The sequence below is a fragment of the Variovorax sp. 01N429 genome (assembly GCF_056399425.1).
On the sequence record NZ_JBFTRG010000009.1, the window covers coordinates 1 to 226970 of the forward strand.

Consider the following 226970-nt stretch of genomic DNA (forward strand, 5'->3'; position numbering starts at 1 on the left):
GCGCGGCGCGGACCCCACGAAAAGCGAGCACCGCAGGTTGCCCGTAGCGCAGCGAAGGGACGCCCACAGCAGGGTCGCCTTTCTTTTGCTTCCTTTTCTTTGGCGAAGCAAAGAAAAGGAAGTCGCCCGCCGGGGCGAGTCCCGGCCCCCACCCTCAAACCCGCAAACACGGACAACAACAAACCACCCCAATACCAGAGGAGCCCAACGTGCTAACCGTAAAAAACATCCACCAGTATTACGGCGGCTCCCACATCCTCCGAGACGTCACCCTGCAAGCCCAACTCGGCAAGGTCACAGTCCTCCTAGGCCGCAACGGCGTAGGCAAAACCACCCTCCTCAAGTCCTTGATGGCCCTGGTCCCCATCAAAAGCGGCACCATCGAATTCAACGGCACCCCCATCCAAAAAAAGACCCCCTACGAAAGAGCCAGATCAGGCATGGGCTTCGTCCCCCAGGGCCGAGAAATCTTCGCCCGCCTCACCGTCGAGGAAAACCTCCGCATGGGCCTCGCCTACAAACCAGGCAGCACGCCCATCCCTCCGGAGCTCTTCGACCTCTTCCCCGTCCTCAAGCAGATGCTCAACCGCCGAGGCGGCGACCTCTCGGGCGGCCAGCAGCAACAACTCGCCATTGCCCGCGCTCTTGCACCGAAGCCCAAGCTCCTCATCCTCGACGAGCCCACTGAGGGCATCCAGCCCAGCATCATCAAGGACATCGGCCGCGTGATCCGCATGCTCGCGGACCGTGGCGACATGGCGATCCTGCTGTGCGAGCAGTACTACGACTTCGCACAAGAACTCGCCGACGATTACCTGGTGATGGAGCGCGGCGAGGTCATTGCCCGCGGCCTGGGCAAGGACATGGAAGCACAAGGCGTGCGCCAGATGGTCGCGATCTGACGCTGACCGCTGATCCTTATCAACGCACGGGCGGTTCCGCAGCGGCCATCCGCTCGCGCGCCAGCTTCGCAAACGCCTGCAACTCGGCTGCGTTCAGATCCGACACAGCCCACACTTGCATGCCGTCCTGCGTCCACTGCACAAGGTTGTAGCCTCGTCGCACAAGCATCCGGGGCGGCTTCGCCTTGTCGTTCGAGGCAGGCCAGATGAAGAGGTTGACGATGTGCTGGCCTGATCGATAGACCAGCGCAGCGACGGGCCTTCCTTCGATGTAGTCGAGGCGCCCGCCGATCAGCGGCTGGCCCTCGGCGGCGAGATCGACGACCGGCGGCGAGAAGTCGAGCTTGCCGGCAAACCAGGGTTTGACAGTGTGATGGTCCGACGACGCGACGTCGGTGAGATGCGCCGCCATAAGGGAACGCACGTGGCTGTCGGCGACAGCGTCGTCGAGCGACTCCGCAGTGGGCCCGAGCAACAGCGTGAACGCGAGGCCCCAGGCCGTGGCCGCACCGGCCCCGAAAAGCGCGATCGCCTGCAGCCATCGCCATGAACGGGCGGGCGGCTGCCGACGAACCACCGGCTGCACCTCCGAATTGCGCAGTTGCGCGCCGATTCGATCGGCAAGCGCTTGGGGCGGTGCATGCCGGGTGGCTTCGCGCCGGATCAGCAAGCCGAGTTCGTCGTCTTCAGGTGCTTGCATCGCGCTGGGCTCCAGGTTTCGGGGCGGGTGCTTCTTCACGCAGCGCGTCTCGCAGAAGGGCGCGGGCGCGCGAAAGGCGCGACATCACGGTCCCGGCCGGAATCCCGGCGATGCGCGCGATTTCTTCATACGACATCTCTTCCAGTTCGCGAAGCACGATCACCTCCCTGAGCGGCGGCGCGAGCGCCTCGATGGCGGCGTCGACGCGGCGCCCGAGCGCGCGGCGTTCCCATGAGATCGCCGGATCGCCGCCGTCGCGCGGACGCGATCCGATGCCGGCCGCGTCCACGCCGCTGTCACGCACTTCGTCGAATTCGACCTGATCGGCGAGATGACGGTGCTGGCGCATGGCGTCATAGCAGGCGTTGCGCACGATCCCCAAAAGCCACGGCCGCGCGCTTTCGCCGCGCAGGTCGTCATAGAAGCGAAACGCGCGCAAGCAGGCCTCCTGCACCGCGTCCTCGGCTTGCTGGTCGTCGCGCAGCAGCCAGCGGGCCAGGTTGTAGGCGGCGGGCAGGTGCGGCAGGGCCGCGGTCTCGAATCGGCGCGTGCGGTCGTTCAACGAAGTCCTTCCCCTGCATGACGGACGGGGTCGGCGATTTATTCCGGAGACTTTTCAGGGAATAGGCGAGGGCTTCGGGCCGTCATGCGTGATGGCGATTCTGTTCCTTCTCGCCCTACTTAGGAGTCCCTTCATGAAACCATCCTCGATCCTCGTCGCCGCGCTGACGGCACTGTGCGTGGCGGCCTCCGCCACTGCTGCGGGCCCCAAGGCCTATGTCGGCAACTTCAAGGACAACACCGTCAGCGTCATAGACACCGCGGCCGGCCGGGTCGTCGCGACGGTGCCGGTGGCGACAGGGCCGGACGGCATCGCCGTCGCGCGGGACGACACGCAGGTGTTTGTCAGCGGCTCGGGCGCCACCAGCCTCAGCGTGATCGACACCGCGAGCGACAAGGTCACAGGCACAGTGGAGGTCGGCAAGGGGCCGCAGGGCGTGGCGCTGACGCCGGACGGGCGCTGGCTGCTGGTCGCAGTCAACGGTGAGGACCGCGTCGCGGTGGTCGACACGAAGACGCACGACGTCGCGGCCACGGTGCCTGTGCCCAAGCCGCACACGATCGCGATTCGGCCGGACGGACGACAGGCCTATGTCTCTTCGCAGACGCCCGGCAACTTCGCGCTGGTGGTCATCGACCTGCCGTCGCGTGCAGTGACGACCAGCGTGCCTGTCGAAAAGACGCCGCGGGATCTCGAATTCAGCCCTGACGGCAAGGCGCTGTATGTCACGCTGGCGGGCTTGAGCGCGGTGCAGGTGTTCGACCCGGCATCGAACAAGGTGATGGGAGAGATTCCGACCGGCGTATCGCCGCACGTGGCGCACCACTTCGCTGACACGCGTTCGGGCGTGGTGGTGGTTCAGGGGCCGGGCGAGCTGATGCTCTTCGACCCGGCCACGCGGACGGCCACCGGCAGCGTCTCGGTGGGCAAGCAGCCGCATTGGGTGGATGTGCTGCCCGACCACTCGAAGGTGATGGTCACTAACGAGGGGTCGAACGACGTGAGCGTGGTCACGCTGGCTGGCGGGCCGGTGGCGACGATTCCGGTCGGTACGGCACCGCGCAAGGTGGCTGTGCAGCACGCGGCTGGCGGCGGCGCAACGGCCAAGGTGTCGATCGACAACTTCGCTTTCGGGCCGGCGCAGTTGGTGGTCGCGGCCGGGCAGCGCGTGACGTGGACAAACCACGACGGCGCGCCGCATGGCATTGCCTTTGGGGACGGCGCACCGGGTACCGATCTGATGCTGCCGGGGCAGGATTTCAGCCGCACCTTCTCGAAGGCGGGCGTCTACGACTACGTCTGCTCCGTGCATCCCTACATGACGGCGCGCGTCACGGTGAACTGAGCCTCGGTCCGCGGCGGGGCGATCGCGCACGCTGGCATCGCGGACGCGCTACGCTCTGGGCTGCTTTCACAGCCCGAGACCCGCCATGTCATTGCGCCCGTCCGTTCGCCCATCGCCACCCGGGAGCGCCGCGTGGATCAATTGACCGCTCTCATGGTCGAGCACGCGGTGGCGGTGGTGTTCATCGCCACTTTTGTCTCGCGGATCGGGCTGCCCTTGCCGGCAGCGCCCTTGCTCGTGGTGGCCGGCGCTCTGGCCGCTGCGGCGCAGCCGCTGGTGGTCGTGGCGCTGGTGGCGGCATCTTGGCTGGGCAACGTGCTGGGAAATGGGGTCTGGTTCTACGCGGGCCGGCTCTACGGTTATCGCTTCATGCGCCTTCTCTGCAAGATCTCGGTCTCGCCCGATTCCTGCGTCCGCAGCAGCGAAACGATGATCGGGCGCTGGGGCGGCCTCTCCCTGGTGGCGGCCAAGTTCGTGCCGGGCGTGTCGGTGGTGGCACCGCCGATGGCCGGTGCGCTGGGCATGAGCTCGCTGCGCTTTCTCGCTTTCGAGACCGCCGGGGCGCTGATGTGGACCGCGATTTTCCTGGCGCTCGGCTGGCTGTTCCGCGACCAGATCCAGTCCGTGCTGGACACGCTTTCAGAGGCAGGCGGAGTCGCTGTCGTTGCATTGGTGATTGCGCTGGTCGTGTTCGTGGCGTTTCGCTATTGGCGGCGTCGCGTCATGCTGCGTCTCACGGGGTTGCCGCGGGTGACCGTCGGTGAATTGCTCGGGTTGCTGGAGGGCGAGCCGCCGCCGATCGTCATCGACGTGCGGGGCGAAGGGGGCGTGCAGGTCGACCCGAGGCGCATTCCGGGTGCGCTGCCGATCTCGCTCAAGGAAATCCAGCAGCGGCGAGCCCGACTGCCTTTCGAAGGCGATGACCGCGAGATCATCCTGTATTGCAGTTGCCCCAATGAGATTTCGGCCGCGCTCGGTGCGCAGGCACTGCTGGCGCGAGGGATGAAGCGCGCCCGCCCGCTTGCAGGCGGTCTCGAAGCCTGGGTCGAGGCTGGGCACCCGACCCTGCAATACTGATCAGCGCTCGTCAGTGCCGCTCAGTGCCCCTCAGTGCCCCTCGGTGCCGAGTGGCGGCGCAATCTCCTCGAGCGGCTTGCGCTCCGCATCCACCGCCCAGCGCAGCGCCATCAGGCCAGCCACGATCACCAGCACGGCCCCGAATGCGTAGCCCGCGGCGACGGCGCCTCGGCTGCCGGTTTCGATCAGCGCACCGAACAGCACCGGCGCGACGAAGCCGCCCGCGCCGGTGCCCACCGCATAGAAGATCGATATCGCGACCGCGCGCATCTCCAGCGGAAAGACTTCGCTGACCGTGAGATACGCAGAGCTGGCCGCGGCCGACGCCAGGAAGAACACGGCCGACCAGCACAGCGCCTGGCTGCGCGCATCGAGCCAGCCCTGCATGAAAGCCCAGCCCGTGAGCGCCAGCCCCGCACCCGAGAGCACATAGGTCAGCGCAATCATCCGGCGACGGCCGACGCGGTCGAAGAGCGGCCCCAGCAGCAACGGCCCCAGCACGTTGCCAAGCGCGAACGGAAAAATATAGAGCCCGACTTTGCCTTCCGGCACGCCATGAAAGCGCGTCAGCACCAGCGCGTAAGTGAAGAAGATGGCGTTGTAGAAGAACGCCTGCGAAATCATCAACGCCATCGCCACCATGCTGCGCTGTGGATATCGACGCAGCAGGACACTCGCCACTTCGCGCCAGCCGGGGCGGGCGCCGTCACCGAGAGCCACATGGCCGGCAGCGGCAGGCAGTGCGCCATGTTGCGCCGCCACTTGCGCTTCGATCTGCTGCACGATGACTTCGGCCTCAGCCGCGCGGCCATGCGTCATCAGCCATCGCGGGCTTTCCGGCACGTCACGCCGCACGAGCAGGATCGCCACCGCCAGCACTGCCCCGAGCGCGAAGCCGGCGCGCCAGCCCAGCACCGGGCCCAGCACGCGCGGATCGAGCAGCCACAGGCTCAGGCCTGCGCCCAGCGCCGCACCGATCCAGAAGCTGCCATTGATCGTCAGATTGACGCGGCCACGCACGCGCGCCGGAATGAGTTCGTCGATCGCGGAGTTGATGGCTGCGTATTCGCCGCCGATCCCCAGCCCCGTCGCGAATCGGCACACGGCGAAGAAGATGAATCCCGGCGAGAAGGCCGTCGCCAGCGTGGCGACCGCGTAGATCACGAGTGTGAGCAGGAAGAGCCGCTTGCGCCCCAGCCGGTCGGCGAGCCTGCCGAACACCAGCGCGCCGATCACCGCGCCGCCGATGTAGAGCGACCCGGAAGCGCCGATCTGTGCTGCGGTGAGTGCCAGCGTGTCGGAGCGCTCCAGCACACTGCCGATGGAGCCGACCAGCGTGACTTCGAGCCCATCGAGCACCCAGGCCACGCCCAGCGCGATGACCACGCGCCAGTGCCAGCGCGACCAGGGCAGGCGGTCGAGGCGGGCCGGGATGTCGCTGCGTGCGGAGTCCATGTCGGCTTCGGTCCGGCCGCGTCCTTCTACATCGCCCAGATGCGCGGCGGCTGGCCGGGCAGCTTCCAGAGTTCGGCGCGCCAGGCCATCCAGATCTTGCGCAGCAGTTGCATCGCGGGTTCGACTACCGGCGCGAGCGCGCGAACGACGATGATTTCCGCATGCGGGCTGGTCGCGCCGGCGCTTTCCTGCAGCGCGTGCCCGTCGATCAGCGATCGTGCGGCGTCCAGCGCAGCCTCGCGCCGCTCGCGGGCAATTGGCGAACCGGCGACGAAGAAGATCGACGCAATGCAGCGATTGCCCGCAAAGCCCACAGGGCTCTGAAGCAGCCGATGGTCGGATGCATCGATGCGTCCGCGTTCGAGCCAGACCCCCGGTGCTTCGATGTGCTGCTGCAGCGTGCCTTGCTCGAAGGGCTTGCCGGCGTTGGGCAACCCGAGCGCGGTGACATCCCAGCCGATCAACTCGGCGCCGGGCGCAGCGCGCAGCATCAGCCGGTTTTCCGCGCGGCAGCCGCTGAAGCAGATGGCTTCGAGCGGCAACCATTCGAGGCGTGCGCCGGCGTCCAGCGTCAGCTCGGTGCGTTGCAGCGCGAGCTCGCCATCAGAGCGGTAGAAGCGGCTTGCGCCGGGTGTGGTGATCAGGCCATGGCTGCCGGGTGCGGCACGCACACGGATGTCCAGCGTGTCGCCGCCCACCAGCCCGCCGGGCGGATGGACCAGAACGTTGTGGCAAACGGCGTCGCCCTCCGGGTAGAGGCTCTGGAGAATGCGCAGGGGGCCGTCGTGGCTGAATCGCGCAACGCTGCGATGGTTTTCAAGCTGATAGTCGAGTTCGAGACGCGCGTGCCATGGCATGAACGCGAGTGTAGGGGCAGCGTGACGCTACTCGCCTCTGAGAAGGCGGCGAAGCTTGCCGCGAAGCGGGGTCTCTTCCCTGCGCGGGGGAACGCCCAGCTTCTGCGCCATGAACTCGCGCGTGCCGCCATTGCGCAAGTCGACCTCGCGCACGACCTGGCCCGCCTGATAGACGAATGCCACGTCGGCGAGTTCGAGCACATCGTCGATGTCGTGGGTGATCATCAGCACCGGAATACCCCACTCGCGGCGCATGATCGCGAGGTCCTGGCGAACACTGCTGCGCAGCATTGGATTGAGCGCGGCGAAGGGCTCGTCGAGCAGCAGAACCTGCGGCCGGCACGCCAGTGCGCGAGCCAGCGCCACCCTTTGCTGCTGGCCGCCAGAGAGCGTCCGGGGCCTGCTGTCGGCCATGGCGGTCAAATCGAAGCTTCGCAGCAGGGCTTCGACACGGTCGCTGTCTTTACGCGACATTCTTCGGTGGCGCCAGGAGGTGAGCCCGAATGCGATGTTGTCGCGCACCGAGAGATGCGGAAACAGGGCGTAGTTCTGGAAGAGATAGCCGATGCGGCGTTCGGGCGCTGGGATGTCGATGTGCCGCGTCGAATCGAACAGCGTGCGCCCATCCAGCCGCACATGGCCGCGAGCCGGGTGCAACAGCCCTGCGATCGCCTGAAATGTGAGCGACTTGCCTGCGCCCGAAGGGCCGTAGAGTGCCGCGAAAGGAACATCCGTCGCGAAGCGTGCGGCAAGATCGAAACGCCTGGCGTTGTCCGTGACAGTCAGTTGAAGATCGACATCGATCACGGTTTGCCGAAGCCGTATCGCGCCAGCGTCTGCTGCGCAGGGTCTGTCGAAAGGAAGGCGATGAAATCTCGCGCCAGGCTCTTTTCCTTGCTGTCGGCGATGACCGCGACCGGATAAGTCACCGGCGTGTGGCCGGTCGCAGTCAGCACGACCTTGACCTTGTCGCCCATGACTGCTGCATCAGTGCGATAGACGAATCCCGCTTCGGCCTCGCCCCGGCTCACGTAGTCGAGCACCTGGCGCACGCTGTCGGCCTGCACGAACCTGGGTTCCAGCGAGGTCCAGAGATTGGCTGCGTCGAGCACTTCCTTGGTGTAGCGGCCCACGGGCACCGTCGCCGTCTTGCCGATCGCGATCTTCTTGACGGCGGCGCCGCTCAGGTCCTGCAGCGACTTGATGCCCACGCCTTCCTTGGCCGGTTCGATGAGGACGAGGCTGTTGCTTGCGAAGTTCTTGCGCGTGGCGGCGTCGATCAGCTTCTGCTCGGTGGCGCGGTTCATGGTTTCCTTGTCCGCGCTGGCGAACACATCCACGGGCGCGCCCTGGCTGATTTGCTGCAGCAGCACGCCCGAAGCGGCGAAGTTGAACCGGACCGTCGCGCCCGGCTTGCTGGCCTCGAACTTCGGCCCGAGTTCCTTGAATGCATCCGTCAGGCTTGCGGCTGCCGACACGGTGATCTGCTGGGCGGCAGCGTCCAGCGGAAGGGCCAGTGCGAATATGACCGCGGTGAGGGAAGCGGCGAAACGCGACATATGCATGGGTGCGACTCTTCGAATTCAGCGGAGGGAGAAGAAGCGGTTCGAAAGAACCAGCACGGTGATCGACAGCAGCGACGTGATGATCACCAGCACCAGCGCGAGATCGTCGTTCCCGGCCTGGGCTGCGTCGTAGATCGCCATTGAAAGGGTCTGCGTCTGCTTGGGGATGGAGCCGGCCACCATCAGCGAAGCGCCGAACTCACCCATGGCTCGCGCAAACGCCAGCAGGGTGCCCGCCAGGATGCCCGGCCAGGCAAGCGGCAGAGTCACGCGCACAAAAACCGAAAGCGGTGACTGCCGCAGGGTGCTGGCGGCGGCTTCCAGCGAGCGATCGACGCCATTGAACGCCGCACTCGCGGACTTGAGCACCAGCGGCAACGCCACGACGGCCGAGGCTACGACGGCTCCGTGCCAGCTGAAGATGATGGTGTAGTCGAAGTGCTCGCGAAGCCAACTGCCGAGCGGACTGCGCCGCCCTGCGGCGACAAGGATGCCGTAGCCGATCACGGTCGGCGGCAGCACGAGCGGCAGCATGAACAGCGCTTCGAGCAGCGTGGAGCCCGGGAACTGCTTGCGCGCAAAGACCCATCCGAGCGCCACGCCGGCCAGCAGGGCCAGCAATGTCGCGAATGCAGCGACCTTCACCGACAGCACCAGCGGTGACCAGTCCATCGAGGCAAGCAGCGAGGGCGTCGTGTTCATATGGGAATGACGGCATTGTTGCACGGGGGTTCAGCAAGCGTCAAAGAACGATAGCCGGACGTCAATTCTCGGCCACCTCCATATCCTGAGCGATACAGCGAAACGATCTTTCGATCGCTCCCGATCGTGCAACTCATTGCGCCAGCAGGCGCGTCAATGCGGTGATGTCCGCCGCGGCCGCGACGCGCGCCGTGCTCTCGATCGCGCGGTAGTGCCGCACGAGCTGTTCGCCGACAGGCGTGAGCGCCGTTCCGCCGCCATGCGTGCCGCCAGCGGCTGTGCTGACCGCGGGCGAACTAAGCGCGCGGTTCATCTCGTCGATGAGCATCCAGGCGCGTCGGTACGACATGCCCAGCTGTCGTCCGGCGGCCGAGATCGAACCGGTCTCTGCGATGGCTTCGAGGAGGGCGATCTTTCCGGGGCCTATGGCGATGCTGTCGTCCCTGTAGATGCGCAGGCGGAACTGCACTTTGGATTTCATGCTGGGGAGGTTAATCGATCACGCGTTCAGGTCTTCCACGCCCCGACGTGCGCCGCGCTCGCCTCGTCGATCAGCGCCGGGCCGATACATTCGATCGGATGCGGTGACGAGCGAAACACATCCCGGCACGACAGTTCGGCGTCGCGCTGGTCGCCGTGCTCCCCGCGGAACACGCGCAGTCGCTCGGCGTCGATGCCGAACACAACGCGGCCGATGTTCGACCAGAAGATCGCGCCGGCGCACATCACGCAGGGCTCGCCCGACGAATAGATGGTTGCGCCGGCCAGTTCCTCGCGCGACAGCTTGCGTTCGCCGAGCATGCGGACTGCGTTGGTCTCGGCGTGGCCTGTCACGTCACCGGTTTCGGCTGTGTTGCAGAAGGCTTCGGCCAAGACCTCGCCGGCGGCGGAAACCACCACTGCGCCGAACGGGCGATTACCGCGTCGTCGCGCCGCATGCGACCAGACGATGGCTTTACGGAGATACCGTCCGTCGCGCTCGTCGAGTTGGGCTTCCGGAGGAAGGATGTCTGTATTTGGTGCACTCATGCGTGAATGCTACGTTCAGTGCGCGCAGGCAGCATCGAGCTGTTGAAAATGGCATCTGCAGAGGGTTTGCTTTTCAGGCCGAACACGTCGGCCACTTCGTCGACTTGCTGTTCGAGCGTGAGCTTGCGAATGGCGCCGAGCCCGTCGGCCCGCGCGTCCGCCGCGCCCACGTACTGAGCGGTGATGCCCCAGCGGTCGAGTTCAACCTTCGCATCGAGGATGGGCTCGCGCTGCCGCATCGCAGCAATGCTCGGCGCCGGGTTCGCGAAGGTCTCGACGATTGCGCGGTTGGTCGCGCGCAGAAAAGCGGCCACCGCCTTGGGGTTCTGCGCAATCAGATTGCTGCTGGCGAGGATGGCGTTTCCGTACAAATCGACGCCCGCATCCGAATACTTCAGCACCGAGAGTTCGTCCATCTTCATGCGCGCGAAAAGCGACACGGCCGAGTCATGGAAGTACGTGGCCGCATCGACGTCGCCGCGCACCATCACGTTGTCGCGCGCGCTGAAGTCGGTGGTCTGCCAGAGCAATGCGTCGCTCCTCATGCCTTGCTTGCGCGCGACCAGGGGCCACGCGCGGCGCGTCGACTCCACCGCTGCGGCGGCAACTTTCTTGCCTTGAAGGCTCTTGAAGTTGTCGCCGACGCCGTGGTCCTTGCGGCCGATGATCACGAACGGTGCGCGGTTGTAGTACTGATAGACCGCCTGCACCATGGGTGTGCCGGGGTTCTGCGCATTGAACTCGATCAGCGAGCTGATGTCGCCAAGGCCCAGTTGGTAAACGCCGCTTGCGATGCGCGTGATCGAGGCGACCGAGCCCGCACCCGTGTCGATCGTCACGTCCAAGCCTTCGTCCTTGTAGTAGCCCTTGGTCTCGGCGAGGAAGAAGGGCGACGTCTGGCCATTGATGCGGAAGTCGAGCGTGAACTTCAGCGGGGTGAGCTTCGAACCCTGCGCGAACACAGAGGGAGCGGCGAGGGCGGCGGCCCCGGCTGCGCAGGAAGTGAAGAAGGTACGGCGTTGCATGACGGGAGATCTCCGGAAAGTCGTGGGTCTTGATCGCCCGCCTCGCGGCGGGTCGCTTCAAGAGCAATTTCCGGGCGGCGCATGCGTGAGATGCGTGCGCAGCTGAACGCTTCTACTCTTGAACCGTCATTGCATGACGCGTGCCAGCCGAACACGGCGAAATGCAGGCCTGCAACTTGCGTGAGTAGCCGCGCAGAGTAGAAGCGTTCAGCCCGGCGTGCCTGGAATCACAGGCGGCTTGCGGTGGGAAATTGCTCTTTCATGGTCGTCCGTGCGCACACCCGAAGGAGTCTTTTCATGCTCGTCACGCAACAACCCGTCTTCCGCAAGTTCTGGCATGCCGTCATGCCACTGGCAGACCTGCAGCAGGGGCCGAAGCCCTTCACGCTGCTGGGCGAAAACATCGTGCTCTTCCTCGACGCCAAAGGCGAACCTGCCGCATTGCGCGATCGCTGCTGCCATCGCACCGCAAAGCTTTCGAAGGGCTGGTGCGTCGACGGCGAGGGCAAGTCTTGCGGGCAGGGGGCGCTCCAGTGCGGCTATCACGGATGGACGTACGACCGGAGCGGACAGGTGATCCGCATCCCGCAGTACGAGCCCGATCGGAAGATCTCGCCCGACTACAGGACCACCGCCTACCACTGCACGGCGCGCTACGGCTACGCGTGGGTGGCGCTCGAAGCGCCGATCGCGCCGATTCCGGACATCCCCGAGTTTGATGATCCAGCCTTTCGCACGATCTTCCAGTTCCATGAAGAGTGGAAGACCAGCCCCATGCGCGCGCTGGAGAACTCCTTCGACAACTCGCATTTCAGCTTCGTGCACCGTGCGACTTTCGGCGTGGCGGCCAGCCCGCAACCGAGCAAGTACGAGCTGATCGAGAACGACAACGGCTTTTATGCGGAGACCGTCATCCAGGCGGCGAACCCGGCGAAGTTCCATGCGATCAGCGGCGTCACGGATCCGATCACCACGCGGCACATGCGCAACGCCTACTTCCTGCCGTTCTCACGCCGGCTCGACATCGAATATCCCTCGGGCATTCGCCACATCATCATCAACTGCTTCACGCCCATCGACGATGGCCGCATGCAGCTGTGCCAATGGCTGTTTCGCAACGACACGGAAGCCGATTGCCCTGCTCGGATGCTCATCGACTTCGACGAGGAGATCACGCGCGAGGACAAGGACATTCTTGAATCCACCGATCCTGATGCGCTGGTCGACACGCGGCGCCGCGGTGTCGAATATTCAATGGAATCGGACCGGCCCGGGATGCTGATTCGCAAACACCTGATGCAGTTGCTCGCCAGGCACGGCGAGGCCGAAGTGCATGGCTGAAGTCCGCCGGGTCGCTACCATGCTGGCTGCACCATCAGGAGACCTCCATGAGCATCACTGTACGCCGCGACGGCATTACCGGCACCCGGCACATCGTCAAGATCCGTGCGCACGAGATTCCGATCGATGCCGCGCCATCGGCAGGCGGGCACGATGCGGGGCCTTCGCCGCATGACCTCTATGACGCATCGCTGGGGGCCTGCAAGGCGCTGACGGTGCTCGTCTACGCGCAGCGCAAGGGCATCCCGGTAGAGGACATCGAGGTGATCGTCGACCGCGACGACACCCAGGAGCGCCAAGGCACTTACCGGCTCGACACATCGTTGCGAGTGACGGGCAATCTCAGTGAAGAGCAGCGCGCCGAGTTGCTGCGCGTGGCGGCCAAGTGCCCGTTGCACCGGCTGATGACCGAAGTCAAGACCGAGATCGAGACGCGGCTCGTCTGACGGAACCGGGCACTCCGGATCCGGAAGTTCAGCCGACGACCACTTCGCTGATCTGCATCACCGGCTTCAGGTCGGTGTAGTGCGCGACGTCGGCCAGGATCTCCTTCGCGTGCGGGCCGAAGGCCGCCTGGAAAGCTTCGACCGAGTCGCAGAAGAGATGGCACATGCCCACATACACGGGTGGCGCGCCGGGTGCGCCGCCGGCGATGCCCTTGTCGATCGTGTAGGACTTGCAGGCATCGCCCATCAACCGCTTGAGCATCGGCATGTGCGAGTCACGGTAGTAGTCGTGGTCGAACCGGGCGCCGGGGGAATGCGGGTACATGACGCTGACTTTGATCATGAGGGTCTCCTGTGTGCAAGCAGGCAAGCATAGGAGATGCCGCTCACGGCGTCGAGTGTCATTCAGATTCAGTCACTCGCTCACTCATTCTGCGAACCGCGATGCGCCCACGCCGTGGTGTGCTTTTCAAGCGCGCTGAAGACCTCGTACATCCCCATCGCCATCGCACCCACCACCATCAGCCCCGCAAAGGCCAGTCCCATCTGCATCGATGATCCGGCGGAAATCAGCAGGTAGCCGATGCCTTCGTTCGCGGCCGTCATCTCCGAGACGGTGGTGCCGACGAAGGCCAGCGTGATCGCGACCTTGAGCGAACCGTAGAAATACGGCAGCGATCGCGGCAGGCCGATTTTCACCAGCACGTCCCAGCGCTTGGCGCCGAGCACGCGCAGCACGTCTTCAAGCTCGGGTTCAAGCGTCGCGAGGCCCGTCGCGATGTTGACCATGATCGGGAAGAAGCTGATGAGAAACGCCGTGAGGATCGCCGGCCCGATGCCGATGCCGAACCACACGACGAGGATCGGCACGAATGCCGCCTTGGGCAGTGCGTTGAAGGCCGTCATCAGCGGATAAACCGCCGCATACGCAATGCGCGAACTGCCGATCACGAAGCCCATCAACACGCCAACCGCGATGGCGATGCCGAAGCCCGCCATCGTGACCCAGAAGGTGCGCCACGCATGGGCCGCGATGATTTCCTTGAATTCCCAGAACTGCGTCCAGATGCGCCAGGGGCTCGGAAAGATGAATTCCGACACGCCAAAGCCTGAGCAGATGACCTGCCACAGCACGATGACGGCGACCAGCAGCAGCCAGGGCGACCAGCGTTCGATTTGCTTGTTGTTTTTCATGCTGTCTTGCCGGCTTTCACTGCGGGGCTGTGGCGGGCGCTTGAGCCGTCGCCGGGGTGGTGCTTCGGATCGCGCCGATGTGGCTGCGCAGTTCAAGCACGATGTCGGTGAACTCCTTGGTGTAGGTCAGTTCGAGTTCGCGCGGGCGGGGCAGGTCGATGTGGCGCTTCACGACGAATCTGCCGGGGCTCTTGCTCATCACGTACACGGTGTCGGCCAGAAACACCGATTCGCGCAGATCGTGCGTGACCAGAATCACGTTGAACTGCTGCTCCGTCCAGAGGTCGCGCAGGATGCACCAGAGCTCCTCCCGCGTGAAGGCGTCCAGCGCGCCGAAGGGCTCGTCAAGCAGCAGCATCTTGGGTTCGTGGATCAGCGCACGGCAGATGCTCGCGCGCTGCTGCATGCCGCCGGAGAGCTGCCACGGGAACTTGTCCTCATAGCCGCCAAGCCCGACCTTCTGAAGCAGCCGCCTTGCGCGCTCCGCGTATTCCTTGCGCCTGGCCTTGAAAGTCGAGCGGTAGGGTTCGACGATCTCGAGCGGCAGCAGCACGTTGTCCACGGTGGTCCGCCACGGCAGCAGCGATGGCGCCTGGAAGGCCATCCCCGAAATCTTGAGCGGGCCCGTGACAGGCGCGCCGTCGATGCGGATCTTGCCCATCGAGGGCATCTTGAGACCCGTCGTCAGCTTCATGAAGGTCGACTTGCCGCAGCCCGAGGGTCCGACGATGGCGATGAATTCACCGCGGTTGACCTTCAGGTCGATCGCCTCGACTGCGAAGTGATTGGCGCGCAGCAGCTCTTCGTTGTAGGCGAGCCAGACGTCCTGGAAATCGACGAAGGGCGTGACCAGGGGTGTGGTGTCCGCCCCCTTCATTGGCCCCTTCATTACTTGCGAAGAATGTTGAGATCGGTGGACGTGGGCAGCATCGAACCGTTCCACACCGCGTCGGGGTTCACGCGAGTCTTCGTGCCGAAAGCATCCGACACCTGCGAGGCCATCAACGCGAGACGGCCGGTATTGATTTGGCCAAAGCCCTCCGCACGTGCGTCCGGCGTGTTGACCACGGTGTCGATCGCGAGCTTGAGGCGGCGCGTTTCGAGTTCGCTGTTGACGATGCCGTCGCGGGCCTTGATGGATTCGATGGCCACGGCAGGATTGGCGATCACTTCCTTCGCGCCCTTCGTGAAGGCCACGAGGAAGGCTTTCACCGCGGCGGGGTTTTCCTTGATGAGCTTGGGCGACGCGATGATGGCGTTGCCGTAGAGCTTCACGCCGAAGTCGGGATAGGGGAGGATCACCACGTCCGCCGTCTTGGCGCCACGCGCTTCGAGGTTGAGCAGCGAGGTGAAGGTGAAGCCGGTGATGGCATCGATGTCGCCGCGCATCAACATGGTTTCGCGCAGCGTCGGGTCCATGGCGGTCCAGTTCACCGCGCCGATGTTGTTGGCCTTGGCGAAGATCGGGAAAGAGCGGCGGCCGGCATCGAACACCGGTGCGCCGAGCTTCTTGCCGGTGAGGTCGGCGGGCTTTGTGATGCCGCTCTTCTTGAGCGCCATGACCGAAGCCGGCGTGTTGTTGTAGACCATCATCACCGCGACGGGCTTGTTCGGGCTGTCAGGGTTGTTGGCATGAAACTCCATCAGCGCCGCCAAGTCGGCAAAGCCCATGTCATAGGCGCCCGAAGCCACGCGCGTGACCGCGCCGCCCGAGCCATTGCCGGCGTCGACAGTGACGTCGAGCCCGTTCGCCTTGAAGTAGCCCTTGGCCGCCGGATGCGTGAAGAAAGCGCCGGGTCCCTCGAAGCGCCAGTCGAGCTGGAACTTGATCGGTGTCGTCTCGGCATGGGCGACGCCCAGGCCGAAGCTGAGTGCCGAGGCGGCGAGGAAGGACTGAAGCAGTTGGCGCTTGTTCATGCAGAGATTCCGTGTTTTGGTGAATGCACGGAATTGAAGCAAAAACGATGCCTGCACGCACTTGGTGCGAACCCTTTCAGTGAGCCACGGCCAGCCAGACCGGTGGTTCCCTACGCTCCCGCCCGCCGGATAGCAGGCAGTACCAGTGCCTACCTGGACGAGTTCGCGTTCGCGACCGCGAGCGCCGTCATGTTGACCACGCGCCGCACGGTGGCCGAAGGTGTCAGGATGTGCGCCTGACCTTCGGCACCCATGAGGATCGGGCCGACCGTGACGCCGTTTCCGCCAGTCATCTTCAGGACGTTGAAGAGGATGTTGGCGGCGTCCAGGTTCGGGCAGATCAGCAGGTTGGCTTCGCCCGTCAGCGGGCTTTCGGGCAGGGCTTTGCGACGTACCTCTTCGGACAACGCGGCATCGCCGTGCATTTCGCCGTCGCATTCGATGTCGGGCGCCATCTTCGCGAACAGGTCGCGTGCCTGTCGCATCTTGCGGGCCGATCCGCGCTCGGAAGAGCCGAAGTTCGAGTGCGACAGGAATGCCACCTTGGGCGGCAGCCCGAAGCGGCGCACTTCCTCCGCGGCCATCAAGGCGATGTTTGCGAGCGTTTCGGCGCTTGGATCCTCATGCACGTTGGTGTCGGCGATGAACAGCGTGTACTTCTGCAGCGTGAGCGCATTCAGCGTCGCGAAGCCCGGTGCACCGCGCTTCAGACCGAGCACGTTGTGCAGGATTCGCAGGTGGCTGTCGAAGCGGCCGACGAGCCCGCACAGCATGGCGTCCGCATCGCCGAGGTGGACCATCAGCGATGCGATGGTCGTATTGGAGCGGCGCACCATGGCTTTCGATGCCTCCGGCGTGATGCCGCGGCGGCCCATGATCTTGTGATAAGCCTCCCAGTAGGTCCTGAAGCGCGGATCGTCTTCAGGATCCACGCAGTCGACGTCCGTACCCAGCTTGATGTGCAGGCCGGCCTTCTGGATGCGTGATTCGATGACCGCCGGGCGGCCCACGAGGATGGGCTTGGCAAGACCTTCGTCGACAGCCAACTGAGCGGCGCGCAGCACGCGGTCATCCTCACCTTCAGCAAAGGCGACGCGCTTGGCAACCGCGCACTTGGCCGCGGTGAACACGGGGCGCATGAACATGCCGGTCTGGTAGACGAAGCGTGTCAGGTGCTGGCGGTAGGTTTCCAGGTCTTCGATGGGGCGGGTAGCCACGCCGGAGGCTTGCGCGGCCTTGGCAACCGCCGGCGCAATGCGCAAAATCAGGCGCGAGTCGAAGGGCTTGGGGATGATGTAGTCGGCGCCGAAAGCGAGTTCTTGGCCGGCATAAGCCGTGGCGACTTCTTCGCTGATGTCCGCCTTGGTGAGTTCGGCAATCTCGCGCACGCAAGCCAGCTTCATTTCTTCCGTGATCTTGGTGGCGCCGCAGTCGAGTGCGCCACGGAAAATGTACGGAAAGCACAGCACGTTGTTGACCTGATTCGGATAGTCCGAGCGGCCGGTGGCGATGATGCAATCCGGCCGCACTTCCTTGGCAAGTTCGGGCCTGATTTCGGGCTCCGGATTGGCCAGCGCGAGGATGATCGGCTGGCTGCCCATGCTCTTGACCATGTCTTGCGAGACCACGCCGGGTGCCGAGCAGCCGAGGAACACGTCCGCACCCTTCATGACGTCCGCCAGCGTGCGGGCGCCGGTGTCTTTCTGCGCATAGCGCGTCTTCGAATCATCGAAGCCACCGGGCCGGCCGACGTAGATCAGGCCCTTGGAGTCGACAGCGTAGATGTTCTCGCGCTTGGCGCCGAGTCCCACCATGACGTCGAGGCACGCGATGGCGGCCGCGCCGGCGCCGGACACTGCAATCTTGACGTTCTCGATCTTCTTGCCGACAAGCTCGAGACCATTGATCAGCGCTGCGGCGGAGATGATGGCCGTGCCGTGCTGGTCGTCATGAAACACGGGGATGTTCATGCGCTCGCGCAGCTTTTTCTCGATGTAGAAGCACTCGGGCGCCTTGATGTCTTCAAGGTTGATGCCGCCCAGAGTGGGCTCGAGCGCGGCAATGATTTCGACGAGCTTGTCGGGGTCGTTTTCAGCAAGCTCGATGTCGAAGACGTCGATGCCCGCAAACTTCTTGAAGAGGCAGCCTTTGCCTTCCATGACGGGCTTGCTGGCGAGCGGGCCGATGTTGCCGAGTCCGAGCACGGCAGTGCCATTGGTGACGACGCCGACGAGATTGCCGCGAGAGGTGTATTCGGCCGCAAGCGACGGGTCGGCCTCGATGTCCAGACAGGGATAGGCGACACCAGGGGAGTAGGCCAGGGACAGGTCGCGTTGGTTCAGGAGAGGCTTGGTGGGCGATATCGAGATCTTGCCTCTGACGGGCGAGCGGTGATATTCGCGTGCTGCATCGCGCAGGGCCTCTTCGGCGGGGGAAAGTGCGTTGGCCATCGGGTGTCTCCTTGCTTCTTGGCTAAGAGAGAGGCTAACCCAAACTTTGGCTCGTGAGGGGGGAATGGGGGTGGTAGTTGCTCTGCTTTTTTTCTGGATTATTCATCTGTGGAACGAGGGGTGAGTTGGGGGGTGAGTGGGTTGTTGGTGAAGCGGGGTGGGCCTTTTTGGGGGGCGCCCGGTATGCGGTGTGAGCTGTGGCGACCCCGCTGTGCCGGTCCTTCGGACTTCCCTGCAGTGCTCGACTCAGGCGGGGTCCGCGTGAAACTCGCCTACGGCTCAAACACACGCGGCCCTGATCCGCCTGAGTCTGCGCGCTTCGGCGGCACAGAAGGGTCGCCACAGCCCACACCGCATACCGGGCTCAGTGGTTGTGCGGCTGATGCGCGCGTCTCGAACGTCCATGGCCTGCGCGCTGGTGACGGCGATGGCGGCGGACAAACTACCCCCAACCTACCAGCGGAGGCGGGTGGTGTGCCCTGGGCCGGCCGTTGAGGCACCGCCGAGCAGCGCAGCGGTACGCGGATCAGGGCTGCGCGTGTTTGAGCCGTAGGCGAGTTTCGCGCGGACCCCGCGTACCGTGAGCAGCGCAGGGAAGCCGCGCAGCGGCCGGTGACGTCGGCCGGCCCAGGGCACACCGCCCGCCTCCGCCACCCCCATCAAACTCTTCGAAGAGCCTCAAGAAGCCACGGCATGCTGCGCCATGGCCTCAAGCGCCCGCACCAGCGCTGAATGGTCTTCCTGCCCATGGCCGAGCGCCACACAAGCATTCATGAGCTGTGCCGCGCTGGCGGTCTGCGGAAGTGCCACGCCGATCGATCGCGCGCCTTGCAGGGCCAGGTTCAAGTCCTTCTGGTGCAGAGCGATCCGGAAACCAGGTGCGAAGGTTCGCTTGATCATTCGTTCGCCATGCACCTCCAGGATGCGTGAAGACGCGAAGCCGCCCATCAGCGCCTGCCGAACCTTGGCAGGATCGGCGCCGGCCTTCGACGCGAACACCAGTGCTTCGCCGACTGCCGCGATGTTGAGCGCCACGATGATTTGGTTGGCGACCTTGCACACCTGGCCATCGCCCACGCCGCCGACCAGCGTGATGTTCTTGCCCATCTTTTCGAGGAGGGGGCGGATGCGGCCAAAGCTTGCTTCGTCGCCGCCGCACATGATCGTGAGGCTCGCTGCCTTTGCGCCCACTTCGCCGCCGGAGACCGGTGCGTCGACATAGCCGCATCCAAGGTCGATGATCCGCCGGGCGAATCCCTTGGTTGCGATCGGATCGATGGAACTGCAATCGACCACGATCTTGCCTTTGGACAGGCCCGCCGCCACGCCGCCTTCGCCGAACAGCACCTTCTCCACGTCGGGAGTGTCCGGCACCATGATGAAGACGATATCGGCTTGCCGCGCGACTTCGGTCGCCGATGCGCAAACCATCGATCGCGAGGCGAAGGGCTCTGGCGTGGTGCCGCGCGTGTTCACACAAAGCTGATGACCCGCATCGAGCAGGTGAGCCGCCATGGGGGCTCCCATGATGCCGAGACCGATGAAGCCGATTTTCTGTGCGTTGCTGTTGGACATGTCTTGAAGATTCCTTGTGGCCTCATGGCCGTATTGCCTTGTGGGTCAGTGAGCGAGCGCCGAGCGCCATCCGAGGCCTTCGACGGTCGTGCCGCGCGGCTTGTATTCGCAACCGATCCAGCCGGAGTAGCCGAGCGAATCGATGTGATTGAAGAGCCACGGGTAGTTGATCTCGCCCGTTCCCGGCTCGCCTCGGCCGGGGTTGTCGGCCAGCTGGATGTGGCCGATGCGCGTGATGTTCTTGGTCAATGTGTTGCCGAGTTCGCCTTCCATCCGCTGCGCGTGATAGATGTCGTACTGCAGCAGCAGGTTGGGCGAGCCGACCTCTTCGATCAACGACAGGGCCTGGTCGGTTCGGGTCAGATAGAAGCCGGGAATGTCGAAGCTGTTGACGGGTTCGATCAGCAGCCGGATGCCCGCGCTCTGCAGTTCGTTCGCCGCGAAATCCAGGTTATCGACCACTATCTTGCGTGCGTCGGCGGACGTCAGGCCATCGGGCAACTTGCCGAGCAAGCAGTTGACCTGCGGGCATCCAAGCGCTGTCGCATAGTCGATGGCGCGTGCCACGCCTTCGCGAAACTCTCCGGTGCGATCGGGGTGGCAGCCGATGCCGCGTTCGCCGCCTTCCCAGTTGCCTGCTGGCAGGTTGTGCAACACCTGTTCGAGGCCGTTGGTGCGCAGTGCAGCGGCCAGTTCCTTTTTGTCGTAGGCGTATGGGAACAGGTATTCGACCGCCTTGAATCCCGCCTTGGCAGCGGCTTCGAAGCGCTGCATGAAAGGCAGCTCGTTGAACAGCATCGTCAGATTGGCTGCGAATTTGGGCATTGTCTTGTCTCCTCGGGAATCGGAAATGACCAGTCAGTCGAGCATCGAAGCGGCAATTGCCGTCGGTGCGTCTTCGCGGCTTTCGGCAAGTGCCTCGAACTCGTTGATGGCGTCGATCTCGGTGCCCATCGCGATGTTGGTCACCCGCTCGAGCATCACCTCGATCACCACCGGCACGCTGAACTCGGCCATCAGCTTCTCGGCTTGCTTGATTGCCGGCGTCATCTCTTCCTGCTTGTAGACGCGGATCGCCTTGCAGCCGAGGCCTTCGACCACCTTGAGATGGTCGACGCCGTAGCTGCGCTCGACGCCGCTGTCTTCTCCGGCATTGATGTTGTCGAAGCCCAGTTGCACGCAATAGTCCATCTCGAAGCCGCGCTGTGCCTGGCGGATCAATCCGAGGTAGGAGTTGTTGACCACGATGTGGATGTAAGGCAGCTTGAACTGCGCACCCACGGCGAGTTCTTCGATCATGAACTGGAAGTCGTAGTCGCCCGAGAGCGCAACGATCTTGCGGGCGGGGTCTGCCGCACGCACGCCCAGGGCGGCCGGAATGGTCCAGCCCAAGGGGCCGGCCTGGCCGCAGTTGATCCAGTGGCGCGGGTTGTAGACGTGCAGGAACTGCGCCGCCGCGATCTGCGAAAGGCCGATCGTGCTGACATAGCAGGTGTCGTGGCTGAAGTTGTTGTTCATGCACTGGTACACGCGCTGCGGCTTCATCGGCACATCCGCGAAGTTGGTCTTGCGCAGCATGGTCTTCTTGCGATCACGGCAGTCGCTGGCCCATTCGCCGCGGTCGGGCAGGCGGTCCTTGGCTTTCAATTCCTCGGCGACCTGCACGAAGAGTTCGAGCGCCGCCTTCGCGTCCGACACGATGCCGAAGTCGGGCGTGAACACGCGGCCGATCTGCGTGGGCTCGATGTCGACGTGAACGAAGGTGCGGCCCTTGGTGTAGACCTCGACCGAGCCCGTGTGACGATTGGCCCAGCGGTTGCCGATGCCGAGCACGAAATCGCTGGCGAGCATCGTCGCGTTGCCATAGCGGTGGCTCGTCTGAAGGCCGCACATGCCCGCCATGAGCGGATGGTCGTCCGGGAGCACGCCCCAGCCCATGAGCGTGGGGATCACCGGAACGCCGGTGGCTTCGGCGAAACGTACCAGCAGCTCGCTCGCATCGGCATTGATGATGCCGCCGCCCGCGACGATCAGCGGACGCTCTGCCGCATTCAGCATCCCGATCGCCTTCTCGATCTGGGCGCGCGTGGCAGCCGGCTTGTAAGGCTGCAATGGCGTGTAGGCTTCGATGTCGAATTCGATCTGCGCCATCTGCACGTCGAAAGGCAGATCGATGAGCACCGGGCCGGGTCGGCCCGAGCGCATCAGGTGAAAGGCCTGCTGGAAGACCTGCGGCACCTGGCCGGGCTCGCGCACCGTGACCGACCACTTGGTCACCGGCTTGGAGATCGATTCGATGTCCACCGCCTGGAAGTCTTCCTTGTAGAGCCTTGCGCGTGGCGCCTGCCCGGTGATGCAGAGGATCGGGATCGAATCCGCCCACGCGGAGTAGAGGCCGGTGATCATGTCCGTGCCCGCCGGGCCGGAGGTTCCGATGCATACGCCGATGTTGCCGGCCACGGCGCGCGTGTAGCCCTCCGCCATGTGCGAGGCACCCTCGACGTGGCGCGCCAGGATGTGCGCGATGCTGCCTTGCCTGCGCAGGGCCGAATACAGCGGGTTGATGGCGGCGCCGGGCACGCCGAAGGCTTGCGTCACGCCTTCTTTTTCCATCACGAGCACGGCGGCTTGGGCCGCGGTCATCTTTGTCATGTCTGTTCTCCTTGGGTGCTTGCACTTTAGGAATTCGAGGCATCCGGCAGAAGACGGCAGGGGGCCATAAAACCTATTCCAAGGCGGAATAACTGGCTACGATCCGCGAATGGACAGACTGCTTGCAATGGAGATGTTCGTGCGCGTGGTGGAGACCGGAAGCTTCTCCAAGGCGGCGCGCGAGTTCAATACGACCCAGCCGACCGTGACAAAGCAGATCGCGGCGACCGAGACCCGGCTGAAGGCGCGCTTGCTCAACCGCAATACGCGCGGCGTGAGCCTCACCGAGACCGGCGCGCTGTACTACGAGAAGTGCAAGGCGATCGTGCGCGACGCCGAGGAAGCGGAAAGCGTCGTCAAGTTGCGGCAGTCGCAGGCGCAAGGATTGCTGCGGATCGGCACTTCGACGGCCTTTGGTCGCCGCGTGATGGTGCCGCTTGCGCTCGAATTCATGGCGCGCCATCCGCAGGTGCAAGTCGATCTGAGCTTCGAGGACCGCTACGTCGACCTGGTTGCGCAGGGCATCGATGTGGCGATCCGCATGGGCAAGCTCGCCGATTCGTCCCTGGGTGCGCGGTTCCTCGGCATGAATCCATGGGTGATGGTCGCGGCGCCGGACTATCTGAAGGAGCACGGAATGCCGAAGAAGGCGCAGGACCTGAGCGCCCACGTGGCGTTGATCTACAGCAGTGTGGTGGGCGACGATGTCTGGCACCTGCACACGCCGAGGGGCGAGCCGGTCACGGTGCCAGTGTCAGGCCGGTTGCGCTCGAACAATGTGTCGGCAGTGCTGGCCGCCGCGCGTGCGGGGCTGGGCATCGCGCTGATGCCGCGTTATGTGGCGAGCGACTCACTTGCCACGGGGCACGTTGTCGAAGTGCTCGCCGACCACGCCTTGGCCGAGCAGGAAATCCACGCGGTGTTTCCCTCGCCCAAGCTCGTGCCGGGGAAGGTGTCGAGCTTTGTGGCTTTCCTGCAGGGGCGTTTTGGGGAGAGGTGGTGGACCAGCGGCTGACGCGATGCGTCAATGTGCCTGCGACGCGACCGGAAGATCCGGCAGCACATTCAGAATCCGCAAGGTCTGCTGCACCACCTGGCTGAACACCGGCGCGGCCACGAGCCCGCCGAAGTACTTGCCCGCGCTGGGTTCGTCGATCATCACCGCGACGATGACGCGTGGCTTGTCGATCGGCGACATGCCGGTGTACCAGGCGCGGTACTTGTTGCTGGCGTAGCCCTTGCCCACCTGTTTGTGGGCGGTGCCGGTCTTGCCGCCGACCGAATAGCCTTCGGTCTGCGCGAGTGGCGCGGTGCCTCCGGGCGCGGCGGCCATGTGCATCATCTTGCGCACCTGGCTTGCGACCAGTGATGAGAACACCGGCACGCCGACCGGCGGTTCGTCGGACTTGAGCATCGTGATCGGAATGACCTTGCCGCCATTGGCGAACGCCGTGTAGGCATGGGCGATCTGAAAGAGCGAGGCCGACAACCCGTAGCCATAGGACATGGTCGCCTGCTCGATGGGCCGCCACGACTTGTAAGGCCGCAGGCGCCCGGTCACTGCGCCGGGGAATACCGTTTGCGGCTTTTGCCCGAATCCGAGCGAGGTGAACGAATCCCACATTTCCTTGGGCGTCATGCGCTGCGAAATCTTGGTCGCACCGACGTTGCTCGATTTCTGGATCACGCCTTCGACTGTCAGGACGCCGAAGTTCTCGTCGTCGTGGATGGTCGCGCCAGACACGGTGATCCGGCCCGGATTGGTGTCGATGATCGTCTGCGGCGTGACGCGGCCGAGTTGCAGCGCCGTGGCGACGGTGATGGGCTTCATCGTCGAGCCGGGTTCGAACACGTCGGTCATCGCGCGATTGCGCAGCTGCTCGCCGTTGAGGCTGTGCCGGTCGTTGGGGTCGAAGCTCGGGTAGTTGGCCATCGCGAGCAGTTCGCCGGTGTTGGCGTCGACCACGACGGCGCTGCCTGCTCTGGCCTTGTTCGCGGTCACGGCGTCGCGCAGCTTTTCGTAGGCGACCGCCTGGATCCGGTCGTCCAGGCTGAGCTGAATGTCATGGCCTTCGATGGGCGGCACCTGTTCGCCGACGTCCTCGACCACTGCGCCCAGGCGGTTCTTGATCACGCGGCGCGAGCCGGACTTGCCGGCAAGTTGCTTGTCGAAGGCGAGCTCAACGCCTTCCTGGCCGACATCCTCGATATTGGTAAAGCCCGCCACATGCGCCGCAGCTTCGCCCTCGGGGTATTGGCGCTTGTACTCCCGCCGCTGGTAGATGCCTTTGATGTCGAGCCCTGCAATCTGCTTGGCGACGGTGTCGTCCACTTGGCGCTTGAGCCAGACGAAGCTCTTGTCGTCCGCGTTCAGCTTGCGCGTGAGTTCGGCCAGTGGAATTCCGAGCAGCTCGGCCAGTTTCTTCATCTTCGGCTGCGTGGCTGGATCGGCGGGGTCGACGTCTTCGGGAATCGCCCAGATGCTGGGCGCCGGAATGTCGGACGCCAGGATGACTCCGTTGCGGTCCAGAATGCGGCCGCGATTGGCGGGCAGTTCAAGCGTCCGGGCGAAGCGCACTTCACCCTGGTGCTGGAAGAACTCGTTGCCGATCACTTCCACGTAGAACGCGCGCGCGGCCAGTACGAGAAAGCCGAAAGCGATCGCGGCCACGATCAGTTTGCTGCGCCAGACGGGGGTTTTGCTCGCGAGGAGGGGACTGGTTGCGTATTGGACGCTGCGTCCGGTTCGATTCATTGACGGTGGATTCCGATGGGTGCCGATGGGTTCTGACGTTGCGCGCGAAATGCTCAGGGTTTCAGGGGAGGCCCGTTCTCATCGTCCTCTTCGCTCTTCGACGACGCGAAAAGATCCCACGCCGCCATGAACAGCGCCGCAATCACGGGTCCGATCACGAAGCCGTTGATGCCAAAGATCGAAAGGCCGCCGATGGTGGACATCAGCACGATGTAGTCGGGCATCTGAGTGTCCTTGCCCACGAGCACCGGTCGCAGGATGTTGTCGACCAGGCCGATCACGAAGACGCCGATGAAGATCAATCCCAATGCCTTGGCAATCGCTCCGACGGCGAGGAAGTAGATGGCGACCGGCGCCCAGATCAGCGCGGCGCCGACTGCCGGCAGCAAAGAAAGGAAGGCCATCAGCGCGCCCCAGAGCAAGGCGCCCTGCACGCCCAGGAACGAAAAAGCGACACCGCCGATGAGGCCCTGGGCTGCGGCGACGGCGACGTTGCCCTTGATCGTTGCGCGGATGACCGTCGTGAATTTGTTGAGCAGATAGTGCGTGTGGGGCTTTGCAAGCGGCAGCGAGCCGCGCACGGTCTTCGACAGGTCGCTGCCGTCGCGCAGCATGAAGAAGAGCAGATAGAGCATCAGGCCGAAGCTCACGACGAATTCGAAGGTGTTCTGTCCGACGGCGAGCGCGTTCGTCGCGATCGTCTGGCTCCCCTTCATGGCGGAATCGGAAATGCGGCTGAAGAGGCCTTCGACGTTGTTCAGCCCGAAGCGGTCGAGAAGGTCGAGCGCCCAGCGCGGCAATGCGCCCACCACCTGCTGGAAATAGCTGCTGAACTTGATGTCGCCGGAGCGGACCTTGACCGAGACGATCGACACCTCCTGCACAAGGGACGCCGTGACGGCCGCGAGCGGAATGATGACGATGACCATCGCCATCAACAGCGTGGTGAGCGCCGCGAGATTGCGCCGGCCGTGCATTTTCTTGACGAGCCGCTTGTAGACGGGCGTGAAGAGAATCGCCAGGGCGATGCTCCACATGACGGCACCGGCGAAGGGGAGGAGGATCCAGCCGAAGGCAATCGTGACGATCGCCAGCAGGAAGAGAAAGGTGCCGCGCTGGAGGTCTGGGGTGTTCATAGGCGGGGTTTAAGTCTACCCCCAGGCTGCGCGCACTTCGTGTCGCTTCGCCAACCCCCTGAAGGGGGCAACACCAGCGGCCTGGCAAAGCCAGTTCCGCGGTGTTCCTGTTGCTCGCCCCCAGACACCCCCTACCGGGGGCAACACCGGCGGCCCGGCGAAGCCGGTTCCGCGGTGTTCACCGAACTTCGGGTCGTTGGCGGGAGGGGCGGGGGAGGGCTATGGGGGCCAGGGTGGCGCGGAGGCGCTCGTCGGCGGAGGGGTCGGCGGGGGTTTCGACTTGCAGGGCTTCTTCTACGTTGCCGATGTGGTCGAGCATCAGTTGGCGGGCGCGGGGGGTGTCGCCGGCTTCGAGGGCGGCGACGATGGCTGCGTGTTCGGCGCACGATTGGGCGGCTTCGTGCTTTGACTGGAAGAGGGTCGCGGCCAGGGTGGTTCGGGCGGTGAGATCGCGGAGGACATCGCAGAGGAGGCGGTGGCCCATCTGGTCGGCCAGGCAGACGTGGAAGTCGGCGAGGAGGAAGGCGCGGGTGGCGGCGTCGGCACCGGCGATGGCGCGCTTTTCGTCGGCAATGTGCTCGCGCAGTTTGCGAATGACTTTCGACAGAGGGCGGCCCGCTTCGCCGAGGATGCCGGATTCGACGATACGGCGTGCGGCAAAGGCGTCTCGCGCCTCTTCGGCGGAGGGTTCGACGACAAACCACCCTCTGCGCGATTGGACCTCCACGAAACCCCGCGCCTGCAACTGCATCAACGCCTCGCGCACCATGGTGCGGCTGACGCCGAAGTTTTCCGCCAGCGCCTGCTCGCCGAGACGATCGCCGGGCGCGAGCTTTTGCGCGAGGATGGCTTCGACGACGCGCTCGGCGATCGTGGTGGGTGTGACGTCGGCCATTTTTGTTCAGTGTGCCGGCTGGACGATGCCGGGCGCTTCGGGAGATTGGGGCACGAGCGGTTCGGCCAGCGGCTCGTCCTCGAGCGAGTGCGTGCCGTTGAGCACCGCATGGGCGCGCTCGCGGTCGATGTCTCCTTCCCACGCGGCAATCGCCACGGTCGCGACGCAGTTGCCCACCAGATTGCCGAGCGCGCGTGCGATCCCCATGAACCAGTCGACCGACAGCACCAGCACCAGTCCGATGGCGGGAATCGCCGGAATCGCGTGCAACGTGGCCGCCAGTACGACGATCGCGGAACCCGGCACGCCGTGCGCGCCCTTGGACGTGACCAGCGCAATCGCGAGGATCGTCAGCAGGTCGGACATCGAAATCGGCGTGTTGGTTGCTTGCGCAATGAAGACTGCGGCCAGCGTGATGTAGATCGAGAAGGCGTCGAGATTGAACGAATAGCCGGTCGGGATCACCAGGCCGACGGTCGAGTCGCGAATGCCCATGTTGCGCAGCTTGGCCATGATCTGCGGCAGCACGCTGTCTGACGAGGTGGTCGCGAAGACGATGGTGAGTTCTTCACGCAGGTAGCGCAGCAGCTTGAGAAGGCTGAACCCCGACAGGCGCATCACGGTCCCGAGCACGACAAAGACGAAGATCAGCACCGAGACGTAGAACAGCGCGACCAGCATGCCGAGCTGCTTGAGCGAGCCGATGCCGTACTGTCCGACCGTGAAGGCTATAGCGCCCAGCACGCCCAGCGGCGCCAGCTTGATGATGATGCCCATGATCTTGAACAACACCAGCGAGAGGGCATCGACCACGGCAGAGACCGGCCTGCCGCGTTCGCCGAGCAGCGAAAGCGCGCAGCCGAAGAGCACCGCGAAGAGCAGCACCTGGAGCACGTCGCCCGTCGCGAAGGCGTTGACCACCGTTGTCGGGATCAGCTTCATGATGAACTCGACCGTGCCGCCGCTGGTGAGCTTGTCGGCTGTGGAGGTGTAGGCGCTCATGGCCGCGGCGTCGAGCTTGGACGGGTCGACATTCATGCCGACGCCCGGCTTGAATATGAAGGCCAGCAGCAGCCCCAGCCCGAGCGCGATGGTCGTCAGCACTTCAAAGTAGACGAGCGCCTTGACGCCGACGCGTCCCACGCGCTTCAGGTCGCCCGCACCGGAGATGCCGTGCACCACGACACAGAACACCAGCACGGGGATGATCATCTTGATCAGCTTGATGAAGCCGTCGCCCAAGGGCTTGAGCTTGACGGCGAAGTCAGGAAAGAAGAGTCCCGCCACGACGCCGAGTACCAGCGCAATGACGACCTGACCGAAGAGGGATTTGGCGAAGCGGGGCATGGAAGGTCTCCCAGGGTGGGTAGGTTTGCATGCAAGGCGTCCGCTGTCTTGCATACAAGCAATGTAGGCAAGATTTGAGATTTTGGTTTGCGGGTATTCCCGGGTCCTGCAGCTGCTTCAAACCGGTTGTTCTAGGTAAATAAATGCGCAAACAAGCCAATAGATGCGCAAACAGCCTCCTAGGGACGGAAGGGCATATTCGCCAGCTTCATGGCGTGCAGGGGAGGGGCGGCGGGGTGTCGCGTGCTGCAAACGGACCGCCTGAAGCCACCCTCTGGAGCGGAAACGAACAGCCGCTTCGGAGCAAGCTGTACAGCCGTTCAGGGCCCTGAAGCGGCTGTACAGATTTCTCCGAAGCGGTCCTCCAGATGGAGGCAACGACTTTGACCCATGCGTGCGAACTGTGGGCAATCTTGAGCAACGTAAATCAGCCCCCACTACTGGCAACCCGCGCGCTGAGGGTCAGCTCGCGGTGTCGAGCGACATCAGGAACTGACCCCCGCATTGACTCATCCGGTCTGCTACCAGATGAGCTCAGCTCCAAGCCTCACGTAATGTGCTACCTGCTGGATGGTCCAGCCGGAGCACCCCAACGTGACGAGGCGAGTGAGCATGTCAACACGCAAGGAGCTAATCGACGTTGTCGGTGCCCGGTATCGATCGAGTCCCAGGGCAGAGCGGGGCTCGATCCTCGATGAGTTTGCGGCGATCACCGGCTACCACCGCAAGCATGTGATCCGCCTGCTGTCGAAGCCAGCTGAGCCGCCGAAGCAGCGCAATCCCCATGCCCGGTATGGCGCAGACGTACGCGACGCTCTGGGTGCCCTCTGGGAGGTCTCCGACCGCATTTGTTCGAAGCGGCTGAAGGTGATGATCTCGGCATTGCTTCCGGCGATGGTTCGACACGGCAGGATCAGCGACTCTCCGACGCTGCGCGACTTGCCGGCCCTTCGACCGTTGCTGCGTGCGACCATTTCCGCGACGCTTGCGAACGAAATTCAACGACGAGGAATTCGTGCGCGCGAAGCACTGTACGGCATGTGGCGGATCCCTGTGGTTCAGCCCACAGTGCCTGGACGACGACTCGCGCCCTCAGCCCTCACGCTGTATGAAGTCCACAAAGGCCCTCAACGGCGCGGGCAGCAGCCGGCGGCCGGGGTAGTAGAGGAAGGGGCCAGAGAAACGCAGCCACCAAGGCTCCAGGATCGGCTCGAGGGCGCCGCTGTCGAGATGGGGCCGCAGCCAGTCCTCGAACAGGTAGATCACACCGGCACCGGCGATGGCCGCATCGACCGAGAGATCGGCGGCCGAGCCGATCCGAACGATCAATTGGCCGGTCACGTCGATGCGCAGGGCTTCGCCATCGCGCTCGAACTCCCAAGGGGGCATCGACCCGCTGGCGAAGCGCCCGCGCAGGCAGGCGTGGCCGAGCAGGTCGCGCGGATGCTCTGGCCTGCCGCGGCGGTCCAAGTACGAAGGCGCTGCGGCCACCGCGAAACGCTGCACGCGCGGGCCAATCGGCACCGCGACCATGTCTTGTTCGAGCCGCTCGTCGTAGCGAATACCGGCATCGCAACCAGCGGCCAGCACATCGACGAAACCGTCCTCCGCGATCACCTCCAGCGAGATCCCCGGATAAGCGGCCAGAAACGGCGGCACGATCGACGGAAGCACGAGTCGCGCGGCGCTGATCGGCACATTGAGCTTGAGCGTGCCCGCCGGCCGGTCGCGAAAGCCGTTCACCACATCGAGCGCCGCCTCGACCTCGGTGAGCGCAGGCCGCAGCCGCTCGAGCAGGCATTCGCCAGCTTCCGTCGGTCGCACGCTGCGCGTCGTGCGATGCAGCAGACGTACCCCGAGCTGCGTTTCCAGCCGGCGCACCGCCTCGCTCAAGCTCGAAGCGCTCCCACCGCTCAGGCGCGCCCCGTCCCGAAAGCCCTTGGCGCCCGCCACCGCCACGAAGGCGTTGAGATCTCCGAGATCGACTTTCATTGTTCTGAATCCTGCACAGCCCGTGCCGATTATCAGGGCTTATCAAGCACGAGCTCGCTGCCTAGACTGGCTTCACGACACCTTCTTCGTCGACACGACATCCAGGAAAGCCATCATGCCCAGCACGCAGACCCGCAGCACTTTCACCCTCGGCGATCGCACCGTCCATCGGCTCGGCTACGGCGCCATGCAGCTCGCCGGCCCCGGCGTGTTCGGCCCGCCCAAGGATCGCGAGGCGGCACTGGCCGTGCTGCGCGAAGCGGTTGCCAGCGGCGTCGATCACATCGATACCAGCGACTTCTACGGCCCGCACATCACCAACCAGCTCATCCGCGAGGCGCTCTCGCCCTACGCGAAGGACCTCGTCATCGTCACCAAGATCGGCGCGAAACGCTCCGAAACGGGCGACTGGCTGCCGGCGTTCTCTGCCGCCGAGCTCACGCAGGCGGTGCACGACAACCTGCGCAACCTCGGGGTGGACGTGCTGGAGGTGGTGAACCTGCGCATCATGTTCGATGTGCACGGCCCGGCCGAAGGATCGATCGAGGCGCCGCTGGCGGCGCTGGCCGATCTGCAGCACCAAGGGCTCGTGCGCCACATCGGCCTGAGCAACGTCACCTCCGCACAGGTCGCACAGGGACGCAGCATCTGCCGTATCGCCTGCGTGCAGAACCAGTACAACCTCGTGCATCGCAACGACGACGCGCTGATTGATGACCTAGCGCGCGACGGCATTCCGTACGTTCCCTTCTTCCCGCTGGGCGGCTTCACGCCGCTGCAGTCCTCCGGGCTTTTCGAGGTCGCGCAGCGCCTGGGCGCCACGCCGATGCAGGTGGCGCTGGCCTGGCTCCTGCGCCGCTCACCCAACATCCTGCTGATTCCCGGCACCGGGTCGGTCGCGCACCTGCGCGAGAACCTGGCAGCAGCGAAGCTGGAGTTGCCTGCCGACGTAATGGAAGCCTTGGACCGTGTGGCTGCGGCCAGGGCCGGATGACTCTGGGTGCCTCGAACTGTTGATTTCCATGGAATCCTGACCCCCCGGGGGTCAGTTTGTCGTGTCGCCTGACACGCGGCGGTCGTCTGCGGCCGGCGGGGTGGGAGAACCAGACGCTGACTCCGGGACTGCTGCCCAGGCCCGTAAGTGTGGGCGCAACACCCTCTTGACGGTCTGATCGATGGCGATCAGATGTCGAGCATTTGGCGTAGATGCGGAATGGCACGCGCCACGAATGGCCGTCGCCGGTGTCGAGCCACGCGCGCATCCCTGTCGCAACGGGCAGAAAGTTGATGCCAACAATATCGGAGCCCATCCATCGAAAGCAGTGAGGCCTATATGCCCACGGATGATGTGCGCCGTGCCACTCGCGGCTAGGAAGTTCTTGCGTGATGCTTGCTGTGAGGCAACGCGGGTGCTCTGCTCTAGGCCTTGATTTCGGTGGACAGGATAGGGGCGCCAAGAATCAAGAAGACGTCGCCTTCGGTGGTGCGCTCGAGGGCGAGGATCGGGAATACGCGCTTGAGGTCGGCATGCTTCGCCCAGGATCCCGGCCCGCGCTCTCCATTCGGTGCCGCCGAGATGGCCGCAAACCTCGAGCTCCAGCCTCGACCGCCGCGATTGCCCGACGGCGCCCGGCATACCCCACCGGCACGGTGTGTCCACTTTCCTCGAACTCCTTGACGTCGTAGCAGTTCGCTCGCAGGTACGCACTAGGAAGGGCATGGTCGCGTACCCTCTGTCCCGGTTCGGACCACAGTTGCATCATGACGTCGCCCGCCACGTTGAATGAGTCCCACGAGTTCATGATCGACGCATGGGGCTTGAAGCCGATCGAGTTGAGAAATTCAGTCAGAGTCATCGCGTTCGCTGGTTGCATGTCCGCTTTGGGCGCATCTGCGGCAGCGCCGAGGGTCCGGTTGTGGCCGCATTCTGCCGGACGCACCCCTCTCGGTTTTAGATGTGGGCGCTCTTGGAACGATGCTTTCGGTGCTCGCACACGCTGGACAGAATGCTGTCCTATGACCACAGCAGACCCTACCGCCAAATTCGACCATTCGCGAGCCGCAGAGTACGAGACACAAAGCCGCATTGCACTCGCCGGCTACGACGCCTGCCACGACCTTTCTGCATGCCTCTTGTCGGCGTCTCTCGGGTCCGAGCCAAAGCACATTTTGGTCGCCGGAGCCGGAGGGACTGGTCAGGAATTCCTCACGATGGGCAAACTGGAATCTCAGTGGACCTTCGTTGCGGTGGACCCGTCCGTCCCGATGCTTGAGCAAGCGATGGGACGCGTGGAGCGAGCGGGTCTTTCGAATCGGGTCGAGCGGTTCAGCGGCGCGATGGACGCTCTGCCCATGTCGCGCCAGTTCGATGCCGCAACACTCATCGGGGTCTTACACCATGTTCCGAGCGATGAAGGGAAGGATAGGCTTCTGCGCGACCTGGCCGCGCATCTCCATCCTGGCGCACCGCTTATCGTCGCGTGCAATCGTTGCGCCTATGAATCGCAGCCCTTGTTTCTGGAGGCATGGGCCCGGCGCTGGCGCATGGCCGGCGCAAGTGAGGAAGAGGTTGCTGCAAAGCTTGCCAAGATTCGCCTGGGTGCCGTCCCCCCGGCCTCCGAGGCCGAAGTGGAGGCGAAGCTTGCTACATCAGGATTTGACCGCCCGCTTCGGTTCTTCTCAAGCCTTTTCTGGAGCGCATGGATTGCCTTCAAGTGCACCTAATCGGTACACGAAGCTGCCTGAGGTAGGCGTGCCGGAACGTCGGGTTGTGGCCGCATTCTGCCTGTCGCTACGGCCGGCAAGCGGCGTAGATGAAGCAGTCACGGGGCTGAGCTGAGATGTTCGGATGGACCGTGTGGCGGGCGAGCCGCCCCTCCAATAGAAAGCCGCTTTTCTCCAACGCCCGGGCGGACGGGCGGTTGTCGACATCGCAGGTCGCTTCAACGCGAAACACCGCTGGCAGATGAAGCGCCAGGGCTGTAAGCGCCTGAATGGCTTCAACCATCAAGCCTTGGCCCCAGTGCTGGCGTGCGAGCACATACCCAATATTGACAATTTGGGCGCTTGGACGAGCTTCGAGCATGCCGATGAGTTCGCCGCTCGACTTCAGGGTGATGATGTACGGGTAAGCCGAGCCGGCGTTCCACTGAGCAACGCAGCCAGTGATGAAATCGCAGGTGGCCTCCAACGAGGCATGCGGTTGCCAAACCATGTACCGCGCGACGTCCGCATCTTGGGTGTACGAGGCGAACATTCCCTCAGCGTCTGAGAGTTTCGGAGCGCGCAGCGCGAGGCGCGGGGTCTCAATGAAGCCGGGAAATGCCGGGGAGGTCTGGTCCATGAGAGGTTACGTCGGAAGGTCTGGTTGTTGACGACTGCCGTCCATCATGGGAGTAACGCTTCATGCACCGTCGAGCGTCGGGGCATGACACGCGACGCACAGCTTGTTCCCGTCCGGGTCGCGAAAGTACGCGCCGTAGTAGTTGTCGTGGTACTGCGGGCGAAGGCCTGGCGGCCCCTCACAGGTTCCGCCATGGTCCAACGCGGTTTGGTAGGACGCTCGGACGGCCTCCCTGGAGGACCATTTGCCCGTTTCCAGGGTGGTGCAACTGTCCGTCGTAGGGCTTGCAGATAACGAAGAAGGGGCGCGCCCCGTCGGTGCTGTGCCAGCCGGCCTATGGCTTCTCGCGGACCCGCTAACGGCGTCAGCCGGCCAGGCGCGCTGCAAGCTGCCGGACGGTTCGCGCGCTGGCGCCCTTGCCGGTAATCGCCAGCGCCGGGGGGTTGGCCAGCATCCGCTCGAAGACCGCCCGCACTTCTTCCGCTCCGATGTCGTCGATCACCGCAATCGCTTCGCTCATCGGCGTCACGGTCCCGCTGGCAAAGAGCTCTTCGACGGCATGCTCCATCGTTGCGTAGGTCCGCTCCTCTGCGCGCACGCGGGACACGGTCAACTGATTCTTCGCCCGCTCCAGGTGCACCGGATCGACGGTGGTGGCCTGCGCACGCAGCAGGCCGCCCGTCGCCGTCATCAGCGCATCCAGCTTGTCCGGGGTACTGACCGCATGCACCACGAAGGTGGCCCAGACGTCCCCGCTGTCCATTGTGGAATGCGCCGTGTAGGCCAGGCCGAGCTGTTCACGGACTGTGTCAACCAGGGGCGCCGACATCCCGCCTCCAAACAGGTTGGCCGCAAGCGTTGCCGCAAGGCGCCAGCGCTGCTGCGACATCTCCTCCTGCAGCGCGGGCGCCAGCGGATAGGCAATGTTCAGGAACACCTGCGACACCTGCGTGAAGCGCCGGGCCATGGCATGACCGATGTACTTCGCGGGCACCGGCTGCCGCGACACGAGTAGGTCGGCCGACGGGGGCATCGCTGCAAAGAGTTCCCCTGCGACCGCGACCCAGGCGTCGACGTCGAAATTCCCGGCCGCAGCGACGACGGTCTTTTCCGCGACGTAGTGGGACTGCACGTGGCGGATCAGGTCGTGCCTTGTAAAGCTTTCAATGTTGCCGATGGTGCCGATCACAGGCATGCCCATTGGGTCATCGCCCCAGATCGCGCGGTCGAGCAACTCGTTGGAGTAATCCTGTGGATCCTCCTCGTACTCGATGGCCTCCTGGCGAATCACTTCCAGCTCGCGCTGCAGTTCACTCTCGGGAAATGTGCTGTTCAAAACGATGTCTGCCGTCATGCGCAGCAGCTGCTCCGCGTGCCGTCCCAGGCCGGTCATGAAGTAGCCGGTGGTGTCCTTGCCAGTGAACGCGTTGACATCTGCTCCGAGCCGCTCCGCATCCAGGTTGATGGCCTGAACGGAGCGGGTGGTGGTCCCCTTGAACGCCATGTGCTCCAGGACATGCCCGATGCCGTTGGTGACCTGCGTCTCGTCCCGGGAGCCGACACGCAGGAACACGCCCACACTCGCGCTCTGCACATGGGGAATGTGAATGGCGAGCAGCCTCACCCCGTTTGGAAGCGTGTGGAGGACCGTGGTGGTGCGCTCCGCGTTCAGCCGGACCATGGCTCAGCGGCCTTCCGGCTGCTGCAGCCTGATGCCGATGCCGTAGAGCGCGAGCAGGCCCAGCGCGTGCCCGATGGCCACGCCGGGCTCACCCGCTTCAATGCGGCCGATGGTTTGGACATGCACACCAAGGCGCGCGGCCGCGGCTGCCTGGCCCTCGCCGCACGCCGATCGGGCCAGCCTTGCCGCTGCCCCCAATTCCCGGATTGCATGCAAGGCGTCGTCGCCGATGCCTGCCGATATGCGCTTTCCTTTGGCCATCGGTGCATTGTCGCTGCGCCTTGTCGTGTTTCGTCATTCGAACCTGACCAGGTCCTTGAAGATCAGCCGACCCCAGGTGTTCCCGCGCGCCTGCACAAGCAATCCACCTTCAGATAGTCCGCCAAGGTTGATCGGCGCGAAACCGAGATTCGCCGCCAGCGCACCAACCTCCGTCGCTGCATCGTCATCGTCGCTTGCCAGGAACACGACGCGCCTGCCACCGTGTACCGCCGGTTCTTGGTCAAGGACAGTAGCAGCCAAGTGGTTGAAGCCTTTGACCAGTCTTCCACCGCTGAAGGCCTGCGCGACGGCCTTGGATGAAGGTTGTCCTTGCAGGTCCTCCGGAGACACGCCATAGGCATTGGTCACATCGATGATGATCTTCCCTTTCCATGTCGGCAGTGCCTTTGCGACATCTCGGTGCGAGTCGAAACGAACGGCCAAAAAGAGGATGTCCGCCTTGACTGCTTCGGCCAGCGTCTTGGGAATGACTTCGGGACCGATCACGGCCGCGTCGGCTGCAAAGCTCTTTGGATCGCGTGTCGTTGCAACAGATACTTCGAGCCCATTGCGGGCAAATGCCTTGGCCAGAGCCTGGCCAATACTGCCGAAACCAATGATTGCGTAGCTCATTCTTGCTTCCTTTGGTCAGAGTTGCGCCAAGCCACCGTCGACGGCGACCTCGCTGGCGGTCATGAAGCTGCTGTCCGACGAGGCGAGGAAGGCGGCCACCGCTCCGATTTCTGCCGGATCGGCCATGCGTTGAAGCGGAGTCATCGCAGCAAAGGCCTTCTGGCCCTCCTCACCCAGCGCTTCCTTCGCGAGGTCGGTCGCCGTCGCTCCGGGCGAGAGCACATTGACTCGGATGCCGCTGCCCTTCAAATCCTCTGCCCAGGTCCTCGCGAGGTTGCGCACTGCCGCCTTGCTCGCGCTGTAGGCACTCATCCCCGCAGCGCCCGTGGTGCCGGCGCTCGATCCGGTCAGGATGATCGACGCGCCCTGGCTCATCAGCGGCAACGCCTTCTGAACCGTGAAGATCGCACCTTTCACGTTGGTGTCGAAGGTCTCGTCGATGTGCTCGGAGGTGATCTTTCCGAGCGCGAGCTGGCTTCCCGCCCCGGCATTGGCGAAGACGATGTCGAGGGTTCCGCGCTCTGCCTTCACAGCCGCGTAGAGTCTGTCGAGGTCTGCCAAATCGGACACCGAGCCCTTTACCGAGCGGGCATTGGGGCCGAGATCGGCCACAGCGGCGTCGAGCGCTTCCTGCCGACGGCCGAAGATGAAAACGAAGGCGCCTTCATCGATAAAGCGCTTTGCCGCGGCGCGGCCGATGCCGGTCGCGCCACCGGTGATCACGGCGGTCTTTCCATTCAGTCTGGTCATGTGATGAATCCTTGCTTGTACATGGCCGAATCTTGAGACGGGTGCTCGGATCTGAGAAGCCGGTATATTGAGATGCAACCCATCTGGCTCAAAGATGGAAGGAGCATTCATGTTGGACGGCGTGTCTCTCGATCAACTTCGAACTTTCGTGGCCGCCGTGGATGAGGGGAGCTTCTCGGCTGCTGCGCGGCGACTCCATCGCGTGCAGTCCGCAGTCAGCAGTTGGGTCGGAAGTCTGGAGGCCCAGATCGGCGTCAAGCTCTTCGATCGGTCGGGCCGCTACCCGAAGCTCACACCCGAAGGCGTCATCCTGTTGGCGGACGCTCGCACGGTTGTTTCGGGAGTCGAAACGCTCAAGGCTCGCGCCAGGCTGTTGTCGGCTGGGCTCGAGGCCGAACTCTCGGTTGTGGTCGATGTGTTCTTCCCGACTGCCGTCTTCAGTGCTGCGGCGAAAGCGTTTGCAAGCCAGTTCCCGCTCACGCCGCTGCGCGTGTTCGTGGAAGGGCTCGGAGCCGGCTATGAACCGGTGATCGATGGTCGCTGCGGCTTGGGCATCCTGGCGCCGCTGTCCCTCGAATTTCCTTCGCTCGTCAGCGAAAGCATCGGTCCGCTGTCCCTGGTGACGGTCGCCGCGCCCGGCCACCCGCTGGCGCGTCTCAAACACCGCATTCCGAAAGCGGCGCTGGCCGATCAGGTGCAACTGGTGCTCACGGACCGCTCCGAACTGAGCGCGGGCCGCGACTATGGGGTGAAGTCGGCTTCGACGTGGCGCCTTGCAGACCTCTCGACAAAGCACGCGTTTCTGCGCGATGGTGTCGGGTGGGGCAACATGCCGCTGCACATGGTGAGCGGCGACCTTGCAGACGGCACGCTGGTGTCAATCGATGTCGAAGACATGCTGCCGAAGGGCTACTCGATGACGATCGCTGCGTTTCACCGGGCATCGCAGCCGCTCGGACCCGCAGCCCGGTGGCTGATCGATGACCTCAAAGCACGCTACGCCGAAGAAGGGCATTCGCAGCCAACCGGCCGGTAAGCCATATCAGTTCGACGAGTGAATAGAGATCCAACTCCTCGACCTCACCTCGACCTCAATGTGTCATGCACTCCAAAGCCCGTATCGAGAGGGCGGTGCGCCCGACTTTCAGGGCCACGACCGGCTTGCCCGCGGCACGCATCGCGGCCACGGCAGCGGCGAGGCGCTCCGGATGGCGAATAGCTTCCAGGAACAGGCATGCCATGCGCGTGTTCGGATCGGCAGCGAACCATATGCGTTCTCAATGCGAGAACGCTTCAGCCGGCGCGGGCTCGCAACACCTGCTTCGCGAAGTCGATGAAGGCGCGCAGCTTGGGCTGCTGCTGACTGCGCATCGGAAAGTACAGGTGCAAGCCCGGCCCGCTGATGCAATACGCCGACAGCACGGCGCGCAGGCGCTTGGATTCGATCTCGGGCGCCGCCACCAGGTCGGCCGTGTAGACGAGGCCGGCGCCGGCCTTGGCCAACGCAATCATCGTCAGGTGATCGTTGACGATGGTGCCGCCCGCCACGTCGACCGATAGCGGCCGTCCCTTGTTCTGGAGCTGCCAGCGGTAGACCATCTTGGCGGTCGGAAATCGATAGCCGATGCACTGGTGCTGAAACAGGTCTTCGGGTTTCCTGGGCACGCCGTGTTGCGCCAGGTAGGCCGGTGTGCCGAGCACGCGCCAGCGAAAGCCCGGCAGCACGGGCAGCGCCACCAGATCGAGTGCGATGCGCGGCACCGAAAGGCGCAACACGCCGCTGGGCCGCTGGCGCAGCGCATCGATATCGCCCAGCGCCTCGACGATCTCGCCGGTGGCCGAGCGCAGGCGCCGGTGCAGCTGTGCACCGGCCTCGGTGAGTGCCACGCTGCGTGTGGTGCGCAGGAACAGAGGCATGCCCACTCGTACTTCGAGCACTCTCACGGCTTGGCTTACGGCCGCGGGCGACACGCGCAGTTGCGCAGCCGCAGAGCGAAAGCTGCCCTGGTCGGCCACGGCCATGAACTCGGTCAGGCCAGAGAAGACATCGATGCGTGCCATGTGAGCGCGTCGTCATCCGATGGCGCTATTGCTGGGGTGACGACGACACCCAAACCATCCGCGGCATCAATCTGATGCGGGTCCGCGGCGGGCAAATCGTCGAAGCGATGGGCTACGTCAAAGGGTAGGGGATTGGCACAGCCCTGTACCGGTTGGTCGGGCTGGAGTCTCTTCTGGTAGATAAGGATGGCAGCATCATCACTGACAACCACTTCACAGAGGACTCTCGAGATGACCATCACCATCACCGCCTTTGAACGGTCGCCCGACGGAGGCAGGGGGCTGGCACGCGACACGCGCGTCCGCTGGGCACTGGAAGAAGCCGGCCTGCCCTACGAGGTGCGCCTGGTGTCCTTTCGCTCAATGAAGGAGCCCGCGCATCTGGCGCTGCATCCCTTCGGGCAGATACCCACTTACGAGGAGGGCGACCTCGCGCTGTTTGAGACCGGCTCCATCGTGCTGCATATCGCCGAGCACCATCCCGGCTTGTTTCCCGCCGATGCCAATGCACGGGCGCGTGCCATCACGTGGATGTTCGCGGCGCTCAATACCGTCGAGCCTCCCATCCTCGAACTCGTCACAGCCAGGGTGGTGGAAGGCAGCAGGCCTTGGTCAGCCGAGCGGCTGCCCCTCGTGGAGGACCGCGTGCGCGCCCGTTCGAACCAGTTGGCCGTGCGCCTGGGCAATGGTGACTGGTTGGACGGCGATTTCAGCGCGGGCGACCTGCTGATGGTGTCGGTGCTGCTTCGGCTGAGACCGTCTGGCCTTCTGAACGAGTTTCCCAGCCTCGCCGCCTATGTCTCTCGCGGCGAAGCGCGGCCTGCTTACCAGCGGGCATTCGCAGCGCAGCTGGCAATCAACGCTGGCCCTCTCTGATCTAGGCAATCAGGCCTTTGGCCCGTACCGCCACGGTTCGGTGTTGACCCACGACGCCGCGTGGCCACTTGCTCAGTCGGACCGCAATGCAAGACGCGCCTTCACGGCCTGCACCAGCGGATCGATCGACGAAGGCGGGAAGGGCGAGACGCTGCTGACGTTGACCTCGCAGAGCACGAAGCGTTCGGGATCACCGTCGGCCGGCTCGCCCAGCATGAAGTCGCAGTCCCACAGCATCGGCAACTGCGCGCGCGTCAAGCCGAGGCGTTGTTGCAGTTGCGCTATCCATTGCGTTTCGAGCAGACGCTTCAGCGTCTGGAATTGCGGCAGCTCGGCGCCGTGATAGTGACGTGGCCCCGGCGTGGGCGCCTCTTCGCCCGCACGTGCCGGGTGCAGCGCATTGATGGCCTGGTGGCCGAACCCGGTCACGCGGTCCTCGACCATATAGGCGCGCACGATGCCGTCGACCAGACGCGGTTGCCAAGCCTGGTCGATCATGTGACCGCCGTTGACAGGTTCGAAATACGGCGCCATGCGCTGGAGCAATATCGGCAGCTCCATGCGCTCTTCCTCGCTGCCGCGTTGCGCATGCCGCACGCGCAGCAGCGGCGAGTCTTCGATACCCTCGACCCGCCACACGCCGATGCCGCTATGCCCTCGATATTGCTTGAGCACGCGCGCTCCGTGGCGCAGGCGATCGGGCAGCCCGGCTGCAAGCTCGTCGAGGGTGTCGACGCGGACCGCATCGCTGCCGAAGGGCAGGTCACGTACGTCAACCAGCACATCTTTTGTGCCCAGGCGCAGGATGGTGTCGGGATGAGTACTGACGAAGACGCCTGCCTGCGCTGCTTCACGCAACACAGCGTCGAGCCGATCGCGGCGGCGACCGCCCTCGACTGGATTGCACCAGACGAGCACGGCGTCGACGCGCCGCAGCTGCGCGGCAACCTCATCGGCAAATTCGTCATGATAGACAGCCGGTTCCGCGGCCACGCCGGCCCTCGCGAAGGCTGCGAACAAGGCCGCGAAGCGGCTTTCGGCCGGATCGCTGCGCTCGCGGATCGGACGATCGCCCGGGTAGAGCAAGGCCACAGATGGCGGGCGAGTAGATGGCATGACGTTCATCCGCGCGGTTTCAGCCATCTGATAGGAGTGCTCGGCCGACCACGCCCACCGGCCGGCCTTTGTGAAGCTGCGAAGTTTGCTGAGACTCCGAGGCCGAGTCGTTCTGAGGTTATTCGATGCCCTTTCCCGTTGCTTCGTGCAGGTCGTAGTCGCGCAACATCACCGGCTCGACGGAACCGCCCGAGACGCGCCTGCGCACAGCCGCATCGATTTCCTGCGCGTGATGCTGGTAGGTCGCCAGCGGCTCGTCGTCACTGGCGGTCGGCCGATAGCAGTAATGCAGAGTCTCCTTGCCAATGCTCGCGCCCACCAGCGCGCCATCGATGGGAACCCAAAAGTGGACGGAGCCCGAGGCCTCATGAAAGAAAGGAGGGTACGACATGGGAGGTTCTGGGATTGCTTCTTCGGTCATCGATCCAGAGCGACGCTCTTGCTTCGATGGCATGGATGGCATCGCTGCCATGGGCGAATTGCCTGCACGAGATGATGTGGCACTGGCACGCGTCTTTGAAGTACAGCATCGCGCCTGCGGCCACCGTGCCGCCCAAGGAAACACTGCTGAGGTGGCTGCTTATCTCCCAGCCTTGATAAGAAAGGCGCGTCGAGTCGCGGTCGTATTCCATGGTGCCTTGCTTGAGCAGGGGCTGAGCCCGATGGTCCCTTCTACGCCACGCACGGCCGGTCGTCAGTTCGGTAGCGCACAGACACAATGCATCGGCCGGCGGCTTGGCCGCTCAAGTCGACGCCTATCCTCTGCTTTGATCTTCGAGTCGCGTCGCGGTTACTGTGCGGCACCGCACACAGGCAAGCAGCGACCCCTATACTGGCTTTGTCGGGTGCGCGAGGGGCGCCGCTCCGGCTGATCCTAGGTGTCTTCTTTGCTGCGGAGTTTGCGCGATGCCCAAGTCCCCCGACCCGTTGAAGAACCATCTGCTTGCCGCGCTGGCGGACCCCGAGCGGGAGCGCTGGTTCCCAGAACTTGAGGCTGTCGACATGCCGTTGGGGCAGGTACTCTATGAATCGGGCAGAACGCTGAGTCACGTGTACTTTCCGACCACGTCGATCGTGTCGTTGCTGTACGTGATGGAGAACGGCGCCTCGGCCGAGATCGCGGTGGTGGGCAATGAGGGCATCGTCGGCATTTCGCTCTTCATGGGTGGCGAATCGACGCCCAGCCGTGCGGTGGTGCAGAGCGCCGGCCGGGGGTTCCGATTGCAGGCCGATCTCATGAAAGAGGAGTTCAACCGGGCAGGTCCTGTGCTGCACCTGCTGCTGCGCTACACCCAGGCATTGATTACGCAGATGGCCCAGACGGCTGTGTGCAACCGGCACCATTCGCTGGACCAGCAACTGTGTCGCTGGCTCTTGCTGAGCCTCGACCGCCTGCAGGGTAGCGAGCTCGTGATGACGCAGGAGTTGATTGCCAACATGCTCGGTGTTCGGCGCGAAGGCGTGACCGAGGGTGCGCTCAAGCTGCAGCAGGCCGGCCTGATCCGCTATGCGCGCGGCCACATCTCGGTGCTGGATCGCGCGGGGCTGGAGAAGCGCACCTGCGAGTGCTATGCGGTCGTCAAGTCCGAGTACGACCGGCTGCTTCCGGCCGACATTGCGACCTGAGCGTTCGTGCGTGAGCGAGGCGCTGCCGATCACTTGCCGCTGTGTGCGTTGGCAGACAGTCAGGGTGCGCGGCGGCGGGCAGACTACGGCGCCTTACCCTTCGAAAGCGTCCGTTGGCCCCAGAAAACCATCTCATCCAATTGCTGCCCCGCGCAGATCGCAAGCGTTTGCTTGCTGTTTGCCAGCCGGTTCAATTGGTGCTGGGGGATGTGGTGTACGAGCACGCAGCGCACACCCGCTTTGCCTGGTTTCCAGTCGACGGCTTCATTTCACTAGTCGCCCGTATCGATAGCCATCCGGGCCTGGAGGTCGGCATGGTCGGCCGCGAAGGCATGCTCGGAGCGCATCTGGCACTTGGCGTTTCGACCACGCCGTTACGCGCGGTGGTGCAGGGCCCTGGCACCGCCTGGCGCCTCACCGCTGCCAACTTCCGGCGCGAGCTTGAGCATAGCTCCGCGCTGCGGCGCGCAATGGCCCGCTATACGCATGTCCTCATGATGCAGTTGGCCGCGTCCGCTGCATGCCTGCGCTTTCATCTGATCGGGCCGCGCCTGGCGCGCTGGTTGCTGATGAGCCAGGACCGCGCGCATGCCGACAGCTTCGCCATGACGCAGGAATTTCTGGCCTACATGCTAGGCGTGCGTCGTGTTGGCATCACGGCAGCCGCTGGTGCCCTTCAGCGGAAGGAGCTGATCGAGTACCGTCGCGGCACCCTGACAGTACTGGATCGCGAGGGGCTCGAAGCGGTGGCCTGCGCGTGCTACGGCGCAGACCGGAGGGCATATCATGAATTGCTGTGACGTCACGCAAGCCTTCGTCTACTGCCAAGAGTTAAATTCCACACGCGGGGAAATGGCCAAGAAAATCCAGCTCAACGATGCACAGTGGAATAGGTTGCAAAGCCTGGCAAATGAAAATGGGAGGAGCCGGCCCGCCGAAACGACTGGCGTATCACATCGCTTGAGGTCCAATGGCTTGGTGGCATCCGACCCAAGAGGCTGCGAATACCTGACTGATCAAGGGGCGCGTCGATTGAGTCAGGGCCGGTAGCAGTGTGGGCTGCAGACGCTCTGAAAGTCGCCGCCAGCGCCCCGGCTCGGTCCCGAATGGTTCGCGGGCTCGCTGTTGTCGCAGCTTTCTCGCTCTGCCTCCATCACTGAACGAAAGCGCTGCAGGTGGCATTGGTCGTTGTCAAAGGCATACCCGCGCGCAAGCATCACGCTGGGTCCACCTGAACCACCGCTCCTTCCGGCAACGCCGCCCATGCGATCCATTCGCCCACGGCGATGCGGTGCGTCGCTTCGTCCGATTCGACATGGCCGTATCGCAGCACGAACCCGCGTTCCGCCAATTTCAGCGTCAACTCGAAACCCGGCCAGTCCGCCGGCACCCTGGGCGTGACCGAAAGTCGGTCCCCTCGCACCGTCAGCCCCAGCAGGGTCTCGACGGCGGCCCGATGCAACCATCCCGCCGAGCCGGTGTACCAGCTCCAGCCTCCGCGACCGGCGTAGGGGGCCCCGCCGTAGACGTCTCCAGCCATCACGTAGGGCTCGAGCTCATACAGTGGTCCCCTTTGCGGATGTCGCGCGCGATGTGCGGGGCTCAGGCCCTCGAATGTGAGCCAGGCCGCTTCGACATCGCCCTCCAGTGCTTGCGCCATCAGTGCCCACACGGCCGCGTGCGAGTACTGCCCGCCGTTCTCTCGCACGCCGGGGGGATAGGCCTGGATGTATCCGGGGTTGTTCGTCGATTGCACCAGGGGCGGGTGCAGCAAGCGCATCAAGCCGTGGGGCACGTCATGCAGGAGTTCTTTCATCGATGACAGCGCTCTCGACGTGTGTTCCTTGTCCGAGGCACGCGAGATCGTCGCCCACGCTTGGGCGATCAGGTCAATGCGGCATTCCTCATCGCTCGATGAGCCCAGCGGCGCGCCGTTGTCGAAGAAGGCGCGCCGGAACCACGCGCCATCCCAGCCCGATGCATGCAAGGCCTCGACCCAGCCCCGCCGAGCCGTCTGCCATCGCTGCGCTCGAACTCGATCGCCGCGCGATTCCGCAAACGGCGCGAAGCGCTCAACCACATCGCAGAGGAACCATGCCAGCCAGACCGACTCCCCGCGGCCCTCATGGCCGACGCGGTTCATACCGTCGTTCCAGTCGCCCGTGCCCATCAGCGGCAATCCGTGTATGCCGGTCGCGAGACTGCGATCGATGGCGCGCGCGCCATGTTCGTACATGCTGGCCGCCCGGGTGCCGATCTGCGGCGCGTAGTACGCGTCCTCGGCCCCAAGTGCAACTTCCGGCCCTTCGATGAAGGGCGCTGTCTCATCGAGCACAGAGCGATCCGCCGTCACGTCGATGTAGTGCGAAACAGCATAGGGCAGCCACAAGAGATCGTCTGAGAAATGCGTGCGCACGCCTGCGCCGCCTGGCATGTGCCACCAGTGCTGTACGTCGCCTTCGGGAAACTGACGCGCCGCATTGATCAGTATCTGGTCGCGAAGACGCGCCGGATCAGTCAGTGCAAAGGCCATTGCATCCTGCAGCTGGTCGCGAAAGCCGAAGGCGCCGCCGGCCTGGTAGAAGCCGGCCTTGGACCAGAGCCTGCATGACAGCGTTTGGTACATCAGCCAACGGTTCACCATCGCATCGAAGAGCGGGTCTGGCGTGCGCACCTGCAGCCGACCCAGCAGTTCGTCCCAGAATGCGCGCGCCTGCGACAACGCTTCGGCACCGCTGCGTTGCTGCCAGCGGCGGGCCATCTGCATAGCGGCCTCCGGATCGTCCGCGTGTCCCAGCATGAAGGTGAAGCTGACGCTCTCGCTGGCCGGCAGGCTGAACTCGCCCGCGATGGCCGCGCAGCTATCGAGGCCGCTGCCGCCGCGCGCGTTCAGTGTCTGAGGCAGTTCGATCGCGCCTTGGCCGCCTGAGAAGAATTCGCCGCGGTCACAGGTCCACTGTGCCGCTGCGTTGAGCCCTGCAAGTTGCACGAAGGCGGTGCTGCCGCCGAAGCCTGCACTCGATTCGCGCTGCTGGCCGAACACCGCTGGCAGATCATTGGCCTTCCACGTATGCACGGTGCGGCGCTCCCCGCGCGCCGCCCCGAGTTGCCACTCCACCATGGCAAGCGCACGTAGCCGGCGCGCACTTGCACCGTCGTTGCGTACTTCGACGTGCACAAGCTTCATCCGCTCGTCACGGTCAACGAAGAATGTCGTTTCCATCATCACGCCGCGGTGCAGGCACTCGAAGACGGTGTAGCCCTGGCCATGGCGCACGCGGTGCGTTGTGGCGGTGGCGGTACTTGATCCCCCAGGCGTCAGCGGTAGCAATTCGCGAGTGTCAAGATCTTCCAGCAGGTAGTGTTCAAACGTCGGGTCGCAGACAGGATCGTTGGACCAGGGTGTGATCTGGTGGAGCCGGCTGTTCACGGCCCATGTGTAGCCGGCGCCCGATTCCGAGACCTGAAAGCCGAACGACGCATTGGCGATGACGTTGATCCAGGGCCGCATCGGGCGACGGTGCATGTCGATATCGAAGCGGAACTCGCCGCTCTCGGGGTCGAAGTCGCCTTGCAACGAGTTCGCTGCTGCATCGACTTGGCGCGCTTGCGGGGCCGCCTGGACCGGCGGAGCCGCCAAGCGCACTACCCTGGGAAGGTTGTTCGGGCTGACTGCGGCCTGGCGCAGCGCTGCCACCTGGGATTCGAGCGCTCTTCCGTCGGCGGTAAAGACCACGCGCGCCAGACTGGACAGCGCCGCTTTTTCCGGAGGCGCCACTTCGGCGTCGCGCAGCAGGTAGAACCCCGCGGCGTCGTTGCGCGGGAAGCTGTTCTGCGTCTGTTGGCCGACACGAGTGCGCAGCGCTTCGATCTCCCGTTGCAGCGGCATCAGGTATGACTGCGGCTCGCTATTGAGCACCACCAGGTCACAAGCCACGCCGCCAAATCCCCACCAAGGTTGCGCGCGCAGCAACGTGTCGACCAGGCCCATTCCAGCGATGGAGTGGATGGTGACCAGAACGATCGGCTTGTCGCCCGAAATTCCGAAGCGCCAGATCTGATGCAGGTCGATCAAGCCGCGATCGCGCATGACACGAGGCGTGGTGTATGTAAGGATCGTGGTGAGGTCCTGCAGCGCCACGTTCGTCGCCGGGTCGATGCTCAGGTCGCGCAATCTCACCTGCGCGAGAGTGGCTGCCATGCGCGTCGCGCGTTGGACGTGCATCGGCTGCGCATACCGATCGATGCGGGGCATCAGTTCCTCCGCGCTGTCGGCGGCAGCGGTCGCAAAGGTCACGCGCGCAGTGGCTCCTGGCGCAATCGAAAGACGCACGCGCAAGCAGGCAATAGGATCGAGGCCATTGATCGGCAAGCCGTCGGCCCCCCGCGGTTGCGGATCGAGCACCGGCGTCGCGAGCGTGCGATTGCGCCCGACGAAGGCGCGCCGGTCGGTCATGCAGTCGACAGCCAGCACCAGAGCATCGACCGCTGCGATGAAGTGCGCGGCCGCCATCATGGGTTCGCCTTGCAGCCGAGGCTTGCGGGACATCCGCAGCGCGCGCCAATCCGGGTCCCAGCGGCTCTCGAGGAAAAGATTGGCGAAAGCCGGGTGCGCCTCATCTGCCTTCGGGTCGGAGAGTACCGGCTCAAAATATGAAAAGAGTTCCATGGTGCGCGTCTCGGCGCCCGTGTTGTGCAGCGATACAGTGCGCAGTTCCGTGTCGTCCTCGGGACTGATAAGCACCGTGATGCGCGCCTGCAATCCCGGCCCGCTCGCGTCGAACTGAACCTGGTCGGCCAGAAAGCGCGCACGGTAGCGCCAGTCTTCGCCCGGGGCAGGCAAGGCTGTCAAGGAGGCCAGCGCGCTGCTGCCTGCATCGCGCACGTAGAAGAACGTGCCGTAGCCGTCGCGCAGCGGATCGTCGCGCCAACGGCTCACGTTGAACGCCCGCCAGCGGCTCACGCCCGCGCCATTGGCGCGCAGCGCCACTGTGTATTGACCATTGGACAGCAAGTGCGTGGGTTGAAAGCCGCGCTCCATCGGATCGACCACCCGTGGTTGATAGATGGGAGGCGCTTCGCCAATTGCCGGCACTGGCGGTGTGCGCGGATCCGCGCTGCCGATGATCTGCCGCGGCGTACGCTCGTGAAGCAACGACTGATGCGCCTGCACGAGGGGTGCGCTGCCGAACCAGCGGCGCGGCGCACCGTTGCGCGCGGCGTTGCAAAGCGCCACGAGCGTCATGCCGTGGTGATGGGCCATGACATTGCGCACGATGGTAAAGGGCTGGCCGGCGGGCTGACGCGAGACGGTGAAATCGACCGCGTCGAAGAAGCCGAACTCGCCGCGTGTGCCGAGCGACTCGAGCAGACGAAGGTTCTCGAAAGCATCGACCGGCCGCAGCAGCGCCGCCATTGCGGTGGCGTAAGGCGCGACTACGCGATCGGTCGGGGGCGTTCTACGCAGCGCAAGGCGGGGCACGCCAAAGGGGGAGTACTGGTAGGCGAGCGAATGGTCCCGCGCGAAGTAGGCCGACTCCGAAACGCCCCATGGCAGGTTCTGCGTCGAGCCGAAGTTCTGCTGCTCACTGATGGCGGCAAGGTTGGCGACTTGCAGCAAACCGCCGACCGGCTCCGCCATCACGAGCGCCGGCATCAAGTATTCGAACATCGAGCCAGACCAGGACTTGAGGCCGGCTCTCACGCCCACCGAGAGAAAGGGCCTGCCGAGTGCCATCCAGTGCCGCTGGGGGACGTCGCCCTTCGCAATGGCAAGGAAGCTCAGGAGGCGCGATTCGGAGGCGAGCAGGTCGTAGTAGCTCGCATCGAGGGCGTTCTCTTCGACCCGCAGGCCGATGTGAAAGAGGTGCCGCTTGACGTCATAGAGCCCTCGGAAATCCATTCCGGCGCACAAGATCTCGCAACGCCGAGCGATCGTCTCCAACTGGATGCTTCCGGAAGAAAAGCTGCGGCACGCCTGCGCAACGGCAATCAGATGGCCCGCCAGGTTGCCGCTGTCCACGCTCGATACATAGGCGGGCGGCAGCATCCGCAGCGTTTGCGTGTCGTACCAGTTGTAGAGATGGCCTTCATGCTTTTCGAGCCGATCGACAGTGTCAAGCGTCGCGGTCAGCCGAGCAGCAAGCGCTGGCGTGTCGATCCACCCGAACTCACGTGCACAGCAGCATGACAGAAGGTACATGCCGATGTTGGTGGGCGAAGTTCGATGGGCAATGATCGGTTCGGGATCGAGTTGCAGGTTGTCAGGCGGCAGATGGTTGTCCTCGGGGCCGACCACGCGCTCGAAGAAGTGCCAGGTGTCGTGTGCCAGGGCCTCGAGATAGCCGTGCTGTTCGCCAGTCAGCGCGCCTTCGATTGGCGTGCGGCTGCTCCACCAAGCGACGAGGGGGGCGAGCATCCACAGCACGAAAAGAACAGCACCCACTTGGGGGTGCGGGCTCCATAGCGACGCCACCGCGAGCGCGATGCACACCGCGCTCGTCAAACCCGCACCTCGCAGGAACGCAGGCAGGTCGTAGCGCGCCTGCATTTGCGCCTGGGCTGCGGTCGTCCATTCGAGCAAATGTCGCCGACTGACTGCGATCCGCCACGCAGCGCGTGCGGAGGCGTCCAGAAGCAGGAGCGTCTGCGCCGCGAGTTGCACGAACTGCCATGCACCGCTGGCCGTGGCGCGAAGCAACTCGACGGAACCGACATCAAAAAAGTGGGGCAGCTCGATCGAGCGCCGCGTCGGCACCAGCCCCGCGAGCGCTCCCAGCAACGGACCGAGAACGAGCGCCGCGCCCACAGCGGTGAGCGCCCAGCTCAAGGGGAATGAATCGGTGAAGACAACCCATGCGAGCAGCGCCGCGGACGCTGGCACTACCATGGCACGCCGCAGGTTATCAGTCATCTTCCACAAGCCGAGTGCGTCAATTCCGAAGCGTCGCGCGTGCAACATGAACGGCAACAGCTGCCAGTCGCCGCGCGTCCAGCGGTGAATGCGCGAGGCGGCGACACCGGGATGGTGGGGATGGTCTTCGAGCAGGACCAGGTCGCTCACCATCGCACAGCGGGCAACCGTGCCTTCGAGCAAATCGTGGCTCAGCACGAGGCCATCGGGCACGCGCCGATCCAGCGCGAAATGCACGGCCTGCACATTGAGCAGGCCCTTACCGGTGAAGGAGCCGGTGCCGAAGAAGTCTTGATAGATGTCGAAAGCGCCGTTGCTGTAAGGGTCGAGTCCGCATTGGCCCGCGAACATCCAGTGAAACAACGAGCGCTCGCGCCGCTCGGGAAAGGGTGCGACGACGCGCGGCTGAAAGATGCCAAAGCCAGCAGCGACGCGTCGGCCGACTTGGTCGATCTGCGGCGCATTGAGGGGATGAGCCGCCACCGCGACGAGTTCGCGTAGCGTGCCTGGAGGCAGGCCGGTGTCGCTATCGAGCGTCAATACATAGGGGATTCGTGCCGCAAGCCTAAATCCCGCGGCCATCGGAACAAATCCGCTCGTATCGCCGACCGCGAGCACCCGCAGCAGCATCTCGAGCTTGCCGCGCTTTCTCTCCCAGCCCATCCAGCGCTGTTCGGTGTCGGACCACGTTCGTGGACGATGCAGAAGCGCGAAGCGAGGAGGAGCGGACGCCGGAGCGGGATATACCTCGTTGAGGGCTGAGACGCGCCGGACTGCGTCATCCAGCAAGGCCGAGTCGTCCGGCATCTCGGCGTGCGGCGCATCTTCCCAGTCCGTCAACAGCGCAAATTGCGCATGGTCCTCGCGACTCGCAAGCCAATGGAGCTCGAGGCGATGGACAAGCTGCGCATTGGCTTCGAGCGAATCCAGCATGGACGGAATGACCACGAGTACGGAATGCGCTTGCGGAATGCCCTCCGCAAAATCCAGCCGCGGCAATGCGTTGACATGGGTCGACTCAGCCAAGATGCGGTGCAGCAGCGCAATCACTGCTTCAGAAAGCGGCCAGGCAAGCAGTACCAGCGCCACGATCGACTTCCAAGTTGCGACCTGCCATCCGACGCGATCGAGTTCGTGTACCGCTGCTGCGAGCAGCAGCGCGATGCCGCTGATGATCGTGATCACGTAAAGCGGCAGGCGCCAGTTGCCGGGCGCAGTCTTCGGCTGCGCGAGAGGGCGCGCGCCGCTGCCGCCCGCCGCCAGCGCAGCGATCAATGACGTACGACCTTCACCGAAGAGGTAATAGCCTGCCGTTTGTTGGGCCAGCAACCAAGGGTCCGTGTCGTCCTCTGGCTTGCGCGGCTCGGCCACGGCGTCAGATGCCTGGCGCAATACCTCCCGAGCGACTTCGCTTTCAGGGTGGCGACTTGTGCGCGCGACCTGCTCCATGGCGTGAGTGATCTGCCGTCTGGTGATTTCACTTTCGCGGCTGAAGCTCGGCAGTGTTCGCAGCACGCGCAAAGACCGGCTGACCGGTTCGATCAAGTCGGCCCACTCGAGCTGGCCGATCATGCGCAGCGTCGTGATGATGTTGCCGACGGTGAGATTGGCGGCCGCCTGCGCGGTTTGCGCCTCTGCAATCAGCGCGGGACCATTGGGGCAGTGTTGTTCCGTCCACTTCACGAGCACAGGTAAGTCGTCCCCGTGCTCGACCGGAAGACGCTGCCACAGTTGGGTGAGATAGATCCACTGCATGCCGCGGCTTTGAAGCGCGCGGTACAGCACATCCAGGTCCTGCACGCACAGCGCCCCCGCCGCATCCCACACTGCATGTGCGATCTCCCGTGCGGCCTTGTGCTCGGCGATGCTTTCGGCGACGCGCCGCAGATTTTCCAGCAGCACCACGCGTAGCGTCGTCGGTAAAGCCCACAGTTCACCGAGCGCGAGTTCGTCGACGTCTTGATAGGCGTTGAGGAAGGCGGTGAACAGCTCCTCGTTCAGCACGCTGTCGGTATGGGCCACATAGGCCCAAGCGATACCGTAGACGCGCGGCAGGCCGGTCAAAGGTTCTTCGGAGAGCTTGGGCAGGCGCGCGTAGTAGCTGCGGGGCACGCCCTCGCGAATCTGATGGAGTTGCGCCTCGACCAAATGAAAATTGTCGAGCAGCCATTCGGCCGCCGGCGTCACATAGCGGCCGCTGCGCGAAGTCAGTGCGATGTAGTCGAAGGACTCGCGCAGCGATTCGAGGTTTTTGTCCACCCTCGGGAAAAAAGGAGCGCTGCCGCCGCGAGAGGCGTCGTGCTGCACCACCTGCGCGCGGGCCAGGCTTTGGCCGTGCTGCTCGAAACGTTGCGCACCGAACAGCTCCGCCCGAATCGGGGGTTCTACCTGCGGATGGGGGCCAAAGAGGAGACGGCGTGCATATTCGCTGAGCATGGCGAGCCGGGCGACGACCGCAGCGGCACTCAAGCGACCGCGAACAGTCCGATGCCGAGCACCGCGGCCACGCAGGCCATGGTCACGAGGCGGCCAGCGGCGACTGAACGCACCCGCTGTAGATGGCTCCTGATCGAAAACCATCGCCCTCGTGCCAACGCGCAATGTCGCATGTGGGCAGACAGCGCGTCAAAGTCGCCGGTGATGAATTCGATTTGAGAACCGGCGAGCAATTGGGGGGGCGACATGGCGAAGATTCCTGTGGACGAACCTTGACCACCGCGCAATTGCGAGAGCTGTGAACGTGACTGTCAGGGTACTCTTAATTGCAGACTCTTGTGTCTTCTTTGTCTGGTTTCGACGTAGGAAGCTGCGCCTTGTTCAGCGAATTTGCTTGCGGGAGGTCCTGGATGCGCGCCTACGCGCCCGAACAAGCGGGCGTCTTCGCTTGTCTGCAGAAGACGCCCGCGGCCCCGTCACGCGTGGGGACCACGCGATGCCATGCTCGCTACCTCAAGTTGCGCTGCACTGATAGTTCGCGCCATCGTTGATGTCACCGCTACCCTTGTATTTTGGGTACGCCGGGTATTGGCAGAGCGGGCGCGAAAACAGCGTTGCTCCGGACGAATTCACCTTGGTCGCGGCTGGCGTGCCCGGGTCAGTACCCTTCTCCACCCAGGCCATGGTCGGCGTCAGCAAGTCGAAGGTGTCAGCGCCCGGTCCGCCTCCGCAGTGGTTCACACCAGCAGCAATGTAGAGCCGCGAATTGGCAGCAGCTGCGGCACCTGCCGACGAAGCCACGGGCTCCCATGTTCGGATCGTGTCCCTATGCGACAGCAATGCATCGTCGGAGCCGTGCCAAATCACTATCTTCTTGCCTGCCTTGAGGTAGTCGGAAAGGCCGCTTACCGATGCACTGAAGCCGTAGTAGCCATCAATCACGCCCGCGATGCTAGGGTAGTAGGTGTCTACGCTGAAGCCGGAAGGCGACCAATTCGCGTCGTTGAGGACAATGTTCCTCATATGGCCCACGCCGAGCGAAGCATAGGCCGGGCCCCATTGGGCCATGCTTCCGACGCCGAAGCCCGAGTAAATCGTTCTGCCGTCCACCAGCTTGAGGTCCGTCATGAGCGCCTTGACGGCGGAGGCTTCGTCGGCAGTCAGGCCTGCCGCAGCGGGGACGTCAGTCGTTGGATCGAATTGGCATGCTGACCAGTTCGAGACGATTCCGTCGGCCGCCCCGTCAAGTGCATCGCACTTGGCAACGGCGGCGGCATTGACCGCCGCGAGCTTGGTCGACGAGGGCATTGCAAGTGCCGATGCACGCGTCCACTGCTCGATCTGGCCAGGGAGATTTCGAGTTGGCGCGCCCGCGATAACAGCATCGAAATCCGAGCCGTACTTTGCCGCGGCGTTCAGCGCTCCTCGGCCCCCGTTCGAACAGCCTTGGTAGTACGAGTAGCTGGCTGTCTTCGCGTAGTACTTCTCCGCGACTGCCTTGCCGAATTTCGTAGCAACATTGATGGCGGTATGCGCATACAGCTGCACGACAGCAGAGTTATTCAGGAGTACGGCACCGCTCGGGTCGCGGTGGCCACCATTGTTCGCAGTGAGCACCGCGTGCTGCGACAAGGCGACGTTTGTTTTTCCCACGGGAGGAATGGAGCCATCGAACCCTCCTCCGCCCTGCTGAACAAACCGCCGCTGCCAGACATCGGGCAGACGGACCTCAATGTCGTGCTGCGTGCCAACCTGCGTTCCATTGACCTTGCAGTACGCTGGCAACGTTGCTGTGGCGGGAACGTTCACGGCGGCCGTAACTTGGACGTTCTCGATGGTTTGCCCCGCCAGCGTGTCGCACGAGATTGCTGGGGCGACGTCAGCGGTAGGTGATTCGCCACCTCCGGTGGGTCCGGGGGCGGTTCCACTCGAAGGTGCGCTACCGCTTGGTGTTCCAGCAATTGGCGGGAGAGCGTACCCGCCGCCGCCGCCGCATCCAGCAATGAGTGCGGCCGCTGCAACAAAGCAAGCCAAGGGCACTCGAAGCGAAGCAGGTTCCGAGGTTTGAACTGAAGGAATCATCACGTTTGTCTCCTGTGGGTTGTTGTGGGTGAAGCGATTCGGAGGCTTAGTCGAGCCTGATGGAATTTGCCTTGATGACCTTCCCCCAGCGCTCTCGCTCCGCTTCCACATAGGCGGTCATCTGTTGTGGTGTGCCAGGCATTCCTTCCAATGCGAGGGTTTGGAAGCGGGCCTTGACCGGTGTCGAGTTGAGCGCTTCCTGCAACGACTTGCTCAGCTTCGAAACCACCTCAGCGGAGGTGCCGGCTGGGACGACCAAACCTTGCCATGCATAGGCAGTGAAGTCCTTCACGCCTTGCTCGCTGAGAGTGGGAACGTGAGGCATCGTGGCCAACCGAGACGGGCTCGCGACGCCGAGTGCGCGCAGCTTCCCTGTGGCGATGTATTGCTGCACGCTCGCCGTATCGATGAAGCCGAATGGAATCTGCCCGCCCATCAAGTCCTGAACGGCAGGGGCGGCGCCTCGATATGGCGCGTGCTGCAAGCTCAAGCCGGTGCGCTCCCGAAAGAGCTCCGCTGCCAAGTGGTGGGGACTCCCGACTCCTGCCGATGCATACGCTACCGGTCCATTGGCCTTGGCCCATTCCAGAAACTCTGCAAGGTTCTTCGCCGGCACATTCGGACTGATCACCAGCAGCATGGGGAATCGTGCGAGCATGCCGACAGGTTGAAAGTCCTTCGCAGGGTCGTAGGGCAGCTTCGAAAACAACCACGGATTGACAGCCAAGGTCGCAAAATCCGCAGACAACAAGACGTGCCCGTAGTCCTTGGAATTCGCCACGTAGCCCGCGGCGATATTGGTTGCAGCGCCTGGCTTGTTGTTGATGACAATGGCCTGACCGAGCGACTTGCTCATGGCGTCGCCCACACTTCTTGCCACAACGTCCGAGCCGCCACCGGCAGCGTATCCAACAACCCACTCAATAGGCCGGCTATCCTGAGCGAACGCCGGAAGCGCAGGCATCGCGGCCGCGAGAAGCCCGGTTTGCAGCACGCTGCGACGTGAAAGTTTTATGCGGTTCATCTTGTCTCCGTTGGTAGTTTCAAATTAAGCGGGCTGGCCGCGAGCGGCGCGGAGCGCCTCGCAATGCACGGCGAGTGCACGCTGCAGGGCGGCGCTAAGCCAACCCGGGTCCGAAAGGCTGCCGCGTGCACAAACATGCTGGTCGGGACGCACGAGCAGGACTGAGCCTGGTTGCATCTCGTACCGCTTCGCCACCAGTCCTTGTGCGTCAATGAAATCTGCGTCGGCGACAGCAGAAGTTGCGGCTATTGCGAGCACCTTCAACTGACCCACTGCCCCTGCTGCGTCACGAAGTCTCGCCAGATTTGCGCTCTCGTCCCCGTCGGCGAAAGCGAGCGCGGTGAAGTCTGGCCCAAGGTGGCGCAGCAGCCAGGTCGACCTGCCATCAGGATGCCGAACTGGCGCATCACACGCCGGCGCACCAGGGACCATTCGTTCGCAAGCACCATCTGGCACCGGCGTATTCAAGGATGACTCGCGAAGTGTGGATGGGACCGAGAGACGCCCGCTGTTGACAAGCGAGCGCGCGAACGGGTGCTTCCGGGCGAGATCCAGCACCGCGTCACGGAAAAGCCGACTCACTTCGCTCTTGGGCGTGATGAAGTCGGTCGCTCTGGTCGAGTTGAGAATGTTCTCGTCGGCGGCGTACTCACGTTCCGCTGCATAACTATCCAACAGCGCATCCGGCGCCCGCCTCTGCAAGACAGCTGCAAGCTTCCAGGCCAGGTTCTCGGCATCCTGCACGCCGGAATTCGCGCCGCGCGCTCCGAAGGGCGACACACCATGCGCAGAGTCACCCGCGAAGAAGATGCGCCCATGCCTGAACTTTTCCATGCGCAGGCATGCGAAGGTATAGACGCTTGCCCACTCAAGCTCGAACTCGGCGTCCTTCAGCGAAGTGTGGGCGAGCATCTGCTTGACTCGAGGAACGACGTTCTCCGGCTTCTTCTCCACTTCGGGATCGGCGTCCCATCCCAGTTGGAAGTCAATGCGCCACACGCCGTCGGGCTGCATGTGAAGCAGCACGCTTTGATTGCGATGGAACGGAGGATCGAACCAGAACCATCGCTCGGCGGGCTGTTCCAGCTTCATCTTCACGTCGGCGATGAGAAACCGGTCGCGAAAAATTCGGCCCTTGCTCTCCTCGCCAATGAGTTGGCGAACCGAGGATCTGGATCCGTCGCACGCGACCAGATAGTCGGCTGCCAGTCGGTAAGGACCCTCTGGCGTATCGATGGTCAGCAGAACGTGGTCGGCTTGTTGCTCTACGTTTGACACCTTGTTGTGCCAACGAAGGTCGATGAGCGGCAGATGTGCGGCTCGTTCTGCCAAGTAGCCCTCGACGTAGTACTGCTGCAGGTTGATGAAGGCTGGTCTTTCGTGCCCGTCCTCTGGCAAGAGGTCGAACTCATAGATTTGCTCGGCCCCGAAGAAGACGCGGCCGAAGTTCCAAGACACGCCCTTGTCGACCATCCGGTCGCCACACCCGAGCCGATCGAAAATCTCAAGGGTGCGCTTGGCAAAGCAGATGGCACGTGAGCCCGTCGAAAGCCTGAAGTCGTTGTCGAGCAAGGCGACGGGCACGCCCCGCTGCGCCAGGTCAATCGCGAGGCTCAAGCCGACAGGCCCAGCGCCAACCACCACCACCGGCTTGCGTGCTGTTTTGGGAATGTCCTGGTCAGGAGACCGCTGAAAGTCGAATTCGAGGGCCTGAAAGTCCAATCCGCTTGTATCTGCATCAGGCAAGTCGGCGAACTTCATTCCTGGCCTCCGTTTGAGGCCGTCTTGCAGGTGGGCGCTTGTCTCATTGGGTCTGCCTTGGAGTAGCGGGCAGACGATACGGCTGGCCTGGAAATGAGACAACGCGATGACGCTCATGCCTAGAATGAGCGCGATTCATGCTGCATTGCGGCACGCTTGCCACCCATGGCCCCTACCGACTCAAGCCTCAAGCAACTTGACCTCAACCTTCTGGGGGTCCTCGACGCATTGCTGCGCGAACAGAGTGTCACCCGTGCGGCCGAATCACTTGGAACGACCCAGAGTGCTATCAGTCACTCGCTTGGCCGGCTTCGGTTCTTCTTCGACGACGCCCTTTTCGTGAAGTCGTCACGGGGGATGGTCGCCACGCGAAAGGCAGAGCTACTGCGACAGCCTGTCGTCGACATCATGGCCACCGTCCAGCAGCAAGTCTTGGCGGAAGCTGGCTTTCACCCAGCTCGCTCGCGCCGAGCATTCGTGTTTGCGATGACGGACGTCGGAGAGTTGGTGTTCCTTCCGCCCCTTCTTACCGAACTGCGGCAGGAGGCGCCTAACTGCACTGTGCGGACGGTGCAGGTGCCCATCGAACAAATTGAAGGTCTACTGGCCTCTGGCGAGGTGGACTTGGCCTTGGGCTCCATCAGGTCGGCCCCAGAAGGCCTCTACCGCCAGCGCCTCTTCCTCAATACGTTCGTCACCGTCGTAAGCTCCCGCAACACTTCGATCAGTGACAGCCTGACGATGGAGCAGTTCCAGCAGATGCCCCAGGTTGTGGTTTCCCTCGAAGGCAAGCTTGGCACTGCCTACGACAAGCTGGTTGAGGAGCAGGGCCTGGAGCGCAACGTCTTCCTGACGACGCCTCATTTTCTCGTTGTGCCACTACTGCTTGAACGGCATCCAGACCTCATCGCTACCGTTCCGATGGAACTTGCGAGCGCCTTCGCCAGGTACGGCACGCTGCGAATCGTAAAACCGCCGATTGAGCTTCCACAGTTCGCGTTGAGCCAGCACTGGCATCCCCGGTTTCACAACGACCCGGCGGTGTGTTGGTTGCGTGCCCTCGTGAAGCGAACGTTCGAGCACTACCGGGAACCCAACCTTGAACAACTTCCGAAGTAGCCATAAAAGCTTGGGAGGGCGAACTACTTGCGCCAGAATGCCCACCAAGGACCTGCACCTTTGTCTTTGGCGTGCAGGTCCGCCCCGAGCGTAGATTGGGCTCCGCTTCTTCGGCGCAGTTCGCGCTCGAGTTCATGAGCCCGACCATTCGCGTCTCGTTCTCCATGCAACGCGCGAGTCCGCCACTGTGTAGCCAGCGCGGCCAACTGGTCGTTGCTGAGATTCTCAAATTCGGACGGTGAATTCACGCGCTGCTCATCGCCACGCACGGCTGCTTCGGACCCATTGCCGGCGTTCATGTGCTTGTACTCTTCGAAACGTGATCCCTGCAACAGTTGCATGGGCCCGTCCGATGCTGACAGACTGGCCCAATGGTTGGCAACTGCCCTAAAGGGAAGTACCGATGCTGGCCTCGCACGGTGACAGTCGTTGCCTATTGCCGCTGGTTCCGGCACACCTCGAGCACGACGCCGCGCAGCCATCGATGCGCCGGATCCCGGTCGTGTCGGGGGTGCCACATCTGGGAGATCGTGATGTGCTCCGTGGGCATCGGCAGTTCGAAGGAGCGCAGCCCGGTGCTTGCCCTCAGGTGCTCGAAGTACGACGCGGGTATCAGCGCCACCATGTCGGTCGCGGCCGCAGTCGACAGCGCGGTGCCGAAGCTGGGCACGACGACCGCGACATTCCGCGTCAAGCCGGAAGCGGCCAGCGCGTCGTCCACGAAACCCGTGATCCGTCTTCCGCGCGATGTGACCACGTGGTCGCATGCGGCATATCGCTCAGGGGTGATTTCGCCTTGCGCCAGGAGCGGATGCGCCTGCCGCACCACGGCAACGAAGCGATCGCGGTAGAGCGCCTGAACGCGCACCTCGGGGCCGGACTCGCCGAGAACACCGACGTCGAGATCGATCAGTCCCTCCCGCAGCGGGCGCACGTCCTTGTCCGGCTTGGGCGCGAAGCGCAGGCGCACGCCTGGCGCTTCGCGGGCGGTGCGCGCGACGAGCAGATGCGCAAAGGCCTCGGTGAAGCCATCGTTGGCCCGCACCGTGAACATGCGCACGAGCGTGCCCAGGTTCAGCCCGGGGCCCTCCGGCCGCAGCACGGCACTGGCTTCTTCGACCAGTTCCTTGACGCGGTCGCGCAGGGCCAGCGCGCGGGGTGTGGGAACCATGGCCCGGCCGGCGCGCACCAGGAGTTCGTCGCCGGTCGCTTCACGCAACCGCGCCAGGGTGCGGCTCATGGCCGACTCGCTCAGGCCCAGGCGCTCGGCCGCTCGCGAGACGCTGGCCTCGGAGAGAAGGGCGTTCAACGCGATCAGAAGGTTGAGGTCGGTGTCGGCCGGCATGCGCCGAAGCTAGCACGGCTTGGGAGCGCAAGGGTGGCGCCGCATGCATCAACAAGATGCGCGCCACGCGCTGGTTGGGCCGACACCCTCGACCTATGCTGACTTGGCGCGATCGAGCGTGCCCAGATGGAATCTACGTATGTTGTCACCTGTCCTCGAACCAGACTCTCCCACCGTCGCCCGCCGCGCCGAATCCGCTGCGGCAAGCGAGCTGGACGGTCTGCCACTGCCCCAGCGCTGCGCGGCGGTCGCCGCGATCCTCGGTGCGGGCGTGCTCGTGGTGCTCGACGGCGCCATCGCCAACATCGCATTGCCGAGCATTGCCCAGCAAGTGGGGGCCGCGCCGGCCAACGCTGTCTGGATCGTCACCGCCTATCAGCTCGCGGTGGTGATGTTCCTGCTGCCCGCTTCGGCCATCGGCGAGAGCCTCGGCTATCGACGTGTGTTCGCTGGCGGTGTCGCGCTGTTCACCGCGGCTTCGGTGATGTGCGCGCTGGCGCCGTCATTGCCCTGGCTGCTGGCGGCAAGGTGCCTTCAGGGCCTGGGCGGTGCTGCCGTGATGCCGCTGGGCCTTGCGCTGTTGCGCTTCACCTATCCGCGCCGATTGCTGGGCCAGGCGATCGCATGGAACGCGCTGGCGGTGGCAGGCGCCTCGGCGGCGGGGCCGGCCGTCGGTGCCGCCATGCTGTCGGTCGCGAGCTGGCCGTGGCTCTTCGCCGTGAATCTGCCGATTGGCGCCCTGGTGCTGGTCGCCTGTGCCGGATTGCCGAACCCGCGAGGCACTGGCCGTCGCATCGACCTCGTGAGCATCGCCCTCAACGCGATCATGTTCGCCGCCGTGGTGCTGGGCAGCGATCGGCTGCCTTCGTCGCCGTGGTACGGCGCCGCGTTGCTCGCCGCGGCGGCCGGTTCGATGGTTCTGCTGGTTCGGCGCGAGAAGACCAAGACGGCGCCGCTCATCCCGCTCGATCTTCTGCGGGTGCGATCGTTTCGGCTTTCGATCGTTGCGTCTGTGTGCTGCTTTGCCGGGCAAATGATCGGCTACCTGGCGTTGCCCTTCTACTTCCAGCATGAGCTGGGCTTGAGCGCCATGGCGACCGGCGCCTTGATGACGCCGTGGCCTCTGGCAGTGATGGTGGCTGCGCCGTTGTCGGCGCGACTGGCCAAGCGAGTGCCGACGGCGTGGCTTTGCGCAGCCGGAGGTGCGTGCCTCGCGACCGGCCTCGCGTTGTGCGCCGTGTGGCCGCTTCACGGTGATCCTCGGCTGCCGTTGACCATCTTCACGAGCCTGGCAGGTCTCGGCTTTGGATTCTTCCAGACGCCCAACAACCAGAACATGCTGCTGGCTGCCCCGAAAGAGCGGAGCGGAGCGGCCGGAGGTGCCCAGGGAACCGCGCGGCTTACCGGATTGACGCTCGGCGGCCTATCGATGGGACTCTTGTTCGCGTTGCTGCCATCGGCCGGTGCTGTGCACTGGGGATTGACCCTCGCGGCATTGGCCGCGCTGGCTGGCGGAGTGGTCAGTTTGTTGAGAAGTTGTTCACTTCATAGCGCAGTTCCGCCATGCCAGCACCCATCTGTTGAACGGACACCAGGCGCAGGCTCGGGCTCAGCACTCTCCGCGGGAACAGGGGCTTGCCTTTGCCAAGAGTCGCCGAGCCAATCTGGATGATGAGTTCATCCAGCAGACCCGCGTCGTGGAATTGGCCGGCGAGGTCGCCACCTCCAACGATCCATATGTTCTTGCCGCCAGCGGCCGACTGCATTTCCGAGTGGATCGTTTGCACGTCGCCGCTGACGAACCGAATGTCTGCGCCGGCAATTGCCGGAAGATTGCGGCTGGAAAACACCCATGCCGGCTGGGTGTACGGCCACGGCGAGCCAGTCTCGGCAGCGACCGTTTCAGCATTGCGCACCATCCATTCATAAGTCGCAGAGCCCATTGCCAGGGCACCGACTTTCGAGATGAAGTCCGGATAGCTGGAGTTGTCCAGGCTCCCCAGCGGGAAAAGCCACTCGAGTGAGTCGTCCTCGGTCGCCAGGAATCCGTCAAGGCTTGTCGATGTGAAGTACTGGGTTTTCATGGGTATTCATGGGCTTTCTTTGAAATTCTGACGTTCGCAAGTGCGGTGACTCGCATTCCACCGCCCCCGGCATAATCGCGCCCTTTTTCCTCGGGGGCCAGGATGCAGTTCGAAATCGCGCAATCCACTCCAACAGCCGCCAGCATCGCGGTGCTGGTCCAGGAACACTACGCCCTGGGAAAGGTCGTCGAGAGCGAATTCCTGCGAAGAAGCTTCAATCAGGTCTACAGACTGGGCTTGGCCAGCGGACAACGTGTCGTGGCGCGACTCTGTGCCGAGCGTCCGCGAGGCGAGCCCAACGTCTTGTTCGAATCAGCCGCGTTGGACCATTGGGCACAGGTCGGATGCGCCGTAGCCCGTTGCTTGCCTACTGCCGATGGGCAAGTCGCCATGCAGGTGCCGTTGCCCGAGGGCCCTCGGGCGCTGATGCTCTTCGAGCATCTCGAGGGCGAGTTCACGGGCGAATCGGCCGAAGACATCCAAGCCTTCGCGCAGGGACTGGCCTCCTTGCACATCAGTGGGGAAAGCTATCAAGGGCCGCCGAGCGCCTATTGCCTTGACCTGGACTACCTGCTGTTGCGACCTCTCGAAGGCCTGCTGCGCGCGCCGACGATGACTGCCGAGCTGCGCCCACAGTTCGAGATGCTCGGGCATCGCCTGCACGATGAAATCTCGGCGCTGGGGGATCTCAGCCACGTGCTTTGCCATGGAGACGCGCACGGCAGCAACAACTTCATCGTGCTCGATGCAAAAGGCCAACGCAAGGCAGTGTTCTTTGACTTCGACGAGGCGGGGCCTGGTTTCCTGGCCTACGAGCTGGCGGTTTATCCGTGGAGCCTGTGTCCGCGCATCCCCGACGGCGTACTGAGCGAAAAGGCGAAGACGCAATGGCGGAACTTTATCTCTGCCTACCGCGATACAAACCCCGTCGCCGACGTTGACCTCTTCGCCATCGCTCGCTTCATGGCAGTGCGGCAGTTTTGGCTGCTCGGAGAGTACGCGGGCCGTATTCCCGTCTGGGGCTCTCAGGCAATTCCGACTGACTACCTGCGTCGACAGGTGACCATGTTGCGCAACTGGGAGTCTTTGGAGTTGCCGCTGTAGCTACGAATCCTCACAAAACTTTTTTTAACCGTCAAACCGTACTCGCCAGACCCTCCGCGCCATGTCAGGCCTGCGCCGCAGCGGATTGCGCTGAACTTGCGCTGCAATCTTCAATCCTCTGTGCACGGTCGAAAATCGATGCTCGATCCGCCACAATCGCCGTTCCTGCCCCCTGAAAACCCATGCAACCCAAGATCTTCTCCATTCTCCCGCTCGTCTTCGCAATCACCGCGGGCGCCCTGGTCCCCCATTCCGTGTCCTTCGCGGCCTCTCACGCCGCCAAGCCCGCAACCCACAAGAAGCCCGTCGCAGAAGCGCCTGCAGTGGCGCCAGCGGCGGGACAGACCGCCGTCGCCGGCGGGCCGCCGGCGCTCCCGGCCAAGGCGTGGCTGCTGATGGACTTCGACTCCGGCGAGGTGCTCGCCTCGTCCAACCCTGACGAGCCACTGCCGCCGGCATCGCTGACTAAGATGATGACGAGCTTCCTCGTCGAGCAGGCGATTCGCTCGGGCAAGCTCAAAAAGGACGATCTCGTGACCGTCAGCCAGAACGCCTGGTGCCGTGGCTCGAGCACAGAATCGTGCATGTACCTGCCGCTGAACAGCCAGGCGACGGTGGTCGACATCCTGCGCGGCATCATCATCCAGTCGGGCAACGATGCGTCCAAGGCCATTGCCGAGCATATGGCCGGCTCCGAAGAGGGCTTTGCCAAGCTCATGAACGCCGAAGCCCAGCGCCTCGGCATGACGCACACGCATTTCGTGAACGCCACCGGCCTTCCCGACCCGGATCACAAGGCCTCTGCGCGCGACCTCGCGATCCTGGCGCGCGCCATCATCCGCGACAGCGCCGATTTCTATCCGATGTACGCGGAGCGCGAGTTCAAGTTCAACGGTATCAAGCAGGGCAACCGCAATGCGTTGCTCTATACCGACCCGACCGTCGACGGACTGAAGACCGGCCACACGCAAGAGGCGGGCTACTGCCTCGTCACTTCGTCCAAGCGCAACGGGATGCGCCTGATCACGGTGATTCTCAACACCAACAGCGCGCAGGCACGTGCCGACGAGACGCGCGCGCTGCTCGGCTGGGGCTTCAGCAACTTCGAGAAGGCGACGCCCATTCAGCCGAACGCCGTCGTCGCGACGCCCAAGGTGAGCTTCGGCAAGGCCGACACCGTTGCCGCGGCTCTGGCCTCGCCCTGGACGGTGACTGTGCCGCGCGGCCAGCAGGTGCAAACCTCGGTGCAGATCAAGCCGGACCTGGAGGCTCCTGTGGCCAAGGGCGCAGTCATCGGCAAGGTGGTCGCGAACTCGAATGGCAAGCCGGTGGGCGAAGCGCCGCTGGTCGCGCAGGCCGATGTGGAACGCTCGGGCTTGATGCTGCGCTCGTGGCAGCACGTGACCAGGTTGTTCGGCAAATGAGCGATGCCGATGCGTGCTTCGCCCCAGTGGTCTGACGGCACTGTGGGCGAAGTCCGACACAGCTTGCGGGAAATCGAGGGGTAAACGTAGGTCATCCGCGGCCGATCAGCGGCCGCATTCGTTCAACGACAGCTCGTCTGAAGGAATCCGCGATGGCCCACCTACAACACCAGTCTTGTATCGACGCGTGCAACGCTTGCGCCGATGCGTGCGACCACTGCTCGACGGCCTGCCTGCAGGAGCCGGACGTCAAGGCCATGGCGCGTTGCATCGCGCTCGACATGGACTGCGCGGCCATTTGCAGGCTCTCGGCTGGCTATATGTCCCGCGGCAGTGATTTCGCCCGCCAACTGTGCCGCTTGTGCGCCGAGGTGTGCCAGGCGTGCGGCGATGAGTGCGCGAGGCATCCGCATGATCACTGCCAAGCCTGTGCAGCGGCCTGCCGGAAGTGCGCGGAAGAGTGCCGAAAGATGGCGGCCTGAACTGCGCCAAGGCGCTCCAAGACACTATCGTGTCAGCGAACGCCGCCACTGTGCAGCGCCCGGGTCCGATGGCCGGCTCAGCACTGTGTGCCGAAAGTGGGGTGTTCCAGACAGCAAAGGAGCAGCCATGAGCAAGGCCAGGAATCCCTCGGAGAGCACGGGCTCGCAGCACAACAAGACCGGTGCGCAGCCATCGACCCAGAAAAACGAAGGCCGGCGTACGACCGACAGCCGCAACGACCGCGAGACGCAAGCCGGAAGTTCCAACCAGTCCCAGCAGCGCAGGGGCAGGACGGGCGCTTGACGCCGGGCAGCCATGTCCACGAGCGCGGCACAGGCAGCGTCCGCAGTGCGTTCCGCAGCGGTGCCGATGGGCACTGAACACGACTGGAGCCCACTGCAGGCATGGATTGGCGATGCGCACTATGTTCTCCTGGGGGAAGCCTCGCACGGCACGTACGATTTCTATGCAGAGCGCGCACGAATCACGCGCCAGCTTCTGGCCTATGGCCAGTTCAACGCGGTGGCGATCGAAGGCGACTGGCCCGACGCCAACCGCGTGAATCGATTCGTGCGCGGTTTGGGCGGCGATGCGTCCGCCGTTGAAGCGCTGGGCGGATTCAAGCGCTTTCCGACATGGATGTGGCGCAACACGGTTGTGCAGGAATTCGTCGAATGGCTGCGCGACTTCAATAGCGCTCGTCCGGCCGATCTTCAGTGCGGCTTCTATGGCATGGACATGTACAGCCTCCATGCCTCCATGAACGCCGTCCTGCAATATCTCGACAACGCCCACCCAGAGCTCGCGCAAGCCACGCGTGAACGCTATGCCTGCTTCGATCGATTCGGCGAGGACAGCAACGTCTACGGAATGATGACCGGCCTGCGCGGACTGCCGGGATGCGAAGAGGAAGTCATCAAGACACTTGTCGAGCTGCGGCGGCAGGCGCGTGCCGCCGGCCCGTACGACGATGGCGAGGACGCGTTCGATGCCGAGCAAAACGCCCGTCTCGTGAAGAACGCCGAAGCCTACTACCGCTCGATGTACCTGAGCAATGTTTCGTCATGGAACCTGCGCGACCGGCACATGGTGGAGTCGCTCGACGCCATCGACACGCGCCTGAAGAAGGACGGCGTGCGCCCGCGCATCATCGTCTGGGCCCACAACTCGCACCTGGGTGATGCACGGGCTACCGAAATGGGCCGCCGGGGCGAACTCAATGTCGGCCAGCTCATGCGTGAACGACACGCCAGCGATGCAGTCCTCATCGGGTTCACGACGCACACGGGCACGGTCACGGCTGCGTCCGATTGGGGCGCGCCGACGGAGTTCAAGCGTGTGGTTCCGTCAAGGGAGGACAGCGTCGAACATGTGCTCCATTCGACGGGCCTGCCGCGCTTCTTCCTGCCATTGCGCGATGGCGGGCTCCACGCGGATGCCTTGCGCGAGCGACGGTTGGAACGCGCCATCGGCGTCATCTACCGCCCGGAAACCGAGCGCGCGAGCCATTACTTCCTGGCCGAGCCGGCGGACCAGTTCGACGCGATCGTGCACATCGACAGCACTCGGGCATTGCGTCCGCTCGATCACAGTGTCGAATGGCACTCCGCCGAAGTGCCGGAAACCTTCCCTTCCGGAAAGTAGCGACGCAAGCAGCACGGGAGAGGGCCGCTATGCTGGCGGCATGACCTCCAAGACGCTGCTCGTCGTCTATCACACCATGACTGGTGGCACCGAACAGATGGCGCAGGCCGCCGTCCAAGGTGCGCGCGATGAACCCGGCGTTCATGTGCGCTTGCTGCGCGCGCCCGACGCCGGCCCCGATGACGTGCTGGGCGCCGATGCCTATCTATTTGCGACACCGGAGAACCTGGCTTCCATGGCGGGGCTGATGAAGGACTTCTTCGATCGCTGCTACTACGCGGCGCTGGATCGCGTGAACGGCCGGCCTTATGCAGCGATGGTGTGCGCCGGCAGCGACGGCCAGAACGCTGTCCGGCAGATCGATCGCATCGCGACGGGCTGGCGGCTGCGCAGCGTCGCCCCGGCGTTGATCGTCTGCACTCACGCGCAGACACCCGAAGCCATTGCGCGGCCCAAGACGATCGGCGTCGAAGATCTCGCGCAATGCCGGGAGCTCGGGGCCGCTCTCGCGACCGGGCTGGCACTGGGCATTTACTGATCGTCGTCTACGGCAGGCTAGGCGCGACCGCGCTTGCCCGGTCTCTGTCGAGCCAGAGCCAGATTCGCGGTCGTCATCGCCGCGACCAGCGTGACCAGCCACGAGAAGTAGACCCACAGCAAGAACATCGGGAGAGCGGCGAAGGCTCCGTAGAGGGCCTTGTACGTAGGCACCTTGACGAGATACGCCGTGAAGCCCCGCTTGCCGAGCTCGAAGCCGATGCTGGCGATCAAGCCGCCCGCGAGCGCATCGCGCAGCCGGACCTCGGTGTTCGGGACGAGGTAGAACATGCTCGTCAGTGCAGCGACGCCGAGGACGAGCGGCCCCAGATCGAACACGAACGCGAGCGATCGTGGCAACACACCCAGCAGGCCCATGGAGGTGCCCAGCAGATATGAAGTCGCCCAAAGGCTCAGGCCCAGGACCGGCGGGCCGATCGCCAGCATCAGGAGGTACAGGCCGACTCGCTTGAAGAACGGCCGGTTCTTCTTGACCTTCCACATCTGGTTCAGCGCGTTCTCCACCGTCAACAGCATCGCGACCGCCGTGCCCAGCAGGAACAGCGAGCCGACCCACGTCAGGCTGCTGGCATTGCCGGCGAACTGGTTCAGGTATCTCAACACGGTGCGCGCGATGTCCGTGGGGAGCAGCCTGCTCAGCAACGACTCCTGGAGCGTATTCCTGAGGTGCTTGAAGATCGGGAAATGCGCGATGAGCGCGAAGCTGGCCGCGAGCAACGGCACGACCGAAAGCAAGGTGGTGAAGGTCAGGCTCCCGGCAACCTGAGGCAGGCGCTCGTTCCTTGCGCGCTGGATCGTCAAACGGGTCAGGGTGAACATGTATCGCTGAAGAGAAAGGTCGGGTGGCTTCGCGGGCAAGACTGCCGCGGCGGACGCCGATTGTCCGATGGTCCGATCTTGAGCGCCACGACCGTGCTGGCCGCGCGCTGGCCCTTACAGGTAGGTCGCGCCGGCTTCTTGCTCGAAGCGCCCCGGCGGTCCTTCCCAGACCACGCGCGCATGGTCGAGCACGTAGACGCGATCGGCATGCGGCAGGGCGAAGGTCACGTTCTGCTCTCCGAGCAACACACTGATCGACGTCGTGCTGCGCAGTCGTTCCAGGGCCTTCGACAACACTTCCAGGATCACCGGCGCGAGTCCCAGCGTCGGCTCATCGAGGATCAGCAACCGGGGCTTCATCATCAATGCCCGCGCAATGGCGAGCATCTGCTGCTCGCCGCCGCTCAAGGTGCGCGCCAACTGCGACTGTCGATCGCGCAGGATCGGGAACATCTCGAACATCCAGTCGAGACGCTCCGCGCGCTCGGCCTTGTCGAGCGTGTTGCCGCCGAGATCGAGGTTCTCGCGCACGCTCATGTCGCCGAAGAGTTCCCGCGTCTCCGGACAGTGGACGACGCCTCCGCGCGCGATCTCCGCGGCGGTGCGTCCTTGCAATGATTCGCCGGCCCACTTCACCGTGCCGGAATAGGGCACCAGCCCCGAGATCGCGTTGAAGAGCGTGGTTTTGCCGGCACCGTTCAAGCCCACCAACGAGACGAATTCGCCTTCGCGCACGTGCAGCGAAACGTCCTGCAGCGCGAGAGCCTTGCCGTACAGCACGCCGACGTTCTCCACCTGAAGGATCGGCGCGCGATCCGTGGAAACAGTCGACTCACGGCCCGTTCGCGTCAGCGCGCCGCCCAGGTAGACCCGGCGCACGGTCTCGTCTTTCATCACGTCGGCAGCGGCGCCTTCGGCGATTCGCTCGCCCAGGTACATCGCCAGCACGCGGTCCACCAGCGCCGACACGCCCTTGACGTTGTGATCCACCAGCAGGACCGCGCGGCCTTCATCGCGAAACTCGCGGATCAGCTCGGAAAAAGCAGCCACCTCGCGCGTCGTCAGTCCGGCAAAAGGCTCGTCGACCAGCACCAGCTTCGGATGCCGGGCGATCGCCTTGGCCAACTCCAGCCGCCGCAGGTCCGCGAAAGCGAGCGTGGGCGGCTTGCGATCGATGACCGCCGTGAGGCCGACGCGAGCGGCAATGGACCGCGCCTTGGCGTCGACCTCCGTGCCGGCGAACAACTGCGTCAGCCGATCGGGCAGCAGCGCGACCTTGATGTTTTCCAGCACCGTCTGGCGCTGCAGCGGGCGCGAATGCTGGAACACCAGTCCCACGCCCAGGCGCGCCACCTTGTGCGAGGCCAGTCCGCCGATCTCCACGCCATCGAGCTTGATCGAGCCAGCGGTCGGCTGTTCGACCCCCATGATGGTCTTCATCGCGGTCGACTTGCCCGAGCCATTGGGCCCGATGAGGCCGAGGATCTCGCCCGGCCGGATCGCAAAGGCGAGCTCCTTCACCGCGACGAGACCGCCGTACTGCTTGGTGAGGCCGGATACCTCCAGCATCGGCGCTGCTTCACGCTCACCCACGGCGCCTGCCTCCGTGCAGCATCCCGAGGAAGCCGTCGGGAAAGAACAGGATCACCAGCAACGCCATGACCGAGACGATCAGCGTCGCCAGCTCACCCAGCGGCCGCAGCAGTTCGCCCATGCCGATCAGGAAGATCGCGCCGATCGCCGCGCCGACCACCGTTCGCCGGCCACCGAGAACAGCCGCGATGATGATCTGCACGCCGACGGAGAGGTTGACGAAGGTGCCGACCGAAGCCGTGCCCATGTAGAAGACCATCAGCGCGCCTGCGAAGCCCGAGAAGAAAGCGCTGACGATGAAGGCCGCCAGCTTGTGCTTGGCCACGTTGAAGCCGAGCGCGCCGGCCTGCACTGCGTCTTGCCCACTCGCTTGGAGGATGAGCCCGGCCGGTGACCGTGAAAGGCCGAAGAGCACTGCGCCGCTGACCGCCATGAAGCCGAAGGCGATCCAGTAATTGGTCGTAGCGCTGATCGACATCACGTCAGGCACCGACAGCCCGATCTCACCGCCGGTCAATCCCGCGAAGACGACGACGAAGTTTTGCAGCATCAGCACGGCGACGAGCGTGGTGAGGCCGAAATACGGGCCCCGCAGGCGCAGTGCAGGCAGTGCGAGCACCACGCCGCCGAGGACAGCCATCGCGGCGCCGGCCAGCACGCACATCCAGATCGATATTTCCGGCGAGAGCCGCGCATCGAGGATGCCGGCCGTGTAGGCGCCCAGCCCAATAAGGAAGGTCGGCCCGAAGTTGACCTCGCCAGCGAAGCCGAACAGCAAATCCCAGGACATCGCGAACACTGCCGTATAGAACGCCACCGTGAGCAGGCCCAGCACATAGCCCGAGGCGAAGCCCGGAAGCACCGCGCCCACCGCGAGCACTGCGATCGCGATCCAGAAGAGCCGGGACGTGAAGACAGGGCGCATGGCTTTGGCTACCTCCGCCCGAACAGCCCCTGGGGCCGCACGTACATGACGATGATCAGCAGGATGAGCGACGGAATGGTTCGGTAGGCGGGCGAGATCATGTAGGCGGTCACGGTCTCCAGGTAGCCGACCACATAGGCGGCAATCAACGAGCCCGAGACGCTGCCGAGGCCTCCGAGCACCACGATCGAAAAGGCGCTCGCCGTCAGCGGACCGACGCTGTATGAACTCACGCCGAGGAACATGCCCAGCAGGATGCCGGCAATGCCAGCCAGCAGCCCATACACCAGCCACACCGTGAGATAGATGCTCGACAACTCGATGCCCAGCAGAGTGACCCCGCGCGCATTCATCGATGCGGCCAGCACTGCCTTGCCGCGCCGCGTCTTGTTGACCAGCAGCCAGAGCAGGCCGATGGCCAGCCAGCAGACGGCTGCCGTAAAGAACTCGTTGGTCGGCGTTCGCACACCCAGAAACGGCACCGTGCCTTCGACGATCGGCAGTACGGTCTTCGCGTTGTCTGTGAAGAGGTAGGCGACCGTTTCCTGCACGATGATTCCCCACAGCAGCGTCGCGGTGAGGATGAAGATTTCTTTCTCGGATTCAGCGATCTTGCGCGAGCGTTGAATGGGCCTCACCGTGACGAAGTAGGTCGCGAAAGCCAGCACGACGCCGACCGCGATGCCGATCAGTGCGGCCGCATAGTTGCCGACATGCAGCACGCTGGCCGCTGCCCAGGCGCCGACCGCGGCGGCAACCATGATGGCGCCGTGCGACAGGTTGAGTACGCCAGAGACGCCGAAGATCAGCGTGAAGCCCGTGGCACCCAGGGCGTAGAGCGCGCTGATGGCGAAGCCATCGACCAGGATCTGCCAGAAGATCATGCGCGTGCCACCGCCGGACCTTGCGGTGGGCGGCGCATGGCAGGCGCACGGCTGAGGACGAAGGCCAGGCCCACGCGATCAACTCGCCGGCAGCTTGACGAAGGCCGGGAACTTCATCTGGCCGTTGGCCAGGTTCTTCGGCCACATGTTGATCTGTTTGCCGTCCTGCCATTGCAGCATCAGGCCCGTGATGTAGCCGCTGCCGGTCTTCAGGCCATGCACGTGCGGATTGCCCTTGGGCAAGAAGGCGATGCGGCCGATGGTGCCGACGTAATCGGTGGCTTCCATCGCGGTCACGAGCTTGTCGCTGTCGGTCGACTTGGCGCGGCGTACCGCGTCGGCAATCATGTAGACCTCGTCATAGGCGGTGTAGCCGGAGTAGGCGGGCGAGTTGCCGTACTTCTTCTCGTAGGCGGCCACGAAGGGCAGCGTCTTCGGCGTCACGGGCACACCGGGACCGGACACCGCATTGAAGAGCACCCCGTCCGTCGCGCCGTTGGTGTCCGCCCAGAAGGTCGAATTGGTGGCTTGCGACGAGATCCCGAGCATCGGCAGCGGCACCTGCTGGCTCTTCCACTGCACCGTCGGCTGCGTGCCGACATGCGAGATGCCGGTGATGATGACGTCCGGCTTCTGCGCCTCGATCTTGTTGAAGATGGGCGTGAAGTCCGTCGTGTCGGGCGAGAAGCGGACATGGTCGAGAACCTTGAGTCCCACCTTGGGCAGGCAGGTTTCGTAGCCGGCGTCCAGCGGTGTCGTCCATGCGGCGTCTTCGCTCATGATGACCGCGGTCTTCATCTTGTGCGGCTCGACCAGCAGGTCCTTGGCGGCGTCGCAGACCAGGCCCGCGAGCGCGCTCGAAGTCAGATAGCCATGGAACGTGTACTTGTTGTGCTCGTAGTCCTTGGCGATGTTCTGCGTGATCACGTCGGACGCCGCGCCCGGCGTGATCATGAGCGTCTTGAGCCGCCCGGCCCAAGGCTCCAGCGCCAGCACGACTTCGGAAACATAGCTGGCGATGACGGCGTTGACCTTGTCTTCGCTGACTGCTCGCTGGAAGGCACGCACGGCCTCCGCCGATGAGGAGTGGTCGTCGTAGACGACGATCTCGACTTTGCGGCCGTCCACGCCGCCTTTGGCGTTGATCTCTTCGGCCGCGAGCTGGGCCGCCGGTGCAATCGAAGAGCCGGCAACAGCCTGCGCCTCCGCGATCACACCGATCTTGATCGGATCGGCGGCAAACGCCGCGCTGAACGTCGCCAGTGTGCCGCTCGCGATCATTGCAGCGGCGCCGACACGGCTGAGTCCACCAAGGAAGTACCTTTTCATGATGTCTCCTTATGTGTTTCGAGCCGACACAATCTTGCATATCGCTGGTTGATTGGCAAGCAGACGAGCTCGCGAAGGGACTCGATGATTACCCTCATGCCTCCGGCGCCGAAGCCACTTCAGCCCAGCGCAAGGGATCGACACCGCCTCTGTATGTAGGTTGGGTCCTACCGCACGCATCGGTTGTCGTACGTTACAGACGAAGTCGGCGTACGCAATAGTGGGCGGTTTCCCACAAAGACAGGCGCCGCCGGCGAAGCCCCGGGGGCGAGGGGATCCGTGTGCAGAGAGAGGACAAGAATGAATGCTCCAGAAACACTTTCGATCGCGGCTCCCCAGGAGGAATTCGAGCTGTTGCTCGACGCTCTCGCACGGCTGCGAATCGGAGACGCGAAGGTCCGCTTGCCCATGCACTGGACCGGCATCGCCGGCAAAGTCGCCGAGGTCTTCAACGACGTGGTCGAACAGAACGCGAATCTCGCCGCTGAACTCACCCGGCTGCGCAGAGTCGTCGGTCGCGAAGGCAAGCTCAAGCAGCGCGCGCTCCTGACGGAAAGCCGCGGCTTCTGGGGGCAGTCGGTCGAATGCGTCAATGCGCTGATCGACGATCTCGTCCACCCGACCACTGAGGTGGCGCGCGTCATCGGCGCCGTCGCGCAGGGCGATCTCTCCAAGAGCATGGCGCTCGAAGTCGAGGGCCGCGAACTGGAAGGCGAGTTCCTGCGCACCGCCAAGACCATCAACAAGATGGTCGAGCAGCTCGGCAACTTCTCGGCGGAAGTGACGCGGGTCGCGCGCGAGGTGGGCACCGAAGGCAAGCTCGGCGGGCAGGCCAAGGTGAAGGGCGTGGCGGGCACGTGGAAGGACCTCACCGACTCGGTCAACTCCATGGCCGGCAACCTGACCGATCAGGTGCGCAACATCGCCGACGTGACGACCGCGGTGGCAAAGGGCGACCTCTCGAAGAAGATCGATGTGGACGTGAAGGGCGAGTTCCTGACGCTGAAGAACACCATCAACACGATGGTCGATCAGCTTCGATCCTTCGCATCCGAAGTGACCCGCGTCGCGCGGGAGGTGGGCACCGAAGGCTCTCTGGGTGGGCAGGCGCGGGTCGAAGGTGTCTCGGGCACGTGGAAGGACCTGACCGACTCCGTCAACTCCATGGCGGGCAATCTGACCAGCCAGGTGCGCAACATCGCCGACGTGACGAAGGCCGTGGCTGCCGGCGACCTGTCGAAGAAGATCACCGTCGACGTCAAGGGCGAAATCTCGGAACTGAAGAACACCATCAACACGATGGTCGACCAGCTGCGTTCCTTCGCCGCCGAAGTGACCCGCGTGGCGCGCGAAGTGGGCACAGAAGGCAAGCTCGGCGGACAGGCCGACGTGCAGGGCGTCGCGGGCACGTGGAAGGATTTGACCGACTCGGTGAACTCGATGGCGGGCAATCTGACGAGCCAGGTGCGCAATATCGCCGACGTGACCAAGGCGGTCGCCGCGGGCGATCTGTCGAAGAAGATCACGGTCGACGTGAAGGGCGAAATCCTCGAACTGAAAGCGACCATCAACACGATGGTCGATCAGCTGCGCTCCTTCGCCGCCGAAGTGACGCGCGTGGCGCGCGAAGTGGGCACGGAAGGCAAGCTCGGTGGGCAAGCCGACGTGCAGGGTGTTGCGGGGACATGGAAGGACCTCACCGAGTCGGTCAACTTCATGGCCGGCAACCTGACCTCGCAAGTGCGCAACATCGCGGAAGTGACGACTGCGGTGGCCGCGGGCGACCTCTCGAAGAAGATCACCGTCGACGTGAAGGGCGAGATCTCGGAACTGAAGAACACCATCAATACGATGGTGGACCAGCTCTCGTCGTTCGCGGCGGAGGTGACGCGCGTCGCGCGCGAGGTCGGCACTGAAGGAAAGCTGGGTGGCCAGGCGGATGTGCAAGGCGTTGCCGGCACATGGAAGGACTTGACCGAATCGGTCAACTCGATGGCGGGCAATCTGACTTCGCAGGTGCGCAACATCGCGGAAGTCACGACCGCGGTGGCGGCGGGCGATCTGTCGAAGAAGATCACGGTGGATGTGAAGGGCGAGATCTCGGAGCTCAAGAACACCGTCAACACCATGGTCGACCAGCTCCGGTCGTTCGCCGCCGAAGTGACGCGCGTGGCGCTCGAAGTGGGCACCGAAGGCATCCTGGGTGGCCAGGCCGATGTGCAAGGCGTGGCGGGCACGTGGAAGGACCTGACCGATTCAGTGAACCTGATGGCGTCGAACCTGACTTCGCAGGTTCGCAACATCGCCGACGTGACGAAGGCTGTTGCGGCGGGCGACCTGTCGAAGAAGATCACCGTCGACGTGAAGGGCGAGATCCTGGAGCTCAAGGCGACCATCAACACAATGGTGGACCAGCTCTCGTCCTTTGCCGCCGAAGTGACGCGTGTGGCCCGGGAGGTGGGCACCGAAGGCCGGCTCGGCGGACAGGCGCAGGTGCGCGACGTGTCGGGCACGTGGAAGGACCTGACCGACAACGTGAACTTCATGGCCGGCAACCTGACGGGCCAGGTGCGCGGCATTGCAAAGGTGGTTACCGCCGTCGCCACGGGCGACTTGAAGCAGAAGCTCACCGTCGAAGCGAAGGGCGAGATCGCGGCGCTCGCAGAGACGATCAACAGCATGACGGACACGCTCGCGACCTTCGCGGACCAAGTGACTTCGGTCGCGCGCGAGGTTGGCGTGGAAGGCAAGCTGGGCGGCCAGGCCAAGGTCCCCGGTGCGGCCGGCACGTGGAAGGGGCTCACGGAGAACGTCAATCAGCTCGCGGCCAACCTCACGACACAGGTGCGTGCCATCGCCGAGGTGGCCACCGCGGTGACGCAGGGCGACCTGACCCGTTCGATCACCGTGAAGGCGCAGGGCGAAGTCGCGGCGCTCAAGGACACGATCAACGAGATGATCCGAAACCTGAAGGACACGACGCAGAAGAACACCGAGCAGGATTGGCTCAAGACCAATCTGGCGAAGTTCAGTCGAATGCTGCAGGGTCAGAAGGATCTGCTGACGGTCGGCCAGCTGATCCTGTCGGAACTGGCGCCGGTGGTCGGTGCGCAGCAGGCCGAGTTCTATGTGCTGACCGGTGGCCACGGCGCCGCCAGGCTCAAGCTCTTCGGCAGCTATGCGTCGGGCGGGCTGAATACGCACGGCAAGGAGATCGAGCTCGGGCAGGGTCTCGTGGGCCAGTGCGCCGTCGAGAAGTCGAAGATCTTGCTCACCAATGTGCCGAGCGGTGCATTCCGCGTTGCAACCGGCTTGAGCGAGAGCGCGGCCATGGACGTGATCGTGCTGCCGATCGTCTTCGAAGGCGAAGTGCGCGGCGTGATGGAGTTGGCTTCGCTGGAGCGGTTCAATCCTTCCCACCAGGCTTTCCTGGACCAGCTCACGGAATCGATCGGCATCGTGATCAACACGATCTCGGCCAACATGCGCACGGAGGACTTGCTCAAGCAGTCGCAGTCGCTCGCCGAAGAACTCCAGAGCCGTCAGCAGGAACTGCAACAGACCAATGAGGAGTTGCAGGAAAAGGCCCGCTTGCTGGTGCACCAGAACCAGGAGGTCGAGCGCAAGAACCGCGAAGTCGAACAAGCGCGCCAGGCGTTGGAAGAGAAGGCCGAGCAGCTGGCGTTGACGTCCAAGTACAAGTCCGAATTCCTGGCGAACATGTCGCACGAGCTGCGCACCCCGCTCAACAGCCTGCTGATCCTGTCGGACCAGCTCTGCAAGAACAGCGACGGCAATCTCACGGCCAAGCAGCTCGAATTCGCCAAGACCATCCACTTGTCGGGCAACGATTTGCTGATGCTGATCAACGACATCCTGGATCTGTCGAAGATCGAGTCCGGCACCGTGGCGGTCGAAGTGAGCGAACTGCGGTTGGACGACCTGGAGCGTTCCGTCGAACGCAGCTTCAGGCACGTGGCCGAAGCCAAGCACGTCGGCTTCGAGATCCGCGCACAGGATGTGTTGCCCGAGACCATCGTGACCGACGTGAAGCGGCTGCAGCAGATCCTGAAGAATCTGCTGTCGAATGCGTTCAAGTTCACCCATCGCGGCTCGGTCGTCTTGTCGGTCGCCACTGCGAGCTCCGGCTGGAGCGCGGGCAATGAGGAGCTCAATCGCGCCATCCGCGTCATCAAGTTCTCGGTGTCGGACACGGGCATCGGCATTTCAGCCGACAAGCAGCAGATCGTCTTCGAAGCCTTCCAGCAGGCGGACGGATCGACTTCGCGCAAATACGGCGGAACCGGCCTGGGCCTCGCCATCAGTCGGGAGCTCGCGCGGCTGCTGGGTGGCGAGATCGGCCTGATCAGCGCCCCGACCGAAGGCAGCACGTTCACGCTGTATCTGCCGCAGAGCTACAGCCCGTCGCGCAGCCTGCGTTCCGGCCGCAGCGCATTGCTCGAGCCGGGGCCGACACCCGCTGCCGAGCGGCGGCCTGCGTTGCAGCTCGTGCGTCCTTCCGTCCTAAGCGAGGCCATGGAGCCCAGCGAGGAACCGGCTCCGGCTGCCCTGAACGTGGCCGATGATGACCGCGACAACATCCTGCCCGGCGAGATGGTTCTGCTCATCGTGGAGAACGACCTCGCGTTCGCGAAGATGCTGCTCCAGGCGGGCCACAACTGCGGGTTCAAGGGCCTCGTGAGCCCGAGCGGCGCGGGCTCTCTGGCGCTGATTCGCGACTACCGCCCCGCACTCATCACGCTCGACATCCATCTGCCCGACATGCTGGGCTTGCGGATTCTCGACAGGCTCAAGGCCGACCTGGCGACGCGGCATATTCCGATCTGCGTGGTGTCGACGGATGATTCGCGCGAACGCGCGCTCGATTCAGGCGCCATCGCCTTCATCGCCAAGCCCTTGCAGTCGATCGACGAAGTGGAAGTCGCGCTGCGGCAGCTGCATGAATCGGTGCTCACGACGACCAAGCGCCTGGTGGTTGCGTTGCAGCCGTCGCCGGTGCGCGAGCAGTACATCTCCGCCATCCGGTGCGGCGACCTGCAGCCTGTGGTGGTCGAGACGGGCGAGGCGTTGCGCCAGGAGTTCGCGGCGGGACGCATGGACTGCCTCGTCACAGACGGCGCGCTGCCGGACTTCAGTTCGGATGATCTGGCCGAATACCTCGACAACAGATCGTCGCCGCGCCAGTTGCCGATCCTGCTGTATCGAACCTCCCCGGCGGCGCCGAAGCCTCCGTGGGACTACTTCCATCATGATGCGACGCTGCGCACGGCGGACTCTCTCGAACGGCTGATCGATGCGACGGCGTTCCTGCTGCATCGCGGCATCGCGTCCATGACCGACCAGGAGCGCGCAGCCGTCGAAGTGGCGAACGATACGTCGAAGATCCTGACCGGCAAGAAGGTCCTGATCGTCGACGACGACATCCGCAACATCTTCGCGCTCGCCACGGTGCTGGAAGAGCGGGGGATGGTCGTGGTGTCGGCCGAGAACGGACGCGATGCCATCCAGCTCGTGCAGGAGGACCCCGGAATCGATGCCGTGCTGATGGACATCATGATGCCGGAGATGGACGGCATGCAGACCATGCGCGAGCTGCGCAAGCTCCAGTGCGCAAGGCATTTGCCGCTCATCGCGGTGACGGCCAAGGCCATGAAGGGCGATCGCGAGAAGTGCATCGAGGCGGGTGCGTGGGACTATTTGTCCAAGCCCGTGGACACGGCGCACCTTTTCGTCGTGCTGAGAGGCTGGCTATGCAAATAGCCCAAGTCACTCAAATAGCCCAAATAGCCCTAATAGCCAATCGGGAGGACGCAATGCTGGACGAACGCTTCCCGGACCCCACGGACGAGAGGGCGGCGATCCTCATCGTCGATGACCTGCCCGAGAAGCTGCTCGTGTTCCATACGGTGCTCGAAGACCTCGGGCAGGAACTGGTTCAGGTCCAGTCCGGTGCTGCCGCGCTGCGTGAGGTCCTCAGGCGCGAGTTCGCGGTCATCCTGCTGGACGTGAACATGCCCGACATCGACGGCTTCGAGACCGCGACGCTCATCCGCAAGCACCCGCGTTCGATGCACACGCCGATCATCTTCGTGACTTCCTACGCGGACGAGTTGCAGACGGCGCGCGGTTATTCGCTCGGTGCCGTCGACTACATCCTCTCGCCGGTCGTGCCCGAGATGCTGCGCAGCAAGGTGGGCGTCTTCGTCTCGCTCTACCTCATGAACCGCCAGATCCGGCGGCAGGCGGACAGCCGCGCGGCGGTGCTCGCGGCCGAAGCGGCGCGGCGCGTTGCCGAGGAGAACGACAGGAGATCCGCTTTTCTCGCGAAGGCGAGCCGCGTGCTCAACGGCTCGTTGCAAGTCGATGCCGCCGCTCGCCAGTGCGCCGAACTGCTGGCATCGGAGCTCGGTACGCTGGGCCTCGTGCAACTCGTCGACGCCGACCTCGGCCCGCGCGAAGTGGTCGTTGCGGTCGCTGCCGGCGGCCAACTGCACGTTGAAGGCGGCCGGCAGGAGCGACTCGACCCGCGGGTTTGCGAACTGCTGGACGAAGTTCTCGAATCGCGCGGCGGCCGGGTCGTCAGTCAATGCGCCTTGCAAAAGCTCGGGCCCGGCGCCTTTGGATTGGATTCGAGCCTGCCTTGGACCGCGCCCGACCTGGCGGTCGCAATGCCCGTGTGCTTCGGTGACCGGGTGCTTGGCGCATTGCTGGTTCTCGCGCCCGCATCAGGCGGTGCCTGGGAGCCCCCGGTGCTTGCGGCGCTGCTGGAGGAAACCTCCGCGCGCGCGGCAAGCGCCTTCGAGAATGCGCGTCTGTTTCGCGTGCTGCAGCACGAGGCGATCGAACGCATGGCTGCGCAGGAGGCACTCCAGGCGTCCAATCAACGCAAGGATGAATTTCTCGCGATGATGTCGCACGAGCTTCGCAATCCGCTTGCGCCCATTCACATGGCGGTGGAGGTGGTGCGTCGCACCGCGGCCCCGCACCCGAAGGTCAACTGGGCGCTCGACATTGCCACCCGGCAGCTGCGCCAACTGACGCGCCTGATCGAGGAGCTGCTCGACGTGAGCCGCATCAGCCAGGGCAAGTTCGCGTTGAAGCGCGAACGCATCGATCTCAGGCAGGTGATCGCGCAAAGCGTGGAGACCGTCCATGGCCTTTTCGACAGCCATCGTCAGAAGCTCACCATCGACGTGCCGGCCGAGCCCGTGTGGCTGAACGGCGACTTCGCCCGGCTGACGCAGGTCTTCGCCAACCTGCTGCACAACGCATCCAAGTACAGCCCCGACGAGACCTCCGTGGTGCTGCATTGCAGGGCGGAGAAGAACGTGGCCGTCGTCTCGGTGCGCGATCACGGCATGGGCATCGACCCCGAACTGCTGCCGCGGATCTTCGAACTCTTCGAGCAGGGCAAGCGCGGCCTGGACCGCTCGCAGGGTGGACTGGGAGTCGGGCTGACACTGGCCCGCCGTCTCGCGCTGATGCACGGCGGCGACATCGACGTCTCCAGCGAGGGGCAGGACAAGGGCTCCGTCTTCACGGTGCGGCTGCCAGCGGTGCGGGCACCGGCGCCGGAAGCCATCGTCATTGAAACGACAACCGAGCCGGTGCCGTTCAAGCGGTTGGAGCGCATTCTGGTGGTGGACGACAACCGCGATGCGGCCGAGGTGGTCGCTGCCATTCTTCAACTGGACGGGCACCAGATTCGGGTCGCGTCCGACGGCGAGCGGGCGCTGATCGAAGCGCGCGAGTTTCGGCCCGCGGTGGCCATCGTGGATATCGGGCTGCCCTTGATCGACGGCTACGAGGTCGCGCGCCGACTTCGGACCTTGCCTGTCGGAGACGGCTTGCTGCTGATCGCGCTGACCGGCTACGGCCAGCACGACGATCGGCAGGCCGCCCGCGAGGCGGGGTTTGACCATCACTTCGTCAAGCCCGCCGATCCGGACGTCTTGCTCGCCTGCATCCACGAATGGCAGGCGATTCGGGGTGAGGCTGCCGCGCCCGGATTGTCCGGCGCGGCGGGCAGCGCCGAAGGCCTGCGCCTTGAATGAATCCGACTGGTCTGTACGCCCCGTCCGATTGCGCCTTGGTGCAAGACCCGGTAGTGTTTCTTGAGTCCCCTCTTGTTTTATGAAACAGCCTATCGAACGCGCCTCGGCTCCCACGAACTCATCCGACTTGCAAACGGTCAGCGACCGCGACTATCGCCTGATGGTTGATGCGCTGGCGGATTTCGCATTTTTCATGCTCGATGCGGAAGGCCACGTCCTCTCCTGGAACGAAGGGGCGCGGCTGTTGCACGGGTATGAGCGGGACGAGGTCATCGGGCGGCATTTCGGTTTTTTCTATCCGGCCGATCTGGTTGTGCGAAACCGGCCGCAGGTCGAATTGGCGGTGGCTCTCGAACACGGCCGCTTCGAAGACGAAGGCTGGCGAACCCGCAACGACGGCAGCCGCTTTCTTTCCAGCTTCGTCATCACGAAGGTGGTCGACGACGAGGGCGAGCTCCGCGGCTTTTCCCACGTCGCCCGTGACCTCACGGAGCACCGCCGGCAAGAGGACTTGCTGCGATCGAGCGAGGAACGCTTCCGGCTGCTGGTGGAGGGCGTGAAGGACTACGCGATCTTCATGCTGGACCCGGAAGGCCGGGTCATCAGCTGGAATCTCGGCGCGCAGGTCAACAAGGGCTACGCCGCGACCGAGATCATTGGCAAGCACTTCTCGATCTTCTATCCGGAAGAGGTGGTTGCCCGAGGATGGCCGGCCCAGGAACTCAAGATCGCGATGCGCGACGGCCGCCTCGAAGACGAAGGTTGGCGAATTCGCAAGGACGGCTCCCGCTTCTGGGCGAGCGTCGTCATCACGGCGCTGCATGATCCTTCGGGGCGGCACATCGGCTTCGCGAAGGTCACGCGAGACCTCACCGAACGGCGAAGGATCATCACGCTCGAAGACGAGGGAAAGCGTGTCACGAACTTCCTGGCGATGCTGGGCCATGAGCTTCGCAACCCGCTCGCGCCTATTTCCAATGCGATGGCGCTCCTGGCGAGGGAGAAGACGGAGTCCAGGCTGGTGGAGAAAACGCAGGATATCGTTTCGCGCCAGCTCAAGCAGTTGACGCGGCTCGTGGATGACCTGCTGGACGTCAGCCGAATCACCAGCGGCAAGATCCACCTGGAGGCGAAGCCGGTGCGGCTGCGCGATGCCCTCGACCAGGCTGCCGAAGCCGCGCGGCCGCTGTGCGAGGCGAAGTCGCAGGCATTCAAGGTGGACATGGGCGATTCCGACCCGTGGGTGATTGGCGACCACGCCCGCATCGTCCAGATCGTTTCCAACCTGCTCACCAACGCGGCGAAGTTCACGCCGCCGGATGGGCGCGTCGAATTGCGCCTCGCCGACCTCGGGAACTCGGTGGAAATCTCGGTGCGCGACGACGGCCCCGGCATCCTCGAGAAGGACCAGAAGCAGATCTTCGACCTGTTCGTGCAAGGGGAAGATGACCTGGCCCGCACCAAGGGCGGCCTCGGGCTGGGACTCAGCCTCGTGCAGCAACTGGTGACGCTTCAGGGCGGGGTCGTCAGCGCCTTCAGCAGCGGCAAGCCGGGCGAGGGGGCCGAATTCGTCGTGCAGTTTCCAAGCGTCGCTGCGCCGCACATTGCCGATGATGAGGATGATTCCGGAAAGCGAAGATCGCGGATATTGGTCGTCGACGACAACCGCGACGCCGCCGAGACGATGCACATGCTGCTCGAAGCCATCGGCTATGACGCGAGCCTGGCACACGACGGCAACCAGGCGCTCGAGTCAATCAAGACGCACTCGCCGGACGTCGTGTTGCTGGACATCGGCCTGCCGGGGCTCAGCGGCATCGAAGTCGCAAGGCGGGTCAAGACCGAGATCCTCAAGCAGCCGGCGTTGATCGCGGTGACCGGCTACGGGCAGGAGCGGGACCGCGAGGCGAGCTACGACGCGGGCTTCATCGCTCACCTCACCAAGCCTGTCGACATCGACAAGCTCACTGCATTGCTCCAGCGGGTTGCACCGCCCTGAATGCTGCGGAGCGTCAGGCCGGATCCATGCCGCGACGGCGCTTTGCTTCGGCGCTGTCAGGCGACACCAGGAACTCGAGCAGTGCTCGCGCCGCATCGGGCTGCGCCGCGCCGATGCTCAACGCGGCGGAGAAGATCGTGTTGATCTGAACTTCGGGCGGCAGCGGGCCGAGCAGGTCGATGCCTTGCACGCCGATGAGTTCGCTCATCTGCTGAAAGCCCAGTGCAGCCTCTCCGCGTGCCACGAGCGACCCGACCGCCACCCCCGGCGGCGCCTGCACCAATCGCCCTTGCAGCGCATCGGCGATGCCCCAGCGTTCGAACATCGCGACGAGTGCGACACCGCTCGGGCCAGTCGAGTAGCCGACCGTGGCCGCCCCTTCCACTGCGCGGCGCAGGGCCGCCTCGCTGGCGATGTCCGGCCGGGTGGCGCCCGCACGTACCGCCACACCCACGCCTGAGCGCACGAGGTCGACCTTGGTGGCCGGATCGATCTTGCCTTCGTCGCCCAGCTTGGCAATGGCATCCGAAGCGAGCGCTACGACGTCGAAGCTTTCACCGGCGCGGACGCGTCGCGCGGCGTCGACACCACCGACCGCCTCGAACGAAACGGGCATGCCGGTGCGCGTCGAATACATCGCCGCGAGCTCGTCCAGCAGGCCGCGCGTGGCCATCGAGCAGATTCCCTTGATCGGATGTTTCATGGTGGTGGAGTCGGACTGGGCCATGGCGCCGTGCATAGTGAGCATCGCCGCACCGCCGAGTGCCCAGAGGCAGGCTTGTCGGCGTGTGATTCCCGGATTCATGAAAGGCCCGCGCGCGTTCGTTCAATCGAGCTTGATGTTTGCTTCGCGGATGAGCTTGCCGTAGCGGGCGGCGTCGCTCTTGAGCAGCTTGTCGAAGTCTTCCGGCGAACCCGACAGCGTTGTGCCACCGGCCGCAGCGAGCTGGGCACGCACTTCCGGCGACTGGAGCGCCTTCTGCACCGTCTCATGAAGCTTGGCGAGGATCGGCTTGGGCAAGTCCGCCGGGGCGACAAAGCCGTACCAGACGCTGGCCTCGAAGCCGGGGTAGCCCGATTCGGCCACCGTCGGAACGCCGGGCAGCACCGATGAGCGCTCCGGGCTCATCACCGCGAGCACGCGCAAGGTGCCAGCCTTGGCGAGCGGCAAGACCTCCAGCGCATTCACCGCGACCACTTCGACGTGCCCGCCGAGCGTGTCCGTGAGCGCCTGCGCACCGCCTTTGTAGGGCACGTGGCGCATCGAGAGGCCGGCGGTGTGCTGGAACAGTTCGATCGCCAGGTGTGGCGTCGATCCGTTGCCGGGCGTCGCGACGGTGATGCTTCCGGGCTTGGCCTTGGCGGTGGCCACGAGTTGCTGCAGCGTCTTGATCTCCGAGGCCTCGCGCACGGCAAGCACCACCGGCACGCGCCCGACCATCGCCACTGGCGTCAGGTCGTGCTGGAGGTCGTAAGGCGCGGGCTGGAAGAGGGAAGGATTCACCGCCAGTGCGTTGGCCGCCAGCAGAAGCGTGTAGCCGTCGGGCGGGCTCGCGATGAGCGCCTTCACCGCGATGTTGGTGCCGGCGCCCGGCTTGTTCTCGACGATGACGGGCTGGCCGAGCGTCGCCGCCATCCGTTGGCCGACCGAACGCGCGATCGCATCCACCGCGCCGCCTGCACTGTAGCCGACGAGGATCTTGATCTGTTTCGAAGGAAATGCATCCGCGGCGGCCGCGCCGAAAGAGATGCAGAAGGCGAGCGATCCCGCGAGGGCAAGGAAGTGGCGTCGGCCGAAGAATTTCATGAGAGGGGTCCAGGTTTCGAGATTCGAGCCGTGGTCAGCGCGGGTCGGCCGCAGCGGCCTTGTCCCAGGCTTGCGGTGCGGCTTCCTTGCCGGCCACGGAATACAGCGCACCGGGCGCGTTGCGCGTCTGCTGGAAATCCTCCAGCGACTGGCCGCGCATTGCGGCGTAGATGTGCAGGTTCGACACGCCGATGACGGCGCCGAGCTTTTCGAGCATGAAGAAGATGACGCCGTAGTGGATGAGCCCACGCCAGTCGCGGCGGCGCACGAGGTCGCGTTCTTGTTCGGTCAGTGCAGCGGCTTCGAAGGCCGCTTCCTCGTCCGCCACGAAGCGCGCGCGATGGCCCGGGCGCGTCATCGCCTGCAGGAACTTGTTGAGCCGATAAGCCCGCACGCTGCTCTCCAGCGAGAACGGATAGGTGCCCTCCAGTGCCTCGACGCCTGCCAGTTGCGTCTCCATGTGCCGCCGATGCCGTTCGACTTCGCCCGCGATCGGCGGACTTGCAAGGTTTTCATAGATGGCCGTGGCAATGCCGGTCATCGAAGGCAGGTAGTAGCTCTGGTGCGTCTTGCGAATGTTGGACGACATGGCGCCCCGCATCACCAGCCACATGATCACTTCTGCGCCTTCGAGCCCACCCAGCGTAGCGAGTTCGGCCTGCGTCATCTCGGTGAGCCGTACCGGGTCGTTTTCGATGAGGTCGAGGAACTGCGCGTCCCACGCTGTGTTGTTGAAGCCGGCGCGCTCGCCGTGAACCTGATGCGACAGGCCGCCCGTTGCGACGATGGCCACCTTCAGGTCTTCGGGGTAGCTTTCGATCGCGCGCCGGAGGGCCTGGCCCAGCCGATAGCAGCGGCGAGCCGAAGGCACCGGCGACTGCAGCACGCCGACCTGCAACGGCACCACGGGAGTCGGCCATGAAGGCTTGTGAGGGCACAGGAGCGACATGGGCGAGAAAACGCCATGGTCGAGCGGCCGGTCCTGGAAGAAGGACATGTCGAATTCGTCCGCCACCAGCGAGTTGCCGATGTGCCGCGCCAGCGCCGGATGACCTGCGAGTGCGGGCAAGTCGCGCGGGCCGCCGCCTTCGTCCGCCACCTCGTGCCGTTCGCCCACGCCCAGCGCAAAGGCGGAGTAGTGGTCGAAGAAGAAGGAGCTGACGTGGTCGTTGTAGATGAAGAACAGCACATCCGGCTTCTGCTCGGTGAGCCATTGCTGCACGGGTGCGAACGCCTCGAAGATGGGCGCCCAGACGGGGTCCTGTTGCTTGTTCTTGTCGAAGGCAAAGCCGATGGTGGGCGTGTGCGAGCACGCGACGGCGCCAATGATGCGAGCCATGGTTTGTCTCCGATCAGTCGATGTAGCGCAGGCCGGCCTTGGCGAGCGGTTCGCGCATGGCGTACATGTCCAGGCCGAGTTCGCCTGCGGCAAAGCGTGCGCGCTTGCTGGTTTCGTTGGCTTCGCGCGCCTGGGCCGCGTCGGCCACCTGCTGCGCCATCGCCGCCGGCACGACGACCACGCCATCGATGTCTGCGACGATCACATCGCCGGGATGGACCAACGCGCCTGCGCACACCACCGGCACGTTGACCGAACCGAGCGTGGATTTGATGCACCCCTTGGCATGGATCGCGCGGCTGAATACCGGGAAGTTCATCTCGGTCAGGTCGCGCACGTCACGCACCCCGCCATCGATGATCAGGCCCCGGCAGCCGCGCGCCTTGAAGGAGGTCGCGAGCAGGTCGCCGAAGAAGCCGTCGGTGCTGTCCGCCGTGCACGCCGCCACGACCACGTCGCCCGGTTGGATCTGCTCGGCGGCCACGTGCATCATCCAGTTGTCGCCCGGCTGCAGCAGCACGGTGACAGCTGTGCCGCAGCAGCGCGCCTGCGGATAGATCGGCCGGATGCGCGGCTGCATGAGTCCGAGCCGCCCCATGGCCTCGTGCACTGTCGACACCCCTAAGCGCGACAGTTGCTCCACAGCCGCCGGGTCGGCGCGCTGGATGTTTCGATGGACGGTGCCCAGCGCCTGGAAGTGATTCACGGCATTCGCGGTCATGGTCAAAGCCCCTTGCTCTTGAGCGCCCGGTCCAGGCGTGGATACACCCTGCGTGCGTTGCCTTCGTAGATCTTGTGCCGCGTGGCGTCGTCGAGCGTCTGTGCGGCGTCGATGTAGCGGCGCGTGTCGTCGAAGTAGTGGCCTGTTTCCGGATCGATGCCGCGCACTGCGCCGATCATTTCGCTGGCGAAGAGGATGTTGTCGGCGGGGATCACCTTCGTGAGCAGGTCGATGCCCGGCTGGTGATAGACGCAGGTGTCGAAGAAGATGTTGTTCAGCAGGTGGTCCTTCAGCAGTGGCTTCTTCATCTCTTGGGCCAGGCCGCGGAACCGGCCCCAGTGATAGGGCACTGCGCCGCCGCCGTGCGGAATCACGAAGCGCAGGTCCGGAAAGTCCTTGAACAGATCGGACGTGAGGCATTGCATGAACGCCGTTGTATCGGCGTTCAGGTAGTGCGCGCCCGTGGTGTGAAAGCACGCATTGCAGCTCGTGCTGACATGCACCATAGCGGGGATGTCGTGCTCCACCATCTTTTCGTAGATCGGATACCAGTGGCGGTCGGAAAGCGGGGGAGAAGTCCAGTGCCCGCCCGATGGATCGGGGTTCAGGTTGACGCCCACGAAGCCGTACTGCGTGACGCATTTCTCCAACTCAGCGATGCAGGTTTTCGGATCGACGCCCGGCGACTGCGGCAGCATCGCCGCGCCGATGAAGTGATCGGGAAACAGTTCGCTCACCCGAAAGCAGAGCTCGTTGCAGATGGCGGCCCACGTGGACGACACCTCGAAGTCGCCGATGTGATGCGCCATGAAGCTCGCACGCGGCGAAAAGATGGTCAGGTCGCTGCCGCGCTCTTTCATGAGGCGCAACTGGTTGTTCTCGATTGACTCGCGAAGCTCGTCGTCGCTGATCTTGAGATCGGACGGGCGGGGCTTCAGCGATGGATCGGCAATGCCTGCGATCTGCTGGTTGCGCCAGCTCTCGAGCGCCTTGGGCGCGGTGGTGTAGTGGCCGTGGCAGTCGATGATCATGTTCAAGAGTATGGCGCTGGGCCTTGATCCAATGCGTGAGTTCGGGTTGAAGTGCCCTCAGAGTTTCTTATCGGACAGGGTTTCTGCGGGGATCGGAGATGCTGCCGAGCAGGAGTAAATTCACCCCAGTGAATCCTGCGCCTCCGAACCCGCAACATAAAGTTATCGACAGCACCCATGCCGGGGCGCTCGGCATCAACCTTCGGCACCTGCGCGCGTTCTCTGCCGTGGCCGCGGCCGGCAGCATCGCCGGCGCGGCCGAGGGGCTGTACCGGGTGCCGTCAGGGGTCACGCGGTCGATCCTCGAACTGGAGGCAGGACTCGGCAGGCCGCTGTTCGATCGCCGCGCGCGCGGCATGGCGCTCAACTCATATGGTGAACTGGTGCTGGCGCGGGCCCGCCGCATCGAGCGCGAATTCGAGGACGCGCGCGCCCAACTGGCTGCGCGTGGCGGCATTCCGCCGTCTGCCGACGTTCGCTCGCTGTTCACGTCGCTCCTGAACGGCCGACGGCTCGCGGTGGTCGCGAGCCTTGCGGAAAAGCGCAACATGCCCGCGGTGGCTCGCCAGTTTGGAATCACGCAACCGGCTGTCAGCGGCGCCTTGAAGGATCTCGAAGAGGGGCTCGGCGTTGCCTTGTTCGACCGCTCGGCGCGCGGGTTGTCGCCGACGCCGCCGGGCGAGATCGTTGCTTTCCATTTCAAGCGGGTGCTGGCGGAATTGCGGCACATCGGCCCCGACATCGCGGCCAGCGAAGGGACGCTGCAAGGCAACGTGGTCGTCGGCGCGCTGCCCCTCGGGCGTACCCAGGTCCTGCCGTTCTCGATCGCATCATTGCTCGCCCGCTATCCGAAACTGCACGTGGCGACAGTCGAAAGCCCCTATGACGTGTTGGCGGCATCGCTTCGCAGTGGTGACATCGACTTCATCCTCGGCGCGCTGCGCAGTGCCGAAGAGGCAAAGGATCTGCAACAGGAGGCGCTCTTCGAGGACCGCATTTCGGTGATCGCGCGTGCAGGGCATCCGCTCCAGCGCGCGAAGCGCATCGACTTCGACGATCTTCGCCAGGCGAGCTGGGTGCTGTCGCGGCCTGGGTCGCCGTCGCGCGAACTGCTGGAGCGCTTCTTCTCGGAGGCGCAACAGGCTCCCCCGGTGCCCGCCGTGGAAACAGGCGACCTCGCCGTGCTGCGCGGCCTGCTGCTCGAGAGCGACATGCTGACCGCGATTTCCGCCCACCAGTTGCGCTACGAAATACGCGACGCAAGCCTCGTGGTGCTCGACTTCCCTTTAAACCGGACGAGGCGCGAAATCGGGCTGACTCAGCGAATGGGCGCTTTCCCGTCGCCCGGCGCGCGGGCGTTGATGGAAGAAATCCGCGTCATGGTGGCAAAGTCGCCCGATTTCCGCGCGGGTGCTTGAAAGCCGTCGCTATCCAACCCATCGAGCGATTCCGTCGAGGATCTCGACGAGCACCGCCGCATCGTCGCGACCTGAACGCTTGAGCACATGGAACGAGTGGTCGGCCTGGTCGACGGTCATCAACGTGGCGCGCGAGCCCAGCGAGGTCACCACTGGACTTAGCAGATCAAGGTCCGCCAGCTTGTCGTTCGTGCCTTGGATGAAGAGCATCGGCACCTGAACCTTGGACAGATGATCCGCCCGCGAACTGGAAGGTTCACCGGCCGGATGCAGCGGAAAGCCTACGAAGATTAACCCTTCGACCTGCGGCAGAGGCTGGATCGCCTGAGCTTGCGAGGTCATCCGCGCGCCGAACGATTTGCCACCCGCGAAGAGCCGCAGCGGCCCGAACAGTTGCGCCGCATGCGCGACAGCCGCCCGAACCGCCGCATGCGCGGTCGGCGGCGTGTCGGTGCGCTTCTTGCCCAGTTCCATGTACGGAAACTGATAACGCAACGTGGCGATGTTGCGTTGCTCCAGGCCATCGGCAATGGCGGCCATGAACGGATGAGTCATCCCAGCGCCCGCGCCATGCGCGAAGACGTAACAAGAGCGGGGGTCGCTCGGCGCCTGCACGATGCCCGAGACGCTCGTGTCGTCGTTGATCCGGATGGTGAGCTTCTGCATTTCGCCGCCAATGTACTGCGAGCCGGCCGGCGACGGCACAAAATGCACCCAAGGAGCACCACCCCATGCGATCTCTCAACCTCAAGGGCGCCAAGGGCGCATCCACGATGCCCGTTCTCGGCCTCGGCACCTGGAACATGGGCGAATCCGCCGCAAGGCGCACCGCCGAAGTAGCCGCTGTCCGCACAGCCATCGACATGGGCTGCCGACTCATCGACACTGCGGAAATGTATGGCGAAGGCGGCGCCGAAGAAGTCGTCGGCCAGGCTGTGGCAGAGGCCCTGCGCGCTGGCGACGTCAAGCGCGAAGACCTGTTCATCGTCAGCAAGGTTTATCCCCACAACGCCAGCCGAAAGGGCACACCGGCAGCATGCGCCCGAAGCCTGCAGCGGCTCGGCCTGGACCACATCGACCTCTACCTGCTCCACTGGCGCGGCGAGCATCCGCTCGCACACACCCGCGACGCCATGCGCGCGCTCGTCGACCAGGGCCGCATCCGCCACTGGGGTGTCAGCAACTTCGACACCGACGACATGGAAGAGCTCGCCACGATCTCCGGCGGTGACCTCGACTGCGCAACCAACCAGGTCTATTTCTCAGTCGCCGAACGCGGCCCCGAATTCAACCTGCTCCCCTGGCTGCGCGACCGCGGCATCCCATTGATGGCCTACAGCCCCATCGATCAAGGTGCCCTGGCCACCGACACCGCCCTGGCCCAACTCGCGCAGGGCCTCAACGCCACCCCCGCCCAACTCGCACTGGCCTGGCTGCTCTCCCGCCAAGGCGTGGCCGTCATCCCCAAAGCAGTCAGCGAGTCCCACCAGCGCGAAAACCTCGCAGCCGCAGCCCTGAAACTGCCCCCCGAAGTCCTCACAGAAATCGACCACCTACACCCACCCCCCCAACGCAAGAAACCCCTGGCAATGATCTAAACAAAGGCCAGCGCAGCAAGGCCGGCGCAGCCAGGCCCCTTCGCGAAACACCGCGGAACCGGCTTTGCCGGGCCGCCGGTGTTGCCCCCGGTAGGGGGTAGGCGAAGCGACACGAAGTGCGCGAAGACTGGGGGCGAGCTTAGCTAGCCTGCTTCGGCTTGCTTGGCCGCCGCGATGATTGCCGATTCGTCGTGCTTCGCACCATTGAGGAACAGGTTCAAGAGCACCGCGCTCACGGACGCCAGCAGAATGCCCGACTCCACCAGCGAGTGAATCGCATGCGGCATCCACTGCTTGAAGTTGGGCGCAATCAGCGGAATCATGCCGATGCCGATCGACACCGCGACGATCATCGCGTTGTGGCGGTTGGTCTTGAAGTCCACTCCGGCAAGGATGCGGATGCCCGTGGCGGCCACCATCCCGAACATCACCAGCCCGGCTCCGCCGAGCACGACCGTCGGCAAGGACTCGACCAGCGCAGCCATCTTCGGCAGCAAGCCGAGCACGATCAAGATCACCCCGCCGGCCACGCAGACGAAGCGGCTCTTGATGCCGGTGACGGCCACGAGACCCACGTTCTGCGAAAAGCTGGTGTACGGGAAGGTGTTGAAGATGCCGCCAATGAGTGTGCCGAGGCCGTCCGTGCGCAAACCGCGCGCCAGGTCCTGCTGCGTGATCTTGCGGTCGGTCATCTCGCCGAGCGCCAGGAACATGCCGGTCGATTCAATCATCACCACCACCATGATCAGCGACATGGTGAGGATCAGGATCGGATCGAACTGCGGCATGCCGAAGTGAAAGGGCAGCACGATGTCGAACCAAGCCGCTTGGCCCACTTTCTCGAAAGTCATGAAGCCGAACAAAGCCGCGACAACCGCGCCGATCGTGATGCCGAGCAGCACCGAGATATTGGCAATGAAGCCGGTGGCGTACTTCACGATCAAGAGGATCGACACCAGCACCAGTGCTGCGATACCGAGGCCGCCGAGATCGGCATATCTCGGGTTGGGCATCGAAGGCACGATGGAGAGGCCCTTGGGCAGGGGCGGCACGGCGGAGCCAGGCGATGTCACGTCGGCCAGCCACTTCGCATAGACCGGATCGACCAGCGCCGGCGCCGTCGGGCCCACAGGGTTGCCGAAGATCCAGTTGATGCCCACGCGCATCAGGCTGATGCCGATGACGGCAATGATGGTGCCGGTCACCACAGGCGGAAAGAAGCGCAGCATGCGCGAGACCAGCGGCGCGATCAGTATCGAAACGATGCCGGCGCCGATGATGGAGCCGAAGAGCAGTTGCGCGCCGGCCTGTCCGGGGTTCGTGTTGGCCATGGAGACCATCGGCGCGACCGACGCGAAGGTCACGCCCATCATCACGGGCAGCTTGATGCCGAACCATTGCGTGGCACCCAGCGACTGGATGAGCGTCGCAACGCCGCAGCAGAAGAGGTCGGCCGAAATCAGCAACGCGACCTCTTGCGGACTGAGCTTGAGCGCACGTCCCACGATGAGCGGGACCGCGACGGCGCCGGCATACATCACGAGCACATGTTGCAGGCCCAGGGCGGTGAGTTTGCCCGCTGGCAGGCGCTGATCGACGGGGTGGATGGAAGTGGCGACAGCCGTCATTGCAGGGTCTCCTGGGGCGCGGGGGATGAAGATAGGACAGTTTCAGGAATCGTGCCGCGACTGCGGTTCACGGGTATGTACGCGAAACTGTATACAGTCTGACCGCCCATCCATATGGCGGAAAACCCGGGTTCCGACACACGGTCTTTTCCGGTGCCGCGCGCGGAGGTATCTTGCACGACCGCTGCTCTGCAGGAGCCCGCCATGCTCGAATCACTTCGTACCGATCCGACCTTCTATCCGTCGCCGCGCCTGGCGATGGAGGCCGAACCGGAGCGCATTGCCTACACCGCCTTGCTGTCGACCGATGCTTCGCGCCCTGATGCGCTGGCGGTCGTGGATGTCGATCCGGGCTCCGCCACGTACGGCACGGTGCTGCATCGGCTCGATATGCCGAACCGCGGCGATGAGTTTCATCACTTCGGCTGGAATGCCTGCAGTTCGGCGCTGGCGCCGATGTCGGGCCATGCCTTCCTGAAGCGGCGCTATCTCGTCATTCCGGGCATTCGATCGTCGCGCATCTATGTCGTCGATACGCAACCCGACCCGGCGCGGCCGACCATCAGCCATGTCATCGAACCCGAAGAGGTCATGCGCAAGACGGGATATTCACGCCCGCATACGGTGCATTGCGGCCCCGAGGGGCTCTACATCAGCACGCTCGGCGGGGCTGGACCGGACGGCACCGAAGGTCCGCCCGGCATCTTCCTGATGGACTGCGAGAGTTTCGAGGTGCTCGGCAAGTGGGAAATCGAGCGCGGGCCGCAGAAGCTGCACTATGACTTCTGGTGGAATCTGCCGCGCGACTACATGGTGTCCAGCGAATGGGGTCTGCCGCCGCAGTTCGAGAACGGCATCGTGCCCGAAGACTTGCTCGGCAATCGCTATGGGCACCAGCTTCACTTCTGGGATTTGCGCGCGCGCCGGCATGTGCAGAGCATCGATCTCGGCGCGAACCATCAGATGGCGCTGGAGATTCGGCCCGCGCACGATCCAACGCGCGAATATGGTTTTCTTGGCGTGGTGGTCGACACCACCAACCTCGAAGGGTCGATCTGGACGTGGTGGCGCGAAGGCGGCAAGTTCCACGCGAAGAAGACCGCCGTCGTTCCTCCAGAGCCGGCGGATGCTGCGCTCTTGCCCGACCTGCTGAAGGGCTTCGGCGCAGTGCCACCGTTGATCACGGACATCGATCTTTCAATGGACGACCGCTTTCTCTATGTCGCGTGCTGGGGTACCGGCGAAYTGCGGCAGTACGACGTGACCGATCCGATGAACCCGCGCCTGTCGGGCAGCGTGCGCATTGGCGGCGTTGCCAATTGCACGCCGCATCCGAATGGGTCGAGCTTCGGCGGCGGCCCACAAATGACCGAGATCAGCCGCGATGGCAAGCGCGTGTATTTCACCAACTCGCTCTACAGCCGATGGGACCAGCAGTTCTATCCCCACGGCATCCCCGGACGACAGGTGATGTGCCACGTCGGTGCGAACGGCGGCATCGAACTCGACAAGAAGTTCGTCGTCGACTTCGGCGCGGACTACGGCGCTCACCAGGTCCGGCTGCAGGGCGGCGACTGCTCCACGGATTCGTTCTGCTATCCGTCGGCGTGAAGTCGGCCGTTTCAGGTTTACCGTGAATTCCGCCGCCACCGCGTCCTTGTGGTTCGGCGTGGTGGCGTTCGGTATCTTCCACGGGCTGAACCCGGCGATGGGATGGCCGCTTGCAGTGGCGAACGGCCTGGGCGAAAAGCGCGACACGGCCGTCTTTGCGACCTGGTTGCCGTTGGGCACGGGCCATCTGCTGGCGATGGCGCTTGTGCTCGTGCCTTTCGCAGTGCTGACGTGGATGCTGCAGTGGGGCCAGCAGATCCGTCTTGGCGCCGGGCTGCTCGTGATGGCCTTCGGGCTGTCACGGCTGGTCTTGCGCCATCGCCATCGGTGGTTGGCGCGTATTCGGCCCTCCCAGGTGGTGCTGTGGTCCTTCCTGATGGCCACCGCGCATGGAGCTGCGTTGATGCTGTTGCCGATTCTGCTGGGGCTCTGCGAGTCGCCTGCCGCCGCGGGCAACGTGCAGTCCGCGCCGATCGATCAAGGGACGGCGATGGCGTTGATGCGCTCCAGCGTGGGGACGGCGGTCATGGTGTCGCTGGTTCACACTGCAGCGATGATCGGCGCGGGCCTGGGCGCCGCGTGGATCGTCTATCGCTATCTGGGGCTGCGGGCACTGCGGGCCAGCTGGCTCGATCTGGACGTGGCGTGGTCGCTCGGGCTCGTCGCGTCTGGCGCTGCGGGCGTGGCTACGGCATTGCTCCATCCTTGATCGCGCGGGTCAGGGGTTGAACGGGGGCGTTGCAGAATGGCCCGCATGAAACTCAAAAGTCTCGTTGCGGTTCTTGTCGTCCTGTTGGCGCTTGCGGCGTACTGGTATTGGTCGCCGTTCCTGGCTGTTCGCGAGCTCCAGAGCGCGGCGCAGAAAGGTGACGCGGAGACCTTCAATCGGCACGTCGATTACCCGAAAGTCAGGGAGAGCCTCAAAGGCCAGTTTTCTGCGCTGCTGGCCCGGAAGATGGGTGCGCAGAAGGATTCGGACAATCCGTTTGCCGCACTGGGGAGCCTCATCGGCCTTGGTGTCGTCAATCAACTGGTGGATGCGATGGTCCGGCCGGAGACGGTCATGGCGGCGATGAGCCACGGCAAGCTGGCCCAACCTGCACCCGGTCCTGCGCGGGCACCAGAGAGTGCCCCGGCTCCGCCGGCTGGAGGCGGCGCGCCGGAAAAAGCAGAAAGCAAGCCCAACTGGATCATCGACCGCGAAGGCGCGAACAAGATGACCGCCTATGCGGTGGATCCCGGCAAGCCCGACCAACCGAATGCCGAACGGCTCGGACTTGTGTTCGAGCGCAGTGGGTTTGTCGACTGGAAGCTCACTGAAATCAGGATGCCCATCGCGGTCGCCCAAAAGTAGGAGGAAGGCAGTTGTCTTCGGCTGCACAGGCCAATCCGTCCCGAAGCCGTCTGCGCGGCGGCTGGCGCATCGCAGCCGTCTTGCTTGCGGTTGTCGCCGTGTTGCTGGCCGCGGCGGCTTTCGCGCTCAGGCAGGCGTACCCGCCGGCGCGCATTTCGGCGATGCTCGCCGAGCAGATCAGCACTGCGACGGGGCGCGCTTTTCGCATCGACGGTGATCTGTCGATTCATCTGTTTCCGACCATTGCCGTGCGCGCGAACGATGTGGCGCTTGCCAATGCGGACTGGGGTTCGCAGCCCGACATGCTGCGGTTTCGCAAGGCGGCTTTCGAGATTTCGCTACGGGATCTGCTCGACCGGCGGATTCGCATCCTGAGCGTTGAAGTGGAAGACGCCGAGATCCTGCTCGAAGGCGACGGCGCCGGCCGCTACAACTGGCAATTCGCGCCGCATCCTCGCGATGGGGCAAAGGCTGCACCGTCATTGGAGATGGACCGCTTCCTGCTGTCAGGCGCCCACGTCACGTACCGCGATGCGCGCAAGGGGGCTTCGCGCGACGTCGAAGTAGCGATCGACTCCATCGGATTGCACGCCAACGGCGATCGGGATCAACTCTCGGGCGTCTTCAAGCTGGGCCCGCAAGAGTGGAAGGCGGAAGGCGAGGTCGGCCGTGTGGCGCGCATGCTCGCCGGGGCCGAGGACTGGCCGTTCGATATTGCCTTGAGCACCGATGGCGCGACAGTCTCTGCGGCAGGCAACTTGGGAACGGGTCCGCGTGCAGGGAGCCTGGAAGCCGCGCTGAAGCTTCAGGTGAGCGATGCAAAGGTATTGCGAAATATCTCGGCGGCGGCGAGTGCGCTGCCGATGCCTGTTGAAGCCACAGCGACGCTGCGGCGTGCGCCGGACGAGTGGCGCTTCGACGAACTGAAGCTGTCCATCGCGGGGCAGGCGCTGAACGGTCGCGTCACCCTGCAGACCCGTCCGCCCAGACCGCGCGTGGACGCGGAGTTGTCGTCCGCGGCGATCGATCTGAAGAAGTGGCTCACGGCCGAGCCTGCGGCAGCGGCAAAGACGCCCCGGGCGCCGCTGTTCGGCGACAAGCCGCTGTTCACCTTCGATGCCTTGCCGGAGATCCCGCTGCAGATCCAGGTCAAGGTCGATCGCCTGAATGTGCCCGGAATGCCCGGGGTGTCCGGACTGCAGGCCCGTTTGATATCAGACCAGGGCCGGCTGACGATCGAGCCTCTGTCTTTTGCTGCCGTCGGCGGCTCCGTGCATGGACGGGTCGGGCTCACGCTCCGAATGGGCGAGGCGCCGCGCACCGACTTGCAACTGACTGCGCGGTCGCTTTCCGTGGAGGACCTGGATGCCCAACGGGGCGGCAAGCATTTCAAGGGCGGGCGCGCGAACCTCGACCTCAAGCTGGGGATGACGGGTCGCACGCCAAGGAGTCTGGCGGGGACGTCCCATGGAGACGTGCAGTTGTCGGTGCGAGATGTCGGGTTGACCGGGCGCGCGGCAACGCTGGACCAGGACATCCTCGCGCGCCTGCTCGATACGCTGCTCCCCAAGCAGGCATCCAGCAAGGACCTGGTCGTGCAGTGCCTCGTCGCACGGCTCCCGCTGCGCAACGGCGTGGCGGCGATCGACCGATCGATCGTCATGGAAACCCCGCAGATCGCTGTCGCTGCAAGCGGCGAGATCAACCTGGCGAAGCAGACGATCCAGTTGGCTTTCTTGCCGAGGGTGAAGAAGGGGCTGGATCTCAACCCGGGGAGCCTGGTTCAGCTGCTGTTGCTGAAGGGCTCGCTCGAAAACCCCGAGTTCACCATCGACCCGAAAGGCACCGTACGTCAGGCAGCGACGTTCGGCGTTGCGGCGGCGACCGGCGGGATTTCGCTGCTGGCGCCAGCGCTCTTCGGTCACGCGGGCACTGCCAAGGATTGCGGCTTGCCGTCGTCAACAGGCGGACAGGGCACCAAGTCCAAGCCGCAGCAAGAGGGAGGTGGGCGCAAGTTCAAGGCGCCTCATCCCTTCGGACTGATCGGGCGCTGAGTGGTTACCGTGACGCTTTTGCAAAAGTAAGAAGAAAGTTAAGGAAATATCTTGTTACCTTGAGAATCACTAGGCACAATGTATTACATGCATTCGCAACACCCCTCCAAACCGCAATGGACCACCGCTGGTCTGCTCGGCCTGTTGCGCTCGACCCTGCCTCCTGCAGACAGGAGGCGGGCGCTGACCGCGTCGCAGGATGCCTGCCCCCCGCCGGCGCCGCTCAGCAACCGCCAGCTCATCGACATCGCCGACGAATGGCGTGACCGAACCTGCGAAGGCGACGCCGGCGCCGAATCCGTGGCGCAGGCGCTCGAACTGGTGGCAATGAACCGCGCCGCCGGAAAGCAGAAACGGATTCAGGAAATGGGCAAGCGCCTGTCAGACCTGATGAGGTTGTCTTGAGTTGTCTGCAACCTCGCCGCGTCCTGCGGCGCCTTGCCCGCAAGGGCCGAATGCGTTGCCCGGCGGTGCAGACGGGGCACCGGCATCTTCAACCTACTTTCAACGCCATGAAAACCCAGACCGAAGCGATTCGTGAAGGCTACAACGTCGACTTGTCGGGCCCAGGCAGGCCCTTGGGCGCGCGCGGCAAGTACCCGGAGTTCGAGGTGATCCCTCTGCTGACCGACATGGAAGCGGAGTTGCTCAACACGCTCGGCCTCATCCGCAAGCTGCTGACCGAAGGCACGCCGACCAAGGACGCCCAGGAAGGAGTGGTTCTCGCGATCGACAGCCTTCTGTCCGTCGCCCGTGCCTGATTCGAACTGTCGAGGAGTGAAAAGATGAACAGCTACCAGACCGCTTCCCAGGCAACCGGCGTTGCGCGCACTCTCAGCAAGACCTCTGCCTGCACGATCGTCGTGTATCAGGCCGGTGCCGGCAAATACGTCACGGCCCGCCCGACGGACTCCGTCAGCGGCCTCGTGATCGGCATCTATCGCAACGGCTATCTGCTGCCGAGCGGCCAACGCGCTGCCTGAGCAGCGACGCAGGCCTTCGACCAAGCCGCTCGCCATAGCGGCTCGATTCAGCCTCAGGCGAGCAGGTCGCTCAAGGTCCGCGCAATCACCTTGGTTGCGCGTCGCAAGTCTTCAAGTACCACCCGCTCGTCGTTGCGCTTGGCGTGCGATTCGAGGACGGTGCGCGGGCCGGCGCCGTAGATCACGCCCGGAATGCCGGCTTCACCGTACAGCCGTACATCGGTGTAGAGCGGCGTTCCCATCGCCTTGATCGGCTCCCCGAAAATCGCCTCGCCGTGCTTCTGGATCGCGTCCACCAGCGGCTTGTTGCCTGGCATCGGCTTCATCGAATTGGCCAGGAGCAGTCGCTTGATGTCGACGCTGATGCCCGGCATCTGCGCCGCGCTGTCGGTGATCACCTTGCGGATGGTGGCTTCGACTTCGACGGGGTTCTCCTCGGGGATCATGCGGCGGTCGAGCTTGAACACCACCTTGCCGGGGACCACGTTGGTGTTGGTGCCACCTTCGATACGGCCGACGTTGAGGTACGGATGCGTGATGCCTTCGACCCTCGAAGTCACTTGCTGATAGAGCGTGTTCTGCGCATAGAGCGCATTGAGGATGTGCACCGCGCCCCCTAGTGCGTCGACGCCGGTGGTCGGGATGGCGGCATGCGCCATCTTGCCGTGTACGGTGACTTCCATCTGCAGGCAGCCGTTGTGCGCGGTGACCACTTCATAGCTGAATCCGGCGGCGATCATCAAGTCAGGCTTGGTCAGCCCCTGCTTGAGCAACCAGCCGGGGCCGAGGATGCCGCCGAACTCCTCGTCATATGTGAAGTGCAGTTCGACGCTGCCTCGGGTCGGCTTGGCGACGGCTTCGAGCGCGCGCAGCGCAAAGGTGAAGCTCGCGAAATCGCTCTTGCTCACTGCCGCGGCACGGCCATAGAGGCTGCCGTTGTCGATTTCGCCGCCATAGGGGTCGTGTGTCCATCCTTCGCCGGGCGGGACCACATCGCCGTGGGCGTTCAGTGCCACCGTGATGCCGCCACCGCCAGCATTGCCGTACTTGCGTCGCACGATCAGGTTGGTGATCGATTCGAGACCGTAGTCCTTCACCTCCTGCGCTGGCACTGCGTGCTTTTCAGCCTCGAAGCCGAAGGCCTGGATCAGCTCCGCGGTTCTGTCTGCGTGCGGCGCGTTGTTGCCGGGCGGCGTGTCGGTGGGCACGCGCACGAGTTCCTGCAGAAAGCGCACTTCCTCGTCGAAGTGCGCGTCGATCCAGGCGTCGAGTTTGTTGTAGTCGGTCATGATGTTCAGGTGGCTTGTGCGGTGGCGAGGTCATCGAGCAGCAGCTGAAAGGCTTGCACCGCCAGCTGGATGTCGTCGTTGGTGCTCGATTCGAGCGGGTTGTGGCTGATGCCCGAATTGATGCCGCGCACGAAGAGCATGGCCTGCGGCATGACCTCGTGCAGCTTCATCGCATCATGGCCCGCGCCGCTGGGCATGCGAAAGAGCGGCACGCCCAATGCGTCCACGGCCTTTTCCCAGCGCTTCTGCCACTCGGGGGCGCTCGGCGCCGCTGCGGCGCGCATGGTCTCCTCGAGCGTGTGGCGCACGCCGCGGCGCTCGCAGATTTCCTTCAGCGCATTCAGCACGTCTTCGGCCAATGCGTCGCGCTGCGCGTTGTTCGGCGCACGCAGGTCCAGACTGAACTTGCAACGGCCCGGTACCACGTTGATGGAGCCGTTCGGCACTTCGAGCATTCCGACGGTTGCGACAGAATCGCCATCCTTTGCCGCCCGCTTTTCCGCGAACAGTATGAGTTCCGCCACCGCCGCAGCAGCATCGCGCCGGCGGTCCATGGGTGTCGTGCCGGCGTGGCTCGCCATGCCGATCACCTCGCCGACATAGCGCACACTGCCGTTGATCGAGGTGACGATACCCAGTGGCAGATCCAGTTCGGTCAGCACGGGGCCTTGCTCGATGTGCACTTCGACGAAACCGAGGTACTTCGACGGATCGCGCTGGATCTTCAGGATGTCCTCGTCCTTAAGCCCGGCATGCTGGCGCGCTTCGCGCATGGTGATGCCGTCGGCGTCCTTCTGGTCGAGCCAGCTCGGATCGAAATGCCCGATCAGCGCACCAGAACCGAGAAAGGTCGCCTTGTAGCGCTGGCCTTCTTCTTCGGCAAACCCGACCACTTCGAAGCCGAAGGGCAGCCGGCGGTTCTGGCGCTTGAGTTCGCGAACGCAGGCCATGGGCACGAAGATGCCGAGCCGGCCGTCGTACTTGCCCCCGTTGCGAACGGTGTCGTAGTGGGAGCCGGTCAGCAGGGTCTTGGCGCCGGGTGTGCTGCCTTCGTAGCGGCCGACCACATTGCCGACCGCATCGATGTTCACGCTGTCGAAGCCGGCATCGCGCATGTTCTGCGCGATCTGCTGCGCGCAGGCGCGGTGCGCATCGGTGAGATAGGTGACGGTGAGTTGTCCCTTTTCCGCATAGCCGGGATCGGTGTGTACCGCGAGCTTTTCATGCCAGTCCCACACGTCATTGCCCAATGTGGGTTCGACGCCGAATTTATCGTCGAGCCGGATCTCGGCGATGCGATGGATGTTGCGCAGCGCCTCGCCGATTTCGAAGTCGGGATGGTGATGCAGCCGGCGCTCGAAGGTGTCGATGATTTCCCGCTTGAGAAGGCCGGTGCCGCGCGGCCCGCGCACGGCAAGGATGAACGGAAAACCGAATTTGGCGTTGTAGTCGGCATTGAGCTGCTGGATCTTGGCGAACTCTTCAGGCGTGCAGTTGGTGAGGCCCGCCTTGTTCTGCTCGTTCGTCGATTCAGCGGTGAGGCTCTTGCTGACCATCGCCTTGCCGGCGAGTTCAGGGTGGGCACGGATGAGGCCCAGTTGTTCGTCGCGCGATGCCGCGGTGACGACTTGGACCAACGCATGTTTCAGGTGCGCCAGCGAACGAAAGGGGCGCGCCTTGGCTGCGCGTTCGGCAATCCATGGCGAGTGCTCGTAGACGCCGTCGAGCAGCGAAACCAACGCTTCGGTGGATGCGGCATTGAGCTGGTCAATGGTGAGAGTGCCGAGAGTTGCGGGTGCGGTGGTGGCCATGGAATCAGTCTCCGTTCGTGGCGACATAGGGATGCGTCGCCTTCCAGTGCCGCGCGATGTCGAGTCGGCGGCACACCCAGACGCGGTCGTGCGCAGCGATGTGGTCGAGAAAGCGTTGCAGCGCGGTAATGCGGCCGGGTCGTCCGAGCAGGCGGCAGTGCATGCCGATGCTCATCATCTTCGGTGCCTCGTCGCCTTCGGCATACAGCGCGTCGAAGCTGTCCTTCATGTATTGGAAGAACGGGTCGGCGTGCGAGTAGCCCTGCGGCAGTGCAAAGCGCATGTCATTGCAATCGAGCGTGTAAGGCACGATCAGCTGGGGCACGACATTGCCATCGGTCTTGCGCACCTTCATCCAGAAAGGGAGATCGTCGCCGTAGTAGTCGCTGTCGTACTCGAAGCCGCCGTAGTCGGCCACCAGACGGCGGGTGCGCGGGCTGTCGCGGCCCGTATACCAGCCGAGCGCACGCTCGCCGGTGAGCTGTTCGATGGCCTGCATGCCCAGGCGCATGTGCTCGCGCTCGGTCGCTTCGTCCAGGCCCTGGTAGTGAATCCAGCGCCAGCCGTGGCAGGCGATCTCGTGGCCCAGTTCCTTGAAGGCAACGGCCAGTTCGGGATAGCGCTCCAGGGCCATGCCGACGCCGAAGACCGTCAGCGGCAAGCTTCGCTTCTCGAATTCGCGCAGGATGCGCCACACGCCGGCGCGCGAACCGTACTCGTAGATGCCTTCCATGCTGATGTGGCGGTCCGGAAAGCTCGCGGGATTGAACATCTCCGAGAGGAATTGCTCGGAGCCCGCGTCGCCATGCAGCACGCAGTTCTCGCCGCCTTCTTCATAGTTCAGCACGAACTGCACGGCAATGCGCGCGTTGCCGGGCCATTGCGCATGCGGCGGATTGCGGCCGTAGCCGACGAGATCGCGCGGATAGGGCAGGGTGGTGTCGTAAATCATTGCTCGCCCCCAGGTTGCCCGCACTTCGTGTCGGGCGCCCACCCCCTGCCGGGGGCGCCGCCGATGGCCCGGCGAAGCCGGTTCCATGGCTGCCTCTGAACGGGCGCGCTTCGCGCAGCCGGCACAGCCAGGCTCGTTGGTGAAACACGAACTGAGCAAGCAACGGGGGTGTTTTTCATGCCAATGCTAGGCTGATGTCGTGGGTGGGGACCTTGCGGTCAAAGGTGAGGTTGGCTTCGACGTGCTCGAGGTGTTCGGTCATCAGGCGCACGGCGCGTTCTTCGTCCTTGGCGGCCAGCGCCTTCACGATGTCGGCGTGCTCGTCGTTCGAATGCTCGGCCGCGCTCGCGCTTTGGTACATGAGCGTGATCAGCGCGCAGCGCGAGATCAGTTCGCCGAGGATCTGCGCCAACACCGCGTTGCCCATGAGTTCGGCCATGCGAACGTGAAAATCGCCGAGCAGTTCGGTGCGGCCGGAAATATCCTCGCCGGAAACTGCGGCCTTTTCGAGCGCCACGTGCTCCTTGAGCGCCTTGATCTTGGCCGGCGTCACGCTGCGGACGAAGGCGCGCGTCATTTCCGCTTCGAGCATGCGGCGCACTGCGAACACCTGCTTGGCCTCGTCGACCTCGGGTGCGGCGACGAATGCGCCGCGCGCCGGTTCGAGGCGGATCAGCTTGTTCTGCGAAAGCTGAAAGAGCGCCTGGCGCACCAGCGTCCGCGACACGCCGAAGTGGTCCGCCAGCTTCTGTTCGGCGAGCTTGCTGCCGGGTTGAAGCCGGTGTTCCACAATGGCCTTGGTGAGTGCGTCGACGATGGCGCGGGTCGTGGTCGAGTCCATGTTTTTCATGATAGACCCAAAGCCAGGAACTGTATACACTTTTGTCGACCGCAGTTTCCCCAATGCACTAAGGAGCACATCCATGGGCCTGAGCACCCACGTACTGGACACGATGCACGGCACGCCGGCCGCCGGCATGGAGGTCGCCTTGTTCACCACCGACGGCACTGGCGAAGACGCGCGTGCCACGCTCGTCAGGCGCTTCACGCTGAATGCCGATGGGCGCAGCGATGGCCCGCTCTACGACAACAACTCGTTGAGGGCCGGCACTTACCGCCTCGTTTTCGATGTCGCCGGTTATTTCAAGGCGCGCGGCGTGGATCTGCCGGAGCCTAATTTCCTGAATCGCGTGGCGCTCGATTTTGGTGTTGCGCGCACCGACCAGCACTATCACGTGCCGTTGCTGGTGAGCCCCTGGAGCTACTCGACCTACAGGGGTTCGTGACCCGAGCCGTTCGAGTCTTGAAAGCCTTGCAATTGCCCTTCGGTCAATGTGTCGAGCTGGAAATGCCCCCCTTCGTCCCACAGCCAGGTATCGGTCCAAGTCACCTTGCCCATTCGGGTCGGGGCCGGAAAGGGCGCTGCCGAAAGCACGGTGCGCTCGATCTCGGCAATCACCTCGGGCGCATGCTGCGGTGCGCGCATCCAGTGCATCGACACGACGTTGCCGCTCGCGTCGAGATCGACCTGCAACGTGCCGACCGCATAGAGCAGCGGCGGCAACTGGCCTTCATAGATGCGGCGCTTGTTGATGTCATAGACGTGGCGTGCGGCATCGCGCCGGTAGTCGCGGGCCGTCGCCGCGGTCGATGCGCGCGGCCGGGGGCGGCTGCTGTCGCCCGGGTCGGGCTTGGCGTTGCTGAGCTGGCCTGGGACGGCCCCAGTCAGCGGGGCGGTACCGCAACCGACCAGCCACAGGCTGGAGGCAAGGGCGGCCGTCAGTGCGAGGCGGCGCGACGTGATCTGCAATTTCATCGGCGCGGTTATACCGTGACTGGGTCTGGCTTCCGCAACGTGAGGTTTCGTCCATGACCGGCGCCGTGGACGAACTGCTTGCGCGCTTGCAGGGTGAATCCGGCATTCTTGTGCGCGTCGAATCAACCCAGGGATCCGTGCCGCGCGAGGCGGGCACGTGGATGGCTGTGTGGGCTGATGGGCTGACCGCCACCATCGGCGGCGGCCAACTCGAATTCCAGGCGGCCGATGAAGCGCGCGCCTGGCTCGCGGGCGGCCCGCCCATCGAAGGCGTGCGGCGCTATCCGCTGGGCCCGAGTCTCGGCCAGTGTTGCGGCGGTGTCGTGTTTCTGTCGTACCGCCGCATCGACGCATCCGACGCGAAGGCGCTGCAATCCGACCTGCTGGCCCATCTCGAGCCGGTGGCCTTGTTCGGGGGCGGTCACGTCGGCGCGGCACTGGCGCGGCTGCTCGCGACCTTGCCGTTTGCCGTGCGCTGGATCGACAGCCGCGACGGCATCTTCCCCGAAGACCTTCCGGCGCAGATCGACACCGAATATTCCGAACCCGTGCAGCAAGCGGTGGCGCAGCTCGCGCCGGGCTCGCGCGTGCTGATCATGAGCTTCAGCCATGCCGAAGATCTGGATATCGTGATCGCCTGCTTGAAGCGCCTTCGCGAGCGCGACGATCTCCCTTACATCGGCTTGATCGGCAGCAAGACGAAATGGGCGACCTTTCGTCATCGTCTCGAGGCGCGCGGTTTTACGGCCGAAGAGATGGACCGCGTGACTTGCCCGATCGGCGTGCCCGGCATCACGCGCAAAGAGCCCGAAGTGATCGCGGTGGCCGTGGCGGCACAGTTGTTGCAATCGCTTCCGTCCGCATGAGGCGCTCAGGGTTTTCCAGCACGTCGCGTCGCGCAAAACCCGAAACTTCCCTCGCAAGAGTGTATACACTTCAGTCCACAAGCCGCAGCGGAGCGAGGCCCATTCGATGGCCTGCGTTCGCGGCACTATTTCTGCTTACAGCGCCCGCAGTGGTGAGCAGGCCTGAACACCACGGCGTCCTCACACGCCGACAAGGTTGAGAGTCAATGGAAAGCTATTACCTCGACTGGGCCAATCTGCTGCTGCGCTGGGTCCACGTCATCACCGCCATCGCATGGATCGGCGCTTCCTTCTACTTCGTGATGCTGGACAACAGCCTCGAAAAGCCGGAAGACCAGGAATCGCTGGACAAGGGGGTCGGCGGCGAGCAATGGGCGGTGCATGGCGGCGGCTTCTACAACATGCAGAAGTACGCGCTGGCGCCCAAGCGGCTGCCGGACCATCTGCACTGGTCGTACTGGGAGAGCTATTCGACGTGGCTCACGGGCTTCGCGCTCTTCACGATGTCCTACCTGTGGAATGCCAGCACCTACCTCATCGACAAATCGAAGATGGACTGGCAGCCCGGGGCTGCCATTGCCGTGGCAGTGGCCTTCTTCGTGGTTTTCTGGATGGTGTACGACAGCATCTGCCAGGTCTTTGGTCAACGCAAGAACGGCGACACCATCGTTGGTGTGCTGGTGGCGATCTTCATCGCGTTTGCCGCATGGCTCGCATGCCACTGGTTCGCCGGCCGCGCTGCGTTCCTGCTGGTCGGCGCCATGATGGCGACCACCATGAGCGGCAATGTCTTCTTCTGGATCATCCCTGGCCAGCGCAAAAACGTCGCGGCGCTGCGCGAAGGCAGGCCTGTCGATCCGATCCACGGGCAGCGCGGCAAGCAGCGCAGCGTGCACAACACCTACTTCACGCTGCCGGTGCTGTTCGCGATGCTGAGCAACCACTACAGCTTTACGTACACGCACAAGTACAACTGGATCGTGCTGCTGCTGATCATGCTCGGTGGCGCGGGGATCCGGCAGTTCTTCGTGGTGCGCCATCGGTTCAAGCTGGGCAACGCGCGCAATCCCGCTCCGTATGCGCTCTTCGGTGTTGCGGTGCTCGGCCTGAGCATTGTGTGGATGAAGCCGGAGCCCGCTGCTGAGCCGGTGGCTGGCGCAGCGTCGCAAAAGGTGTCGTTCGCCCAAATCCAGAAGGTGCTCGAGCAACGTTGCTACATGTGCCACGGCGCGCAGGTGCAGATGAAAAACGTGCGGCTCGACGCGCCCGATCAGGTCGCGGCGCACGCCCAGGCGGTCTATCAGCAGGTGGTCGTGACGAAGATCATGCCGATGAACAATGCGACCGGCATCACCGATGCCGAGCGTGGGCTGATCGCCAAGTGGTTCGAGGGCGGAGCAAGTACCAAGTAACCCCCAGGCTGCGCGCACTGCGTGTCGCTTCGCCCAGCCGAGCGCGGCGGCCCTCTGGCAGGTGGTGGCGGGCGGTGGCTGGCAGTGGGGTTGAGACAATGTGGGGAGACAAGGAAAGATCATGAGCTCTTTGAACACTTCGCCCATTCCCGACGCTCAGGGCGCGCCGCGTCAATTTCTTGAACATCTCTATCGGGTGGCGGTCGAACGCGCGCTGCCGCTTGCGAGCATGGGCCCTTGTCTTCCGGAGCCGCCGAAGGGGCGCACTCTGGTCCTTGGCGCGGGCAAGGCCGGCGCATCAATGGCGCAGGCGCTGGAGGCACTCTGGCCGGCCGAGGCGCCGCTGTCGGGGCTGGTGGTGACGCGCTACGGTCATGTTCCGCCGCGTCCCGAAGGGTTGGCGCAGCGCGTCGAGGTTGTCGAGGCAGCGCATCCCGTGCCCGACGAAGCAGGGATGAAGGCCGCCGAGCGCATCCTGGCCCTGACCCAGGGGCTCACGGCCGATGACCTGGTGCTGTGCCTGATTTCGGGCGGCGGCTCGTCGTTGCTGACGTTGCCGGCCGAAGGACTGACCTTGGCGGACAAGCAGCGCATCAACACGCAGTTGCTCGAATCGGGCGCTCACATCGGCGAAATGAACTGCGTGCGCAAGCACCTGTCGCGCATCAAGGGCGGGCGCCTGGCGGCTGCTTGCGGATCGGCGCAGGTCGTGACGCTCACGATCAGCGATGTTCCCGGCGATGACCCGGCCGTCATCGCCAGCGGTCCTACGGTGCCCGATGCAAGCACGTGCGCCGACGCGCTGGCAATTCTCGACCGCTACCGCATCGAAGTGCCGGCGCCCGTGCGCGCCCGGCTCGAAAGCGGGGCCCTCGAAACGCCCAAGCCCGACGACGCCGTGTTCAAGAACCACGTGACGCACCTGATCGCCACGCCCCAGCAATCGCTGGAAGCCGCTGCGGCGGCGGCACGCGCGGCGGGCGTCGTGGCGCACATCCTCAGTGACGAAATGGAAGGCGAATCACGCGAAGTCGGCAAGGTGCATGGCGCGCTGGCACGCTCGGTGTCCTTGCGCGGAGAGCCTTTTGCCCGGCCATGCGTCATTCTCTCGGGCGGAGAAACCACCGTCACGATCCGCCCGCGCCGGCCCGGACAAGCCAAAGGCCGAGGCGGCCGCGCGGGCGAGTTCTGCATGGGCCTGGCTGGTGCGCTCGCGGGCCGCGATGACATCTGGGCACTCGCCGCCGACACCGACGGCATCGACGGCGTCGAAGACAATGCCGGTGCCTTCGTCACGCCCGACACGCTTGGCCGCGCCGAGGCCGCGGGCCGAAAGCTCAACGATCACCTCGACCGCAACGACGCCTACGGCTACTTCGACGCGATCGGCGATTTGCTGGTCACTGGACCGACACACACCAACGTCAATGACTTTCGGGCATTGTTGATTCTGTAATCAGGTTTGCGGTTCGAGCGGGCAACAGGCATGCTTCGCCCCCGGGAAAACCGAAAACACCGACTGCATGAATCAAAGCCATCTGGGCCTCGTGTCCTATCCAGCCCATCGCTGGACCGCCGACATCGGCCTGCGGATTCGTCGGCATCTGCTCTTGAAAGTGGCCGGAACCACGGCCTTTACCTGGGTCTTCTTCCTCGGATACTTTCATCTCCTGCGCGAGCCAGTCAATCCGGTCACGGTGATGCCTTTGACGGCGCTCGACCATCTGATCCCATTCCAGCCGCAAGCGCTTATTGCCTATTTTTCGTTGTGGGTCTATGTGGGCGTGGCACCGGGGCTTCAACTCACTTTCAAGGAGTTGGTCTCGTATGGCCTGTGGGTGGGCGCCCTCTGCCTGACCGGCCTCGGCCTCTTCTATCTCTGGCCGACCCAGATCCCGCCGATCTCCACCGACACCTCCGACTTCCCGGGCTTTGCCATCCTCCAGGGCGTCGACGCTGCGGGCAACGCCTGCCCATCGATGCACGTGGCGATCGCGATCTTTACCGCCATCTGGGTCGAACACATTCTTCGCGGGGCGCGAGCGCCAGTGTGGCTTCGGCTGATCAACTGGGCGTGGTTTGCCGCGATTGCGTATTCGACCCTGGCCGTGAGGCAACACGTGGTGCTCGATGCCGTTGCCGGCGCGCTGCTGGGGGTTGCCTTCGCGCTTCCGTCATTGCATTGGCGCCCGGGACGAGGCGAATGGGCGCAAAGGCGGAGCGGATATCATGGAATTTCACTGCCCAGGAGGGGTTGAGTTGCGGGCAGGCACAACCAACATTGCCGTCGGCCGGTCGACGGCCAGAGTATGACGACAGACACCGCATCACAGAGTTCGCTCAAGGAACTGCAGGATCTCATCCACGAGAAGTACGGCATCGAAGCGTCGGGACTCGACCCCAACGCCTCCATGCGCGAGAAAGGCTTCGATTCGTTGGCTTTGGTCGAATTCGTTTTCGCGATCGAAGACCACTTCGGCATCACGATGCCGGACGACGACCCGAACATCGACACCTTGGCCGAGCTGGCCGCCGTGGTCGACAAGGCGCGAGCATCGCAGACGACGTGAACCCGATAGCGGTCACCGGCCTGGGCGTCGTGGCGCCGCACGGCGAAGATCCTGACGCGATGTTCTTGGCGCTGCTGCGAGGCGAGTCCGCGCTCAGGCCTGTTTTCCCGGACCTGCCAAAACCCGCCGCGGCAGCGACCGTGGCGTTCGACGAATCCCGTTGGTTTACCAAGCTTCAGCTTGCCGGGGTCGACCGCGTCAGCCAACTTGCGGTTGCAGCAGCGGACATGGCAATGAGCGACGCTGGCATCGCGGCCGCGGCCGCCGGACTCGATCCTGAGCGTGTCGGCGTGTTCGCTGGCTGCGGAATGGGCGGCGCGGCGTCCCTGGATGCTGCCTACCGTGGCAACGGCCGCGTGCCGCCCTTGACCATTCCCGCCTATATGCCCAATGCGCCGGCCTCGCATATCGCGATGCGCCATCGAGTTCATGGGCCGGTGTTGACCTATTCGGTTGCTTGCGCGTCATCGAGCATCGCCATCGCCGAAGCCGCGAAGGCGATCCAGCGCGGAGACGTGGACCTGGCGATCGCCGGCGGCAGCGAGGCTCTCATCGTGCCCGGCGTCATCATGGCGTGGCAGGCCATGCAGACACTCGCCAGCTTCGCGCCTGGCGAAGAGGCGACGGCCATTCGACCGTTCGCGAGCGATCGCAAGGGTTTCGCGCTGGGCGAGGGCGCCGCTTTTCTAGTCCTTGAATCCGCCGAACGCGCTCGCGCACGTGGCGCGCGCATTCGCGCCATGCTCGCCGGCTGGGGTCAGAGCTGCGATGCCTCGCACCTGACCAAGCCCGATTCGCACGGCCAGGCACGGGCCGTTCGGCAAGCCTTGCGGCAGGCTGGATTGCAAGCGCGTGACGTCGGTTACTGCAACGCGCACGGCACGGCCACGCGCATCGGCGACTTGGTCGAGAGCGCAGCCCTGGCCGAAGTGTGGGGTGACGACCTCGACCAGTTGAGTGTCAGCTCGACCAAGGCCTTGCACGGCCACTTGCTTGGAGCTGCCGGTGCGCTGGAGGCGGCTGTGACCGTGCTGGCCTTGCAAGCGCGCGAACTGCCTCCCAACGCCCATTGCGCCGCGCAGGATCCGGACTGCAGGCTGAACCTGACACCGGCATCAGGCATGGCGGCGCCCGGGCTCCAAGCTGCGATCAGCAATTCATTTGCGTTCGGCGGCACGAACTCGGTGCTTCTGTTCACGCGCACCTGAGCCTCATGGCGCGGTGATCAGCCGCCCAGATCCCGGCCGATTTGCCGGGCGGAACCGAAGGCCAGGGTGAACCCCAACGCACCGTGGCCCGTATTGAAGAGCATGTTCCGCGGAGCGCTTGCCAGCCGGCCGACCATCGGCACGCCGGTAGGCGTTGCCGGGCGCATGCCAGTCCACGGATGCAGTGAATCGAACCGGCCCGCCCGCGGAAACACCGAGCGGGTCGCTTCTGCGAGCGTTTCGATGCGCGTGGCAGGAATGCTGGCGTCATGGCCCACGAGCTCGGCCATGCCGGCCACGCGCAGCCGAGAACCGATGCGCGCGAACACCACTTTGCGGGCACTGTCGGTCACGTTCACACGGGGCGCCGCGCCGGGCGATGAATCGACGTCGACCGTGATGCTGTAGCCCTTGAGCGGGTAGACGGGCAAATAAGCGCCCAACTGCCGACCTAGCCGGTTCGACGCGGTCCCGAGCGCCATCACGAACGCATCGGCCGCGACATCGCCGCTCCCCGTTTGGACGGCGACGACCTTGCCGCTGCGAATGTCGAAGCCGTTGATCTCGGTGTTCAGGAGAAACCGCACCCCGCGCGCCTGCAGGGCGCGCACGAGCTCAGAGCAGACCTTGAGACAGTCCGCCGCGCACTCGCTGGGCGTGTGGATCGCGCCCACCATCTGGTCGCGGTAATCCGCCAACGCAGGTTCGATCGCGATGCATTCGTCGGGCGTGACCAGACGCTGCTCGCTTCCCATCGTGCGTTGGAGCTCGAGTTGCCGGCGTGCGCCTTCGAGCGACGTTTCGCTTGAATACAGCACGAGCTTGCCGGTGGCCGAGAAATCGCAGTCGGGATCGATGTCGGCGCGCATCTGCTCGAACGCATCGCGGCTCTCGGCGGCCAGCGCGAGAAGGCGGGCCGTGGTCTCGCGCGAGGTCTGCGCATTGCAAGCCGCGAGAAAAGCCAAGCCCCAACGCCACTGCACCGGATCGAGTTGCGGCTTCAGTTTGAGCGGGGAGGCGGGTGACAGCAGCAGCTTTGGCAACTGCCGCCATATCGATGGATCGGCCAGCGGTTGCACGTACGAATAGCTCAGCTGCGCGCCATTGCCGCCACTCGCGCCGGCGCCGGGTATCGCGCGGTCGATCACGCTGACTTCGAAGCCCTGGCGGTTCAACTGCCATGCGGTGGCCAGCCCCACGACGCCGGCGCCCAACACGCACACGTGCATCACGTCATTCCTCTTGTTGTTTGGAGCGGTCGACTCTAGGGCCATGCAGCGTGGCCGGGAAATGCCGAAAGCGCCGCGGGCCATAGCCAAAGCTCATGGGATGCGGCATCCATAACATTTGGACATGGGCATGCGTGCAAAAGGAATTGTGACGCTCGCAGGAATGCTTCCTACACTCCGTTGCATCTTCCTCATCGTTCTAGTCACTGAAAGGGCTCGCATGAAAGTTTCCGCCTTGATGGCCACCGTCTTGCTCGCTGGCATCGCGACCGGCGCGCAAGCTGCCGACACTCTCGCGAAGATCGCCGAAACCGGCAAGATCACGCTGGCATACCGCGAGTCCTCCGTGCCTTTCAGCTATCTCGATGGCAACAAGCCGATCGGCTTCTCGGTCGAGCTTTCGAATGCGGTCGTCGAGGCGGTCAAGAAGAAGCTCAATAAACCCAATCTCGAAGTCGCGATGATGCCGGTCACGTCGGCCAATCGCATTCCTTTGCTGCAGAACGGCACGATCGATCTCGAATGCGGATCGACCACCAACAACACTGCGCGCGGCAAGGATGTCGCGTTTGCGATCAATCACTTCTACACGGGCACGCGACTGCTGGTGAAGAAGTCCTCGAAGATCAAGAACTACCCGGACCTGGCGAAGAAGAACGTGGCCACCACCACCGGCACCACCAACGCGATGGTCATGCGCAAGTACAACACCGAGAAGAACCTCGACATGGACATCGTGCTTGCGAAGGACCATGCCGATGCTTTCCTGCTCGTGGAGTCCGATCGCGCGGCGGCATTTGCCATGGACGACATCCTTCTCTTCGGGCAGATTGCCAACGCCAAGAACCCGGGCGACTTCGAAGTCGTGGGCGATGCGCTGCAGGTCGAGCCCTACGGTTGCATGCTGCCGAAGGACGATCCCGCCTTCAAGAAGGTGGTGGACGACACCATCATCGGTCTCATGAAGAGCGGTGCGTTCGAAAAAATGTACGACAAGTGGTTCATGCAGCCGATCCCGCCGCGCGGTACGGCGCTGGGCCTGCCGATGAGCCCTCAGCTGCGCGAAAACATCAAGACGCCCAGCGACAAGCCCGCCACTTGAGTTCGCCCCCAGGCTTGCCCACTTCGTGTGGCCTCCTACCCCCTGCCGGGGGCAACACCGGCGGCCCGGCTAAGCCGGTCCGCGGTGTTCCTGGAATTCGGCTGGAAGGGGCGGGGCGCGGGTGACTGACTATTGGAAGGTGTGAAGTGACACGGACTGTGGGCATTCTTGGCGGGATGGGGCCTGCGGCTGGGGCGGACTTTGTTCGGCTGTTTGTGGAGGCCTGTGCGCGGCTGATGCGGGCGCGAGGCGTGGCCGTGAGTGACCAGGGCTTTCCGGAGCACTGGCTGGCGCAGGTGCCGGTGCCGGATCGCAGCGGTGCGCTGGACTCGTCCGATCTGGGCGCGCATCAGCCGCTCGAACCGATGCTCCAGGCGCTGGGGCGTCTTGCTGCGCTGGGCAGTCGCGCAGTGGCGATTGCGTGCAACACGGCACATGCCTGGCACGGCGCTTTGCAGACACGCTTTCCGAACGTCGAGATCCTGCACGTGGCGCGCGAAGTGTCGGGCCATCTTGCTGCGCAGGGCGTGAGAGACGTGGCGCTTATGGCGACCGAAGGGACCTATCGGGTGGGGCTCTATGAAAAGGCGATGGCCGATGCGGGGATGGCGTGTCATCTGCCGACGACGGACGAGCGCCAGATCCTGATGCGGGGTATTTATGACGGCGTGAAGGCCGGCAACATGGTGCTGGCGGAATCGTGTTTTGCCGATGTGGCCGTGCAGTTGGCGAAGCGTCATGGACAGGTCGCCATCGTCATGGGCTGCACCGAGATCCCGCTGGGGCTGCATGGCTCCGCCGCGGTTGAAGGCTTGCGGCTCGTGGATCCTGCATGGGTGCTGGCGTCGGCGCTGGCCGTGCGGGCCTATGACGCAGCGACTGCAAATGAACGTGACGCGCAGGAGCCGCGCCGACAGGCTTGACACGATTGATAAGATGAACCCGCTCCGAGCCGTCCGATGGACGGCTTTTGTTTTGACAACAACGCGCAAGTAGTCATGAATTTGCTAGCCATCATCGCCGCGACCCTGGTTTCCGGCATCGGAAGTGTGTGGATCGCTGCCCTGTTGCTGCGCGTCGGGGTCAGGGGAAGAAGCGGCGCGGGTGGCGTGAATCCGCAGCACCTGTTGAGCCTGGCTGCGGGCGCGCTGCTGGCCACTGCGTTCATGCACTTGCTGCCGGAAGCCTTCGAAAGCCGGATCGAGCCCGGCGTGCTGTTCGGCGTGCTGCTGTTCGGACTGGTTTTCTTCTTCCTGCTCGACAAGGCTGAACTCTGGCACCACGGGCATGAACATCACCATGGTCACGGCCATTCCCATGCACACGATCATTCACACGATCATTCGCACGGTCATGCGGACCATCATGCGCAAGCCGGCAGCGGCAAGGGCGGTGGCTGGGCCGTCTTGACGGGGGACAGCGTTCATTGCTTCGGCGACGGAATCCTGATCGCTTCCGCATTCATCGCCGACCTTCGCCTGGGCTTGGTCGCCGCCGTCGCGGTGCTGGCGCACGAGGTGCCTCATCACATCGGCGACCTGATCGTCCTTCGCCAGAGTTCGGCGAATCAGCGGGCCGCGCTGGTGAAAGTGTCGCTGGCCGGCACGATGACCGCGCTCGGCGGTGTGGTCGGGTGGTGGTTGGTCGACCGACTTCACGCATGGCTGCCTTATTTCCTCGTTCTGGCTGCCAGCAGTTTCGTGTATGTCGCGCTCGCGGACCTCATTCCCCAACTGCAGAAGCGCCTGCCATCCCGCCAGACGGCCATGCAGATCGTGTGGCTGGCCATCGGTATCGCGCTCGTGACGCTGGTGAGTCGCCTCGCGCACGGCGAGCACGGCCATGAACACGGCAGCGACGGTGCGGGCGCCGCGCACGAGGCGCATGGCCATCAGCAGTGAATGGACACATAACGCACGTTCTGAAACGCTTGTTGCCGCTTTGTTCAAGCGGCTGGTTCGACCGGAGCTCACACTTGGGGTGCATCATGCGCAATATCAGTCAGCCAGGAGTCAGATCATGAGCAGCGCCGACCCCCTTCTGCGTCCCGGAGAAGCCGCAGATGAACCTGAGATCGACGAAACCGAAGACACCTTGCCGGAGGACGCGGAAGACGGCGAATTCGAGGACTCCGAACTGGAGGCCGAAGGACCTGACGACCTTTCGGAAGAAACGGGCATCGACCTTACGGATGCGAGCGAACTGGATGCCGACAACGTGCCGGCTGACGAGGAATTCGATCGGGTGATTCAGGCGCCTGATTGACTGAGCTCCGCCCCAGGCTCGCGCACTTCGTGTCGCTCTCCACCCCCCACCGGGGGCAACACCGGCGGCCTGGCAAAGCCAGTTCCGCGGTGTTTCTGGTGCTCGCCCCCAAGGGGAACGGGCGCGCTTCGCGCGGCCCTGTTTTCCTTACGCTTCCAGGGTGAAGCCTACTTTGATGGTTACTTGCCAGTGGGCGACTTCGCCGTTGACTACGTGGCCGCGGGTTTCTGTGACTTGGAACCACTGGATGTTGCGGACGGATTCGCTGGCCTTGGCGATGGCGGCCTTGACGGCGTCGTCGCTGCTGGTGGGGGAGGAGCCGGTGAGCTCGATGAGCTTGTAGACGTGGTTGGACATGGCGTTTTCCTTGGCGATGGATTGCGTCATGGTGGCACATCAGGGGCGTTCGGGCTGGAATATCCTCTCTGGTCATGCAAGTCAGAGTTGACGATCTCTCAGGTCCGCAGATCCACGCATTGCTCGGCGAGCACCTCCGCAGCATGCATGAGGTTTCGCCGCCGGGCAGCGTGCACGCGCTGGACATCGAGAAGCTGCGGCATCCGGACGTCACCTTCTGGACGGCGTGGGACGGCGACCAGCTTCTGGGTTGCGGCGCGCTTCGGGAGCTTTCGCCGGAGCACGGTGAAATCAAGTCGATGCGAACGGCGGAGGCACATCGCAATCGTGGGGTCGCCCGCGCCGTTGTTCACCGCATCATCGAAGAGGCGAAAGCGCGCGGCTATGCCCGCTTGAGCCTCGAAACCGGCGGAACGAAGGCTTTCGCGCCAGCGCACAAGCTGTACGAATCGTTCGGGTTCACGCGCTGTGGTCCGTTCGCGGATTACGTCGATGACCCGCACAGCGTCTTCATGACGATGCCTCTGTAGTCGCCGTCGCAGTCGAAATCCCGGTCGCCGCTACTTCGCGCCGCCGGTGTATTTGCTGACGTCGTCAGCGGTGATGTGATAGCCGCTCACGCCCATCATCGAATCGTTGCGCACGGTCTGCAGCTTGCCGCTGACCCACACGGTGTCCATGGCGCGGAACTTGGCTCCTTGCTTGGGGCGAACATGCAGGATCTGGTTGGCCGGCGGCGGCGGTGTGTGGATGCAGGCCCCGAAGTACGGCACCAGCAGGAATTCGGTGACCTCGCCCTTGTTTTCTTCGAGCGGCACGATGAAGCCCGGGATCTTCACGTCGACGCCGTTCATGGCGGCGTTGGTCGGCGCGTTGTTCGATGCTTCCTGGAGCTTCATCAGCATCTCGTTGGCGCGCGGGTCGCTGTCGTCGAGCTTGCTCAGGTCCATGCCCTTGAGATCCTTCATGGGATCCCAATCCTTGGGCACCAGTTCTTCCCACGAGATGATTCGCGGCTGGCCCGGCAAAGTCTTGGCATCGGCAGGCTTGCCRCCGAGCGGCTTCGTGGGCGAGGTGGCCTGCGGCGAAGGCTCTGCCGCCAGTGCGCCGCTGGCAACAATGACCGCCAGAAGAAAGGAGACAGGAAGACGCAGTGTCATGTTCAGATCCTTGGAGACAGTCCGTCGGCAAGCGACAGACGGTAGGCGCGAATGCCCGGCAGCAGACTGGCGATCCAGCCGGCCGCGATCAGGCTCGCGAGCAATGTCCATTCATTCAGTGTAGGTTCGGACAAGTGCAGGGCAAGTCCGAACTGCGATTGCAACCAGGGTGAGAGAAGGGCAATGCCGAATGCGGTGAACACGACGCCGATCGCCACGCCCAGCAGGGTGACCAGAGCGCCTTCGAGTGCGAGCAGCGCCATCACATGCCAAAGGCTCGCGCCGACCGCGCGCAGCACGGCCAGCTCTCTGCGGCGCTCGTTCAGGCTTGCCATCACCACTGAAACCAGGCCTGCGAGGCTCACCAGCGCCACGAGCGCCGACATCAGCAGCAGCGCGTTTTCTCCGATGCCGATCACGCTCCACAACTCGTCCAGCGCAACGCCGGGCAAGATGGCCATCAGGGGTTCGCCGGCATAGGTCGAGACCCAGCGCTGCACCGAGAAGACGGCGGCACGATTCTTCAGGCCCACCAGTGCAGCGGTCACGTTCTTGGGCGTGAGATCGAACTTGCGCACCTGCTCCGCCGGGATCTTCACACCCGGCATGGGCGCGCCACCGATCCATTCGAGATGGATCGCTTCCATCGCCGGAAGGCCGATGTGCACCGTGCGGTCGACCGGGGTTCCGGTGCGTTCGAGGACACCGACTACCGTGAAAGGCTTGTCCGCATGATCGGACAGGTCGAGTTCACCGCCGCCATGCGCGAGCGTGATCTTCTGGCCAATGTGGTAGCCGAGCTTGTCGGCCACTTCGGCACCGACCACGGCATCGAACAGATCACCGAATGGCTTGCCTTCGCGCATGCGCAGCGGTTGCCGATTGCCATAGTGAAAGTGTTCGAAATATCCAGGCGTGGTCGCCAGCACCGCGAAGCCGCGGTGCGAGTCGCCGAGCGACAACGGAACCACCCAATCCACCGCGGGTTGCGCGACGAGCGCTTGCACGCTCTTCCATTGCACGTTGTTGGTGGCCGTGCCGATGCGGAAGACCGAGTACAGCAGCAACTGCGTGGAGCCCGTGCGTGCCCCGACGATCAGGTCGGTGCCGGACACCGACGAGGAAAAGTTCTCTCGCATCTCCGTTCGAATGCGTTCGACGCCCAGCAGCAGAAACGTCGACAACGCGATCGAGAGCACGGTGAGCGCCAGCGTGAAGCGGCGGTTCCAGGCGCTGTGCCAGGCGATGCCGAAGAGTGCCGTCATGGCCGCTGGCCGGTCATGCGGCCTCCGTGGATGCGGCCCGGTTGATGTCGGGCAGCAGCACGTGGCGCGAGAAGCGGTCTGCGATGCGCTGGTCGTGGCTCACGAAAACGAGCGCGCTGTGGTTCGTCTTGCAAGCTGCCAGCAAGACGTCGAGAAAGGCTTCGCGCCGGTCTTCGTCGAGCGCGGAGGTCGGCTCGTCGGCGATCACGATCTCAGGGTGGCCGATCAACGCCCGCGCGGCGGCCACGCGCTGCTGTTGCCCGACCGACAACTGCACGGCTTGCCGACGCCACAGGCTGGCATCCAGGCCCATCTGCGTGAGCAAATCTTCTGCCTGCGCCCGCGCGGCGCCGTCGCGCGTGGCTTGCGCCATGCGCCGCGCCGAAAACCGGCACGGCAGCAGTACGTTGTCCAGGACGCTGAGATAGGGCAGCAGATTGAACTGCTGAAAGACGTAGCCGACATGCGCCACCCGCAGGCGATCGCGCGTGGCGCCCGACAAGGCGGACCAGTCGTGCCCGAGCAGCGTGACCCGCCCTGCATCGGCCACCAGCACGCCCGCCAGCAAGGACAGCAGCGTGCTTTTGCCGCAACCGCTCGGGCCATGGAGGAACACGGCTTCGCCCGCGGCAATGTCGAGCCGCTCGATGTCGATGCAGGGAGACTTGGACTTGGCCCCTGGCCAGCCGAAGCGCAGCGATTCTGCCGAGAGGATGAAGCTCACGGGCTCGGTCACTTGCTCCAGACCAGGCGTTCGGCTGGGCGCTTCAGCGTTCGCTTGAACTGGCCCTGCGGCGATGCGATCTGGGCTTCGATCTGTCGTGGGCCCTTGAAGGCATCGAAGAGGCCGATGTCGATGAATTTCGCCGCTGAGGCGTTGGTGCAATTGAAGGCGAAGGTGCCGTCGAGATCCGCGTGGCCCTCGGCTGCGTCGCCCTCCGTCTTGCCCAGGCCGAGGGCAGCGGATCGCAGCGTCACGGGACCGAGCTTGCAATTGGCGGTGGGGTCGATCTTGAAGAGCTGATCGGCGGCGCGCAATTGGGCGATCGCACTGTCGGCGGCCAGCTTTTCGACGTCGGATCGGGGGGCACGCTCGAAGCCGACGAAGTTGTCGAGCGGCGAATCCATGTTGATGACGACGGTGGGGCCGTCGATCACGACGTCAAGCTTGACCTGCCCATGCACGTGCGCACGTTGCGCCTGGGCGAGGGCGGCGAATGGAGTCGCGAGGAAAGCGGCCAGGGTGAGCGAAAGCAGTCGCGAAAAAAGCGCCGAAACAGTTGGCCGGCTCATCGATGTCATGGTTGCGCGCCTTGCCGGGTCGGCAGCCCCGGCGTGTTGCTCCACTCGCTCCAGCTGCCGGCATAGAGCGCGGTCGGACCGAGTCCCGCGATCTGCATCGCGAGCAGGTTGGGCACCGCACTGACGCCGCTGCCGCATTGGTGGACGACCGTCGAGGGGTCCCGGCCCGCCAGCAATGATTCGAACTCGGCGCGCAATTGCGCGGCCGGCTTGAACTTCCCGTCAGGACCGAGGTTCTCGGCAAAGGGCCGGTTCAAGGCCCCGGGGATGTGACCGGCGATCGGGTCCAGTGGTTCCACCTCTCCGCGATAGCGTTGCGCCGCGCGTGCATCGATCACCGTCTGGTCAGATTGCTCGAGCCGGCTTGCCACCTTCTTTGTATCGACCAGCGCGAGCAGCGGCCGGCCGGCGACGAAATTCGACTGGAAGTGCGAAGGTTCCTCGCGGTTGGTGACCGCGCCCCCCGCCGCCTGCCAAGCCTGCAGCCCGCCGTCGAGCACCGCCGCCGCATCGTGACCCATCCACTTGAGCATCCACCAGAGCCTGCCGCAGTAGTTGGCGCCGTTGCGGTCATAGACCACCGCTTGCATGTCGTTGGCAAATCCGACGCTCGACAGCCACGCAGCGAACTTTTCGCGGCTCGGCAAGGGATGGCGGCCCCCCGAGGCTGGCGGGCCTTCGTCCTGCGCCACCAATATGCCGTGTGCGCCCGGCACGCCGTGCTTGGCGCTGAGATCGGAGTCGAGGTTCGCGTACACGGCGCCCGGGATGTGCGCAGCGCGATATTGCAGCGCCCCGGACTCGGGGTTCATCAGGTCGAAACTGCAGTCGAACACCATCATGCGCGCATCGTTTGATTGCAGCCCGATCAGTTGTTCAACAGTGATGAGGGTGGTGTACATGCGAACTCCTTCAATGTTCCTCAGCGGGCGCCTTCGGCAGTTGGCGCTGGCGAAGCGCCGTGGCCGCAATTCCGCTCGCGACGATCAGGCCCATGCCGTACCAGCCCGTCGCATCGATCCGATCGCCGAAAAGCAGCACGCTGTACATCGCTGCGAAGACGATGCCCGAATACTGGAGATTGGCAACCAGGAGCGTACCGCTTTGCGTCTTGGCCGTGGCATAGGCGCGCGTCATGCACAACTGGCCCAAGGCCGCGAGCACGCCGACGGGCAAGAGCCAGATCGCATGGCTCCAGGTCCATTCGCTCAGGGGGGTGAACGGGCCTAGCAACGTGCCGAGGCCGCCTGCCACTGCGGACCCCACGGCGAAGTAGAAGACGGTGCGTGCCTCTGGCTCGCCGAGCCGCGACAGTGCGACCACCTGCATGTAGGCGAATGCGGCAGTGAGCCCCGACAAAAGGCCCAGCAGACCTGCAAAGCCCTCGTTGTCGTTGACAGTGGGCTTGAGCATCAGCACGACGCCGCCGAAGCCCGCGAGCACCGTGAGCACCAAGGGGCCCTGCAGTGGCGGACGCGGTACGCTGCCGTCGCGGCGCGGCACCGGCACCCACGCGAGCAGCGACCCGCCGACCAGGAATGCTGCGATCCAGACGCTGCTCATGTAGTTGAGTGTCATCGCCGTGGCCAGCGGCATGTGCGCAATCGCGAAAAACCACGCGCCGAGCGAAACCACCCCGACCAAGCTGCGCCATGCGTGCATGCCCGGGTAGCGGGTGCCCAAGGTGACGCCGCGACTGCGCGCGAGCACCCAGAGAAACAGGATGCCGATCAGGCCCCGGTAGAACACCAGCTCGGCGCTGGAGAACCACGCCGACGCAAACTTCACGCACACGCCCATCGTGGCGAAGATCAGCGCGCCCAGCACCATCCAGAGCGCTTGCACTAGGCCATCTCGCGGCGGTACCACTCGTGGAATTGCTGCATGCCATCTTCCATGGGGCTCTGATACGGACCGCTCTCATCGTCGCCGCGGAGCATCAGCGCGCGGCGGCCGGCGTCCATGCGCTCGGCGATTTCATCGTCCTCGGCGCAGGTTTCCATGTAGGCGGCCTGTTGTGCTTCGACGAATTCGCGCTCGAAGGCGACGATCTCTTCGGGATAGAAGAACTCGACCATGTTGAGCGTCTTCTGCGGCCCGATCGGGTGCAGCGTCGAGACGGTGAGCACGTGCGGATACCACTCGACCATCACGTGCGGGTAGTAGGTGAGCCAGATCGCGCCGTGCCTCGGTGGCTTGCCTTCGCGGTACTTCAGCAGTTGTTCCTGCCAGCGCTGGTAGACCGGACTGCCGGCGCGGCCGAGCCGGTTGGCAACGCCGACCGTTTGCACCGAGTAATGCCGGCCGAATTCCCAGCGCAAGTCTTCGCAGGTGACGAAGCTGCCGAGGCCTGGGTGGAAGGGGCCGACGTGGTAGTCCTCGAGGTAGACCTCGATGAAGGTCTTCCAGTTGTAGTTGCACTCGTGCAGTTCCACGCGATCGAGCGCGTAGCCCTCGAAGTCGAGGTCCGCGCGGGCGCCGAGGTTTGTCAGGTCCGATGCGACATCGCGGCTTTCGGCGATTCCGCTCTTCTCGAACAAAAGGCCGTTCCATTCCGTCAACGGGTAGTTCTGGAGATTGAGGCAGGGGTCGTGCTGGAAGTGCGGAGCACCGATCAATGTGCCGGTCGTGCGCGGGTCCGCCGCGGCATAGGTCCAGCGGTGCAAGGGGCAGACGATGTTTCCGCCGCTCTGTGCGTCGAGTTGGCCGCGATCCTGGAGGATCAGCGCCTGGCGATGGCGGCACACGTTCGAAATCAGCTCGACGCCCTTCGGCGTATGAACGAGCGCGCGGCCCTGATGTTCCTGGGGCAAGGTGTGGAAGTTGCCCGGTTCGGGCACCGCGAGCCGGTGACCGACATACCGCGGACCAGCGGCGAAAAGCGTTTGCAGCTCGCGGGCGTAGAGCGCCTCGTCGAAGTACGCGGAAACCGGAAGTTGGCTTGAAGCCTGCTGCAGTTGAAGACTTAAATCAGACATGGGTGACCTGACCAAGCTCCCCACAGGGAGAGAAGAAAGAAGGAACGGAAGGCTGCCGTCTGGTAATGCTAAAGCTTGCGACGGCCCGAAGAAATGGGCCGGCAATTGCCGGCCCTCAAAGTGTCGGGGATTGTACCCCTCGAGATTCAAATCAGCCCCCCGCCCTAAAATGGCGGGTTTCATCCACGAACGCCGCATGCCCAAGGTGCCTTCTTCGCCTTCTTCGCCTTCTTCGTCTGAGCCGGCGTCGCCGACCGCGCCCGATACCGGAGCACTGCCGGCGTCTTACGAGGCGGGTCTCCAGGAACTCGAACAACTCGTCACCGAGCTCGAATCGGGGCAGCTGCCGCTCGACCAGTTGCTCGGCAGCTACCAGAGAGGTGCCGCGCTGCTCGCCTTCTGCCGCGACAAGCTGCAGGCCGTCGAAGACCAGATCAAGGTGCTCGATGCGGGCAGCCTGAAGGTCTGGGCGTCCGAATGAAGGTGGCCGAAACCCTCCGGTGGGACGCCGTTCGGCTTGCAGCGTGGAGCGAACCTCTACTCGCGCGCGTTGAATCCGCACTGTCTGAATGGGTCGGCGTCGACGCGCCGGTTCAGTTGGGCGACGCGATGCGCTATGCCGTGCTCGACGGTGGCAAGCGTCTGCGCCCGCTGCTCGTCCTCGCTGCGAGCGAATCCGTCGGCGGCAGCCCCGAGGCCGCACTCCGAGCCGCCTGTTCAGTTGAATTGATCCACGCCTATTCGCTCGTGCACGACGATCTTCCGTGCATGGACAACGACGTCCTTCGTCGCGGCAAGCCGACCGTGCACGTCAAGTACGGCGAGGCCGATGCGCTGCTGGCCGGCGATGCCTTGCAGGCGCTGGCCTTCGAATTGCTGACGCCAGAAGGAAATCGCATCCCTGCCGAAGTGCAGGCCAATCTTTGCCGCTTGCTGGCGCGCGCCGCAGGCAGCCAGGGCATGGCGGGAGGCCAGGCGATCGATCTTGCGAGCGTCGGCGTGGCGCTCGACGAAGCGCAGTTGCGCAACATGCATCGCCTGAAGACCGGCGCGTTGCTGCAAGGCAGCGTGGAAATGGGCGCCGCGTGCGGCGACGTCATCGCACCTGAAAGTCTCGCGGCATTGCGCGACTACGGCGCCGCGGTGGGTCTGGCTTTTCAGGTGATCGACGACATCCTCGACGTCGTCGCCGATTCAGAGACGCTGGGCAAGACCGCCGGCAAGGACGCCGCGAGCGACAAGCCCACCTATGTTTCATTGCTCGGCCTCGACGGCGCCCGTGCAGAGGCGCGTCAACTGTTGACTCAGGCTCTCGACGCGCTGGATCGCAGCGCACTGGCTGACACCGCAGCGCTCCGCGCTCTGGCCTACATGGTCGTCGACCGCGATCGATAACGACAACAATACTCAATGGCTCCGCTGCTTCCTACCATCAACGACCCCTCCCTGCTGCGGCAGTTGGACCGCGCTCAACTCAAGCAATTGGCCGACGAGGTACGCAGCTGCGTGCTCGACAACGTGTCGCGCACAGGCGGACACCTGAGTTCGAATCTCGGCACGGTCGAACTCACGGTCGCGCTGCACCACGTCTTCAACACGCCGCACGACCGGCTGGTGTGGGACGTGGGTCATCAAACCTATCCGCACAAGATCCTGACGGGCCGGCGCGAACGCATGCCGACGCTGCGTCAGCTCGGCGGCATTTCGGGCTTTCCCCAACGTACCGAGAGCGAGTACGACACCTTCGGCACCGCGCATTCTTCGACCAGCATTTCGGCCGCGCTCGGCATGGCGATGGCCGCCCGGCAAAAAGGCGAGGACCGCCATTCCGTCGCGATCATCGGCGATGGCGCGCTGACGGCCGGAATGGCCTTCGAAGCGCTCAACAACGCCGGCGTGTGCGACGACTGCAAGCTGCTCGTCATCCTGAACGACAACGACATGTCGATCAGCCCGCCGGTCGGTGCGCTCAATCGCTACCTTGCGCAGTTGATGAGCGGCAACTTCTACGCCGCCGCCAAGAACGTCGGCAAGAGCGTGCTGCGCGCGGCCCCGCCTCTGTTCGAGCTGGCCAAGCGATTCGAGCAGCATGCCAAAGGCATGGTGGTGCCCGCCACGCTCTTCGAGCAGTTCGGCTTCAACTATGTCGGACCGATCGACGGACACGACCTTGATTCGCTCGTGCCCACGCTCGAGAATCTCAAGCACTTGCGCGGGCCGCAATTCCTGCACGTGGTCACCAAGAAGGGGCAGGGCTACAAGCTGGCCGAGGCCGACCCTGTTGCTTATCACGGCCCTTCCAAGTTCGACCCGGCCGTTGGCCTGGTCAAACCTGCGACCGCGCCCAAGCAGACGTTTACGCAGGTCTTCGGCAACTGGCTTTGCGACATGGCTGCCCAGGACGGGCGGCTGGTCGGAATCACACCGGCGATGCGCGAGGGCTCGGGGCTGGTCGAATTCGAAAAACGCTTTCCTGAGCGCTACTACGACGTGGGCATTGCCGAGCAGCATTCGGTCACTTTCGCCGCCGGGCTCGCCTGCGAGGGCCTCAAGCCTGTGGTCGCGATCTATTCCACGTTTCTGCAGCGCGCCTACGACCAGCTCATTCACGACGTGGCGATTCAAAATCTTCCCGTCGTGTTCGCACTCGATCGCGCAGGCCTCGTGGGTGCCGACGGGGCGACGCATGCGGGTGCCTACGACATCTCGTTCTTGCGCTGCATTCCGAACATGAGCGTGGCTTGCCCGGCCGACGAGGCCGAATGCCGACAACTGCTGACCACTGCCTACCAGCAGAGCCATCCGGTGGCGGTGCGATATCCGCGCGGTTCGGGCGCCGGTGTCGTGCCGCACCAAACGCTGAAAGCGCTGCCGTACGGCAAAGGTGAAATCCGCCGCGAAGGCAAACGCATCGCGATCCTCGCTTTCGGCACCTTGCTCTATCCGGCCCTGCAGGCGGCTGAAGCGCTCGATGCCACCGTCGTCAACATGCGCTGGGCCAAGCCGCTCGATGTCGAACTGCTGCTGAAAGTCGCGGGCTCGCACGATGCCGTCGTGACTGTCGAGGAAGGCGCCATCATGGGCGGCGCCGGCAGTGCCGTGCTCGAGGCGCTGCAGGCGGCGCAACTGCAAAAGCCGGTGCTTCAGCTCGGCTTGCCCGACCGCTTCATCGAACACGGCGACCCGGCCAAGCTGCTCGCCGGCATCGGACTCGATGCGGCGGGCATCGAGCAGTCGATCCGCGCGCGCTTCGAGCCCGCGGCCTGATTTAGCTCAACCGCCCAGATAGGCGTCCTGCACCTTTGGGTTGCCGAGCAGTTCGCGGCCGCTGCCTGCCAGCACGATCTTTCCCGTTTCGATGACATAAGCGCGTTCGGCGATCTTGAGTGCTTGCCGCACGTTCTGCTCGACCAGGAAGATCGTCAGTCCCGCCTTATTGATCTCGCGCAGCGTGCGGAAGATGTCCTGCACGATGATCGGCGCGAGGCCCATCGACGGTTCGTCGAGCAGCAGCACGCGTGGCTTGGCCATCAGCGCGCGGCCGATCGCGAGCATCTGCTGTTCACCTCCCGACAGATTGCCCGCCAGGCCGTCGGCCCGCTCCTTCAGCCGAGGAAAGAGCGAGTAGATGTGGTCCAGATCGTCAGCGCGTTGCGCGCGGCCATCGCGCCGCGTATAGGCCCCGAGTTCGAGGTTTTCGCGCACCGTCAGCGTCGTGAGCGTGGCGCGCCCTTCGGCCACCTGCACCATGCCCGCGCCGACGATCTTGTGAGGCGAGAGATTGGTGAGGTCCTGCCCATCGAGCACGACGCGTCCCGCGGCCTTCTTCACGAGGCCCGACAGCGCCAGCAGCGTCGTCGACTTGCCCGCGCCATTGGCGCCGACCAGCGTGGTGATCTGGCCTTCATGCAACTCGAAGTCGATGCCTTTGACGGCCTCGATGTGGCCGTACGCGACATTGAGCCCTTCGACCTTCAGCAGAGGTGTCGCGCTCATGGAGAGACTCCCTCGTTCGTCGCTTCGTCCTCTTCGCGTCCGAGGTAGGCCTCGATCACCTGGGGGTCGTTGCGGATGTGGTCGGGGTCGCCACGCGAAATGATGCGGCCGAAGTTCAGCACGGCGATGTGCTCGCAAAGTCCCATCACGAAACGCATGTCGTGTTCGATCATGAAGATGGTGTAGCCGCGGGCCGAGATATTGCGGATCTCGTGCATCAGGTCGGTTTTCTCGGTGCTGTTCATGCCGGCGACAGGCTCGTCCAGCAGCAGCAGCTTGGGGTCCGTCGCAAGCGCGCGTGCGAGTTCGAGCTTGCGCTGGTCGCCGTACGAAAGGTTGTCGGCCACGTCTTCGCCCTTGTGGTCGAGCTTGACCCATGAGAGCAATTCGCGAGCTCTGTCGCGCGCGCGCCGTTCTTCGCTGCGGAAGAGGCCCGACGATGCGAGCAGGCCGAAGGGCCCATAGCGCAAGTTCGCATGCATCCCAACCATCACGTTTTCGAGCAGCGACATCTCCTTGAAGATGCGGATGTTCTGAAAAGTGCGAGCGATGCCGCCGCGCGTGATCTGGTAGGGCTTGAGCCCGGCGAGATCGCGTCCTTCGAACCGGATCGTGCCGCCCGTGGTGGGCAGCAGTCCCGTCGTGAGATTGAACACGGTGGTCTTGCCGGCGCCGTTGGGACCGATGAGTCCGAACACGCCGCCTTCTGGGATTTCGAGGTTCACGTCCTGCAGAACCTTGAGTCCCCCGAAGTGACGTGAAACGCCATCGAGCGTAAGCAGCGGCGCCGTCATGCTGTAACCCCCTTGCGTCCAAACCATTGGCGGAAGCGCGCGGGGTCCCAGATGCCCTTGGGCAGGAACAGCACGATCAGCACCAGGATCACGCCGTTCAGCACGAGCCGGAAATCGCCGAATGCACGCAGCGCTTCGGGCAAGATCGTCAGGATCACGCCGCCGAGCACGGGCCCGGTCAGGCCGTTGATGCCGCCCAGCACCGTCATCGTCAGGATGTCGACTCCGCGGTCGAAGCCGTATTCGTTCGGTCCGATGAAGAAGGTGAGGTGCGCGTTGAGCACGCCCGCCAGGCCGGCGATCGCGGCGCCCAGCACGAAGGCCAGCATCTTGTGCCCGCCGACGTCGATGCCCATCAGGCCGGCGGCGGTTTCGTCTTCCTTGATGGCTTCGAAGGCGCGGCCGATTTTTGAGCGGCGCATGCGCCATAGGCCCAGCAGCACGAGCACCACCGCCAAGCCGACATGCCACCATTGCGTGGATTGAGGGATGCCATTCAGGCCCAGCGCACCGCCCGTGAGCGATTCAGCATTGAGCACGATGATGCGCACCACTTCGCCGAAGGCCAGCGTGGCCATGGCGAGGTAGACGCCAGACAGCCGCAGCGTCGGCTTGCCGATGACGAACGCCGTGAGGGCTGGCGCCGCCATGCCTGCTGCGATAGCAACGGGGAAGGGCACGCCGTAGGTCATGGTGAGGATCGCCGAGGTGTAGGCGCCGATTCCCATGAATGCGGCATTGGCCATCGCGAGCATGCCGCACGAAAGCGTGAGCCAGATCGACAATGCCAGCAGCGCGTTCGTGCCCAGCGTGAGAACCAGATTGCTGTAGACCGACCAGAGATTGTCCAAAGCGCTCATTTGGAAACCTCCGCGCTGCGCGCTGCGGAGCGAGCTTGCTTGAAGCGGTTCGGCGCGGCGCTCATACCTTGCGCTCCTGCACGGTGCCGAAGAGGCCCTTCGGCCGCACGAGCAGCACCAGGAAAAGCAGGCCGAAAGCGACCGCGTCGCGCATGGTCGAACCGATGTAGGCCACCGACAGCACTTCTGCGAAGCCGAGGAAGAGCCCGCCGAGCATTGCGCCTCGAATATCGCCCATGCCGCCCAGGATGATCACTGCAATGCCCTTGTGCAGCATCGGCTGCCCCATGAGCGGAAACACGGCATTTGAATAGAGGCCAATCAGCACGCCAGCAAGTCCGCCGAGCGCGGCCGCCGCGAACGAGGTCAGATAGAACAGCCCTTCGACATTGATGCCGAGTAGGTGGGCCGCCTTGGGCGATTCGGCGATGGCGCGCAGGGCGCGGCCGAGCTGCGTGCGCTTGAGCGCGACCATGAGCACCGCCATCAGCACGAAGGACAGCAGGATGATGCCGAGCTCCAGCGCGGTGAGATGGATGCCGGCGAGATCCAGCGATTCACCCGACACCACACCTGCCGGAAAGCGCACGTTCTGCGCACCGAACAGGCCCTGTGTGCCGTTGTTGAGAATGATGGCCACCCCAATCGTCGCGATCATGGGAATCAGGTGAGGTGCGTTGCGAGCCCGAAGCGGCCTGAGCACCAGGAAGTCGATCAGCAGCCCGAGAAGCCCGCAAAACACGAACGCAAACAGCAGCCCGGCCCAAAGAGGCAAATCGAATCGCGCCATGGCCTGCACGGCCGCATAAGCGCCCACCATGAAAACCGCGCCGTGCGAAAGATTGATGACGCCAAGCACCCCGAAAATCAGCGTGAAGCCCAGCGCAAAAAGCGCATAGACACACCCCAGGGAAAGTGCATTGACAAGTTGCTGTTCAAGCATGGAATTTCTATCCAGAAGAAAGCGGGGCCGCCCAAAGGCGGAGATCCCCGCTATTCGTGAAACACCGCGGAACCGGCTATGCCGGGCCGCTGGTGTTGCCCCCGGCAGGGGGTAGGCGAAGCGACACGAAGTGCGCGAAGCCTGGGGGCGAGCTCTACTTCGTGATGACGAATTCGTTGCCCTTCGTCACGCTGACGATGGGCAACTGCTGCGCGTCATAGCCGGCGGGCTTGCCGCTCTTGTCGTTGGCACGGCGGAACTGGAATGCGCCGGTCGCGCCGGTCCACTTCACGGCAGGCAGCGCGTCCCGCACGGCGGCACGGTCAGCCGGGAGGTTGCCCGTGACCTTGACGTTCTTGAGCGCCTGGGCGGCGATGTACATCGCGTCGTACGCTTGGGCGGCGAACTGGTCCGGCGCCGTCTTGTACTTCTCGGTGTAAGCCTTGATGAACTTGGTGTTCTCCGGCGTCGCATTGCTGGCCGACCATGGGCTGCCCACGTACAGGTTGTCGGATTGGCCCTTGGCCAGTTCGAAGACCTTGACCGAATTCATGCCGTTGCCGCCGATGATCGGCACGTTAAGCCCCAGTTGGCGGGCCTGCACCATGATCGGCGCGCCCTCGGCGAGCAGTGCGGACAGCACGATCGCGTCGGCGCCGCTGGCCTTGATCTTCGTCAGCTGCGCCTTGAAGTCGACGTCGCCCTTGGCGAATGTCTCGGTCGTGGTGACGGGGATCTTCAGGTCATCGAGCGCCTTCTTGAAGTTGTCATAGCCGCTCTTGGTGAACACGTCGTCGTTGCCATAGAGCACGGCGACCTTCTTGATGCCGGCGTTCTTCACGGCGGTCTTGATGGTCTCGGGCAGCACGTCGGCTTCGGTTACCGAGTTGCGGAAGACGTAGTCGCCGATGGAGGTAATGCCGTCAGCCGTGTTGGACGTGCCGAAAGCCACCGTCTTTCCAGCCTGGGCGATCGGGTCGGCGGCTTGCGCGGAGTTCGACAGCGTCGGGCCGAAGACCATCAGGACCTGGTCCTGGAAGATCAGCTTCTTGAAGACGTTGATGGCCTCTTCTTTCTTGCCCTGCTCGTCGGCGACGACGAGATCGATCTTGTTGCCGTTGATGCCACCGGCAGCGTTGATTTCTGCGGCAGCGAGTTCGAAGCCGTTGCGAATGGCGACGCCGTACTGGGCTGCGCCGCCCGACAGGGCTTCGGCCACGCCGATCTTCAGGTCGGCGGCCTGGGCGGCCGTGCCAAAAGCGGCAAAGGCAGCAAATGCGGCGCCTGCGAGCAGCGAAGTCTTGAACGAGAGTTGTCTCATCAGATGGTTCTTTCAGGGAACGGGTGGAACGGGGGCGGCCATTTTAAAGGCCGGTGGTAACCAGTTCCTACAATTGGCTCCCTTGTTTGTCTCTCGTTTTCCTGGAGTCTCGTTCGATGCGGCGTCGTTTTCTGATTCAACGTGGAGGGATCGCCGGTGTGCTGGCAGCCGGCATCGCGCCAGCGGTGCATGCGCAGGCCGTGACACGTTGGCGCCTTGCGTCGAGCTTCGCGCCGCCCTTCGACATCCTCCTGGGTGCGGCCCAGAGCTTTGCCCGCAAGGTCGGCGAAATGAGCGGCGGCAGATTCCAGATCGACGTTCATGCCGCAGGCGAACTGATGTCGCCGCTGGGCGTGCTCGATGGCGTGGAGCGAGGAGCGATCGAGGCTTGCCATACGTCGGGAGCCAATTTCTTCGCAAAAAACCCGGCGTTTGCATTCGGCGCGGCGATCCCGTTCGGCATGAACGTACGGCAGCTCGCTGCCTGGATGAATGAAGGCAACGGTCTGAAGCTCACACGTGAATTTCATGCCGGGTTCAACGCGATCAACTTTCCATGCGGGAGTGCCGGTGCGCAGCAGCTCGGCTGGTTTCGCAAGGAGATCAGGGATGTGCAGGACTTCAGAGGCCTGAAGGTCCGCACGAGCGGTTTGGCCGGGCGAATCTTCGCGCGCCTTGGAGCCAGCCCTCAGGAGCAGGCCGGCGCCGCCGTCGGCGCGGCCATAGGAACGAGCCCTTATGACGACCAGAAAAGCGGCGTTGCCAAGGGGGTGCGCCATGCCTATTTCCCCGGCTGGTGGGCTGGCGCCCTGCAGCTCGACCTCCTGGTCAATCAGAAGGCATTCGATGCGCTGTCTGCCGATCACAAAGCCATCGTGCAGGCGGCGAGCGCATCGGTAAATTCCGAGGTCCTCGCCAAGTACGATGCGCGAAACCCGGCGGCGATCCGGCAGTTGACCGGGGCCGGGGCATTGTTCAAGCCCTTTCCGCGGCGCGTGATCGACGCAGCATTCAAGGCATCGATGGATGTCTGCAGCGAACTCAGTGGCTCGGATGCCTTCTGGAAGAAGATCCACGGCGACTACCGCGCATTCCAGAAGGAGCAACTCTTCGGAGACCGCTTCCTCGCGTCACCGTTCGACACCTATATGCAATCCGCGAAGCTGTAGGTCGAAGCACGGTGTCGCCATAATGGCAGATGCCTTCGAGCCTGCCGCCAAGCACGCCATTCAGCGCCTCGGGCGTGCCGCATTCGATCGACTCCCCGGCCATGCGCAGTGCGGGCCGTGAATTGCTATCCCTTGCGCTGATCGACGCGCGAAACCATACGCTGCATCTCCTGTCGCTGTACGAACAGGCGCTCGGCTCCGCGGCGCTCGTGGTGCCGCAGGAAGAGGGCATCGATCCGCCCGTCTGGCTCGCGGGTCACATCGGCTGGTTCGCGGAATGGTGGATCGCGCGCAATACGCAGCGCGCTTTCGGCCTCCAGTGTCCGGTTCGTCCCACGCGGCTCGCGGCCATCGAACCGAATGCCGACGGTTGGTGGAATCCTTCGCAGATCGATCGGCCGGAGCGCTGGTCCGCCGACATGCCCGACTTGGCGCAGACCAAGTCCTATCTGCTCGAAACGCTCGAAAGCACTCTGGAGTTGCTCGAGCACGCGGCTGAGACGGATGCGGGTCTTTATTTTTATCGGCTCGCATTGTTCCATGAGGATCTTCGCGGCGAGCAACTCGTGGTGATGGCGCAGACGCTCGGGCTGCCCCTGGGCGTCGAATTTCCGGCCTCTGCCGTGACTCGTGAACCGCTGCTCGTTCCGGCGACTTCGTGGGAACTCGGACAACCGGATGCGGGCTTCATCTTCGCGCAGGAAGGCGGCATGCAGCGCGTCGACGTTCCTGAATTCGAGATTGACGCCCAGCCATTGACGTGGAGCCAGTACGTCGAGTTCGTCGATGACGGCGGCTACGACCGGCCGGAGTTCTGGCGCCCGGAGGGCCTGCAATGGCTCGCAGCCCAGACCGAAGGCCGGCGCGGCCCGCGGCACGTCGAGCAGATCGGCGCCGCGCACCACGGCAGCGGTGGCTCTGTGCTGCGGCAGCATTTCGGCAGGACCATGCGTGCGGCAGGCAGCCACAGCGTGGTGCATGTGAGTTGGTGGGAGGCCGACGCCTATGCGCGATGGGCGGGTCGGAGGATCGCGACCGAAGTCGAATGGGAGATTGCCGCTCACACTGCGACGCGCCGCGGCTTCCGCTGGTCGGACGTGCACGAGTGGACCGCGGGCACGCTCCAGCCATGGCCCGGCTTTCACGTCGATCCTTGGAGCGAAGGCGGTCCGTTCGATCCGCGGCCTGCATTCGGCAAGGCCAGAGTGCTGCGCGGCGCTTCGTTCGCGACCCGGGCGCGAATGCGATCGCCGAAGCGAAGGGGCGTCGCGCTGCCGGACCGCGACGATGGATTTTTCGGTTTCAGGACTTGCGCCATCTGACCCACTCACAGGAGTCTCCAACCATGAAAGCAGCCGTGCTCGGCGAATTCGGCAAGCCCCTCGTCATCGAGGACATTCCCGTGCCCGAGCCGCAGGCCGGTGAGGTGCTTATTGAAGTGCTTGCCTGCGGCGTGTGCCATTCCGATCTGCACATCGTCGAAGGCGACCAGCCCGGATTCCGTGCGCACACCAAGCCGCGCGTCGTGCCCGGGCATGAGGTCGTCGGAAGGGTCGTGCGCATCGGGGACGGAGTGACGGAGCTTCGCGAAGGCGATCGCATCGGCGTTCCATGGCTCTACCGCGCTTGCGGTAAATGCGAGCAATGCCTGGAAGGCAATGAGAACCTGTGTCGCAAGGGATCGGCAGTGACCGGCATGTCCGTCGACGGCGGCTTTGCGCAATTCATGTGCGCGAATGCGGCCTACGCGGTCCGCATCCCCGATGCATTGAGCGACGAGCAGGCAGCGCCGCTGCTCTGCGCCGGCGTGACGAGCTATCGCGCGCTCAAGAAAGCAAATATCTCTCCGAAGCAGCGCGTGGCGGTGTTCGGTATTGGGGGGCTCGGGCATTTGGCCGTTCAGATCGCGCGTTCGATGGGCGCCGAAGTCTTCGCGCTCGATGTGAGCGACGCGAAGCTCGATCTGGCTCGCGAACTGGGCGCGGATCACGCGTTGAACGCGGCGGATCCCGAAGCCCTGGCGATGATCCGCAAGAAGGGTGGCGCACATGTGGCTGCCGTTACTTCGGCCGCTCACCCGGCTTATGACGCGGCGATGACGATCCTTCGCCCGGGCGGCACTGTTTGCGTCATCGGCCTGCCGTCGGATCCTCTGCGATTCCACGCTCTGGCGCTTGTCGGCAGCGAAGCGCACATCGTCGGGTCGGCTGTCGGCACGCGCGAAGATCTGCGCGCGGTGCTTGATCTCGCAGCCCGGGGCGAATTGCATTGCCGCGTGGAAACGAGCCCGCTTTCGAGGGTCAATGAAGTCTTTGACGCCATGCGCAGCGGCAGCATTGCGGGTCGCGTCGTGCTGGACCCACGAAGCTAGAGCTAAAGCGCCCGCACTCAACGGTCCATGGGCAAGTAAAGGCTTTCCTTCACTTCTTCCATCACGACGTAGCTGCGTGATTCGGCAGTCACCGGCAGTTTCTTCAGCAGGCTGCCGAGCAGGTCGCGATAGTCGCTCATGGCCCGAAGGCGCGCCTTGATGAGGTAGTCGAAGCCACCCGACACCAGATGGCATTCCATGACCTCCGGCACCAGCAGCAGCTCCTGCCTGACCTTGTCGAACACGTCGCCTGATTTTGAAGAAAGCGTGACTTCGACGAACACCAGAAGCGTCTTTCCGATCGCTTGAGGATTCACGCGGGCGTAGTAGCCGGTGATCACGCCTCCGCGCTCCAGGCGGCGAACGCGCTCGGAGCAAGGGGAGGTGGAGAGGCCGATCTGCTCCGCCAGATCCGTCATCGAGATTCGGCCTTGCCGCTGCAGCACATCCAGGATTTTCCTGTCGGTACGGTCGAGTTCCATCATTCACTCCTTGCAGGCCCCTGGACGATCTTCGGGCGGCAAAAATCGCTGCGTTGGCGCCAAATTTCAGCGAAGTTTATGGCATATGAAGCAATAAGCTTTCAGCATATCCTGGATGAATGAGGTCTTGCAATGAAAGTGATCGTTCTCGGCGGTGGCGTGATTGGCGTCACGACAGCCTATTACCTTGCACGCTCCGGCGCCGAGGTGACGCTTGTCGATCGCCAGGACGGCCCGGCGCAGGAAACCAGCTTTGCCAACGCCGGCCAGGTATCCCCCGGCTACTCGACACCTTGGGCGGCGCCGGGCATTCCCCTCAAGGCGCTGAAGTGGATGTTCCAGAAGCACGCACCGCTGTCGATTCGGCCCGATGGCTCGTTGTTTCAACTCCGCTGGATGGCCGCCATGCTCAAGAACTGCTCGCCCGAGCGCTATGCCGTCAACAAGGAACGCATGATGCGCGTGGCCGAATACAGCCGCGATTGCCTGCGTGAGCTGCGCGCGGAGACGGGCGTGAGTTACGAGCACCGCACGCAGGGCACCCTTCAGCTATTCCGCACCCAGGCGCAACTCGATGCCGTGCAGCGCGACCTGGCAGTGCTCGAGGAATGCGGCGTGCCTTATCAATTGCTCGACCGAAGCCAACTGACCAGCGTCGAACCAGCGCTGGCGCGCACGGGCGATCTGCTCGTGGGTGGCCTGCGCCTGCCGAACGATGAAACTGGCGACTGCAATCTCTTCACGCAAGGACTGGCCGCGGTTGCGCGCGGGCTGGGCGTGAATTTCCGCTTCGGCCAATCGGTCGAAGGGCTCGCCACCGAAAGCGGACGCATCACTGGCGTACGCCTTGCTGGCGCGAACCCGGAAGTCCTCACGGCCGACCGCTATGTGCTCGCCTTCGGCAGCTATTCGCGTGACTTCATCGCGCCGCTCGGCCTGGACCTTCCCGTTTACCCGGTCAAAGGTTATTCGCTGACAGTGCCACTGGTCGATCCCGCGCTGGCGCCGCAATCCACCGTGCTCGACGAGACCTACAAGGTCGCGGTCACACGTTTCGACGATCGAATTCGCGTCGGCGGAATGGCCGAGCTGGGCGGGTTCGACTTGCGGCTGAATCCAAACCGCCGCGAGACGCTGGAGCGCGTGATCACTGATCTCTTCCCTTGTGGCGATCTGCCCCGCGCCACCTTCTGGACAGGGCTCCGGCCAATGACGCCCGACAGCACGCCCATCATCGGCGGCACGTCGTACGGGAACCTGTTTCTCAACACGGGGCACGGTACGCTGGGCTGGACCATGGCCTGCGGCTCCGGCAAGCTCGTGGCCGACCAGGTGATGGGCCGCCGCCCGGACATTCGCACGGATGGTCTTTCGGTCGATCGCTATCTCGCACCTGACTCGCGCGGCGGGCGGCTTGCGCACCCTGCGGGCTTGCCTGCCTGACATCACGCCGTGACGGAATTGAAGTACAACCAGTCGCATGAGCCTCAACGTTCCAGACATCGTCGCCCTGTTCGAATCCAAGGGCCATGCCCAATATGACGGCGAGCCCGTCACACAGCTCCAGCATGCGTTGCAGACAGCCCATCTGGCCGAGCAGGCGGGGTCGGACAGCGCCTTGATCACCGGGGCGCTGCTTCACGATCTGGGGCATCTTCTGCACGACTTCGGCGGCACACCCACGCGACAAGGGTTGGACGATCTGCATCAATACCGTTGCTTGCCCTTTCTCCGCTCGCTGTTCAGTCCTGCAACGCTCGAGCCGATCCGGTTGCACGTGGACGCCAAGCGATTCCTGTGCGCAAGGGTCGAGGGCTATCACGCGTCGCTGTCTGCCGACTCCCGGCGCAGCCTGGTGCTGCAGGGTGGCGTCTTCGATGATGCTCAAGCGCGGGCCTTCGAGGCACTGCCGTATGCCGGCGACGCCGTGCGCCTGAGGCAGTGGGACGACGCTGCCAAGTCGGCAGATGCCGAAGCGCCTTCGTTGGCGCACTTCGTTCGTCACATGGAATCCTGCTCGACCGAGCATCGGAGCGCGCCGCTGCGCACATGACCTCCCAGGTCATCGACCGCCTGCGCTGTCCCGGCGACCATTCCCTCACCCCGCGACGTTGCGGGTGTTGAACACCGAAAGGAATCGCCATGAACACCGCCATCCCCGATGCCCAACATGTGGCCGAGAACTACATCGCCGTGTGGAATGAAACGGACGAATCGCGTCGCCTGGACCTGCTCGAGACGCACTGGACCGACGATGCGCGCTACGTTGACCCTGTCGCACAAGGCAGCGGACGCGCGCAGATCAGCGCCTTGATCGGCGTGGTGCATCGGCGCTATCCGGGCTTTCGTTTCGCGCTCAAGGGCCGGCCCGACGGCCACGGCGATCAAATGCGCTTTTCGTGGACGCTCGGCCCGAGCGGCGCGGACGACCTGATCGAAGGCACTGACTTCGTGCAACTCGAAGCAGGCAGGCTGCAGTCGGTCACCGGCTTCCTGGACAAGGTGCCCGCGGCCGCTTGAGTCGCTAGACGCCGGCCGAGGTCGCCTGCTCGAGTTCTCGCCGGATCGCCGCTGCGCTTTCGGGGCGCACGAGTCTGGCGAGTTCCTTGCCTTCGCGCATGAAGATCAGCGTGGGCCAGAGCTTGACCCGGAACGAGCGCCCCAGGGGTCGCCCGCTGCCGTCTTCGATCTTGAGGTGGCGCAGCGGTGGCGCCCCGGTGAGGGCTTCCGAAATCAGCGGCTGCGCTGCCTTGCAGAAGCCGCACCAGTCGGTGCCGAATTCGACCAAGGTCAGGCCAGGGAGTGCGTCGACTTCAGCGCGTGAAGGTGCAACGGTCGCATAGCTTTGGTTCATTCGTGTGATTCTGCTCGACCGGCAAAAACCGCGCTCGCGGCATCGCTGGCGGGCAAGGATCAGCTCAGCAGTCTTCCGTTGGCGCTGATCACGGCAACGTCCACGAACTGATTGCCTTCGCGGTTGCTGCGTCCGAAGTTGATCTTCACGCCGCCGAGGTCGTAGCCCTCGATGTGCTCCAGCCCCGCGATCACGGCTGCGCGCGTGGGCGAAGGACCGGCGCGGCGCAGGCCTTCGGCAAGTACGGCAGCGTCCATGTAGCCTTCGAGGCTCGGCAGCGAAAACTCCTTGGAGCCGTTGGCCAGCATGTCCGCCTGATAGCGGCGGACGATTTCGAACTTGGTCGCGAAGGGCGAGGGCACCACCATGGCAAAGCCCAAGCCGTGCGCAAGTTCGCCCATGGCGCCGAGCGAGCCTGCGGTGATCGATAGGCCATAGGCGCTGCTCTTGCCGCCGGCGGCGCGCAGGGCGCGAACGAAGGCGGGCGCTGTGCCTGCGAGGCCGATGATGACGATCTGCGGCGCTGCTTCGGCGATCTGCTTGGCGGCGGGGTCGACTTCCATGCTGGTCGTGCTCGGCGTGCTGGCGATCACGGCAGGTTCGATCTTGGCCTTGGCGAGCGCCGCCTTGAAGCCCGCGAGCAGCGACTGGCCCAGCGGATCGTTCGAATACACGAGGCCGATGCGTGATTGCCCGAGCACGGCCGCAGTGGCGACGAGCTTTTCGATCTCCTGGTCATAGTTCGCGCGGACCCAGAAGGTGTTCGGCGCCGCTTTCTTGCGCAGCGAGACGGTGCCTGTGTTGGGGCCGACAACGGCCATGCCGGGGACGGCGTCGCTCACTTCGGCCGTCTGGCGCGTGCCGAGCGGATGCACCATCGCGAGCACCGAGCTGTCCGCCGCGAAGGCGAGGGCGTTGGCCTTCGCGTTCTCGGGCTTGAACTGGTCGTCGGCCATCACCAGTTCCACCTTCGTGCCGTTGATCCCGCCAGCGCGGTTCAGTGCATTGAAGTAGGCGCTCGACCCGAGGAAAAGTCCTGTTCCGTTCGCCTTTTCGACGCTGCTGTTGTCGAAAGTCGCTCCGACACGGATGGCCTTCGCCTGCGCAAATGCGGGAAAGCCAAGGCCGACTGCAACCGCAGCGCCCGTCAGGCGGCCGAGCACTTGGCGTCGCGTGGGCTTCGGCGACACGGAAAAGGTACGGGCCTCGGATGCGCTCATGGTCAACTTCCCAGTCGTGCCGCCGGAAGGCGTGCAATTGTTTTTAACAACTGCTGACAATAGCAACTAAATGTAAAGCGGTCACTACCTCGGGTAGGTTGAACCTGCGCCGGTGTGGCAAACAACACGAAGTCTGCCCAGGTGGGCTGAGCGTGTTTCAGCGGCTGCCTTTTCAGCTCAAGCGGCGGCTGCGTGTCAGCTTGCGGTAGACGGTCGCGCGACTGATGCCCAGTGCACGGGCCGCTTCGGCGACGTTGCCGCGCGCCTCGTCCACTGCCTTGCGGATCAGCGCGGTTTCGACGTCGCGCAGCCGCGGTCGGCTCGTTCCGCCCGGCGCATGAAGCGTGCGCGCGCTCGTCAGCTGAGCCCGAGCCTGCACGCGCAAACCCGACCAGAGCGGCACTTCAAGCATCGCTTCGCCACGTCGTGCCGCGTCAAAAAGCATTTGCGGCGGCAGCGCGAAGAGATCGTGGCAGTTCAAGAGCGGCCCGGCCGCCAGTGGCCGATGCAGCATGTGGCGGGCGGCAGCATTGGCGCCGGTCACGTTTCCGTCGGCATCGATGCACAAGAGCCCTTCGGTGTCGGCGCCCGTGGGACACCCCGGCCAGCCGATATGAAGCAGCAGCTCGCAAGGATGATGCTGCAGCAACCCGTTCTCAATGCTGCGCGCCGACAGCGCCGCCAAATGCCGAAGCTCCGGCCGCTCGACGACCTGCACGCCTGTCAGATCCAACATGCCGATGCATTCGCCCTGTGGCCCGAACAGCGGCGCACCCGCGCAGCTGTAGATGCTGGTGTCTTCGAAGAAGTGTTCGCCGCGATGCAGCCAGACAGACTCATGCTCGGCCAAGGCGGCGCCGATGGCTGTGGTGCCCACGGCGCTTTCAGAAAGATCGACCCCGATGCGGGCGATGTCACGGGCGCGGCGGGCGGATTCGTCGCTGCCGCCGGGAAGATCGCCGACGTCGACAACGATGCCATCCGCGTCGGTGAGGATCGCGAAATACCGCGTGTCCGCAATGGCGCGCGACAGCCGATCGAGTACCGGCCGTGCCGCGGCGACCAGGGCGCAATTGCGTTCTGCCACTCGACGCGCTGCCGGTGCGGAGACGGGATCGAAACTCACACGTTGCCGCGGCTGGTGCCCGGCGTCCAGGCAGCGCTGCCATGATCGCAAAAGCCACGGCTCGATGCGCGTTGCGGGCGAGCTGGAACTCGGCATCGGCTCACGATCGATCCATTCGCGTCTCGCCTGGGCGATGGAAAGGGAACGCTCGGGTGCGGGCGAAGCGGCTTGGACGGTCATCGTGTGGGGCGGGCTGAATCGGCCCAGGTTGCGGATTCGCCGGAGAGGCGAGAGGGGCGAGCTGTTTCATTTTGAGAATTTCAGGGAGATCGTGCAAGCGCATAGGGTTTTGCCTAGGGTTGCGGTCAGGTCCGACGTCCAAGATTCGGTGGCTGAAAACAGCCATCACCTTCCAACGGAGACAGCCAAATGCAGGTTTCATTCACGGTCAACGGGCGCGAGGTCACGGTCGACGCTCCCCCCAACACGTTCCTCGTCCAGGCGATCCGCGAGCACCTTCATCTGACCGGCACGCATGTCGGTTGCGACACGGCCCAATGCGGCGCATGCACGATCCACGTGAACGGCCGGGCCGTCAAGTCGTGCAACGTGCTGGTTGCCCAGGTGGCGGGCGCCCAACTCACGACCATCGAAGGGATCGCCCAGCCCGATGGCACGATGCATCCCATGCAGGCCGCCTTCAAGGAGTGCCACGGCCTGCAATGCGGTTTCTGCACCCCCGGCATGGTGATGAGCGCCATCGACCTGTGCACTTACCACCCCAACTCCAGCGAGGCGGAAATCCGCGAACTGCTCGACGGCAATCTCTGCCGCTGTACGGGCTACCAGAACATCGTCAAGGCGGTGCAGATGGGCGGCGAGGCCATGGCGGCCGCACCCGCCAAGGCAACGGTCACCGCCTGAGGAGAACGACATGGGTGCATCCGACTTCTCCAACCTGCCGCACATCGGCGAGGCACTTCGGCGCAAGGAAGACTATCGCTTTCTGACCGGCGCTGGCCAATACACCGATGACGTGACCATGGCCAACCAGGCCCACGCCGTGTTCCTGCGTTCGCCGCATGCGCACGCGAAGATCACGTCCATCGACATCGATGCCGCTTCGAAGATGCCCGGTGTGGTCGGCATCTTCAGCGGCAAGGACATTGACGGAAAGATGGGCGGACTGCCCTGCGGTTGGCTCATCAACAACCCCGACGGCACGCCGATGAAGGAGCCACCGCATCCGATCCTCGCGATCGGCAAGGTGCGCTACGTCGGCGACCACGTTGCGATGATCGTGGCCGAGACGGTCGAGCAGGCCAAGAATGCCGCCGAGGCGATCGTGGTCGAGTACGAGGAGTTGCCGGCACTCGTGAGCGTGGGCGACGCCGCCAAAAAGCAGAGTGGCGTGACCATTCATGAACAGGCGCCCGACAACCAGTGCTACAAGTGGGCGATCGGTGACAAGGCGGGCGTCGACGCGGCATTTGCGAATGCAGCGCACGTCACCAAGCTTGATCTCATCAACAACCGGCTCGTGCCCAATCCGATCGAGCCGCGCGTCGCCATCGGCAATTACAGCCGCGCGAACGAGGAATACACGCTATACGTCTCCAACCAGAATCCACATGTCGAGCGGCTGCTGATGACGGCTTTCGTGCTGGGCTTGCCCGAGCACAAGGTGCGCGTGATTGCGCCGGACGTGGGCGGAGGCTTCGGCTCCAAGATCTATCTGTATGCCGAGGACGTGTGCCTCACCTGGGCCGCGAAGCAACTCAATCGCAGCATCAAGTGGACGGGTGAGCGTTCGGAATGCTTCCTGTCCGACGCGCATGGTCGCGACCATGTCAGCCACGCCGAAATGGCAATGGACGCGCAAGGCAAATTCCTGGCGATGCGGGTGCACACGGATGCCAACCTGGGTGCCTACCTGTCGACGTTCTCGACGGCCGTGCCCACCATCCTTTACGCGACGCTGCTCGCGGGCCAATACACGACGCCGCAGATTTACGTCGAAGTCGATGCGTGGTTCACCAACACGGCGCCGGTCGATGCCTATCGCGGAGCGGGCCGGCCCGAGGCCACCTACCTGCTCGAACGATTGGTGTCGCGCTGCGCCTGGGAAATGAACCTGGGACAGGACGAGATCCGCAAGCGCAACTTCATCACGAGCTTTCCCTACCAGACGCCAGTGGCGCTTCAGTACGACACGGGCGACTTCCATGCCTGCATGGACAAGGCGAAGACGCTGGCCGACGTCGCCGGTTTCGCGCAGCGCAAGTCCGCCAGCGAGGCGAAGGGCAAGCTGCGGGGCATCGGCTATTCAAGCTACATCGAAGCTTGCGGCATCGCGCCTTCGAACATCGCCGGTGCGCTCGGCGCACGCGCGGGGCTGTTCGAGTGTGGCGAGATCCGCGTGCATCCCACCGGCAGCGTGACGGTCTTCACCGGCTCGCACAGCCACGGGCAGGGCCATGAGACCACGTTCGCCCAGGTGGTCGCGGCTCGCCTGGGCATCGCGGTCGATGCGGTCGATGTGGTGCACGGCGACACGGGCCGCGTGCCCTTCGGCATGGGCACCTACGGCTCGCGCTCGATCTCGGTCGGCGGCGCTGCGATCATGAAAGCGCTCGACAAGATCGAAACCAAGGCCAAGAAGATTGCGGCGCACCTCATGGAAGCGAGCGACGCAGACATCGAGTTCGCCAACGGCGAGTTCACCGTCAAGGGCACCGACAAGAAGATCCCCTTCGGGCAAGTGGCGCTGACGGCCTACGTGCCGCACAACTATCCGCTGGACAAGCTCGAGCCCGGCCTCAACGAAACCGCGTTCTACGATCCGACCAACTTCACCTTCCCCGGAGGCACCTACATCTGCGAAGTCGAGATCGACAAGCAGACCGGCGAGGTCAAGGTCGACCGCTTCACGGCCGTGGACGATTTCGGCACCATCATCAATCCGATGATTGTCGAAGGGCAGGTGCTCGGCGGACTCGTACAGGGCATCGGGCAGGCGCTGATGGAAAACTGCGTCTACGACAACGAGACGGGCCAGTTGCTGACGGGCAGCTTCATGGACTACGCCATGCCCCGTGCGGAAGACTTTCCGACTTTCAAGCTCGACACCGTGTGCACGCCTTGCACGCACAACCCGTTGGGCACCAAAGGCTGCGGCGAGGCCGGCGCGATCGGCTCGCCACCGGCGGTGATCAATGCGGTGCTCGACGCGCTGGCGCCGCTCGGCGTCAAGGACTTCGATATGCCGGCTTCGCCCCATCGAGTCTGGGAAGCAATGCAAAAGGGAAGCGTAAGCCCGACTCAGCAGCCTCAGCAACCCTCGCTCGCCGCCAGTACGCAAGGCCGTCCGGCCCCCTGATCACAGAAGGAAGAAAACACCATGTATGCCTTCACACTCGAACGCCCCACGACTCTGGCGGATGCGGTCAAGCTCGCAGCCGCGGGTGCCAAGCCGCTGGCCGGCGGGCAGACTCTGCTTGCTTCGATGAAGCTGCGCCTTTCGGCGCCGGAGCAACTCGCCGACCTGAGCGGCGTCCAGGAACTCACCGGCATCAGCAAGGCTGGCGATGCCCTGGTGATCGGTGCGATGTCACGTCACCTGGATGTGGCGAACAACGCCGACGTCCGGGCTTCCTTCCCGGCGCTGGCTTGGCTGGCCGCGCACATCGGCGACCGGCAGGTGCGTGCCATGGGCACCATCGGCGGCTCGGTCGCCAACAACGATCCGGCCGCGTGTTATCCCGCGGCGGTGCTGGCGACGGGCGCCACTGTCGTCACCACGCAGCGCGAGATTGCGGCGGACGACTTCTTCCAGGGCCTCTTCACCACTGCACTGACGGACGGCGAGCTGATCAAGGCGATCCGTTTTCCGATCCCGAAGCGCGCGGCCTATGAAAAGATCCGCCAGAAGGCATCGAACTTCCCGCTCGTCGGCATCTTCGTCGCGCAGTACGACGCCGGCGTGCGCGTCGCGGTGACCGGTGCCGGCAACGGCGTGTTCCGCCACACGGGGCTCGAGCAGGCTCTGACCAAGAGCTTCACGCCGGAAGCCGCAGCCGGCGTGAAGATCGACGCGAGCGATCTCAACAGCGATCTGCACGCTTCGGCCGCCTACCGCGCGAATCTCATTGGTGTTCTCACGCAGCGAGCAGTCGCGAAGGCGCTCGGATAAGCTTTCGCGATGACCGACATCACGCCTGCAGCGACCGCACCCTTCTCCACCATTGACGCGGTCGTGCAGGCGCTCCAGGGCGCCGGGTACTACGCTGACAGGCGTCTTGCGACGGCGGTGTTCCTGGCGCTGCGGCTGCAGCGACCGCTTCTGCTGGAAGGCGAGCCCGGCGTGGGCAAGACCGAACTGGCGAAAGCCCTGTCGACCGCGCTGCAGCGCGAACTGCTGCGCCTGCAGTGCTATGACGGGCTCGAGCAGCGCGAGGCGCTCTACGAATGGAACTACGCGGCCCAATTGCTGCACATGCGTGCGGCGGAAGCGCAAGGTATCTCGACCGATGTCGAATCCGAGGTCTACCAGCCGCGCTATCTCATCCGACGGCCACTGCTGCAGGCGCTGCAGGCGCCCGCACCCGGAGCGGTCCTGCTCGTGGACGAGGTCGATCGCGCGGACGAGCCCTTTGAGGCCTTTCTGCTCGAATACCTGGGCGAGTATCAGGTCAGCATTCCCGAACTCGGAACCGTGCGAGCCCTGGTTTCGCCGGTCACCATCCTGACCAGCAACCGCACGCGCGAGCTCAACGATGCGGTCAAGCGGCGCTGCCTCTATCACTGGCTCGACTATCCCGAGCGAGAGCGTGAGCTGGCGATCGTGCGGGCTCAGGTGCCGCAGGCCAGCAGCGTGCTTTCAGAGCAGGTGGCCGCCTTCGTCGGCCGCTTGCGCAGTGCGCCGTTCGCGAGCGCATTCCAGCGTGGTCCCGGCATCGCCGAAAGCGTTGAGTGGGCCAAGGCGCTCGTCGCGCTGGACACCATCGAACTCGATCCCGAGATCGTCGTCGACACGGCGGGCATCCTCTTCAAGCAGCGTGACGATGTTGCGGCGCTGACGCATGAATTGGCATCGGACCTTCTCAAGCCCCAGGAAGAGGCGGCACCTTGACCGACGGTGTGGTTCACCAGCTCGGCGATGCTCGAAAGGGCAAGCTTGCAGGCAACATGCTGGGCTTTGGCCGGGCATTGCGGCGCGCTGGCGTGCGCACTGATTCGATGCGCATCGCGCTCGCCGCCGAAGCGGCCACGCTCGTCGGTGTGGAAAGCCGCTTCGATCTTGCTGCCGCCATCGAATCCGTGATGATCAGCCGCGAGGAAGATCGGCTGGTGTTCCGCGAGCTGTTCGACGCGTGGTTTCGCGATCCCGAACTGGCCAACAAGCTGCTGGCCCAGATGCTGCCGACCGCGGAAGGCAAGGCGGAGCCTTCGAAGAGCCGCCCGCGCGTTCGCGAGGCGCTCGCCGCGCCGCGCGATACCGTGCGTCCTGTGCAGAACGATCGCGAGGTTGATTTCGACGCGGCGATGACGGCGAGCGATCGATCGCGCGTCCACCATGCCGACTTCAACGCACTCGGCGCTGCGGAGTACCGGCTGGTGGAGCGCCTGGCGCGCGACGTTGCCCTGCCGATTCCGACGCTGCCCGCCCGTCGCTTGCGCGCTACCGGCGATGCAGGCGCCCATTCGCGCATGCATTGGCCTGGCGTGCTGCACGAGGCTGCGCGCACCGGCGGAGAAATCCTTCGACTGCCGAGATGGGCGCGGCGCAAGCAGCCGTTGCCGTTGCTGGTCCTGGTGGATGTGTCGGGCTCGATGGAGCGCTACGCCAGATTGCTCCTCGCCTTTCTCCACGCTGCGACCCGGCGTTCGGGACGGCGCGATGTCTTCGCTTTCGGCACCCACCTGACCGACCTGACGCCGGCCTTCCGCATTGCCGATACCGATTCGATGCTCGCGACGGCGAGCGACGCCATCGACGATTTCGCGGGCGGCACGCGCCTGGGTGAATCGCTTGCCGAACTGCGGCGCCGGCACGCGCGCCGGCTGACCGGACGTCGCACGCTGGTGCTCGTGATCAGCGACGGCCTGGACACCGGCGAGCCCGAGACGCTGGAAAGCGAACTGCTTTGGCTCAAGCGCCATTCGCGGCGCATCTTGTGGCTGAACCCGTTGATGCGCTACGAGGGCTACGCTCCCCTTGCGCGCGGTGCGGCCATGTTGCACCGCCATGCGGATGCGATGCTCGCGGTCCACAATCTCAGTGCCCTCGAACAACTGGCGACGAGCCTCGCCGCTCTCATGCGGTCCGGCCGGTAACAGTCGCCACCGCCCCGCTTCTAACTCTAAGGAAGAACCACCATGGAAATGCTCGGCAACCGCAAGCTCGGCATCACGCAGCAACAAGCCTGGGAGGCGCTCAACGATCCCGAGACGCTGAGGAAATGCATCCCCGGCTGCGACAAGTTCGAGCTGACCGGCGACAACCAATACAGCGTTGCGTTGGCCGTCAAGGTGGGTCCGGTGTCGGCCAAGTTCAACGGCAAGGTCACGCTGGCCGACATCACCCCGCCGGACAGCTACAAGCTTTCTTTTGAAGGGCAGGGCGGCGTAGCCGGTTTCGCCAAAGGATCGTCGAGCGTTTCGCTCAGGCCCGTCGCCGACAACGGCGAAGGCTGCGAACTCGACTACACGGTGCAAGCGCAGGTGGGCGGCAAGATCGCGCAACTGGGCCAGCGCCTGATCGACGGTGCCGCCAAGTCGACCGCCGACGATTTCTTCAAGCGCTTCGAGGCTGAGATGCAAAGCCGTTATGGCCCACCTCCTGAAGCTGTGGCGGCGGACGCACCCCCGGCAGAAGAAAAGAAGGGCGCGATGGCCGGATTCATGCAGAAGCTTGGCTTCGGCAAGAAGTCAGATGGAGACGCCGACACAGAAGAAAAGCCGGCCGACTGAGGCGGTCCGGAAAGCGAGACACGAAGATGGAAAACCTGGATGTCATGGTGCTGCGCGCGCTGCGCGACTGGCGCTTGGCCGGCCGCCGCGCAATGCTTTCGACGGTGGTCCGCACGTGGGGCTCCTCGCCTCGCCCGATCGGATCGATCATGGCGCTTGCCGAAGATGGTGCGGTCGTGGGATCGGTATCGGGCGGTTGCATCGAAGACGATTTGATCGCGCGCTACAGCCGCGCGCATGGGGACGGCGTCATGCCCACGGGCGCGCCGGCGCTGGTCAAGTACGGCATCACCGCCGACGAAGCGCATCGTTTCGGCTTGCCTTGTGGCGGCACGCTGGAACTGCTGCTCGAATACGACCCGGACCCCGGCTCGCTCCAAACGCTCGTGGCCTCGCTTGAAGAGGGCCGCCTGATGCAGCGCACCGTGCGGCTCGCCGACGGCTCGGTCAAGCTGGCAGAAGCCGAATCGCCGGCGGAGCTTTCGGTCGACGACACGGAACTGGTCAATACCTTCGGCCCCGAATACCGCATGCTGCTGATTGGCGCCGGTCAACTCGCCGAATACCTCGCGACCATGGCGAAGTTCTGCGGCTTCGCGGTCACGCTGTGCGACCCCCGCACTGAATACCGGACCGGCTGGACTTTGCCCGGCGTGACGATCACGACCGAAATGCCGGACGATGCGGTGACCGCCTTCAAACCCGATCGCCGCACCTGTGTCGTCGCACTCACGCACGACCCCAAGCTGGACGACTTGGCGCTGCTCGAGGCTCTGCAGAGCGAAGCGTTCTACGTCGGCGCGATCGGCTCGCGCCGCAATGCCGAAGCGCGCAGAGATCGCATGATCGAGCACTTCGACCAGACGGCCGAATCGCTGGCGCGGCTGCGCGGCCCGATCGGCATCTACATCGGCAGCAAGACGCCTCCCGAGATTGCGGTCAGCGTGATGGCGGAAATCCTGGCGGTGAAGAATGCGGTGTCGTTGCCGCGCGAAGCGGCGGTCGCCGTGGCGAAGGCCGCGGCCGAATAGATCGAAGAGGCCGCTTCAGCGCTTGGTGTGTTCGAAGAGGCCGGCCAGGAAGGTTGTGTTCCGCCCCATGGCCTTGCGCATTTCGCGCGATTCCCTGGCTTCCACCTTGTCAGTGGAGAACGCCAGGAACGCGCCGATGAGCGCAATGCAAACCGCAAGAGCGATCAGCAGTCCCGCCCATGAGCCGAAATAGAAAGCGGCGGCAATGAGTCCGATGTTTGCAATGATGACAAGAGCACGCATGGCTGTGCAGCCTATCAGAGATTCAGAAATTTTCCGGTGGCAAGGGGCGAAGATCACCTCAGGGCAAACACCGGCTGTACAGGCATCGCCCTAAGATCCGCTTCATGCCAGCCTATCCGTCACGCGTGAAATCGAACGACGCTCGGGCCTGCTGGATCGACGCGCCGGGTCGCGCCGGTATTCGAGCCGCCTCGTGTGACGCGGCGGGCGTCGGCGACGTGCGGATTCGCGCATTGCACAGCGGCATCAGTCGCGGCACCGAGATGCTGGTGTTTCGCGGCGAGGTGCCCGAGTCCGAGTTCGAACGGATGCGCGCTCCCTTCCAGGAGGGCGACTTTCCGGCGCCGGTGAAGTACGGCTACGCCAGCGTTGGCATCGTGGAGGACGGCCCCGATGCATTGCAGGGCCGGGCTGTCTTTTGCCTCTATCCGCATCAGACTCATTACGTGGTGCCAGCCGAGGCCGTTCATCCGCTTCCGCATGACGTGCCTCCCGGCCGAGCGGTGCTCGCCGCATGCATGGAAACCGCGGTCAATGCGCTGTGGGACGCTGCCCCGCGCGTCGGCGACCGCATTGCCGTCGTCGGTGGAGGTGTGGTCGGCCTGCTCGTCGCGTGGCTTGCGGGCCGGATGCCCGGCTGCACGGTGGAACTGATCGACACACTGCTATCGCGCCGCCCCATCGCCGAAGCGCTCGGTCTCGCGTTTGCGAGTCCCACCGACGCAACACCCGATGCAGACCTCGTCGTCCATGCGAGCGGTCGCGCGCAAGGTTTGGTGACCGCCTTGCGCTTGGCGGCATTCGAAGCGACCGTCGTCGAACTGAGCTGGTATGGGCGGCGTGAAGTCGCGCTTCCGCTCGGTGAGGGATTCCATTCGCGGCGCCTGGTTCTCAAGAGTTCGCAGGTGGGGCATGTGGCGCCGGCGCAGCGGGCACGCTGGAGCCACAAGCGGCGGCTCGCATTGGCGTTGTCGCTCTTGCGCGAACCGGCTTTGGATGCACTCATCACCGACACTGCCGCTTTCGACGAACTGCCCGCAGTGCTGGCCCGCTTGGCGGCCGGCGCGCCGGACACCCTGTGCCAGCGCATTGACTACGCCTGAAACTTCGCACTACCTGGAGGCCTGCATGTACAGCGTCAACGTCCGAGATCACTTCATGATTGCCCACAGCTTCCGCGGCGATGTATTCGGGCCCGCGCAACGGCTGCACGGGGCGACCTATGTCGTCGATCTCGAACTGCACCGCGCCGAACTGGATGCGGACGGCGTGGTGGTCGATATCGCCCTGGCAACGGAGGTGCTGCGCGCGGTGGTGAGTGAGCTCAATCTGCGCAATCTCGACGACGATCCGGCCTTCGAGGGCCTGAACACGACCACGGAATTCATGGCCCGCGTGATCTTCGATCGCGTTGCGGCGCGCATCGAAAAGGGCGAACTGGGGCCTCACGCCAGCGGCTTGTCGTCACTGCGAGTGAAGCTGCATGAATCACACGTCGCATGGGCGGCCTATGAGGGCGCGCTGCCAGCGCACTCGCGTTGAGCACCCATTGCAGCTTTCTGGTGCCGGGCGATCTTGGCACTCGCACCGGCGGCTATATCTATGACCGCCGAATCGTCGATGGTTTGCGTGCCGAAGGATGGAAGGTCGACGTTGTGTCGCTCGGCGAAAGATGGCCTACGCCCGGCGCCGAAGCGCTGGCCTTGGCACGGCGCAGGGTCGAGGCGTTGCCGGACGACACCTTGGCTGTGGTGGATGGCTTGGCTTTCGGTGCCATGCCCGACCTGGCGGCTGAGCATGCGCAGCGCATTCGATGGATCGCGCTGGTGCATCACCCCTTGGCGTTGGAGACGGGCCTGTCTGACGAGATGCGGCGCGCGGTGTTCGAAAGCGAGCGCAAGGCGTTGGCAATGGCCCGAGGCGTGATCGTCACCAGTCCCTCGACCGGACGCGCGCTCGAAGTCTATGGAGTCTCATCGCCCCGCATCGCGGTGGTCGAGCCCGGGACCGATCCGGCCGCGATGGCCACCGGCTCCGGCTCCGGCTCCGAAGCATGGAACCTTCTTTGCGTCGCGACCGTGACGCCGCGCAAGGGCCACCGTCTTTTGATCGAAGCGCTCGCAGGGTTGATGGATCGGCGCTGGTCGCTGAATTGCGTCGGCAGCCTGACCATGGACCCGGAATGCGCCACAGCGCTTTCGTCCGCCATCCAAAACCATGGAATGGGCGAGCGAGTCATTCTCCATGGCGAGAAGGACGAGAACGGCCTGAATGCGCTGTACGAATCCGCAGACGTATTTGTACTGCCGTCGTTCCACGAAGGCTACGGCATGGCGCTGGCCGAGGCGCTTGCACGGGGACTACCGGTGATCAGTTCGCGGGCCGGCGCCATTCCCGACACAGTGCCCTCTGAAGCGGGTGTCCTGATACCGCCCGGAGACGGCGGTGAATTGCGAGAGGCCTTGCGGCGCCTGATGGATGACGCTGACTGGCGGGCCGGATTGGCTGAGGGCGCCCGCGCTGCCGGCCGCCTGCTGCCCAGTTGGCGGCAAAGCGCCGTTCGATTTGCAGCAGCGCTCGCGCGCTTTCAGTCGGCGGCCCACGAATGACCGGCTTCAGCGCCGATTGGCTCGCCATGCGCGAACCCTTCGATCATGCGGCGCGTCGGGCCGCGGCGGCTTCTTTCGACTTGCCGGCACTCGCAAGCCGTCTGCGTGCTGACAGTCCGGCACTCACGGTCGTGGACCTGGCTTGCGGCACCGGCGCCAATTTCCGCGAACTCGCACCGCGATTACGCGGTTCGCAGCGCTGGCTGCTCGTAGACCACGATCCACTGCTGTTGAGCACGCTGCCTGGCGTATTGGGTGCGTGGGCGCGGGTGCATGGCTTCGGGATTGAAGCAACGGGGGGCGGCCTGTGCATCGAGGGGGTCGACTGGTCGGCAGAGGTGCAACCCTTGCGCATCGATCTCGCGGGTGCGTTGGACGCCGTCCCTTTTGCGAAGGCCCATCTCGTCACCGCTTCAGCGCTACTCGATCTCGTGTCGATCGAATGGCTTGATGCATTGATAGGACATCTGAAATCGGCGAACGCGGCGGCTTTGTTCGCCCTGACTGTGGATGGGCGCGTGGCGTGGGACCCCGGCATCGAAGGGGACGAAGAGGTGCATGGGTTTTTCATGTCGCATCAGCGCGGAGCCAAGGGCTTCGGCCCTGCAATGGGTGCCGAAGCCGCGCGGCTGTCTGCGGAGCGCTTCACCGCCGCCGGTTTCAATGTCGCTCAAAGAACATCGGACTGGTGCATCGAGGGAGCCAACGGCGAGGCTGCGGCAATGGTCACTGCCATGGTGGACGGAATGAATGATGCCGCAATCGAGCAGGCGCCTGCGGCCCACGCGCTGGTCAGCAAATGGAGGGCGCAGCGGATGCGCCTGACAGGTCGCAGCCGCCTGACCGTGGGCCACCTGGACCTTCTTGCCATTCCGTGAACTTATATTCAGAAATTCTGATTAGTCGCAATAGCGTTTGATTTACTCGAGCAGCTCAATTCCTCGCCCTTGAGAAATATCTGATTTCCGCCGCGATCACGTGATTGGGCGCAGTGCCGCTCATAGAATCCTTTTTGCTGTCACAGCAAGAGGTATTCAATAGAGTCGCCGGATCGGGAGAAATCGCAAAGATATTGCATCCGCGACTGCAAAAAACTATTGAATTGCATTGCGAGCCACTCGGCTCGGTTGCCAATGCTGCCGGTCGTGCGTCTGCGGAGCGAGGAATTCCGCAGACGCATTCCGACGACCGGATAAACAATTCCAGCCATTGGGCCAATCTGTCCTCCGAAATTGCAGATTTCAATTCCCCAAGCCGGAGAGATCTACAGGTCTACTTCTGAGCTGCGCGTAAATTCAAATCCCAAAGCACATCGTCACCCATGCGAAACACGCGACTGGGCGGCCTTGGACAATCGCGCATCGCCGTGCTGGGCGGAAGCCTTAGACCGGGTCGCCCCGTGCCGATGAGCACGGGAGCAACGCTCAGGTGGAGCCGGTCCATGCAGCCCTGCGCAACAAAGCGCGAAACCGTGACGCCGCCGCCTTCGACAAACAAGACCCTGAGCCCTCGCTCGGCAAGCCCGTTCAGCAGGGCCTTCAGGTTCACGCCTCCTGAGCTGTCGACCAGATTTTCCAAGGCGAGTACCTGATCGGCACCGACGCGTTCCACGGCTTCGGCAACGCGCCGGGCATCGCATGCGAGCAGGGTCGGCGCCTGTGCGTCGGTCAGCGCTCGCAGCGTGGGCGGAAGACGCAGAGTCGGGTCGAGCAGCACACGCACGGGGTGCTGGCCGGCTACGAGGCGTGTCGTGAGCTGCGGGTTGTCGGTGGCGGCCGTGCCTGCGCCGACGATGACGGCGTCGCACAGCGCGCGCAGCCGATGCAGGTGCTTCAGGACTTCCGGGCCATTCACGTAGTTGGAATCACCGTTGTGCGTGGCGACATACCCGTCAAGACTCTGGCCCAACTGCCCGATCACCCAGGGGACGCCTCCATGGGGGCGGTCGAGCATCGGCTTGAACAGCTCGAACAATTCGATCGCGTCCTCATGCCACAGGCCACGCAACCTGAAGCCTCGCGATGCATCCCAGGCAAATGGGACGTCCGAGTCAGCCGGTTTTGTCCCATCGCGGCGGCGTGCCGCCACTTCGACGCAGAGAGGCCAAAGCGCATCCACGCCGGGGACGGAGGAAGTTGACTCGGGGCGTCGGCTCACTGGGCTACTTTCCGGCGTGAGCGATGTCTTCGTGGGTCATCAGGTTGGTTTGATGGCGAGGCTAAAGTGTCGGGTCGGATCCGTCTTTCTCGGATCGTTGACAGCACGGAAATCATCCATGAATTCGAACATCGTCATCATCGGCGGCGGTCACGCGGCTGCGCAACTTTGTGCCGGTCTGGTGGAGGCGGGGCAAGGAGCGCGAGTGCATCTGGTCTGCGAGGAGGCGGCGATCCCCTATCACCGGCCGCCGCTTTCGAAGACCTTCCTGAAAAGCCCCGAAGAGGCCCCCCAGTTGCATCGCGCCCAGGCATGGTACGGCGAATCGGGCATCACGCTGCATCTCGGCGATGCGGCATTGGCCATCGATCGCGCAGCACGCACCGTCACCATGCGCTCGGGCGCCGTGCTTGACTGGGGGCGCCTGGTGCTCGCCACGGGTACGCGAGCGCGGCGATTGGCTGCGTTGGACGGGCTGGACAACGTATTGCTTTTGCGAGCCGCCGACGATGCCGTTCAACTGCGTGCCAAATTGTCGGCTGCGCAGCACGTGACCGTGCTCGGCGGTGGCTTCATCGGCCTCGAAGTCGCAGCCACCGCGCTCGCGCTGGGCAAGCAGGTGGTGGTGCTGGAAAGCGCCGCGCGCCTCCTGAGCCGAGCAGTGTCGCCCGAGCTTTCTGCGCACGTCATGGCGACTCATCGCTCGGCCGGCATGGACATCCGCGTGGGCGTGCAGTCCGGCCAACCCTTCATCGCCGACAAACGCCTGACGGCCATCGAAGTCGACGGAAATCAAGCGCCGATCGATCTTTTGCTTCTCGGCATTGGCGCAGTGCCCGAAATGGGGCTGGCGCAAGCTGCGGGCCTCGAATGTGCCGACGGCATCGTTGTCGACGCCTATATGCAGACCAGCGATGAAGCCGTTCTGGCGGTGGGCGACTGCACGCGCTTTCCCGACCGGCGCACCGGTGCCGCACTGCGGCTCGAGTCCGTGCAGAACGCGAACGATCAAGCCCGCACGGCGGTGGCCACCCTCACGGGTGCCGCGCGCCCGCACGACGCCGTGCCGTGGTTCTGGTCCGACCAGGGCAGCCTCCGGCTCCAAATGGCCGGGCTGGTGCCGCCGGAAAGGCAGCCGGGCGCCGCCACATACCGCCGCCCCGGCGCCAACACTGCTTCGTTTTCGTTGCTGCACTACGTCGATGCGCAACTGCGGTGTGTCGAGTCGGTGAACGCGCCGGTCGACCATTTGATGAGCAGGAAGTTGCTGGAGGCGGGGCGCAGTCCGGACCCGGCTGTTGCAAGTGATCCTGCAGTGCCGTTGAAGACGCTCCTGGCTTAGCCTGAAGCGTTCCCGGACTCTGAATGTGCCGCGACGTTCTTTCGGATTTCGGCGTCCATGATTCGCGTGCCAGCGGCCAGCGCGGCTTCGTAGGTGTCCGCCCCGTACTCGGCAGCTCGCAAGACTTTGTGCGGCGCGCCGGTGGCGTCGGTTTCGAGCAGCGTCCAGATATAAGACCCAGGCGCAGGCTCGTCGATAACGAGTTTGATGGGATTCTTCATGACTCAATGCTGGGCGTGCGCGGGCGGATTTTCTGTAGGCCAAAGCCTACCTTTCAGCCGCGAACGCGCTGGCCTGCGGCTGCGGACCACGAAGTAGCACCGCACCCAGCACCGCGGCGATCGCCGCGAAGAAGGCGCCAGCCAGAAAGGCTGCGTGATAGCCGCCCGTGAGTGCCGAAGGCATGTCGAGTCCGAGCGCAACCAGTCTTTCGGTTCTTGCGGCGGCGACGCTTGCGAGCACCGCCAGGCCCAACGCACCGCCCATCATGAACGCCGTGTTGACGACGCCTGAAGCGAGACCCGATTCGCTTGGTGACACGTCGCCCATGGCCACGAGCAGCAGCGGATTCAGCGCCATGCCGGCGCCGAGCCCCAGCAGGATCATTCCGGGCAGGACGTCAGCGACGAAGCTCCCATCGACTGGCGCGCGAGCGAACAAGGCCAGTCCGGCCGAGGCGAGCAGCAGTCCGAAGGCCAGTGGGGCACGATTGCCGAACCGCATCACCAGCTTGGCCGAAAGCCCCAGAGAGAAGGCCGCCATGATCAGGTTGGCCGGAAGGAAGGCGAGACCCACCTGCATCGGGCTGCAACCCAGCACGAGTTGCAAGTACAGCGCCGAAATGAAGAACCACGCGAACATCGCGGCGGCCCAAAGCACCCCGATCACGTTGGCGGTCGACACATTGCGAAGGCGAAAAAGGCGCAGAGGCATCAGCGGGTGCTGCACCCGGGACTCGATGACGAGAAAGATCGCAAGCAGCGCCGCCGCGATGCCCAGCAGAACAAGGGTCTGCGCCGAAGTCCAGCCGGCCTCGTTGCCATTCACGATCGCATAGACGGCCAGCATCAACGACGCCGTGATCGCGACCGCACCGCCGACGTCCAGCCGTTCGCCGGCGGCCTGCCCGGGCGAGTCTGGCAGGAGCATCAGGCACAGCGCGTACACGGCCACCCCGATCGGCAGGTTGACCAGGAAGATCCAGTGCCAGCTCAAAGCGCCCGTCAGCAAGCCGCCCAGCAGTACGCCGATGCTGCCGCCGCCGGCGCACACGAATCCGTACACGCCCATCGCCTTGGCACGCTCCGAGGGCTCGGTAAAGAGATTCATGATCAGCGAAAGCGCCACGGCGGAAACCACTGCGCCGCCAAGCCCTTGTACGGCCCGTGACGCCACGAGCAAGGACTGGGAATTCGAGAGGCCGCACGCCAATGAAGCAATGGTGAACAGCGTGATTCCGGCCAGGAACAGCCGCCGATGGCCGAAGAGATCGCCGAGGCGGCCGCCCAGCAGAAGGAATCCGCCGAAGGTGAGCATGTAGGCGTTCACGACCCAGACGAGGGCGGTTTCAGAAAAGCCCAAGTCCTCGCGGATCGAGGGCAGGGCGACGTTCACGATCGTGGTGTCCAGCACGATCATGAGAACGCCGAGGCAGAGCACCATCAGTGCGAGCCAGCGTTTGCGGTTGTCCATGGGGTGGGGTTTCGCGGCGTTTGTGTACAGCATCCACAAACCTTATCAGAGAGGTTGAGCAAGGTCCACATCTGCCGATCGCGAACATTGCACCCGACGGCACTCTGGGGCTTGTAAGTTTGTAGGTAACGGTAGTTAAAATGTATTACATGAACACCGACCGCGATAACTTTCATGACTGGCACCGAGACAAGCCCGATACCACGTCGTTTTCAGGTTTGCATCGCAGCGAAATGTCCGGCAATGGCGAGCCTGTGGTGCGGTGGGGCCGGCTGTTTTTCTTCGTGGCGGTCGGCATCGCGGCGGTCGTGGCTTTCAGATATCTGGTGCGGTAGGCCGCGGGCTTTTGCGGTGAGCGCAATCCGGTGGAGCCCGTGACGTAGGATCGCTCCTCAAAAGGAGACTCGATGAGCACAACATCCGGAGGCGAGCCTGGCGAATTGGACATCTGGGCCGGGGAGATAGCTGCGATCACTGCGGAAGGCGGCGGCCATGGCAGCCTGACCGAGCGGAGCATCGCGAGCCTTCTGCGCGTGATTCGAGAGCAACTCAATCTCGAGGTCGTCTTCGTGGGCCAGTTCGTCGACGGCAATCGCGTATTCCGGCAAATCTCCTCCAAGAGTATTGACGCGATCATTCGGCCCGGTGATTCGCACCCGCGCATTGAAAGCATCTGCCAACGAATCGTCGACGGGCAGATGCCATGTCTGATACCGGACGTGACGAGCGCGCGTGTCGCGAACGGTTTGCCGGACTACTACCATGGCATGGGCGCGCATATCGGTGTGCCGGTGCTGTTCTCCGACGGAACGCTGTATGGCGTGCTGTGCGGATTCAGCTTCGAGCCCCGCTCGGATCTGGGCGAACGCGACGTGAAGCGCCTGGAGATGGCTGCCAATGCCACAGCAAGGCTGTTGGCCCAGGCTGAAGGTATCGAGTAGCGCGGCAGCGAACTATTTGACGCGCTGCTTGCCGAGCTTGCGGGCCAGCGTTCGTCGGTGCATCCCCAACCTGCGCGCAGTCTCCGAGATGTTGAAACCCGTTTCGGCGAGCGTCTCGTGGATGCGCTCCCATTCCAGGGTCTTGATGGACGTCGAGCGGTTGGTCAGTTCGACTTCAACGTTGCCCTCGGCCCGCCCGAACGCCGCCTCGATGTCGTCGGTATTCGACGGCTTCGCCAGGTAATGGCAGGCACCGAGCTTGATCGCCTCGACGGCGGTCGCAATACTGGCAAAACCGGTGAGGACCACGATCAGCATGGAAGGGTCGTGCGTGTTCAGTGTCTGCACGCAGGTAAGGCCCGAGGCGTCGCCATTGAGCTTGAGATCGACGACGGCATAGCCGGGCGAGTGCTCACGCAGGAGCTCGGTCACCTGCTCGAGGTTCGCCGCGAGCATGACCGAATAGCCCCGGCGTTCGAACGAGCGGCCCAGCGTGCGCGCAAAGGCGGCATCGTCTTCCACGATCAAGAGCAGGCGTTCAGCTTCAGCTTCCATGTGGGTTGTCCTCTTTGCTCTGTTCGCTCTGGTCGCTCTCTTCGTCTTCTTCGAGAGTGATTGAAGCGAGCGGCAGCGTCAGCGTCACGACCGCACCGCCTTCGGGCCGGTTGCGTGCAGTGACGCTTCCGCCGAGCGTGCGCGCCACGTTGACCACCAGGAAGAGACCGAGTCCGCCGCCGGGCCGACCCTTGCTCGACTGATAGGGCTTGCCGAATTGAGCGAGCATCTCGGGCGCGAAGCCGGGGCCGACATCGATCACCGTCAGTGTCAACGCGTCGCCGTCATGCGCGGCGACGAGGCCGAGCCAGTGCGGCGAAGCCTCCAGGGCATTGTCCAGCACGTTGTAGATCATCTGCTTGAGTGCCGAATCCGAGACCATGGGCAGGTCGTGGCCGAACCGGTTTTCATAAGCAAAGGAAGCGGCGGCGCGCGTCGTTCGCCATTCTTCGACGAGGTCGTCGAGAAAGGTGCTGACGGTCGTCTCTTCCGAATTTTCCCCGCGCGCCTCGCCGGCCGACAGCAGGATGCCCGTCAGGATGGTTTTACAGCGCTGGACCTGGGCCTGCATCTCAGTGACCTCATCGAGCAGTTCGGGATCGGAAGTGAAGTGCGGCAGTCGTCGCCAATCGCCCAGGATCACCGCCAGCGTGGCAAGCGGCGTGCCCAGTTCGTGCGCGGCACCCGACGCCAGGAGGCCCATGCGCACGATGTGCTCTTCCTCGGCGGCGCGTTGGCGCAGGTCTGCCAGCCGCGCGTCGCGTCCGCGCAAGATCCGGCTGATCCGGGTGATGAAGATCACCAGCAGCGCGGCTATGAGCGCAAAGCAGATCAACATCCCGATGACGAAGGGGCTGAACAAGCCTTGGCTGTAGGAGCGCGGAAGTGCGAGCGGCTCCGAAAAGAGTGCAAGACCGGCGAAGCAGGCGGTCGTGATGCCGACCATCGTCCAGGTCGACCACGCGTCGAGCAACACCGCGCCCAGGATCACCTGCAGCAAATAGAGGAAGACGAAGGGATTCGTCGCGCCGCCGCTGAGATACAGCTGGGCCGTCAACATGGCGACGTCCACCAGCAGCGCAACGAAAAGCTCTGTGTTGGTCACGTCCCTGTGGATGCGCCACCGCAGTTGGCTGGCAGCATTGAAGGCTGCAAGGCAGGCCAACACCGCCAGCATCTGGTCGAGCGGCAGGTGGATTTCGAACCCGAAATGCACGACCATGATGGTGGCCACCTGCCCGACCACCGCGATCCAGCGCAGCTGGATCAACTGCTGCATGTTCTTGAGCCCGGTCGCGTCCCCCGTGCGCCTGCCTTCAGTCATGGATGGCATCTTCGTTCGTTCGGGCCATCGGATTTCGCCGCAGGCGAAGTTCATCACGTCCCACGTACCAGGCGGCGCAGGCGATCATCAGGGCCAGGGCAAACCACGTGACTGCGTACGTCAGATGGCTGTTCGGGAATTCGATCACCGTCAGTCCGCCCACAGGCCGATTCCCATTGCCGGCCGATGCGGCACCGGCACGTTGAGCGGGTTCGGCATCCACGAAGTAGGGCGCCACGAGCGTCAGGCCGCGGGCGGTTGCGATGGCCTGGACGTCACGCGAATACCAGCGGTTTGCGGCGGGGTCGTTCTTGCGCATGAAGCTGCCGCCAGGTTCGGACATTCGCAGGAGGCCGACGACGGTCGTCTCGCCCGTTGGCTCGTTGGCACTGCGAGTGGCGCGATCGCGGCTTTCGGGCGGAACAAAGCCGCGATTGACCAGCAATACGCTGCCATCGGCGGCGCGCAGCGGCGTCAGTACCCAATAGCCGCCGCCGAGCGCTGTGGTCGCTTGAACCAATGTTTCCCGGTCGTGGAGAAATGTGCCCGTCGCCGTGACGCGCCGATATTCGTCGGCGGCTGCATTCACCTGCGGCCATTCGTCCGGGCTGGGCGCAATAACGGCGGGTGCATGCACTCGCTGATCGACACGCTCGATAAGGTCGAGCTTCCAGGCCCGTCGCTCGAGTTGCCAGACCCCGAGCGCGACGAAGCCCGCGAACATCAGCGCTGCGCAGAGCGCGAGCGCAACCAGGACCGGCGCGGAACGGGGACCGCGCTCGTTCAAGGCATCTTGTGCATGTCGGTCATGCCCGGCATCATGTTGTGGTTGAGGTGGTACATCACCCACAACGACCCGCTCAGCGTAATCACGACCAGCACCACAGTGAAGATCAACGCCAGCATCGTCCAACCGTTCTCGGACTTCGCGTTCATGTGCAGGAAGTACACCATGTGCACCACGATCTGCACCGCGGCAAAACCGAGAATCACCAAGGCCGTGACACTGGACTTCTCGAAGACGTTGCCCATCACAAGCCAGAACGGAATTGCCGTCAGGATCACCGACAGCACGAAACCCGTCATGTAGCCCTTGAACGTCGAATGGGGCGCGCCATCGTCATGGCCGTGGTGATCGCCGTGATGGTCGTCATGGGCGGAGATTTCGTCATGCGCGCTCATGGCAGCACTCCCATCAGGTACACGAAGGTGAAGACGCCGATCCAGACGACGTCCAGAAAGTGCCAGAACATCGACAGGCACATCAGCCGGCGACGGTTCGCGGCGATGAAGCCGTGCTTGCCCACCTGCACCATGAGCGTGATGAGCCAGACGATGCCGAAGGTCACGTGCAGACCGTGCGTCGCCACCAGCGCGAAGAACGACGAAAGGAACGCGCTGCGCTGCGGACCGTTGCCTTCGTGGATCAGGTGCGCGAATTCGTAGAGCTCGATGCCGATAAAGCCGGCGCCGAGCAGGCCGGTCACCAGCAGCCAGATCATTGTGGCTTTCACGCGGCTGCGCTGCATCTCGATCATCGCGAACCCGTAGGTGATCGACGACAGCAGCAGCAAGGAGGTGTTCAGCGCCACCAGCGGCAGATCGAACAAGTCGGCGCCCGACGGGCCTGCCGCAAAGCTGCGGCCAAGGACGCCGTAGATCGCGAACAGGCACGCGAACACCAGGCAGTCGCTCATCAGGTAGAGCCAGAAGCCGAGCATCGTCCCGTTTTCGGGATGGTGTTCGTCGCGCAGGTAGAAGCGCGAACTCGGGTTGGCGCTCAGGGCGCCGGCAGGGGAGAGGGCAGTAACGTCAGACATGGGCGGCCAGGAGGCGAGTGCGATCGCCTTCGGTGCGGACGACTTCGTCCGCCGGGACGTGATAGTCGCGCTTGTAGTTGAAGGTATGGATGATCACTGCGGCAAGCATCGAGAAAAAGCCGATGCCCGCAACCAGCCACATTTGCCAGATGAGCGCGAAGCCGCAGACCGCCGCGAGCGCGGCGATGATGAAACCGGCGCCGGTGTTCTTCGGCATGTGGATGGGAATGAATCCCTCGAGCGGCCGGGTGTAGCCGTGCTTCTTCATGTCGTCCCAGGCGTCGTTTTCATGCACGCGGGGCGTGAACGCGAAGTTGTAGGCGGGCGGGGGCGACGAGGTCGACCATTCGAGCGTACGGCCATTCCACGGATCACCAGTGAAGTCGCGAAGCTGGTCCCGGCGAAGGTAGCTCACCACGAACTGGATGATCAGGCAGGCAATGCCCACTGCGATCAGCACGGCGCCCAGCGCGGCGATCTGGAACCAGATCTGCAGCGAAGGATCATCGAAATGGTTCAAGCGGCGCGTGACGCCCATCAAACCCAGGACATAGAGCGGCATGAAGGCGAGATAGAAGCCGACGACCCAGAACCAGAACGAGCACTTGCCCCAGAAGGGATCGAGCTTGTAGCCGAACGCCTTCGGGAACCAGTAGGTGATACCGGCCAGCATGCCGAACAGCACGCCACCGATGATCACGTTGTGGAAGTGCGCGATCAGGAAGAGGCTGTTGTGCAGCACGAAGTCAGCCGGAGGCACTGCAAGCAGCACGCCCGTCATGCCGCCGATGACGAAGGTGATCATGAAGGCGATCGTCCACATCATTGGCAGCTCGAAGCGAATGCGGCCCTTGTACATGGTGAACAGCCAATTGAAGATCTTCGCTCCGGTGGGGATCGAGATGATCATCGTCGTGATGCCGAAGAACGAGTTGACGCTCGCCCCGGAGCCCATCGTGAAGAAGTGGTGCAGCCAGACGAGGTACGAAAGAATCGTGATCACGAGCGTCGCGTAGACCATCGACGCATAACCGAAGAGCCGCTTGCCGCAGAACGTGGCGACGATCTCGGAGAAGATGCCGAACGCTGGAAGGATCAGGATGTAGACCTCTGGGTGGCCCCAGATCCAGATCAGGTTCACGTACATCATCGGGTTGCCGCCGAAGTCGTTCGTGAAGAAGTTCGTTCCGACGTAGCGGTCGAGCGACAGCAGCGCGAGCACGGCGGTCAGCACAGGGAAGGCAGCGACGATCAGGATGTTGGTGCAAAGGGCGGTCCAGGTGAAGATCGGCATCTTCATCAGCGTCATGCCCGGAGCGCGCATCTTCACGATGGTGGCGATCAGGTTGACCCCTGACAGCAAGGTACCGACCCCCGCGATCTGCAACGACCATATGTAGTAGTCGACGCCCACGTCGGGACTGAACTGCAGCCCCGACAGCGGCGGATACGCCAACCAGCCGGTGCGCGCGAATTCCCCGACGAACAGCGACGCCATGACGAGCGCCGCGCCGAAGGTGGTCATCCAAAAACTGAAGTTGTTCAGGAACGGAAAGGCCACGTCGCGCGCGCCGATCTGCAGCGGCACGATGTAGTTCATCATGCCGGTGACGAGCGGCATGGCGACGAAGAAGATCATGATCACGCCGTGGGCCGTGAAGATCTGGTCGTAGTGGTGCGGCGGCAGGAATCCGGCCTGGTCGCCGAATGCGACCGCCTGCTGGGCGCGCATCATGATCGCGTCGGCAAAACCGCGCAGCAGCATCACCAGGCCGAGAATGATGTACATGATGCCGATTCGCTTGTGGTCGATGCTGGTGAACCAGTCGCGCCACAACGGGCCCCAGAGACGGAAGTAGGTCAGCGCGCCGAGAATGGCCAGGCCGCCAATCGCAACACCGATGAACGTCGCAAGAAGAATCGGCTCGTGAAAGGGAATCGCGTCCCAGGTGAGGCGGCCGAAGATCAGCCTCGTCAAATCTAGATGTTCAGGCATCGTTACTCTTGGATGCGAAGGTTGGTACTCGGGACCGACAGGCCGACCGGGTCATTGGGAGTGCACATGGCTGCGACGTAGGTGCGAAGAGGCGAATTCTTCCCGTCAGGTTGCCAGGGGCGCGAGGTGACGTTGAAGGTGCCGGCAGGCCCGGCCACGCCGCCGCCTGCATCGATGGCCATCATTTGATGAATGCACATCTTGTTCCGGTCCACGCAGCGATTCAGGATCGCTTGGTAGAGATCGCTTTCGACCGTGCCGAAATGACGAATCGGGTCGCGCTCGCTCGGGCGCTCCAGTTCCTGGTACACCGCGCGGGTCAGGGCACTGTTGCTGGACTTGGCCTTCTGGACCCACTGTTCGAAATCGGCTTCGCTCACGCCATGGAACTTGAAGCGCATGTTCGAGAACCCAGCGCCGCTGTAGTTGGCGGAGAAGCCCTCGAACTCGCCCGGCTGGTTGATGACCGCGTTGAGCTTGGTCTCCATGGAAGGCATCGCGTAGATCTGGCCAGCCAGCGCCGGGATGTAGAACGAATTCATGACCGAAGAGGCCGTGATCTTGAAGACGATCGGCCGATCGACCGGCGCCGCCATCTCGTTGACGCTCGCGATGCCTTGCTCGGGATAGATGAAGAGCCACTTCCAGTCGAGTGCGACCACTTCGACCGTGAGTGGCTTGACGTCGTCAGGCACCGGCCGCCCGGCTTCGATCCGCCTCAATGGGCGATAGGGATCCAGTGTGTGAGTGCTGATCCAGGTGATGGCACCCAGCGCGATGATGATGAGCAGCGGGGCTGCCCAGATGGCCAGTTCGAGTTCGGTGGAATGGTCCCATTCCGGCGAGTACTTGGCTTCCTTGTTCGACTGTCGGTATTTCCAGGCGAAGAAGATGGTCAGGCCGATGACCGGCACGATGATGAGCAGCATCAACACCGTTGAGATGACGATGAGCTGACCTTGCTGACGGGCGATATCGCCGGACGAATTCAGAACCACCGTGTTGCACCCCGCCAACATGGCGAGCGGGAGCAAGAGTAGTCCGCGAAAGTTCTTGAGGGGAGGCATGCCGGAGAATGGTGCGTTTGCTGGGCAAAGAGTCCAGAATCTACTTGGTTTGGCCTGCGCCGGATATTGGACGTTTTGTCCTATGGCGGCAATCCCGATTCGGTGAGACGCTCGCGAAGTCCACTTGACGACACACGAACCAGAGCAGAAATGACGATGTCAGGCATCAGTAGCACCGAACACGAACTGAACTCGACCCTTCATGGGGGCGACTCGGACCACTCACACGTCACACCTTCGGAGATCGCCGTTGGCGTGGTGATTGGGCGCGCGTCGGAGTATTTCGACTTCTTCGTCTATGGGATCGCCTCGGTCCTGGTCTTTCCGGCGGTGTTCTTTCCTTTCGAAAATCGCCTCGAAGGGATTCTCTTCGCCTTCACGATCTTTTCGTTCGCGTTCATTGCCCGTCCCTTTGGCACCGTCATATCGATGACTGTCCAGCGCCGCTTCGGGCGCGAGGCCAAACTGACAATCGCGCTGTTCCTGCTGGGCATATCGACGGCGGGCATGGCCTTTCTTCCGGGCTACGCGAGCATCGGTTTCACGTCGATCATCCTGCTGTCGCTCCTGCGTGTCGGGCAGGGGCTGGCGCTGGGTGGTTCGTGGGATGGGCTCCCTTCGCTGCTGGCGCTCAATGCCCCCGCGAATCGCCGCGGGTGGTACGCGATGCTTGGTCAACTGGGCGCCCCTGTTGGTTTCTTCCTGGCGAGCGCGCTGTTTGCGTTTCTCTATTCGAGCCTCTCGCTCGAGGACTTTCTCGACTGGGGATGGCGTTACACCTTTTACGTGGCTTTTGCGATCAACGTGGTCGCGTTGTTCGCGCGCCTCAGGCTGGTCTCGACCAACGAATACGATCGCTTGCTCGAGGCGCGTGAACTTCAGCCGACCGACGTGGTCGAGATGACGCGCTCGCAGGGCTACAACATCGTCATTGGCGCCTTTGCGGCTCTGGCAAGCTATGCGCTGTTCCACCTGATCACCGTTTTCCCGCTCTCGTGGATCACGCTGTACTCGACGCAGTCGATCACCGAGTTCCTTTTGGTGCAGATGGTCGGCGCCGTGCTCGGGGCCATCGGCATCGTTGCTTCGGGCCTGATTGCCGACCGGATGGGCCGGCGTAACACGCTCGGCAGCCTTGCGGTGCTCATTGCAGTGTTCAGCGGTTTTGCGCCAACGCTTCTGGATGGCGGTCGCCTTGGCCAGGACGTGTTCATCCTAGTGGGCTTCGTGATTCTGGGCTTGTCGTACGGACAGGCGGCGGGTGCCGTCACCGCGAATTTCGAGGCGAAGTACCGCTACACGGGCGCTGCGTTGACTTCCGATCTGGCATGGCTGATCGGCGCCGCTTTCGCGCCGCTGGTGGCGCTGGGCCTTTCGTCGCACTTCGGACTCGGTTACGTCAGTGTCTATCTGCTTTCAGGCGCCGTCTGCACTCTCGTGGCCCTGCGCATTAACCGGGCGCTCGAAATCCGCGAATAGCCGATCAACGGCGGACGCGCCACTGCTTGAAGAGCGCTACTGCCAGCGTAATCACGAGCGCCGCCAGAATCAGCTTGTGTTCGTAGGGTCGAAAGTGCCCGACCCACGAATGCACCCAGCCCATGAGCTTGACGCCAAACAGCACCACGACCGTGGACCAGACGACTGCAGCCACCGCGCAGAGGCCGGCGTAAAGCAAGGCCGACATCCGGCCCATACCGAGCGTCGCCGGCATCGCGATGCGCAAGCCCCATGCAAAACGCATCAGGAAAATCGTCGCCACAGGATGGCGCGAGACAAACCCGTTCACCCGCTCAATGTGAACGCGCAGCTTGGGACGGTTTGCAAGCAGTTCCAACCCCTTGCGGCGGCTCAGGTGGAAATAGAACTGGTCAGTCAGGAAGGCCGACGCTGCGCCGCAAGCAATCAAGGGACCTAGCGAAAGATAGCCCTGATGCACCGCAAAGGCGCCCAGCATCAGGATCGTCTCGCCCTCGAACAGCCCGGCGAAAAACACCACGGGATAGCCGTAGTTCTGGAGCAGTTCTGACAGATGCATGCCCGAATGATGCCGGGAAGAATGGTGTCAGTAGCTCGTCTCGCCCTTCGACTTGATCTCCCCTTCCTTGTTCGCGCGTGTTGCTTCGCCGGCGCGCGTCCTTCGGGCCGAAGAGCGATCGGTGCTCTGTACGGGCGCGCGTGCGTTGGGAACGGGATTGCCTTCGCCCAATTGCGGACCTCTCGCTGCTTCCTCGCCGATGCTGCGGCGCTGAGCGCGTGCGGCTGCACGTTGCTCGGGCGAGAAGCGGGGCTCGGCCGCAGGGATGGGATCACCTTCACTCATCTGGGGGCCCCTTGCGGCCTCGGCCCCTTGCTTGTTCCGTTCGGCGCGTGCGGCCGCACTGTTGTCGGTTCCGAAAACCTGCGCGCTGGCGCTCAGCGTCAGCAGCAGGCCGGCGGCCGCTGCCGCCGTCGAGGCAAGAATCTTCATTTCAAACTCCACAAGATCATTGCAAGTATGCGTCGACTGCCGTGCGGAAGGCGTCTCAAGGCGCTTTCGGGTCGGCCTTCGGAACGTTTCCGTTCTTGAGCCTTTCGCGGAAGAGCGCCGCGCGCATCAGGAAAATGGTCGTAACCGGCGCGGTGAGTGCAACGAACAACGCGATCAACGAAGCGTGCAGGAAAAGATTGAAGCCCTGGACCGAAAAATAGACGATCGTCGCGAGGGTCATGCTCCACACGCCCAAGGTCGCGCCGAGCGTCGGCGCATGGATTCGACGGAAAAACGTCGGCAGCCGCGCCAGCCCGAAAGAACCAATGGCAGCAAAAGCGGCGCCTGTCAGAGCGAACACCGCGGTCAGGATCTCTGCCCACATTGGCAGTGGGGCTTGGATGAATTCGTTCATGCGCAATCTCCGTTCGTCATTCGATCACCTCGCCGCGCAGCAGGAATTTCGCGAGCGCCGTCGAACTCACGAAGCCGAAAAGCGCAATCAGCATCGCAGCCTCGAAATAGACGTTGCTCGTATAGACGATGCCCAGCACCAGCATCATGAGCATTCCGTTGATATAGAGGCAATCGAGCGCCATCACACGGTCCTGCGCAGTGGGCCCGATGAGCAGGCGAGCGACGGCGCAGGTCATGGCGACGGCGAGCAACAGCAGCGCAAGCTTGAGTGCCCAGAACAGGATCGGTGTCATGATTCGAAGATCTCCATCAGCGGGCGTTCATAGCGGGACTTGACCATGGCAACGAAGGCCACCTCGTCGGGTTCGTCGAACAAGTGGATCAGCAGGCTGGATCGATCGAATGAAACCTCGCCCCAAGCGGTGCCGGGGGTGAGGCAGATAATCATCGCGAGCACCGCCAGCGCGTTCGGGTCCCGGACATCGAGCGGCACTCGAACGAAGCATGGGTTCATGCCGGCGTTGCGCTGGGTCAGCAGCAGTCGCGCCACCGTCAAGGCGGAGCGGATCATGTCGTAGAGCACCAGACCACTCAACCGCAGCGCAACGCCAGGGCGTCGCATCTTGACGGTCGAAGGCCTGAGCGACTGCGTCAGCAACGGCACGGCGAATGCCAGGATCGCTGCAAGCAGCAGCGTCGCGACATCCATTGATTGGTTGAGCAGCAGCCATACGACAAACAGGCCCAGCGAAAGCGGGGGCGATGGGATCCAGCGCTTGATCATTTGGCGGCTCCGGCTTCAGAGGTCGGGCTTGGCACCTCCCGCGCGCCGAGCACGGCAGCCCGATAGGCAGTCGGGGTCCGGAGGCTTTCGGCCGTGGCGACGGCGTGTTGCATCACCGGTCCCGCCCAGAACGTGAGCGCAAAACACGCCGCGAGGAGCGCCGCCACCGGCAGAACTTCGAGTGCCGGCAGCGCAGGCAGCGTCGCATGAGCCTGGGTCCAGAAATGCCGGATGCCGGTGCGGCTCAAGGCGATCAGCGTGAAGAAGCCCGACAGGAGCAGCAGCGCCATGAAGGCCCACGCCGCTGGAGCGACCTTCGAGACACTGAAGAGTCCAGACAGCATGGCGAATTTGCCGACGAAGCCGGACAGCGGCGGCAGCCCAGCCAGCAAGATCGTGCATCCGACGAAACTGAGGCCCAGGAAGGCGACCCCCGCCGGAATGGCTCGCCCATACAACGCCTGCGCGTGGTCGTCGAGATTCACGTCATCCGACCTCCGCAAGTCTTCGGACAGAAACGGCGCATCCCCGGCTGCCTCGTGCGGCGCGATGCTCATTCCTGCATTGCGCCAGCGCTCGATCATGTCGATCAGCAGGAAGAAGGCGCTCACCGCGAGCGTCGAGCTCAGCATGTAGTAGAGGGCGCCAGCCCACATGGCCGGCTGGCCAAACCCAATGGCCGCCAGCAGCGTGCCTGCCGAAACCAGCACGCTGAAGCCAGCGAGATTGGAAAGCCGCTGCGTGCCGACGATCCCCAGTGCGCCCACGAACAAGGTCGCCAGCCCCGTCGTGACCAGCGCTCCTTGTCCGAACTCCGCGGAAGCACCCGTGTCCGGCGCGAACATGACCGTCCATAGGCGCAGCAAGGTGTAGATGCCAAGCTTGGTAAGGAGAGCGAACACCGCACCCACGGGCGAAACCGCGGAACTGTACGCCGGCACGAGCCAGAAGTTCAGCGGCCACGCACCGGCCTTGGCGAAGAAGGCCGTCGCAAGGATGGCCGCGGCCGCGTGCACCAGCCCGCGATCGGCCGGCGAGATCTGGGCGATGCGCACGCCGAGGTCCGCCATGTTCAACGTACCGGTCACGCCGTACAGCAATGCGGCGCCAATCAGGAACAGCGACGAAGCCGCCAGGTTGATTGCAATGTAGTGAAGCCCCGCATGCACGCGCAGCCGGCCCGAGCCGTGCAGCAGCAACCCATAAGAGGCTGCGAGCATGACCTCGAAGAAGACGAAGAGATTGAACAGGTCCCCCGTCAGGAAGGCGCCATTGAGGCCCATGAGCTGCAATTGCAGCATCGGGTGGAAATGAACGCCGGCTCGATCCCACCGCGAAGTCGAATAGATGGAGGCGGCGAACGCGACCACCCCGGTGAGCGCCACCATCATCGTCGAGAGACGATCCGCAACGAGCACGATGCCGAAGGGCGCATGCCAGTTGCCCGGCAGATAGACGCCGATCGAGCCTGGGCCGCCCCCGGTCGCAGGCGCATTGACCCAGCGCAGCAAGGCAAGCGCTGCGAGAAGTCCGATCAGGCCGGATGCGACGCTCAAGGCGGACTTTGCCCGCCGTCGCTGTTCACCCAGGAGCAGCATGAGACCTGCGGTAAGCATCGGCACCAGGATCGGCACGGCGATCAGGTGCGGCATGCTGAATTCGAGCAGCCTGTCGATCAGGTTCAAGAAGCCGGTCATTCCTGCGGCTCCCGGCGTTCTTCGCCATCCACGTGGTCGGTGCCCGTCAGCCCACGCGAGGCCAGCAGCACCACGAGAAACAGCGCTGTCATCGCAAAGCCGATGACGATCGCCGTGAGCACCAGCGCCTGTGGCATCGGGTCGGCAGTGTTGGCAAGGGTGGCGGCAATGCCGGGCTCGAGCACCGGTTCGCTGTCGAGCTTCAGCCGACCCATGCTGAAGATGAAGAGATTGACCGCATAGGAGATCAACGTGAGACCCATGATCACCTGGAAGGTCCGCGGCCGCAGCAACAGGTACACGCCCGATCCGGAGACGATGGCAATGGCGATGGCGAGAACGATTTCCATCAGGCGACCGCCTCCTTCGCAGCGAGGGCGGTACGAGCCGCGTCTTTTTCAGCCTGTTCGTCGGACCAGCGATGGCTGCGAATCGATTGGTGGGCGAGTGCCGTGAGGATCAGCATCGTGGCACCGAGCACGAGCGCGAACACGCCCATGTCGAAGAACAGCGCGCTGGGCACATGCACCTCTCCGAGGATCGGCAAGTGAAGGTGCGCCGTGTGCGTGGTGAGGAACGGATAGCCGAGCACGATGGCGCCGCCACCTGTGGCCAGTGCAAGCAGGAGGCCAACGGCAATCCACCGCCTGGGATAGATGCGCAGATGCTCTTCGACCCATTCGGTGCCCGAGACGATGAACTGGAGCAGCAGCGCGACCGACATCACGAGCCCGGCCACGAAGCCGCCGCCGGGCTGGTTGTGGCCGCGCATGAAGAAATAGACCGAAACGAGCACCGACAGCGGGAGCAGCAGGCGCACCAGCACGGCAGGGACCATCAGGTAGCCGACGGCGGTGTCCTTGGCGCGGCGTGGATTGAGCAGATCGGTGTTCGTGTCGTCGGCCAGCAGCCGCTGTTGCAGCGGCAGCGCCATGGATTCCGGAGCCGGTCGGAAGCGGCGGAGCAGCGCATAGACCGTCAGCGCAACCACGCCGAGGACCGTAATTTCTCCGAACGTATCGAAGCCGCGAAAGTCGACGAGCATCACGTTCACGACGTTCGTGCCGCCGCCGCGGGTGAGGGCGCGCTCCAGGAAGAAGGACGAGATGCTTTGCGGGAAAGGTCGCGTCATCATCATCCACGCGATCGAGCCGAGCCCGGCGCCCGCAGCGATTGCCACCGCTATGTCGCGTGCACGCCGTGCCCGAGGGCGCAATCGCCCGTCTGCCGCCTGCCGTGTGGCCGAGCGCATCGGAAGCCATCGCAGACCGAGGAGGATCAGCACCGTCGTCACCACTTCGACCACCAACTGAGTGAGCGCGAGATCCGGTGCCGAGAACCAGATGTAGGTGATGCAGCACACCAGCCCGGCGCCCGAAGCGAGCATCAGCGATGCGAGCCGGTGAAACTTGGCTTGCCACGCGGCGGCTACTGCGCAGGTGCATCCAATGAGCCAAGTCATCGCAAACATGGGCGAGAACGGAAGCATTGAGCGCGATCCGCTTTCGGCCGGCGTGAAATAGAGCGCCGCGCCTGCACCGGCAACCGCTACGCTGACGAGAAGAAGCAATTGCGTCTGCAGCCGTCGGGTGCCCAGGAGACGCCGGCCACGCCGGCCTGCTTCACTCAGGCGCGCGAGCAGATTCTCGAAGATGCGTTGTCCATCGAAGCGGCTTAGGAGAGGCGTCGTCTCCAAGGCGCCGCGTGCGCGCCCTCGGCGTTGCAGCAGGTAGATCACCACGCCTCCGAGTGAAGCGGTCAGGCTCATCGCCAGCGGTTGATTGAAACCGTGCCACACGGCCAGGCTGTACTCCGGCAACTGGCCACCCACGACTGGCGTTGCGGCTGCGATCAGGAAGGCACCCACCGACCATGCCGGCGCTATGCCCACCACCAGGCAGATCAACACCAGCAACTCGACCGGTACGCGCATCCAATGCGGCGGCTCGTGCGGCTTTTTCGGCACTTCGGGTGGCCCGCATGGCGGACCGAAGAACACGTCGAACACGAAACGCAGCGAATACGCGACGCTGAACATGCCGGCGACAGTCGCGAGGACGGGCAAGCTCTTGCTGACCCATGGCGTTGCTTCGACCAGCGCAGTCTCGGCAAAGAACATTTCCTTGGACAGGAAGCCGTTGAGCAGCGGCACACCAGCCATCGCTGCGCTCGAGATGATCGCCAGCGTGCCCGTGATCGGCATCAGCTTGAGCAGGCCACTGAGCTTTCGAATGTCTCGCGTGCCGCTTTCGTGGTCGATGATGCCGGCCGCCATGAAGAGCGACGCCTTGAAGGTCGCGTGATTCATGATGTGGAACACCGCCGCGACGGCCGCAAGATCGCTGTTGAGCCCCAACAGCAGCGTGATCAGCCCGAGATGAGAGATGGTCGAATACGCGAGCAGCGCCTTGAGGTCACGCTGGAACATCGCTACGTATCCTCCCAGCAGCAGGGTGATCGCTCCTGCGCCGCCCACGAGCCAGAACCATTGCTCGGTGCCGGAAAGTACAGGCCAGAGGCGTGCCATCAGAAATACGCCGAGCTTCACCATCGTCGCCGAATGCAGATAGGCCGAGACGGGTGTCGGTGCCGCCATGGCGCGTGGCAGCCAGAAGTGAAAGGGGAATTGCGCGCTCTTGGTGAAGGCACCCAGCAGCACCAGCACCAGTGCGGCGGGATAGAGGCGACTGGCGCGGATCTCGTCGCCGGCGGCGAGAACCGCGTCGAGTTCGTAGCTGCCGACGATGCGCCCCAGCACCAGCACGCCCGCCAGCAGACAAAGGCCGCCCGCGCCGGTGACCGTCAGCGCCATGCTCGCACCACGTCGCGCATCACGACGGTGATGCCAGTAGCCGATCAGCAAGAATGAGAAGAGACTGGTGAGTTCCCAGAACAACACCATCTGGATGAGGTTGCCTGAAAGCACCACGCCCATCATTGCGCCCATGAACGCGAGAAAGAACGAGAAGAAGCGCGGCACCGGATCGGACGGCGACATGTAGTAGCGCGCATAGAGCACCACCAGCGCGCCGATGCCCAGGACCAGCATGGAGAATAGCCATGCGAAGCCGTCCATGCGAAGGATGAGATTCAACCCGAGTGCCGGCATCCACTCGATTTCTTGCCGGATCACTTGGCCGCTTGCGACTGTCGGGAAGAACCAGGCTGCCTGTATGGCGCAGCCTAACGCAACGAGGCCTGCGAGCGTCGATTCCCGGTTGCGCGCGTCAGATGGCAGCAGAGCCGCGATGACGCTCGCGATGAAGGGAAGAGCAACGAGAAAGACAAGGGGCATTGCGATCAATTCTATCGATCGACCCCGGCGCGACCATTCGCTCTCAAGCGACCATGTGCTGCACCGTTCGGATACCGAGCCAGGTAAGAACAAGCGATCCGGCAAGGTGCAGCGCTGCCGTCCCCATTGCCAGGCCGAAGCGATCGGTCAAGAGCATCCCGACCACTTCCGCGGAGAAGCTCGAGAAAGTTGTGAGGCCGCCAAGAAACCCGGTGATAAGCGCGAGCCGCCAGACGGGATCGAGCTGCGGCATGCCGTCGAACATGGCGACTGCGATTCCGATCAGGTAGCCCCCGATCAAGTTGGCCGCCAATGTTCCCCACGGCAGCGAAGCCCCTGAGTTGAGCCACAGGTTGAGCCCCCATCGACTGAGCGCGCCGACAGAGGCACCGATGCAGATGGCGACCAAGTGGATGGGGTGCATGGCGACTAAGGTGTGGATGGCGTTGAAAGGTGTCGCGAAGCATAAGTTCAAAGACTGGCGCATCGTTCGGTATTACCGCGATGGCAAATGAAAAAAGGGCCGCTTGAGGCGGCCCGCGCTGTGGCGTCAGCGACGCCTTGCGTTCTTCTTACTGCTTGGCCGGTTCTTTAGCGGCTGCGGCTTCCGCCTTCTTCGGCTCGGCCTTCTTCGCGTCGGGTTTCACTGCCGGTTCTGCAGCATGTGAGTAGGCTTGGCCATTGACCGTGAGGCCTTCAGCCGACAGCTTGGCTGCCGATTTTTCCTTCACGCCTTTGACGCGGCTCATGAAGTCGGGCCAGTCCTTGAACTCGCCTTGCTTGCGCTCGTCGAGGATGCGCTTGGAAAGTGCGGGGCCGACGCCCTTCAATCCATCGAGGTCCGCTTCCGTTGCCTTGTTGGCATCGACTGCCGCCCAAGAGGCGACCGCGAACAGCATGGCCGTAGCGGCCAAGATTTTCTTCAACATTTAAAACTCCCTGACATTGCTTTTTTTGTGAAACGCCTTTGGCGCTCCGCCGCATGCCGAATGCGTGCGGCGCCGCGATGATAGCGGGAGTTCGAAACTGATCTTCAGAGTTCTTCGACGCGGCGCGGGGGATAGCTGTCCCACGCCTGGCAGCCCGGGCAATGCCAGAAGTATTGATGCGCCTCGAAGCCGCATGCAGCGCATCGATAACGCATGAGCGGGCGCGTGGCCTGGTCCAGCGAGCGCTGCACCTGGGGGTGGAACTGCTCGTGCTCGAAGCGTTCGCCGGCAAGCCAGCGCGAGGCAGCCACCAGGGAAGGGTGGTGCGCCAGGTGCGCGATGTAGCCGTCGCGCGGCTCCGGCGGGGTGGCCTCGGTGGATCTGGCATCGTCAGGCAAGGCGGGAGTGCCGCCGAGCGCGATGATGGCTTCGAGCACGTCGATCGAGGGCGAGGCGACGTAGCGGCGCTGGAGCAGCGCCAGTGCCTCACCGGAACGCTGGGATGCGACTGCCGCCTGCTGAAGCATCGCGGCATACAGGGGCAGTGCCAGCGGAGCGCTCTCGCTGAGGGCTTTGAGCGTGTCGAAGGCCGCGGCCGAATCGCCGTTGCGCAATTGCAGAATCGCCGTGTCGATGGCGGGGCGCGGCGCTTGCGGGGCCAGCGCAACGGCCTGGCGCAAAAATTGAGCCGCACCATCGAGATCGCCGGCCGTGACGCGCTCGCCCGCTTGTTCGCAAAGGTGATGAGCGCGCCGCGTGCTGTAGCTCGCTTGATCTGACTCATCGAGTTTTTGCGCAACGGCCGCGGCCTGCGCCCATTCGCGCGAACGCTCATAAATGGCGAGCAGCGAAAGCCGAGACTCGTTTTCGTAGCGTGTGCCTTCGAGCTTCTGAAGTGCCGCCTCGGCCCTGTCGAGCAGTCCGGCTCGCAGGAAATCCTGAGCCAGTGCATGTTGCGCCCGGTCACGGTCGGCGCGGCTCAGGTCGCCGCGGCCGAGCAAGTGCTCGTGCACGCGCACTGCGCGCTGGTATTCGCCGCGCCGGCGGAAGAGGTTGCCGAGTGCGAAATGCAGTTCCTGCGTGTCGGGATCGTTCTGGACCGCTTCGATGAACGCGTCGATGGCCTGATCCTGTTGCTCGTTCAGCAGAAAGTTCAGTCCGCGAAAGTACGCCTTCGGCGCCTGGCGGTTTTCGATCTTCAGTTGCCTCAGGTCGAAGCGCGAAGCGAGCCAGCCGAGAACGAATGCAATGGGGAGGCCGAGCAGCAACCAGCTGAAGTCAAAGTCCATGTTGGCGTACGGCGGGTAGGTCGGTGGCTGCAACGGCGGGTGTGGCCGTTGCAGATGTCTGCGCGGAAGTTGGCGCGACGTTAGGCACTTGGGAAGCAGCAGTTCGATGCTTCCACCAGCCCGGCAGCATGCCGAGAGCGCCGACCACCAGCCCGCCTGCAAAGGCGGCAAGCACCACCAGCACCAGCGGAGCGCGCCACGACGCACCGAAGAAGAAATAGACGGTTGCGTCGTGCTGGTTGTTCAGCGCGAAGGCAAAAAGGGTAAAAAAAATGGCTGCCTTGAGCAGCCACAGGAGATATTTCATTCGCGTCCCCGTTGGCGGGGGAATTCTATGCCTCAGATGCGCTTGTGTTTCTCGGCATCGAGTTCTGCTGTTCGGGCATCGACGGCCTCGCGCAAGGCCTTGCCGGGCTTGAAATGCGGCACGCGTTTTTCCGGAATCTGAACGCTTTCGCCCGAACGCGGATTGCGTCCGATCCGCGGAGGCCGCCGGTTCACAGTGAAGCTGCCAAAGCCGCGAATCTCGATGCGGTGTCCACGCACCAGCGCGTCGCCCATCGCGTCAAGAATTGTCTTGACTGCGTATTCCGCATCTCGATGCGTCAGCTGCGAAAAGCGCGCTGCAAGTTCTTCGACAAGGTCAGAACGGGTCATGGCAAGAATGTGGGAGACAAAAAAAAGACAGAGCGGCCTTGGGGGACCCGCTCTGTCTTCCGGTGCGGCTTACTTGTCGCTGTTGTCCAGCTTGGCGCGCAGCAGAGCGCCCAGGCTGGTCGTGCCGGCGTTTTCGCGGGACGACTGCTGGCTCAGGCTGGCCATCGCGCCTTGCTCGTCGGCCATGTCCTTCTGCTTGATCGACAGCTGGATGTTGCGGGTCTTGCGATCCACATTGACCACCACGGCCGTGACTTCGTCGCCTTCCTTGAGCACGTTGCGTGCATCTTCCACGCGGTCGCGGGAGATTTCGCTGGCGCGCAGGTAACCGATGATGTCTTCGCCGAGGTCGATCTCAGCGCCGCGGGCGTCCACGGTCTTGACCTTGCCGGTGACGATCTGGCCCTTGTCGTTCACGGTCGTGAACGTCGTGAACGGATCGCTGTCGAGCTGCTTGATGCCAAGGCTGATGCGCTCGCGGTCGACGTCGACAGCCAGAACGATCGCTTCGACTTCCTGGCCCTTCTTGTAGTTGCGAACGGCGGTTTCGCCGGCTTCGTTCCACGAGAGGTCGGACAGGTGAACCAGGCCATCGATGCCGGCAGCCAGACCCACGAACACGCCGAAGTCGGTGATCGACTTGATCGGGCCCTTGACGCGGTCGCCGCGCTTGGTGTTTTGCGCGAACTCTTGCCACGGGTTGGCCTTGCATTGCTTCATGCCCAGGCTGATGCGGCGCTTGTCTTCGTCGATTTCAAGGACCATGACTTCGACTTCGTCGCCCAGCGAGACGATCTTGTTCGGAGCGATGTTCTTGTTGGTCCAGTCCATTTCGGAGACGTGCACCAGGCCTTCGATGCCGGGTTCGAGTTCGACGAACGCGCCGTAGTCGGCGATGTTCGTGACCTTGCCGAACAGGCGCGTGCTTTGCGGGTAGCGGCGCGAAACGCCCATCCACGGATCGTCGCCCATTTGCTTGAGACCCAGCGAGACACGGTTCTTTTCGGTGTCGAACTTGAGGATCTTCGCGGTGATTTCCTGGCCGGCCTGGACCACTTCGCTCGGATGGCGAACGCGGCGCCATGCCATGTCGGTGATGTGCAGCAGACCGTCGATGCCGCCGAGGTCGACGAACGCACCGTATTCGGTGATGTTCTTGACGACACCGCGCACGACTGCGCCTTCCTTCAAGGTTTCCATCAGCTTGGCGCGTTCTTCGCCCATGCTCGCTTCGACCACGGCGCGGCGCGAGAGCACCACGTTGTTGCGCTTGCGGTCGAGCTTGATGACCTTGAATTCGAGAGTCTTGTTCTCGTAGGGGGTCAGGTCCTTGATCGGACGCGTATCGATCAGCGAACCCGGCAGGAATGCGCGGATGCCGTTGACCAGGACCGTGAGGCCGCCCTTGACCTTGCCGCTCGTCGTGCCGGTGACGAAATCGCCGGATTCGAGAGCCTTCTCGAGCGCGAGCCACGAAGCCAAGCGCTTGGCGGTGTCGCGCGAGAGGATGGTGTCGCCGTAGCCGTTTTCAACGCTGCCGATGGCAACAGAAACGAAATCGCCGGCCTGGACTTCGAGTTCGCCCTTGTCGTTCTTGAACTCCTCGATCGGCACGTAGGCTTCGGACTTGAGGCCCGCATTGACCACGACGTGGTTGTGCTCGACGCGCACGACTTCGGCGGTGATGACCTCGCCGGTGCGCATTTCGGAACGCTTCAGGGATTCTTCGAATAGGTCGGCAAAAGATTCAGACATTGTGTTTTCCTTCCGTCACGCAGGGTTTGCAGGCGCTCATGCGATATTGCTTGCGACTGACATGTCTGGAGACGGCGGTTGTGAGGGCTGAGAGCCCGGTTAGGGTTGAACAACCAGGAGGCCAGTGCGCTGTCGCGCGGCGGGGACCTTCTGGACGGAAATGCCGCTCAGGATGACCCGAACGGCTGTGCTTCCTGCCACCAGTTCAGCACCTGATTAATCGATTGCTCGACGGTCTGATGCGAGTTATCCAGGAGGCGGGCGTCAGGCGCCGGTTTAAGAGGCGCGACTTTGCGGGATGAGTCCCGAAGATCACGCGCTTCCAGGTCGGCGCGAAGAGCGTCGAGTGTAGTCGAAATACCCTTTGAAATCAATTGCTTATACCGCCGCTCGGCCCGGTGAGCGGCACTTGCGGTGAGGTACACCTTGAGCTTCGCATCGGGAAAGATCACGGTGCCCATGTCGCGGCCATCGGCGACCAATCCGGGGAGTCGCCTGAAGCTTCTTTGCAACCCCAGAAGGGCTGCGCGCACTGCTGGCAGAGCCGATACGCGGGAAGCGTCCATACCTGCAGCTTCTGTGCGAATGGCATCACTGACGTCTTCTCCGCCGAGCAGGACCTTGCCTTCGCTGAAGGCCAGCGGCAGGGATGCGGCGAGTTCGGCGATCAGTGCTTCGTTCGCTGAGTCCGCTTCGAGGCCGCTGCGACGCATCGCGAGGCCCGTGACCCGATACAGAGAACCGGAATCTAGGTAGTGGTAGCCAAGACTGCGTGCCACTTCGATGGTGAGCGTGCCCTTTCCCGAGGCAGTCGGACCGTCGATGCAGATCACGGGAACCTCCACTGCTTCGGAGACCGAAAACAGCGTTTCGAAGTAATCCGGGAAGGTTTTTGCGACGCAATGCGGTTCGAGAATGCGCACGGACACGCCTGCGGGATTGAGCGCCGCCAGGGAGAAACACATCGCCACGCGGTGGTCGTCGTAGGTGCGGATACTCGCTGCCCGCCAGTCGGGCGCCGCCAGCGGATGAACGCGAATGAAGTCGGGCCCGTCTTCGATAGTGGCACCGAGCTTTCGGAGTTCAGCGGCCATGGCGTCGATTCGATCGGTTTCCTTTACCCGCCAGCTCGCAACGTTGCGCAGCGTGCTTGGTCCGTCCGCATATAACGCCATCACTGCCAATGTCATCGCCGCGTCCGGGATGTGGTTGGCGTCGATGTCGATGGCCTTTAGCGGCCAAGACTTGCGTGTCACCACGAGCCAGTTGGGTCCGCTTTCGATGCCTGCGCCCATCTGGCGTGCGGCGTCGACAAAGCGGATGTCGCCCTGGATCGAGTCCGCACCGACGCCTTCAATGCGGATGCCCGAGCCCTTTGCAATAGCGCCGAGCGCGATGAAGTAACTGGCCGACGAAGCATCAGCCTCGACGTGAATGTCGCCGGGCGATCGATACTGACTTCCGGCTGGGATCGTGAAGCGCTGCCAACCTTCGCGCTGCACCTGAATCCCGAAACGCGAAAGCAGGTTGAGCGTGATCTCTATGTAAGGCTTCGAGATCAGTTCGCCGACGACTTCGATCGTGATGTCGCGCCGTGCCGCCAAGGGAAGGGCCAACAGCAATGCGGTGAGGAACTGACTGGACACATCCCCACGAACGCGAATCGGCGCTTCAACCTGAATTGCATCGATCCCGACTGGATGGATCGCAAGCGGCGGATACCCGGGATTGCCGAGATAGTCGATGTGGCAGCCGAGTTGTGTCAGAGCGTCCACCAGGTCCCCGATCGGCCGCTCGTGCATGCGCGGAACGCCCTTCAACTCGAATTCGCCGCCGAGAAGCGCCAGCGCGGCGGTCAGCGGGCGCATGGCTGTACCTGCATTCCCAAGGAACAGCGAGGCTTTGGCTGTGTGCAGTATGCCGCCCAGACCTGTAATACGCAGCGTCGAGCGCGCCCGTTCGATGCCGCAACCGAGCGCCGCGAGGGCGTCCAGCATCACGCGGGTGTCGTCGGAATCGAGCAGATCGTGGACGGTTGTCGTGCCGCTGGCGAGCGCGGCCAAAAGCAGGACACGATTGGAAATGCTCTTGGAACCCGGCAGGCCGACGGTGCCGGACGCCGTCGCGAGCGCCGGGATGTCGAGAAACGGGGTCGAGAACATGTCAGTCTTCCCGCGCGCGATAACGCTTTGAGAGACGCATTGACGGAGTGCGTCCGGGGGTGGAATTCATTCTCCCGGCTGCCACTGCGCGCGTATGCGGCTCGCCGAAGTGATGGCGTCCTCAAGCGCCTGCGAATCACCCGACGCCACCAGCGCTTCGAACTGCTTCAGGGCCTCTCGGAAATTCTGCGATTGAAGCAATACCTGTTCGCGATTCGCGAGAAAGACATCGCGCCAGACCGCCGGATCGCTGGCCGCAATGCGGGTGAAGTCGCGAAATCCGGGCCCGGCGAGTTCAAGAAAGCGGTTGCCGTCGGGGTGTGCCGCCAGGGCCGTCGTGAACGCGAAGGCGATCATGTGCGGCAAATGGCTGACTGCGGCAAACGCCGTATCGTGTGCCTCTGGCGTCATCGTCTCGACTTTTGCGCCGACGCCGGACCATGCCTGGGTCGCCCGCTGCACATTCGAACGCAGCGTTGCCTTGATGGGCGTGAGCACCACCTTGCGTCCTTTGTAGAGGTCGGCATCGGCATGCTCCACGCCGGCGACCTCCTTGCCAGCGATCGGGTGTGCCGGAACAAAGGCGCCAAGCTGATCTTGCAAGCCGCGTCGCGCCGCCTCGATCACGTCACCTTTGGTCGAGCCCACATCCATCACCAGCATCTGATCAGTGATGCCATGGCGGATCGCCTTGAAAGTCTGCTCGGAGGCGCCGACCGGCACTGCGATCAAGACCAGATCGGCGCCCGACACCGCCAGCAACGCCGACGGCGCTGCGACGTCGATCACGCCCATCTGTCGCGCCCGCTCCGTGGTGGAGGGCGACTTGCTGTAGCCCACGACGCGTTTGACGAGCCGCGCGCGCTTTAGGGCGAGCGCAAAAGATCCCCCCATCAACCCGCAGCCAATCAACCCCAATTGCTCGAACATCGTCAGGGCCTCAAGCGGTGACCGGATAGGCGCCGATGACTTTATAGAACGCGCAAAGCTTGCGCAGTTCAGTGAGTGCCGCCGCCACGTTGGGCTGGGACGGGTGCCCATCCAGGTCGATGTAGAAGTAATACTCCCACTGGCCCGTTCGTGCGGGGCGGGATTCGAAGCGCGTCATCGAGACGTTGTTGGCCTTGAGCGGCACCAGCAGGTCGTGGACCGCGCCGGGTCGGTTGGGCACCGAAACGATAAGGCTGGTGCAGTCGCGGCCCGACTGAGGCGGCATCGCCAGCGTTTGCGGCAGGCAGATGACGGCGAAGCGCGTGCGGTTATAGGAGTCGTCCTGAATGGCGTGCGCGACGATGTGCAGGCCGAAGCGCGTCGCTGCGCGTTCGCTCGCCAACCCTGCCCAAGCCGGATTGCTCGCGGCGAGCCGTGCGCCCTCGGCATTGCTGGAGACTGCTCGCCTTTCGGCGTTCGGCAAATGCTTGGCGAGCCAAGTCTGGCATTGAGCGAGCGCCTGAGGATGAGCGAGCACCGCTTCGATGCCATCGAGCGAATTGCTGGACCTCAGAAGGTGATGCCGAACAAGCAGGCTGACTTCGCCAACCACGTGAGTGGGGGAGTGCAGAAACAAATCGAGAGAGCGAGTGACGACGCCTTCGGTGGAATTCTCGACACCGACGACACCGTACTGCGCGCTGCCCGCGGCCGTGGCGTGAAAGACTTCGTCGAAGCTCGCGCAATAGATCAGGTCAGCCGCGCCGCCAAAGTACTCGACGGCCGCCTGTTCGCAAAATGTGCCTTCGGGTCCGAGCACCGCCACGCGCTGGGGCGATTCAAGCGCCAGGCACGCCGACATGATTTCGCGCCAGATGGCGGCAACATGCAGGGACTTGAGCGGGCCGCCGTTGCTCTTCTGCATCTTCTCGATCACTTGTGCTACGCGATCGGGGCGGAAAAAGGGCGTGCCCTCGCGTTTCTTGACCTCACCGACCTGTTCCGCGACGTGAGCGCGGCGGTTCAAAAGATCCAGAAGCTGCTGGTCGAGCGAGTCGATCTGCACGCGCAGATCGGACAGGCTGGAGGAAGGGTCGGGTGTCGAGGATGGGGGGGCAGGTACGGTCATCGGTCAGGTGCGGATGCGTCTACGCATGCGACCGCTCGAATTCTCGCATGTAGCCTACGAGAGCCTGCACACCAGACAACGGCATCGCGTTGTAAATGCTGGCTCGCATACCGCCGACAGACTTGTGGCCCTTGAGTTGCAGCAACCCCGCCTCGCGTGCGCCGGCAAGGAATGCCTCGTTGCGGCTTTCGTCCTGAAGGAAGAAGGGCACGTTCATGCGCGAGCGGCAAGATGCATCGACCTTGTTGTCGAAGAACGACGAGGCGTCGATGAAATCGTAGAGCAGGTGCGCCTTTTCGAGGTTGCGCGCTTCCATGGCGGCCACGCCCGAGAGTTGGCCCTCCGTCTGCCGTCGCAGCCACTGGAAGGTCAAACCCGCGATATAGATGCCCCAGGTTGGGGGCGTGTTGTACATCGAGTGGTTGTCGGCGACGGTCTTGTAGTTGAAGGCGCTGGGGCAGACTTCGAGCGCATGCCCGAGGAGATCGTCCCGCACGATCACAATCGTCAGGCCAGCCGGCCCGAGGTTCTTCTGGGCGCCGCCGAAAGCCAGTCCTACACGAGACCAGTCCACCGGTCGAGAGGCCACGTGCGACGAGAAGTCGATGACGAGGGGTGCCTTGCTACCCAATGCCGCGAGATCCGGCAACTCGTGGAACTCGACGCCGTTGATCGTCTCGTTGCTGCAGACGTGGACGTACGAAGCATCTTTTGAGAGCTGCCAAGTCGCTGGGTCGGGAATTCGGGTGAATTGCTCGGCGGCGCTCGTCGCGGCAACATTTGCCTTGCAGTAGCGCAACGCTTCCTTTTGGGATTTGGTGCTCCAACTGCCAGTGATAACGAAATCGGCGCTGGTGCCGCGCGAGAGATTCAGCGGCACGATGGCGTTCTCGCCGAGACCGCCGCCTTGCATGAAGAGAACGTGAAAATGTTCTGGTACCGCAAGCAGAAAGCGCAGGTCGGCTTCGGTTTGTGCACTGATCGCGCCGAACTCCTTGCCGCGATGGCTCATCTCCATCACGCCCATGCCACTGCCTTGCCAGTCGAGCATTTCGGAGGCTGCGCGTTCAAGCACTGCCTCCGGCATCGCTGCCGGACCGGCCGAGAAGTTGTATGGGCGCGGACCTGCGCTCGGCGTCACTTCTTAGCGGGCGCCTTGGCTGGCGCCGCCTTGCCCGCGGGCGCTGCTGCGGCACCGCCGCTCGTCGGTGCGCCCAGGGCCTTTGCGACGTTGCTGTCGAGCGCAACCATCTTTGGCTCGATGCTTGCGCGGGTTTCAGCCACCAGCTTTTCAGTCAGCGCGGTTTGAAGCTTGGGGTTGAGTTCCTGGTATTTCTTGCTCAGCGGCGAGCTGATCCAGGCGAGCAACTGGCGCAATTCATCTTCGCTGAAGTTCTGTTCCATCAACGGGCCCAATGCGCCCGGTGCGAGTTGCAGCGCCTTGTCGCGCACGAGGGGATAGGCGTCGTCGAAGTACTTCTTGAGCTCGGCGTCGGCTGCCTTGGCTGCCGCTTCCCGCTTTTCGGCAGGCACCTGCGTCTGCAGGTATTGCGAGCCGGCCTGTGCAATCGGAGCGCTCGACTGTTCGACCAATCCGCGCGCGAGCGACTCAATCCCAGGCCGTTGCAGATCGATGAACTGCTTGACCAGCGCCGCCTTGTCCTGGGCCATGGCCAGCGAACTGCCGGCGAGCGCGACCGTCAGGAGCGCGAGTTTGATTTTTTTCACTGAGGATTCTCCGTTGAAGATGATGGGGAAGTGTCGTCGGCGCCGGGTTCGTTTTCGACAATCGCGTCATTCTCGACGATGCGCTGAAGCCCGCTGAGCTTCGCACCTTCATCGAGGCCGATCAGCGTGACGCCTTGCGTCGCGCGACCGAGTTCGCGAATCTCGGAAACGCGGGTGCGCACGAGCACACCCTTGTCGGTGATGAGCATGATCTCGTCATCTGCGTGCACGAGAGTCGCGGCCACCACCTTGCCGTTACGTTCACTTTGTTGAATTGCGATCATGCCTTTGGTTCCGCGGCCATGACGCGTGTACTCGGTAATGCTTGTGCGCTTTCCGTAACCGTTTTCGGTGGCCGTAAGGACGCTCTGCTCCTCATCTTCGGCCACCAGCATGGCGATCACGCCCTGTCCGTCTTCCAGGGTCATACCGCGCACGCCTCGTGCGTTGCGGCCCATGGGACGAACGTCGTTCTCATCAAAGCGCACCGCCTTGCCGCCGTCGGAGAAGAGCATCACGTCGTGCGCTCCATCGGTCAGCGCGGCGCCGATCAGGTAGTCGCCCGGGTCGAGATCCACGGCGATGATGCCGGCCTTTCGCGGGTTGCTGAATTCGTCCAGCGTCGTCTTCTTGACGGTGCCCATCGAAGTGGCCATGAACACGTATTGATTGGCCGGAAAGGTTCTCTTCTCGCCGGTCAGCGCCAGGACGACGTTGATTTTCTCGCCTTCCAGCAGCGGGAACATGTTGACGATGGGCCGCCCGCGTGAGCCACGCGATCCGGCGGGCACTTCCCACACCTTGAGCCAGTACAGCCGTCCGCGATTCGAGAAGCACAGGATGTAGTCGTGCGTGTTCGCGATGAAGAGCTGGTCGATCCAGTCATCCTCTTTGGTTGCCGTGGCTTGCTTGCCGCGTCCGCCGCGCTTCTGTGCACGGTATTCGCCCAGAGGTTGGCTCTTGATGTAGCCGCTGTGCGAAAGCGTCACGACCATATCTGTCGGCGTGATCAGGTCTTCCGTCGAAAGATCGAAGGCACTGTGCTCGACCTGGCTGCGGCGCACGCCCAGCTTGCTTTGCCCGAACTCCTGCTTGATCGTCGTCAGTTCGTCGCCAATGATGACCGACACACGTTCGGGCTTGGCGAGGATGTCGAGCAGATCGTCGATTTCCGCCATGACGTCCTTGTACTCGGCAACGATCTTGTCTTGCTCGAGGCCCGTCAGGCGCTGGAGGCGCATCTGCAGGATTTCCTGTGCCTGGGTGTCTGAAAGCTTGTAGAGGCCTTCGGAGCTCATGCCGAATTCGCGGTCCAGCCCGTCGGGGCGGTAATCGTCGGCATTGATCACGCCGCCGTCAGCGCGGGTGCGAGTGAGCATTTCGCGCACCAGCTTGCTGTCCCAGGCGCGGCTCATGAGTTCGGCCTTGGCGACCGGCGGCGTCGGCGCATTTCGGATGATCGCGATGAACTCGTCGATGTTGGCGAGGGCGACTGCCAAACCTTCGAGCACGTGTCCGCGTTCGCGCGCCTTACGCAGCGTGAAGACCGTTCGACGCGTCACGACTTCGCGCCGATGCTGCAGGAAGACCTCGATCAGGTCCTTGAGGTTGCACAGCTTCGGCTGGCCGTCGACCAGCGCCACCATGTTGATGCCAAAGGTGTCTTGCAGTTGCGTCTGCTTGTAGAGATTGTTCAGAACAACTTCGGGTACTTCGCCGCGCTTGAGCTCGATCACGAGGCGCATGCCCGACTTGTCGGACTCGTCCTGGATGTGGCTGATGCCTTCGATCTTCTTCTCGTGCACCAACTCGGCCATGCGCTCCTGCAGCGTCTTCTTGTTGACCTGGTAGGGAAGCTCGTCGACGATGATGGCCTGGCGCTGGCCGCGATCGATGTCTTCGAAGTGGCACTTCGCCCGCATCACGACCTTGCCGCGACCGGTCCGGTAGCCGTCCTTGATGCCGTTAATACCGTAGATGATCCCGGCCGTGGGGAAATCAGGCGCCGGGACGATCTCCATGAGGTCGTCGATGCTGGCGTCGGGATGGCGCAGAAGGTGGAGACATGCGTCGACAACCTCGTTCAGGTTGTGAGGCGGAATATTCGTCGCCATACCCACAGCGATACCGCCGGCGCCATTTACGAGCAGATTGGGCAGTTTGCTCGGCAATACCAATGGCTCTTTTTCGGAGCCATCGTAATTCGGCCCGAAATCGACTGTTTCCTTGTCGATATCGGCCAACATTTCGTGCGCAATTTTGGCGAGCCGGATCTCGGTATATCGCATGGCAGCTGCCATATCGCCATCCACCGAGCCGAAATTGCCTTGGCCGTCGACCAGCATGTGGCGCATCGAGAAGTTCTGCGCCATGCGGACGATCGTGTCGTAGACCGACTGGTCGCCGTGCGGGTGGTACTTACCGATGACGTCACCCACGATACGGGCCGACTTCTTGTACGGCCGGTTCCAGTCGTTGTTGAGCTCGTGCATTGCGTACAACACGCGCCGATGCACTGGTTTGAGGCCGTCGCGGGCGTCAGGGAGGGCGCGCCCCACGATCACGCTCATGGCGTAATCAAGATAGCTGCGGCGCATTTCCTCTTCGAGGCTGATGGGGAGTGTTTCTTTGGCGAACGAGGTCATGGGCGGCGGGCTGACGGCAAGGAGGCGAAATTTTACGCTGTGGACGGTGTCGCACCGCCGCAACACAAGGCCGGTATTCCGCCTCCGTCCTACGTTTCCGGGGTGTCCAGCGGCCTGTTTGCGAAAGACCCTATGGCACAATCGCCTCAACGTTTTGGGTGGTGGTCACTTAAAGCGTCCTTGATTCGCAGCGCGGCTGCGGCTTTTTCCCCAAGAGGAGAACCATGAAGAAACTGAATAAAGTGGCGATGATGTTTGCAGTCGCTGCGCTCGCCACTGCCGCCGGCGCGCAGACCCGTGTCACCGCAGCAGACGGCGGCCCAGCCATCGACAACTGGCAAAACGGTACTGGCGAACTCGTCTGGAAGAACGGCACCAATGAATTGTGCTGGCGCGATGCCAACTGGACGCCCGCAACGGCCGCCGCTGGTTGCGACGGTGCTCTGGTCCCTGCCGCTCCTGCTGCAGCAGCACCGGCTCCTGCCCCGGCACCGGTTCCGCCGGCAGTCGCTGCATCGAAGGTTACTTTCGCTGCTGACGCCTTCTTCGACTTCGACAAGTACGTCCTCAAGCCTGAAGGCCGCGCAAAGCTGGACGATCTGGTCTCGAAGATCAGGGACGTGAACCTCGAAGTGATCATCGCCGTCGGTCACACCGACTGGATCGGTACTGTTGCCTACAACCAGAAGCTGTCGGTTCGCCGCGCTGAAGCTGTGAAGGCCTACCTGGTCTCCAAGGGCATCGAAAAGAACCGCGTTTACACCGAAGGCAAGGGCAAGAGCCAGCCGATCGCTGACAACCGCACTGCCGAAGGCCGCGCCAAGAACCGTCGCGTGGAAATCGAAGTGGTCGGTACCCGCCCCAACAAGTGATTCGACTGAATCGCTAATGAAACCCCGCTTCGGCGGGGTTTTTTTATGGCCGCGCGATGCTGTCATTGCCATATAGAGATTCCCATTGATCGAATCCGGATGTGGTCCTTGGCGAATTCGCGGCGACTCATAATCCGAACATGACCGAAAACGTGAATGCCGATCCGGCTGAACTCGCCAAATTTTCTGAACTCGCGCACCGTTGGTGGGACGTCGAAAGCGAATTCCGACCTCTGCACGAAATTAATCCGTTACGGCTCGAGTGGATCGACGGCATAGTGCCGATTGCAGGGCGACGCGTGCTCGACGTCGGTTGCGGCGGCGGGATTCTGGCCGATTCGATGGCACGCAAGGGTGCGGAAGTCCTCGGCATCGATCTGGCCGACAAGGCGCTCAAAGTTGCGCAACTGCACGCACTGGAGGTCGCCACCCGTGGCGTGAGGTACCGCTCGATCAGCGTCGAGGCCCTTGCCGCCGAACAGCCGGAGAGCTTCGACGTCGTCACTTGCATGGAAATGCTGGAGCACGTGCCGGAGCCCGCTTCGGTCGTGAAGGCATGTGCCGATCTGGTGAAGCCCGGAGGCTGGGTCTTCTTTTCCACCATCCATCGAAACCTGAAGTCGTTCCTGCTCGCCATCGTTGGCGCGGAGTACGTCCTGGGCATGCTGCCGCGCGGTACGCACGAGTATCAGAAGCTGATTCGCCCGAGCGAGCTCGCCGCTTACTGCCGGGCCGCCCATCTTGATCTGCGCCGAACATCCGGTCTGGAGCACAACCCGGTCACGCGACGCTATTGGCTGAGCAACGACACCAGCGTGAACTACATGTTCGCCACACAGAAGCCGGGCAGGGCGGAGTGATGGGACGGGAAATCGAAGCTGTCTTGTTCGACCTTGATGGCACGCTGATCGACAGCGCTCCCGATCTCGGCGCCGCTGCCGACCAGATGCGCACGGACCGGGGAATGGCTTCGTTGCCGCTGGAGCGCTACCGGCCGATGGCGGGCGCCGGCGCCAGGGGGATGTTGAGCGTGGCTTTCGGCATCACGACCGATGCGGCTGAATTCCCGCCACTGCGCGAAGAGTTCTTCCTGAACTATGAAGCGCGGATGTTGAAGAACACCCAGGTGTTTGCCGGCGTCGACGAACTCGTCGCCGCGCTTTGTGCGCGAGGGTTGAAATGGGGCGTGGTGACCAACAAATCTGTTCGGTTCACTGAACCGCTGACCCGCGCAATACCGTTGTTCGAATCAGCCCGCGCAATCATCAGTGGCGATACGACCCCGTTTGCCAAGCCCCACCCCGAGCCGTTGTTCGAGGCTGCACGCCGCCTTGGGGTCGCGCCGCAATCATGCGTCTACGTGGGAGACGACGAGCGCGACATCCTCGCGGGCCGCGCGGCCGGCATGCGAACCGTCGCCGCCACCTACGGCTACATGGGTGAACAGGCGGAGGTCGCACGCTGGGACGCCGACGCGGCAATTTCATCGCCCATGGAGCTCTTGCAACTTCTCAAACAGGCCTAAAATTAGCGCCTTGGGGCTGCACTGGTTTCGACGTGGGTTCGGAATCGCAGCGGGGCATGTCGAGCTGAATGCGCTCGTAAAACAGATTCAAACAAACTAACTGCAAACGACGAACGTTTCGCACTCGCCGCTTAATTGCCGGTGAGCTTTGCAACAGCAGGCCGATGGGCTGGGCAAGGGGGTACGGAGCAATCTGTACCTCCCGGCTGCAAAGATAATCTACATCGGCTGGCTCCAATCCGGGTACCTTGGGTCGGAGCGAGAAAATAGGGTGCTGGCGGCCGGTGTAGCGTGCGACTGCGCGACACCGGTGGCGAGACTCAAATCAGATCGCTAAACATGTAGATCTGCGCGAAGAAGGCTTACGGACGGGGGTTCAAATCCCCCCAGCTCCACCAAACAAGACCGGGGCGCCATGCAAAAGATGGCGCCTCAATCGTTGCGGAAGCCCCCGAAGCGGCGAAACTCTCCTCTTCTCAACATCCCACGTAAGCGCATGAGACAACTTCAATGGACTTCGGCGCTTCGCGTCACCGTCGCAGCGCTTGCGCTGGCTGGAGCCGTCCAGCTTCACGCGGCCTCACAGGCGCCGGTGCCGGCGGAAAACGGGATGGTCGTGACTGCGCAGCACCTCGCGACGCAGGTCGGGGTCGATGTGCTCAAGCGCGGGGGCAATGCGATCGATTCGGCGGTTGCGGTGGGCTACGCACTCGCCGTCGTCTATCCGGCCGCGGGCAATCTTGGCGGCGGGGGCTTCATGACGGTGCAACTCGCCGACGGCCGCAAAACTTTCCTCGATTTCCGCGAAAAAGCGCCGCTGGCCGCCACGGCGGATATGTACCTGGACAAGGACGGCAACGTCATCAAGGGGTTGAGCACGACCGGGCACTTGGCCGTGGGTGTGCCAGGCACTGTCTCCGGTCTCGAGTTCGCGCGCGAGAAGTACGGCACCATGAAGCGCGCCGCGCTGATCAGGCCATCCATCGCCATGGCCGAGCGAGGCTTCGTCCTCGAGCAAGGCGACGTCGACATGCTGGCGACAGCCACGGCCGATTTCAAGAAGGATCCGGCCTCTGAAGCGATCTTCCTGAACAAGGGCGAGCCATTCGCAGTCGGCCAGAAGCTGGTGCAGAAGGATCTGGCAAGAACCCTCCGAGCCATAAGCCGCAACGGCGTTGACGGTTTCTACAAGGGCTCGGTCGGAAGCGCGATCGTGGCGTCGAGCCAGACGGGCAAGGGGCTCATCACGCAAGCCGATCTGGACCAGTACAAGACCCGAGAACTGCCGCCGATCGAATGCGACTACCGCGGCTACCACGTGGTTTCTGCGCCGCCGCCCAGTTCGGGTGGGGTGGTGATCTGCGAGATGCTGAACATTCTGGAGGGCTATCCGCTCAAGGATCTGGGCTTTCGTTCCGCACAGGCAGTGCACTACCAGATCGAGGCGATGCGCCACGCCTACGTCGACCGCAACAGCTATCTGGGCGATCCAGATTTCGTGAAGAATCCGCTCGATCGGCTGCTCGACAAGGGCTATGCCGAGAAGATCCGGACCGTGATCGATCCCAAGAAGGCGGGGGTTTCGAAAGACATCAAGCCCGGCGTCGCTCCCCACGAGGGCAGCAACACCACGCACTACTCGATCGTCGACAAGTGGGGCAATGCGGTTTCGGTGACCTATACCCTCAATGACTGGTTCGGGGCCAAGGTCGCAGCCGCCGGCACCGGCGTGCTGCTCAACGATGAAATGGACGATTTCACCTCCAAGGTTGGCGTGCCCAATCTGTATGGATTGGTGCAGGGCGAGGCCAACTCCATTGCTCCGGGCAAGCGTCCATTGAGCTCGATGAGCCCGACCATCATGACCAAGGATGGCAAGCCCGTGTTCGTCGTCGGCACGCCAGGGGGAAGCCGAATCATCACAGTGGTGCTGCACACGATCCTCAATGTGGTCGACTACGGAATGAACGTTCAGGAAGCCGTTGACGCTCCGCGCTTCCATCAGCAATGGCTCCCCGATGTCACCAATGTCGAGACTTTTGCGCTGTCGCCAGACACGCGCAAGATCCTCATCGACATGGGCCATAACTTAGGCGTTCCGCAGCCGGCGAATCACGTGGCTGCAATCATTGTCGGCGCGCCTTCGCTGGGCGGCCAACCCGTCGGCAAGAACCGCTTCTACGGGGCCAACGACCCTCGCCGCAATACCGGCCTGGCACTCGGGTACTGATGCAGATAGAGGAAATTCTCTACACGCAGGGTTTCGGGACGCGGCGGGTGTGCGCCGGGCTGGTTCAACAGGGCTATGTCAGCGTCTCCGGCACGACCGTGACAGATCCCGGCGCGGATTTCGACGCTGAGGATTTGCGCTTCACCGTGCAAGGCGTCGAGTGGCAGTATCACGAGAAGGCCTATCTGATGCTGAACAAGCCGGCCGGCACCGAGTGCTCACAGAAGCCGTCGACCTATCCCAGCATCTATACCTTGTTGCCGTCCCCGGTGCGGCTGCGGCCTAACAAGAATGCGGTTCAGGGGGTGCAGGCGATCGGGCGGCTCGACCAGGACACCACCGGACTGCTGCTCCTGACGGACGACGGCCAGTTCATCCACCGGATGGGCTCACCCAAGCACCACGTGCCGAAGGTCTACGAAGTCACGACCAAGCACCCTGTCGACGACGGGCAGGTGTCGCGGCTGCTCGCGGGGGTCGTCCTCGATGACGATCCGAAGCCGGTACGAGCCGCCGCCTGCGAGGCGGCCGGTCCGTTGCACTTGCGGCTGACGCTGACCGAAGGCAAGTACCACCAGGTCAAACGCATGCTCGCCGCGGTGGGGAACCGTGTCGAGGCTTTGCACCGTTCGCGCATCGGCACAGTGGCGCTTCCGGATGACCTCGCGCCCGGGCACTGGCGGTGGCTTGATGCGGCGCAAGTCGAAGCGTTGCGAAATAAGCAGTGAGGTCAGCCGGGAGAGGGTGTCGATCGTTAAAATCGCACAACCTCTTTCGGATCCTCTCCTTGCGCTACATCCCCTACCTGACAGGCCGCCTTGCGGCCTTTTTGTTTGTTTGCGCCGCGCTCCCGTCGCACGCCGCCGAGCCGCCTCCGATCTTCGTGCTGAATTCGCTCGATGCAACCGTCAGCGTGATTGATCCCGGCACCTGGACCGAACGGGTCCGCATTCCGACGGGCAAGGAGCCGCATCACCTCTACCTCACGCCGGACGAGACCTCGCTCATCGTCGCGAACTCGGCAGGCGATTCGCTCACGTTCCTGAATCCTCGGACCGCCGAAGTGCAGCGTGTGGTCTACGGGATCATCGACCCGTACCAGCTGCGGTTTTCGCCGGACATGAAATGGTTCGTCACCGCGGGCAATCGGCTGAATCATGTCGACCTCTATCGCTGGGACGGCAAGGAGCCCAAGCTCGTCAAGCGGATCCCAACGGGCAAGACGCCGAGCCATATCTGGATCGACCCAAAGAGCACGACGGCCTACGTCACGATGCAGGACAGCGACGAGCTGATTGCGATCGACATTGCCAGCCAGACCATCCGCTGGCGCACGCCGACGGGGCCCATGCCAGCGGACATCTTCGGCATCCACGACGGCAAGACGCTGCTGGTCGGCCTGACCGGTGGCGATGGTGTGCAGGTTTTCGATGTAGCCGGACCGCAGCCCAAACTCGTCGGCAAACTGCCGACCGGCAAGGGCGCGCATGCCTTCCGTTCTGCCGGCGATGGACGCAGCGTTTTCGTGAGCAATCGCGTGGCCAACACGATCAGCCGGATCGATATCTCCACGCTCAAGGTCACCGACACCTATCCGGTGCCGGGCGGTCCCGATTGCATGGACGTTTCGGCGGACGGCAAAACCCTCTTCGTGACATCGCGCTGGGCCAAGAAGCTCAGCGTGGTCGATCTCACCAGCCGCTCAGTGGCTCGGCAGGTCAATGTGGGCCGATCGCCGCACGGCGTCTGGACGCTCGCCCATGCCAAGCAATAAGCACACAGCCAACAAGTACGTGGGCGCATCGCTGCTGGCGACGGCGGCCCTTCTTTGCACCAGTGCGATGGCGCAGGGCACCTGCAACAAGCCGGTCTACCTGACTTTCGATACGGGGCACATGGGCATTGCACCCTTCGTGGCCGAGGTTCTCAAGCGGCAGGATGTACGCGTCACCTTCTTCGCTGCGGCGGAGCGGACCCAGACCGATGGCGACAGCCTGGACAACCATTGGGCGCCGTGGTGGAAGGCGAGAGCGGCAGAGGGCCACGAATTCGCCTCCCATACCTACGACCATGCGGTCTGGCGCGGCGACCTCAAGGGCGTCGAGCCACACTTTCGCATCAAGCCGACGGCTGGTGCCTTCGCGGGCCGTGAATTCACGTGGGACGCGAAGCAGTATTGCGCCGACATCGCCAAGTCCAATGAGCGGTTGCAAGACATCACCGGCAAGAAGCCGCTGCCGCTGTTTCGCGCGCCCAGTGGCAAGACCTCTCCGAAGCTGATTGCGGTCGCCAAGGCGTGTGGCTATGCGCACGTCGGCTGGGCGCCGGCGGGTTTCCTGGGAGACGAATTGCCCAGCGAGACCTTCAGCAACGAAAAACTGCTGCAACAGGCCCTCGACCGCATCCAGCCAGGCGACATCCTGCTAGCGCACCTCGGAATCTGGTCGCGCAAGGACCCCTGGGCGCCTGCGGACCTCGAACCGCTCATCGTCGGGCTGAAGGCGAAGGGCTTCTGCTTCGAGACGCTGAGGCAGCATCCTGCGTACCGCGACTGGATCGCGGCGCACCCCTGAACCTTCGGGCGTAATTCCGGGTCGCATGCCGATGGACTGGCTCACCGACATCTTCGCAAACTTGCAGCAATGGCTGTTCGAGACGGCCGTGCAGCCGGTGGTCTACGCCGTGGGCCTTGGCGGTTGGGTCGAAGATGCCTTCGATGCAACCGGCTGGCTTCTGGTCGGGCTGATCCAGATCGCCGTCCTGGTCGCCCTGGTCGGTCCCTTGCAGCGCTGGAGGCCCGTCGAAGCGGTGGTCGATCGGCGTGCCATTCGCACCGATGTTCTCTACACGCTGATTCATCGATTGGGCTTGTTCCGGCTCGCGATGTTCTTCGCCGTCCAGCCGCTTTTCGACGACGTGTTGGGTGCTGCGCGTGCAGCCGGTTGGGGCACGATGCATCTCGACGAGCTGTGGCCGGGCGTGACGGACATCCCGTGGGTCGCCTTCGCGATCTACCTGGTCGTGATCGATCTCGTCGAATACCTGATCCACCGCGGACAACATCGGTTCAAGTGGTGGTGGGCTCTTCATTCGCTCCACCATTCGCAGCGCCAGATGACGATGTGGAGCGACAACCGCAACCACTTGCTCGATGACGTGATCCATGACGCGATCATCGTCATCGTCGCACAGCTGATCGGGGTCGCGCCTGGGCAGTTCATTGCCATCGTGGCGTTCACCCAGTTGAGCGAAAGCCTTCAGCATGCCAATCTGCGCCTGAGTTTCGGCAGGCTCGGCGAGCGGCTCTGGATCAGTCCGCGCTTTCATCGCGTGCATCACAGCATCGGCATCGGACACGAATCACATGGCGCGCGCACGCTCGGCGGGCACAACTTCGGCGTGTTGCTGCCTTGGTGGGATCTGCTTTTCGGCACCGCGAATTTCGAGGAGCGCTACGACCCGACCGGCATCCGCGATCAGGTCGAGCCCGACGCGGAGGGCCGCGTCAGAGATTACGGTCGAGGGTTCTGGGCCCAGCAGTGGCTCGGGCTCAAGCGCCTGGCCGGCCGGAGCTGACCGACCGCCATCAACCGAGCCGCGGCTTCACGCGCCCGCGTTATCCTCGGCACCAATGCGTCTCCTTCTCGATTCGTTCTGGCGGTCCGTCGCCTATTGCATGCACCCGCGGGTGATCGTGCTGTCGTTCCTGCCGCTGGGGCTCATGATCGTGCTGTCGGCGGTGCTCGGCTATTTCTACTGGGACGCCGCCGTCGCCTGGACCCACAGCGCGCTGGACGCCTGGCCGTTGGTATCGGGCTTGTGGAACTGGATCGGGCAATGGTTTTCCAGCAATCCGGCAGCCATATTGGCGCCGCTCGTGGTCGTGCTTGCCGCCACGCCGCTGATCGTGGTGGTGTCGTTGCTTATCGTTGCCGCTTTCATGGCGCCCGCGTTGACCCAGATGGTGGCAGAGCGGCGCTTTCCGGCGCTCGAAAGGAAGAAGGGCGCATCCTTCCTTGGAAGCGCTGCGCGGTCGATCGGGCTGACCGTCCTGGCGCTGCTTGCGCTCGTCGTCTCGATGCCGCTCTGGCTGATTCCGCCGCTGGTGCTCATCTTGCCGCCGCTCATCTGGGGATGGCTGACCTACCGGGTCATGAGCTTCGACGCGCTGGCCGAGCACGCGACGCCGGCAGAGCGCAATGCACTGTTGAAGGCACACAGAATGCCCTTGCTCGGCATCGGCGTGCTGTGCGGATATCTCGGCGCCGCGCCCAGCATCGTGTGGGCATCCGGCCTGCTGTTCGCCGCAGCCTTCTTCGTGCTCGCGCCGCTGGCAATCTGGATCTACACGCTGGTGTTTGCTTTCTCGGCGCTGTGGTTCGCGCACTACTGTCTCGATGCGCTCGCGCAACTGCGCGCGCAACAAGCGGCGGCTGGTTCGCCGCCGTCGCTCGAAATCGCGGAAGCCAACAAAGCCGCCGCAAGTCAATGGAGTGCACCATGAGCCGCTCATTCGGTCTGATCGTCATCGGCGATGAAATCCTCTCGGGCAAGCGCCTCGACAAGCACATGCCCAAAGTCATCGAACTGCTCGGTGCCCGCGGCTTGTCGCTGGCCTGGGCGGAGTACGTGGGCGACGTTCCGGTCCGCATCACCGCCGCCTTGGCGCGTGCCTTCGACTCGGGCGACGTGGTGTTTTCGACCGGCGGCATCGGTGCCACGCCAGACGATCACACGCGCCAATGCGCCGCCGCTGCGCTCGGCGTTCCGTTGGCGCTGCATCCCGAGGCCGAGGTTCTGATCCGTGAACGCATGCAGGACACGGCCCGAGAACAGGGAGTTGCGTATGAGCCCGATCGTGCCGACAACGTGCACCGCCTCAACATGGGTGTGTTCCCGCTGGGCTCGAACATCATCCCCAATCCGTACAACAAGATTCCTGGCTTCAGTGTGGGCGACGTGCACTTCGTGCCGGGCTTTCCCGTGATGGCATGGCCGATGATCGAGTCGGTGCTCGACCAGCGCTATGCGGACATGTTCTCCAGGGGGCGTGCGGTCGAGAAATCCGTGATCGTCTACGGCTCCATGGAAGCAACGCTGACGCCCTTGATGCAGACGATCGAGCTTGAGCATCCGGGCATCAAGGTGTTCAGTCTCCCGAGCGTGGACCACGCAGTGCACGGTCGGCACATCGAACTCGGTGTCAAAGGCGATTCAGGCGACATCGAACCCGCCTATGCTCGCTTGCTGGCAGGCCTGAGCGCCCTTGGTGCACGGCTGGGCCCCGAATTGGTGCGATGAATGTGAGCGCACCAAATTGGTTACAACTTGCCTGATTTTGGGCGCTCGGCCTGGAGCCGAAGCGCCCTGGGTGCCAGTGACAATGGCACAAAAACTGCATTCCGCTTTCCCGCACTTCCAACCACTATCCAAACCAGGAGAACCTGATGGCAAAGACCGTCGCCGATGTACTCAAACTCGTCAAGGAAAACGAGGTCAAGTTCGTCGACTTTCGATTCACCGACACCCGCGGCAAGGAGCAACACGTTACCGTGCCTGTTTCCGCGTTCGACGAGGACAAGTTCACATCGGGACACGCGTTCGATGGTTCGTCGATTGCTGGTTGGAAGGGCATCGAAGCGTCGGACATGCAGCTCATGCCCGACCCCAACACGGCCAACATCGATCCGTTCTTCGAGGAAACCACGCTGATCCTGACCTGCGACGTGGTCGACCCGGCGGACGGCAAGCCTTACGAGCGCGATCCGCGTTCGCTCGCCAAGCGCGCCGAGGCTTACATGAAGGCATCGGGCTTTGGCGACACCGCCTACTTCGGACCGGAACCTGAATTCTTCGTCTTCGATGGCGTCCGCTGGCAGAACGACATGTCGGGCTGCTCGGTGAAGATCGAATCCGAAGAAGCCGCCTGGAACACCGGCAAGGAATTCGAGCACGGCAACACCGGCCATCGTCCGTCCGTCAAGGGCGGCTATTTCCCGGTTCCTCCGGTCGACAGCTTCCAGGACATGCGCTCTGAAATGTGCCTGGTGCTCGAGTCGCTCGGCATCCCGGTCGAAGTGCATCACCATGAAGTCGCCAACGCCGGCCAGATGGAACTCGGCACCAAGTTCAGCACCTTGATTCAGCGCGCAGACTGGGTCCAGCTGCAGAAGTACGTCATCCACAACGTCGCGCATGCCTACGGCAAGACCGCGACCTTCATGCCCAAGCCGATCGTCGGCGACAACGGCTCGGGCATGCATGTGCACCAGTCGGTCTGGAAGGATGGCAAGAACCTGTTCGCAGGCGACGGCTACGCCGGCCTCAGCGACTTCGCGCTGCACTACATCGGCGGCATCATCAAGCACGCTCGCGCGCTGAACGCCATCACGAACCCAGGCACCAACAGCTACAAGCGCTTGGTTCCCGGCTTCGAAGCCCCGGTGAAGCTGGCCTACTCGGCCAAGAACCGCTCGGCGTCGATCCGCATCCCGTTCGTGGCGAACCCGAAGGGCCGTCGCGTCGAAGCGCGCTTCCCGGATCCGCTCATGAACCCGTACCTCGGCTTCGCCGCTCTGCTGATGGCCGGTCTGGACGGCGTGGAAAACAAGATCCATCCGGGCGAAGCCGCCAGCAAGGATCTCTACCATCTGCCGCCGGAAGAAGACGCGCTGATCCCGACCGTGTGCCACAGCCTCGACCAGGCGCTCGACTATCTGGACAAGGATCGCGCCTTCCTGACCAAGGGCGGCGTGTTCACCGACACCTACATCGATGCCTACATCGACCTCAAGATGCAGGAAGTCACGCGCTTCCGCATGGCGACCCACCCTGTCGAGTTCGACATGTACTATTCGCTCTGATCCTCGACCGGGTCAGCGTTAAAAAGGACGGCTTCTGCCGTCCTTTTTCTTTTGGCCTGGGTAGGAACACCAGCACGGCGCAACTGTCGAATTGCACGAAAATGCCCGTTCGATGCGCACTACATCCATGACCATGAAGACTCCCTCCGCACTCCTGCTGGCTGCATTCGCGCTGGCGGGCCTGAACATGCAAGCCCAGGCTCAGGAGCGCGTCTGGCGCTGCGGAAACGAATACACCAACAACGCCACTGTTGCCCAGCAGCGCGGCTGCAAGGTGATGGAAGGCGGCAACGTCACCATCGTGCAGGGCACGCGGCCGATCGCTTCGGCCACGCCTTCCAGCGCCGCTGCACGGTCGCCTGCGGGCAGTCCGCGCGTCGAGGGTGCCGACCAGCGCGCGCGCGACGGGGAGGCGCGCTCGGTGCTTGAATCCGAGCTCAAGAAGGCGCAGGCGCGGCAGGTGCAACTCCTCAAGGAATACAACAACGGCGAACCCGAAAAGCAGGGCAGCGAATCGCGCAATTACCAGAAGTACCTGGACCGCGTCGCTGAAATGAAGGCCGAGCTCGCGCGCAACGAGAGCGACATCGCCGGGATCCAGCGCGAGATCGATCGGATCAAGTAAACCCCCAGGCTGCGCGCACTTCGTGTCGCTGCGCCAACCCCCTGCAGGGGGCAACGCTGACGGCCCGGCTGAGCCGGTTCCGTGGCGTCTCTTGAAGGGACAATTTTCGTGGCATTTGGTAAATCGGCGGGGGCTGCTAAGCGCTTTCAGGCATTTGATCTTCTTTCCACGCTGATCGCGGTGGTTCGCATCGACGGGTCGGTGCTTTTTGCCAATTCGGGGCTCGAAGATGCGCTGGGCACTTCGCGGCGGACGCTCGAAGGGTCGCAGTTTGGCGCCTGCTTTCATGAGCCGCAGGTCCTGCGAACGGCCATCGATGGCGCGCGCAGCAATGACTTCGCCACGTTGCGCTATGAGGCCCTCTTGCGTCGGGTCAACCATGAATTGATGCCGGTGCAGGTCACTCTTGCGCAGAGCGACAAGGCGGGCGAATTGATCATCGAGATGTCGCCCCTCGAACAGCAGGTGCGCCAGGATCGCGAAGAGCGTCTGCTCGATCAGGCTCAGGCCAACAAGGAACTGATCCGCAACCTCGCGCACGAGATCAAGAACCCGCTCGGCGGCATCCGGGGCGCGGCGCAATTGCTGCAGATGGAGGTCGAATCGCGCGACCTGATCGAATACACGCAGGTCATCATCCATGAAGCCGACCGACTGCAGACGCTGGTCGACCGCCTGCTGGCGCCTCATCGACGGCCGCACGTGGTGGGCGACGTCAACATCCACGAGGTGTGTGAGCGCGTCCGGTCAGTGATTCTTGCGGAGTTTCCACGTGACCTGCACATCGAACGTGACTTCGACGTGTCGATCCCTGAATTTCGCGGCGATCGCGAGCAGTTGATCCAGGCCACGCTCAACATCGTTCATAACGCTGCGCAGGCCTTGGCTGAACGACGCGCGGCCGGTGATGCGCAGATCACTTTCAAGACCCGCATCGCGCGTCAGGTCATCTTCAACAAGCAGTGGTATCGACTGGCACTGGAATTGCATGTCATTGACAATGGACCGGGCGTGCCGGACGCGATCAAGGACCGCATCTTCTATCCGCTGGTGTCGGGCAGGGAAGGCGGGACGGGCTTGGGATTGACGCTTGCACAGACCTTTGTGCAGCAGCATCACGGCGTGATCGAGTGCGACAGTGTTCCGGGCCGGACCGATTTCAAGATACTGATACCGCTGCCCTAGCAGCCACGCAACAAGGAGCTGCATGAAGCCGATCTGGATAGTGGATGACGACCAATCAATCCGCTTCGTGCTGGAAAAAGCGCTGCTGCGCGAAGACCTGCCGACCCGTAGCTTCACCAACACGCGCGAGGTCATCGCCGCACTCGAAGCGGCAGCCGACGACGAGATGCAGGGCCCGCAGGTCCTGGTGAGCGACATCCGCATGCCCGGAGGCTCGGGACTCGATCTTCTCGACAAGATCAAGGCCAAGCACCCCGGCCTTCCGGTCATCATCATGACCGCGTTCTCCGATCTCGACAGTGCGGTGTCGGCCTTTCAGGGCGGCGCGTTCGAATACTTGCCGAAGCCTTTCGACCTTCCGCGCGCCGTCGAATTGATTCGCCGCGCCGTGGACGAAAGCCAGCGCGAGGAAGTGGCCGAAGAGCGCATGGCGGCCGCGCCGGAAATGCTCGGGCAGGCGCCTGCCATGCAGGACGTCTTCCGTGCGATCGGAAGGCTGTCCCAGAGCAACGTGACAGTGCTGATCACCGGCGAGTCGGGCTCCGGCAAGGAACTCGTCGCGCGGGCCCTGCACAAGCATTCGCCGCGTGCCAACGGGCCGTTCGTTGCGATCAACACGGCGGCGATCCCGAAGGACCTTCTGGAGAGCGAGCTCTTCGGCCACGAGCGCGGCGCCTTCACCGGCGCGCAGACGATGCGGCGCGGCCGCTTCGAACAGGCCGAAGGCGGAACGCTGTTCCTCGACGAGATCGGCGACATGCCCTTCGATCTGCAGACGCGCTTGCTGCGCGTGTTGAGCGATGGGCACTTCTATCGCGTCGGTGGGCACAACTCGGTCAAAGCCAACGTGCGCGTGATCGCGGCGACGCACCAGGACCTTGAGCAGCGCGTGAAGCAGGGCGGCTTCCGCGAAGACTTGTTTCATCGACTCAACGTGATCCGTCTGCGGCTGCCCGCATTGCGCGAACGCGGCGAGGACGTGCCGGCGCTCACGCGTCACTTCCTGCAACAGAGCGCGAAGCAACTGGGCGTGGAGCCCAAGCGCATTTCCGATGCGGCGCTTGCCCGTTTGGCGGCTTTCAATTTTCCGGGCAATGTTCGGCAACTCGAAAACATCTGCCATTGGTTGACGGTGATGGCGCCGGCGCAATTGATCGAGGCCAAGGATTTGCCGCCTGAAGTGATGGCCGTTACTGGCAATGAAGCGCCTGGCGGTGTTGCAGCGCCCGCTCTGTCGCTGCCTGCGCATGCATCGCTGCCGCTCTCGACTGCCGAGCACGAGATGCCAACGATTTCGCCGGGAGTGCCGACGGCAGCAGCGCCCGCGCCTTATGCGAGTGCGGCCGCTGCTTCATGGGAAAGCGGGCTGGAAGCGGAAGCGCAGAGCATGTTGGCTGCCGGTCGCACGGATGTGTGGGATGCGCTGACACGTCGCTTCGAATCCCGCCTGATCCTGACTGCGCTCGCCAGCACCAGGGGGCGCCGTATCGAAGCCGCGCAAAAGCTCGGCATCGGCCGCAACACCATCACGCGCAAGATCCAGGAACTGGGCCTGGAGTAATTCGCCGGACAGACAGGGAAGGGCGCGTTCAGCGGCTGCGCTGGCCCAGCGTCAGCGTGTCGAGCTGGAATTGCCCGCTCCGGTCCCAGAGCCAAGTCTCGACGTAGGTGTGAGCGCCGAGCTTTCCGGGGCTCGGCAGAGGCGACGCTCCCTTGATCAGCTCGGCGATCATCGGCGCGACCTCTGGCGCATGGCTGGGCGTTCGGCTGAAGTACACCCCAGTGACGCGGCCCGTCGCGTCGATGTCCGTTTCCGTCACGACCACCGCATAGACCAACGGCGGAATCTTGCCCTTGTAGATGCGCTTCGGATAGGCCTTGTAGATGTGGGATGCACCGATCCTGCGGTAGGCCCGCACCGCTGGCGTTTGCGCGGTGATCAAGCGCACATTGGCCACTTGGTCCGACGGCCCTGCCTGAGTAGCTTGAGCCGGCGTCGTCGTCCCTTCGCTCTTCTTGTCGGCGTTCAACGCCGAACAGCCGGCGAGGCCGATCACGCCGGCACACGCAGTCAGGGCAAGGGCGAGTCTCATGCGTCGAGTTCGAGAGTCACCGGCGCGTGGTCACTGGGCTTTTCCCATTTGCGCGGCGCCCGGTCGATCACGCAACCCTTGACGCGCGGAACCAGCGCATTGCTGACCAGGATGTGATCGATCCGGAGCCCGCGGTTCTTCTGGTAGCCCAGCATGCGGTAGTCCCACCACGTATAGCTCTTCTCGGGTTGTTCAAAGAGGCGAAAGCTGTCGGTCATGCCAAGCTTCAGCAAGTCATTGAAGTGATTGCGTTCGTCCGTCGTGTGATGGATCGTTTCGGCGAGCCCGACCGGGTCGAAGCTGTCGCGATCTTCCGGCGCGATGTTGAAGTCGCCCAGCAGCACGAGATTCGGATGCGCGACAAGTTCAGCGCGCAGCCAGTCGCGCAAAGCTTCCAGCCACTTCATCTTGTAGGCGAACTTGTCGGTCCCAGGCGCTTGCCCGTTGACGAAGTAGCCGTTGACGATGCGCAGTTCGCCCGATGGCGTATCGATGGTCGTGCTGATCACCCGCGAGTGTTCGTCCGTGAAGCCATCGATGTTCTTCACCACGTCCCGAACCGGCGCGAGGCTCAGCACGGCGACGCCGTTATAGGTTTTTTGTCCGAACACCGCAGCGTGGTAGCCGGCCGATTTCAGGACGTCCAAAGGAAACTTGTCGTCGCTCATCTTGAGCTCTTGCAGGCAAAGCACGTCGACCGGATTGGCGATGAGCCAGTCAAGGACGTGCTGAAGGCGCGCGGTGAGGGAATTGACGTTCCAGGTGGCTATGCGCAAGGTTTTCTCCAAAGCTTTGCAGTGAAGTCTAGCTTCGCCCGGCGGTCGGAAGGCGGGGCAGAAGCACGCATTGCACGCATGATGTACGACAACTCCTACACCAGAGGTCGACGCATGCTTTCTATTTAGGGAGCTTCCCTCCGTTGACCCGTTCTGCAGCGCCTCAACATAATCGCAGGCCGCCCCACTCATACGATGACTGATAACGTAAGTGTGCGTCGGCTCCGATTTATCACAAAGGCCAAGGAGACATCAATGTTTTCGCCACGCAAACAGCCCATTGCCATCGCGCTCGGCACGCTCACCCTTTTTCTCGCTGCCTGCGGTGGCGGCGGCAACTCCGGGGGGTGGATTCCACCGGCGAGCGGCGGCGGCGGCGGCGTCGGCGGGGGCGGGGGCGGAACCACTACCCCTCCACCATCGCAGTCCACCAATGCGAAATCGCTGCAAGCGATCGTCTACGGGTCAGCGGACACCGGCGTTCCCGAAGGCGCCGGCATCCCGATCACGATGATGGGCCAGATGCGTGCGCTCTTCGACCTCATCAAGAAGGCACCGGATTTCACGCAGGTGGTGATGGACCTGGGCGACGGCACCCCCGTCCACGTGCTCGACACGAACACGGGCGACAAATTCCTGCCCGGCAAGCTAGCGCTCGGCCTGTCGTACATCCTGATCGACATGAAGGCCAAGAACGATCCGCAGTACGCGGACTACCTGGCGACCTATCAGCGCGTCACGACGGCAATGATCACGCAGATGAGTGGCGCCAACTATCTCTATGCCAACACCTCGTGGGGCGAGTACTACTATCTTGTGGCGCTCACCAACCTGAAGGCGCGCGGCATGCTCAACGAGGTGTTCAGCGATGCGGTGCTCGCGACACTGGAAAAGCGCCTCACCTTCTGCGATATGTTCGGTCCGGACTCAAGCGGCAAGGCCGACACTTGCCCAACTGCCGGAACGCCGATCGACGTCACGACGCTCAACACCGCGCAGAACTACTACGCAGTCTCCTACGGCATTGCGGGATTGCGGCAGAAGCTCGGCTGGGGCAACCCCAGCTTTGCGTCACCAACTGATCCGACCGTCGCCACACTGGGTGCGCGCGATGCGCTGCTGCATACGCTCACGACTCACATCCGCAACGACTCATCGGGCGGGTTCTCCGACGAAGCCTCGAACACCCACGCCACCTACTACGATCAGGCGCGCTTCGATCGCTACAGCACTTTGCTGATCGCCGAAGTGACCGAGCGCACCTTCGAGATGGGGAACGAGGCCAACCTGACGGACGAACTCAAGGGCTACCTGCGCAAATCCGTCGACCTGATCCTTCCACAACTCAACACCAGCGGCGAAGGCTTCAACTATGGACGGTCGATCGGCCCATACGGCGATACGGCTTTCATGGAAATCCTGACAGCGGCCGCCAACGCGGGCGTTCTGACCGAGCAGGAAATGAAGATTGCCTATTCGTTCATCTACAAGGCGGCCTACCGCTACGAGACCTTCTGGTATGACCCGACCTTGCCCACGCCGTCGGTGAACATGTGGGTCAAGGGCCGCGGGACAGACGCATATCGCGGGAAGCCGCGCGTCATGGGCGAGAACTTCAGCCTGCTGCACCAGTTCATGTACGTAAACAACTGGTGGAACAAGCTGGGCTACGGCGGCAAGCCATCGCTCGATGATTCAGCTTTCCAGGCGTGGCTCGACACAACCCAGCCGCACTACACGCTCACCTGGTACAACCAGCCGTCCGACACCGCGCATCCATACAGCGCGGCGCTGATCAGTGTGCGTGACGGCAAGCGCGTGATCAACCTGAACCTGAGCCAGGCGCCCGACTACAACTCGTTCACGCCTTACTACCCTGTCCCGTTTGCGGACAAGCTGATCTACGGCACGACCGACCTGGGCTATGCACTGCTGGTTCCTCAAGTCACTTATGGCGGCAAGACGTACATCCCGGTCACTTACTACAAGAACCTGAATGTGCAGGAGACGAACGGACAGGTCGTCGTCTCGTTCGACACGACCAAGTTCAGGCAAGCGGCCAAGAACGCGCTCTACACGACCGACATCGATCTGCAAGCGCACACGGTCCTGACCTTCGCGCAGGGAACCATCACGCGCACCGATACGCTGAGTTCAGCGACCTTGGCCGGAAACATGTCGGTCGAGACCGACTTCACATCGTTTGCCGACTTCCAGAACACAGCGGCCGGCCCCGACGGTATTTCGGTGACTTACGCGAACAGCGATGCAACCGGCTTCGGCACGACGGGCTTCGACACCTGCGCTTTGTCGAACTTCGATTTGGCAGCGGGTGTCACGAATCCGCTGTCGACCACGCCGATCGGCCAGCTGCATTCGAAGTTCGCCTGCACGACAAATGCCTTTGTCATGACTCCGAGCACCAACCGCTCCTTCAGTTGGACGTTGAAGTACGCGGGCATGAGCTGATCGGGAAGGCGAGCTTGCCGGACGGCATCCCTGTCATGGGCGCCGCCCGGTCTGCCAGCCAGGCCATATCACGCGTAGCAGACTGACGACCGCGTTGATGGCCAGGGCTGTGCCCGACACCATCCCTTGTGCCGGAAAGCGCGAGGGAGCGGTGCTCTTTGAGACGACTCTGATAGGCCCGCCTCACATGCGGGAATACGATGAAAGTATTCAAAAAGAGGGCGACTCACGCAGTCGCCGTCCCTATCCAGATCAACTTGACGGACGCACCATCCCCTATGTACACCGATGCTCCCGCTCGCATTCTGAGTTCATTGAAGTCGTGCCTGCTCGCCTTGCGGCAAAAAGGTACGCAGGCCCGGCCGGTCACGGACATTCCGGCGACTTTCTTGGAGATGCAGGCCCGATTCATCCTGGCCCTGAAGGACCTCGAGGTGGAACGTGACGACGCCACTTGGCTGCTGCGGATCTCGCCAGCACAGTTCTCCGAGGCGCAGATCCTGTGCGTCCAGGACATGCTCGCGCTCGACGCTCCGGATTTTTGTCTCACGCTGGCCGATGCCATGGCGCCTTGCTCACTCCGCGGCCAACTCCTGCGCGGCCGCGGTTTCGAAGACTCTGAAGTCTGCCGCCTGCGCCGGCTTTGTCATCGCGCAACGATGCGACAGGCACGTGACCTCTGCTCCGTGTTGCCGTCGTCGTCGATGAGCGTGTAGGCGGCAGTTGCTTCGCTTCGGTCTGCATCCGAAGAACAGGAATTGCGCTCAATGCACGGCTGTGTGCGCTCTAACCCGGACTGCGGCCTCGCCCAGTCGCCCGGGCAGCCATTCGAACTCGATCTCTCAAGTGATTGCAGCAAGATTTCGGTTTCCGTTCCGCGCTCTGCGGGCACCATCCGCAGAAATGGTCGGTGAGAACGAGGGCGATTGATTCGGTGAGCGGCTTTTTTGCTGTCAGGGGCACTCAGCATCGTTCCAGCATGACGAAGCTGAATGCAAGCCCGCTGGCCGCCACGTGCGATTCGCGCGCAGTCTCGTGCCAACCGGCACCGAACGTCGGCGCCCAGGCATCGCCTTCAAAGTCGCGGGCGATCTCCGTAATGACTGCACGACGTGCCAGCGGTTCGGCTTCAGCGTAAATCTGCGCGCCGCCGATCACCCACGCTTCGGGCGCTCGATCTTGCTCGCAGAGCGACAACGCCTGCGGCAGGCTCGACACCTTTTCAGCGCCCGCGCTTTGCCAGTCCGCCTGGCGCGTGATGACGATGTTGCGGCGCCCGGGCAGCGGCCGAAAGCGCACGGGCAGCGAGTCCCAGGTCTTGCGCCCCATGATCACGGGCGCTCCCGCCGTCTGCTTCTTGAAGTGCGCCAGATCCTCCGGCAGGTGCCAGGGCATATGGCCGTTCAGACCAATCACGCCATTGGCGGCGCGAGCGAGGATCAGATTGATGCGAGTGCCCACGATTCAGACGGCGACTGGCGCCTTGATGGCCGGGTGAGGATCGTAGCCGACCACCTCGAAATCCTCGTACTCGTAGTCGAAGATGGACGGTGGCTTGCGCTTGATGACGAGCGTTGGATAAGGCCGGGGCTCGCGGCTCAATTGCAGCGCAACTTGCTCGGCATGATTGCTGTAGATATGGCAGTCGCCGCCGGTCCAGATGAAATCGCCGACGTCCAGATCGCACTGCTGCGCCACCATGTGCGTGAGCAGCGCATAGCTAGCGATGTTGAACGGCACCCCGAGGAAGATGTCGGCGCTGCGCTGATAGAGCTGGCAGCTCAACCTGCCGCGCTCGCCCGGCGCTTGCGGCGGCGCCACATAGAACTGGAAGAACGCGTGGCAAGGCATCAGCGCCATCTTCGACAACTCGGCGACGTTCCACGCGCTGACGATGATGCGGCGCGAATCGGGATTGCTGCGAAGCGTGTCGATCACCTGTTGGATCTGGTCGATATGGCCACCGTCCGGCGTGGGCCAACTGCGCCATTGCACGCCGTAGACGGGGCCCAGGTCGCCGTCTTCGCGCGCCCATTCGTCCCAGATGGTGACGCCTCGTTCCTTGAGCCAGTTGTTGTTGCTCGAGCCGGTCAGGAACCAGAGCAGTTCCTGGATGATGGACCGCAGGTGCACCTTCTTCGTGGTGACCAGCGGAAAGCCTTCATTGAGATCGAAGCGCATCTGGTAGCCGAACACGCTCTTGGTGCCGGTGCCGGTGCGGTCGCCTTTCTGCACGCCCGTCGTGTCGACGTGGCGCATGAAGTCTTCGTATTGCGAGCGGATGGGGCGGTTCATTGAAGGGTCTCCGTCCGGATCACACGACCCGGATTCAGGATGTTCTGCGGATCGAGCCCGCGCTTGATGGCACGCATCATGCCAAGCGCCACGGGCGATTTGTGTTTTTCGAGCTTGTCGACCTTGAGCGAGCCGACGCCGTGCTCGGCCGAAAACGAGCCGTCGAACTTTTCCACCGCGTCGTAGACGAGCGTGTTGATCCGGTCTTCGTGCTCGCGCAAGAAGGCGCCGTTGTCTCCGCCCGCCGGCGCCTGCACGTTGTAGTGCAGGTTGCCGTCGCCGAGATGGCCGAAGTTCACGAGGCGCACGCCGGGAACCTCCCGTTGCAGGAGCGCATCCGTGTCGGCAACGAAGGCTGGAATGCGCGACACGGCGATCGAGATGTCGTGCTTGATGTTGAGCCCTTCCTCGGCCTGCGCGAGCGGAATGCTTTCGCGCACGTGCCACAGCTGGTGCGCCTGCGTGAGGTTCTCGGCGACGACGGCATCCGTCACGCAGCCGCTCTCGAATGCCGTTTCGAGCAACGCCTCGAAGCGGGCGCGGGCGTGATCTTGGGATTCGCTGTCGGAGTTTTCGAGCAGCACGCAATAGGGCACGGCCGCATCGTCGATGAAAGGCACGCGCATCGCGGGGAAGTGCTTGGCCACGAGGCTCAGCGCGAAGTTGCCCATGACCTCGAAGCCCGTCAGACCGGGGCCGAGGCGCTTGTGCGCGAGGCCCAGAAGCGTCACCGCGTGCTCGAGCGACGGCACTGCCGCCCAAGCCGTGAGTTGCGCGGCCGGCAGCGGGTAGAGCTTCATCGTGGCGGCTGTGATGATGCCGAGCGTGCCTTCGCTGCCGATGATCAGGTCGCGCAGGTCGTAGCCGGTGTTGTCCTTGCGCAGCCCGCTGGTGCCTTCCCAGATTTCGCCCTGGGGCGTCACGACTTCGAGGCCGAGGCACAGATCGCGGGTGTTGCCGTAGCGCACGACCTGCGTGCCGCCCGCGTTGGTCGCGAGATTGCCGCCGATGGTGCAGCTGCCTTCCGCCGCAAGGCTCAGCGGAAATAGAAAACCGGCGTTTCGGGCCGCTTCCTGCAAGGTCTGAAGCACGCAGCCGGATTCGACGGTCATGGTGAGATTCGCGGCATCGATGCTGCGAATCGCATTCATGCGCTGCAGGCTGAGCAGCACCTGCTTGCCGCTGTCGTCCGGAATCGATCCGACCGCAAGGCCCGTGTTGCCGCCCTGCGGCACGATGGATGTTCCTTCGGCGGCGCAGGCCTTGACTACTTCGGCGACCTGCCGTGCATCGGCTGGCCGGACGACCGCCAGCGCCTTGCCGCGCGAGCGCTTGCGCCAGTCCTGTTCCCAGGCGGTGAGATCGCCTTCGGTCAGGACGTTCGATGCGCCCACGATGGCGCGGAGTTTGTCGATCAGGACGCTCATTGCGTCGCTCCTTCAAGGCCTCTGGCCACTGCGGCATGTCGCAGGCGCAGCCGGACGTGCCATGCGCAGGCAGTGAAGAGCGCGAGGCACAACACGACCTGCAACAGCGCCAGCATCTGGCTGACGTGATTCGTGTCGCTCCAGGCGCGCACCACGCCTTCGGTGAAATAAAGCCAGATCATCAGGCTGACCCAGCGGTACGTGTACATCCGGTTCTTCAACAGACCCGAGAGCGGAATCACGAGCGGCAGCACCTTGAGCGCCAGCCAGGAGCCGCCGGGGCGCAAGGGCGCCAGCCACAGTTCCCAGGCGAGCCCAAGCACAATCAGCCCGACGAGGCTGCCGACGGCCAGCCAGCGGGTCGCGGAAACGGATGCGGAAGGGGCGGAGGAACTGATCACAAGAGAAAAAAGTAGGGGCGTCACCGATCCAGAAATACCGCAGAACCGGCTCTGCGCGGCTGGGGTGAGCCAGTACGGCATGATACCGGCCATGAATTTCTGGAGGGACCTGCAAAACTTTCCCTGGGCCAACACTGCAGCGGTGCTCCGCGAACGTTTTCGGGAAGACAGGCTCGGTCTCACGTCGAGTAGCCTGACCTTCACCACGACGATCGCACTGGTGCCGTTCTTTACGGTGGCACTCGCGCTCTTCACGGTTTTCCCGATGTTCGCGAAGATGCAGGGCCGGGTGCAGCGGTGGCTGATCGAGAGTCTGATCCCCGACAACATCGCGCGGCAGGTGCTCGGCTACCTGAATCAATTTGCCAGCAAGGCGAGCGGACTGGGCGCAGCGGGCCTCGTCGTGTTGCTCGTCACTGCCGTCGCGTTGATCCTCACCATCGACAAGACGCTCAACAACATCTGGCGCGTGCGCAGCCCGAGGCCGTTTGCCCAGCGGGTGCTGATCTACTGGGCCGCCATCACGCTGGGGCCACTGGTGCTTGCGTTGAGTCTCAGCACCACGGCGGCTTTCTTTTCGGCTTCGCGCGAAGTATTCGGCGGCAGCGTGGTCAAGCTTCTGTTCGATGCCTTCGAATTCTTCCTGCTGGCGGGCGGTGTGGCGGCGCTCTATCGCTTTGTTCCGAACACGCACGTGAAGTGGACGCATGCGTGGGCTGGCGGGGTGTTCGTCGCGGCGGCGATCGAGATTTCAAAGCGCGTGCTGGGCTATTACCTCAGCTTGGTGCCCACTTATTCAGTGCTGTATGGCGCCTTTGCGACGGTGCCGATCCTGCTGGTGTGGATCTATGTGGCGTGGTTGATCGTGCTTTTTGGCGCGGTGATCTCAGCCTATCTGCCGAGCCTGTTGGCCGGCGTGGCGCGCCGCGGCGGCGCGGCGGGATGGCCCTTGCAACTGGCCATCGAAGCCCTGCAGCACCTGGCCGATGTCAGGGCAACGCCGGTAAAGGGACTGGGCGCGGCTGAACTGGTGGCGCGGATGCGCGTCGATGCACTCCAGCTTGCGCCGGTGCTCGAAACATTGGTGGCCATCGACTGGATCGCGCAGATTGCCGAGGACAAGAACGACGAGGATCCGCGCTTCGTGCTGCTGGCGGAACCGGCCATCACGCCGGTAGAGCCATTGCTCGTGGATTTGCTCATGCCGCAGGCACCGCCGCTCGACAGCCTCTGGCGCAAAGGCCCTTTGATCGGGCTCCGGCTGCAGGATCTGCTGGTCTATCGATAATGGCGGCGAACGCTCCGTCGATCCCGACCATCCGTCGACGACTCCGACCGCATCAACGACCGAACTGGCCTTGACCGACTCAACAACTTCAGCAGCCTCCGAGACGACTGGCGATCCGCTGTGGGTCGTTTGCCTGTGCGCCGAATGGTGCGGCGCCTGCCGCGAATACCGGCCGCTGTTCGAGCAGGTGGCGCGCGCGCATCCGCAGTTTCGCTTCGCCTGGGTCGATGTGGAGGACCATGCAGACGTGGCGGACGACTTCGACGTCGAGACCTTTCCGACGATGCTGATCGCGAACCGCGACGGCACGCGCTTTCTCGGCCCCTTGCTGCCGCACGCCGAAACGCTTGCGCGCCTGCTCACCGCTTTGCAGCCGCCGCAGGCTTCCACTCCCGAAGTTCATACGCTCCTGAGTGCGCTGAGGCGCGAACCTGAAACCTTTTCGGTCGCCTGAAGCGATCCGTCGAAAGCGCCCGATGAGAATCATGATTTTTGGCGCCACCGGAATGGTGGGGCAGGGCGTGCTGCGCGAGTGCCTTGTCGACGGCGATGTAACCCAAGTGCTGAGCGTCGGCCGCAGACCGCTCGGCGAGCAACATCCCAAGCTGCGCGAACTCATCCTGCCGGACCTGACCGACTACACGGCCGTCGAAGACCAACTCACCGATTTCGACGCCTGCTTTTTCTGCCTGGGCGTTTCCTCGGTCGGCATGAAAGAAGAAGACTACCGCCGCATCACTTACGACCTCACCTTGGCGGCGGCGCAAACGCTGGCGCGCCTGAATCCGCAGATGACTTTCGTCTATGTGTCGGGCGCGGGGACCGACAGCACGGAGCGCGGCCGGGTCATGTGGGCGCGCGTCAAGGGCGCGACGGAAAACGCGCTGATGCGGCTTCCCTTCAAGGCGGCGTACATGTTCCGGCCGGGGTTCATCGAGCCGATGCATCGCGTGCGGTCGAAGACGGCGCTCTACCAGGCCGTGTACGTGATCGCCCGGCCGATCTTTGGCCTGCTTCGCCGGTGGATGCCCGACCGGGTCACGACGACCGTGCAGGTTGGACGCGCGATGCTCGTGGTTGCCAAGCGCGGTGGCCCCGCACCATTGATCGAAGTGCCCGACATCAACGCGCTTCGCTGAAGCTGCCGAGGCAACCACAGCAGCCGCCCGCCCTCAGTTCTTGAGGAAAGCGTTCAGCGCGAACAGCACTTCGTCCGGCGCTTCGGACATCAGTGCGTGCCCGGCATTCACTGTCACGACTTTGGCGCCGCGCGCTTTCGCAATCAGAGTTTTCGCAGCGCGTGGTGGCGTCATCTGGTCGGCGGCACCCAGCACGAAGAGCATTGGGCATTGCACCTTTGCCATCGCTTCTTCGCCATTGGCATAGTCGTTGCAGGCCCTGAAGCCCATGTGAAAGACATTGGCGCTTGTATTGCTTGCCAGCACTCGCCGCATCAGCGCGCGAGAGCCGCCGTAGAGCCAAGTCCCTGGACCGAGCGATGACGGTGGCGGTGCGAGAAGCGAATGCGAAAAGTTGTTGACCATCGCGATCGCCCGCTGCGGATCGTTGAGCGCTCCATCGAGCAGGGCGGGCGACACCGTCATCGGATAGGCCGTGCCGACCAGCGCGAGGTGGCTGACGCGCTCCGGCGCGCGCGCAGCGGTTTCGAGCGCGATCAATGAGCCGAAGCTGTGACCGACCAGCGCCGCCTTCTTGACCCCGGCCGCATCGAGCAGGCCGATGACGAAGCCGGACGCGTCTTCGACGGTCGCCGGCGGCGGCCCTTCGCTTTTGCAGTGGCCGGGCAGATCCACCGCCAGCACGTTCCATCCATGGTTGGCGAACCAGCGGCTCTGGAGAATCCAGACGCTGTGATCGTTGAGCACACCGTGGATGAAGACAACCGTAGGTTTTGCAGGGTCGAGCGTCTTGCCGCCCGTGTAGCAATAGGTGGCGTGGCCATTGACGAGCAGTTCCATCAGGCACCCGCCTTTTCTGCCGCTTTCAGCGCGCGCTTGAGATCCTCAATGAGGTCGGCAGGGTCTTCCAGGCCGATCGACAGGCGGATCGTCCCCTGCGAAATACCCGCGCTTGCGAGTGCTTCGTCAGTCATCCGGAAATGCGTCGTGCTCGCTGGATGAATCACCAGGCTGCGGCAGTCGCCCACGTTGGCGAGATGGCTGAAGAGCTTGAGCGCTTCGATGAACTTCTTGCCCTGTTCGCGGTTGCCCTTGAGATCGAAGCTGAAGACAGAGCCGGCGCCTTTTGCGCCATGGCGCAGCAGCTTGCCCGCAAGTGCATGGCTGGGGTGCGATTCGAGCAGTGGATGCCCCACACGGGCGACGAACGGGTGCGAGGCAAGAAACTCCACGATCTTTTGCGTGTTGTCGATGTGGCGTTCCATGCGCAGCGGCAATGTCTCGATGCCTTGCAGGATCAACCATGCGGTGTGCGGGCTCATCGATGCGCCGAAATCGCGCAGCCCTTCGCGCCGAGCCCGCAGCAGGAACGCGCCGACGGTGCTTTCCTCGCTGAAGACCATGTTGTGAAAGCCGTCGTAGGCCTCGGTCAGCTCCGCAAACTTGCCCGAGCGCTCCCAGTCGAAGTTGCCGGAATCGACCACGACTCCGCCAATGACGGTGCCATGGCCCGACAGGAACTTCGTGGCGGAGTGGTAGACGAGGTCAGCGCCCCAGTCGAAGGGCTTGATGAGGTAGGGAGAAGTCAGCGTCGAGTCCACCAGCAGCGGCACTTTGGCTGCGTGGGCGATCTCGCTGACCGCGGGGATGTCCAGCACGTCAAGGCCGGGATTTCCGACCGTCTCCCCGAAGAGCAGCTTGGTTTCCGGCCGGATGGCGGCCCGCCAGCCGTCGAGATCACCCGGCTTGACGAAGGTGGTCTGGATGCCAAATCGGCGCATCGTGTAGTGCAAAAGATTCTGTGAGCCGCCGTAAAGCGCGGTGCTCGCCACGATGTGCGAACCGGCGCCCATGAGGGTCGCGATCGACAGATGCAGCGCCGCCTGTCCGCTCGCGGTGGCGATCGCGCCGATGCCGCCTTCGAGCGCCGCGACGCGCTGTTCCAGCACCGCGTTCGTCGGATTGCTGATGCGCGAATACACGTGGCCTGCGCGCTCCAGGTTGAAGAGCGCCGCCGCGTGGTCGCTCGACTCGAAGACGAAAGAGGTGGTCAGGTGGATCGGTACCGCGCGTGCGCCGGTGGCGGGGTCGGGCGCTGCGCCGGCGTGCAGTGCCAGCGTGTCGAAGCCGGGGTCGGAATAGCCGGGCATGAGGACCTTTCAGTGACGTTGCTGCAATGCCCCGTTACGCGCGCAATCCCTGCGACGCCGTCGTGGGCCTGTGGATGGGCGGTGATTGYGGGCTATATTCAAATCGGCACGCCGCCGAGCAAGTGAGGAGCAACACGATGAAAGTCAGCGATATCCTGCGCGTCAAGGGCAACACGCTCTACACGGCCACGCCCGATCAACCCCTGGCCGATGCCGTTACCACCATGGCCGAGAAGGACATCGGCTCGCTCGTCGTCATGGAGCATGGCGATCTGGTCGGCATGCTGACCTTCCGCGAAGTGATCCTCGCCATCGTCGCCAACGGCGGCCAGGTCGGCGGCACCCTGATTCGCAAGGCGATGGACGACCATCCCGTCACCTGCACGCTGGAAACCGATCTCGACGAAATCCGCCGCATCATGCTGGAGCGCCACGCGCGCTACATGCCCGTCATGGACAAGCGCATGCTCATGGGTGTGATCAGCTTCTACGACGTCGCAAAGGCCGTGGTGGACAGCCAGAACTTCGAGAACAAGATGCTCAAGGCTTACATCCGCGACTGGCCCGCGGAGGAATAGCTCAAAAGCGGGTGCGCAGCGCGTCGAACTCGGCGCTCCATTCCCCGCGCCATTTCCGGCGCTGCGCCTCGTCGATCCACGCGCCGTCCAGGCCATTCAGCATGAAGCCTCGCAGGTCGTCGCGGCTGAACCCAAAATCTCGAACCATCATCAACCACGCTTGCGTGGGCGTGACCTTGTGCAGGGTTGGGTCGTCCGTATTGGGGTGAATGCGAAGGCCGAGCCCAGGCATGCGGCGGATCGGATGGTCGAGCGCCCATCGCTCGGGCGGCAGGGTCCGCAAGTAGTACGAGTTGGTCGGCACGACCGTGAAGATCACGCCCCGCTCCGCGCACTCCCGCGCGAATTCGGGGCGGTCGACGACGGTGTAGCCGTGGTCGATGCGATCGACCTTCAGTACGTCGAGCGCGGTACGCACATTCGTCCACGGCATGCCGAATTCGCCGGCATGCGCGGTGGTCTTCAGCCCGGCGCGTCGCGCGTCGCTGTAAGCCTGCATGAACAGTTCCGGCGGACGATCGTTTTCGCGGTAGTCGATGCCGATGCCGATGACTTCATCGCAGCGGTTGCCAACGACCCATTGCACCATCTCGACAGCTGCTTCGGGGCTGGCCTCTCGATCGATGGCCGCGATCAGGCGGCTTGTGATGCCGAACTGCTGTTCGGCGTCGTGGATGGCGCGCACGATCGCGTCTTGCGCCTTTCGATAGCCGATGCTTGATTGATGCACGGTCCCGGTCGGATTCCAGAAGAACTCGCTGTAGCGAACGTTGTGGCTGGCGGCATCCTGAAGGTATTCGAGCGTGAGCCGATGCAGGTCGTCCGCACCTCGAACCAGATGCGAATCGAGCGCTCGGAGCACCCTCAAGACGCCGACCGGCTTTTCACCCCGTGTGTAGAAGCTTTCGATTTCACCGTCGGCCAGTGGCGCGCCGGCAGCGCGATTGAGTGCGGCGAAAGTGTCATGCCGAACGGTGCCGAACAGATGGCAATGCAGTTCGACCTTTGGAATCGCGTGGAGGAATGATTCGAGCGGTGAAGCGGGGTCGTGTGCGGGCTGGGTCATGACGCACAGTCTAGGCCGGCGGGCCGGCTCCTGCGCTAGTGCAACTCCGCAGCCGCATGAATCGTCTCCCGCACGCGCGGGTAGATCTGTGTGTTCCATTTGCTGCCGCTGAAGACACCATAGTGCCCGACGCCGGCTTGCAGGTGATGGGTCTTGAGATACGGTCGCACGCCAGTGCACAGGTCCTGCGCGGCCACCGTCTGGCCGACCGCGCAGATGTCGTCGCGCTCGCCTTCAACCGTCAGCAGCGCAGTGCGGCGGATCGCTGCGGGGTTGACCTTGCGCTCGCCCACGGTGAGTTCTCCGCGCGGCAGATCGTAGGTCTGGAAGACCCGCTCCACTGTTTCAAGATAAAACTCCGCCGGCAGATCATTGACCGCCAGGTATTCGTCATAGAACATGCGGATGGTCGTGGCCTGTTCGATTTCGCCGTCGATCAGATGCTGGTACAGCTTCCTGAACTGCTGCTTGTGCCGATCCGGGTTCATGCTCATGAACGCGCTGAGCTGCAGGAAGCCGGGGTACACGCGGCGCATCATTCCTGCGTGCGGCCAAGGCACGCGGCTGATCAGGTTGCGCTCGAACCAGCTGATGGAGCGGTCGGTGGCGAGTTTGTTCACCATGGTCGGATTGATGCGGCAATCGACCGGGCCAGCCATCAGCGTGAGGCTGCGCGGTGTCGCCGGGTTGTCGTCTTCGGACATCAGCGCGGTGGCAGCCAGCGCCGCGACGCAGGGCTGGCACACGGCCACCATGTGCACGCCCGGACCGATCGCCTCCAGAAACGCAATGATCTGCAGCGTGTACTCGTCCAGCCCGAAACCGCCATGCCAGAGCGGCACGTCGCGCGCGTTGTGCCAGTCGGTCACATAGACATCGTGGTCGCGCAGCAGCGTGCGCACGGTTTCGCGCAACAACGTGGCGAAATGGCCCGACAGTGGTGCGGCCAGCAACACCGGCGGATGCACCGCCGTGGTGTCCTTGCGAAAGTGCAGAAGGGTCCCGAAGGGGGCAGCCAACGCAGCTTCTTCGTGGACGGCGACTTCTTCGCCGTCGACCATGACGCTGTCGATGCCGTAGGCCGGACGTGTGTGCGTGAGCCGCAAGCGTGAATAGACCTCCATCGCCGCCGAGATGCGGCGAGCCATGCTGCGGTCCGAATGCGGATGCCACAGCGCGCTGCCGAGGTATTGCGCCGCAAGCCGTGACGGCGAAAGCAAGTCGGCGTTGGTTTGATAGGCCCGATACAGCATGCCCGTGACGCAGGCAAGTTGCGGGCCAAGTTCCGCGACATGTCGCGCGCCGCGCACCTTTCTGGCACAAGCCTTGCACGGCTGCATGGCCGATCCGGCAATGAGGAGCGTCAGCATGGCCAAACCCGTTCTCACCATCAGCAGCAAGAACTACGGCGCGTGGTCGCTGCGCGGCTGGCTGATGTGCCGCCTTGCCGGACTCGATTTTTCGGAAAAGGTGATCCCGCCCGATGACCCGGCAATGAAGGCGGAGATGCTGCTGCTCTCGGCTTCGATGCTCGTGCCGTCACTGCAGCATGGCAACGTGAAGGTGTGGGACACGCTTGCCATCGGCGAATACCTCAACGAGATCAAGCCCAAGGCCGGCCTTCTGCCCGCCGATGCCAAGGCGCGCGCGCATTGCCGGGCAATTTGCGGTGAGATGCATTCGGGCTTCAGCGCGATGCGCGGATCGCTGCCGATGAACGTCAAGGCCAAGTTTCCGGGCTTCAAGATCTGGTCGCGTGCGCAGACCGATATCGACCGCATCGTCGAGATCTGGCGCGAGTGCCTTTCGGCTTACGGCGGTCCATTCCTTTTCGGCGAGACACCGTGCATGGCCGATGCGATGTATGCGCCGGTGGTGACGCGCTTCATGACTTACGACGTACACCTCGATCGAACCTGCGCCGCCTACTGCAAGCGCATCGCCGAACTGCCCGCGATGCAGGAGTGGATCAAGGCGGCCAAGCAGGAGCCCGAAGAAATCGACGAGCTCGACGCTGAGTTCTGAATCCGTCCGACCGGTTCATGCCGGCCGGATTCGGAACCCGCAGATCAGAATTTCACCTTCAGGCCGATCGATCCCTGCACCGAGGAGCTCACTCGCGTGTCCCCGCCGGAGTGGAAGAGCTTGCCGAGTTCGCCGTACACGCTGGTCGCCGGCGTCAGGCCGAGGGTGAAGCCGATGGCCGCCTCGGTGGACGTGTAGCCGATTTCGTTGGAGATCGGCGTGGTCGCGACCGGAGCGATGAAGCTGGTCGTATCGGTGCCGCCGAAGCCATGCCAGACGTTGAGTCGTCCGTACGGCTGCAGTCGACCGATGCCGGTGGTGTAGTCGCCGGTGATGCGCACGCCGATGCGCCCGATCACCGCTGTGGCCGTGTCCTGGTCCACGACCGCGCCGCTGATCCGTGCATTCCCCAGCGCCTGGCGGTTGACGATCAACTGGGCCTGCGGCTCGACTCCCCAGCCGCTGCCTAGTGCGAATCGCTGGCCCACTTCGGCTGACGCGGTCACGCTGTTGCCGCTGCTGTCGCTCGCGAAGCCGAGCGGGGGCGTGCCCGTGATGTCCTGATGGCCGTACTGCAGCACGAAATCGGCGTACTGTCCCTGCGGATTGGCATAGGTGGCGTAGCCGCCCAGATAGGTGGTATCCGCGCGCAGATTGCCGGCATAGCCGCGGCTGAGGGAGTTCAGGCCGTAGAAGCCGTCCACATGGGCGTCGGCGCGCAGGTGGCCGGCATACAACCCGGCATGCCAGATGGTGTCGGTGTAAAGGTCGACGCCGGCCTGCGCTCCTTGCGTGCTGGCATTGCTTTCCGGCGCGGTGATGCCGCTTTGTTCGATGGTGGTGGTCCCGTCGATGACACGGGCCCACCCGCGGCGATTGGAAGTGCTGCCGGAAGCTTCGGTCGTGACCGTTTCGTCGCCCATCCTGCGATGCAGGTTCGACAGCATCGTGAGATCGCTTTGGCGCAGCACGCTCGGCAGCGCAGCATAGAGAGGCACTTCGGCGCGATAGGCCGGCAGTGGCGTTGCCGCTATGGATGCGGGCCCAGATGCCGCTGCGGGAGCGACCGCAGCACCCGTCGCAGTGGTCGGCGTGACGGGGCCGCCGTCGGAGCGCAAGTACCAGTTTTCGCCTGCGCCACTGTTGTCGGCGGCATAGAGCCGGTACTCGAAGGCGCCCGCGTCGACATGGCCGTTTGCCAATGCGAATGCGTCCTTGGTCGTCTGGGCGGTCGTGGTCGCGCCGTTCTGGGCGCTGATGATGTTGATGCCGCTGCCCGCGGTTCGTGCGCCGAGGCCACCGAGGTTGGTGATCTGCACGGTGGTCTTGCCGCTCGCGCTGGCGCCTGCGCCGTTCAGTATCAATCGATCGGTCACGCTGCCACTGTCACCCAGCGCAGTTCCGAGGCGGATGACGCCGGCATTGCCGGAATAGGCGCCGTTGATGGTCAGGGTCGAACCCGGCGCAGCGCCCAACAGCGAGACAGTGCCGCTGTTGGTCAGGGATGCAACGGTCTGGCTGAAGCCGCCGGTGTCCAGCGTCGCGCCGGAAGCCACCGTGTGCGCCGAAGTCGCGCTGAACGCGTTGGCCGCGCCCGCGCGCAACGTACCTGCCGCCACGGCCGTTGCGCCGCTGTAGTTGTTGGCGCCGGAGAGCACCAGCGTGCCGCTGCCGTTCTTCGTCAGGGCGCCGGCACCTGAGATCGCGCCGGTCAGCGTTTCAGTGAAGCTGCCTGTGTCGATGATGGGGTCGGTGATTCCGGTGAGCACCACGGCATTGGCGACTGTCAAACCGTTGACGGTGAAGCCCAATGTGGTGCCTTCGTCCATCGAGAGCGCGCCGGTGCCCAGGGCGGTGCTGCTGCCTAGGTTGATCTGACCTGATTGGAGAGCGGTGCCGCCGCTGTAGGTGTTGGCGCCTGCGAGGGTCAGCGTGCCCGCGCCTGTCTTTGTGAGGCTGCTGCCGCTGATTGCGCCATTGAGCGAAGCGTCATGGCCATTGGTGTCGAAGGTGCTGCCTGCGCCGATCGTCACTGCGCGTGCGCTGGCGAAGCTGGCTCCGTAGCGCAATGTGGCGTTGTTCAGGGCAAGTCCGCCGGTCGCGGCGCCGAGGTTGCTGTCGGCGCTGACTTGGAGCACGCCGGCGTTGACGGTCGTGCCGCCGCTATAGGTGTTGGCGCCGGTTAGGGTTAGCGTGCCGGCGCCAGTCTTCGTGAGAGCGCCGCCGCTGATCACGCCATTGAGCGAAGAGTTGTTCCCGTTGGTGTCCAACGTACCGCCGCCCGCGCCCATGGCCACTGCGCGTGCGCTCGCGAAACCGGCGCCGTAGCGCAACGTGCCGTTGTCGAGCACAAGCCCACTAGCCGCATCGCCGAGGTTGTTGTCCGCGGCGACCTGAAGCACACCGCCATTGACAGTGGTGCCGCCGTTGTAGGTGTTGGCGCCCGCGAGGGTCAGGGTGCCGGCGCCGGCCTTCGTGAGAGCGCCGCCGCTGATCACGCCGTTGAGCGCAGCGTCATTGCCGTTGGTGTCGATGGTGCCGCCACCCGCGCCCATCGTGACTGCGCGTGCATTGGCGAAGCCGGACCCATAGCGCAACGTGGCGTTGTCGAGCGCCAGGCCACCGGTCGCGGCGCCGAGGTTGTTGTCTGCGCTGACCTGAAGCACGCCGGCTTTGACAGTCGTGCCCCCGCTGTAGGTGTTGGCGCCCGCGAGGGCCAGGGTGCCGGCGCCTGTCTTGGTGAAGCTGCTGCCGCTGATCACGCCGCTGAGCGAAGCGTCATTGCCGTTGGTGTCGAAGGTGCTGCCTGCGCCGATCGTCACTGCGCGTGCGCTGGCGAAGCCGGCTCCGTAGCGCAATGTGGCGTTGTCGAGTGCAAGACCACCGGTCGCAGCGCCGAGGTTGTTGTCTGCGCTGACCTGAAGCACGCCGCTGCTGACGGTGGTGCCGCCGTTGTAGGTGTTGGCGCCCGCGAGGGTCAGGGTGCCGGCGCCTGTCTTGGTGAGGCTGCTGCCGCTGATTACGCCGCTGAGCGAAGCGTCATTGCCGTTGGTGTCGAAGGTGCCGCCACCCGCGCCGATCGTTACTGCGCGTGCGCTGGCGAAGCCGGCTCCGTAGCGCAATGTGGCGTTGTCGAGCGCAAGACTACCGGTCGCAGCGCCGAGGTTGTTGTCTGCGCCGACCAGAAGCACGCCGCCATTGACAGTGGTGCCGCCGTTGTAGGTGTTGGCGCCCGCGAGGGTCAGGGTGCCGGCGCCGGCCTTCGTGAGAGCGCCGCCGCTGATCACGCCGCTGAGCGCAGCGTCATTGCCGTTGGTGTCCAAGGTGCCGCCGCCCGCGCCCATGATCACTGCGCGCGCGCTGGCGAAGCCCGCTCCGTAGCGCAACGTGCCGTTGTCGAGCGCAAGCCCACCGGCCGCATCGCCGAGATTGTTGTCGGCGCTGACCTGTAGCACGCCGCCGTTGACCGTCGTGCCGCCGTTGTAGGTGTTGACGCCCGTCAGGGTCAGCGTGCCGGCGCCCGTCTTGACGAGCGAGCCTCCGGTCGCAGTGACCGGGGGGTTGTACACACCTCCGTCCTTGTCGACGAACCCTGGGCCAGTATCGGAGATGACTCCGCCGATCGTGCTATTGGTGCCCCGCGCACCGACTGTCAAGACCTTGCCGCCGAGCACGACGTTCCCGTCGCCGGAAAGCTCGCCGATCGAGATCCCGCTTGTCGCTTCGCTGATATTCACAGTGCCCGCGACGGCATTGGCGATGGCTGCTCCGCTGAGATCGGAGGAGTCCTGCAGGTAAACGCGCCCGCCGTTGTTGGCGATCGCCGCGCTGCCGCCCGTGCTGGTGCCCAAAAAATAGATGCGCGAGTCGGTGCCGTTGACCAGGGTGGACGCGGCTGCCGTGGCATCCCGGAAGAGGATCAACGCGCTACCCGCTGCGTTGATGATTGTGGCCGTCCCCGCGCTGGCGCCGTTCGAGAAGGTGACGCCGGAATTGAGCCCCAGTTTGTTGGGGCTGACGTGGGTCGTGATTTTCAGGTTGCCGGCGCTGGCACCGCCACCGTTGAAGTCGAGTTCGCTGTTGTTGTAGATATCGACCAGGTTGCTGTTCGTGCCCAGCGTGCCCGAGCCTGTCACCTCGACATTGATGCGGCCGACCTGACCGCTCGTTCCAAGCTGGATGGCGCCCGTGAATGCGGTGTTGTTGCTGCTGCTCAACGTCAGGCGCGTCGGATCTCCAGTGTTCGATCCGCCGTTCTTCAGTGTCAGGGTGCCACCTCCGCTGAGTTTCCCGCTGAAGATATTGCCTTGGCTGTCGTTCACATCGATGGTGCCGCCGTTGACGTTCACGGCAATGTCACGCGCCGAAACGAAGGGCGGCGGGTTCACGGCCGGCAGCGGAAGAGGCGCCGGCAGACGCAAGGTGCCGCCATCGAAGGTCAGGCCGGCGTCGGGGCCGGTCGAGCCCAGGTTGCTGTCCGAGGACACCTGCAGTATTCCGGCGTTCAGCACGGTGCCGCCGCTATAGGTGTTGTTGCCAGACAGGGTCAGGGCGCCAGCACCGGTCTTGGTGAGAGCGCCGCCGCTGATCACGCCGTTGAGCGAAGCGTCGTTGCCGTTGGTGTCGAAGGTGCCGCCATCCGCGCCCATCGTCACTGCGCGTGCGCTGGCGAAGCCGGACCCGTAGCGCAATGTGGCGTTGTCGATCGCGAGGCCACCGGTCGCAGCGCCGAGGTTGTTGTCGGCGCTGACCTGAAGCACGCCGCTGTTGACGGTCGTGCCGCCGCCATAGGTGTTGTTGCCACTCAGCGTCAAGACGTCCGTGCCCTGCTGCACCAGGCTGCCGCTGCCTGAAACTACGCCTGCGTAGTCGTATGCGTTAGACCGATTGAAGACCAACCGTCCGTTGTCCGTCACGTCGCCGTTCAGCGAGCCGGTGCTGCCGCCGGTTCCGATCTGCAGGGTTCCGCCTGTGTTGATCGTCAGATTGCCTGTGCCGGCCGCACCGCCGACACCGGCGATGCCGCTCGTACCGTTTCCGCCTTGAACGCCGCTAAAGTTCACGTCACCCGAGGCATTGACCGTGCCGCTGATCGACAACGTGCCGTTGCCGCCCGCGCCGCCCATGCCACCTGTTCCCCCATTGGGCGTGCTGCCGCCGCCGCCGCCGCCTGAGCCGCCGAGGTTGATTGCACCGGCGACATTCAGGACGGCGCCAGCGCTCACATCGAGGACGCCATTCGACCCGGCCCCACCGACGGCACCAGGCGTCGTCCCCCCGCCGCCGCTCCCGCCGCCGCCACCCCCGCCGACCCAGACGGAGCCGGTCACGTCGGTGGTGCCGGTCAAGGTCAAAGAGTTGGGCTGGACGGTGTCGCCCACCAACGCGTTGCCGCCGGTGACGCCAGCGCCATTGGCGCCGCCATTGCCGGGCACTCCGATGTCACCGCCAATGACGAATCCATTGCCGCCGCCGCCCGAGCCGAAACCGCCGCCGGCGCCGCCGGCGATCGCACCACCCGATCCACCACCGCCTCCGCCACCGATGCCACCGGCGCCGCCGTTCCCCGCATTGGTGCTCGAAATGCCGCCTGCGCCACCAGCGCCGACGAGCAGGTTGGTATCCGCATGCGCGGTAGGCGCCAGGGCGGTGACCGCCATCAGGACGGCGGCTCCCGCGGCGCCGAAGGCCGCGCTGGCAGCGCTTCCGGTTGCGCAACCGCCGGGACCGGATGTCCGGGCGAGTTCGGAGACAGCTTGACGGCTTCCCGTCGAGCGATTGAAGACGAGGCGATAGATACGGTTCATTGAGACACGACTCTTGTTGCTTAAAAATGGAACATTTCGTATTCAGACGCGTCGGAGTGTATCTTTTGTTAAATATTAAGTACTAGATATTTTTGCGGGTCGGACGTAAAGCCGCCGCGACAAGGCGATCGAAAGCCCGCCCGCAGGGGCGCTGAAACGCTGTTGCTTGTGGGCCGGGTTCAGTCCGCCGGTTTGCGGAACATGCGCAGATCGAGCGGCGACTCGTTGCCGAGCCACATCGCGTGCGCCGTGTGGTCCGTGTAGTCGTCGCCGGTGACGCCGTGGACGAACACATCGAGCCCGTTGCGGTGCTCGTCCAGCCAGCCGATTACTTCGTCGAATTCGGCAGCGTCGAAAGCAAGCTGGCAACTCCAGTGCGGGTGCGGACCGACGAGCCGCTCGTGCACCCTGCCGACCACGACCAGCAGACTGCGCCCGGCATCCTCGGCCAACTGCTTCGCTTGCGCGACCGTTGCGGGGCCGAAATAGATGTGCGCGTGGTATTGCGGATAGAGGTTTTCAGGGCGGCGAGGCATCGTTGGACACGCAGGGCGGGAGGGCCAGAGCTTACGCCGTGTGACGTGCTTGTGGCCGCCACACACGCGCTTGCTGCGGCAATCTTGAAATGGTGAAATACTGTTTGTCCATACAGTACTTCGGGGGCGCCGCCATGACCGACACCATCATCCCTCTTCATGCCCTCAAGGGCCGAGGTGCGGCCACGCACCTTGCGCATCGGTTCGAGCGCGACGCGCGCAATGCGTTCGACGATGGCTGGGGCACTCTGGAAGAGGGCGCCGCCGAGGCAGACGCATTGCCTCCGCTCGCCACGGAGGTCCGCTTCGAGGACGTCAAGTCGGTGCTCAGCCACAACGATTCCCCGGACGTTCCGTTCGACCGTTCGCTCAATCCGTACAGGGGATGCGAACACGGGTGCATCTACTGCTTCGCCCGGCCCACGCACAGCTATCTCAATCTTTCGCCGGGACTCGACTTCGAAACCAAGCTGATCGCCAAGCGCAACATCGTCGAGGTGCTTCGCGGCGAGCTGGGCCGCAAGGGCTACAGGCCCAGCCACCTTGCGATCGGCACTGCGACCGATTGCTATCAGCCCATCGAGCGCGAACTTCGGCTCACGCGCTCGGTCATCGAATTGCTGAAGGAGACGCACCATCCATTCGGCCTCGTCACGAAATCGAGCGCGGTCGAGCACGACCTGGACCTGATCGCACCCATGGCGGCCGAGCATCTGGCGGCGGTGTACGTCACCATCACCACGCTCGATGGCGAGGTCGCGCGCAAGCTCGAGCCGCGCGCCGCCGCGCCGCATCGGCGCTTGCGCACCGTGCGCACGCTAGCCGAAGCGGGCGTTCCGGTGGGCGTGAGCGTGGGGCCGCAGATTCCCTTCGTGACCGAAGACATGGAACAGGTTCTCGAAGCCGCCTGGGATGCCGGCGCGCGCTGCGCTTTCTACACGGTCGTCCGGCTGCCATGGGAGGTCGCGCCGTTGTTCAAGCAATGGCTCGAACTGCACTACCCGCAGCGCGCGGACCGGATCATGGCGCGCATCCGCGAAATGCGCGGCGGCAAGGACTACGACGCCGATTTCGCCACGCGCATGAAGGGCAGCGGACTGTGGGCGGACCTGATTCGTCAGCGGTTCGAAAAGGCGACGGCCCGCATCGGGTTCAATCGCGACCGCATCGTGCTTGACCTCAGCGCGTTCCGACCACCTGGCGCAGCGGGGCAGGGCAGTCTGTTTTAGAGCCGGCCGAACCGCGCGGCTCGACGCCGCACCAGTCGCCGCCCAGCGCCTTCACGAGAAACACCGAGGTTTGCATGCGCTGCCCCATGATCTGCGCGGCCTGGCGCTCCGTCGAGAGCACAGCCTGCTGCGCTGTGATGACGTCGAGGAAAGTCGTGGCGCCGCCCTGGTAGCGGGTGGAGGCCATGTCCAGCACGCGTCGCGCGCTTTCGACGGCAGTGAAAGCCTGCGTCGACGCATGGTCGAGTGATGCGAGGCCGGTGATGCCGTCTTCCGCTTCCTGCATCGCGGTGAGCACGATGCGCCGGTAGCTGGCCACGGTGACGTCATACCCCGCGCGAGTGAAATCGACATTCGACCGGATGCGCCCGCCGTCGAAGATCGTCTGCGTTGCCGAGACGCCGAGCGACCAGAGCAGGCTTCTTGCGTCGAAGAGCGTGGCGAGCGTGCTGCTGTCCACGCCGCCCGTGGGCAGCAACATCACGCTCGGATAGAAGGCCGCCGTCGCAACGCCGATCTGCGCATTGGCGGCGGCCATGGCGCGTTCCGCCGCCGCGACGTCCGGACGGCGCTCCAGCGCGTCCGAGGGAACGCCGATCGGAATCGCCGGTGGTGCCAGCGGCTTCACGTCCGCGGCAATGGAAAACGAAGGCGCCGGCGTTCCGGTCAGCGTGGCAATCGCATGCTCGAATTGCGAGCGCTGCTTTTTCAGCGTGTCGACCTGCGCGAGCGTGTTGTCGAGCAGCGCCTGCTGCTGCGCGACGTCCAGACCCGACACCGCGCCCAAGTCATGCCGGTCAGTGACGAACTGGAGCGCTCGCCGCTGAAGCTCGATCGATCGCGCCAGCACGTCGAGTTCGATGTCCGTCGATCGCAGGTTGTAGTAGCTCGATGCGAGATCCGTCGTGAGCAGCAGTCGCGTGTTTTCGAGGTCGGCCGCCGATTGCGCAGCCGATGCCGTTGCGCCTTCGACCGATCGCCGCACGCGCCCTGCCAGATCGGCTTCATAGCTGGCCGTGAAGATCACGTTGAAATCGTTCTGCACCGTCGACAGGTTCGGCACCGCATAGTTGGTCAAAGGACGGTTGGCCGAAATCTTGAACCGCTGGGCGCGCGTGCCGACACCCAGTTGTGGATAGCGGGCGGCCTCGCTCCCTGCGAGCGTGGCGCGGGCCTGCGCAAGCCTCGCATTGGATGCGGCGAGCGTGGGGCTGTCAGCGAGCGCCTTCTGTTCGAGCGCATTGAGCTGCGCATCGCCGAAGCGCTCCCACCACGGCCCCTTGTCGGATGCATCGCTAGGCGTCCCCTGCCGCCATGGTTCTTCGACTTGCCAGCTCACGGGCACGTCGACGGATGGCTTCTTGTAGTCCGGCCCGACGGCGCATCCAGCCACGGCTGCAACCGCCAGCGCGATCAGCGCGGCTCGCACGAACATCACGCTGGTTCCTTGGCCACCACGACGACGTCGCCTTCGGCCAGCGAGTCGGCAGGATTCAGCACCAGCCGATCGGTGCCCGAGATTCCATCGAGCACTTCCACGGTCTCGCCATAGTTGCGTCCGAGATTGATCGGGCGCAGGTGGACTTTTCCTTGTGCATCGACGACCGCAACCCGGGTGCCTTCGGCCCTGAAGAGCAGCGCGTTGGCCGGAATCGTCAGTGATTTGCTCGCGGCAAGCGGCAGCGACACCTGCACGTAAGCGCCCGGCAGCAAGACGCCGTCCTTGTTGGGCAGCGAGACCTCGACCTGCATCATCCGCGTGGCGCTGTCGATGCTGCCCGACGTCCGTGCCACCTCGCCCTGAAAGCGTTGGTCGCGCAGTTCGGCTTGCGTGACGATCACAGGCTGTCCCGCCTTGATGAGTTGCGCATAGGCTTGCGGCACGTTGATGTAGACGCGCAACGGGTCGGTCTGCGCGAGCAGGAACAAGGGCCGCCCGCTGCCCGCGTCGATCAGGTCGCCGACGTCGACATTGCGCCGCGTGATCATTCCGGCGAAGGGCGCCAGCACGCGTTTGAATCCTTCGGTCTGCTTCAGGCGCTGGACGTTGGCGTCCGCCGCCGCGACGTTGGCGGTGGCCTGCGCGAGGGCGCTGCGGCGTTCGTCAAGGTCCTGCTGCGAAACCACATCCTTCTTGCGCAGGTTTTCCCAACGCGCGACGGTGCTCTTCGCCAGGTCGAGACTGGACGCGGCTTGCTGGCGCGCGGCGATGCCCTGCGAAAGCTGCTGGTCGATCTCGGGGGTTTCGATCTCCGCGAGCAGATCGCCCTTTTCGACATGGCTGCCGATGTCCTTGGTCCACCGGCGTAGGTAACCGCTGGCGCGCGCCGAAATCGGCGACTGCACATAGCCTTGCAAGGTGCCCGGCAACGCGAGTGTCTGGCCGGCGGCGGGTGTCTGGGGCAGTGCAGTCTTGACGTATTGGGCTGCGCGCTCGGCGGTGCCTATTTCGAGTGCGCGCGCATTGCTCATGCGAACGAACACGATCCGCGCTGCGCCGATGGCGAGAAGCGCCAGCACGATCAGCACGGCGATGCGCGTGCGCCGGACGATCTGGCGCCTGCGGGGCAACTCGTGGTGATCGCCGTCTTCGTCGGCGGCGATGGGGTGGATGCCCAGTGCCGCGTGGCGTTGCTCCGTCATGGGGTCAGGTCTCCTGGGGCTCGGCCCCGAGCGAAGGTGGTGTGGCTTGGCGCGCCGCCTGGCGATGAGCGCGGCGGCTGTGGATTTCTGCGAAGACGGCCGGCACGAAGAAGAGTGTCGACACCGTCGCGAAGAGCAGGCCGCCGATCACTGCGCGGCCCAGTGGCGCGTTCTGCTCGGCGCCTTCGCCGAGGCCGAGCGCCATCGGGATCATRCCGATGATCATCGCCAGCGCCGTCATCAGCACCGGACGGATGCGCGTCGCGCCCGCTTCGAGTGCGGCCGACAACGGCGGTATGCCTGCCGCCAATCGCTCTCGCGCGAATGCGATCAACAAGATGCTGTTGGCGGTCGCCACGCCCATGGTCATGATCGCGCCGGTCAACGCCGGCACGCTGAGCGTGGTGCCCGTGATGAACAACATCCATGCGATGCCGGCCAGCGCAGCCGGCAGCGCCGTGATGATGATGGCCGCATCGATCCACGACTGGAAGGTCACCACGATCAGCAGATAGACCAGCACGATCGCCATCGCCAGTCCGACCCCCAGGCCGATGAAGGACGACTGCATCGTCTGGACCTGCCCGCGAAGGGTCACTTGGCTGCCGCGCGAGAGCTTGGGCCGCATGTCGTCCACCAGCGCTTTGACCTTCGAAGCGACGCTCGCGAGGTCCGTGCCCTGCACGCTGACATAGACGTCGATCACCGGAGCGATGTTGTAGCGCGATGCGACCGCCGGTTGCCGGCCCGCTTGCGCGTCGACGAGATTGCCGAGCAATTGAGGCGCGCCGCTCCCCGCGCCACCCGAGCCGGACGCCACCGGAATGTTGAGCAGGGAATCGAGGGAGTCCACCGTGTATTGGGGCGATTGCACCGCAACGCTGTAGACCACGCCGTTCTGAGGGTTGAGCCAGAAGGCCGGCGCCGTCTGCGAACTGCCGGACAGCGCGATCAGCACGTTCTGCCCGACGTTGGCCGCGGTCAATCCGAACTGCTGTAGGCGCGTCCGATCCATCTGCAGATTGAGACCTGGTCCGTCCAGG

Annotated in this window: 211 protein-coding genes, 1 other RNA gene and 2 pseudogenes (1 of these 214 running past the window's edge); 91 read left to right on the plus strand and 123 right to left on the minus strand. The window is 63.9% G+C overall.

Going from position 1 to position 226970, the window contains the following annotated elements; genetic code table 11:
* Positions 1-209: 209 nt before the first annotated feature.
* A complete protein-coding gene (gene urtE / locus AC1DSF_RS16945) occupies positions 210-902 on the plus strand; it encodes an urea ABC transporter ATP-binding subunit UrtE (RefSeq protein ID WP_478183153.1) in 693 nt (230 codons plus the stop codon).
* Between the two features lie 19 nt (positions 903-921).
* On the opposite strand, the gene AC1DSF_RS16950 is transcribed toward urtE, so the two are convergent.
* Together AC1DSF_RS16950 and AC1DSF_RS16955 are read right to left on the minus strand one after the other, a co-directional pair.
* On the minus strand, positions 922-1602 hold the full coding sequence (locus AC1DSF_RS16950; protein ID WP_478183154.1) for an anti-sigma factor family protein: 681 nt from the start codon (positions 1600-1602) through the stop codon (positions 922-924).
* Positions 1589-2164: a sigma-70 family RNA polymerase sigma factor gene (locus tag AC1DSF_RS16955; RefSeq protein WP_478125610.1), complete on the minus strand. Its 576-nt coding sequence runs from the start codon at positions 2162-2164 to the stop codon at positions 1589-1591. The genes AC1DSF_RS16950 and AC1DSF_RS16955 overlap by 14 nt, the downstream gene beginning before the upstream one ends.
* Positions 2165-2297: 133 nt before the next feature.
* Here AC1DSF_RS16955 and AC1DSF_RS16960 point away from each other — a divergent pair, with 133 nt between their 5' ends.
* Positions 2298-3509: a YVTN family beta-propeller repeat protein gene (locus AC1DSF_RS16960; protein WP_478183155.1), complete on the plus strand. Its 1212-nt coding sequence runs from the start codon at positions 2298-2300 to the stop codon at positions 3507-3509.
* Positions 3510-3641: 132 nt separating this feature from the next.
* A complete protein-coding gene (locus tag AC1DSF_RS16965) occupies positions 3642-4586 on the plus strand; it encodes a VTT domain-containing protein (protein WP_478125612.1) in 945 nt (314 codons plus the stop codon).
* Positions 4587-4616: 30 nt separating this feature from the next.
* Here AC1DSF_RS16965 and AC1DSF_RS16970 read toward each other — a convergent pair whose 3' ends face one another.
* The 8 genes from AC1DSF_RS16970 to AC1DSF_RS17005 form a co-directional block, all read right to left on the minus strand.
* Entirely contained in the window at positions 4617-6041 is a 1425-nt protein-coding gene (locus AC1DSF_RS16970) for an MFS transporter (RefSeq protein WP_478183156.1), read from the minus strand.
* A 26-nt stretch (positions 6042-6067) separates the two neighbouring features.
* Positions 6068-6898: an urease accessory protein UreD gene (locus AC1DSF_RS16975; RefSeq protein ID WP_478183157.1), complete on the minus strand. Its 831-nt coding sequence runs from the start codon at positions 6896-6898 to the stop codon at positions 6068-6070.
* A gap of 27 nt (positions 6899-6925) precedes the next feature.
* Positions 6926-7705: an ABC transporter ATP-binding protein gene (locus AC1DSF_RS16980; RefSeq protein ID WP_478183158.1), complete on the minus strand. Its 780-nt coding sequence runs from the start codon at positions 7703-7705 to the stop codon at positions 6926-6928.
* The gene (gene modA, locus AC1DSF_RS16985; RefSeq protein ID WP_478183159.1) at positions 7702-8463 is read right to left on the minus strand and encodes a molybdate ABC transporter substrate-binding protein; all 762 of its coding nucleotides are present in this window, start codon (positions 8461-8463) and stop codon (positions 7702-7704) included. Before modA ends, AC1DSF_RS16980 begins: the two co-directional genes overlap by 4 nt.
* An 18-nt stretch (positions 8464-8481) precedes the next feature.
* Entirely contained in the window at positions 8482-9165 is a 684-nt protein-coding gene (modB, locus tag AC1DSF_RS16990; RefSeq protein WP_478183160.1) for a molybdate ABC transporter permease subunit, read from the minus strand.
* 133 nt (positions 9166-9298) lie between these two features.
* Positions 9299-9646, minus strand: a complete 348-nt coding sequence (locus tag AC1DSF_RS16995; RefSeq protein ID WP_478145181.1) for a winged helix-turn-helix domain-containing protein — start codon at positions 9644-9646, stop codon at positions 9299-9301.
* A gap of 26 nt (positions 9647-9672) precedes the next feature.
* Positions 9673-10194: a nucleoside deaminase gene (locus AC1DSF_RS17000; RefSeq protein ID WP_478183161.1), complete on the minus strand. Its 522-nt coding sequence runs from the start codon at positions 10192-10194 to the stop codon at positions 9673-9675.
* On the minus strand, positions 10191-11219 hold the full coding sequence (locus tag AC1DSF_RS17005; protein WP_478183162.1) for an ABC transporter substrate-binding protein: 1029 nt from the start codon (positions 11217-11219) through the stop codon (positions 10191-10193). The genes AC1DSF_RS17000 and AC1DSF_RS17005 overlap by 4 nt, the downstream gene beginning before the upstream one ends.
* Positions 11220-11516: 297 nt before the next feature.
* Here AC1DSF_RS17005 and AC1DSF_RS17010 point away from each other — a divergent pair, with 297 nt between their 5' ends.
* Both AC1DSF_RS17010 and AC1DSF_RS17015 read left to right on the plus strand, forming a co-directional pair.
* A complete protein-coding gene (locus tag AC1DSF_RS17010; protein ID WP_478125621.1) occupies positions 11517-12560 on the plus strand; it encodes an aromatic ring-hydroxylating dioxygenase subunit alpha in 1044 nt (347 codons plus the stop codon).
* Positions 12561-12607: 47 nt separating this feature from the next.
* Positions 12608-13006 (plus strand): OsmC family protein, encoded by a 399-nt coding sequence (locus tag AC1DSF_RS17015; RefSeq protein WP_478125622.1) that lies wholly within the window; start codon positions 12608-12610, stop codon positions 13004-13006.
* Between the two features lie 28 nt (positions 13007-13034).
* On the opposite strand, the gene AC1DSF_RS17020 is transcribed toward AC1DSF_RS17015, so the two are convergent.
* From AC1DSF_RS17020 to gcl, 8 genes are all read right to left on the minus strand, one after another.
* Complete coding sequence (locus AC1DSF_RS17020) at positions 13035-13349, minus strand: EthD family reductase (protein ID WP_478125623.1); 315 nt, start codon at positions 13347-13349, stop codon at positions 13035-13037.
* 80 nt (positions 13350-13429) lie between these two features.
* Positions 13430-14200, minus strand: coding sequence for an ABC transporter permease (locus AC1DSF_RS17025; protein ID WP_478125624.1), 771 nt, complete (start codon positions 14198-14200; stop codon positions 13430-13432).
* 16 nt (positions 14201-14216) lie between these two features.
* Entirely contained in the window at positions 14217-15077 is an 861-nt protein-coding gene (locus tag AC1DSF_RS17030) for an ABC transporter ATP-binding protein (protein ID WP_478125625.1), read from the minus strand.
* Between the two features lie 11 nt (positions 15078-15088).
* Positions 15089-16117, minus strand: coding sequence for an ABC transporter substrate-binding protein (locus AC1DSF_RS17035; RefSeq protein ID WP_478125626.1), 1029 nt, complete (start codon positions 16115-16117; stop codon positions 15089-15091).
* 149 nt (positions 16118-16266) lie between these two features.
* Positions 16267-18567 carry an NADP-dependent malic enzyme gene (locus tag AC1DSF_RS17040; protein ID WP_478125627.1) on the minus strand — a complete coding sequence of 767 codons (2301 nt, stop codon included), beginning with the start codon at positions 18565-18567 and terminating at the stop codon, positions 16267-16269.
* Positions 18568-19245: 678 nt separating this feature from the next.
* Positions 19246-20142 carry a 2-hydroxy-3-oxopropionate reductase gene (locus AC1DSF_RS17045; RefSeq protein ID WP_478183163.1) on the minus strand — a complete coding sequence of 299 codons (897 nt, stop codon included), beginning with the start codon at positions 20140-20142 and terminating at the stop codon, positions 19246-19248.
* Between the two features lie 45 nt (positions 20143-20187).
* The gene (gene hyi / locus AC1DSF_RS17050) at positions 20188-20967 is read right to left on the minus strand and encodes a hydroxypyruvate isomerase (RefSeq protein WP_478125629.1); all 780 of its coding nucleotides are present in this window, start codon (positions 20965-20967) and stop codon (positions 20188-20190) included.
* A gap of 33 nt (positions 20968-21000) precedes the next feature.
* Complete coding sequence (gcl, locus tag AC1DSF_RS17055; RefSeq protein ID WP_478125630.1) at positions 21001-22794, minus strand: glyoxylate carboligase; 1794 nt, start codon at positions 22792-22794, stop codon at positions 21001-21003.
* A gap of 109 nt (positions 22795-22903) precedes the next feature.
* On the opposite strand from gcl, the gene AC1DSF_RS17060 reads away from it, so the two are divergent.
* Entirely contained in the window at positions 22904-23809 is a 906-nt protein-coding gene (locus tag AC1DSF_RS17060) for a LysR family transcriptional regulator (RefSeq protein WP_478125631.1), read from the plus strand.
* A gap of 9 nt (positions 23810-23818) precedes the next feature.
* Here the strand turns inward: AC1DSF_RS17060 and AC1DSF_RS17065 are convergent, their stop codons facing one another.
* The 5 genes from AC1DSF_RS17065 to AC1DSF_RS17085 all read right to left on the minus strand — a co-directional run bounded on the left by AC1DSF_RS17065 (position 23819) and on the right by AC1DSF_RS17085 (position 30919).
* A complete protein-coding gene (locus AC1DSF_RS17065) occupies positions 23819-25549 on the minus strand; it encodes a peptidoglycan D,D-transpeptidase FtsI family protein (protein ID WP_478125632.1) in 1731 nt (576 codons plus the stop codon).
* Positions 25550-25602: 53 nt separating this feature from the next.
* Positions 25603-26685 carry an AI-2E family transporter gene (locus AC1DSF_RS17070; RefSeq protein ID WP_478125633.1) on the minus strand — a complete coding sequence of 361 codons (1083 nt, stop codon included), beginning with the start codon at positions 26683-26685 and terminating at the stop codon, positions 25603-25605.
* A gap of 178 nt (positions 26686-26863) precedes the next feature.
* Positions 26864-27580, minus strand: a complete 717-nt coding sequence (locus AC1DSF_RS17075; RefSeq protein WP_478125634.1) for a GntR family transcriptional regulator — start codon at positions 27578-27580, stop codon at positions 26864-26866.
* A gap of 6 nt (positions 27581-27586) precedes the next feature.
* Entirely contained in the window at positions 27587-28927 is a 1341-nt protein-coding gene (locus tag AC1DSF_RS17080; protein ID WP_478125635.1) for a C4-dicarboxylate transporter DctA, read from the minus strand.
* 1092 nt (positions 28928-30019) lie between these two features.
* The gene (locus AC1DSF_RS17085) at positions 30020-30919 is read right to left on the minus strand and encodes a LysR substrate-binding domain-containing protein (RefSeq protein ID WP_478125636.1); all 900 of its coding nucleotides are present in this window, start codon (positions 30917-30919) and stop codon (positions 30020-30022) included.
* Positions 30920-31034: 115 nt separating this feature from the next.
* Here AC1DSF_RS17085 and AC1DSF_RS17090 point away from each other — a divergent pair, with 115 nt between their 5' ends.
* Positions 31035-31913 (plus strand): aldo/keto reductase family oxidoreductase, encoded by an 879-nt coding sequence (locus tag AC1DSF_RS17090; RefSeq protein WP_478125637.1) that lies wholly within the window; start codon positions 31035-31037, stop codon positions 31911-31913.
* A gap of 1022 nt (positions 31914-32935) precedes the next feature.
* Complete coding sequence (locus tag AC1DSF_RS17095) at positions 32936-33643, plus strand: class I SAM-dependent methyltransferase (RefSeq protein WP_478125638.1); 708 nt, start codon at positions 32936-32938, stop codon at positions 33641-33643.
* Positions 33644-33710: 67 nt separating this feature from the next.
* On the opposite strand, the gene AC1DSF_RS17100 is transcribed toward AC1DSF_RS17095, so the two are convergent.
* The 6 genes and pseudogenes from AC1DSF_RS17100 to AC1DSF_RS17125 form a co-directional block, all read right to left on the minus strand.
* Positions 33711-34262, minus strand: a complete 552-nt coding sequence (locus AC1DSF_RS17100) for a GNAT family N-acetyltransferase (RefSeq protein WP_478125639.1) — start codon at positions 34260-34262, stop codon at positions 33711-33713.
* Positions 34263-34322: 60 nt separating this feature from the next.
* Positions 34323-34596 (minus strand): annotated as a pseudogene (locus AC1DSF_RS17105) (VOC family protein); the annotation flags it as partial.
* A gap of 30 nt (positions 34597-34626) precedes the next feature.
* On the minus strand, positions 34627-35943 hold the full coding sequence (locus AC1DSF_RS17110; RefSeq protein WP_478125640.1) for a M16 family metallopeptidase: 1317 nt from the start codon (positions 35941-35943) through the stop codon (positions 34627-34629).
* A 3-nt stretch (positions 35944-35946) separates the two neighbouring features.
* Positions 35947-36204: a helix-turn-helix domain-containing protein gene (locus AC1DSF_RS17115; protein ID WP_478125641.1), complete on the minus strand. Its 258-nt coding sequence runs from the start codon at positions 36202-36204 to the stop codon at positions 35947-35949.
* Positions 36205-36237: 33 nt separating this feature from the next.
* Complete coding sequence (locus AC1DSF_RS17120; protein WP_478125642.1) at positions 36238-36837, minus strand: NADPH-dependent F420 reductase; 600 nt, start codon at positions 36835-36837, stop codon at positions 36238-36240.
* Positions 36838-36852: 15 nt separating this feature from the next.
* Complete coding sequence (locus tag AC1DSF_RS17125; protein ID WP_478125643.1) at positions 36853-37587, minus strand: SDR family NAD(P)-dependent oxidoreductase; 735 nt, start codon at positions 37585-37587, stop codon at positions 36853-36855.
* A gap of 109 nt (positions 37588-37696) precedes the next feature.
* On the opposite strand from AC1DSF_RS17125, the gene AC1DSF_RS17130 reads away from it, so the two are divergent.
* Complete coding sequence (locus AC1DSF_RS17130; RefSeq protein ID WP_478125644.1) at positions 37697-38623, plus strand: LysR family transcriptional regulator; 927 nt, start codon at positions 37697-37699, stop codon at positions 38621-38623.
* 55 nt (positions 38624-38678) lie between these two features.
* On the opposite strand, the gene AC1DSF_RS17135 is transcribed toward AC1DSF_RS17130, so the two are convergent.
* The gene (locus AC1DSF_RS17135) at positions 38679-38858 is read right to left on the minus strand and encodes a hypothetical protein (RefSeq protein WP_478125847.1); all 180 of its coding nucleotides are present in this window, start codon (positions 38856-38858) and stop codon (positions 38679-38681) included.
* A 22-nt stretch (positions 38859-38880) separates the two neighbouring features.
* Positions 38881-39648 (minus strand): LysR family transcriptional regulator, encoded by a 768-nt coding sequence (locus AC1DSF_RS17140; RefSeq protein WP_478125645.1) that lies wholly within the window; start codon positions 39646-39648, stop codon positions 38881-38883.
* Between the two features lie 231 nt (positions 39649-39879).
* Between AC1DSF_RS17140 and AC1DSF_RS17145 the strand changes: the two genes are divergently transcribed.
* Positions 39880-40524, plus strand: a complete 645-nt coding sequence (locus tag AC1DSF_RS17145; RefSeq protein ID WP_478125646.1) for a glutathione S-transferase family protein — start codon at positions 39880-39882, stop codon at positions 40522-40524.
* 72 nt (positions 40525-40596) lie between these two features.
* Here AC1DSF_RS17145 and AC1DSF_RS17150 read toward each other — a convergent pair whose 3' ends face one another.
* From AC1DSF_RS17150 to AC1DSF_RS17160, 3 genes are all read right to left on the minus strand, one after another.
* Positions 40597-41640, minus strand: a complete 1044-nt coding sequence (locus tag AC1DSF_RS17150) for a Cj0069 family protein (RefSeq protein WP_478125647.1) — start codon at positions 41638-41640, stop codon at positions 40597-40599.
* 118 nt (positions 41641-41758) lie between these two features.
* On the minus strand, positions 41759-42031 hold the full coding sequence (locus tag AC1DSF_RS17155) for a DUF1488 family protein (protein WP_478125648.1): 273 nt from the start codon (positions 42029-42031) through the stop codon (positions 41759-41761).
* Positions 42006-42272, minus strand: a complete 267-nt coding sequence (locus AC1DSF_RS17160) for a hypothetical protein (RefSeq protein ID WP_478125649.1) — start codon at positions 42270-42272, stop codon at positions 42006-42008. The genes AC1DSF_RS17155 and AC1DSF_RS17160 overlap by 26 nt, the downstream gene beginning before the upstream one ends.
* A gap of 274 nt (positions 42273-42546) precedes the next feature.
* Between AC1DSF_RS17160 and AC1DSF_RS17165 the strand changes: the two genes are divergently transcribed.
* A complete protein-coding gene (locus AC1DSF_RS17165; RefSeq protein WP_478125650.1) occupies positions 42547-43266 on the plus strand; it encodes a Crp/Fnr family transcriptional regulator in 720 nt (239 codons plus the stop codon).
* 113 nt (positions 43267-43379) lie between these two features.
* A complete protein-coding gene (locus AC1DSF_RS17170; protein ID WP_478125651.1) occupies positions 43380-44066 on the plus strand; it encodes a Crp/Fnr family transcriptional regulator in 687 nt (228 codons plus the stop codon).
* Between the two features lie 416 nt (positions 44067-44482).
* On the opposite strand, the gene AC1DSF_RS17175 is transcribed toward AC1DSF_RS17170, so the two are convergent.
* From AC1DSF_RS17175 to AC1DSF_RS17195, 5 genes are all read right to left on the minus strand, one after another.
* Positions 44483-52648 (minus strand): glycoside hydrolase family 94 protein, encoded by an 8166-nt coding sequence (locus AC1DSF_RS17175; RefSeq protein ID WP_478125652.1) that lies wholly within the window; start codon positions 52646-52648, stop codon positions 44483-44485.
* Entirely contained in the window at positions 52645-52863 is a 219-nt protein-coding gene (locus AC1DSF_RS17180) for a hypothetical protein (RefSeq protein WP_478125653.1), read from the minus strand. Before AC1DSF_RS17180 ends, AC1DSF_RS17175 begins: the two co-directional genes overlap by 4 nt.
* Positions 52864-53128: 265 nt before the next feature.
* Complete coding sequence (locus tag AC1DSF_RS17185) at positions 53129-54808, minus strand: tannase/feruloyl esterase family alpha/beta hydrolase (protein ID WP_478125654.1); 1680 nt, start codon at positions 54806-54808, stop codon at positions 53129-53131.
* The gene (locus AC1DSF_RS17190) at positions 54744-55721 is read right to left on the minus strand and encodes a Bug family tripartite tricarboxylate transporter substrate binding protein (protein WP_478125655.1); all 978 of its coding nucleotides are present in this window, start codon (positions 55719-55721) and stop codon (positions 54744-54746) included. Before AC1DSF_RS17190 ends, AC1DSF_RS17185 begins: the two co-directional genes overlap by 65 nt.
* Positions 55722-55745: 24 nt before the next feature.
* Entirely contained in the window at positions 55746-57482 is a 1737-nt protein-coding gene (locus AC1DSF_RS17195; protein ID WP_478125656.1) for an FAD-dependent oxidoreductase, read from the minus strand.
* A 165-nt stretch (positions 57483-57647) separates the two neighbouring features.
* On the opposite strand from AC1DSF_RS17195, the gene AC1DSF_RS17200 reads away from it, so the two are divergent.
* A complete protein-coding gene (locus tag AC1DSF_RS17200; protein WP_478125657.1) occupies positions 57648-58601 on the plus strand; it encodes a LysR family transcriptional regulator in 954 nt (317 codons plus the stop codon).
* Between the two features lie 23 nt (positions 58602-58624).
* Here AC1DSF_RS17200 and AC1DSF_RS17205 read toward each other — a convergent pair whose 3' ends face one another.
* Both AC1DSF_RS17205 and AC1DSF_RS17210 read right to left on the minus strand, forming a co-directional pair.
* Entirely contained in the window at positions 58625-58942 is a 318-nt protein-coding gene (locus tag AC1DSF_RS17205) for a hypothetical protein (protein WP_478125658.1), read from the minus strand.
* A 92-nt stretch (positions 58943-59034) separates the two neighbouring features.
* Entirely contained in the window at positions 59035-59946 is a 912-nt protein-coding gene (locus AC1DSF_RS17210; protein WP_478125659.1) for a LysR family transcriptional regulator, read from the minus strand.
* A 139-nt stretch (positions 59947-60085) separates the two neighbouring features.
* On the opposite strand from AC1DSF_RS17210, the pseudogene AC1DSF_RS17215 reads away from it, so the two are divergent.
* Positions 60086-61354: pseudogene (locus AC1DSF_RS17215) on the plus strand (MFS transporter); the annotation flags it as partial.
* 112 nt (positions 61355-61466) lie between these two features.
* Here the strand turns inward: AC1DSF_RS17215 and AC1DSF_RS17220 are convergent.
* Positions 61467-62030: a dihydrofolate reductase family protein gene (locus tag AC1DSF_RS17220; protein WP_478125660.1), complete on the minus strand. Its 564-nt coding sequence runs from the start codon at positions 62028-62030 to the stop codon at positions 61467-61469.
* A gap of 102 nt (positions 62031-62132) precedes the next feature.
* Between AC1DSF_RS17220 and AC1DSF_RS17225 the strand changes: the two genes are divergently transcribed.
* The 6 genes from AC1DSF_RS17225 to AC1DSF_RS17250 all read left to right on the plus strand — a co-directional run bounded on the left by AC1DSF_RS17225 (position 62133) and on the right by AC1DSF_RS17250 (position 67223).
* Positions 62133-63134, plus strand: coding sequence for a phosphotransferase enzyme family protein (locus AC1DSF_RS17225; protein WP_478125661.1), 1002 nt, complete (start codon positions 62133-62135; stop codon positions 63132-63134).
* 182 nt (positions 63135-63316) lie between these two features.
* Positions 63317-64558 (plus strand): D-alanyl-D-alanine carboxypeptidase family protein, encoded by a 1242-nt coding sequence (locus AC1DSF_RS17230; protein WP_478125662.1) that lies wholly within the window; start codon positions 63317-63319, stop codon positions 64556-64558.
* Positions 64559-64710: 152 nt separating this feature from the next.
* The gene (locus AC1DSF_RS17235) at positions 64711-65040 is read left to right on the plus strand and encodes a four-helix bundle copper-binding protein (RefSeq protein WP_478125663.1); all 330 of its coding nucleotides are present in this window, start codon (positions 64711-64713) and stop codon (positions 65038-65040) included.
* 127 nt (positions 65041-65167) lie between these two features.
* Positions 65168-65344, plus strand: coding sequence for a hypothetical protein (locus tag AC1DSF_RS17240; protein ID WP_478125664.1), 177 nt, complete (start codon positions 65168-65170; stop codon positions 65342-65344).
* Positions 65345-65356: 12 nt separating this feature from the next.
* Entirely contained in the window at positions 65357-66685 is a 1329-nt protein-coding gene (locus AC1DSF_RS17245) for an erythromycin esterase family protein (protein WP_478125665.1), read from the plus strand.
* A gap of 40 nt (positions 66686-66725) precedes the next feature.
* Positions 66726-67223, plus strand: coding sequence for a flavodoxin family protein (locus tag AC1DSF_RS17250; RefSeq protein WP_478125666.1), 498 nt, complete (start codon positions 66726-66728; stop codon positions 67221-67223).
* 17 nt (positions 67224-67240) lie between these two features.
* Here AC1DSF_RS17250 and AC1DSF_RS17255 read toward each other — a convergent pair whose 3' ends face one another.
* The 5 genes from AC1DSF_RS17255 to AC1DSF_RS17275 form a co-directional block, all read right to left on the minus strand.
* On the minus strand, positions 67241-68062 hold the full coding sequence (locus AC1DSF_RS17255; RefSeq protein ID WP_478125667.1) for a YihY family inner membrane protein: 822 nt from the start codon (positions 68060-68062) through the stop codon (positions 67241-67243).
* Positions 68063-68176: 114 nt separating this feature from the next.
* Positions 68177-69631, minus strand: coding sequence for an ATP-binding cassette domain-containing protein (locus tag AC1DSF_RS17260; RefSeq protein ID WP_478125848.1), 1455 nt, complete (start codon positions 69629-69631; stop codon positions 68177-68179).
* Positions 69632-69647: 16 nt separating this feature from the next.
* Positions 69648-70580 carry a branched-chain amino acid ABC transporter permease gene (locus tag AC1DSF_RS17265; protein ID WP_478125668.1) on the minus strand — a complete coding sequence of 311 codons (933 nt, stop codon included), beginning with the start codon at positions 70578-70580 and terminating at the stop codon, positions 69648-69650.
* Between the two features lie 8 nt (positions 70581-70588).
* Entirely contained in the window at positions 70589-71464 is an 876-nt protein-coding gene (locus AC1DSF_RS17270; RefSeq protein ID WP_478125669.1) for a branched-chain amino acid ABC transporter permease, read from the minus strand.
* A gap of 78 nt (positions 71465-71542) precedes the next feature.
* Positions 71543-72793: an ABC transporter substrate-binding protein gene (locus AC1DSF_RS17275; RefSeq protein WP_478125670.1), complete on the minus strand. Its 1251-nt coding sequence runs from the start codon at positions 72791-72793 to the stop codon at positions 71543-71545.
* Positions 72794-73093: 300 nt separating this feature from the next.
* Here AC1DSF_RS17275 and AC1DSF_RS17280 point away from each other — a divergent pair, with 300 nt between their 5' ends.
* The 3 genes from AC1DSF_RS17280 to AC1DSF_RS17290 all read left to right on the plus strand — a co-directional run bounded on the left by AC1DSF_RS17280 (position 73094) and on the right by AC1DSF_RS17290 (position 82867).
* Positions 73094-78574 (plus strand): HAMP domain-containing protein, encoded by a 5481-nt coding sequence (locus AC1DSF_RS17280; RefSeq protein ID WP_478183164.1) that lies wholly within the window; start codon positions 73094-73096, stop codon positions 78572-78574.
* Positions 78575-78627: 53 nt separating this feature from the next.
* The gene (locus tag AC1DSF_RS17285; protein ID WP_478125672.1) at positions 78628-80868 is read left to right on the plus strand and encodes a response regulator; all 2241 of its coding nucleotides are present in this window, start codon (positions 78628-78630) and stop codon (positions 80866-80868) included.
* Between the two features lie 79 nt (positions 80869-80947).
* Positions 80948-82867 carry a PAS domain-containing hybrid sensor histidine kinase/response regulator gene (locus AC1DSF_RS17290; protein WP_478125673.1) on the plus strand — a complete coding sequence of 640 codons (1920 nt, stop codon included), beginning with the start codon at positions 80948-80950 and terminating at the stop codon, positions 82865-82867.
* Between the two features lie 13 nt (positions 82868-82880).
* Here the strand turns inward: AC1DSF_RS17290 and AC1DSF_RS17295 are convergent, their stop codons facing one another.
* The 5 genes from AC1DSF_RS17295 to AC1DSF_RS17315 all read right to left on the minus strand — a co-directional run bounded on the left by AC1DSF_RS17295 (position 82881) and on the right by AC1DSF_RS17315 (position 87765).
* The gene (locus AC1DSF_RS17295) at positions 82881-83594 is read right to left on the minus strand and encodes a substrate-binding domain-containing protein (protein ID WP_478125674.1); all 714 of its coding nucleotides are present in this window, start codon (positions 83592-83594) and stop codon (positions 82881-82883) included.
* 99 nt (positions 83595-83693) lie between these two features.
* Entirely contained in the window at positions 83694-84674 is a 981-nt protein-coding gene (locus AC1DSF_RS17300; protein WP_478125675.1) for a Bug family tripartite tricarboxylate transporter substrate binding protein, read from the minus strand.
* A 34-nt stretch (positions 84675-84708) separates the two neighbouring features.
* Positions 84709-86013: a gallate dioxygenase gene (locus AC1DSF_RS17305; RefSeq protein ID WP_478125676.1), complete on the minus strand. Its 1305-nt coding sequence runs from the start codon at positions 86011-86013 to the stop codon at positions 84709-84711.
* A 13-nt stretch (positions 86014-86026) separates the two neighbouring features.
* Positions 86027-86734, minus strand: a complete 708-nt coding sequence (gene ligK / locus AC1DSF_RS17310; protein WP_478125677.1) for a 4-carboxy-4-hydroxy-2-oxoadipate aldolase/oxaloacetate decarboxylase — start codon at positions 86732-86734, stop codon at positions 86027-86029.
* 2 nt (positions 86735-86736) lie between these two features.
* Positions 86737-87765, minus strand: coding sequence for an amidohydrolase family protein (locus AC1DSF_RS17315; protein WP_478125849.1), 1029 nt, complete (start codon positions 87763-87765; stop codon positions 86737-86739).
* 128 nt (positions 87766-87893) lie between these two features.
* Here AC1DSF_RS17315 and AC1DSF_RS17320 point away from each other — a divergent pair, with 128 nt between their 5' ends.
* Positions 87894-89183 (plus strand): LysR family transcriptional regulator, encoded by a 1290-nt coding sequence (locus AC1DSF_RS17320; RefSeq protein WP_478125678.1) that lies wholly within the window; start codon positions 87894-87896, stop codon positions 89181-89183.
* A 9-nt stretch (positions 89184-89192) separates the two neighbouring features.
* On the opposite strand, the gene AC1DSF_RS17325 is transcribed toward AC1DSF_RS17320, so the two are convergent.
* Complete coding sequence (locus AC1DSF_RS17325; RefSeq protein ID WP_478125679.1) at positions 89193-89849, minus strand: alpha/beta hydrolase family protein; 657 nt, start codon at positions 89847-89849, stop codon at positions 89193-89195.
* 65 nt (positions 89850-89914) lie between these two features.
* Here AC1DSF_RS17325 and AC1DSF_RS17330 point away from each other — a divergent pair, with 65 nt between their 5' ends.
* The gene (locus tag AC1DSF_RS17330) at positions 89915-90781 is read left to right on the plus strand and encodes an aldo/keto reductase (RefSeq protein ID WP_478125680.1); all 867 of its coding nucleotides are present in this window, start codon (positions 89915-89917) and stop codon (positions 90779-90781) included.
* 143 nt (positions 90782-90924) lie between these two features.
* Here AC1DSF_RS17330 and AC1DSF_RS17335 read toward each other — a convergent pair whose 3' ends face one another.
* The gene (locus AC1DSF_RS17335; RefSeq protein WP_478125681.1) at positions 90925-92409 is read right to left on the minus strand and encodes a nucleobase:cation symporter-2 family protein; all 1485 of its coding nucleotides are present in this window, start codon (positions 92407-92409) and stop codon (positions 90925-90927) included.
* Positions 92410-92613: 204 nt separating this feature from the next.
* Here AC1DSF_RS17335 and AC1DSF_RS17340 point away from each other — a divergent pair, with 204 nt between their 5' ends.
* From AC1DSF_RS17340 to AC1DSF_RS17370, 7 genes are all read left to right on the plus strand, one after another.
* Entirely contained in the window at positions 92614-94020 is a 1407-nt protein-coding gene (locus AC1DSF_RS17340; protein WP_478125682.1) for a selenium-binding protein SBP56-related protein, read from the plus strand.
* Between the two features lie 22 nt (positions 94021-94042).
* Positions 94043-94729 carry a hypothetical protein gene (locus AC1DSF_RS17345; RefSeq protein ID WP_478125683.1) on the plus strand — a complete coding sequence of 229 codons (687 nt, stop codon included), beginning with the start codon at positions 94043-94045 and terminating at the stop codon, positions 94727-94729.
* A 45-nt stretch (positions 94730-94774) separates the two neighbouring features.
* Complete coding sequence (locus AC1DSF_RS17350; protein WP_478125684.1) at positions 94775-95374, plus strand: DUF2939 domain-containing protein; 600 nt, start codon at positions 94775-94777, stop codon at positions 95372-95374.
* 11 nt (positions 95375-95385) lie between these two features.
* Positions 95386-97428 (plus strand): AsmA family protein, encoded by a 2043-nt coding sequence (locus tag AC1DSF_RS17355; protein WP_478183165.1) that lies wholly within the window; start codon positions 95386-95388, stop codon positions 97426-97428.
* Between the two features lie 87 nt (positions 97429-97515).
* Positions 97516-97833 (plus strand): hypothetical protein, encoded by a 318-nt coding sequence (locus AC1DSF_RS17360; RefSeq protein ID WP_478125686.1) that lies wholly within the window; start codon positions 97516-97518, stop codon positions 97831-97833.
* A gap of 107 nt (positions 97834-97940) precedes the next feature.
* The gene (locus tag AC1DSF_RS17365) at positions 97941-98189 is read left to right on the plus strand and encodes a hypothetical protein (RefSeq protein WP_478125687.1); all 249 of its coding nucleotides are present in this window, start codon (positions 97941-97943) and stop codon (positions 98187-98189) included.
* A 24-nt stretch (positions 98190-98213) separates the two neighbouring features.
* Entirely contained in the window at positions 98214-98411 is a 198-nt protein-coding gene (locus AC1DSF_RS17370; protein ID WP_478125688.1) for a hypothetical protein, read from the plus strand.
* Positions 98412-98464: 53 nt separating this feature from the next.
* Here AC1DSF_RS17370 and AC1DSF_RS17375 read toward each other — a convergent pair whose 3' ends face one another.
* From AC1DSF_RS17375 to AC1DSF_RS17390, 4 genes are all read right to left on the minus strand, one after another.
* Positions 98465-99700 (minus strand): M20 family metallopeptidase, encoded by a 1236-nt coding sequence (locus tag AC1DSF_RS17375; RefSeq protein ID WP_478125689.1) that lies wholly within the window; start codon positions 99698-99700, stop codon positions 98465-98467.
* A 5-nt stretch (positions 99701-99705) separates the two neighbouring features.
* Positions 99706-101511 carry a 2-oxo-4-hydroxy-4-carboxy-5-ureidoimidazoline decarboxylase gene (uraD, locus tag AC1DSF_RS17380; RefSeq protein WP_478125690.1) on the minus strand — a complete coding sequence of 602 codons (1806 nt, stop codon included), beginning with the start codon at positions 101509-101511 and terminating at the stop codon, positions 99706-99708.
* Positions 101512-101515: 4 nt separating this feature from the next.
* Positions 101516-102463: an allantoinase PuuE gene (gene puuE / locus AC1DSF_RS17385; protein ID WP_478125691.1), complete on the minus strand. Its 948-nt coding sequence runs from the start codon at positions 102461-102463 to the stop codon at positions 101516-101518.
* Positions 102464-102638: 175 nt separating this feature from the next.
* Complete coding sequence (locus tag AC1DSF_RS17390; RefSeq protein ID WP_478125692.1) at positions 102639-103313, minus strand: GntR family transcriptional regulator; 675 nt, start codon at positions 103311-103313, stop codon at positions 102639-102641.
* Between the two features lie 73 nt (positions 103314-103386).
* Between AC1DSF_RS17390 and uraH the strand changes: the two genes are divergently transcribed.
* Positions 103387-103749 (plus strand): hydroxyisourate hydrolase, encoded by a 363-nt coding sequence (uraH, locus tag AC1DSF_RS17395; protein WP_478125693.1) that lies wholly within the window; start codon positions 103387-103389, stop codon positions 103747-103749.
* On the opposite strand, the gene AC1DSF_RS17400 is transcribed toward uraH, so the two are convergent.
* The gene (locus tag AC1DSF_RS17400; RefSeq protein WP_478125694.1) at positions 103734-104279 is read right to left on the minus strand and encodes a hypothetical protein; all 546 of its coding nucleotides are present in this window, start codon (positions 104277-104279) and stop codon (positions 103734-103736) included. The genes uraH and AC1DSF_RS17400 overlap by 16 nt on opposite strands.
* A gap of 53 nt (positions 104280-104332) precedes the next feature.
* Here AC1DSF_RS17400 and xdhC point away from each other — a divergent pair, with 53 nt between their 5' ends.
* The 6 genes from xdhC (at position 104333) to AC1DSF_RS17430 (ending at position 110335) form a co-directional block, all read left to right on the plus strand.
* On the plus strand, positions 104333-105145 hold the full coding sequence (gene xdhC / locus AC1DSF_RS17405) for a xanthine dehydrogenase accessory protein XdhC (RefSeq protein ID WP_478125695.1): 813 nt from the start codon (positions 104333-104335) through the stop codon (positions 105143-105145).
* 206 nt (positions 105146-105351) lie between these two features.
* Positions 105352-106557 (plus strand): urate hydroxylase PuuD, encoded by a 1206-nt coding sequence (locus AC1DSF_RS17410; RefSeq protein ID WP_478125696.1) that lies wholly within the window; start codon positions 105352-105354, stop codon positions 106555-106557.
* A 121-nt stretch (positions 106558-106678) separates the two neighbouring features.
* Entirely contained in the window at positions 106679-108013 is a 1335-nt protein-coding gene (locus AC1DSF_RS17415) for a glycerate kinase type-2 family protein (RefSeq protein ID WP_478125697.1), read from the plus strand.
* 67 nt (positions 108014-108080) lie between these two features.
* Positions 108081-108815 (plus strand): phosphatase PAP2 family protein, encoded by a 735-nt coding sequence (locus tag AC1DSF_RS17420; protein WP_478125698.1) that lies wholly within the window; start codon positions 108081-108083, stop codon positions 108813-108815.
* Between the two features lie 51 nt (positions 108816-108866).
* A complete protein-coding gene (locus AC1DSF_RS17425; RefSeq protein ID WP_478125699.1) occupies positions 108867-109127 on the plus strand; it encodes an acyl carrier protein in 261 nt (86 codons plus the stop codon).
* Positions 109124-110335, plus strand: coding sequence for a beta-ketoacyl-[acyl-carrier-protein] synthase family protein (locus AC1DSF_RS17430; protein ID WP_478125700.1), 1212 nt, complete (start codon positions 109124-109126; stop codon positions 110333-110335). The genes AC1DSF_RS17425 and AC1DSF_RS17430 overlap by 4 nt, the downstream gene beginning before the upstream one ends.
* Before the next feature lie 17 nt (positions 110336-110352).
* On the opposite strand, the gene AC1DSF_RS17435 is transcribed toward AC1DSF_RS17430, so the two are convergent.
* Positions 110353-111564 carry a D-amino acid dehydrogenase gene (locus tag AC1DSF_RS17435; protein ID WP_478183166.1) on the minus strand — a complete coding sequence of 404 codons (1212 nt, stop codon included), beginning with the start codon at positions 111562-111564 and terminating at the stop codon, positions 110353-110355.
* Between the two features lie 220 nt (positions 111565-111784).
* Between AC1DSF_RS17435 and AC1DSF_RS17440 the strand changes: the two genes are divergently transcribed.
* The 4 genes from AC1DSF_RS17440 (at position 111785) to AC1DSF_RS17455 (ending at position 114931) form a co-directional block, all read left to right on the plus strand.
* Positions 111785-112666, plus strand: coding sequence for a transporter substrate-binding domain-containing protein (locus AC1DSF_RS17440; protein ID WP_478125701.1), 882 nt, complete (start codon positions 111785-111787; stop codon positions 112664-112666).
* Between the two features lie 146 nt (positions 112667-112812).
* The gene (locus AC1DSF_RS17445) at positions 112813-113589 is read left to right on the plus strand and encodes an aspartate/glutamate racemase family protein (RefSeq protein WP_478125702.1); all 777 of its coding nucleotides are present in this window, start codon (positions 112813-112815) and stop codon (positions 113587-113589) included.
* 75 nt (positions 113590-113664) lie between these two features.
* On the plus strand, positions 113665-114567 hold the full coding sequence (locus AC1DSF_RS17450; protein WP_478125703.1) for a ZIP family metal transporter: 903 nt from the start codon (positions 113665-113667) through the stop codon (positions 114565-114567).
* The gene (locus AC1DSF_RS17455; protein ID WP_478183167.1) at positions 114551-114931 is read left to right on the plus strand and encodes a hypothetical protein; all 381 of its coding nucleotides are present in this window, start codon (positions 114551-114553) and stop codon (positions 114929-114931) included. The genes AC1DSF_RS17450 and AC1DSF_RS17455 overlap by 17 nt, the downstream gene beginning before the upstream one ends.
* A 147-nt stretch (positions 114932-115078) precedes the next feature.
* Here AC1DSF_RS17455 and AC1DSF_RS17460 read toward each other — a convergent pair whose 3' ends face one another.
* Entirely contained in the window at positions 115079-115288 is a 210-nt protein-coding gene (locus tag AC1DSF_RS17460) for a dodecin (protein WP_478125851.1), read from the minus strand.
* Positions 115289-115362: 74 nt separating this feature from the next.
* Between AC1DSF_RS17460 and AC1DSF_RS17465 the strand changes: the two genes are divergently transcribed.
* Positions 115363-115818 (plus strand): GNAT family N-acetyltransferase, encoded by a 456-nt coding sequence (locus AC1DSF_RS17465; RefSeq protein ID WP_478125705.1) that lies wholly within the window; start codon positions 115363-115365, stop codon positions 115816-115818.
* Between the two features lie 30 nt (positions 115819-115848).
* Here the strand turns inward: AC1DSF_RS17465 and AC1DSF_RS17470 are convergent, their stop codons facing one another.
* The 7 genes from AC1DSF_RS17470 to AC1DSF_RS17500 are packed head-to-tail and all read right to left on the minus strand — an operon-like array spanning position 115849 to position 121993.
* Entirely contained in the window at positions 115849-116448 is a 600-nt protein-coding gene (locus AC1DSF_RS17470; RefSeq protein ID WP_478125706.1) for a DUF3299 domain-containing protein, read from the minus strand.
* A gap of 2 nt (positions 116449-116450) precedes the next feature.
* Entirely contained in the window at positions 116451-117713 is a 1263-nt protein-coding gene (locus AC1DSF_RS17475) for an ABC transporter permease (RefSeq protein ID WP_478125707.1), read from the minus strand.
* Between the two features lie 13 nt (positions 117714-117726).
* Positions 117727-118449, minus strand: coding sequence for an ABC transporter ATP-binding protein (locus AC1DSF_RS17480; protein ID WP_478145117.1), 723 nt, complete (start codon positions 118447-118449; stop codon positions 117727-117729).
* Positions 118446-119015, minus strand: coding sequence for a DUF2796 domain-containing protein (locus AC1DSF_RS17485; RefSeq protein WP_478183168.1), 570 nt, complete (start codon positions 119013-119015; stop codon positions 118446-118448). The genes AC1DSF_RS17480 and AC1DSF_RS17485 overlap by 4 nt, the downstream gene beginning before the upstream one ends.
* Positions 119012-119917, minus strand: coding sequence for a sulfurtransferase (locus tag AC1DSF_RS17490; protein ID WP_478145115.1), 906 nt, complete (start codon positions 119915-119917; stop codon positions 119012-119014). The genes AC1DSF_RS17485 and AC1DSF_RS17490 overlap by 4 nt, the downstream gene beginning before the upstream one ends.
* A gap of 10 nt (positions 119918-119927) precedes the next feature.
* Entirely contained in the window at positions 119928-120845 is a 918-nt protein-coding gene (locus AC1DSF_RS17495; protein WP_478125852.1) for a DMT family transporter, read from the minus strand.
* A 14-nt stretch (positions 120846-120859) separates the two neighbouring features.
* On the minus strand, positions 120860-121993 hold the full coding sequence (locus AC1DSF_RS17500) for an aromatic ring-hydroxylating oxygenase subunit alpha (protein ID WP_478125711.1): 1134 nt from the start codon (positions 121991-121993) through the stop codon (positions 120860-120862).
* A 196-nt stretch (positions 121994-122189) separates the two neighbouring features.
* Between AC1DSF_RS17500 and xseB the strand changes: the two genes are divergently transcribed.
* The 3 genes from xseB to dxs are packed head-to-tail and all read left to right on the plus strand — an operon-like array spanning position 122190 to position 125260.
* A complete protein-coding gene (gene xseB / locus AC1DSF_RS17505) occupies positions 122190-122474 on the plus strand; it encodes an exodeoxyribonuclease VII small subunit (RefSeq protein ID WP_478125712.1) in 285 nt (94 codons plus the stop codon).
* The gene (locus AC1DSF_RS17510; protein ID WP_478183169.1) at positions 122471-123388 is read left to right on the plus strand and encodes a polyprenyl synthetase family protein; all 918 of its coding nucleotides are present in this window, start codon (positions 122471-122473) and stop codon (positions 123386-123388) included. Before xseB ends, AC1DSF_RS17510 begins: the two co-directional genes overlap by 4 nt.
* A 15-nt stretch (positions 123389-123403) precedes the next feature.
* Positions 123404-125260: a 1-deoxy-D-xylulose-5-phosphate synthase gene (gene dxs / locus AC1DSF_RS17515; protein ID WP_478183170.1), complete on the plus strand. Its 1857-nt coding sequence runs from the start codon at positions 123404-123406 to the stop codon at positions 125258-125260.
* Between the two features lie 6 nt (positions 125261-125266).
* Here dxs and AC1DSF_RS17520 read toward each other — a convergent pair whose 3' ends face one another.
* From AC1DSF_RS17520 to AC1DSF_RS17540, 5 genes are all read right to left on the minus strand, one after another.
* Positions 125267-125989 (minus strand): ABC transporter ATP-binding protein, encoded by a 723-nt coding sequence (locus AC1DSF_RS17520; RefSeq protein WP_478125715.1) that lies wholly within the window; start codon positions 125987-125989, stop codon positions 125267-125269.
* Positions 125986-126783, minus strand: coding sequence for an ABC transporter ATP-binding protein (locus tag AC1DSF_RS17525; RefSeq protein ID WP_478125716.1), 798 nt, complete (start codon positions 126781-126783; stop codon positions 125986-125988). Before AC1DSF_RS17525 ends, AC1DSF_RS17520 begins: the two co-directional genes overlap by 4 nt.
* The gene (locus tag AC1DSF_RS17530) at positions 126780-127643 is read right to left on the minus strand and encodes a branched-chain amino acid ABC transporter permease (protein ID WP_478125717.1); all 864 of its coding nucleotides are present in this window, start codon (positions 127641-127643) and stop codon (positions 126780-126782) included. The genes AC1DSF_RS17525 and AC1DSF_RS17530 overlap by 4 nt, the downstream gene beginning before the upstream one ends.
* A 61-nt stretch (positions 127644-127704) precedes the next feature.
* On the minus strand, positions 127705-128586 hold the full coding sequence (locus tag AC1DSF_RS17535) for a branched-chain amino acid ABC transporter permease (RefSeq protein ID WP_478125718.1): 882 nt from the start codon (positions 128584-128586) through the stop codon (positions 127705-127707).
* A 154-nt stretch (positions 128587-128740) separates the two neighbouring features.
* Complete coding sequence (locus AC1DSF_RS17540; protein ID WP_478183171.1) at positions 128741-129907, minus strand: ABC transporter substrate-binding protein; 1167 nt, start codon at positions 129905-129907, stop codon at positions 128741-128743.
* 116 nt (positions 129908-130023) lie between these two features.
* On the opposite strand from AC1DSF_RS17540, the gene AC1DSF_RS17545 reads away from it, so the two are divergent.
* Genes AC1DSF_RS17545 through AC1DSF_RS17555 form a run of 3 tightly spaced genes read left to right on the plus strand, consistent with a single transcriptional unit; the run spans position 130024 to position 133447 of the window.
* Positions 130024-131076 (plus strand): TRAP transporter substrate-binding protein, encoded by a 1053-nt coding sequence (locus AC1DSF_RS17545; RefSeq protein WP_478183172.1) that lies wholly within the window; start codon positions 130024-130026, stop codon positions 131074-131076.
* Between the two features lie 29 nt (positions 131077-131105).
* Positions 131106-132398, plus strand: a complete 1293-nt coding sequence (locus tag AC1DSF_RS17550; RefSeq protein ID WP_478183173.1) for an SUMF1/EgtB/PvdO family nonheme iron enzyme — start codon at positions 131106-131108, stop codon at positions 132396-132398.
* A gap of 23 nt (positions 132399-132421) precedes the next feature.
* Positions 132422-133447 (plus strand): alcohol dehydrogenase catalytic domain-containing protein, encoded by a 1026-nt coding sequence (locus AC1DSF_RS17555; protein ID WP_478183174.1) that lies wholly within the window; start codon positions 132422-132424, stop codon positions 133445-133447.
* A 17-nt stretch (positions 133448-133464) separates the two neighbouring features.
* On the opposite strand, the gene AC1DSF_RS17560 is transcribed toward AC1DSF_RS17555, so the two are convergent.
* The gene (locus AC1DSF_RS17560) at positions 133465-133932 is read right to left on the minus strand and encodes a winged helix-turn-helix transcriptional regulator (protein ID WP_478125723.1); all 468 of its coding nucleotides are present in this window, start codon (positions 133930-133932) and stop codon (positions 133465-133467) included.
* A 129-nt stretch (positions 133933-134061) separates the two neighbouring features.
* Between AC1DSF_RS17560 and AC1DSF_RS17565 the strand changes: the two genes are divergently transcribed.
* The 3 genes from AC1DSF_RS17565 to AC1DSF_RS17575 all read left to right on the plus strand — a co-directional run bounded on the left by AC1DSF_RS17565 (position 134062) and on the right by AC1DSF_RS17575 (position 136449).
* The gene (locus AC1DSF_RS17565; protein ID WP_478183175.1) at positions 134062-135372 is read left to right on the plus strand and encodes a D-amino acid dehydrogenase; all 1311 of its coding nucleotides are present in this window, start codon (positions 134062-134064) and stop codon (positions 135370-135372) included.
* Between the two features lie 37 nt (positions 135373-135409).
* Positions 135410-135982: a phosphonate degradation HD-domain oxygenase gene (locus AC1DSF_RS17570; protein ID WP_478125725.1), complete on the plus strand. Its 573-nt coding sequence runs from the start codon at positions 135410-135412 to the stop codon at positions 135980-135982.
* Between the two features lie 89 nt (positions 135983-136071).
* Complete coding sequence (locus tag AC1DSF_RS17575) at positions 136072-136449, plus strand: nuclear transport factor 2 family protein (protein ID WP_478125726.1); 378 nt, start codon at positions 136072-136074, stop codon at positions 136447-136449.
* A 4-nt stretch (positions 136450-136453) separates the two neighbouring features.
* Here the strand turns inward: AC1DSF_RS17575 and AC1DSF_RS17580 are convergent, their stop codons facing one another.
* The 3 genes from AC1DSF_RS17580 to AC1DSF_RS17590 form a co-directional block, all read right to left on the minus strand.
* Positions 136454-136783 carry a thioredoxin family protein gene (locus AC1DSF_RS17580; RefSeq protein ID WP_478125727.1) on the minus strand — a complete coding sequence of 110 codons (330 nt, stop codon included), beginning with the start codon at positions 136781-136783 and terminating at the stop codon, positions 136454-136456.
* A 59-nt stretch (positions 136784-136842) separates the two neighbouring features.
* The gene (locus tag AC1DSF_RS17585) at positions 136843-138003 is read right to left on the minus strand and encodes an ABC transporter substrate-binding protein (RefSeq protein ID WP_478125728.1); all 1161 of its coding nucleotides are present in this window, start codon (positions 138001-138003) and stop codon (positions 136843-136845) included.
* 172 nt (positions 138004-138175) lie between these two features.
* Positions 138176-139309 carry a helix-turn-helix domain-containing protein gene (locus AC1DSF_RS17590; protein ID WP_478183176.1) on the minus strand — a complete coding sequence of 378 codons (1134 nt, stop codon included), beginning with the start codon at positions 139307-139309 and terminating at the stop codon, positions 138176-138178.
* 189 nt (positions 139310-139498) lie between these two features.
* Between AC1DSF_RS17590 and AC1DSF_RS17595 the strand changes: the two genes are divergently transcribed.
* The 7 genes from AC1DSF_RS17595 to AC1DSF_RS17625 are packed head-to-tail and all read left to right on the plus strand — an operon-like array spanning position 139499 to position 147072.
* The gene (locus AC1DSF_RS17595; RefSeq protein WP_478125730.1) at positions 139499-139993 is read left to right on the plus strand and encodes a (2Fe-2S)-binding protein; all 495 of its coding nucleotides are present in this window, start codon (positions 139499-139501) and stop codon (positions 139991-139993) included.
* A 10-nt stretch (positions 139994-140003) separates the two neighbouring features.
* Positions 140004-142448 (plus strand): xanthine dehydrogenase family protein molybdopterin-binding subunit, encoded by a 2445-nt coding sequence (locus AC1DSF_RS17600; protein ID WP_478145104.1) that lies wholly within the window; start codon positions 140004-140006, stop codon positions 142446-142448.
* A gap of 21 nt (positions 142449-142469) precedes the next feature.
* Positions 142470-143261, plus strand: a complete 792-nt coding sequence (locus AC1DSF_RS17605) for an FAD binding domain-containing protein (protein ID WP_478125732.1) — start codon at positions 142470-142472, stop codon at positions 143259-143261.
* A 9-nt stretch (positions 143262-143270) separates the two neighbouring features.
* Positions 143271-144200: an AAA family ATPase gene (locus AC1DSF_RS17610; protein ID WP_478125733.1), complete on the plus strand. Its 930-nt coding sequence runs from the start codon at positions 143271-143273 to the stop codon at positions 144198-144200.
* Between the two features lie 56 nt (positions 144201-144256).
* Complete coding sequence (locus AC1DSF_RS17615) at positions 144257-145405, plus strand: vWA domain-containing protein (protein WP_478183194.1); 1149 nt, start codon at positions 144257-144259, stop codon at positions 145403-145405.
* Between the two features lie 42 nt (positions 145406-145447).
* The gene (locus AC1DSF_RS17620) at positions 145448-146041 is read left to right on the plus strand and encodes a CoxG family protein (protein ID WP_478125734.1); all 594 of its coding nucleotides are present in this window, start codon (positions 145448-145450) and stop codon (positions 146039-146041) included.
* 26 nt (positions 146042-146067) lie between these two features.
* Entirely contained in the window at positions 146068-147072 is a 1005-nt protein-coding gene (locus AC1DSF_RS17625) for an XdhC family protein (protein ID WP_478125735.1), read from the plus strand.
* A gap of 15 nt (positions 147073-147087) precedes the next feature.
* Here AC1DSF_RS17625 and AC1DSF_RS17630 read toward each other — a convergent pair whose 3' ends face one another.
* On the minus strand, positions 147088-147315 hold the full coding sequence (locus AC1DSF_RS17630) for a hypothetical protein (RefSeq protein WP_478125736.1): 228 nt from the start codon (positions 147313-147315) through the stop codon (positions 147088-147090).
* 104 nt (positions 147316-147419) lie between these two features.
* Here AC1DSF_RS17630 and AC1DSF_RS17635 point away from each other — a divergent pair, with 104 nt between their 5' ends.
* The 4 genes from AC1DSF_RS17635 to AC1DSF_RS17650 are packed head-to-tail and all read left to right on the plus strand — an operon-like array spanning position 147420 to position 150802.
* Entirely contained in the window at positions 147420-148418 is a 999-nt protein-coding gene (locus tag AC1DSF_RS17635) for a zinc-dependent alcohol dehydrogenase (RefSeq protein WP_478125737.1), read from the plus strand.
* A 25-nt stretch (positions 148419-148443) separates the two neighbouring features.
* Positions 148444-148857 (plus strand): 6-pyruvoyl trahydropterin synthase family protein, encoded by a 414-nt coding sequence (locus tag AC1DSF_RS17640; protein ID WP_478125738.1) that lies wholly within the window; start codon positions 148444-148446, stop codon positions 148855-148857.
* Between the two features lie 20 nt (positions 148858-148877).
* The gene (locus AC1DSF_RS17645) at positions 148878-149924 is read left to right on the plus strand and encodes a glycosyltransferase family 4 protein (RefSeq protein ID WP_478125739.1); all 1047 of its coding nucleotides are present in this window, start codon (positions 148878-148880) and stop codon (positions 149922-149924) included.
* Positions 149921-150802, plus strand: coding sequence for a hypothetical protein (locus tag AC1DSF_RS17650; RefSeq protein ID WP_478125740.1), 882 nt, complete (start codon positions 149921-149923; stop codon positions 150800-150802). The genes AC1DSF_RS17645 and AC1DSF_RS17650 overlap by 4 nt, the downstream gene beginning before the upstream one ends.
* A 394-nt stretch (positions 150803-151196) precedes the next feature.
* Here AC1DSF_RS17650 and AC1DSF_RS17655 read toward each other — a convergent pair whose 3' ends face one another.
* Complete coding sequence (locus AC1DSF_RS17655; RefSeq protein ID WP_478125741.1) at positions 151197-151931, minus strand: RibD family protein; 735 nt, start codon at positions 151929-151931, stop codon at positions 151197-151199.
* Between the two features lie 268 nt (positions 151932-152199).
* On the opposite strand from AC1DSF_RS17655, the gene AC1DSF_RS17660 reads away from it, so the two are divergent.
* Positions 152200-153423: an NAD(P)/FAD-dependent oxidoreductase gene (locus AC1DSF_RS17660; RefSeq protein ID WP_478125742.1), complete on the plus strand. Its 1224-nt coding sequence runs from the start codon at positions 152200-152202 to the stop codon at positions 153421-153423.
* On the opposite strand, the gene AC1DSF_RS17665 is transcribed toward AC1DSF_RS17660, so the two are convergent.
* Positions 153420-153644 carry a hypothetical protein gene (locus tag AC1DSF_RS17665; protein ID WP_478125743.1) on the minus strand — a complete coding sequence of 75 codons (225 nt, stop codon included), beginning with the start codon at positions 153642-153644 and terminating at the stop codon, positions 153420-153422. The genes AC1DSF_RS17660 and AC1DSF_RS17665 overlap by 4 nt on opposite strands.
* A gap of 46 nt (positions 153645-153690) precedes the next feature.
* Complete coding sequence (locus tag AC1DSF_RS17670; protein ID WP_478125744.1) at positions 153691-155115, minus strand: DHA2 family efflux MFS transporter permease subunit; 1425 nt, start codon at positions 155113-155115, stop codon at positions 153691-153693.
* A 149-nt stretch (positions 155116-155264) separates the two neighbouring features.
* On the opposite strand from AC1DSF_RS17670, the gene AC1DSF_RS17675 reads away from it, so the two are divergent.
* Complete coding sequence (locus tag AC1DSF_RS17675; RefSeq protein WP_478125745.1) at positions 155265-155450, plus strand: hypothetical protein; 186 nt, start codon at positions 155265-155267, stop codon at positions 155448-155450.
* A gap of 72 nt (positions 155451-155522) precedes the next feature.
* Entirely contained in the window at positions 155523-156056 is a 534-nt protein-coding gene (locus AC1DSF_RS17680) for a GAF domain-containing protein (protein WP_478125746.1), read from the plus strand.
* 12 nt (positions 156057-156068) lie between these two features.
* On the opposite strand, the gene AC1DSF_RS17685 is transcribed toward AC1DSF_RS17680, so the two are convergent.
* The 7 genes from AC1DSF_RS17685 to cyoA are packed head-to-tail and all read right to left on the minus strand — an operon-like array spanning position 156069 to position 162818.
* Positions 156069-156611: a response regulator transcription factor gene (locus AC1DSF_RS17685; RefSeq protein WP_478125747.1), complete on the minus strand. Its 543-nt coding sequence runs from the start codon at positions 156609-156611 to the stop codon at positions 156069-156071.
* Positions 156601-157935, minus strand: a complete 1335-nt coding sequence (locus AC1DSF_RS17690; protein WP_478125748.1) for an ATP-binding protein — start codon at positions 157933-157935, stop codon at positions 156601-156603. Before AC1DSF_RS17690 ends, AC1DSF_RS17685 begins: the two co-directional genes overlap by 11 nt.
* Positions 157928-158722: an SURF1 family protein gene (locus AC1DSF_RS17695; protein WP_478125749.1), complete on the minus strand. Its 795-nt coding sequence runs from the start codon at positions 158720-158722 to the stop codon at positions 157928-157930. The genes AC1DSF_RS17690 and AC1DSF_RS17695 overlap by 8 nt, the downstream gene beginning before the upstream one ends.
* Positions 158719-159117, minus strand: coding sequence for a cytochrome o ubiquinol oxidase subunit IV (cyoD, locus tag AC1DSF_RS17700; protein ID WP_478125750.1), 399 nt, complete (start codon positions 159115-159117; stop codon positions 158719-158721). Before cyoD ends, AC1DSF_RS17695 begins: the two co-directional genes overlap by 4 nt.
* Positions 159114-159755, minus strand: a complete 642-nt coding sequence (gene cyoC, locus AC1DSF_RS17705) for a cytochrome o ubiquinol oxidase subunit III (protein ID WP_478125751.1) — start codon at positions 159753-159755, stop codon at positions 159114-159116. Before cyoC ends, cyoD begins: the two co-directional genes overlap by 4 nt.
* Complete coding sequence (cyoB, locus tag AC1DSF_RS17710; RefSeq protein WP_478125752.1) at positions 159748-161751, minus strand: cytochrome o ubiquinol oxidase subunit I; 2004 nt, start codon at positions 161749-161751, stop codon at positions 159748-159750. The genes cyoC and cyoB overlap by 8 nt, the downstream gene beginning before the upstream one ends.
* A gap of 2 nt (positions 161752-161753) precedes the next feature.
* Positions 161754-162818: a ubiquinol oxidase subunit II gene (gene cyoA, locus AC1DSF_RS17715; protein WP_478125753.1), complete on the minus strand. Its 1065-nt coding sequence runs from the start codon at positions 162816-162818 to the stop codon at positions 161754-161756.
* Positions 162819-162968: 150 nt separating this feature from the next.
* Here cyoA and AC1DSF_RS17720 point away from each other — a divergent pair, with 150 nt between their 5' ends.
* Entirely contained in the window at positions 162969-164297 is a 1329-nt protein-coding gene (locus tag AC1DSF_RS17720; RefSeq protein WP_478125754.1) for an MFS transporter, read from the plus strand.
* A gap of 4 nt (positions 164298-164301) precedes the next feature.
* On the opposite strand, the gene AC1DSF_RS17725 is transcribed toward AC1DSF_RS17720, so the two are convergent.
* The 20 genes from AC1DSF_RS17725 to gyrA all read right to left on the minus strand — a co-directional run bounded on the left by AC1DSF_RS17725 (position 164302) and on the right by gyrA (position 184705).
* On the minus strand, positions 164302-164856 hold the full coding sequence (locus AC1DSF_RS17725; protein WP_478125755.1) for a DedA family protein: 555 nt from the start codon (positions 164854-164856) through the stop codon (positions 164302-164304).
* 27 nt (positions 164857-164883) lie between these two features.
* Positions 164884-165288, minus strand: a complete 405-nt coding sequence (locus AC1DSF_RS17730; protein WP_478183177.1) for a hypothetical protein — start codon at positions 165286-165288, stop codon at positions 164884-164886.
* A 55-nt stretch (positions 165289-165343) separates the two neighbouring features.
* On the minus strand, positions 165344-165703 hold the full coding sequence (mnhG, locus tag AC1DSF_RS17735; RefSeq protein WP_478183178.1) for a monovalent cation/H(+) antiporter subunit G: 360 nt from the start codon (positions 165701-165703) through the stop codon (positions 165344-165346).
* Between the two features lie 16 nt (positions 165704-165719).
* Positions 165720-165998 carry a K+/H+ antiporter subunit F gene (locus tag AC1DSF_RS17740; RefSeq protein WP_478125758.1) on the minus strand — a complete coding sequence of 93 codons (279 nt, stop codon included), beginning with the start codon at positions 165996-165998 and terminating at the stop codon, positions 165720-165722.
* A complete protein-coding gene (locus tag AC1DSF_RS17745) occupies positions 165995-166486 on the minus strand; it encodes a Na+/H+ antiporter subunit E (RefSeq protein WP_478183195.1) in 492 nt (163 codons plus the stop codon). The genes AC1DSF_RS17740 and AC1DSF_RS17745 overlap by 4 nt, the downstream gene beginning before the upstream one ends.
* Positions 166486-168186 carry a monovalent cation/H+ antiporter subunit D gene (locus AC1DSF_RS17750; RefSeq protein ID WP_478183179.1) on the minus strand — a complete coding sequence of 567 codons (1701 nt, stop codon included), beginning with the start codon at positions 168184-168186 and terminating at the stop codon, positions 166486-166488. The genes AC1DSF_RS17745 and AC1DSF_RS17750 overlap by 1 nt, the downstream gene beginning before the upstream one ends.
* On the minus strand, positions 168183-168536 hold the full coding sequence (locus AC1DSF_RS17755; protein ID WP_478125760.1) for a Na+/H+ antiporter subunit C: 354 nt from the start codon (positions 168534-168536) through the stop codon (positions 168183-168185). Before AC1DSF_RS17755 ends, AC1DSF_RS17750 begins: the two co-directional genes overlap by 4 nt.
* On the minus strand, positions 168536-171481 hold the full coding sequence (locus AC1DSF_RS17760) for a monovalent cation/H+ antiporter subunit A (RefSeq protein ID WP_478183180.1): 2946 nt from the start codon (positions 171479-171481) through the stop codon (positions 168536-168538). Before AC1DSF_RS17760 ends, AC1DSF_RS17755 begins: the two co-directional genes overlap by 1 nt.
* A gap of 43 nt (positions 171482-171524) precedes the next feature.
* Complete coding sequence (gene crcB / locus AC1DSF_RS17765; RefSeq protein WP_478125762.1) at positions 171525-171905, minus strand: fluoride efflux transporter CrcB; 381 nt, start codon at positions 171903-171905, stop codon at positions 171525-171527.
* Between the two features lie 148 nt (positions 171906-172053).
* A complete protein-coding gene (locus tag AC1DSF_RS17770; RefSeq protein ID WP_478125763.1) occupies positions 172054-172410 on the minus strand; it encodes a ComEA family DNA-binding protein in 357 nt (118 codons plus the stop codon).
* A 104-nt stretch (positions 172411-172514) separates the two neighbouring features.
* Positions 172515-173699 carry a lipopolysaccharide assembly protein LapB gene (lapB, locus tag AC1DSF_RS17775; RefSeq protein WP_478125764.1) on the minus strand — a complete coding sequence of 395 codons (1185 nt, stop codon included), beginning with the start codon at positions 173697-173699 and terminating at the stop codon, positions 172515-172517.
* On the minus strand, positions 173689-174006 hold the full coding sequence (locus AC1DSF_RS17780; RefSeq protein WP_478125765.1) for a LapA family protein: 318 nt from the start codon (positions 174004-174006) through the stop codon (positions 173689-173691). Before AC1DSF_RS17780 ends, lapB begins: the two co-directional genes overlap by 11 nt.
* Before the next feature lie 32 nt (positions 174007-174038).
* A complete protein-coding gene (locus AC1DSF_RS17785) occupies positions 174039-174356 on the minus strand; it encodes an integration host factor subunit beta (protein ID WP_478125766.1) in 318 nt (105 codons plus the stop codon).
* 69 nt (positions 174357-174425) lie between these two features.
* Positions 174426-176111 (minus strand): 30S ribosomal protein S1, encoded by a 1686-nt coding sequence (rpsA, locus tag AC1DSF_RS17790; protein ID WP_478125767.1) that lies wholly within the window; start codon positions 176109-176111, stop codon positions 174426-174428.
* Positions 176112-176278: 167 nt separating this feature from the next.
* The gene (locus AC1DSF_RS17795; protein WP_478125768.1) at positions 176279-178273 is read right to left on the minus strand and encodes a bifunctional 3-phosphoshikimate 1-carboxyvinyltransferase/cytidylate kinase; all 1995 of its coding nucleotides are present in this window, start codon (positions 178271-178273) and stop codon (positions 176279-176281) included.
* A 66-nt stretch (positions 178274-178339) separates the two neighbouring features.
* Entirely contained in the window at positions 178340-179203 is an 864-nt protein-coding gene (locus AC1DSF_RS17800; RefSeq protein WP_478125769.1) for a prephenate dehydrogenase, read from the minus strand.
* Positions 179204-179213: 10 nt separating this feature from the next.
* Positions 179214-180332: a prephenate dehydratase gene (gene pheA, locus AC1DSF_RS17805; RefSeq protein ID WP_478125770.1), complete on the minus strand. Its 1119-nt coding sequence runs from the start codon at positions 180330-180332 to the stop codon at positions 179214-179216.
* A 19-nt stretch (positions 180333-180351) separates the two neighbouring features.
* Positions 180352-181473 (minus strand): 3-phosphoserine/phosphohydroxythreonine transaminase, encoded by a 1122-nt coding sequence (gene serC, locus AC1DSF_RS17810; protein WP_478125771.1) that lies wholly within the window; start codon positions 181471-181473, stop codon positions 180352-180354.
* Positions 181470-182060 (minus strand): DUF2059 domain-containing protein, encoded by a 591-nt coding sequence (locus AC1DSF_RS17815; RefSeq protein WP_478125772.1) that lies wholly within the window; start codon positions 182058-182060, stop codon positions 181470-181472. Before AC1DSF_RS17815 ends, serC begins: the two co-directional genes overlap by 4 nt.
* Positions 182057-184705 (minus strand): DNA gyrase subunit A, encoded by a 2649-nt coding sequence (gyrA, locus tag AC1DSF_RS17820; protein WP_478125773.1) that lies wholly within the window; start codon positions 184703-184705, stop codon positions 182057-182059. Before gyrA ends, AC1DSF_RS17815 begins: the two co-directional genes overlap by 4 nt.
* Before the next feature lie 224 nt (positions 184706-184929).
* Here gyrA and ompA point away from each other — a divergent pair, with 224 nt between their 5' ends.
* The 15 genes from ompA (at position 184930) to ntrC (ending at position 199566) form a co-directional block, all read left to right on the plus strand.
* A complete protein-coding gene (ompA, locus tag AC1DSF_RS17825) occupies positions 184930-185577 on the plus strand; it encodes an outer membrane protein OmpA (RefSeq protein WP_478125774.1) in 648 nt (215 codons plus the stop codon).
* A gap of 140 nt (positions 185578-185717) precedes the next feature.
* Positions 185718-186437, plus strand: coding sequence for a bifunctional 2-polyprenyl-6-hydroxyphenol methylase/3-demethylubiquinol 3-O-methyltransferase UbiG (gene ubiG, locus AC1DSF_RS17830; RefSeq protein ID WP_478183181.1), 720 nt, complete (start codon positions 185718-185720; stop codon positions 186435-186437).
* Complete coding sequence (gph, locus tag AC1DSF_RS17835) at positions 186437-187102, plus strand: phosphoglycolate phosphatase (RefSeq protein WP_478125776.1); 666 nt, start codon at positions 186437-186439, stop codon at positions 187100-187102. The genes ubiG and gph overlap by 1 nt, the downstream gene beginning before the upstream one ends.
* A 12-nt stretch (positions 187103-187114) precedes the next feature.
* Positions 187115-187500, plus strand: a transfer-messenger RNA (tmRNA) gene (gene ssrA, locus AC1DSF_RS17840).
* Between the two features lie 98 nt (positions 187501-187598).
* Complete coding sequence (ggt, locus tag AC1DSF_RS17845; protein WP_478125777.1) at positions 187599-189332, plus strand: gamma-glutamyltransferase; 1734 nt, start codon at positions 187599-187601, stop codon at positions 189330-189332.
* On the plus strand, positions 189332-190060 hold the full coding sequence (locus tag AC1DSF_RS17850) for a pseudouridine synthase (protein WP_478125778.1): 729 nt from the start codon (positions 189332-189334) through the stop codon (positions 190058-190060). The genes ggt and AC1DSF_RS17850 overlap by 1 nt, the downstream gene beginning before the upstream one ends.
* Before the next feature lie 77 nt (positions 190061-190137).
* Positions 190138-191106, plus strand: coding sequence for a YVTN family beta-propeller repeat protein (locus AC1DSF_RS17855; protein WP_478125855.1), 969 nt, complete (start codon positions 190138-190140; stop codon positions 191104-191106).
* A complete protein-coding gene (locus tag AC1DSF_RS17860) occupies positions 191093-191905 on the plus strand; it encodes a polysaccharide deacetylase family protein (protein WP_478125779.1) in 813 nt (270 codons plus the stop codon). The genes AC1DSF_RS17855 and AC1DSF_RS17860 overlap by 14 nt, the downstream gene beginning before the upstream one ends.
* A 31-nt stretch (positions 191906-191936) precedes the next feature.
* A complete protein-coding gene (locus AC1DSF_RS17865) occupies positions 191937-192908 on the plus strand; it encodes a sterol desaturase family protein (protein ID WP_478125780.1) in 972 nt (323 codons plus the stop codon).
* Positions 192909-192963: 55 nt separating this feature from the next.
* Positions 192964-193836, plus strand: a complete 873-nt coding sequence (locus tag AC1DSF_RS17870; RefSeq protein WP_478125781.1) for an EI24 domain-containing protein — start codon at positions 192964-192966, stop codon at positions 193834-193836.
* Complete coding sequence (locus AC1DSF_RS17875; protein ID WP_478183182.1) at positions 193833-194633, plus strand: competence/damage-inducible protein A; 801 nt, start codon at positions 193833-193835, stop codon at positions 194631-194633. Before AC1DSF_RS17870 ends, AC1DSF_RS17875 begins: the two co-directional genes overlap by 4 nt.
* A 146-nt stretch (positions 194634-194779) precedes the next feature.
* Complete coding sequence (gene glnA, locus AC1DSF_RS17880) at positions 194780-196195, plus strand: type I glutamate--ammonia ligase (protein WP_478125783.1); 1416 nt, start codon at positions 194780-194782, stop codon at positions 196193-196195.
* Positions 196196-196328: 133 nt separating this feature from the next.
* Positions 196329-196820: a hypothetical protein gene (locus AC1DSF_RS17885; protein WP_478125784.1), complete on the plus strand. Its 492-nt coding sequence runs from the start codon at positions 196329-196331 to the stop codon at positions 196818-196820.
* A 108-nt stretch (positions 196821-196928) separates the two neighbouring features.
* On the plus strand, positions 196929-198005 hold the full coding sequence (gene glnL / locus AC1DSF_RS17890; protein ID WP_478125785.1) for a nitrogen regulation protein NR(II): 1077 nt from the start codon (positions 196929-196931) through the stop codon (positions 198003-198005).
* A gap of 22 nt (positions 198006-198027) precedes the next feature.
* Complete coding sequence (gene ntrC / locus AC1DSF_RS17895) at positions 198028-199566, plus strand: nitrogen regulation protein NR(I) (protein WP_478125786.1); 1539 nt, start codon at positions 198028-198030, stop codon at positions 199564-199566.
* 28 nt (positions 199567-199594) lie between these two features.
* On the opposite strand, the gene AC1DSF_RS17900 is transcribed toward ntrC, so the two are convergent.
* Positions 199595-200098, minus strand: a complete 504-nt coding sequence (locus tag AC1DSF_RS17900) for a hypothetical protein (RefSeq protein WP_478125787.1) — start codon at positions 200096-200098, stop codon at positions 199595-199597.
* Positions 200095-200874, minus strand: coding sequence for an exodeoxyribonuclease III (gene xth / locus AC1DSF_RS17905; protein ID WP_478125788.1), 780 nt, complete (start codon positions 200872-200874; stop codon positions 200095-200097). The genes AC1DSF_RS17900 and xth overlap by 4 nt, the downstream gene beginning before the upstream one ends.
* Positions 200875-201129: 255 nt before the next feature.
* Between xth and AC1DSF_RS17910 the strand changes: the two genes are divergently transcribed.
* Complete coding sequence (locus AC1DSF_RS17910) at positions 201130-203343, plus strand: hypothetical protein (protein WP_478125789.1); 2214 nt, start codon at positions 201130-201132, stop codon at positions 203341-203343.
* A 278-nt stretch (positions 203344-203621) separates the two neighbouring features.
* Positions 203622-204059 (plus strand): hypothetical protein, encoded by a 438-nt coding sequence (locus AC1DSF_RS17915; RefSeq protein WP_478125790.1) that lies wholly within the window; start codon positions 203622-203624, stop codon positions 204057-204059.
* 247 nt (positions 204060-204306) lie between these two features.
* On the opposite strand, the gene AC1DSF_RS17920 is transcribed toward AC1DSF_RS17915, so the two are convergent.
* Genes AC1DSF_RS17920 through AC1DSF_RS17935 form a run of 4 tightly spaced genes read right to left on the minus strand, consistent with a single transcriptional unit; the run spans position 204307 to position 207559 of the window.
* Positions 204307-204807, minus strand: coding sequence for a dihydrofolate reductase (locus tag AC1DSF_RS17920; protein WP_478125856.1), 501 nt, complete (start codon positions 204805-204807; stop codon positions 204307-204309).
* The gene (locus AC1DSF_RS17925; protein ID WP_478125791.1) at positions 204808-205638 is read right to left on the minus strand and encodes a thymidylate synthase; all 831 of its coding nucleotides are present in this window, start codon (positions 205636-205638) and stop codon (positions 204808-204810) included.
* On the minus strand, positions 205635-207065 hold the full coding sequence (locus AC1DSF_RS17930) for an FAD-binding oxidoreductase (RefSeq protein WP_478183183.1): 1431 nt from the start codon (positions 207063-207065) through the stop codon (positions 205635-205637). The genes AC1DSF_RS17925 and AC1DSF_RS17930 overlap by 4 nt, the downstream gene beginning before the upstream one ends.
* Positions 207062-207559: a DUF2069 domain-containing protein gene (locus AC1DSF_RS17935; RefSeq protein WP_478125793.1), complete on the minus strand. Its 498-nt coding sequence runs from the start codon at positions 207557-207559 to the stop codon at positions 207062-207064. Before AC1DSF_RS17935 ends, AC1DSF_RS17930 begins: the two co-directional genes overlap by 4 nt.
* Between AC1DSF_RS17935 and AC1DSF_RS17940 the strand changes: the two genes are divergently transcribed.
* From AC1DSF_RS17940 to AC1DSF_RS17950, 3 genes are all read left to right on the plus strand, one after another.
* A complete protein-coding gene (locus AC1DSF_RS17940; RefSeq protein ID WP_478125794.1) occupies positions 207546-208754 on the plus strand; it encodes a YihY family inner membrane protein in 1209 nt (402 codons plus the stop codon). The two genes, AC1DSF_RS17935 and AC1DSF_RS17940, sit on opposite strands and share 14 nt — an antisense overlap.
* Before the next feature lie 70 nt (positions 208755-208824).
* Positions 208825-209208 (plus strand): thioredoxin family protein, encoded by a 384-nt coding sequence (locus AC1DSF_RS17945; RefSeq protein WP_478125795.1) that lies wholly within the window; start codon positions 208825-208827, stop codon positions 209206-209208.
* Between the two features lie 22 nt (positions 209209-209230).
* A complete protein-coding gene (locus AC1DSF_RS17950; RefSeq protein WP_478125796.1) occupies positions 209231-209893 on the plus strand; it encodes an NAD-dependent epimerase/dehydratase family protein in 663 nt (220 codons plus the stop codon).
* A 33-nt stretch (positions 209894-209926) separates the two neighbouring features.
* On the opposite strand, the gene AC1DSF_RS17955 is transcribed toward AC1DSF_RS17950, so the two are convergent.
* The gene (locus AC1DSF_RS17955; protein ID WP_478125797.1) at positions 209927-210733 is read right to left on the minus strand and encodes an alpha/beta fold hydrolase; all 807 of its coding nucleotides are present in this window, start codon (positions 210731-210733) and stop codon (positions 209927-209929) included.
* Entirely contained in the window at positions 210733-212043 is a 1311-nt protein-coding gene (locus AC1DSF_RS17960) for an O-acetylhomoserine aminocarboxypropyltransferase (RefSeq protein WP_478145048.1), read from the minus strand. The genes AC1DSF_RS17955 and AC1DSF_RS17960 overlap by 1 nt, the downstream gene beginning before the upstream one ends.
* A gap of 137 nt (positions 212044-212180) precedes the next feature.
* Here AC1DSF_RS17960 and AC1DSF_RS17965 point away from each other — a divergent pair, with 137 nt between their 5' ends.
* A complete protein-coding gene (locus tag AC1DSF_RS17965; protein WP_478125799.1) occupies positions 212181-212621 on the plus strand; it encodes a CBS domain-containing protein in 441 nt (146 codons plus the stop codon).
* A gap of 1 nt (position 212622) precedes the next feature.
* Here AC1DSF_RS17965 and AC1DSF_RS17970 read toward each other — a convergent pair whose 3' ends face one another.
* Both AC1DSF_RS17970 and AC1DSF_RS17975 read right to left on the minus strand, forming a co-directional pair.
* Entirely contained in the window at positions 212623-213687 is a 1065-nt protein-coding gene (locus AC1DSF_RS17970; protein WP_478183184.1) for an adenosine deaminase family protein, read from the minus strand.
* Between the two features lie 35 nt (positions 213688-213722).
* Entirely contained in the window at positions 213723-214940 is a 1218-nt protein-coding gene (locus tag AC1DSF_RS17975; protein ID WP_478183196.1) for a polyhydroxyalkanoate depolymerase, read from the minus strand.
* Positions 214941-215055: 115 nt separating this feature from the next.
* Here AC1DSF_RS17975 and AC1DSF_RS17980 point away from each other — a divergent pair, with 115 nt between their 5' ends.
* Positions 215056-215712: a glutathione S-transferase gene (locus AC1DSF_RS17980; protein ID WP_478125801.1), complete on the plus strand. Its 657-nt coding sequence runs from the start codon at positions 215056-215058 to the stop codon at positions 215710-215712.
* Between the two features lie 44 nt (positions 215713-215756).
* Here AC1DSF_RS17980 and AC1DSF_RS17985 read toward each other — a convergent pair whose 3' ends face one another.
* Positions 215757-221519 carry an autotransporter-associated beta strand repeat-containing protein gene (locus tag AC1DSF_RS17985; protein WP_478183185.1) on the minus strand — a complete coding sequence of 1921 codons (5763 nt, stop codon included), beginning with the start codon at positions 221517-221519 and terminating at the stop codon, positions 215757-215759.
* A 179-nt stretch (positions 221520-221698) separates the two neighbouring features.
* Entirely contained in the window at positions 221699-222055 is a 357-nt protein-coding gene (locus AC1DSF_RS17990) for a DOPA 4,5-dioxygenase family protein (RefSeq protein WP_478125803.1), read from the minus strand.
* Positions 222056-222189: 134 nt separating this feature from the next.
* On the opposite strand from AC1DSF_RS17990, the gene AC1DSF_RS17995 reads away from it, so the two are divergent.
* Positions 222190-223284, plus strand: a complete 1095-nt coding sequence (locus AC1DSF_RS17995; protein WP_478183186.1) for a PA0069 family radical SAM protein — start codon at positions 222190-222192, stop codon at positions 223282-223284.
* Here the strand turns inward: AC1DSF_RS17995 and AC1DSF_RS18000 are convergent.
* The 3 genes in view from AC1DSF_RS18000 to AC1DSF_RS18010 are tightly spaced (at most 4 nt apart) and all read right to left on the minus strand, a layout consistent with a single transcriptional unit that may run on beyond the window.
* The gene (locus AC1DSF_RS18000) at positions 223235-224719 is read right to left on the minus strand and encodes an efflux transporter outer membrane subunit (RefSeq protein WP_478183187.1); all 1485 of its coding nucleotides are present in this window, start codon (positions 224717-224719) and stop codon (positions 223235-223237) included. The two genes, AC1DSF_RS17995 and AC1DSF_RS18000, sit on opposite strands and share 50 nt — an antisense overlap.
* Positions 224719-225927, minus strand: a complete 1209-nt coding sequence (locus AC1DSF_RS18005) for an efflux RND transporter periplasmic adaptor subunit (RefSeq protein WP_478183188.1) — start codon at positions 225925-225927, stop codon at positions 224719-224721. Before AC1DSF_RS18005 ends, AC1DSF_RS18000 begins: the two co-directional genes overlap by 1 nt.
* Positions 225928-225931: 4 nt before the next feature.
* Positions 225932-226970: the 3' end of an efflux RND transporter permease subunit gene (locus tag AC1DSF_RS18010; protein ID WP_478183189.1), read on the minus strand. The gene runs 2168 nt beyond the window's last position; the window shows 1039 of its 3207 coding nt (coding positions 2169-3207); the start codon falls outside the window, past its right edge; the stop codon is at positions 225932-225934.

Bases quoted from the DNA above. Each gene is read 5' to 3' on its own strand.
- AC1DSF_RS16950 (WP_478183154.1), bottom strand. From the start codon at position 1,602: ATGCAAGCACCTGAAGACGACGAACTCGGCTTGCTGATCCGGCGCGAA.
- AC1DSF_RS16960 (WP_478183155.1), top strand. From the start codon at position 2,298: ATGAAACCATCCTCGATCCTCGTCGCCGCGCTGACGGCACTGTGCGTG.
- AC1DSF_RS16970 (WP_478183156.1), bottom strand. From the start codon at position 6,041: ATGGACTCCGCACGCAGCGACATCCCGGCCCGCCTCGACCGCCTGCCC.
- AC1DSF_RS16975 (WP_478183157.1), bottom strand. From the start codon at position 6,898: ATGCCATGGCACGCGCGTCTCGAACTCGACTATCAGCTTGAAAACCAT.
- modA (WP_478183159.1), bottom strand. From the start codon at position 8,463: ATGCATATGTCGCGTTTCGCCGCTTCCCTCACCGCGGTCATATTCGCA.
- modB (WP_478183160.1), bottom strand. From the start codon at position 9,165: ATGAACACGACGCCCTCGCTGCTTGCCTCGATGGACTGGTCACCGCTG.
- AC1DSF_RS16995 (WP_478145181.1), bottom strand. From the start codon at position 9,646: ATGAAATCCAAAGTGCAGTTCCGCCTGCGCATCTACAGGGACGACAGC.
- AC1DSF_RS17000 (WP_478183161.1), bottom strand. From the start codon at position 10,194: ATGAGTGCACCAAATACAGACATCCTTCCTCCGGAAGCCCAACTCGAC.
- AC1DSF_RS17005 (WP_478183162.1), bottom strand. From the start codon at position 11,219: ATGCAACGCCGTACCTTCTTCACTTCCTGCGCAGCCGGGGCCGCCGCC.
- AC1DSF_RS17010 (WP_478125621.1), top strand. From the start codon at position 11,517: ATGCTCGTCACGCAACAACCCGTCTTCCGCAAGTTCTGGCATGCCGTC.
- AC1DSF_RS17015 (WP_478125622.1), top strand. From the start codon at position 12,608: ATGAGCATCACTGTACGCCGCGACGGCATTACCGGCACCCGGCACATC.
- AC1DSF_RS17020 (WP_478125623.1), bottom strand. From the start codon at position 13,349: ATGATCAAAGTCAGCGTCATGTACCCGCATTCCCCCGGCGCCCGGTTC.
- AC1DSF_RS17025 (WP_478125624.1), bottom strand. From the start codon at position 14,200: ATGAAAAACAACAAGCAAATCGAACGCTGGTCGCCCTGGCTGCTGCTG.
- AC1DSF_RS17030 (WP_478125625.1), bottom strand. From the start codon at position 15,077: ATGAAGGGGGCGGACACCACACCCCTGGTCACGCCCTTCGTCGATTTC.
- AC1DSF_RS17035 (WP_478125626.1), bottom strand. From the start codon at position 16,117: ATGAACAAGCGCCAACTGCTTCAGTCCTTCCTCGCCGCCTCGGCACTC.
- AC1DSF_RS17040 (WP_478125627.1), bottom strand. From the start codon at position 18,567: ATGGCCAACGCACTTTCCCCCGCCGAAGAGGCCCTGCGCGATGCAGCA.
- AC1DSF_RS17045 (WP_478183163.1), bottom strand. From the start codon at position 20,142: ATGTCCAACAGCAACGCACAGAAAATCGGCTTCATCGGTCTCGGCATC.
- hyi (WP_478125629.1), bottom strand. From the start codon at position 20,967: ATGCCCAAATTCGCAGCCAATCTGACGATGCTGTTCAACGAGCTGCCT.
- gcl (WP_478125630.1), bottom strand. From the start codon at position 22,794: ATGACAAAGATGACCGCGGCCCAAGCCGCCGTGCTCGTGATGGAAAAA.
- AC1DSF_RS17060 (WP_478125631.1), top strand. From the start codon at position 22,904: ATGGACAGACTGCTTGCAATGGAGATGTTCGTGCGCGTGGTGGAGACC.
- AC1DSF_RS17065 (WP_478125632.1), bottom strand. From the start codon at position 25,549: ATGAATCGAACCGGACGCAGCGTCCAATACGCAACCAGTCCCCTCCTC.
- AC1DSF_RS17070 (WP_478125633.1), bottom strand. From the start codon at position 26,685: ATGAACACCCCAGACCTCCAGCGCGGCACCTTTCTCTTCCTGCTGGCG.
- AC1DSF_RS17075 (WP_478125634.1), bottom strand. From the start codon at position 27,580: ATGGCCGACGTCACACCCACCACGATCGCCGAGCGCGTCGTCGAAGCC.
- AC1DSF_RS17080 (WP_478125635.1), bottom strand. From the start codon at position 28,927: ATGCCCCGCTTCGCCAAATCCCTCTTCGGTCAGGTCGTCATTGCGCTG.
- AC1DSF_RS17085 (WP_478125636.1), bottom strand. From the start codon at position 30,919: ATGAAAGTCGATCTCGGAGATCTCAACGCCTTCGTGGCGGTGGCGGGC.
- AC1DSF_RS17090 (WP_478125637.1), top strand. From the start codon at position 31,035: ATGCCCAGCACGCAGACCCGCAGCACTTTCACCCTCGGCGATCGCACC.
- AC1DSF_RS17095 (WP_478125638.1), top strand. From the start codon at position 32,936: ATGACCACAGCAGACCCTACCGCCAAATTCGACCATTCGCGAGCCGCA.
- AC1DSF_RS17100 (WP_478125639.1), bottom strand. From the start codon at position 34,262: ATGGACCAGACCTCCCCGGCATTTCCCGGCTTCATTGAGACCCCGCGC.
- AC1DSF_RS17110 (WP_478125640.1), bottom strand. From the start codon at position 35,943: ATGGTCCGGCTGAACGCGGAGCGCACCACCACGGTCCTCCACACGCTT.
- AC1DSF_RS17115 (WP_478125641.1), bottom strand. From the start codon at position 36,204: ATGGCCAAAGGAAAGCGCATATCGGCAGGCATCGGCGACGACGCCTTG.
- AC1DSF_RS17120 (WP_478125642.1), bottom strand. From the start codon at position 36,837: ATGAGCTACGCAATCATTGGTTTCGGCAGTATTGGCCAGGCTCTGGCC.
- AC1DSF_RS17125 (WP_478125643.1), bottom strand. From the start codon at position 37,587: ATGACCAGACTGAATGGAAAGACCGCCGTGATCACCGGTGGCGCGACC.
- AC1DSF_RS17130 (WP_478125644.1), top strand. From the start codon at position 37,697: ATGTTGGACGGCGTGTCTCTCGATCAACTTCGAACTTTCGTGGCCGCC.
- AC1DSF_RS17140 (WP_478125645.1), bottom strand. From the start codon at position 39,648: ATGGCACGCATCGATGTCTTCTCTGGCCTGACCGAGTTCATGGCCGTG.
- AC1DSF_RS17145 (WP_478125646.1), top strand. From the start codon at position 39,880: ATGACCATCACCATCACCGCCTTTGAACGGTCGCCCGACGGAGGCAGG.
- AC1DSF_RS17150 (WP_478125647.1), bottom strand. From the start codon at position 41,640: ATGCCATCTACTCGCCCGCCATCTGTGGCCTTGCTCTACCCGGGCGAT.
- AC1DSF_RS17155 (WP_478125648.1), bottom strand. From the start codon at position 42,031: ATGTCGTACCCTCCTTTCTTTCATGAGGCCTCGGGCTCCGTCCACTTT.
- AC1DSF_RS17160 (WP_478125649.1), bottom strand. From the start codon at position 42,272: ATGGAATACGACCGCGACTCGACGCGCCTTTCTTATCAAGGCTGGGAG.
- AC1DSF_RS17165 (WP_478125650.1), top strand. From the start codon at position 42,547: ATGCCCAAGTCCCCCGACCCGTTGAAGAACCATCTGCTTGCCGCGCTG.
- AC1DSF_RS17180 (WP_478125653.1), bottom strand. From the start codon at position 52,863: ATGTCGCCCCCCCAATTGCTCGCCGGTTCTCAAATCGAATTCATCACC.
- AC1DSF_RS17185 (WP_478125654.1), bottom strand. From the start codon at position 54,808: ATGTGGAAGCGGAGCGAGAGCGCTGGGGGAAGGTCATCAAGGCAAATT.
- AC1DSF_RS17190 (WP_478125655.1), bottom strand. From the start codon at position 55,721: ATGAACCGCATAAAACTTTCACGTCGCAGCGTGCTGCAAACCGGGCTT.
- AC1DSF_RS17195 (WP_478125656.1), bottom strand. From the start codon at position 57,482: ATGAAGTTCGCCGACTTGCCTGATGCAGATACAAGCGGATTGGACTTT.
- AC1DSF_RS17200 (WP_478125657.1), top strand. From the start codon at position 57,648: ATGGCCCCTACCGACTCAAGCCTCAAGCAACTTGACCTCAACCTTCTG.
- AC1DSF_RS17205 (WP_478125658.1), bottom strand. From the start codon at position 58,942: ATGCAACTGTTGCAGGGATCACGTTTCGAAGAGTACAAGCACATGAAC.
- AC1DSF_RS17210 (WP_478125659.1), bottom strand. From the start codon at position 59,946: ATGCCGGCCGACACCGACCTCAACCTTCTGATCGCGTTGAACGCCCTT.
- AC1DSF_RS17220 (WP_478125660.1), bottom strand. From the start codon at position 62,030: ATGAAAACCCAGTACTTCACATCGACAAGCCTTGACGGATTCCTGGCG.
- AC1DSF_RS17225 (WP_478125661.1), top strand. From the start codon at position 62,133: ATGCAGTTCGAAATCGCGCAATCCACTCCAACAGCCGCCAGCATCGCG.
- AC1DSF_RS17230 (WP_478125662.1), top strand. From the start codon at position 63,317: ATGCAACCCAAGATCTTCTCCATTCTCCCGCTCGTCTTCGCAATCACC.
- AC1DSF_RS17235 (WP_478125663.1), top strand. From the start codon at position 64,711: ATGGCCCACCTACAACACCAGTCTTGTATCGACGCGTGCAACGCTTGC.
- AC1DSF_RS17240 (WP_478125664.1), top strand. From the start codon at position 65,168: ATGAGCAAGGCCAGGAATCCCTCGGAGAGCACGGGCTCGCAGCACAAC.
- AC1DSF_RS17245 (WP_478125665.1), top strand. From the start codon at position 65,357: ATGTCCACGAGCGCGGCACAGGCAGCGTCCGCAGTGCGTTCCGCAGCG.
- AC1DSF_RS17250 (WP_478125666.1), top strand. From the start codon at position 66,726: ATGACCTCCAAGACGCTGCTCGTCGTCTATCACACCATGACTGGTGGC.
- AC1DSF_RS17255 (WP_478125667.1), bottom strand. From the start codon at position 68,062: ATGTTCACCCTGACCCGTTTGACGATCCAGCGCGCAAGGAACGAGCGC.
- AC1DSF_RS17260 (WP_478125848.1), bottom strand. From the start codon at position 69,631: ATGCTGGAGGTATCCGGCCTCACCAAGCAGTACGGCGGTCTCGTCGCG.
- AC1DSF_RS17265 (WP_478125668.1), bottom strand. From the start codon at position 70,580: ATGCGCCCTGTCTTCACGTCCCGGCTCTTCTGGATCGCGATCGCAGTG.
- AC1DSF_RS17270 (WP_478125669.1), bottom strand. From the start codon at position 71,464: ATGATCTTCTGGCAGATCCTGGTCGATGGCTTCGCCATCAGCGCGCTC.
- AC1DSF_RS17275 (WP_478125670.1), bottom strand. From the start codon at position 72,793: ATGAAAAGGTACTTCCTTGGTGGACTCAGCCGTGTCGGCGCCGCTGCA.
- AC1DSF_RS17280 (WP_478183164.1), top strand. From the start codon at position 73,094: ATGAATGCTCCAGAAACACTTTCGATCGCGGCTCCCCAGGAGGAATTC.
- AC1DSF_RS17285 (WP_478125672.1), top strand. From the start codon at position 78,628: ATGCTGGACGAACGCTTCCCGGACCCCACGGACGAGAGGGCGGCGATC.
- AC1DSF_RS17290 (WP_478125673.1), top strand. From the start codon at position 80,948: ATGAAACAGCCTATCGAACGCGCCTCGGCTCCCACGAACTCATCCGAC.
- AC1DSF_RS17295 (WP_478125674.1), bottom strand. From the start codon at position 83,594: ATGGCCCAGTCCGACTCCACCACCATGAAACATCCGATCAAGGGAATC.
- AC1DSF_RS17300 (WP_478125675.1), bottom strand. From the start codon at position 84,674: ATGAAATTCTTCGGCCGACGCCACTTCCTTGCCCTCGCGGGATCGCTC.
- AC1DSF_RS17305 (WP_478125676.1), bottom strand. From the start codon at position 86,013: ATGGCTCGCATCATTGGCGCCGTCGCGTGCTCGCACACGCCCACCATC.
- ligK (WP_478125677.1), bottom strand. From the start codon at position 86,734: ATGACCGCGAATGCCGTGAATCACTTCCAGGCGCTGGGCACCGTCCAT.
- AC1DSF_RS17315 (WP_478125849.1), bottom strand. From the start codon at position 87,765: ATGATCATCGACTGCCACGGCCACTACACCACCGCGCCCAAGGCGCTC.
- AC1DSF_RS17325 (WP_478125679.1), bottom strand. From the start codon at position 89,849: ATGCAGAAGCTCACCATCCGGATCAACGACGACACGAGCGTCTCGGGC.
- AC1DSF_RS17330 (WP_478125680.1), top strand. From the start codon at position 89,915: ATGCGATCTCTCAACCTCAAGGGCGCCAAGGGCGCATCCACGATGCCC.
- AC1DSF_RS17335 (WP_478125681.1), bottom strand. From the start codon at position 92,409: ATGACGGCTGTCGCCACTTCCATCCACCCCGTCGATCAGCGCCTGCCA.
- AC1DSF_RS17350 (WP_478125684.1), top strand. From the start codon at position 94,775: ATGAAACTCAAAAGTCTCGTTGCGGTTCTTGTCGTCCTGTTGGCGCTT.
- AC1DSF_RS17360 (WP_478125686.1), top strand. From the start codon at position 97,516: ATGCATTCGCAACACCCCTCCAAACCGCAATGGACCACCGCTGGTCTG.
- AC1DSF_RS17365 (WP_478125687.1), top strand. From the start codon at position 97,941: ATGAAAACCCAGACCGAAGCGATTCGTGAAGGCTACAACGTCGACTTG.
- AC1DSF_RS17370 (WP_478125688.1), top strand. From the start codon at position 98,214: ATGAACAGCTACCAGACCGCTTCCCAGGCAACCGGCGTTGCGCGCACT.
- AC1DSF_RS17375 (WP_478125689.1), bottom strand. From the start codon at position 99,700: ATGACCGACTACAACAAACTCGACGCCTGGATCGACGCGCACTTCGAC.
- uraD (WP_478125690.1), bottom strand. From the start codon at position 101,511: ATGGCCACCACCGCACCCGCAACTCTCGGCACTCTCACCATTGACCAG.
- puuE (WP_478125691.1), bottom strand. From the start codon at position 102,463: ATGATTTACGACACCACCCTGCCCTATCCGCGCGATCTCGTCGGCTAC.
- AC1DSF_RS17390 (WP_478125692.1), bottom strand. From the start codon at position 103,313: ATGAAAAACATGGACTCGACCACGACCCGCGCCATCGTCGACGCACTC.
- uraH (WP_478125693.1), top strand. From the start codon at position 103,387: ATGGGCCTGAGCACCCACGTACTGGACACGATGCACGGCACGCCGGCC.
- AC1DSF_RS17400 (WP_478125694.1), bottom strand. From the start codon at position 104,279: ATGAAATTGCAGATCACGTCGCGCCGCCTCGCACTGACGGCCGCCCTT.
- xdhC (WP_478125695.1), top strand. From the start codon at position 104,333: ATGACCGGCGCCGTGGACGAACTGCTTGCGCGCTTGCAGGGTGAATCC.
- AC1DSF_RS17410 (WP_478125696.1), top strand. From the start codon at position 105,352: ATGGAAAGCTATTACCTCGACTGGGCCAATCTGCTGCTGCGCTGGGTC.
- AC1DSF_RS17415 (WP_478125697.1), top strand. From the start codon at position 106,679: ATGAGCTCTTTGAACACTTCGCCCATTCCCGACGCTCAGGGCGCGCCG.
- AC1DSF_RS17420 (WP_478125698.1), top strand. From the start codon at position 108,081: ATGAATCAAAGCCATCTGGGCCTCGTGTCCTATCCAGCCCATCGCTGG.
- AC1DSF_RS17425 (WP_478125699.1), top strand. From the start codon at position 108,867: ATGACGACAGACACCGCATCACAGAGTTCGCTCAAGGAACTGCAGGAT.
- AC1DSF_RS17435 (WP_478183166.1), bottom strand. From the start codon at position 111,564: ATGCACGTGTGCGTGTTGGGCGCCGGCGTCGTGGGGCTGGCCACCGCA.
- AC1DSF_RS17440 (WP_478125701.1), top strand. From the start codon at position 111,785: ATGAAAGTTTCCGCCTTGATGGCCACCGTCTTGCTCGCTGGCATCGCG.
- AC1DSF_RS17450 (WP_478125703.1), top strand. From the start codon at position 113,665: ATGAATTTGCTAGCCATCATCGCCGCGACCCTGGTTTCCGGCATCGGA.
- AC1DSF_RS17455 (WP_478183167.1), top strand. From the start codon at position 114,551: ATGGCCATCAGCAGTGAATGGACACATAACGCACGTTCTGAAACGCTT.
- AC1DSF_RS17460 (WP_478125851.1), bottom strand. From the start codon at position 115,288: ATGTCCAACCACGTCTACAAGCTCATCGAGCTCACCGGCTCCTCCCCC.
- AC1DSF_RS17465 (WP_478125705.1), top strand. From the start codon at position 115,363: ATGCAAGTCAGAGTTGACGATCTCTCAGGTCCGCAGATCCACGCATTG.
- AC1DSF_RS17475 (WP_478125707.1), bottom strand. From the start codon at position 117,713: ATGACGGCACTCTTCGGCATCGCCTGGCACAGCGCCTGGAACCGCCGC.
- AC1DSF_RS17485 (WP_478183168.1), bottom strand. From the start codon at position 119,015: ATGACATCGATGAGCCGGCCAACTGTTTCGGCGCTTTTTTCGCGACTG.
- AC1DSF_RS17490 (WP_478145115.1), bottom strand. From the start codon at position 119,917: ATGTACACCACCCTCATCACTGTTGAACAACTGATCGGGCTGCAATCA.
- AC1DSF_RS17495 (WP_478125852.1), bottom strand. From the start codon at position 120,845: ATGGTGCTGGGCGCGCTGATCTTCGCCACGATGGGCGTGTGCGTGAAG.
- AC1DSF_RS17500 (WP_478125711.1), bottom strand. From the start codon at position 121,993: ATGTCTGATTTAAGTCTTCAACTGCAGCAGGCTTCAAGCCAACTTCCG.
- xseB (WP_478125712.1), top strand. From the start codon at position 122,190: ATGCCCAAGGTGCCTTCTTCGCCTTCTTCGCCTTCTTCGTCTGAGCCG.
- AC1DSF_RS17510 (WP_478183169.1), top strand. From the start codon at position 122,471: ATGAAGGTGGCCGAAACCCTCCGGTGGGACGCCGTTCGGCTTGCAGCG.
- dxs (WP_478183170.1), top strand. From the start codon at position 123,404: ATGGCTCCGCTGCTTCCTACCATCAACGACCCCTCCCTGCTGCGGCAG.
- AC1DSF_RS17520 (WP_478125715.1), bottom strand. From the start codon at position 125,989: ATGAGCGCGACACCTCTGCTGAAGGTCGAAGGGCTCAATGTCGCGTAC.
- AC1DSF_RS17525 (WP_478125716.1), bottom strand. From the start codon at position 126,783: ATGACGGCGCCGCTGCTTACGCTCGATGGCGTTTCACGTCACTTCGGG.
- AC1DSF_RS17530 (WP_478125717.1), bottom strand. From the start codon at position 127,643: ATGAGCGCTTTGGACAATCTCTGGTCGGTCTACAGCAATCTGGTTCTC.
- AC1DSF_RS17535 (WP_478125718.1), bottom strand. From the start codon at position 128,586: ATGCTTGAACAGCAACTTGTCAATGCACTTTCCCTGGGGTGTGTCTAT.
- AC1DSF_RS17540 (WP_478183171.1), bottom strand. From the start codon at position 129,907: ATGAGACAACTCTCGTTCAAGACTTCGCTGCTCGCAGGCGCCGCATTT.
- AC1DSF_RS17545 (WP_478183172.1), top strand. From the start codon at position 130,024: ATGCGGCGTCGTTTTCTGATTCAACGTGGAGGGATCGCCGGTGTGCTG.
- AC1DSF_RS17550 (WP_478183173.1), top strand. From the start codon at position 131,106: ATGCCTTCGAGCCTGCCGCCAAGCACGCCATTCAGCGCCTCGGGCGTG.
- AC1DSF_RS17555 (WP_478183174.1), top strand. From the start codon at position 132,422: ATGAAAGCAGCCGTGCTCGGCGAATTCGGCAAGCCCCTCGTCATCGAG.
- AC1DSF_RS17560 (WP_478125723.1), bottom strand. From the start codon at position 133,932: ATGATGGAACTCGACCGTACCGACAGGAAAATCCTGGATGTGCTGCAG.
- AC1DSF_RS17565 (WP_478183175.1), top strand. From the start codon at position 134,062: ATGAAAGTGATCGTTCTCGGCGGTGGCGTGATTGGCGTCACGACAGCC.
- AC1DSF_RS17570 (WP_478125725.1), top strand. From the start codon at position 135,410: ATGAGCCTCAACGTTCCAGACATCGTCGCCCTGTTCGAATCCAAGGGC.
- AC1DSF_RS17575 (WP_478125726.1), top strand. From the start codon at position 136,072: ATGAACACCGCCATCCCCGATGCCCAACATGTGGCCGAGAACTACATC.
- AC1DSF_RS17580 (WP_478125727.1), bottom strand. From the start codon at position 136,783: ATGAACCAAAGCTATGCGACCGTTGCACCTTCACGCGCTGAAGTCGAC.
- AC1DSF_RS17585 (WP_478125728.1), bottom strand. From the start codon at position 138,003: ATGAGCGCATCCGAGGCCCGTACCTTTTCCGTGTCGCCGAAGCCCACG.
- AC1DSF_RS17590 (WP_478183176.1), bottom strand. From the start codon at position 139,309: ATGACCGTCCAAGCCGCTTCGCCCGCACCCGAGCGTTCCCTTTCCATC.
- AC1DSF_RS17595 (WP_478125730.1), top strand. From the start codon at position 139,499: ATGCAGGTTTCATTCACGGTCAACGGGCGCGAGGTCACGGTCGACGCT.
- AC1DSF_RS17600 (WP_478145104.1), top strand. From the start codon at position 140,004: ATGGGTGCATCCGACTTCTCCAACCTGCCGCACATCGGCGAGGCACTT.
- AC1DSF_RS17605 (WP_478125732.1), top strand. From the start codon at position 142,470: ATGTATGCCTTCACACTCGAACGCCCCACGACTCTGGCGGATGCGGTC.
- AC1DSF_RS17610 (WP_478125733.1), top strand. From the start codon at position 143,271: ATGACCGACATCACGCCTGCAGCGACCGCACCCTTCTCCACCATTGAC.
- AC1DSF_RS17615 (WP_478183194.1), top strand. From the start codon at position 144,257: ATGCTGGGCTTTGGCCGGGCATTGCGGCGCGCTGGCGTGCGCACTGAT.
- AC1DSF_RS17620 (WP_478125734.1), top strand. From the start codon at position 145,448: ATGGAAATGCTCGGCAACCGCAAGCTCGGCATCACGCAGCAACAAGCC.
- AC1DSF_RS17625 (WP_478125735.1), top strand. From the start codon at position 146,068: ATGGAAAACCTGGATGTCATGGTGCTGCGCGCGCTGCGCGACTGGCGC.
- AC1DSF_RS17630 (WP_478125736.1), bottom strand. From the start codon at position 147,315: ATGCGTGCTCTTGTCATCATTGCAAACATCGGACTCATTGCCGCCGCT.
- AC1DSF_RS17635 (WP_478125737.1), top strand. From the start codon at position 147,420: ATGCCAGCCTATCCGTCACGCGTGAAATCGAACGACGCTCGGGCCTGC.
- AC1DSF_RS17640 (WP_478125738.1), top strand. From the start codon at position 148,444: ATGTACAGCGTCAACGTCCGAGATCACTTCATGATTGCCCACAGCTTC.
- AC1DSF_RS17650 (WP_478125740.1), top strand. From the start codon at position 149,921: ATGACCGGCTTCAGCGCCGATTGGCTCGCCATGCGCGAACCCTTCGAT.
- AC1DSF_RS17660 (WP_478125742.1), top strand. From the start codon at position 152,200: ATGAATTCGAACATCGTCATCATCGGCGGCGGTCACGCGGCTGCGCAA.
- AC1DSF_RS17665 (WP_478125743.1), bottom strand. From the start codon at position 153,644: ATGAAGAATCCCATCAAACTCGTTATCGACGAGCCTGCGCCTGGGTCT.
- AC1DSF_RS17670 (WP_478125744.1), bottom strand. From the start codon at position 155,115: ATGGACAACCGCAAACGCTGGCTCGCACTGATGGTGCTCTGCCTCGGC.
- AC1DSF_RS17675 (WP_478125745.1), top strand. From the start codon at position 155,265: ATGAACACCGACCGCGATAACTTTCATGACTGGCACCGAGACAAGCCC.
- AC1DSF_RS17680 (WP_478125746.1), top strand. From the start codon at position 155,523: ATGAGCACAACATCCGGAGGCGAGCCTGGCGAATTGGACATCTGGGCC.
- AC1DSF_RS17685 (WP_478125747.1), bottom strand. From the start codon at position 156,611: ATGGAAGCTGAAGCTGAACGCCTGCTCTTGATCGTGGAAGACGATGCC.
- AC1DSF_RS17690 (WP_478125748.1), bottom strand. From the start codon at position 157,935: ATGACTGAAGGCAGGCGCACGGGGGACGCGACCGGGCTCAAGAACATG.
- cyoD (WP_478125750.1), bottom strand. From the start codon at position 159,117: ATGAGCGCGCATGACGAAATCTCCGCCCATGACGACCATCACGGCGAT.
- cyoC (WP_478125751.1), bottom strand. From the start codon at position 159,755: ATGTCTGACGTTACTGCCCTCTCCCCTGCCGGCGCCCTGAGCGCCAAC.
- cyoB (WP_478125752.1), bottom strand. From the start codon at position 161,751: ATGCCTGAACATCTAGATTTGACGAGGCTGATCTTCGGCCGCCTCACC.
- cyoA (WP_478125753.1), bottom strand. From the start codon at position 162,818: ATGCCTCCCCTCAAGAACTTTCGCGGACTACTCTTGCTCCCGCTCGCC.
- AC1DSF_RS17720 (WP_478125754.1), top strand. From the start codon at position 162,969: ATGACGATGTCAGGCATCAGTAGCACCGAACACGAACTGAACTCGACC.
- AC1DSF_RS17725 (WP_478125755.1), bottom strand. From the start codon at position 164,856: ATGCATCTGTCAGAACTGCTCCAGAACTACGGCTATCCCGTGGTGTTT.
- AC1DSF_RS17730 (WP_478183177.1), bottom strand. From the start codon at position 165,288: ATGAAGATTCTTGCCTCGACGGCGGCAGCGGCCGCCGGCCTGCTGCTG.
- mnhG (WP_478183178.1), bottom strand. From the start codon at position 165,703: ATGAACGAATTCATCCAAGCCCCACTGCCAATGTGGGCAGAGATCCTG.
- AC1DSF_RS17740 (WP_478125758.1), bottom strand. From the start codon at position 165,998: ATGACACCGATCCTGTTCTGGGCACTCAAGCTTGCGCTGCTGTTGCTC.
- AC1DSF_RS17750 (WP_478183179.1), bottom strand. From the start codon at position 168,186: ATGACCGGCTTCTTGAACCTGATCGACAGGCTGCTCGAATTCAGCATG.
- AC1DSF_RS17755 (WP_478125760.1), bottom strand. From the start codon at position 168,536: ATGGAAATCGTTCTCGCCATCGCCATTGCCATCGTCTCCGGATCGGGC.
- AC1DSF_RS17760 (WP_478183180.1), bottom strand. From the start codon at position 171,481: ATGCCCCTTGTCTTTCTCGTTGCTCTTCCCTTCATCGCGAGCGTCATC.
- crcB (WP_478125762.1), bottom strand. From the start codon at position 171,905: ATGCACCCCATCCACTTGGTCGCCATCTGCATCGGTGCCTCTGTCGGC.
- AC1DSF_RS17770 (WP_478125763.1), bottom strand. From the start codon at position 172,410: ATGTTGAAGAAAATCTTGGCCGCTACGGCCATGCTGTTCGCGGTCGCC.
- lapB (WP_478125764.1), bottom strand. From the start codon at position 173,699: ATGGACTTTGACTTCAGCTGGTTGCTGCTCGGCCTCCCCATTGCATTC.
- AC1DSF_RS17780 (WP_478125765.1), bottom strand. From the start codon at position 174,006: ATGAAATATCTCCTGTGGCTGCTCAAGGCAGCCATTTTTTTTACCCTT.
- AC1DSF_RS17785 (WP_478125766.1), bottom strand. From the start codon at position 174,356: ATGACCCGTTCTGACCTTGTCGAAGAACTTGCAGCGCGCTTTTCGCAG.
- rpsA (WP_478125767.1), bottom strand. From the start codon at position 176,111: ATGTCTGAATCTTTTGCCGACCTATTCGAAGAATCCCTGAAGCGTTCC.
- AC1DSF_RS17795 (WP_478125768.1), bottom strand. From the start codon at position 178,273: ATGTTCTCGACCCCGTTTCTCGACATCCCGGCGCTCGCGACGGCGTCC.
- AC1DSF_RS17800 (WP_478125769.1), bottom strand. From the start codon at position 179,203: ATGTTCGAGCAATTGGGGTTGATTGGCTGCGGGTTGATGGGGGGATCT.
- pheA (WP_478125770.1), bottom strand. From the start codon at position 180,332: ATGACCGTACCTGCCCCCCCATCCTCGACACCCGACCCTTCCTCCAGC.
- gyrA (WP_478125773.1), bottom strand. From the start codon at position 184,705: ATGACCTCGTTCGCCAAAGAAACACTCCCCATCAGCCTCGAAGAGGAA.
- ompA (WP_478125774.1), top strand. From the start codon at position 184,930: ATGAAGAAACTGAATAAAGTGGCGATGATGTTTGCAGTCGCTGCGCTC.
- ubiG (WP_478183181.1), top strand. From the start codon at position 185,718: ATGACCGAAAACGTGAATGCCGATCCGGCTGAACTCGCCAAATTTTCT.
- gph (WP_478125776.1), top strand. From the start codon at position 186,437: ATGGGACGGGAAATCGAAGCTGTCTTGTTCGACCTTGATGGCACGCTG.
- ggt (WP_478125777.1), top strand. From the start codon at position 187,599: ATGAGACAACTTCAATGGACTTCGGCGCTTCGCGTCACCGTCGCAGCG.
- AC1DSF_RS17850 (WP_478125778.1), top strand. From the start codon at position 189,332: ATGCAGATAGAGGAAATTCTCTACACGCAGGGTTTCGGGACGCGGCGG.
- AC1DSF_RS17860 (WP_478125779.1), top strand. From the start codon at position 191,093: ATGCCAAGCAATAAGCACACAGCCAACAAGTACGTGGGCGCATCGCTG.
- AC1DSF_RS17865 (WP_478125780.1), top strand. From the start codon at position 191,937: ATGGACTGGCTCACCGACATCTTCGCAAACTTGCAGCAATGGCTGTTC.
- AC1DSF_RS17870 (WP_478125781.1), top strand. From the start codon at position 192,964: ATGCGTCTCCTTCTCGATTCGTTCTGGCGGTCCGTCGCCTATTGCATG.
- AC1DSF_RS17875 (WP_478183182.1), top strand. From the start codon at position 193,833: ATGAGCCGCTCATTCGGTCTGATCGTCATCGGCGATGAAATCCTCTCG.
- glnA (WP_478125783.1), top strand. From the start codon at position 194,780: ATGGCAAAGACCGTCGCCGATGTACTCAAACTCGTCAAGGAAAACGAG.
- AC1DSF_RS17885 (WP_478125784.1), top strand. From the start codon at position 196,329: ATGAAGACTCCCTCCGCACTCCTGCTGGCTGCATTCGCGCTGGCGGGC.
- ntrC (WP_478125786.1), top strand. From the start codon at position 198,028: ATGAAGCCGATCTGGATAGTGGATGACGACCAATCAATCCGCTTCGTG.
- AC1DSF_RS17900 (WP_478125787.1), bottom strand. From the start codon at position 200,098: ATGAGACTCGCCCTTGCCCTGACTGCGTGTGCCGGCGTGATCGGCCTC.
- AC1DSF_RS17910 (WP_478125789.1), top strand. From the start codon at position 201,130: ATGTTTTCGCCACGCAAACAGCCCATTGCCATCGCGCTCGGCACGCTC.
- AC1DSF_RS17915 (WP_478125790.1), top strand. From the start codon at position 203,622: ATGTACACCGATGCTCCCGCTCGCATTCTGAGTTCATTGAAGTCGTGC.
- AC1DSF_RS17925 (WP_478125791.1), bottom strand. From the start codon at position 205,638: ATGAACCGCCCCATCCGCTCGCAATACGAAGACTTCATGCGCCACGTC.
- AC1DSF_RS17930 (WP_478183183.1), bottom strand. From the start codon at position 207,065: ATGAGCGTCCTGATCGACAAACTCCGCGCCATCGTGGGCGCATCGAAC.
- AC1DSF_RS17940 (WP_478125794.1), top strand. From the start codon at position 207,546: ATGATACCGGCCATGAATTTCTGGAGGGACCTGCAAAACTTTCCCTGG.
- AC1DSF_RS17935 (WP_478125793.1), bottom strand. From the start codon at position 207,559: ATGGCCGGTATCATGCCGTACTGGCTCACCCCAGCCGCGCAGAGCCGG.
- AC1DSF_RS17950 (WP_478125796.1), top strand. From the start codon at position 209,231: ATGAGAATCATGATTTTTGGCGCCACCGGAATGGTGGGGCAGGGCGTG.
- AC1DSF_RS17955 (WP_478125797.1), bottom strand. From the start codon at position 210,733: ATGGAACTGCTCGTCAATGGCCACGCCACCTATTGCTACACGGGCGGC.
- AC1DSF_RS17960 (WP_478145048.1), bottom strand. From the start codon at position 212,043: ATGCCCGGCTATTCCGACCCCGGCTTCGACACGCTGGCACTGCACGCC.
- AC1DSF_RS17965 (WP_478125799.1), top strand. From the start codon at position 212,181: ATGAAAGTCAGCGATATCCTGCGCGTCAAGGGCAACACGCTCTACACG.
- AC1DSF_RS17970 (WP_478183184.1), bottom strand. From the start codon at position 213,687: ATGACCCAGCCCGCACACGACCCCGCTTCACCGCTCGAATCATTCCTC.
- AC1DSF_RS17975 (WP_478183196.1), bottom strand. From the start codon at position 214,940: ATGCTGTATCGGGCCTATCAAACCAACGCCGACTTGCTTTCGCCGTCA.
- AC1DSF_RS17980 (WP_478125801.1), top strand. From the start codon at position 215,056: ATGGCCAAACCCGTTCTCACCATCAGCAGCAAGAACTACGGCGCGTGG.
- AC1DSF_RS17985 (WP_478183185.1), bottom strand. From the start codon at position 221,519: ATGAACCGTATCTATCGCCTCGTCTTCAATCGCTCGACGGGAAGCCGT.
- AC1DSF_RS17990 (WP_478125803.1), bottom strand. From the start codon at position 222,055: ATGCCTCGCCGCCCTGAAAACCTCTATCCGCAATACCACGCGCACATC.
- AC1DSF_RS17995 (WP_478183186.1), top strand. From the start codon at position 222,190: ATGACCGACACCATCATCCCTCTTCATGCCCTCAAGGGCCGAGGTGCG.
- AC1DSF_RS18000 (WP_478183187.1), bottom strand. From the start codon at position 224,719: ATGTTCGTGCGAGCCGCGCTGATCGCGCTGGCGGTTGCAGCCGTGGCT.
- AC1DSF_RS18005 (WP_478183188.1), bottom strand. From the start codon at position 225,927: ATGACGGAGCAACGCCACGCGGCACTGGGCATCCACCCCATCGCCGCC.